The sequence below is a fragment of the Sulfurovum aggregans genome (assembly GCF_055385215.1).
In genome coordinates, this window is sequence record NZ_AP042387.1 from 461,372 (window position 1) to 691,550 (window position 230,179).

Here is a 230,179-nt window from a genome sequence, read left to right on the forward strand (position 1 = left end):
ATTTTTTAGATATCCCATCTACTTGCTCTTTTAATTGATTTTTTGTTATTGAAGTTGTTCTAATTTTATTTTCTATACATATCACAAATAGTGGCTGTTCTAAGTTTGATATATTATATATTGAAATAACTATATCTATATATCTATCCTTGTTTTTTGTGTTTTTAACTTTTTTCTCAAGTTCTACATTAACTCTAAATTTAGATTCATTGGTTAAATTAACAATGTTATCATTAATCTGCAACTCAGATAATTTATCATTATTTATGATTAATGGACTTATTACAGATTTTAATAAAAAATCTTTTAGTCCATGTTCTTTATTAGGATCTAAAAGATATCCCAAAAAAGCACTTATGTTTGGTTCTTTTATTGAGCCATCTCCTGATGACAGAATTTTAAAAATATTCATTTAACACTCTCCTTTAATTTCTCAAGTACCTTCACCATAGCCAAAGTATCCAACTCACAATACCTCAACAACGCTTCTCTAAGTCTAGCTACCTCTTCCTTGTCATCCATATGTGCAAGTTTAGCGTAAGTCTGCATAGCCTCCCCACCATTTTGTACACCGTCCAGTTCTGTGTATGCCTGTGTCATCTCAGGAACAAGAGCAGGAAGTACATACTTGATGGAGTAACTTCCTCTCATTGCTGGAGTATAATAATCCTTCTTTTGAAATGGAGTCATCAGGTCTTGTATATTGTCATGTATAGCCATAAGATGCGATGCAAACTCATCAAACATAGCAGCCAACTTTCGGATGACACCTTTTTCAAATGCCATGTTGTATGCAAGGACCGTTACATCCGTAGGTATATCTTCTACCAATCTTTTTGCTAACTCATATCTTGGGTCAGCTCCTTCTTTTGCTAAAAACTCTTTATGTTCCAGAGGTTTCTCTTTATATTCAATATGAAGAGAATACTGAAATGGTATCTGCATAAAAGGGCTTATACCTTTCCATTCCGGGATAGCTTGCTGAAATGTTTCGAAATCTAAATGATAAAGGGGATAAGTTAGTCCATCTATAAACTCTTTAATAGCAATCTTGTTAATAATATCACTACCTGTTTGTTCCGATTGAATTTGAATTTGTTGGGCAATCGAAAAGTGTGTTATGTCAGTGATTTGATGAAATTCCATAATACCATCCTGATACATTTGGAACTTCTCATCAACCTTTAATCTTGATATGTTAAAAACACTATATTCCGGGACATCTTTCCAACAGTAAGCAATGGCATCACAATCATAAGGGTTGGTACAATGTTTACCTATATCAATATCCGGTTCTTCATCTTTATTGGCTAACTGTTTTTGGAAGTACTGTAAATAAGTAGGGATATCATCTTGGAGTTCCAATACTTCATCCGATACATCAACAATTGAAAAAAGCTTGTCTATTTCCAGTTCATCACCTCTGACGTACTTATTGTTAATATGAACGATGTTTGTTTTTTTGACATTAAATCCCAAGCCATTAAGAACATAGTATTGTATCGAAGCATCGTGCAGATACACATCTTTGACCTCTGTGGAACTCTTAACTTCATTTATCTCTATGCTTCCATCCTCATTGATATGGAGTATATCTACCATCACAAGAATTTCATCATAATTGAACGTAGCCTCATAAATGTTTTTAATACCTTCATCAATCCATCTTTGCGTAAGTGCTATTTTTTCATCAAAGCTTGTACCTTCAAATGGTATCTCTCTGCCATCTGGGAAAAGTTGACATGCCAATGCACCAACTCTATCACCCGTTTCAAATATAGCTTTAGCCTGTGCATCCGGTGGCGTTAGGACTTCTTTTTTATACTTTTTAAGCCAAAGGGATTTAGTACATTGTAACCCTCTGGTGTAAAGTGATTTTGACAGATTCATTTTTATTCCCCCCAGCATTTTGTATTCTATTTAAATATACATTAAGTTAATGTATAGATGCCGTAAACTTTATAATATAATTATAAGGCAGTGCAAAGACATCTTTATGTCTGGTTGTTCATTAAAAACTGAAATATTCAAAATCACCGTATATCTCAATGGTGAGATTTGATAAATTACATGGTGGGAACTTTAAAAATACTTCATTTAAATTTTCTAAACTTATAGTAATAGGGTTGTTTTTATATCTTAATATCGTTTTTAAATTTTGAAGTTCACCAGTCAAATTCATTTCATTTAAATTCATCTTTCCCCCTTTATATAAAAATTCACAAGTGGGATAGTCTAAATCTTTAAATTCTGTATACTTAGAGCATAGTAAACTATCTATATCCTTATTATAAAAACTCCATACTCCATCATTAAAATCAATACTTTCAAGATATGAGCTAAGTGCCCATTTTATTGTGTATGCATATATAGGTCTAGCTTGTACTTGTTCTCCTTTAGTGAATGGGAAAGTGATTTTTAGTGTTACATCTTTCCATCTGTATGTTTCAAAAGTTTTATCTTTATATCTCAATATATGAAGAAAAGGACTTTGACATTCGGAAAATTTATATTGGGGTATATTTGGACAATCCTTACATAAATTCACATACATATTTGATACCAATTCCAACATCGTTTCATTCGAAGTCGAAGTATTATATAGTTTAAAAAATACCGCCAAATTATTTTCCGCTTCAAAATCTATATATAATTGAAGCATCTCCAGTTTTTTTTTATCTTCATTGCGATATTCCTTACCTTCACTGTTGGCTCTCTTTTCAAGATCCACAATCATTTTTTTATACTGAAAGACAAACTCTTGTAACATTTGTATTTCTAAATTATTTGACAAAAGCTCTTTTGCTTCTTTCTTAACTTGATTCCATTGATTTATCAGCTTAAAATCAACCCCCATTCTATATTCAATTGTATTTTTATTTTCTACATACAATTTATTGTTAATCTTATTTAAAAGGTTTCCTATGAGTGTTTTTACCCGATTAAAGTTCTCATTTTTGCCAAACTTTTCATTGAGGTAAAGTTTACGATTAACTTCTATCATAATTGATTTGACACGTTTATCTTTACGATAATATTTAAGTGGCACTATCGTTCCGGAAAATGGTTCATCTATTAATACAGTCAAACCTTCCTCCAGGAAATACTCACGTACATATCTTATTAATTCAAAATCTGTATGAAACCTATCTATACCTATACAAATATCAGGTCTGTTAGTGTTTTCTTCATGATACGTCAGTACTTCATTTGAAAAACTGTGACAATCTATAATAAGTGCTTCACCATGTTCTTTCAACTCTTCTTCAACAAGTAATTCAAACTTTTTATGGTGTCTGTCATAAATTGTAGATTTAATAAACTCTTTTTCTTCGCTACTTATCTCTCTAAGTTTAGTTCCGTATGAGGTACTCGTATAACATACACCCATTCCTTTTTGAGCCATTGATTCATCTTCATCATTTCGAAATCTTTCTACATCACAATAGAGTCTACTATAAGGAAATATCAACTTTTTAGCATCATCAAAATCAAAAAGTTCATCCGTGTACCAATCGGTCATCCTTTGGAATTCATCCCTGAGGGACACACCATTTAAAACTTCAAATGTATCTGGTATATCAATTGAGCTATGGGGTATGTGTAAAATCATTTTTTTCCCTTTTGTCCAGTTTCTTTAAAAAGAGAGTTTTGAAGGACTCTAGTGATAATTACCGAAAAAGTTGCATTATCATCTTTGAGTCTGTATTTCTGATTGTCTGGATGCGAGCATCTTACTCTTTTCCCTAAACCAATTAATCGTATTAGATACTTACATCTACCGCATTCTTCCATTAACATGAATTTACTAGTGTGTTTTTTGTTGTGTGTTGCCATTGTATTTCTCCATATATTTGGAGACAATAAAAGTGATTGTAATCAGTAGTCTTATTGTCCTAAGTGTTCAAAATAATCCCCGACACATTTTCTGGGATTATTCAGTTGCATCTCTTATGAGTGAGATGATGTATTATAGTTTTTGTTTTGACAGCTTTATGTCTGGTTTATATATTTAAAGAAAAATAATAGAAATTTAGCAGAGGATCACGGAATAGATAGGCTAAAAGGTAATTACTTTCCAATCACTCTGCAATGCATCGGTTAGTCTCTCTCCCGTATGGGTCATCTCTATGCCAAGAGAAGCAAGCTTTTCACTCACCCCATAGTCATCGGAACAGACGACACAACAGGAGAATGTCACACCACTCTCCTGCACTTTTTTCACCATTTCCTGAAGTGCTTCATTTTCAGCCAAAAGTTTGGCAGAAGGACCCCATATCATAATATGGGCTTCATCCCAGTAGCCTCGCGGGAGTATCACAGATCCATAGAGCAGAACCATTTTCTTTGCTACTTCTATCTCAGCCGTACTCCATACTATAAGCAGTTTGTTCATGATCTTCCTAAGATAAGATATTTGAATTTATACAGGTCGGGGTGGGGATATCCCGGCCTACAAATAAAGATTAATGTAAAAAGTGTCTTACAGTAGTAAAGTAAAGTGAAATACCATGCTCATTGGCAGCTTCAATGACTTCATCATCCCTGATGCTTCCGCCGGGCTCAATGATGGCTTTTACTCCTGCTTCAGCCGCCGCATCAACAGAGTCTCTAAACGGGAAGAATGCTTCTGACGCCATAGCAGCACCGCTTACATCAAGACCCATCTCTTTTGCTTTTTTCAAGGCACACTGAGCCGCATCTACACGAGATGTCATACCCATACCTACGGCTACCATTGCCGAATCTTTCACATACACAACACAGTTGGACTTTGTAAGACCTGCCACTTTCCAGGCGATCTCAAGGTCTTTCATCTCCTGCTCTGTAGCAGTAAGTTCGGACTTTTTATGGGCATTGTGCACTTCATTGTCACAGATACAGTCAGAGTTTTGGAAAACAAATCCGCCATCTACATGTTTGAAGTCATATTTATCACCGGACATCACCAGCTTTGTACCGCCTTGGGCAAAGAGTTTAAGACGTTTTTTCTTTTCAAATACTTCCAGTGCTGCCGGTTCAAAGTCTGCTGCCATAACTACTTCCAGGAAGATCTCATTCATCTTCTCTGCAAGCTCCTTGGTCACAATACCGTTGACTGCGACCACACCGCCAAATGCAGACACAGGATCACATTTAAGTGCTTCCGTATAGGACTCTAAAAGTGTCTCTTTAATGGCAAAACCGCAAGGGTTGCCATGCTTGACGATACATACAGCATTTTCATCACCAAAGCTGGAAGCGATCTTCAATGCACCGTTCACATCGTTAATGTTATTGAAACTCGCTTCACCTTTGACTTGTTTAAAGTGGTTTGTGAAGTGATTGTCAAACTCATAGAGTGCACCTTTTTGGTGCGGGTTCTCTCCGTAACGCGTTTGGAATAATTTTTTTCCTGTAATGAACTGATACTCACCGAAACCGTCATTGAAACGGCCATTCATATAGTTTGCTATCATACTGTCATAGGCTGCAGTATGTTCAAACGCTTTGATCATAAGACCACGTCTGAACTCTAATGTATCTTCTTTACTCTCAAGTGCAGAAAGTACCGCATCATAATCATTGGCATCTGTAACGATAAGAACATCATTAAAGTTCTTTGCAGCACTTCGTACCATCGTCGGCCCGCCGATATCGATGTTTTCGATGATCTCATCAAAATCTTCCGTTCTCTCGATAGTCTCTTTGAACGGGTAAAGATTTACACATACAAGGTCTATGCCTTCTACTCCAAGCTCTTTGGCCTGTGCCACATGTGCCTCATCGCCTCTTTTATGTAAAATACCACCATGCACATAAGGATTGAGTGTTTTCACACGTCCCTCAAAACACTCAGGAAACTTTGTTACTTCATCGATCTCGATGACTTTTACACCAGCTTCGTTAAGCTTCTTATATGTACCACCGGTTGAGATGATCTCCCAACCTTGACTCTCTAAACCTTTGGCAAATTCAACAATGCCGCTTTTGTCACTTACGCTTAATAATGCTCTCATATGACTTTAACCTTTTGGGAATAATTAGGCTGACATTATATCGAATCTAACTAATATTAAGAATATTGATAGTTTACTTGGATAAAATGCAGTTAAATCAGATATAAATTATCTTAAAAGGAAAAATATGATTAAAAAAATACTCTTCGGATTACTGGCTCTTATCGTTATTGTAGGAGGTGTTCTTTTTCTTAAGAATGGAAAAGATACCTATGATGCAACTAAATACAGTGCAAGTGTAAGCAATGGGTTAAATGCAGGTTCCACGATCAGTTTCACACTCCCTGACCAGTTCGATAAAGCACATACATTAACAGCTGATACAAAAATACTTATCCTGGTATTTGCCAAAGCAACAGGACATACGGTGAAAGAATTTTTGAAAAAACAGGACAGCGACTACTTGCCAAAAAGAAATGCTCTCTTTGTTGCAGACATCAGCCCGATGCCGACGATCATCCGTAATACTTTTGCCCTGCCGGATTTTAAAAAGAGTACCTACTCTGTACTGTTGATCTATGATAAAAACATTGCCAAACAACTTAAAAATGAAAAAGAGGCAGATAAAATTGCTGTAGTAACGCTGGAGAACGGTGTGGTAAAAGCAGTCAAATACATCAGCACAGAAGAAGAGCTGAAAGCACTTCTCAAATAATAGAATACAAGCACTTCATCAAAGGAGAAAACAACTTTCTCCTTTTCTCCTTTATTTAGAGTTGCCCTTTAATTTCTCCCGTACAATCTGTACTGCTTTTACCATATGGATGAGACTGGGCTTTACTTCCTCCCATTTCCGTGTTTTAAGTCCGCAGTCAGGGTTGATCCAAAGCTGCTCTTTGGGCAGAACTTCAAGCAGATTTTCGATCTGTTCCACTATCTCCTCTACACTGGGGATACGGGGAGAGTGTATATCATAAACCCCCGGTCCTACTTCCTGCTTATAGCCTACCTCTTTAAATATCTTAAGCAGTTCATTCCCGCTTCTTGCCGTCTCAATGGAGATCACGTCCGCATCCATCGCTTCTATAGTTTTAATGATATCATTGAACTCACTGTAACACATATGTGTATGGATCTGTGTCTCTTTTTTTGCTGTAGAGACTGACAGTCTGAAATTGTCTACTGCCCACTGTTCATACGCTGCAATATTCTCCGTACGCAGCGGATACCCCTCTTTAAATGCTGCTTCATCCACCTGAATGATCTTGATACCGGCATTCTGCAGGTCATCTATCTCATCCGATATAGCAATGGCGATCTGCTTTGCTACTTCATCTCTGGGTTTATCATCTCTGACAAATGACCAGTTCAAGATCGTTACCGGACCGGTCAGCATCCCTTTCATGATCTTGGAAGTTTTACTTTGTGCATACGTTATCCAGTCTACGGTCATCGGTTCCGGTCTGCTTATATCACCGTAAATGAATGGCGGCTTTACACAACGGCTTCCGTAACTCTGTACCCAGCCATTTTGACTGAATCCATAGCCATCGAGCTGCTCACCGAAGTACTCTACCATATCATTTCGTTCAGGTTCACCGTGTACCAATACTTCCAGCCCGACCTCTTCCTGAAATGCTACACACTCATCGATATATTTTTTCATCTCTGCTTCATACACATCAGATGAAATAAGCGATTTTTTATAGTCTGCCCTTACCTTTCTGAGCTCCGGGGTTTGAGGGAATGAACCGATGGTGGTTGTAGCCAGATCATCATAACCCAAAAGTGCTTTTTGGATCTTGATCCTCTCCTCATACGCTCCTTCTCTTTGCAGTTTCATAAGACCTTGCACTCTTCTTTGTACTTTATCGTTATGTATGCGTGTAGAGTTTTTTCGTGATCTGTTCGCTTCAATGTTCTGTACATAAAGCATTTTTTCTGATCCGCTGAGTTTCTCTTCACCCTCAAAAAAGAGTTTCGTAACCAAAGCAATTTCATCCAGCTTCTCTACAGCATAAGAGAGCCAGTTTTTGATCTCATCATCCATCTTCTCCTCATATTGAAGTGTAAAAGGTGTATGAAGCAATGAACAGGATGAACTGACGATAATATCCTCTTTGGGTACCACCCTTGCTGTTTTTTCTAAAAGTCCAATGGTTTTCATGATATCATTTTTCCATATATTACGTCCATCGACCACACCGGCTATCAGTTTTTTACCACTGTTGGCAATGCGTTCCAAGCTCTCAAAATTTTTCTCTCCGTAAAGGAGATCAAGTCCAATAGCCCAGACAGGTGTATGTACCAGTACTTTGCTTGCCTCATTTGAATGTTCAAAATAAGTCGTCACTGCTATCTTGATGTTATCAGATACTTTTGCCAATCTGTCATAGCAGGGTTTAATGAGACTCAGGACTTTTGGCTCTACGTCTTTTACAAAAACCGGTTCATCCATCTGCACAACGATCTCTTCATCCAGATCTGCTATCTCTTCCAAAAGTGCCTCATAGACCGGCAGGATCTTTGAGAACAGCTCATAGGTATCACCCCTGTCCACTCTTTTTGAAAGACCTAAAAATGTGACAGGTCCGATAAGATTGATCTTTGTATTGATCCCCAGTGCTTTTGCTTCTTTATATTCAGACAATATCTTTTTTGCATTGAGTGCATAGCTGTCTGAAAGTGACAGTTCCGGCACAATATAGTGGTAGTTTGTGTTGAACCATTTTGTCATCTCCATTGCTACAGCATCTTTATTTCCTCTTGCCATAGCAAAATAGAGTTCTTCTTCTTTAAGCAGTTCAAATCTTTTTGGGATCGCACCTAACATAATGGCCGTATCAAGCATATTGTCATAAAGTGAAAAATCATTGGATGCAATGTAGTCTATCCCTGCATCTTTTTGGTAATTCCAGTGTCTCTTTTTTAGTATTGAAGCTGTTTTCTCTACTTCCTCAAATGGACATTTACCTGCCCAGAACTGCTCTAAAACTTTTTTTAACTCTCTTTGTTCTCCAATTCTTGGAAATCCTGTTACGTAATTTTTAGACATACGTCATCCTTTAATAAATAATAAAAATGGTTTATAGATTATGTTGATAGTCGGTAATTAATAGGATAAACCCGGATGATGCAATAGAATTGCCAAAGATTCTGCATGTGCTTGTTTTGTGGGTGCTTGCAAAGAATTTGAGGTTAACCCGTAGGTTAATGGATGATTTCTTTGTGAATGCCCACGAGACAATGATTTGCAGAAGATTGGTGATCTCTATTGCATATTCCGGGATAAAGGGTATGGAGGGTGTACGCCTGTGCGTCTAAATGCAAAGTATGTACAGTAAAACGGACAACGGGGAATATAGTGGTTCAGCAAAAGTGCCAAACGGGTACGAAGTTTAAAATAACAGTTGCAGTGGCAAGGTTTAGCTTGCGCTAAAGTGCTTTCCGATACTTCTTCAGGCGGGTCATTTTCATCCGGGCCATGATCCGAACTGTCAGAAAGGCGCAGGAGTGAATGTGCTACAGAGACTTGACGATGAAGCTTATGCTCAACATTATATACCAGCATCGCTGATAAGGTAAAATAGTTTTTGCCAAAACCGCGAAGTAATTTCACTCTTTTTCCTCTTTAATATAAAATAATTGTCACTGCGAACACCCTTGAAAGCAAAGCGTTTTGAGAGCAGTGACGATTTTTGCCTGCTTTTTTCTAAAAAAAGCAGAAAAAGAAACATGCATACAACAGAACTCAAATACTTAAAGTATTACAGATCCTGCTCGATCGTTCTTGCAAAAGTATTAAAGTAGATATCTTTTACTTTATCAAGCGGAAGCTCTATATCATTCACTTTTACTTTGTCTCCACCTACTTTACCGATCATACTTACACTGATCCCAAGATCCATCGCCATTTTTCCGAATGCTTCGATATCATCTTTCGCTACTTCAACCAATGCTCTGCTTTGTGATTCATCAAAAATATCTCTGCTTGCTTCTACTGCCACTTCAGCAACGATACCTTTATTGGAAACAGCAGCCATTTTGGAAAGGGCAATTGCAATACCGCCCACATTCACATCTTTAGCCGACTTCAAAAGTCCTTTTTTGTTCGCTTCGATCACAAGCTCCCAAAGTCTAAGCTCAGCAGAGTAATCAAATGACGGCAACGTTCCGGCTGTTTCACCAAAAAGCTCTTTAATGTAGAGAGAACCGCCGAACTCACCTTTTGTCTCACCTAAAAGAAGGATATGTGACTCCTCTTCCCGGAAACAGGAAGGCAATACTTTATTCTCATCATCATTGAGTCCCACCATCGCTATGGCAGGTGTCGGGAATACACTCACTCCATTTGTTTCATTGTAAAGAGATACGTTACCACTTACAACCGGCGTGTTAAGCTCTAAACATGCCTCTTTTATACCTTCACATCCTTGAGCAAACTGCCACATGACTTCCGGGTTTTCCGGATTACCATAGTTAAGACAGTCAGTGATAGACAATGGTCTTGCACCGGACATTGCGACATTTCTTCCAGACTCAACTACTGCAAGTGCAGCACCTCTTTTAGGGTCGATGTAGCAGTAACGGGGATTACAGTCAGAACTCATGGCTAACGCTTTACCGTTCTCTTTGATACGGATACAACTTGCATCCAGACTTCCCGGTGCTTTCGTTGTATTGGTCTGTACCATAGAGTCATACTGGTTATAGACCCAAGCTTTATCTACCACTTCAAGAGAAGCAAGAAGTTTTTCATATGCCTCCTGGTCAGCTACTTTTGCATAGTCATCTACACTTTTGGCATTCACTTCATCAAGATACTTGGGTCTAGCTGTTGGTCTATCTAAGATAGGTGCCTCTTCACTTACCGGAGCGATAGGCATATCTGCACATTTTTCGCCATGCCAGAAAAGCTCCATTCTTTGTGTATCTGTTACTTCACCGATCACAGCAACATCAAGTTCCCACTTCTCAAAGATATCGATGATAGCCTGCTCTGAACCCTTTTTGGCACAAATAAGCATACGCTCCTGGGACTCGGAGAGCATGAAGTCATACGGCATCATCCCCTCTTCTCTTGCCGGTACTTTGTCAAGATGCATAATGAGCCCGGCACCCGTCTTACCTGCCATTTCAAATGCTGAAGAGGTAAGGCCTGCGGCACCCATATCCTGGATACCTACAACATGATCTGTTTTGAAGAGTTCCAAACACGCTTCAAGAAGCAGTTTTTCTGTAAAAGGGTCACCCACCTGCACTGTCGGACGGAGTGACTTTGACTCTTCCGTAAAGCTGTCTGAGCTCATTACCGCTCCACCCAGACCGTCACGACCTGTTTTAGACCCTACATACATAACAGGGTTACCTATACCGGAAGCCACCCCAAGGAAGATCTCATCAGACTTTACAAGTCCTAAAGAGAAGGCATTTACAAGGATGTTTCCATTGTAACTCTCATCAAAACTCACTTCACCACCGATGGTAGGGACACCCATACAGTTACCATATGAGCCGATACCATCTACTACACCGCGTACAAGGTGTCTCTGGTATTTGTTGATCTCACTGTCACCCCTTACTTTACCAAAACGTAAAGCATTGAGGTTAGCCACAGGTCTTGCACCCATAGTGAAGATATCTCTGAGGATCCCGCCTACACCCGTAGCTGCACCCTGAAAAGGCTCAATGAACGACGGGTGGTTATGACTTTCCATCTTAAAGACAGCTGCCATACCGTCGCCAATATCGATAACACCGGCATTTTCACCCGGTCCCTGGATAACCCACGGTGCTTTGGTAGGAAAACCATTCAGGTATTTTTTACTTGATTTGTATGAACAATGTTCTGACCACATAGCAGAAAAAATACCGATCTCGACGATATTCGGGTGACGACCGTCAAGAATACGCAGGATATCTTCATATTCTTCTTTGTTTAGCTTATGGTTCTTTAAAACTTCATCTAGATTTTCAATCGGTTGTGACATATACTGTGTCCTTTTTAGGAGGTAAAATAAGTCCATAATTATATTAAAAAAGTGTTAAGAGAGTGCTGTAACTTTACGGTGTGTTAGCAAACGCACCCTACGGGTTAATCTTAATTTTTGTATAATCCTTTAAAAAGAGAAACAAGGTAATTTTATGAACAAGATATTACAAATGCTGCTTCTGCAGCAGCAACTCAATGATGCAACCAATGGTGAAGGCTGGGAAGAAGGTCTCACTAAAAACGGAAAACAAATTGACTGGAAGCGTTGTACCTACCTGGAGTGCGCCGAGCTTATAGAATCTTATCCCTGGAAGCATTGGAAAAATATAGATGCCAAACCTGATTATGATAACATTAAAATCGAAGCTGTAGATATCTGGCACTTTATCATGTCACAAGGACTTGAAGACTACAAGATGCAAAATCTGGGTTCAATAGAAACTTTAGCTTCGAACATTACTCAACTGCCTAACTTTCAAACCTTTACAACAGATATTACACCAACGACAAAAAACTATTATGAACAGATCGAAGTGGTTGAAGCACTCATGAAAACACTCTTTTGTGGTGAATCCACAGAAGCACTTATGGAGTCATTTATAGATGTGGCCGTACAGTCCGGACTCAATCTTGATGCACTGTATAAACTCTATATCGGCAAAAATATTTTAAACCGCTTCAGACAGGACCATGGATATAAAGAGGGGACCTATATCAAGATATGGAATGGGGAAGAAGACAATGTAGTGATGCAGCGCATTTTAGATGAAACAGAGGATATCAGTCCTGAAGAACTATACAAGGCACTTGAAAAGGCTTACCCGAAAGGATAAGCAGTTTCTTCTGCCATTACTCGACCATCCTGCTCAGATCCTTCTCTACGATCTGATTACCGTATACACTTACCTGTGTCGCTATACGTATATTCTTAGGCGAATCATATCCGCATTCCATACCGCATTTTACCGTACCTATCAGATAATATTTTCCGGAAGGCACCCCGTAGAATGCAAATTTTCCCTCACTGTTGGCTGCTGTGAAGCGCAGGTAGTTAAAGAGTCTTGAATCTGCTTTTTCCATCTTGTACCCGCCAAGATAACTCTCACTATACCACTGATCGGAATAACTGGTTTTAGGATTCAGATAGAGTCTTGTACCGGCCCCTACGACTCTTTTACCATACGCATCTGTCACATAGATGGACCCTTTCACCGTACCTCTTCCTCTTCTTGCCAGACGACTGTATTCAGAGACAGGGAAAGTAATACGTTCCATCCTCTCACCTGACATCTCTTCCGTGATCATGGTCTCTTCTTCCGTAAGATTTGAATCCAGATCAGAAATATCAACATCTTCTTCACTTGACCAGCTGTCCTGTCCGGACCCCTGTGTTGAAATAACCAGTTCTCTCTGTACACATCCGCTTAAAAGCAATACGATAACAGAGAAAGTAAAAAGTAATGATAATTTTTTAGTCATAAATGAATTTCCTTATATTTGATGAGTAATTATACTGTATTAACTTTAGGAAAGTATACCTATCAGCATTTCTTTTTCTTATGGTCATCTAAAAAATCCTGCAGATATCCTCTTGCTTCTTCATTGCCGGAAAAGGCTGCCTTCTGATACCAGAAAGCAGCCTTTTGACAATTTTTTCTCACCATATGGCCTTTTTGATAACAATAGGCAAGAGATCCCTGGGCATCCATTTCACCCTCTTTTGCAAAACGATGCAGGTTCTTTACTTTTCGTTTTTCTCCGTGATAATATTTGACCGTATTCAAAATGAACCAGAACGTAAAAACAGACAGACCGGGTATAAGGTATAATTCTATCTTTTCAATACCGTCAACATATTCAACGATCTGCATCTTATTTCCCCAAACAGAATTCACCGAACATTTTGTCCAGTATCTCTTCACTGTCATAAGGTTTGGAGATGGAAGAGATCGCTTTTACAGCTTCCTGTAAATGATAGGAGAAAAACTCCAATTCTCCGTTAAGAAGCGGTATTTTTGCTTCTCCTATCGCAGAGGCTGCTTTCGTTACAGCTTCTATCTGACGTGCGGAGATAAGCATCAGTTCTTCACCCTCGCCTATCCCGTCAAAAAGCAGTTCTAGCCTCTCTGTAAGTTTGACAAAACCCTTTTTCGCACTGACTTCAAGCGGATCATACGCTGCTATCTTCGACCTGTCAAAACAGATATCGAGATCTGACTTGTTGAGTGCAACAATGCAATGTTTATCTTCCAGTGATTCAATAATGGAGAGTATCTTTTCATCTTCCGTATCAAACGGTCTGGAACCGTCAAAGAGCGCAATGATCACATCTGCATCTTCCACTGAGCTCATAGAACGTTCTATACCTATCTTCTCTATTGTATCTTCTGATTCACGTATCCCTGCCGTATCTACCAGTCTGATGATATGCGAACCGATACGTACCTGCTCTTCGATCGTATCTCTCGTAGTTCCCGCAATATCGCTTACGATCGCTCTCTCATAAGAAAGCAGTGCATTCAGCAAAGAACTTTTACCCACATTCGGCTTACCGATAATAGCGACTTTAAATCCTTCTATAAGTCCTCTTCTGCGGTGACTTGCCTCTACGATCTGTTCCATCTTCTCTGTCAATGCATCCAGTTGACGGATAATATTATCCATGATATCCTCAGGGATATCTTCTTCCGCATAATCAATCATCACTTCAGAATAGGCCAGGGATCTCAGCAAAGCATCCCTGCTTTCATCCACAAAGGTTTTCAATTCGCCTTTCATCTGTTTTGCCAGTATCTTGGCTGCATCTACACTTTTTGCTTCGATCAGTTTGGAGATCGCTTCTGCTTCGGTAAGGTCGATCTTGCCGTTAAGGAATGCCCGTTTGGAAAATTCTCCCGGTTCTGCAAGCCTTACCCCGTAAGAGCGTATGGTGTCAAGTATCTCCTGTGCAACGATCATCCCTCCATGACACTGGAATTCCACTATCTCTTCACCGGTAAAACTGTGCGGTGCGGCAAAGTAGATCATGATCGCCTGATCTATGAGCGTATTGTCCGCCGTATAGAGAGAAGCAAGATGTGCATATCGGGGAGTAATATTGTCCAGATGTGAGAGCTTGCGGGCTATATCCAATGCGGCATCTCCGCTTACTCTGATAATAGAGATGGAAGAGACGCCATATGCTGTAGCAATGGCAGCAATACTGTTATGCATGGCTTTTATTGTTAAATTCATTTATGACAATGAATTTTTTGCCTTCCCGTCCGGTTTTAACTGCCACATATTTGTCAGGAAAGGCTTCACGCAGCTGTTCCAGTGCGATCTGTACCAGAATACCGTCAAGATTGCGTGTTTTTCCTCTTCCGTGTTTTTCTATGTTCTCTATGACCGGTTTGATATAGTTGCGGATCATCTCCTGTTGCGAAGTAAGGAATTCTGCGATCTCAAGTTTGATAAAGAGTTCATATTTTGTATGCAGCCAGTTGAAGATCATATAGGAGAGTGCATTATAGCGATACCCCTCTTTTCCTATGAGAAGTGCGGCATCATCACCATCTATGAATATCAGTGCCGTGTTGTCCCTGACATCCACTTCAACCACATCTATCTCAAAACATGAGTGGGAAAGAAGCTCTTTCAGCTGATCTTCAATGAGCAGTGCCAATTCATCATACACCACACTCTCTTCAATGAATTCCTCTTCATCTTTATCTCTGTCAGCTTCAAAAAAACTGTCCAGGACAGCATTTTTTTCATACTTTTCTTCTTCATGGAGTGTTTCCGATTCCTCTTCAACCGCTTCTTCTTTCACTGCAGAAATGATTTCGGAAGCAACACTCTCTTCTTCACTCACAGGAGGAACAGTATACGCTTTTTTTACTTCTTCCTCAGCCTTTCTTTTACAGATAGCTATAATGACGGCTTTTTTCTTTAAAAAGCCCAAGATGCCTTTTGAAGGATACTGAATGACCTCATATTCAAGATCGGTAATGGAACATGCCAATTGTGTTGCAGCTTCTTCATACGCTTCTTCAAGTGTAGGTGCTTCAACCCTTTTCATCAGCTATCCTTTCCCTTTTTATGCGCTGCGACAACCGCTGCTTTATGTTTTGCATACGCATTGTTGATCACATACTGCTGACCGATCGTAAAGATATTGTTCACAACCCAGTAAAGTACGAGCCCTGACGGGAAAGGCATAATGATGAACATACCGGCCATCAGTACAGGGAACCACTGGAAGATCTTCTCTTGAAGCGGATCGGTAAAGTTATTCGGTGTGATCTTTTGCTGGAACCACATGGACGCACCCATCAGAACAGGCAGGATATAGTACGGATCCGCTGCGGAAAGGTCATTGATCCATACCGGGATCCATGCTGCCCCCTGAAGTTCATCTGCATTCAAAAGTACACGGTAAAGTGCAAAGAAAACAGGGATCTGAAGAAGCATAGGCAGACAACCGCCCATTGGATTCGCACCGTTCTTCTTATACATTTCCATCATCTGTACATTCAGTTTTGCAGGATCACCTTTATACTTTTCCTTAAGCTCTTTCATCTTAGGTGCCAGGTCTTTAAGTTTTTGCATAGACATCATACCCTTGTATGAGAGAGGGAAAAGTATCAGCTTTACAAGCAGTGTAAAGAGTATGATCGTCCATCCCCAGTTGCCCACTATATCCTGGATCCATAAAAGCACTTTAAAGAAAGGTTTTGAAAGGAAAGTAAAGAAACCAAACTCAATCGTATCTGTCAATTCCGGATTGATTGCCTTAAGTATTTTATATTCTTTAGGCCCAATATAGCCGCCAAGATGAAGATTCTGACTTCCTTCAACAAAGATAAGAGGATTATCATCTTTCTCTTTTAAGATAGAAACATTCATTCCTTTATCAAAGTCATAGAACATGGTAGCTACGTATCTGTCAAATGCCGAAGCGATCTTGGCATTCTTGACCGTTTCATCCCCTTTGGCATCACCGTCTTCTATAGTAGTGATGACATTGTCGGCACCTTTTATCAAAGCACCCCTTACAAGCATATACATGGATGTATCTGCCATCGGTCTGTGGCCCGGTGTAATGAAATACGGTACAGCGGAAGAGAGGGAGACATCAATATCATAGGCACCATTCGGTTTCACTGTGATCTTTTTAGTCACTGTTACCGAAGAGAGTTTCTGTACCAGTGTCACCGTTTTGGCAGAAGAAATGACATCTACTGTTGTACTGCCGCTGTTGGTATACGGTGTTTTAAATGCTTCTTCATTCAGTCTGCTGTCTGAAAATCTGATCTCCAAAGGTTTGACTTCCTGTGCACCAAGGATCTGAAGATTTTTTCCTTCTTCATCCTTATACTTCTCTTCCAAAAGTTCAAAGCGTGCAATACGTCCGAATTCATCAATATCCATTTTGAATGTATCCGATACTACTGTCGCCAAAGTTGTCAGACTTGATGAAGTGCCGGGAGCATTGTTTGTTTTCGCTTCAGCTGTTGGCGCAGGAGTATTAAGAGCAGGAGTTGAAACTTTAGGTGTCTGGTGTGTTTTTGCAGTCTCTTCTGTAGGTTGTGCCGCTTTTTGCGGTGGGAAAAGATAGCTATAGCCTACAAATACCAAAAAGGAGAGCGCAAGTGCGAGAAGAAGTCGTTTGTTTAAATCTTGTTGTTCCAAAATTATGCCTTTAGTTAGTTATCGTCGATAGTATAGTGTTAAATTCGTTAAATCTGTTTTAATGCAGAACACTTTTTAAGTGCATGAAGATATGATTTATGAGTCTCTAAAAAACTTTCGGTTAAAAGAGCCGGTTTTGCAACCAGGACATAGGACCCTTCGGCCAGCATGTCAATATTTTCGATGAAATGTGCTCTAAGCAAACGCTTTGCTCTATTTCTGCGAACTGCATTTCCAATTTTTTTACTGGCGACAAAACCTACATGATACCCTGTACCCCTCTTATAGAAAAGTACAAAATAGGGAGTGTGCCAGCTTTTAGAGGAGCGATGATACACTCCATTGAACTCTTTACTAGTCTTGATCCTAGTAAAATGCTTAATAGAACTGATAGTACTGACCTGCCGGTTTTTATACTGCCAGTCTTTTTCTACCTTTGGCTCTTCTTGCAGAGATCACTTTTCTACCATTTTTGGTTTTCATTCTTGTTCTGAATCCGTGCGTTCTTTTTCTTGGTGTATTATGCGGTTGGTATGTTCTTTTCATCTTGAATTATCCTTATTCTGTTCTACCTGCAATCTTGCATGGTATTATTTGGACGCGATTTTACCTTAATATGGCTTAAAGCATACTAATTAATGCAGTGATTTGAAAATAATCTCTCCATGCTTTTTATCCTTTTTTGCTTTTATATAGGTTTCAATCAGTTTGAAAATAACATATTTGATACTGTGGGTAGACGTTCTTACTTCAAGTTCCGTACAATAGATATCTTCACCGTTATTCATCAGCATATTGCGAAGCATTCTTTCTGCGAAATGATATCCTCCGTCTATCTTGGTATCCTGGCATATCACGGCATACAGAGATGATTCTTCATCGATTTCGAACAGAATATCTGTATTCCGTTTTTCTTTTGTCAGCAATCTCTTCATATCTACATTTTTTCCCGAGATAAGCATCATGACAAAAGCACGTTCTTCTCCACGGTCCATAAGATAGTAAAGAATGTCTATGGTTGTTGAAAGCTTATCTACCATTTTAGCTGCCAATTCAATATCATTTCCGTTAAATCTCAGGTTATCTCTCTGCATTTCATTTTCTCTTACTTCCATTCAGTATGCCCTTTCTCTTATCAAGTTTTATACGCTATCGGGAATTATATCAAAATATTTTAGCTTCTGTTGCTATAATTCCTTATGAATCACACAGATAACGACAATTTGCCCTCTCCCTGCTGGTTGCTGGAAGAGGATTTACTCAGAAAAAACCTTGAAGTGATGCAGAAGATCAGGCAGAGCACCGGTGCACATATCCTTCTGGCACTGAAAGGCTATGCCTTATGGAAAAGCTTTCCCCTGATCAGCCAGTATCTTGACGGATGCTGCGCCAGCGGCCTCCATGAAGCTAAACTGGCCCATGAGACATTTGGAAAAGAGGTACATACCTACTCTCCTGCTTTCAAAGAAGAGGAGATCGAAGAGATCGCACAGATATCCCATCATCTGGTCTTCAACTCCCCTGCACAGTTCAAACGCTTTGCCCCGCAGGCAAAAAAGACAAATCCGAAACTCTCTCTGGGCTTACGCCTCAATCCCGAGTATTCCGCATCACCCAGGGAGATCTATAATCCCTGTGGCCTGAATTCCAGGCTGGGTACGACAAAAGAGAACTTTGACGAGTCTGTTCTTGAAAAGTGTGAAGGCTTTCATTTTCATGCACTCTGTGAACAGGACAGTGATGCACTGGAACATGTACTGAAGAATTTTGAAGAGAAGTTCGGTACCTATATTCCCAGAATGAAATGGATCAATTTCGGAGGAGGACACCATATCACTCGCAAAGGATATGATATAGAGAAACTCATTACCCTTATTCGTAACTTCAAGGAAAAATATGATGTAGAAGTCTATCTCGAACCCGGTGAAGCCATCGGCTGGGAGACAGGTACCCTGATCACTACGGTCCTGGATATTGTTCATAACGGTATGGATATCGCTATCCTGGACTCTTCGGCAGAAGCCCATATGCCTGATACTATCATCATGCCTTACCGTGCAGAAGTACGTGGAGCAGGCAAAGCCGGAGAGAAAGCGCATACCTACCGTCTGGCAGGCAATACCTGTCTGGCAGGGGATATCATGGGAGACTACAGTTTTGATGCTCCGCTGAATATAGGCGACAAGATTATCTTTGAAGACCAGATGCACTACACTATGGTCAAAGCCACGACCTTCAACGGTATCAGACTTCCCGATATTGCCATAGAAAGAGAGGACGGAACGATAGAGGTCGTACGTGAGTTCGGATATGAAGATTTCAGGAACAGACTCTCCTGATCCGAAGTGCAGTTTTGGGTAATCAGGTTTTATCGATTTCACATTTTATCGTAGGGGAGCACCCCTGTGTGCTCCCGTGGTTTCATATTGATATCCGGAATACATGTTGTTGATCCGGGTTAGAAATCCCCTTTGTAAAAGATATCTCCGGAACTTGATTCCGGGCTGATCGTGATGACACTTTCGATATTTCTGCTGTAGTCATATTTCAGCCTCACACTGGAGACTTCATCATTGATATAGATGATCGTGATCTTGTCTGTCAGTTTTTTGCCTACTTCCACACTGTTCCCTGCCCCCAGAACAAGATGGTCGAGTTTGATACCTACATTGGAGAGTGCCGATTTTGCCATCGCCCCTCCCATCATCTTCATCATCTCCTCACCGCTGTTACTCTCTGCTCCCGCTTCAGAATCAAAAAGGATCACAGAGAGGATCTGCTCCCTTGTCAGATACGGAACCGAACTGAAGTTGATATTCGGCAGATCCGGTGTACCTGTGACCGAGACTGAAATCAGATATTTAACGGTTTTGTATTCTGCTTTGATATCCAGGATCGGCTGATTGATATCTCCTGTAAAATAAACAGAACTTCGCTTCAGAACGAATTTTTTATCCTGAAAGATATAACTCCCCCCTGCCGGTAATTCCACCATTCCCAAAACGAGTACAGCAGTTCCTGCAGCTTTTTCTATCCCGAGATCGACTTTCGCCTGTATATTCACATCCCCCTGTCTATAGACCAGCGGTTTTTTCGTTCTGACCTTTACGGAGATACTGAGGTTGTCTGTAAAAGGACTGCTTTCCTTTACTTTTTTTCTCTCCTGGACAATGATGATATCACTGTCTGAAGCAAAGGTTTTCTGTCTGAGGTCATAGTGGATATCACCTCCCAGCAGCGTTAACTCCCCCTTGACAGAGGTCTGATTGCCGTCCAGTTCCGTATTGAGGCTGACCGCACTGTCCAGGTCGATCCATTCATGTGCAACATGCAGTGATGATGCCTCTGCCGACATTTTTCCTTTTTTCTTTTTCAGATCGTATGTTCCGACCACTTTAAGCTGATCATTCAGCCAGAACGGTGAGATCTCTACCGTATCCGCTTTCAGATTGACGAGGGAAGGTTTCGTAGAAAAGAATTTCATTTTGTTATAGGTCACACTATACTCTTTCAGTAATACTTTGGCGCGCTCAAGACTTATCCTGACCTTCACATCATTGATGAGATGTTCTGTTTTCCTGTCAGGCTGATAGATGACCTTGGGTGAAGTAAGCGTGATATCCGCCTGTTTCAATGCTGTAATATCCAGAGAAAGATCCAATGCACCTTCAAGAGGCGGCAGATACTCCAAGGTATAAAAGGACCGTACACTGTCCGACAGAGACTTCATCGAATCTACATGCGTATTGACCGTGATCTTTTTCCGGGCAACCCCTTTTACCTTCGTGACCAGACCTGCCAGCTTGATCTCACCATCGACTTTTCCCTTCCCGAGAACATATTTCATCTTTGAAGAAAGTACTTCGGATCCCAGTTCAAGTGTAACATTACTCTCTGCCAACAGTGCATTGATCCTGAGAGGATCAAGCGCATCCCATCGGATATTTTCATTCCATGATCTCAGGAGGGAATGATCAGGCAGATGAGCTATCGCTTTGATCCCCAATGTTTTTCCATATACGATATCTGCATCTATATCCGCAATATTGGAGAGGATCTTTACTTTGGCTTTTACAGGAGTGATCCTTTTGAAATCCAAAGGAGCATCGAAGGTCACATTGACCTTGCTTCCGTTCAGCTCTGCAGGCAGACTCACCATTTCATTTACACTAATCGCTTTGGTCGTTTCCAGATGCAATTCTCCTTTCTTAAGATCTGCCGAATCAAAAGTTCCTTTAACCCCGTCTGCTGCCATTACTATTCCGGCTTTCATACTATCTCCGCTATAGCGGATCTTCAGATTTTTTAAAGGCTTGGTGAATTTCGCATCAATACCGATCAGCTCTTTTGCTTTGATCTCTCCCCTGTAACTTATTTCCCCATCCATTGTAAAGATATTGGTAACAGAGATATCTTTTGCATACGGTGTAGTGATCAACATATCGGAGTCAGCCGTAAGTATATTCTTCCTGATATCATAGACCACATGGCTCAATATACTGTTCACATCCAGGTTGAATTCACCGTTTTTGCTGATCAGCACATGTTTTGCTTTCGCTCTTATATCTGCACTGATACGTTCTTTGGATGCATTAAAATCAACCATGATATCACCTATGGCTTCTTTTCGCAGAGGAAGATCATAAAGTTCGAAAAGCTTTTTGTTCGGTGTCAGATCGATCCTGCCTGACAAGCGGTTGTTCCTGATCTTTCCGCTATGCCTGAAATTACTGAGATTCGTTGTTCCCTTGAGATCTACAGAACCTTTCTCAATCAAAAGTGCTTCTGCATCAAACCTGAGATCCCTGGCATCCAATACCAGTCTGAGCACATGCAGAGGATCATACACTGCAGGAAGTATATCTGCATGAAAAGATTTAAGGATAACAGTTTTGGGAAGAGGAGAAGCATCTTTACTCTGTTCCGTACGGTTCTGCTCTGCAGATGCTGTTCTGCCACTCCCGTTATTTTCATTGGAAAAAAGTTTCTGTAATGCCAGCGTATCAATATCTGTCCATACCAGATGCTCAAAACTGAGCGTATCCCCCGTCAAAGACCCTTCCGCATCGATCCTGCTTATATTGCTCTCTGTCAAAAATACGAAATTCCCGATCTGCAGTCTCTCTGCTGCATATTGTATCTCTTTCGCATCCAGGAGCGTTTTGGAGACAAAGATCCCCTGTTCCCGGAAAGGGTCCACACTGAGATGTACCCTGCCTACATTTACAGTAAAACCAAAAGGGCCGGAACTGCTGTTATCCTCCTGTATGAAAGCGGCCGCCAGACGTTTCGCCGTATCGATATTCAAAGCATCGATATTGATCTTATGGATCGTGATACTCTTATACAGCAGGCGGGAAGTATCCCACCTGAAATTCAGGTCTTCAACAAGAGGTTCACCCTTGAATTTCACTCCGCTTATGCTGACACCCGTAAGGATATTCCCTGTAATACTCCTGTAGGAGATCTCATAGTCAGGTGCAAAACGCTCTGCCGCTTTCTGTATGACAAAAGAGGAGTTCGCCGCAAAGACCATTGCCAGGAGCAGTACGGCAAAGCTTATGAGAGCCCCATAGAATATGCGCCGAAGACTTCTCATTCTCTGCCTCTTCTTTCTCTACTGATATCTCTCAAAATGATTGTCCTATCTGGAACTGTATACCATACTGTGATATATCACGTACATTGAATCCCACATCCAGTTTGAACGGTCCTATAGGGGTCATATAACGTATGCCTGCACCAACGGAGCTGATGACCTCTCCTGAAAAAGTGAAACTCTCCTCATCCAGCATCGTATTATCCGTAAACAGTGCTCCGTACACATCACCCCATATAGGATAATCCGCCTCAAAAGAGAGATTCGCCATGGTCATTGCCCCTTCTATACTGTACTTGACAGGGGAGAGGATCACCCCCATCTCATTATAGCCGTAGGCACGGTTGGAGAAGGATCCCCCTGCAAAAAAGAGTTTTGATTCAGGAAGCTCCTCCGAATTCCCCTCTATGAAACCTGTTTTTCCTACCACAGCAAGGGTCAGCTCACCAAAGGTATGGATGAACCTTCCCTCAAAAAGGGTTTTAATGTAATCACTCGCCTTGTTATCATACGCTAAACCATACTCCAGATAAGCAGAAAGATAATACCCCTCCTTGGGATTGAGTTTGGAATCTCTTCCGTCATAGATCATACTGATATAAGGGTAGAAAAGTAAAAAAGTCCCTTCATTGATAGCATGGGACAATGGATTTCCCTGCATATTATTCAAAAGTGAAATAGTGATATTTTCCAATGTCAGACCTGTCCTGAGTATCAGTTTCTTACTCGTATACCCCAGGAATACCTTTCCATAGGCTTTCTCCTCTTTGAAACCTTCAAATTCAAGATTCGAATATCCTGTTTTTGCACCCAGATCGATATAATAACCATACATACTGAAGAATGCCGGTTTGAAGAATTCCAGATCCACCAATTGTTCTTTGGCCGACCAGGCAGCTTTTGTCTTCAGTTTCTGTGCATTCCCCAGAAAATTCTTTTTAACATACTCTGCCTGTACCCGGGGTCCCACATACGTATCATATCCGGCACCCACACGGTAGTGGTGACTCTTTTTTATCTCTGTGATATTAATATCTACAGGTACCACATTATAGAATTTTCTGTCATACCTGACCAGTACATTGTCAAAGGCATCCAAAGCATAGAGTGCCGCATAGGTATCCTTGATCAGTTCCGTATCAAACCGTTCTCCTTCAGCTGCCCTGGCCCTTGACTCTACAACCTCATGGCTGATACTCTCCAAACCTGTTACTGTCACCTTTCCGAAAGTACAGATACCGCCTTTTTTCAGTCTGTATCTCAGATCTGCTGTATGTTTGTCCAGATCGACATACGCTTTGGTATCCAGATCATAACTGCAATATCCGTCTTTCAGCAACGCTTCAATGATCGTATTTTTGATATTCACAAAATCTTTGGATCTGAATATCTCACCTTTTTTGATAGTGATCATTGCTGCAAGATCATAGTCGCTGCTGATATTGATATCACTGATCTTTATAGGACTGTTCTCTTCGATCTTTACTTCTACAGTCGTATTTGTCTCTTTGATATTGAATGTTGCATTGTAAAACCCTTCTGAATCATAAAAATTCTTCAGTGAAGGTCCCAGGGTAAGAAGGAGTTTGTCTTTGATCCTGGGAGTATCCTCTTTCCAGAACTGGAAAAAACTTCTGTGTTCAACACCCAGGGCATCCTGCAGTCTCTCTTCATCAAAATGTTCCTGTCCGGTAAAATGAATGATATGCGTAGGAAGTTCCGGCTCTTCAGAGACAAGCAGGGTAGTGAAGCATAACAGTATGATGAATATCCGTTTATAATACATGATAGAAAGTACTCCTAATATCTATTCTATCAAAAACTAACTAATATATACATAGATAAAAATATCTTATGCTTTTCATCACTCCTGATCAGGATCCTGGCTGTCCGGCTTCTGCGGCAGCAGCAGGTCCTTCACACTCTGATGCGGATCCTTCCCCTCTTCTATCATCGCATAGACTTCCTCGGCAATAGGCAGATAGATCTCTTTCTCTTCTGCTATTTTATGCAGTGCTTTGGCGGTAGGAACACCTTCTGCCACTTCCCCCAGTTCCTGAAGTATCTCCTCCATTTTTTTACCTTCTGCCAGTCCCAATCCTACCCTGTAGTTCCTTGAAAGAGTGGAACTTGCCGTGAGAAAGAGATCCCCGGCACCGCCCAGGGAGAGAAAAGTCTCCATCTTTGCACCGAAATAGACTCCGAAACGCGACATTTCTACCAATCCCCTTGAGATGAGTGCCGCCCTGGCATTGTTTCCGAGTCCAAGCCCGTCACAGACACCGCCGGCTATGGCAATGACATTTTTATAGGCACCCGATACTTCCGCCCCTACCACATCATCACTCACGTACCCTTTGATGAAATCAGGAAGATGATCTGCAAAGAGCTGTGCCAGTGCCGTATTCGCAGAGCTTATCATCAGTGCTGTAGGAAGGGACTGCTGTACTTCCGCAGCAAAAGAAGGACCGGAGATAAATGCCAGCCGGTCATTCGGTATGAATTCACCGTAGATATCATTGAGAAAAGCTCCGGTAGAAGTTTCGATCCCTTTGGCAGCTACCAGTACCTTTTGTCCTCTATCCTCAAAGTTCTTTTGCATCCACTCCCGTACGAATTGTGCAGGGATCGCCATGACCAGATACTCTCTGTCCAGTGCTTCATCCAGCGGGACAAAATTCTCTATCTCTTTTGGCGTACGGGAATGGATCACCACATCATTCTTCTGACTGTAGGCATGATACAATGCCTGTCCCCATTTTCCTGCTCCTATAATAGCCATTTTCATGCAAATTCTCCTTCAATGTAACCCGTTGCATGAGCCGACTGCTGAAGTCGGCACAACGTCAGCGTAGCTATCCGGACTTTGTTCAGATAGTGTCCAATAATAGCAAGTTCCCATTTTCCTGCTCCTATAATCGCCTTTTTCATGCTTCACTCCTTCCGATCACTGCTTCAAAATGTTCCAGGTCTTCCTGTTCACCGATGCATACCAGTATATCACCGCTGTCCAGCTTATGGGATATTCCACTGGTAATAAAGATAAAATGGTTGCTCAGTTCTTTGTCTATCATCCCGATCAGCATGATTCCGTATTTGGAGAGATCAGCCTCATCCACCATCACTCCGTCCAAAAAGGAATCTTTCGGTATCTCGATCTCCCGAAAGGAGATATTATGGGTATTCAGAATGAACCCGTCAAGCAGTTTGGTCGCAACAGGCTTGCGCAGGAGATTATGGATACGGTTGGCGGTCACACGGTAAAGGTCTATAACCCTCGTTGCACCGGCCATATAGAGTTTTTCCGTGGTATGTATCGAGTCGGAAAGTGCAACAATAGGAGAAGAGGGAAACAGATCATGCAGTGTAAGTGTCAGATAGACATTCAGATGGATGTCATCCATCACACAGATAAGATGGTCCTTTTTCTCTACAAGCAGCTTTTCCAGGTTTTCATCCTTGGTGACATCCATCAGCATAACATCCGCAAAACCATCCTCTTTTGCCTGTTTATACCGTGTTTTGTCGGATTCTATGACTGTAATGCGGAACTGGTCCTTCTGCAATCCTTCACCGATGATCTTTCCCTGTTTTCCGTATCCTATCATATATGCACGTTTTTTCACAGCAATCCCCTCTGGTGGATCTCTTTGAAATCATCCACACTGATCTTCAGTCCCATGATCACCATGACATCATTCTTCTCAAGAAGCAGCTCTTTACCGGGGTTGAAGATGAACGCACCGCTGCTCTCTCTTTTGAGTGCGATCAAAAGCAGTTTTTTCTCTTTCAACGGTATCTCTTCTATCCGTTTTCCTTCAAAACTTCCCCCCTCATAGACCGTAACTTCATCGATATGTGCCATACTCTTCCCGGTAAGGATCGCTTCCAGTGCATTGTACATGGTCGGCTGGCTTATCGCAGTCACCAGCATGACATTCGCAACATGGGACGGTTTCAGGACATGATCCGCACCGGCAAGCAGATATTTTCTCTCCATATTCTCATCGATCGCCTTTGCAATGACCAAGATATCCTTTGAAAGGCTCTTTGCATTGAGTGTAATATAGATATTCTCAATATCACTCTGCGTCAGACAGAGTACTGTGATCTTTGCATACTTGATATTGAACTTGCTTAGGACATCATATCTGCTGGCATCCTCTTCTATGGCATTGTATCCGTCTTTCAGTGCCTGCTTGACTTTCTGAGGATCCTTCTCCAGGATCACATAGGGATAGTTCAGCTCCTGCTCCTGTCTCAGGAACATCTTCACCAGCTGTCCGTACCCGCAGATGATCAGAAAAGCATCTTTGGTGTTGATCTCTTCTATGACACGGTTGTCTTTGAGCTCCGTCAATTTTTCGGAAAATGCCGAAACAATGACAGAGGTGACGAATGAGATCATTGCAAGACCTGAAACGATGATCAGCATAGATACTACCCGTCCTTCATGCGTGACAGGGGAGATATCACCGTATCCGACGGTTGAGATGGTCACCAGCGCCCAGTAGATAGCATCGAACAGTGTATTGATATGGGGATTCTGCGTCTCTTCGAATACATAGATGGCGATACCTGCCGTCATGACGATGAAGATAAGCAGGAAAAGAAGGGTAAGCAGTTCAAAACGTTTGTTGTTCAGAACCTCTACGAACTGATTGATGTTCTTGGTATAGCGCAGCAGTTTGAATACACGGAAAAGTACAAAAATACGCAATACTCTCAAAGGACGGTAGGCAGGCAGAATCGCCAGAAGGTCTATGATGGCGGCCGGGGTAACCATATATCGGAGTTTTCCTATGATGACCTTTTTAAGTGACGGCCAGAGTGAGAACTTTTTTTGAAGGAAGAGTGCTTTTTCATAATCACTGACAATGATCTTGTGCAGATCGTTATGTACCCAGATACGAGCGATATATTCTATAAAAAAAATAAAGGAAACCAAGTAGATATCATAAAAATCCATCCATTCAGGTACAGGATTCCTCACTTCATAGACCAGGATCCCTACGGAAGTAAGGATCAGGAAGATCATGAAGGAGTCAAGATATTTCTTATAGGGATATTCAGGTCTGTTCAGAATATTGACGAAAAAAGTCTTTACTTTTTTATAGGTATCAGAGCCATTGACCAGAAAAGCAAATTTTACGATCGTTTCTGATGCCATGGACTGATCCCTTCTCTATGAAAGCCGCTGTTTGAGTAACTCGTTCACTTTACCCGGGTTTGCAGATCCCTTGCTTGCTTTCATTGTCTGTCCTACAAAGAAACCGAAAAGTTTCTCTTTTCCGGACTTGTACTGCTCTACTTTATCCTGATTCGCAGCCAGGATCTCATCGATGATCGCAAGGATCGCCCCGTCGTCACTTACCTGTGCCAGGCCAAGCTTCTCTATGATCGCATCCACATCACGCTCTTCATTTTCCATCATATGGTCAAGTACCTCTTTGGCACCCTTTCCTGAGACAGTATCATCCGCTATTTTGGAGACCAGTTCACCCAGTGTCTTCGCACTGACCGGCGAATTCTCTATCTCCAGACCTGCCTTGTTCAAGCGTCCGAGCAGTTCCGAAGTCAGCCATGTCACTGCTGTTTTTGCCACCGCTCCATGCTCCAGCATCTCTTCAAAATAGTATGCCATCTCTTTCACTGAAGTAATGACCAGTGCATCATCTTTTTTGATCCCGAGCTCTTCCACATAGCGTTTGACTTTTGCATCCGGCAGTTCAGGGATCTCTTTTGCTTCCTCGACCATCTCATCCGTTACAATAAGCGGACGCAGGTCCGGATCCGGGAAATAGCGGTAATCCGCTGCTTCCTCTTTCCCTCTCATGGACTTGGTAACACCTTCTGCGACATTCCAGAGCCTTGTCTCCTGATGTACTTCCTGCTCATAGACACCGTCTTCATACGCCTCTGTCTGTCTCTGGACTTCATAGGCAATGGCAGCAGCCACAAACCTGAAAGAGTTGATGTTCTTGATCTCAACCCTTGTACCGAAGGCTTCCTGTCCTTTAGGACGTATGGAGACGTTCACATCACATCTGAATGACCCTTCCTGCATATTTGCATCAGAGATATCAAGATAACGTACCGTAGCGTGCAGCTTTTTCAGGTAAGCTACTGCCTCATCGGAAGATCTCATATCCGGCTCGGAAACGATCTCAAGCAACGGTGTACCTGCACGGTTGAGATCGACTTTGGAGTGGTTGCCTTCATGCATATTCTTCCCTGCATCCGCTTCAAGATGCGCCTGCGTCATACCGATACGTTTCTGGGAGCCGTCTTCAAGGTCGATGAAAAGCTCGCCTTTCTGTACAATAGCCTTTGTCAGCTGTGTGATCTGATAGGCAGAAGGACTGTCAGGATAGAAATAGGACTTTCTGTCAAAATGGGAAATATGATTTACATTCGCATTGATCGCATACCCGAACCGCATTGCTTTGATCGCAGCCTCCCGGTTCACGACAGGCAGTGCACCCGGAAGTGCCAGACAGGTAGGACAGGTATTTGTATTTTGATGCTCTGCAAAAGAGGTAGGACAAGAGCAGAAGAGTTTTGTTTTAGTGTTAAGTTGAACATGAACTTCAAGACCGATGACGGTTTCAAACATGGTTGTTTTCCTTATGAAATAATTAAATAGATTATAGCGTTTTGGTCATTTAAGAGAGTTTACGTCACCCTGAATCAGGCTCAGGAGAGTATGATATTAGCGGTCAGTACCGGTATGTGTTTTTTGCTCCAGGATCCGACGGAGCAGTTCTGTCTGTTTTTCAAGCTCTTCATGGTTCTCTTTCACAGTAATAATATGTTCAAGCAGAAGTACTGCTGCCAGACCGGGCAATGCACCTACCAGTGAAGAGACAAGAGCAAAGAAAAAACTGTTTTGGTAAAAAGAGAGAAAAGAGGTTGCGGCGCCGATGAGCACAAAGGCCCATACAACACCCAGGAGAAAGTTGATCACAAAGCCCAGAGGCTTATTGTTCAATCTCATTCAGGATCTGTTAAACAGCACCCATGGTATCGACAGCCGGATTCGGTGCTTTTTCATGCTCCTCATCGATCGCAACAGCACCTGCAAGATACACATAAATAAGGATCATGAATACGAATGTCTGTAACAATGCAGAGAATGTCAACAGAAGATACGCAGGAAGCGGTGCAATGAAAGGTACAAGCATCAAAAGTACCCACAGGAAGAGGTCATCACCCTTGATGTTACCGAAAAGTCTGAATGAAAGTGAGATGATCCTTGAAAGATGGGATACGATCTCAATAGGGAACATCAACGGTGCAAGTATTTTAACAGGGCCTGCAAAGTGTGCAAAATAATGTATTACACCATTCTTTTTAATACCTTCATAGTTGTAGTAAAAGAATACCATAAGAGCCAAAGGCAATGTAACATTGATATTTGAAGTCGGTGATTCGAATCCCGGAATAATACCGATCACGTTCGAAACAAAGATGAACATACCGACAGCAGCAACAAGCGGAAGATATTTTCTTGCAAGCTCTTCACCAATCACATCTTTACCCATAGCGATCACGCCGCCAAGGTATGCCTCCATTACATTCTGTGTACCGTTCGGTACTGCTCTAAGACTTTTTGTAGCCATTTTTGCGATAAGCATCACAATGACCGCCACTAAGATCAAGTGTGCAACGAACATCATCTGTCCATGGCCGAAAATAGCACCAAGGTAAGTAAATACACCTTCCATAAAACATCCTCTTGTTATAATTTGCCTGTATTATATAAAAAAAGTGTTAAATACCCGGTTAAAAAAAGACTATTTTTATAAGAATTTTTACTTATACCAACATTCTCTCCTGCCCTATACGGTAAAGTGCGAAATCATATTTGACAGGATCACTTTCATCAAAACCTTTCAGAGTATCAGTTAATTCCCGTACGGCTTTCATGTCATAACTCCTGCGTTTCAGAAGTCCCAGCATCCGTGACATTTTAAAGGTATGTGTATCCAGAGGCATCAGAAGATCTTTTTTGTCTATTTTCGACCATAATCCCATATCCAGCGCATCTTTGCGTACCATCCAGCGCAGATACATCATATAGCGTTTATAGGTTCCTGCAGCATTTACCTTTTTAGGTACGGAGCCTGTGAGAAAATCATATCCTCGTGTTGTATGGGGGTAGACAGATCTCACTCTGTCTATAAAATGCCACAATCCGTCCAGAATTTGATGCTCTTTTCTATAGCCTTCATAAAAGATATTTTCAATGCTGTCTATCTCTTTTAACCGTTTCAATGCAATGAAAAGAGCGGCCACATCCCCGCTTTTCTGAAAACGGTAGTAATGGGACGACAGTGCTTTTCTGATCATCTCTTCATTTGCATCAAGCAGCGAGAAGTCCAGACTTTGCAGGAATTTCACGATCTGCCCTGCATTGCCATAGGCAAACAGTGCACAGATAAGCGCAATGGATTCATCTTGATATTTGGAAGCTATCAACAGCGGATCAGGTTTTTCGCAGGAGAGTTCGGTAAGCGAATTTCGTCGACTCACTTCAGCATCAAGAAGCTGTTTGACTTCAGACAAACGCATTTTTTACCTCCCGCGTAGGTCTGGGTGCCCCACCCCGACATTCATCCAATATGCAAAAAGAATTACAAATTTTAATTTTATATTGTGATTGTATGCAAATTATTGTCGGGATGAGGGCAACCCGACCTACATCAAAATGTAAAATGCTCACCCAGGTAATGTTTACGCACGTTCTCGTCATTGGCGATCTCATCGCTTGTTCCGCTGGCAAGCATCTCCCCGCTGCGCATCACATAGGCTCTGTCACAGATATCCAGTGTTTCACGTACATTGTGGTCCGTGATAAGAATACCCATATCCAGATCCACAAGCTGTCTGATGATATTCTGGATATCGAGTACAGCAATAGGGTCAACCCCGGCAAAAGGTTCATCAAGCAGAAGGAATTTCGGCTCTCCCACCAGTGCCCTGGCGATCTCGACCCGTCTTCTTTCTCCTCCGCTCAGACGTATCCCCTGGCGGTTACGTATCGGTTCTATATTGAAGATCTCCAGCAGTTTTTCTATACGCGGATGTACCGTTTCATCCGGCAGGTCCAGCGCTTCAGCTGCGATCAGCAGATTTTCTTCAACCGTAAGGTCTTTGAAGATGCTTGATTCCTGGGGCAGATACCCTATCCCCAGCTGGGCACGTCTGCTTAACGGGAGTTCCGTCACATTCTCCCCGTCAAGAAAAACCTCTCCGCTCGTAGTACCGGTCAGTCCGCACACCATATAGAACGATGTTGTTTTTCCTGCCCCGTTGGGGCCTAAAAGACCGACGATCTCTTTGCTCTTTACGCGAAGAGAGATATCGTGTACGATCTTGGTCTTTTTAATGGTCTTGGAGAGAGATCTGGCTTCAAGTGTATGCATTATACGTTTATCCTATAGTTTCGGGCATTATCATATGGTTCAATGTCTATCGTGACAACATTATAGCCTACACCTTCTAAAAATGCTTTAAGTGCATCCGATCCCCACTCCACCATATGCCAGCCCGGTTTTTCGAACTCTTCAAAAAGCCCCATCTGCATGAACTCTTCATGCTCCAGACGGTAGAGGTCATAATGGCAGAGCCCTTCGCCGTAACAATGCTGCAATGAAAAAGTCGGAGAGGTCACTTCTCCCTCGATACCTCTTGCTTTGGCTATAGCCTGTGTAAGTGTGGTCTTCCCTGCTGCAAGATCTCCTCTGAGGAATACGATCGCATCGGCAGGGAGTGTCTCTTCCAGGTAACTGACCACTTTGTCAAGTTCCGACAGTGATGCCGTTATCTCTTTAATCATTTTGTTCCTACTTATGAATATCTGTAGGGGTGTCCCTTGTGGGCACCCTCTTTCAATCAAGGGCAACCACGAGGGATTGCCCCTACGGTGAAATCAGATACAATTATCTCTTTTTTATTAATTTTTTCCATATCTGAAATCTGTAGGGGTGTCTCTTGTGGGCACCCTACCCGAGTTTTTGGCTTATTTCAGCCATTCTTTTCAAATGCTCTTCAGCCTTGCCGCTGTCAAGTCCACTCTCTGCGATTGCTATGGCTTCTTTTATATCTCTGACATTTCCATCTACGAACAGTGCAAATGCCGCATTCAACACAACAATATCTCTTTTGGCACCACGCTCTTCTCCGGAAAAGATATCTCTGGTGATCTGCGCATTGAAAACAGCATCTCCGCCGAGTATTGCCTCTTTGGGTGCCTGTTTGAATCCAAAAGCTGCAGGGTTGATCTCGCCTTCAGAGATACGTCCTGATTCTACATAGGCAAAAGAGGTATTACATGCCAGTGAAATCTCATCCATGCCATCATGACTGCTCACCACATAAGCTCTTTTGGTATCAAGTTCAAGCAGTGCTTCTGCCATACGTTTGATATAGGAAGGGTCAAAGACACCCAAAAGGTATTTTTTTGCACCTGCAGGGTTGGTAAGCGGGCCCAATATGTTAAATATGGTTCTATGGTCGATAGACTTTCGTATCGGCATGATGTGTTTCATCGCAGGGTGATGGTTCATCGCAAAGATAAAACAAAAACCTGTCTCTTCAAGCATCTTTATTTGATTTTCAACAGAGAGATTGAGATTAATGCCTAATGCTTCAAGTACATCGGCCGAACCTGAATTGGAAGTAATACTTCTATTACCGTGTTTAGCCACTACACATCCAAGAGAAGCCAGCAAGAGTGAAACCGTTGTAGAGATATTAAAACTTCCGCTTTTGTCTCCGCCTGTACCCACAACATCTATGGCTTTTTCTCTCAATGTATCCGACAAAGGCAATTTTATTGAGTGTTCACGCATCACAGAAGCAGCAGCAGCGATATCTTCTGAAGTCTCACCTTTTTCATAAAGATCGATGAGAAATCGGCGTGCTTCAGCTTCGCTCATTTCATGGTCAAATAATCTTTCAAATTGTGTTCTTATATCCATATCATTCTCCGTAGGGTGCGTTTGCCAACGCACCAATGGCTAAGCCTTTCGGCGAAAATTTTATTTTATCCCAAATGTATCACAAGGTGCGTTGGCAAACGCACCCTACAACTCTTTCCCAGCCTCCATGGCTCCGCTTTGCTACGACCATTCCGGTTTCAAAGCTATAAAGGCAAAGCAGTTTGCCTTTATTCAACGCTTCTCACATATTCTTCTTTTTGACTCTTAGGTATCGTCTTTGTGGTAGGGATCTGAAGTACCTCATAAGATTTCGCTCCCTTAAGATATTCGATCGTGACCTTATCTCCGACTTTCAGATCCTTGGAGGCTTTGGCTTTCATTCCGTTGACAAATACAACCCCGCTTTTAAGCATATCTGTAGCGATCGTACGACGTTTTACGACATTCACTGCACTTAACCATTTATCAACTCTCATAAATCCTCCTTTCCCAGAAAGTGATAGTGACAGTGGATAGTGATAGAAACTTCACACTCTATAGTCATGATGACACCATCACCATCACCATCACCATCACTATCACTATAAACTATCACTATCAACTATCACTATCAACTATCACTGCACTTTTCACTGCTTGAAAAGTGCTTCCGCCGCCTTGGCTTCTGTAATACCTTTAACGGTCAATTGCCCGTCAACCAGATACTGTTCTGCTTTTAACTGCTTAAAAACCTGCTTTGCCTCTTTTAGCCCATACATTCCTGTATCAGCTAACATAAGCATCACATCGGTGAGTGTCTCATCGGGCTTTTTCTTGTAAATTCCAAGTAGTGTGACTTTTTTTATAATATCATCATCGTTCATATTTAATCTCCGTATGGGAAGATATTATCTTCCCCAAGGGTCGACACAAGATCGACCCCTACATGTTAATGCAGCTCTACGTTCAGTTTTACTTCTCTTGTACTTCTTCTTGCAATGATCTCACCAGTCAGAGAGTTCTGTCTGAAGTGGATACCGTTAAGTCCCTGAAGCTCTTCTCCTTTAAAGGTCGTTTTGCTGTCAAGCTCTGCTTCCGGATTCGCTGCTTTGATCTTCTCCAGCTCTTCAGGAGCGATCTTGATCTTTGTACCTGCCAGAATCGTAACACCGGCATCTACAATACAGGCATCTCCGAGAGGAAGGCCAGTTACTGAGTTCGCACCAAGAAGTGTGTTCTCACCGATACTGATAGGGTTACCATCTGTTCCACTTAGTACACCAAGGATACTTGCTCCTCCTCCTACATCTGAACCGGCACCTACAATAGCGGAAGAGGAGATACGGCCTTCAACCATCACAGGCCCAAGTGTACCCGCATTGAAGTTGATGTATGATGCACCCGGCATTACTGTTGTACCTGCAGCAAGCTGTGCACCCATACGTACTTTAGATGCATCCAGGATACGTGTATTATCTGCAGGGATCACATGTTGCAGGAATCTTGGGAATTTATCTACAGAGTCTACAGTCGGATACGTACCGTTAAGTTTCATTTCGATCTCGTTCTCTCTCAGATAGTCAAGTTCGTATGGTGTATTCCCAACCCAGGCAACGTTTGACAAGATACCAAATGCACCATTGAGATTTACTTTTCTTAATTCAGCTTTCGAGAGAGAAAGGGCATAGAGTTTCAAGTAAACCGCTTCTACACTTTCAGGATTTGCATCTTCGAACAAAAATACGATTCTGAAATCTTTACCGATGTCTTCCATTGCAGCAAGTGTTTTAACCACTTGTACATTTTTATGTGCATCACCTGTAGCCTCTGCAAGGTATGGTGCAAATGCCGCCATGGCATTGCTGACAAAGTTGTCATTAATCGTTGCAACGAACTCTGTCCCTGAAAAGTCCACAGTACATTTCGCCTCTTCAAGTGCTTTGATGAATACTGCTGCCGAACCGAAGTTCTCTTTCCAGTTAATAAGCCCGAAATTCGCCTGAAGTACTTTCTCTGCGTTCTTCTGACCTCTGTCCACTCTGGCGATACCAAATGCCATAGGCTCTCTATATCCCTCTTGTGATGTAACTTCTGCTACCAATTTTTTAAATGCGTCTGTTGATGTAACGGTTTCAATTGCCATTGAATTCTCCTAGTAAATAATTGAAGTGATTATACTTGATTTTATTTAAAATAGTGTAAAATCCCACCATGAAACACTTACGAGGCTATACCAGACGCTACTTTTCATTAGCAATCATTGCGATGTACTCAACACTTTACAAGTTGTGTACCATGGACAGTAACTTTCAGTACCATACATATGCCTTTAAAATAGAAGAATACAAAACTTCTCCTCCTGCAACGATCCTTTAATACAATATCTCTCTCGTTCCCACGGTCTGAGACTGTGAAAGAACCCATGGAAGTGGAGACTTCAGTCCCACCAAAAAACTTTTTTGCCTAAAAAAGTTTGTATTTAATGGAAAATATTGCTTTTTCTGTCAAAATAACCTAAAAATATGCAAATATTTTGGTGAGGCTGAAGCCTTCACTTCCGGGGTACCTAGTTCTTTCACAGTCTCTCTCCGTGGGAATGCATACTTTAATTCAAATATATAGACTCAAAATCCACCATTACATGGTGATCAGCGAAGTCTATATTACCACTTAACAGGGGACTTAAACTTAGATTTGAATTTATAATTTATATATGCATTCCCACGCAGAGCATGGGAACGAGTAAAATTTAAATTTACACAACAATCAAATATACAAACCGTCGGAGTGGGGACACCCCGACCTACGAAACAAGGAAAACACATGACAATAAAATCACTAAGCATCATAGCATCAACCCTGCTATTCACTACAAATATTCATGCAGATGAAACTCTGGAAGATATCATTATCACTTCTGCAACCAAATCAGAACAGAAGATCAAAGATGTTACATCTAACGTAAACGTTATCACAGCCCAAGAGATAGAAGAGAGAGGTTTTACAACGGTTACTGAAGCATTGAATTCTCTACCAGGTGTCTCTTTTACAAGTAATGGCGGATTAGGTCAAAGCACTTCTGTCATATTAAGAGGCATGGACTCACAAAGAACACTTGTACTTATAGATGGCATCCGCTATAACGATATCACGTCACTAAGCGGTGCTCCATTTGCTCATCTCATGATCAATGACATCAAACAGATCGAAGTAGTTAAAGGAGCCCAATCCGGTATCTGGGGAGCCGATGCAAGTGCCGGTATCATCAATATTATCACTAAAAAACCTGAAAGCGGTATTCATGGTTCTGTTCATGCAGAGAAAGGGAGTTTCAACACCAACAAATATGGTGCCACTCTCTCTTCTAAAACAGAAAATTACTACTTTAAAGCAAGTCACAATGTGATAGAAACAGATGGATTTACTGCACAGGCACCCGAAGGAGAAGATATAGACCAGTTTGAAGATGATGCTTATAAAAATAAAACAACCTCTTTACAATTTGGCTTCAATATAAATGAAACGAACAAAATAGATCTTTCCCATACTATCATTGATGCAACCAATCAATATGATCCTTACGGAGATCCGGATGGTTTTTCAAGCAGTACAACAGATGATACCTTCTCTTCGATCAACTTTCACCATATCGATAGTTTTAATGAACTGGATATCTATGCAAAAAGATCAATATTTGATAGAGAATATGTTTCTCCCTATGGAACTTCACCTTTTGACGGTGAGGTAAGGGAGTATGGATTTAAATCCAAAGTTCCATATCTTACAGAAGACTTTGTTGTCTGGGGTGCAGACTACAAAAGTTTTGAACACAAAAATGATATTGATGAGAAATTCAACAATAAAGGGATCTTTCTTACGAACAGTAACGTTTTCAAAGGATTCATGGGCGGGAAAACCATACTCACGGAATCATTGCGTTATGACAACTACAGTACTTTTGATAACAAATTGACAGGTAAAATAGGCCTTAAACATATTCATGAAAAAATTGAAGGACTTACCACATCTCTCAACTATGGTACTGCCTATAATGTTCCGACTCTTTATCAACTCTATTCTCCATATGGCAGTCCGCTGCTTGATCCGGAAGAGACCAGATCATTTGATATCACAGTAGAGTACAAAGAGTTTAAAGTAACCTATTTTGATACGAAAATCAATGATATGATCGATTTTGATATGAATACTTATACCTATGGGAATTTAGCCGGTACTTCAAAAATAAACGGCCTTGAGACTTCTTACCAAAAAGAAGTATTTGAAAACGTACTACTCTCGATCAACTATACGCATCTTTTCCAGGCAGAAGATCAAAATGGGGAAGATCTGAAAAGAAGAGCAAAAGAGAATTTAAAAATTGCTGTGGATTACTATGGTATAGAAAAACTTCATTTAGGTGTAGCCGCTGAGTATGTCGGTTCAAGAACCGATATAAAATATAATCCGGACTATACTACATCAGATATTGAGACAGGTAAATATACCGTGATCGATCTCACTGCGAACTATGACATTGCAAAAGAGATACAACTCTATGGTAAAATAGAAAACCTGACAGATAAATATTACCAAACAGTCTATGGTTATGCTACAAGTCCAAGAGCATTTTCTTTAGGTTTGAAAGCTAATTTCTAATATATTCGCAGGGTGCTGTTTTCAACGCACCTTTACAATAAGGCAAACATGAAAATATTACTATTTTTATTATTTACCATCTTTAGCTTTGCAGCACAACGCATCGTCACCCTTTCGCCTGCGATCAATGAGATCGTCTATGCTTTAGGTGCAGGAGATGATGTAGTGGGGAATACACAGTATTGTACCTACCCTGAAAATTCACTCTCGGTTGCTAAAGTAGGAGGCTACTTCAACCCAAACCTTGAAAAAATCCTCTCTTTGCAACCAAGCATCGTCATTATGCAGCAAAACAATTTCAAACTCGGCAAACAGCTTAACAAACTGGGTATTAAAACCAAAATTGTAAAAATAGACAGACTTCACAATATAAAAAGCTCCATCCTGGAGCTTGGACTGCTGTTAAACAAAGAGAGTAAGGCCAAAAGTATTGTAGAAGATATAGATAAACATTTAGATGCCATAAAAGGCATTATATCTGATCAAAAAATTCTTATTGTGATTGGACATAATACCTCTTTGGTGAAACAAATTTTTGTTGTAGGGCAAAACCTCTATCTTGATGATATCATCAATGCAAGCGGTAACCAAAATGCCTTACAGTCCAAAAGAGAGGGACAACCTATACTGAATCAGGAAAACATCATTGCGACCGATCCTGATATTGTCATTCTCCTGTCACCCTTCATCAAAGAGAAAGGGTTAAGCCCAAAAGAGCTGATAGCCCCATGGATGAAGCTCCCTCTCAACGCAAGCAAGAAAAAGCATATCTATATCATAGATAAAAAGTACGCAGGCGTACCCAGTGACAGACTGGTTCTGTTCCTGGAAGATTTCAGAAAGATACTCTATGCTTCTAAAAATCACTGATTTCAGCAATCAAATCCTAACCCAAATCACTTTTGAACTCAAGAGCGGCCAGAACCTTATTATCCTTGGTTCGAACGGTGTAGGAAAAACCACCTTGGCTAAAGTACTTTGCGGCATCACACCTAGCGGAAATGTCCGTATAGGCAACCTTGATCCCTCAAAGATCTTTGGAGAGAAAAGAGCCAGACTCATTAACTATATTCCTCCAAAACTGGAGATATTTGATGAATTCATGCGTGTTGGAGAATTTTTGGAATTGGGCTGTTTCAACCATGCTATCACTATAGATAAAGCGTTGGAAACAGTGGAGATAACACATTTAAAAGAAAAAACATGCCGTTCACTCAGCAGCGGGGAATCTCAACTCCTGCTTATTGCAAGCAGTCTTTTACACTCTGCGAACTATACCATTTTTGATGAGCCCACAGCCAATCTTGATCCAAAAAAAATACAAATGCTTTTTTCACATTTTAAAGAGAGTCACTTTTTACAGAGCAAGATCATTATTACCCATAATCTCGACTTTGCCTATAAACTTGGGTTCGACATTCTTTTTTTAGAAGATAAAAGAGTGAAATTCCATGGTGCATCAAAAGATTTCTTTACCCAGGAAAATTTAAATAAGCTCTATGACAAAAGTGTAGGGAAAATAGAGAACAATATCGTGGTGAATTTATGAAAACATCTATACTTTTACTTGCCTTCATTGTCCTCATCATCGCACCATTTACAGGACAGATACCTATAAGCCCTGCTAAACTGTTCGATCATTCGACCATGGATCATCAAATATTTTTTGATATTCGTCTGCCGCGTATGCTTTTAGCTTTTTTTGTAGGCGGCATATTGGCTTTGGGCGGACTGATCTTCCAAACCGTATTTAGAAACCCTATGAGTACTCCTTTCACCCTTGGAGTTGCCAGTGGGGCAACACTGTTCACAGCTATCGCTATTGTTTTAGGTTTCGGTGGTACAAGTTCTCTCTTTGCCTTTGTCGGAGCGATGCTGACCGTTATCATTCTCTTTATGGTAGCCAGTCGGTTTAAAACATATGACTCCTCCTCACTGCTTCTTGTAGGGATCGCCCTTTCATTTTTCTATGCTGCTGCATTAATGGTCATGTTTTACATCAGTAACTTGCAGGAGAGTTATGAGATCATGCGTTTTACTATGGGAAGTTTAGATATTGTAGGCTTTGAAAATATCTATCTGTTGGTCTTGACCTCTCTTTTTTTACTGGGTCTTATACAGTATTACCGTTATGAACTGCGGCTTCTGCTTACCTCCTATGAGTTTGCATATCTCAAAGGAGTGAATGTTAAAAAGCTTAACTATATTCTGCTTTTTACTGTCTCTTTAGCTGTAGGGGTGGCAGTGAGCCTTACAGGACCCATTGGTTTTGTAGGGCTGATCATCCCCCATATACTCAAAAGTATTTATGCTGAAAGTGCAGATAAACTCATCGTTCCTATCTTCTTTTACGGTGGAGTATTTTTAGTACTCTGTGACCTTGTGGGCAGAAATCTCGGAACCGTTACTGATGTACCTATTGGAGTTGTTACCTCATTTTTGGGAGCCCCATTCTTCATCTATCTTCTTATCAAGAGGTAAACTGTGGGAATTAAAACGACGATAAAGAACAGTGAACTACCCGAACCATATCAGCACTATACACTGATACCCACGACTGACGGTGTCATGGCATCCGTCTATCTGCTTGGCAGCGATCATGTCTTGAAACTCTTTGAAAAAGAGACTCCCGCAAGGGTGGTGGAGAATGAGACAGCACTCCTGGAAAAACTTCGGCATTTATCTGTACCGAAGGTGATAGAGCATTTTCAGATCAATCATCATGAAGTGCTGATCTATACTCAGATAGAGGGAAAAAGTGTCAAAAATCCAACTATCCGGCAGATCGAAGAGATCGGTCATTTTTTAAAAGAGTTTCATTGCATAAGCCAAAGGATCAGCTCCTCCAATGAGAGGTTGTTTGAAAGAGAGAGACTCCGACAACTCATCGAGCGTACAGAAAACATCACCCTGAAAAAGTATTTCAGTACCATAAAATGCGAACCTGAAGATCATGGAGTGATACATGGCGACCTCTTTGTTGACAATGCAAAATTTATGGGGAACAGACTCTCAGGTATCTATGATTTCAGCGATGCCTGTAATGGAGATTTCTATTTTGAACTTGCTGTTACAGCACTCTCCTGGTGCTATGACGAAGAGACGCCAAACTATGAAAAGATCAACACCCTGCTCAAAAGCTATCACGCCGATATATCACTCTGTGATTTTAATGAATATATCAGATATGCCTTACTATACTACGCTACAACACGGTATATCAACAAACTCGACTACCGGCAACTACTAAACAAATTGGAGAAACTTTCATGATAAAAACGATAATCGGGAAACCGGATTTTGTAGAATCCCTACGGGGGAGAAAAGCTACATTCATGCTGGCACTAAGTAACACGGGAACAGCAAACATAGAAGGGATCACCCAGGCAGGTATCCCGGGTATGATACACCTCACCCCTACACTTGACTCCGAGTTTGTATGCACAGGTGAAGTCCGAAGCCTGGACAACATCGCTGAGACCCCCAAAGGGGTACCAACCCCTGCCCTCATTACCAGAGGGGTTCACCTGTTAAGTCCGTATTATGCTATAGAGCTACTCGACCTTGGTCTGGAAGTCGTACCAAAAGTAAGCTACTTTAAGCAGCACACGTTCAACATAACACCCAGTAGTTCCATTGACAGGGGAGCAGGTATTGATGCAGAGGCTCTTTTTCAGAAAGGGGTAGCTTTTGGGCAGAGTTATGAGTGCCACAGTGATTATCTCATCTTAGGGGAGTCTGTACCAAGCGGAACCACCACGGCAACAGCCACAGCCTTGGCTTTGGGCTATGATGCAAAAGAGTTGTTCAGCAGCAGTTTCAAAAATGTACCCCATAGCATAAGAGAGAAAACCATAGAGTCAGCACTTGAAAATATTAGTGACAAAAATGATCTGTTCGATGTTTTGGGCTCGGTATCAGACAATATGCTCATCTTCAATGCAGGGTTTATCCTGGGATTGAACAATCGTCTGAAAGTTGTTTTAGCCGGGGGGACACAGATGGCATGCGTACTGCTTATTATCAATCGTATTGCAGAGTATATGGGTGGGAACATTGAAACTTCAAACCTGGCTCTATGTACAACAAAATGGGTAGCCCAGGATGAGTATAGTGATATCAAGGCACTTTTAGAGATGTTGAATTTCCCTATTAACACCTACTATGTAGATTTTGACTTCTCTCTGAGCCGACACCCTGCTCTAAAACTCTACGATGAAGGTGAAGCCAAAGAGGGGGTTGGAGCCGGTGGAGCTTTGATGTATGGCGTTTTAAACGGTCTAAGCAAAGAAGATATTACCAGACAAGTGGAATATTTTTTACAGTCATGAAAATACTCTACTACGGTGGGCAGAAATCAGGCAAAAGTCGACTGGCAGAAGCAAAGATATTGGCACTTGCAAAAACTAAACCTTATTATATTGCCACCTATGACAACAGTTATCATGACACGGAGATGAAAGTGCGTATAGAGAAGCATCAGAGTCAAAGGGAGGAGCAGTTCATCAGCATAGAAGAGCCCTTTCATTTAACCAAAGTGATCCAACCGGATGAAAGCTATCTGGTTGATTGTATCTCTATGTGGATCCTCAATACTTTAGAAGAGCCGGAAGAGACCGTTTTTACGCAAATAGAAGCCATTTGTGCTATAGATGCAAATATCATTTTTGTACTTAACGATGTGAGTTCAGGAGTCATTCCTATAGATAAAGAGAGTCGCAGATATATTGACAGGTCCGGTATTGCGGGTCAGAAGCTGGCTGCGTTATGTGATGAAGTCTATGAAGTGAAACTAGGTTTGGAGACTCGTCTTAAATGAAAGCCTATCAGCACGGCGGAGATGTAACAGCGTTTGCCAAAGAGCTTGGTTGCAGCACAGGTGAAGTGATAGATCTCTCCTCCAATATCAACCCTATAAAACCTGACATTGGTGTGGACTTCAACCGTCTTGATATATCTGCATACCCAAACTACGACGAACTCTACTCCTGCATAGCCGATCTCTACAATGTGAAGCCTAAGCAGATAGAGCTTTTCAATGGCGGGAGTTCTGCCATATTTACACTCTTTTGCAAGTTTGGCTTAAAACACTGTACCATCTACAGTCCTGCTTATCTGGAGTATAAAAAGGCTTCGGTGCTTTTTGGTTATGATACTGACCTGATCGATAGATTTGAAAACATACACCGGGATGTCAAAGAGAGATCATTGATCATTTTTGTCAACCCCTCTACCCCGGACGGAGCATTTTACAGCATTGACACACTGATGCAAAAATGGATAGAGAAAGATTGTACGGTTCTCATAGATGAATCTTTTTTGGATTTTACTGATTTTGAGTCGGCTGCCAAGTATATGGAGAGCTACGATAAACTCTATATACTGAAATCTATGACCAAGTTTTACAGTGCTGCCGGCATAAGGGTGGGAACGGTTATTTCTAACACTCAAAACATTGAAAAACTGAAAAAGAGTGAACCGCTATGGAAGATCTCACAGTTTGACAGTCACTACCTGCAAGAGGTTTTAAAAGATACATATTTTGCTCAAACCTCCAAAGTGATAAACCAGCAAAACAGAACCTACCTTATGCAGATACTTCAAAACTCAAAATATATACAAACAATATACCCTTCAAATGCAAATTATGTTTTGGTAAAACTAAATCACTTGACAGCTCAAAAATTTCAAGCCATTTTAAAGCCATATAAGATCATGATACGAGACTGCTCGAACTTTGACGGGCTGGATGAACAACATGTACGCATCGCGGTAAAAAGCAGAAGTGTTCTGGACACATTAAAAGAGGCTCTTTATGCATAATATCTCCATCTTTGGAACAAGCTCTGATGCAGGCAAATCCACCCTTACTTTTGTCATAGCGAAGATACTGCAGGACTTAGGCTACACTGTTGCACCTTTCAAAGCCCAAAATGTATCAAACAATGCACAAGTAGCTGATGATGGTTCAGAAATAGCTGTAGCCCAGCACTTTCAGGCAGAGGTGCTTGGTGTATCCACCTCTTACCACAACAACCCCGTTTTGTTAAAATCCGGACGTAAGAGTTCTGCTTCACTCATAATCAACGGTAAAGCGGCAGCCGATAAAGATGTACGGGAGTATTACCGTGACCTGGACAGCCTGAAACCTGCGGTCAAGTCTGCCTTTGCATACCTGGACAGCAGATATGACTGTGTTGTAGCAGAGGGAGCCGGAAGTCCTGTCGAGTTGAACCTTATGGACAAAGACCTCTCCAACATTTACATTGCAACAGAGTTCAACACCAAGATCATCCTCGTAGCAGACATAGAAAAGGGTGGTGTTTTTGCCTCTGTTTATGGCGTGTACCACCTCCTGCCAAAACCGTTACGGGACAATGTCATCGGTGTCATCATCAACAAATTCAGGGGAGACTTGAGCCTCTTTGACAAAGGGATAGAGATCCTGGAAAAAAAGTTTGGCATACCTGTACTTGCCGTCCTGCCCTACAAGCCTTTCAACCTTGGTTTTGAAGACTCACAAAGTCTCATGAACTACCAACAGAACAAACACGACACCAAAAAACACATCGCCGTCATAGCCTACCCTACCATGAGCAACTACAACGACTTGGAGCCTCTTATAGCAGATGAGAACATCTCTCTTGAATTCATTAGGTCCAATGCTGATCTGGACAAATATGACCAGATCATACTTCCCGGCTCCAAGCTGGTCATGCAGGATCTGGCATGGCTTAAAGCGCGTGGTTTATTTGCGCAACTGCAAAAGACCAAAACCCATATCTTGGGGATCTGCGGCGGCTATGAAATGATGTTTAAAGAGCTCAGGGACAATAAGGCTGTAGAGAGTCCGGAGCCTCAAACCATAGAGGGTTTAGGCTTTATAGATGATGTCATCCTTTTTCAAAAAGAAAAAGTTCTCAGACGCGGGGAGTATGAGATATTCGGACAAAAGGTAAACGGTTTTGAGATACACCACGGTATCTCTGAGAAATACCCTCTCTTTTATGAGAAAGATACTATAAAAGGTACATTTGTCCATGGACTCTTTGATGATGAGAAATTTAAAAGATATAAGCAAAAAACCATAGATGATTTTGTAGAAAGTATGAAAAAGAGACTGGATATAGAGAGGATACTCAAGCATGTACTTTGAGATAGCGCTTATCGCTTATGCGACAGACAGGGTATTTGGTGAGTTTCAGTTTATCAAACATCCTGTCATTCTCATGGGTGATTATATTAAGTGGTTTGAGGGGAGATATTATCGTAATACAGTTTTGAGAGGGGCATTGCTTACATTCTCTCTTGTCTCTATCGTATTCATAATTTCGTATAGTGTTCAATATTTATTGTCGGGGTGGGGGCACCCCGACCTACAGGTTATTATTTTGGGAATCATTGCGTCAACGACCATCGCCTCAAAAATGCTCTATGATAGCGTAAAAGAGATCATTATCCACCCCCGGAACATCAAATACCTGGTAAGCAGGGATACGAATGAGCTAAGCCAGAGCGACATCAACAAGGCTGCCATAGAGACCTATGCAGAAAATCTTAGCGATGGAGTGATAGCCCCTCTCTTTTACCTGGTACTTTTGGGACCCGGTGGTGCTTTTGTCTACAAAGCCATCAATACCCTGGACTCCATGGTAGGCTACAGAAACAAAAAGTATGAGAAGTTTGGAAAATTCTCTGCAAAGTTGGATGACGCAGCAAACTACATCCCCTCACGTATCACTGCCCTGCTCATAGCCATACTAAAGGGAAGCAAAAAGGCTCTATTCCATTTTTACAGTTATGGGAAAAAACATGAAAGTCCCAATGCAGGACATCCCATCTCTGCTATGGCACTGGCACTTGGCATTAAACTGGGCGGAGACACTTCCTACTTTGGAAAAGTGAAGTCCAAACCCGATTTTGGGGAAGGCAACGGGAAGATAGGAACAGAAGATATTGAAAATGCTTTATCCTTACAGCTTAGATTGGATATATTTATCTTTATAGTGTTAGGACTGGGAGTCGTACTGTGAAATCACTCTATTTGGGTTTAAAATTTGCATTTTCCTACTTTAGTATCATCCCCGTAAAGTTCAATGAACATGATGACTTAAGTTCCAAAGATGTACTGGGATCAATGCTTCTCTTCCTCCCCCTTGTGGGATTTGTTCTGGGTACACTCACTGTTGGACTCTTTCACCTGTTGGAACCTCTCTCCTGGTATGGCGCACTGTTCTCTGCAGTGGTCTATATGATGCTCTATGGTTTTTTGCATACCGAGGCTGTCATGGATGTGGCAGATGCCATCTATGCCTCACACTCCGGCAAAGATGCTTATGATATCATCAAAGAGCCTACTGTAGGTGCCATGGGTATATTGTGGACTGTAGGATCTGTACTTTTAAAGATCTCCGGCATTACTTTTTTACTGATGCATCATCTTTTTGCCCCATTCATTGCTATACTCATAGTCAGTCGTTTAGGACTTTTGATACTTTTTTATACACAAACATTCAGATCGACATTTGCAACACAACTCAAGGCATCACTTAGCAGAAACTATCTCTTGAGTGCATTAATACTTTTTAGCATAATCGGGCTTTTGCTTACAGGGGTATATTTTTTCACCATTCTACTTGCAGGACTGCTCTCTACCTATCTCATCGCTACATTCATTAAATCCAAAATAGGTTTCATGAATGGTGATGTCCTGGGTACAACTCTGGAGAACGTTGAGATTCTCCTCATGATGATGGTGGCTTTGCTGTGGCTATAACACTGCTCAGGCATGCTGCTTTGCCCAAAGAACACCAAGGGTGTTACCTTGGCTGGAGTGATGTCGGCATAGATGAGGACCTCTTTGATGAAAAGAAGGCAGCCCGACTGAGAACAAACTCTTTTGCTCTTGTATTTTCTTCAGATCTGAAGCGATGCAGACAGACACTTGAAAAATTGGGAAAAGCTTTTACTATAGACAGTCGCCTGCGTGAAGTCAGGTTCAAGGCCCATATAGAAGGAAAACGATTTAACGATATTGAAAAACTGGAAAGCTACGATACCAAACACCTGGAGTCTCAAAGTAGTTGGCATCGCTATATCTGCCAAGAGTCGGAAGAGGCATTTCGTTTACGATTGGAGGAGTTTCTCGCTTCACTTCCGACAGACAAAGAGATACTCATCTGCTCACATGCAGGAAGTATCAGGATGATGATGGAAATACTGCAGCAACCTAAAGTGACATTGGAGTATTTGGAGTACAGAACCTATACGTTATAAGTCACCTTATGAGTATCAGGAGCAGGTCCATGATCTGCATTTTTTGCTTATCGCTGTTGATCGTTCTTTAAATCTCCGGGCGGACATGGGAGTCCGCCCCTACAAAATGTTTTGCATGATTTGTTTTATCGTAGGGGAGCACCCCCGTGTGCTCCCGTGGTTTCACGATGAAATCCGGAATGCATATTGTTGTTTCGGGATTTGAATTGTTTTTTGTATCTCCGGGTGGACACAGGGGTCCGCCCCTACAAACGGGATTTCACCGTCTAATCATAGTCGTGATAGTCTATCATCCCGTAGTCATCGGCATAATACGCATCCCGGTACCTGCCTCTGTCGGCCAGGTATTCCCGTATATCACCTTCAACATACACCGGGGTACCCACACTTGCCCAGCGGTACATCTTTTGTGCAAATCCGTTCTTCAGCCTTATGCAGCCGTGTGAAGCAGGCCTGTCCGGGACATATCCCAGATGCATGGCAATACCACTGTTGGTCAACCGCATCATATAGTTCATCTTTGCACCGCCGTTGGGTTTGGGCCAGAGGTTGGACTTGTGGTAACGTTTCTTCTGAATAATACTGAATTCACCGGTGGGTGTTTCTCTGCCATATTTACCCGACGAGATACGCCCTTCAAAAACGATATACCCGTCCTCTATTGCATAGGCCCTCTGTTCCGAAAGGTCCACCACAACCTCTTTGTAGGCAAAAAGTGCGGAAGATGTCATCCCTATCATAAAGATCATCATTAATATTTTTGGCATTGCATTCTCTTTTTTACAGGATTATAATCTTTTATTGTGAAACATTTGTGAATCTCCTGTAGGGGTGGACTCCTGTGTCCACCCGGGGAACCGGACATAAATTCAAATCCCCTGATAACGATCCGGATCCCAAATATCAATATGAAACCACGGGAGCACACGGGGGTGCTCCCCTACAATAACAATGCCGGTCAGCACTTCCTTTTCTGTCTTTTGATCATCGCCCCGAGAAAGAGATAGAACAGTACCACATTGAGTAAAAAGAGGATCAGCAGTACCCCTTCATCCATGGTTTTGTCCAGCTGCAGACCGGTCAGAGAGTAGACCATCTGAAATACTCCCAGGAAAAATACGGTTCGTGGTGTATCTTCCGCAAAAAAGTGTCTGAGAACATGGTGTATATGGCATCTGTCCGGTGAGAACATGGAGCGCCCATTCAGCTTTCGGCGTGTCATGACGACCAGTGTATCGACTATGGGGATCGCTGCGATAAAGAGAATACTGACCGTAGGAAGATAGGCCAGAGACTTTATCGCCAGCATGGAGATCACAAATCCCAGTGTCAGGGAGCCGCTGTCTCCCATAAAGATCGAAGCAGGATTCCAGTTAAAAATAAGAAAGGCCAGAAGTGCCGAAATGAATGCCATCGATATCATCATCATGAAAAGGTCATCATTAAGATAGCCCACCGTAAAGAAAATACTCAGAATCACGATACTGATCGTCCCGGCCAGTCCGTCCAGTCCGTCTATCAGGTTGAGGGCATTCGTAAACCCTGTGACAGCAAAGACCGTAAAAGGGAGTGCAAACCATCCCAGAGAGAGTTCCGCACCGAAAAAGGTCCCCAGGTCACAAATGATGATATCATCAAATGAGAGCAGTATGGTACTGAAAATGATCACAAAGAACTTGGCATTGGGAGAGGCATCATGGTGGTCATCCAGTACACCGATGATAAAGACCAGAAGGATGGCGATACAGGTCCAGGCATAAGAGAGTATCAGGTCAAAATGAAAAAAAGGAACGGTAAACGCAATGGCAAGGTAGAACCCTATTCCAGCTCCCCGTGCCGTATGGTTTACATGTGTACTGCGCCCGTTGGGAATATCGACCAGCCCCCATTTTGATGCATTGTTCCGGATCATATTGATCAGGATCAATGCGAGCAGAAAGATCGTGCTGTATTCTATCAGTAACTGCATGTCATTCCCCCTATGCTGCTTCAGATCAGTCTGACAGATACTTGAGCGTTACAAACGGAGAGGCTACTTTTGAAATGGATTCAAAAATGGAGGTCACATCATCCGATGCTACTTTGAACTCTTTCCAGCTATTCGGCTGTACATAGACAATGTCGTTCGGTCTCAACATCAAACTAGCATAATGCATCGTATCGAAATTGGTCAGATCCACTTTTCGCATCTGCATACCGTTCTTCGCACTGTGCGATATGATAATGACATTGTTCCTGACCGCAGAATCCGTCAGGTCCCCGGCAAATGCCAGTGCTTCAAAGAGTGTCATCTTCTCTTTGTCCAGTTTCACGACACCCGGCTTGTTCACTTCACCCAGTACAAAGATCCTCTTATTGAGCACTTCAAGATAGACGGAAGGTGTATTGAGATACTTTTTATACTCTCTGGTGATCCTGTCTGCTGCCTGTGTCTGTGTCAGTCCTGCGACCTTGACCCTGTTGACCAGCGGAAGGGTAATATATCCCGATGCATTGACAAGGATACCGTTACGGTTCATTTTCTGTCCGAGCTCCTGAAGCGATGCCACGGCATTCTGTTCCGGATTTTTATAGAGAATGACTTCCAGTCTGTCCTGAGGCAGAATACGGTACTCAATACTTCTGTCCGTGACTCTGTAACTCTGCTGATCTTCGCTCTGATGTGTCTGCAGAAGCTGATACTCCGACTTTCCGGCACATCCGCTTAAGAGCAGCACTACTCCTGCCAATACTATTGATTTTATTTGAAACATTTCCCATTTCTCCCTGTCCAAATGCTGTAGATATTTATTATATCTCATCTTTATTAAAATATCCGGAATGTATGCTGTTACTGCGGGATTTAAATCGCCATTCCGTTCCCGGGCGGACACGGGGGTCCGCCCCTACGGGATCGGTTTGCATGATTTGTTTTATCGTAGGGGAGCACCCCCGTGTGCTCCCGTGGTTTCAAATTTGATATTTGAAATTCACCTGTCATTCAAAATTTTATTGTGTCTGAATATTTTGCTGTATGCCTCTGAAGCAAAGATCTCATGGAGTGTATCCAGATGCCTCTTGTGGTGCACATCCGAACCTAGAAAATCGATCATCCCCTCTTTGCTCAAAAGATCGGCATGTACCTTTGCCACTTTCCCGTAATAGCCTCCGAATGAGTTCAGGTTCATCTGGAACAGGACGCCCAGATCTTTAAAGCGTTTAAACTCTCTGATCGGGTCTCGAATATAGCGATAACGTTCCGGATGTGCCATAAGCGGAGTATAGCCTGCCGCTGAGATCTCGAAGATCATCTCTTCAAGCTGTATGGGTTTGGAGATATAGGAGGTCTCGAACAGAAGATACCTGCCCTTTGCTGACAGGATCTCCCCTTTATGGAGATGGTCATAGAAACCGTCATCCAGATAATACTCTGCCGCAGCCTCTATCTCTATGGCAAGCCCCTCTTCTTTTGAAGCTTTACGCAAAGCCTGCAAGCCATCCCTGATGATCTCCGGCGTATTGCGGTATGCATCTGCCATGATGTGCGGTGTAGTGATCACCCTCTCATAGCCCAAGGCCTCCATCCCTTTGAGGAGCATCAGGCTCTCCTCCATACTTTTGGAACCGTCATCGATCCCCGGTATCAGATGAGAATGCAGATCGACCTTCAGCAGAGGTCCTCTTTCCGCTTTTTTTCTCTTGTTAAAAAGAGAAAAGATCATTTTTCCTCTTCCTCGTAATAGCCGTAGCCGTAGCCGTAGCCGTAACCGTTCCTGCCGGTTTTGACATCATTCAGCAAAATACCGAAACCGCTGATCTCCTCTTTTGAGAGTTTTTCTATATTCCGCAGGAAATCTTTTTTGGAGTAGTCTGTTCTCAGTACATAGATGCTGGTATCTGCAAAATGCATCAGTGTTCTTGCATCTGTCACCAGGCCGATAGGAGGCGTATCAAGAATGATGACGTCATACATTTCTCTTAATGCTTCGAGTACTTTCTCCATCTGTTCGTTCTGTATCAGTTCACTCGGGTTCGGCGGTACCGGCCCCGATGCGATAATATCCAGATGTTCATACTCCGTATGCTGTATCACATCCCCCAGTGCCGTACGTCCAGACAGCAGTGTACTCATCCCTTTGCTATTCTGAAGCCCGAATTTCTGATGCAGTGTCGGTTTCCGCATATCCAGGTTGAGAATGATGGTCTTCTTTTCTGCCATACTCATGATCCCGCCCAGGTTGATACAGATCGTGGTCTTCCCCTCACCGCCGACGGTCGAAGTGATCGCGATCACATGGGCCTGTCTGTCTTTTGCCATGAACTGCAGGTTGGTCCTGAGGTTTCTGAAAGATTCTGCAATGGCAGATTTCGGAGACAGGAAGACTTTGATCTTCTCACTCTCCTCTTTGATATTCGGGATCAGCCCGAGCAGAGGAACACCGGTTCCGTGTAGCACGTCATCTTCAGTCTTGATGCGGTCATCCAGGAAAGCTCTTAAAAAGGCGAGTGCGATCCCCAGGATCAGCCCCAGTATCAGCCCCACAAGTACGATCAGTTTCCGCTTCGGCTTGATGGGTTCATCCGGCATAAGTGCCGTATCCAGTATCCTGTTCTTGCTGACCGTAGAGGCTTTGATGATAGCAGTCTCCGAGCGTTTCTCCAGCAGGTAGGAGTAGATCTTCTCGTTCACTGCAAATTTACGCTGAAGCTGTCCAAACATTCTCTCGTCTGCAGGAAGTTTGTTCAACAGTTTCTGCTGCTGTGCAATGGACTTTTCTATCAGTGTCTGTTTCTCTTTAATACTTTTTTTCAGATTTTTGATCGTAGCGATGATGACTTTCTTGAGCTGCACGATCGTCTTTCTGAGTTTAGCGACTTCGGGGTACATTTCCGTATAGTCTTCACGGAGGATCTTCTTTTTGATAATGGCGTTCTGAAGTTCCTTGATCATATCGGGGAGTGCCGACTTCTGTTTGTCTATGCCGACCATAGCGATACTCTCAAGGTTCTTGCCTGACTTCACCTGCTTGTACAGGGTGTCGAGCATCTCTTTCTCTATCGATATCTCTGCCAGTTTCGTTTCATATTCACTCATCTGCCGGATGATGCTCTCTGCTTTGGAGCTCAGGCTTACGGTATTGGAGGTTTTTTTGAACTCTTCGAGTTTGATGGCGGAGCTTTTGAGGTTTTCGGTGATGTATTTCAGCTGTTTGTCTATGAAGGTGAGTTTGCGTGTTGCTTCTTTGGTCTTTTTCTCTATGCTCTGCTGTATATAGGCAGCAGCAAGTGCATTGGTGAATCCCCTTGCGCGCAGGGCTACATTGTCCTCATAGGAGATCCTGAGTATGGAAGAGCGTTTCGATGTCTGGGCCACACTGAGCCCTTCCTGTGCAAAAGCAGCCACTTTTTCGGGTGCAATGACGGTAAAACGGTACTGTGCATCCTCTGCTGCTTTACTTTTAATAACATTCAGGTGAAAATGTGCTGTCACGATCTCTTTGCCGTAAGGAAGGGTTTTGTCGTAACTCCAGACGCTTCCGTTCTCATCTTCAGCTTCGTACACAACAAGACGGTACTGTTCTTCATCGACCGGGTACAGGTCAAAGCTGACATCATACCCTTTGAGCATACCCACATGAAAAGGGCTCTCTTTGTAGAGTTCCACCTCTTTGTATCTTCTGGTCGTATAGTAGCGGTGGGCAAGGTCCACATCTTTGAGTGCGAGTTCAACGACAAATCTGGACTTAATGATCTCCATTTCCGTATCGACGTTCTCGCTGCCCTGGTCCATTGCCATGGCAAGGATGTCCTGTGTTCCGTAACCGGGTGTTTCCGAACCTACTTCAACGGTCGCGGAAGCTTTGTAGACATTGGGTTTGAAGTAGGCATACACACCGCTGGCAAGCGTAAACAGAATGACCAGAGAGAGGATCATATACCGGTAACGGTAAAGGGTACCAAAGACCTCTTTGAGGTCTATTTCATCTTCCTCTGTCTGTATGCTGTGTGTGTTCATTTTCTTCCTTGGGGATCTCTTTCAAAATTAAGGGTTATTATATCTAAAAAGTTTTATTTAAGGTTTGAAAAGAAGAGTCCTTTTGGAACTCCTCCCTTTCCTTCCCGGAGAGGGAAGTTTAAAAGTCGTAGGTCAGTCCGACAGTAACGGCATCTATGTCCGCCTTGGATGCACCGTTGTAGACACCGTCCATATCGTTTCCAAGAGAAGTGTAGTCAGTAAAGAGAGAGACATGTTCCATGACCAGGTAACTCATACCAATCCCCCACTGGAACCCGGTCTCGTCCACATCGATATTGGCACCGTCCACACCGTCCAGTGTCACACCTCCAAATCCGAGCAGTGCGTAGACACCAAAGTCTTCTGTTACGGGGTACTGAGGTTTCACAAAGAGGCTCCACCCACTCATTTCAACATTGTCTTCATGACTTATACTGGTCGTATATCTCCCCTCTGCAGCAAGGTATGCATTGAAGTTGTATCCTGCAAGCAGAGTGATGTTCCCCAGTCTGTCCTGTCCTGCTTTTCCACTGGTAAGGTCCATAGAAACATTCGCCTCCCGTGTACTCACGGCACTCAGCCCCAGCCCTGCATAGAAACCACTCTCCACCGGCTCAGCTTCGATCGCCACAGGCAGGACCACTGCCGGCTCCACCTCTTTTGCTGTTGTCATATCGCCGCCGGCAAACACCAAACTGCCCATTACCGCTACAGATCCTATCGCAAGTACTGCCTTTTTCATCACATCCCCTTGTTTTTTGTAATTTGCATTATTGTAACATCTTAATCTTAAATAATATTAGAAAAACCCCCCATACCTTCATACTTAGTACACATCATCATGACTGCCGATATCTATAGGGATGATCTCATTATTAACAACTAAAAAATCTATCACTATTCTATATTCCATATTGATCGATACAGAATAATACTCATGAAGATTACCTTTTAGTTTATGCAGTCTTAAAGAAGGATGAAAGGGGTCTATTTCCAGTATTGTTATTGCTTTAGCATATCTTTTCAACATATCAGGATGTTTTTTCAAAAACTTCTTCACACGTCTTTTATACGTATCGGTAATAATGATCTTATAGTTCATTTTCAAGCTCAGCTACGTGTTCCGCTGCACTCTGTGTTTTGTAATTACCTTTTTTTATATCATTCATTGTTTGCATGTAAGCCAAGTCCAACTCATTGGCTCTGAACTCTTTATATCGTTCTATATCAAGAACAACATATTTATCTTTACCTCGAACATTAATAATAAGTTCATCAAATTTATCGAGGAGACTGTCAAATAATGATACCCCTCTCTTTTTTATTTCATTGGCCGAAATAGTCATAACCGTATCCTTAAAAGTACTTTTAACAGTATTATAACATAATATTAGACCCCCACTATCACCATCACTATCCACTATCACTCTACCCCCACTATCACCATCACTATCCACTATCACTCTACCCCCCCATACTTAGTAAGATTACTTTTGACACATTCAACCTTGGTTCTCAATTCACTTTTGTATAGAAGTCATAGATCATATGCCTTAAGTATTTCATTTATTCTTTCATCACTAATGTTCTCCAATTCTGTTTTGGAGTACATAGCCATCAGGTAAAGATTATTCTCTTCATCCAGATAGTAATAAACTACCCGGAATCCACCACTTTTTCCTGTAGGTACAGAACTGTTTTTTAAACGTATTTTATAACAGGCATTTCCAAGGTTTATACCACATTTAGGATTTTCCAGCAGCTCACTTTCCAGGCTTCGAAGATCACGCGCTATGGCCTTATATTTTTTATACAGTTTTTTAACATCTTTCGTAAAACTTTCTAAACTAATGATCTTCAAGTTCATCTATTAAGCCATTCAAACTTTGCATCTCTTTATGCTTTTTCGAGCTGCGTATCTCTTGCAGTTCTTTTGCAGCATTTGCAAAATCATCATAAAAGAGTTTTGATTTCTGTTCGGCAATATATGACTTTATTGCTTCCATGATGATATCTGTTCTATTGACACTGTATTTTTCTGTAAATGCATCTATATCCTCTATGAGGTACTTGGGAAGTCTCAAACCAACTTGCTGTTTTTCCAACTGTTCAACACTAAGCATATTGTAGCTCCTTACCATTTGTTTTACAATATTATATATTATTTATATACATATGTCAACTACCCATTCTTTTCACTAATCACTAAACCCTATCACTATCCACTATCACTAACCCCTATCACTAACCCCTATCACTATCACTCTACCCCCTCACTATCACTCCCCCCCTATCACTAACCCCTATCACTATCACTCCCCACTATCACTAAACCCTATCACTCCCCACTATCACTAAACCCTATCACTCCCCCCTATCACTAACCCCCATCACTATCACTCCCTGGTAGCAGACCTAAAAGCTCACTACATGAGTATTTCTCAACGCAATATGCTAATGAGTGCAGAGTTAATTCGTATCATCGAACTTTTAGAGAAAAATTCTGTTGAAGCTTTGGCCTTCAAAGGCCCTGTACTGGCACAGATGGCGTATGGAGATATTACTTTACGGCAGTTTGGTGATCTGGATATTTTGGTGGATGAAAAAAAGATCGTAAAAGCTGGTTCCGTATTGGATGCACATGGCTATAAAGCATCCTTTCCCATGAAAATACTGAAAAACAAAACATGCTTCACTGGAAGTTGTTTAGAGAAAAGATCGGACAGCATCTGGACTTTTCCCAAATTTCTGAAAATAGACAAACCGTCGATATTAACGGAAAACCGATCCCTACACTGTCAATTGAAATGCTTTTGGCTTATTTGTGCCTGCATGGTTCAAAGCATGCCTGGAAACGCATAGAGTGGATCTGCGATATTGACCGGCTTACTCATATAAATTTTAGTTTTAGTGTAAAAGTTTCGATGGAAGTGCAAAATAAATTCTAGAATAGAACCAAGATTAATACGATTTTTACTGCCCATTCTTACTTTTTCACATCCATTTTGTAAAGCATCATCTCTGTTAAAAAGAGCGGTGTTGAAACAAAGTTTCTTTTCCATAACCGTTTTGGCTCTTTTAAAAGCCTAGGAAGCCACTCCAGGTGCATATCTATCCAGAACTGTGATGGCCTGACAACGGTACCGGCATAAAAGTCAAACACGGCACCGAGGGAAGAGGCTATCTTGAAGTTCAAATGCTCTTTGTGTGCATGCAGCCATTTCTCCTGTTTTAGTGCCGTCATACCTAGTGAAGAGCACATACGGGGCAAAATCATTTACTTTTGCAATGCTTCTTCAAAAAGCTTATCGTCTTTGGCTGTAATATAGGAGTGAGGGAGTGATGGTGTTGATGACCTGCTGCTTCTCCCAGTCTACCCTGATCGTTGAAATATCATCGACAAACACATCATAGTTCATGATCTTTAACATTTTATACATTTAATTTTATAATCCTATATCACTATCTACCAAACGACGATATGCTTCATCATAAACTATCCCACCAGCCCTTGGTCCGATCACAATTAATTCTACAATATGTATTTGATTATTAATCACCCGTATGACTATGCGTATCGTTGCATTTGCAACATATATTTTTCGGCATTCAGCAAGTAGATTATCTCCCAGATTTTCAAGAGGAAGACTCACAAGCAGGGGATTGACCTTCAATTTTTCTATGTAGGCATCTACTTCTTCAAATTCCTCATCTGTTAGTGCTTCCAGGTCATCAACCACTTCCGGATAGTACTGGATCTTAAACAGCATGCTTTATCTTTGACTTTCTCTGTTTTGCATAGTCATCATAGTCAAGCAGTTCTCGCTTACCGTCTCCTATGCGTTCATGTACCATCTGCTGAATACTAAGGTCTTCAGCCAAATTTGCCAGCATTTTAATACGTTCATATTCTGCTATACTGATGACAATTGCTTCAGGTTTATTGTTTTTTACAATGGCAAGCTTTTCAACACTGCCCTTAATGATCTTCGAAACAAAACCGCCAAAACCTTTTGCAAATTCTGTTGAAGGGACAAGTTCTTCTGTTGTATAGGCTATCTTCATAGAGATCCTTTTTTATATTCTTTATTATACGTATAATATCACGTATAATGTTAAGTGTATATTAATCTATTTCAGTCTCTCAGCAGTATCAGTCATCTTTACTCCAGTAAATCTTGTTTACAATTCAAAATTTAGTTTTTCCCTGCACTATGCTGTTGGCTCTTGTAAACAACTTATATCCCAAACCTCTTAATGATCCCATGCACAGCCTGCTGTGATAGTCCCAATACTTTTGCCATCATATGCTGAGAATAGCCCTTATCATAACATTGTACGATGAGCCTGTTTCTCTCTTTTTTATCTTTTATTTTTTCAAAAATTTCTCTTAATTCTTCTTCCCTGGGCTTTTTATCTACATTGGGAGCCTCTAGCAAACTTGATGCTTTTTTCATTTCGGAGAGTTGTGCTACATTGACACTGCTGTTCAAAAGATCTTTGATCGCCTCTCTATCTCCTTGAAAGTTCTGTACAACCCATGACCTTTGCAGGCATTCCGGAATTGTATCTGACAGAAAGTAGGCATAGGAACTGTAAGGGTATATTTCCAAATCTTTTACGATGTTGGCTTTTAGCGGATTTTGTTCTATGTAGAGTATCAGTGTATAGAGGTAAGCTTCATCAGTCACATACCAAGACTTAAATCGTCCTTGCCACAAATGCCCTATTCTTTTGTATTTTTTATTGAAGTAGATCGCGTAGTTCATATTGACTTGTCTCATAAATTTAGAAAGGTTCTCTTGTGTGATCTCTAGCAATAAATGATAATGGTTACGCATCAAACAATAATTATGAACGATCACACCGTAACTTTTTGCATAAAAGCACATCAGTTCTTCAAAATACTCATAATCAGCAGGCTCAGTAAAAACAACTCTTTGTTCTACACCTCTATTGATGATGTGGTAGTATCCATTGATCTCTATACGAGGTTTTCTGGGCATGTCTTAGCTCTCCTGCTTTTAGAGAGTATAGCATAGAAAAAGTTACATGTTGTTATTGTCACCTGACCCTTTTTCCCCTCAACACCATCACTATCACTAAATTCTATCACTTCCATGGCACTCCGCCATGGAATATTGCCACTCGTCTATAAAACCATCAAAAAGCTATCATCAAGCTCTTCCCTGAACGCTCAACGCTTAACGCTGAACGCTGAAATACTCACAGAGCTAAAAGCTCACTACATGAGTATTTCTCAACGCAATATGCTAATGAGTGCAGAGCTCATTCGTATCATGAAACTGCTTGAGGAACATGACATTGAAGCTTTGGCCTTCAAAGGCCCTGCACTTTCACAGATGGCGTATGGCGACATTACATTACGGCAGTATAGCGATCTGGATATTTTGGTGGATGAGAAAGATGCTTACGAGGCGGGGAGGATTATGTCCAAAAATGGATTTTCACCAGTCAATTCTATGAAAATACTAACTAATTCTATTTGTCTTAAAATAGATAAAGATTTTAGTTTTATTAGCAATTCAACCAAAACACTAGTAGAAATGCATTGGAGACTTGTACCCAAAGAATTAAATACCTATTTTAATTTTTATCAACTTTTACAAGACAAGAAATCCATTACTATCAATCAAAAAGAGATATATACACTATCCAATGAGCATTTACTGATATATCTTTGTATCCATGGTTCCAAACATGCATGGGAGCGTATAGAGTGGGTTTGTGATATAGATAGACTAATTTGTAGTTGTAACCTCAACTGGAATATCATCATCCTGTACACTAACTCAAAAAGTGATCAACGTGCTTTGTTACTTGGAGTAATGATAAGCCATCAATTCTTTAAGACTCCTTTACCTGATACTATTATGGATATGTTGGATAAAAAGCCTGATTTAAAAAATTTATACACAGATATTTTACATTTTTTCAACTATAATTCTCTGAATAATAATGAATTACAAAGAATTTATCTGATCCAATCATTTGTAGCTAATATATTTCATGAAAGAAAAAACAAAATTTTAACTTTTATCATACAAAGTTTTAAAATTTCAAGAAGAGACTGCCAAACTTTTGTACTACCATATCATTTAAGATTTTTATATATTGTTTTAAGACCTTTCCGTCTTATATACACTAGGCTTTTTGGAAAATAAATTTTTAATAGTATTAATATACTTATCTACCACTAGCTTCTCATCAAACTCGGAGATAACCTTCTCACGTCCTTTACTACCCATCTCCACTCTCTCTTCATCTGAAAGCAAGATCATCTTCTTCATCTGTTCTGCTAGAGAGTTGGCATCTTTGACTTCGCACAGGTAGCCATTCACCCCATCATCCACCACTTCCTTGCATCCGGGTACATTCGTAGTAATGATGGGCTTTGCCATACTGGAAGCTTCAAGGAGTACCCTAGACAGTCCTTCACGGTAGGAAGGCAGGACAATGCAGTCATACTCGGCTATGACAGACTTCACGTCGTCACTGACACCGATGTACTTCACAATGCCTTCTTCTTCCCATCTCTTCATTTCAGCTTCGGTAATGGCTGTAGGATTTCCCGGATAGTATGCACCTAAGATAAAAAATTGAGGGCTTTTATCTTGAGTGGATGGTGAATGGTTCATAGTCGATAATATTTTTCGTGCGGCATCAACATATTCTACCAATCCTTTATCTTTGACCAGTCGGGCAATAAAAAGAAATCTCACCCTGTCACTATCACTGCCCACTGCCTGCGGCTTGAATTGTTCAATATCAATGCCAGACCCGGGGAGTAGATCTGTTTTTTCAGCATTGACCAGTCCCGATTTCACGAACAGTTCTCTATCATGGGCATTCTGGTAAAAGATCTTTTTGGGAACTTTCAATGCTACCTTGTAGAGCATCCGTGCTATTTTAGAAGAAAGACTGTCATTTAAAAAGACAGTGCCAAGTCCAGAGATATTGCTGATGACGGGGATCCCGAGCATCCCTGCCGCCATGGAACCGTAAATGTTTGGTTTGATGGTGTACTGCAAGATCACATCGGGTTTCATCTTTTTATAGAGTCCATAAAACTCCAGTACAAGTTTGGCATCTTCTATGGGGTTCGTCCCTTTGTTGTTGATGTTGACGTCATAGTATTCAAACCCCTGTTCTTCAAGTTTTTCAGAGTAGTCATCTTTTGGTGCGATGGCAACTATATTGTAGCCTTCATCCTGCAAGGCTTTAAGCAATCCCAAACGGAAATTGAAGATATTCCAGGATGTGTTGATGACAATGGCTATTGTTTTATGCATACTCCAAAACCTTCTTATACTGTTTCACTATCTTTTCAACAGAAAAGTCTTCTGCTCTTTTTTTTGCTTTAGTAATATATTTCTCTTTTAGTACGACATCATTCAAAAGTAAGTCAATTGCTGTATATAAACTGTCCAAACTTCCAACTGGAAATAATATACCATACTCTGCCAACTCAACATCATCTTTAAGCTGAATGTTAACATCTGTACCTGGAGCTAAGATCTCTCTGGGGCCGCTTGTACAGTCGGATGATACGATAGGTGTTTGACAGATCATGGACTCTACGAGTACATTTGGAAAGCCTTCGCTTTCTGAGGCGGAGACGAAGATGTCTGCACGGGTGAGGTACTTGTAGGGGTTGATTACCCGCCCTAAGAAGTGTACCCTTTTGGCGATGCCCAGGGTTTTGGTAAGTGCGGTAAGTTTTTCTCTCTCTTCTCCTTCTCCAAGAAGTAGAAGTTCTATGTGTTCAGGTAGTTTGCTCAGGGCTTGCAGTGTATCTTGGTTGCGTTTTAAGGCGATGAGTCGTCCGACACTGACAAGGTAGGTTTTGTCTGCCTCAAAATTAAAGTCTGTCACCTCTTCTTTTACCATTGTTTGGATCTTCTCTATGTCATAAGGATTGTTGATAACTTTTTGAGCATTGTCAAAATGAAAAAGTGCTTGCATGTCCGCTTGCATCCCCTTTGCCTTGGAGATGAGTAGGTCTGCTCTGCCGTAGAGATGTTTAATGAGAAAGAGGTTGACTTTGCCAAGTAACCCCTGTTCAAAGTAACGGCTCACTCTCCCGGCATTAACCACCTGTGCCTGATGTCCAGCACCAAAGAGTTTGGCAAGGATGTTAATGTAGTTAGAACGGTAGATATGGCTTTGCACCAAGTCAATGTTATTACGTCTGATGTGCTGCTTCAATCTCCACGCCAACAAAGGAATAGCCAAAAGCTTCTGAATACCACTCTCATCACCATTACCCTGAGACAGATAAGTCACTTTAACCTCTTTAGGGATGTCATAAAAGTGTTTTTTTTCAAGACAGATCAACTCTACATCGTATGATTGCCTGACCAGTTCGGTTATCAACACAGACATTACTTTTTCAGCTCCACCAGATGAGAGGGAGTTAATTATAAAAAATAGTTTAATCATAATGCTTTCTTTAAATATTTTTTAAACTTTTGACTATAAAAAAGAGCAAAAAAACCTATGGATTGAAACATCGCCAGATATGGGGCTATCTGAAGTCTGTGTCTAGGACCTTGTAGTTCTGAATAGCTTCCATAAAATAATAACATTATCAATAGATACGACAAGATAAATAACATCACTTTTTTATTTACCTTGTATGTAATATATGCACCATAAACAAGTAGTGGAAAAGTAAGCCAATGTAGAAATGAGGCAAAATATAGAAAAGCATATTTATCATCCATAAAAAAAGGAATAGGAGTCATAAGAAATCGAAATACACCTACTACTGGATTTGTAAAATCGTTCATAAAATGTGAAATTTCTGCTGCGAAGTATTGTGAAATAAGAGGAGAAACGATAGCAGTAAGAAGTGAAAAAACTAAAATATAAACAATTTTCTTAGCCTTTTTTGCTTGTATAAGTTTGAGAAAAATTTCAGATAGCAACCATGACAATAAAATAAGAAAAGGCAAATAAAATCTTAATACACTTAGTAATAGAATGACTGAAGCCATCATAATTATGGAACGGATATTTTTCCTATAGCTATCGAAAATCACGATGTTATATATTAAAACAATAGACAATAGTTGAACAAGAATATCTTTTAAATTAGCAATGGTACTCCATGCTAGAATATCCCAATGCAATAAATAAAATATGGCTATTATTGAGGATAATTTTCGCGTGAACCCAATAAATGTCGATAGTTTAAAAACAAAATATGATGTAATGAATGTTAGAACAATGTTGAGCGCGACTGGTGAATAATAATAATTTCCAAAAAGTTTAAAAGCAAGCACATTATATAATTGATATAAAAAATGACCACTTCCAAAAATATTTTCTAAGATTAATGGATGCAAGATTAAAGAAAAAAAATCATAATTTCCCTCGATATAGCTAGTTGCTTTATTTAAATATGTCCAGTCATCTAGAAAAGTATATGTTCCATCAAAAAGATAATAAAAATAAATAAAAAACATTGTACTTTTTATTGAAGATAGAAAAATAGAAACAAGTATATTTTTGATATATATAGATAGTATTAGCATACCTACTGTAAAAATAAAAAATGTTGGTATAAATAAAAAACTATTATCATAAAATTGCATTTTTTTCTTTCTAATTATTGTAAAATAGTTTGATATATTTTAACTATTTTTTCTACTGTATATTTTTGTTTAGTATTAATTTTAATTTCTTCTTTGCTCCAGTTATAGAAAGTTCCTTCTTTGATTTTTTTAGCTAATTTACTTGCATTTATATTTGTAACTAAAAAACCATTCACACCATTTTCAATAATCTCAACAATCCCCCCTGGGCATTTTAATGCAACGACAGGTGTACCACAAGCATTGGCTTCGAGTACTACGTTAGGGAAGCCTTCATGCCATGAACTAAGCACTAACATGTCTGCTTGTTTCATGTATTTGTATGGATTTGCCTCAAAGCCATGAAAAGTGATCTGCTCTTCAACTGCCAACTCTTTTGCCAACTTTTTTAGAGATGCTTCTTCTAAGCCTTCTCCCAATATAGTTAAATGGTATTCCCCATCCTGTAAAAGACTCACAGCTTTTATGAGACTGTCATACCCTTTTATTTTATGAAGTTTACCAACTGCCAATAAGTTTATTTTACTACTATCAAAAACTTGTTCTTGTACCTCTGCCATTTTCTCTATTTTTTCTATATCTACAGGATTATTAATAACAACCGTTTTTTCTTTTTTGATGTTGAAGTTATCTACAAGATCTCTTTGCATATAGTATGACTGACAGATGATGGTATCAAAACGGTTGTAAATCGTTTTGTAAAGAAATGAAGTGATTGTTGGGTATTTTTGTATTTCTAAACTTTTGCTTACTATGCTTGTTTCTCTAGCAATGAACTTGATGTGTTTACTTAAAAATGGATGTACTAAAGCTATCATCAAACTCAAGTACCCCAATGTTGAAAAGACAATATCTGGTTTTTCTTTTTTTATGAGTTTGAACAATTTTAGTAAGGCATACCTTGCTTTGGATGCTTTAAGATCAACAATTTCAACACTGTTAGGAATGTCTTCTAAGTATTTACCTTCCGCTTTTAAAAGAACCAACTTTATTTGGTACTTCGTCTTGTCTAAGTGGCTTACTAGTATAGAAACAACTCTTTCAGCTCCACCGCCTCTCATGGAGGGTACTATAAAAAGTATTTTTTTCATTTTTCACCTTTACTAAATGAAGGGTAATGTTTATCTACCCAGGATTTCACATATTGTTTCTTTTCCTCAGAAGGTAATTTTTTGGTATTAATAAAGTTTGCTTCATTTTTTAGTTTATATTCATCTATTGTACATATGTATTTTACTGGCACACCTGCATACACACTATTGCTTTTTAGCATACCCTTGACAATACTTCCAGCACCCACAATCACATTGTCACCTATCACCGTACCCGGTAGTATAGTTGTACCAAAACCTATAAAAACATTATTACCTATGACAATAGGAGAAAAACAGTCTATATCATGTAAATCAGAGTACATATTTTGAAGAACATTAACAGAACCATCATGTGTTACAAACTGTACATGAGAAGAAGAATAAAAGTTATCTCCTATTTTTATGAGGTATGGTTCAGCGCCAAAGTCACAATATCTACCTATTTTATGGTTGCACCCAATTTCTAACCCCATTAATTTAGCTTTTTTTAATGGGTGTAGTAAAGTATAAAAAATCTTAATCAGTATATTTTTTGTCATCGTTCCATCCATCGCTCATACCACATTTCAAACATTAAAATCCACCAAAGTCTCTGAATATTGGCAGAATCTCCTAATAGGCATATGTCCCTTAATTTAATGATTTCGTCAACTACGAAAATATTTTCTCTTTCTAATCTTTCTCTATTGAGATACTTCATAAAGTAGTCTCTAAGTTCATCTCTAAACCACTCCGTAATAGGTATAGCAAAACCCATTTTAGGGCGATCCATCATCTCTTTTGGCAAGTATCTATGAGTGATCTGCTTAAGCATCCATTTTTTATCGCCATTTTTATATTTTAGTTCTGAAGGGAGTTGTGCTACAAACTCAACAATGCGATGATCTAACAAAGGCTCTCTTCCCTCCAAGCTCACACTCATGGTCGCTCTATCAACCTTTGTCAGTATATCATCTTGCATATAAGTTTGGTAGTCGATGGCAAGCATTTTATTGATGGCATCATTGTTACTTGAAAGCTGTGCATTGTTTTTAAAGTTAGTAGTTAAGGATGTGTAGTTCCCTTTTAACAGTCGCTTTAATTCATTGTTTGTAAAGTGTTGGCTGGTAAACTCCATCGCAGAAACTGTACTATTTGCTTTTAAAATATTTTTGATTTTTTCATAACGTGTTGCATAGTTATAGGTTTTATTAAAAAGAGGAATATATTTGGGATTAACGATGTCCATCATATTTGAGATCAAGGGTAGTACGATGCTTGGAATCTTACTGAAAAAGTTATAGTACCTGAGTGCCGTATCATACTTACCATACCCAGCGAAAATTTCATCACCTCCATCTGCACTTAAGGAAACAGTTACTTTTTCTCGGGCTAACTTGCTAACTAACGCAGTTGGTATGGCTGAACTGTCACCAAAGGGTTCATCGTACATTTCACACAGTTTTGGGATGATCTCCAAGGCATCTTTTTGGGTACAGTAGTACTCGGTATGATTGGTGCCTAGGTGTTTTGCGACCTGTTTTGCATAAGGAGACTCGTCAAAGCCTTTTTCGTGAAAACCTATGGTAAAAGTGTTTAACTTTTCTTCTCTGCCATCTTGCAGAAGTGCCGTGACGATGGAACTGTCATAGCCACCACTCAAAAAAACACCGACGGGAACATCGGCAACCATTCTGTACTCAAAGGCAGACTTAAGTAAGGTCTCCATTTTTTCTATGGCTTCCTCTTCGCTCATGTCTAGTTTAGGTTTGTTGTAAAAGTCTATGACATCCCAATACTTTATAATGTTGAATGTGGAACTTTGAATATCGAATTCTAAGTAATGACCAGATTGCAGTTTATGTGTATGTTCAAAAATGGTATAGGGTTGTAAAATGTAACCATACTGCAAGTAGAGTGCCAAGGCATCTTTGTTAATGCTTTTTTGAAAGTCTGCATGTTCATGAAAACTTTTGAGTTCACTTGAAAACATAAAGAGACCATCTTTCCAATACCAATAAAGCGGTTTTACCCCAGCTCTGTCACGAATGAGAATTAACTTTTGCTTAGACTTATCATAAATGGAAATGGCAAACATACCATTAAACCTATCTACCGCTTTTATGCCCCATTGGTGATATGCCTTTAAAATGACTTCAGTGTCAGAGTCTGACTCAAAACTGTAACCTAAGGGCTCCAACTCTTCTCTGATCTCTTTAAAGTTATAGACTTCTCCATTGTAGGCGATCTCATACTGTTCAAACACCATAGGCTGATGCCCATGTGTCGAGAGATCTAAGATGGAAAGCCGTCTATGGCCTAAGGCTATGTGCTGTTTTTCTTCATCGTAAAAAGAGTAGCCACTATCGTCAGGTCCACGGTGATGCAGTACATCGGTCATCTTTTTTAGTTTTTCTTTTGAAGATCGCTTGTTGTAATCTATAAATCCCACTATGCCACACATCTATTTTTCCTTATTTACTATATGGTTGATTATCTCGAACCATTCATCTGATATTTTATCAACATTTAATTTTTGTTCAATTTTTTTTGCATTTTCAGCATATAATTCTCTACTTTCCGCATTGTCCATAAGTATCTGCATCGCATTTGTCAAAGCCTTTACATTTTCTATTTCAACCAGTAGACCATTTTTCTGATTGTCTATAATATCTCTTGGACCTGTTAAACAGTCAAAGGCAATAGGGGCACATCCATAAGCCATCGCTTCTACAAGAACATTTGGAAAACCTTCAAGCCTAGATGACAAAACAAAAATAGAAGCTCGTTTGTAAAACGCTTCGACATCTTTAGTATTTCCTGGCATAGTGATGAGACTTTTTAAATCATAATTGTCGATTTGTTGCTGCAATGCCTCTCGTAAACTACCTTCTCCAACTATAATGAGCTTCCATCCTCTCTTTTCCTTAATATTTGCAAAAGCATCAATAAGCAGGTCAAACCCTTTTACTTTTGTTAATCTTCCCACAGCCAAAATAATTTTTTCTTCTGCTATGTCGTGATGTTGATGTGTTATTTTTAAAGGATTATAGATGACATGGCAGTTGTTATGAAAACTGTATCTCTTTTGGTCATAGTTTGACTGTACTACTAAGGCATCTGAAAGTGGGTAAACAACTCTACGTAATAGTCTCCAAACCTTAGATTGTAAAAAATTATAGTTTGTCCGTTCAGAAATCAAAATAGGTTTATGTGATAGTTTTGCTGCTATGGTTGATAAGATATTGGCTGTTGTCATAAAACTGATAATCATATCTGGGTTTTCTTTTTTAAAAATGTTGAGTAATGTTTTTATTCTGAAAAAATTATCTGACAATACATTTTTGCTATTTATGGAGTCATTGTCTATACCGAGTGGCAAATGCCTTATCTTGGAATCTAAAGAATAATAGGGTTCTCTATTGAGAAAGGTGGCTATAACAACTTCATTATTTTCCTCTGACCATTGATTGGCTAAGGTACTTAATACTCGTTCTGCTCCACCTGATCCTAAGGAATATATAACCATTAATATTTTCATACTGAAACCCTCTTGAATTGACGCATCACTACTAAATGATTTAACACAGCTGCCCATATATAGACAAACAAGGTTGCATAGGCTATGCCAAGTGTTCCAAATGATGTCACAAGGTAGTAATCTAAAATTAAATTAAATCCAAAACTAACCATATTGATATAAAACATCTCTCTATTGAGTTCAAAAGAGTTCATCATCCTTGCAGATATAATAGAAGTTGCAATAAATGGTAACTTAAGAAAAAAAGCTGTCTGTATGGGGTAGACCATCATTAATGAGTCGTAGTCAAATGCACCTCTTACAAATACTATATTAGTAAGTTCTTTTGAGAAAAAAGACAAGATAAGTACTACCAATATGCTACCAGAAAAAATGAGTTTTAAGGTTTTCATATAAAGTATTTTATTATCTTCATATCGTGATAAAGAGATATTTTCAGCAAAACTAGAAAACAGAATCGTTCCTAACACCATAACAACAAGACCATCGATTAACGCTGGAAGTTTTTGTGCATAACTAAGTGACGACACTGCTCCTTCTCCTGCAAGGGTTGCGAAAGATTGATCGGTTAAGCCTATCAGGCCTATAAAGAGTCCACTTCCAAGTAAAACTGAATAGTTTTTCATGATACGTCGGTAATTGTCTTTTAATTTAGTATACTCAACACCTTTAAAAGAGACAAAGGAAACAGACTTCAACCAAGAAAACAACAACTGAAGTATGGCACCTATTATCACAGCGTATGCAATGACAACAACTCCACTATCATGTTTGAAAAACAAAAATACCATAATAGAGGCAGGGATCAATGAAGGGACTATTCCTGAGTAAAAGAACTTCTTTTCCGCTTTTAAAATAATAAGAAAAAAGACACTCAAAAATGCAAATAATATATAGATGAAAAATATATTTAAATAACTTGTAGCTTCTTTGATATCTTGGAGTGAAAATCCAGGAGCGATAAAGTTAATGATATGAGAGCCAAATAAAGCAATAACCACATATACAATTAACAAAAACAGTAAAAATAGACTAAAGACTGAAAAGAGATAAGTGTTCTTTTGTGTTACGCTGATGGCTTTAGATTTTAGATAATTTGGTAATACCGTTGCTTCCATCCCACCTGACAAAATGCCTAAAAAAGTGCCTGCAAGTGTAAATGAAAAAATTAAAATATCAAGTTGATGCGAAGTTCCAAAATAATTGGCAATCATCATCTCCTTGAAAAACCCCAAACCTTTTCCTAAAAATGTTGCGAGGGCTAAGAGAAGAAAGTTTTTTAGAAATTGTCCTTTTAGTTTTGTACGGATTTTATTGATCATTTAAAAACTATTTATTACCTATACTCTCAATATACCACTCAATTGCCTCTTTCATCCCCCGATAAATATCGTGCGTAGGCTCATAGCCGACCATTCGCTTCGCTTTAGAGATGTCTGCGTTGGAGTGGCGGATATCGCCGGGGCGGAAATCCCTGTAAATTGGTTGTTGGTTGATAGTTGATAGTTGATAGTGCTCAGCCGCCTTATTGAGCTGATCTTTGATCAGGTTATAGAGTTCATTGAGGGTGTTTCTGCCACCTACTGCTACGTTGAAGGCTTCACCAAAGGCTTCCGGGTTGTCTGTGGTTCCTGCGAGGAGGTTCATCTGGATGACATTGTCGATGTAGGTGAAGTCACGGCTTGTTTCACCGTCACCGTTGATGTAAACATCTTCATCACTCAACAGAGAACCCACCCATTTAGGAATTACGGCAGCATAAGCACCGTTAGGGTCTTGTCTACGTCCAAATACATTAAAATAACGCAGTCCAAGTGTTTCCATACCGTATGTCTTTTGAAAAACACCTGCATAGAGTTCATTGGTCATTTTCATAGCTGCATAAGGAGAAAGTAAATTACCTGTACGTTCTTCAACTTTGGGAAGCTCTTTGGAGTCACCATACACAGAACTCGAACTTGCATAAACAAAACGTTTAATGCCCGCATCTTTGGCAGCAGTCAGCATGTTCAGAAAACCAGTAATATTGGAACGGTTGGAAGTCACCGGGTCATCAATGGAACGGGGAACAGAACCAAGAGCCGCCTGATGCAACACAATGTCCACACCCTCACACGCTTTAGCACAGGTATCGAAATCTGCGATATCACCTTCGATGAACGTAAAGTTCTTTGCAGCCTCTTCACTAACCTGGGAGAGAACATCGTCGATATTGTACTGATAGCCTGTAGAGAAGTTGTCCAACCCAATAACTTTTTGATTACATGAAAGCAGAAACTCCATTAAGTTCGAACCGATAAAACCAGCATTACCTGTAACCAACCAAGTTTTTTGATCCTTCTTGAGTTCTTCTCTCAACTGTTCTAATTTGTTCATTAAAGCTTCCCATCACTTTCTTTTAGTTTTGACTTGATGTCATAAATAACAGTCTCATTTCCATTTTTAAGTTTCTCAATATCAAGATCATCAAATTTATCGTGAGAAACAGCAAGCACAACGGCATCGTATTGAGTTGATTGTGGATCATTGATAGTTGATAACAGGTTGAGTCCATACTCTCTTTCAACCTCTTCCGGATTGGCCCATGGGTCATAAACACTTACATCCGTTCCAAACTCCTGAAGTTCACGAATAACATCGATTACCCTTGAATTTCTGATATCCGGACAGTTTTCTTTGAAAGTAATACCAAGCACCAACACTTTTGCACCGGCAATCTTGTGTTCTTTTTGGATCATGAGCTTAAGTACCTGATTTGCAACATACATACCCATATTGTCATTGAGCCTACGTCCGGCAAGGATGATCTCCGGATTATACCCAACTTCTTGTGCTTTATGCGTCAGGTAGTACGGGTCAACCCCGATGCAGTGACCACCGACCAAGCCTGGCCTGAACGGCAGGAAGTTCCACTTCGTACCTGCTGCTTGAAGTACTGCTTCTGTATCAATACCCAGTTTATTGAAGATGATCGCCAGTTCATTTACAAAGGCAATGTTGATGTCACGCTGAGAGTTTTCAATAACCTTTGCGGCTTCTGCCACTTTAATAGTTGGAGCCATGTGTGTTCCAGCCGTAATAACACTTGCATAAAGATCATCAACTTTTTTACCGATCTCAGGAGTAGAACCAGCAGTGACTTTAAGGATCTTCGTTACGGTATGCTCTTTGTCTCCCGGATTGATACGTTCAGGAGAATAACCACAATAAAAGTCTTCATTAAATTTTAAGCCGGAGAACTTTTCAAGGACAGGTACACAGTCCTCTTCTGTTGCTCCCGGATAGACTGTGGATTCGTAGATGACAATGTCATCCTTTTTCAACACTTTTCCAATGGACTCACTGGCTTTGAGCAGTGGGGTTAAATCAGGGCGTTTATGTTCATCGATAGGGGTTGGAACCGTAACAATATATACATTGCAATCTGCGATCTCATCCAAGACATTGGTAAACTTAATACCATTGGTCAGTGCTTCTTTAACCTGCTCTTCAGAAAGTTCCAACGTGCGATCAAGCCCAGCATTAAGTTCATCGATACGCCATTGGGCGATATCGAATCCTACGAGCTCATATTTTTCTGAAAAAGCATGCGCCAATGGCAAACCTACGTAACCTAGACCGATAACTGCTATTTTTAAATTCGTTTTACTCATTTATGATTTTCCTGTGAAGTTTTAATTATATTTGTTAACAAGGTAATGCGTTCCATCCCTCATCTTGACCGTTCGCAAAAAACGCAATGATCTTTTCGCAGGCATCCCCGTTGCCGTACGGATTGTGTGCTTTTGACATTTTATCATATTCATCACGGTTATCCAGCAGCTTCTGTGCCTCATTTATGATCAATTCCGGATCGGTGCCTACCAGTTTCACCGTACCCGCTTCCAACGCTTCGGGACGCTCCGTTGTATTGCGCATGACAAGGACCGGTTTCCCCAGAGAAGGAGCCTCCTCCTGGACACCGCCGCTGTCTGTGATGATGAAGTAAGACCTCTCCATCAGATAGACGAACTGCTCATACTGCAGAGGTTCAATGAGATGGATGTTATGCAGACCTGAAAGCAGTTTTCTGACCGGCCCCTGTACATTGGGGTTCAAATGGACAGGATACACAATATCAATATCCGGATTGTTCAATGCAAGCTCTTTTAACGCGCTGCAGATATCAATAAACCCCTGGCCGTGGTTCTCTCTGCGGTGGCCTGTGACCAGAATGATCTTCTGATCCCTGTCATCCTTGAGTTGACAGTTATTGGCTGCCAGCTGATCGATGATCTGCCGTTCAAGCTTCGGATCGCCTTTGATCTTTTCCAGAGCCAGGAAGAGCGCATCAATGACCGTGTTGCCTGTAACAGCGATGCAGGACTCCTTGACATTCTCTTTGATGAGATTTGCCTTGCTTGTCTCCGTCGGTGCAAAATGGTAGGCAGTGATCTGTGTCGTGAGCTGACGGTTCGCCTCTTCCGGCCACGGCGAGTAGACATTGCCTGTTCTCAGTCCGGCTTCGACATGTGCGACCTTGATCTGCTGATAAAAGGCTGCCAGAGAAGTGGCGAAAGTCGTAGAGGTATCACCATGTGCAAACACCACATCCGGCTTGAAGTCCGTAAGTACAGACTTCATCTGAAGCAGGACGGCTGAAGTCACCGTATAGAGATCCTGTCCCGGTTTCATGATATTGAGGTCATAGTCGGGTATGATCCCAAAAAGGTCCAGCATTTCACGGTGCTGTGCCGTAACACATACTTTTGTCTGAAATACCTCTGCATGGTCCAGAAAGGCTTTCACCAAAGGTGCCATTTTAATGGCTTCAGGACGGGTACCAAAAACAATCAGAACTTTTTTGCGCTTCAGCATACAGTACTTCTCTCTGTAAAAATAGAATGTACCGCTTCTGTTTGGCTGTGATCTTCTGTTTTCATCCATTCCCCCCGACTTGAAGTTAAACATTAAAAAATAATATAAAGATTATATCGAAAAGAGTTTAGGATTTAGGGTTTGATAGAGAGGTAGGCAATAAAAGATCCTGTAGGGGCGGACCCCATGTCCGCCCGGGAGCAGAATGACAATTCAAGATCCGTATTTCGATCATGCATCCTGAAATAACAATTTGCATCCTGTATTTCTTAGTGAAACCGCGGGAGCACACGGGGTGCTCCCCTACGATATTTTACTGCATTGCAGCACTGTTGCTGCTTTCCTGTGTATTCTGCGGTGCAGCTTCGAGTTTCAGTACCGGAGCCGGCATTGTCTGTTTCGTACCCATACCTTTAAGGGTCATGATCGTATCTTCAATGTTCTTGTCGTTCATCTTTTTTGCAGAACTGACAAGCTGATACTCTTCCTCGAAATCCAGTGACGAACCGTAGGAGAGACCTTTGGCAGCTTTATATTCGGCGATCGCACTGCGGGTACCGCGCCCTACCACACCGTCTATTTTGGAAAAGTAGAAACCGTGTATCTTCAATGCCGTCTGGATCTTTCTTCCTTTTGTACGTCTGTCCGTACCTCTGGCGATCAGGTTTCTGTCAAATTCGAACAGGGTCCCCAGAAAGATCAGTGCATCCCTCGCCTCAGGCTTGAGCGAAGCACTGTTCCCGATCTCATATGCCATATTCATCTGTTTGATAGCGGAACGCGTCTCAAAAGAGTTTACCTCACCATCGATCCTGCCGCGGTAGAAGCCCAGATCCAGGGGTCAGGTGATAATGACAACTCAAAACCGCAGTGATCTCTTTGACTATATTAGGAAAGATACTGTTGATCATTGATAAATATGACATGAAAATCCCTCCCCCGAAAAATTGAAGATATTATAGCGAAAAAGTGCTGTTAGGAGTTAGGAATAAGAGGGCAGGAATAAGGAGTTTATGAAACTTTGGCTAATTGAGTTTATAGAGGGGGTTTATATTCTTTTTTTCGTACTTATCCGGATCGATGTAAACCAGAGAAACTTACATTTTTTATAATGCTACTTTACGTTTCAATCCTTTGTTTAAAAATAGTAAACTTATCCATCTCCATCTCTTGTTCCGACCACTTTTCAATAGATAAAAGATCAAAACTGTTTTGTTCTGCTACCCACACAGCCTGTTCCAAACTCTGAGGGTCATCCCAATGATAATAGGCAGCCAATCTATCTTTAATGCAATCCGTCGGGGTCAACAACTTGAGTATCCCCGTCTCTTCTTCCTGTATTGCTATGTCGTGCACAGGAGCATCGCCTACACCAAGTGGACCCCGTGGGAACTCTATGAAATATTCTGTCTCATCATGCACAAAATAACGGTTATACTCTGCAAAACCCATATCAAACATCACTTTTTTAATCAGTGTATGCCCTCCGTTGAATCTGTCGATCAGGTCAATATCATCGGATGTATATTTTCCCTGTGAATATATCTGTACACATGAACCGCCAGAAAGAACTGTCTCTATACCTTCCTCTTCCAATTTACTGCACACATAGGCAGCCAACTCCTCCATACTCATCTCTGCAATGGACTTCATAGTGGTTTCCCTGCCCTTCTGGGCCGTTTGCGCCCCATAGTAAGTCGCTCAATTTCATCGGGACTGTAATACTCTCTTGCTTTCTCCAGTAATGCTTTTAATTCACTCAGGAATGCATACCGCGGATTAAACACAAAGAGTCTTGTTCTCCCTACATTTTTACTTGCCAACACACCACCCAATTCTAACTTCTCCAACTGTTTTTGGATGGGATCCAGACTTGTACCATAGAAGTCTGCTATCTCTTTGGCATACCCTTCCCCTTTTGCAAGGATGAATTGCAATACACGTTCTCTGTTCTTTGATCCAAATAGTACTTCCAACATTTCAACTCCACTAACCTACTAGTTAGGTTTTATTACCTATATTATAGGTAATATTGGATTTTTTGTCAACAGAGTGAGACTTACCATAAAAACAGGCTCAAGCAAGAATGTTGAATGATGCACCCCAAGGGCATTTCCTGACGGGGCAATGTTTAATTTTTAATTGTCGTTATTATGCTCTTCGATCTGGTCTACCGCGAGGAAATACTGCTCTGCGATATTTTACTGCATTGCAGCACTGTTGCTGCTCTCCTGTGTATTCTGCGGTGCAGCTTCGAGTTTCAGTACCGGTGCAGGCATTGTCTGTTTCGTACCCATACCTTTAAGGGTCATGATCGTATCTTCAATGTTCTTGTCGTTCATCTTTTTTGCAGAACTGACAAGCTGATACTCTTCCTTGAAATCCAGTGACGAACCGTAGGAAAGACCTTTGGCAGCTTTATATTCGGCGATCGCACTGCGGGTACCGCGCCCTACCACACCGTCGATTTTGGAAAAGTAGAAACCGTGTATCTTCAATGCCGTCTGGATCTTTCTTCCTTTTGTACGTCTGTCCGTACCTCTGGCGATCAGGTTCCTGTCAAATTCGAACAGGGTCCCCAGAAAGATCAGGGCATCCCTTGCCTCAGGTTTGAGCGAAGCACTGTTCCCGATCTCATATGCCATATTCATCTGTTTGATAGCGGAACGCGTCTCAAAAGAGTTTACCTCACCATCGATCCTGCCGCGGTAGAAGCCCAGACTCGTAAGTGCTCTCTGGATCTTCATTTCAGGTGTATTTCTGGGAGCTGCATAGCTTTTCTTTTTGGATGACGATCTGTAATGCTGCTTTGCAGGAGCCTGTCTGTTGGAACGGTTACTGTTGTATACCTCATTGGTGATCACGGAACCGACCGCACCGCCGACCAGTCCGCCGACCACTGCATCTCCGAAATCCGCATAGGCAACATTCCCTATGAGCAACGACCCCATTACCAAACCTGCAATTTTTCTTCCTTTTGTCATAACTACCTTCCTTCTTTAAAATATCACATAATATTTATGTTGTTTTAATTTTAGGATAATAAAGCTTAAGAGGACCATTTTTGGCAGGATTTGTTTATTGTTGCGGGATTTGAATTGCCATTCCGTTCCCGGGCAGACACGGGGGTCCGCCCCTACAGGGGGGGGAATATGTGTCAAATCCTGGAAATATGCAATCTTGACTTTGAACATCATATTTGATATAATCGTCAGTGTAAAGAGCATGGCAGGCTGTCCATAAAGTTAAATTGATATTTGGTTTTATTGACAGCCTTCTAGCTTGTCGTGAAGAGGGAGTGCAAACAAGCCCGAGCGGAGAACCTAAGTGGTGGTTCCATGTTGTTTGTCCCTCTTCCATCTACTTACTGCTAAAAAATGTAAAAATCAAATCATTCGGATTCTCTTGAGTTAGGACAACCGTATATTTCTCACCATTTTCTTTTGTCTGAATAAAATTCACCCTGCCCTTTTTCCTGGATGGTACAGTAATGTTATTCTTGATCACATATCCCATATTCAAAATATCTTTAGCTGTGATCTCACCGTCACAACCTTCACAAAAATGTCGTAAAAGTATATGCATAAAGCCAAAGTTCTCATTCCCTACTCTTATGGTGACCTTATAATCATTGATCATAAAAGTGGTACTTTTTTTTGATTGCATTACAAAATCGTACATTGCCTGCTGATGTGGCTTAAACTCCCACTTATTGGCTTTTTTTATTTTGATCTCTTTAAAATCTTTTTGTAGTTTTTGTAATCTTTTATAATAAATACTCACGCAAATGTTACCTTGTAATATATAATCCTGTCAGGATTATATCCAACTAACTTTATTTCTTATATTGGAAAGATACAGATTGTTATCCGCTTTCCCGGGCGGACACGGGGGTCCGCCCCTACGGGAGGGTTTTGTATTGCGTATTGATTATTGGCTGTTTTATAATGGTGATTACGGGATTTGAATGTTCTTTGAAAATATATGGAATATATGGGGAAAAAGGGAATAAAAAAGTGGCTCCGGCACCAGGATTCGAACCTGGGACCAAATGATTAACAGTCATCTACTCTACCGCTGAGCTATGCCGGAATGGTTAAAAAGTATTACAAATTGAAGTGGCTCCGGCACCAGGATTCGAACCTGGGACCAAATGATTAACAGTCATCTACTCTACCGCTGAGCTATGCCGGAACATTTAAATTTGTGAATGGGATTATAGAGGAAAACACCTTTAAAGTCAAGATGTTTTCAGGCTTTTTTGTAAAATACTACACCATTTGTCTCAACTGTCTTTATTTTCCCCTCTTTTAGAAGTGTATGAAACCTTTTTTGACTCTCCTCATCAAATAAAGCTTCTATATCTTCCAGCGTCAGCGGACGTTTATGCAGTGTTTCAAGGATCTCTTCTTCACTGTATCCGGACGGTGAGATATCTGCTTTTTTACGTGAGGCGATATAGACAGGCAGAGAGGGGTCGAAAAGATGGCTGATCTGCAGCAGCTCTTCATAACTGACAGGTTTCACATCGAATGCGGGCGGCCGGTCTATGGTGCCTATGTCTATGCGTGCGGGCTGCAGTTCCAAAAGAAAGGCATTGAGTTCGGAGATCTCTTCTGGGGAATCGTTCAGCGTCTTGACGATAAGGATCTCTATGACCAGAGGCCCCCTGTATCTGCTTTTGAATTCCAGCATCCCCGCCTTGATCTTTTCCACATCGATACCGCTGTGGGAGCGGTCCAGCTTTTTGAGACATTTCTGTGTGGCACAGTCCAGAGAGAGTTTCACTTCATCCAGTTTCAGCAGTGCCTCTTGCACTTTAGTTTCATCTATAGTTGCAGCATTGGAGAGGATGAGTGTTTTGGTATTACCCTTGATCTTGTTTATTTCATCTATAAGTTCATTTAAATACGGATAGAGTGTGGGTTCTCCATTGGCTGTAATGGTAAGAAAATCAATATCTTCATACTCCTGCAGCCCCTTTTTGATCGCATCAATGATCTCTTTTACACTGAGTACTTCATCCTGCTTACCCATAGTTTTAGCAGGATCAAGCTCACAGTAGAGACAGTCGAAATTACACTGCTTTTTACCCGGACTGAGATCCACCCCGAGGGATTTACCGAATCTTCTGGAATAGACAGGACCAAAGATCACCGGAGGTGAGGGTTCAGCGTTAAGCGTTAAGCGTTCAGAATTATTTGGCATAACTTCTCTTTAAGGCAGAAGAGTGATGGTGATAGTCGTGAGTGATAGTGAAAGTGGTTGGTGATAGTGAAAGTGGTTGGTGATAGTGATAGTCCATAGGGATAGTATGCAGTGATAGTGGATGGTGATAGTGCATAGTGATAGTTGTGAGTCATCTTTTTTCTTTCTTTTTTAATGAATTTATAAGACCATTTAACATTTTACGAACTTCATTGATCTCTTTAAAATAGATATCAAGATTATTAAAGAATCCTATATTTTGACCAATGATAAGTTGTGTTTCCAATTCTGAAGCACTTCCTAGTGATATATAAAGAAATTGTATAAACTCTTTTGTCGTATTTCTACCACTGCCTTCTGCAATATTCGAAGGAATGGAAACAGCACATCTTTTAATCTGATCAGACAAAGCATATAACTCTTCCTGAGGTAAAGATTTTACCAATCTATAAACATCTGTTACAAGATTAATAGATTTTTGCCAAACAAGCAATTCTTTATAATCCATACCCATTCCAAACCATCACTATCTCCACCATCACTATCACTATCACTCACGACTATCACTCACCATGCAAGAGCTTAGCTCTTTGCACTTACTCTTTGGCATTCCTTGACGAAATGGATCGCATTCTCTACCGGTACGTCCGGCAGGATACCGTGTCCGAGGTTGAAGATGTGTCTTTTTCCGCCCATGACCTTCTGGATGGCTTCTACACATTCTGTCGTGGCTTCTTTGGAGTAGAGCCTGCACGGTTCCATGTTGCCCTGGAGTACATATTTGTCACCGAGTTTCTCTTTTGCCAGAGCCATCGGTGTTCCCCAGTCCACACCGAATACATCGAAGTTCCCGTAAACCAGACCGCGTTCTATGAATGCAGCTACCCCTTTCGGGAACATGATAATAGGGATATGCGGATATTTGCCTTTTAGATAGTCTGCGATCTCTACCATGTATTTCCAGGAGAATTCATCATATTTGCCCGGTTCGATAGCTGCTGCCCACGAATCGAAGATCTGCACGACATCGATGCCTGCCTGGATCTGTTTCTCCATATAGTACTTGACCACTTCCGTCACTTTTGCAAGGATACTGTGCAGAAGTTCCGGGTTGGAGTACATCATCTTCTTACAGATGTTGTAAGTCTTCGTTCCCTGCCCTTCGATCATGTAGGTAGCCAGTGTCCATGGAGCTCCGGTAAACCCGATCAGCGCCTTGTTGTCACCCCGTGCATCCAACTGCTCTCTGAGCAGTTCGATCGTTTCATAGACATAGGTCAGTTTGGATGCAGCTTCCTCACCGCCGATGAGTCTGTCTATATCTGCCTGACAGGTAATAGGATCTGAGAATTTCGGCCCCTCGCCTTTTACAAAACTCAAGTCCATTCCCATCTCATCGGGGATGACAAGAATGTCCGAAAAGAGGATCGCTGCATCCACACCTACGATATCGAGCGGCTGGATGGTCACTTCCGCCGCTTTTTCGGGATCATGGCAGAGGTTGAGGAAATTCCCCGCTTCTGCCCTTACAGCCATATATTCCGGCAGATAACGTCCTGCCTGTCTCATCATCCATACCGGTGTGTACGGTGTCTCTTTACCCAGACATGCGTCTACAAATATTTTATTATTACCCATTAATGTTTACCTACTTTACTTAAAAAACTTAATCCTACTGCCAGTGCTGTAATGGAAAGTGCGAAATACAACATCTCAAGCGGTGTTGTAAAATCTGTATGTAGAACTCTTTGAAAAAAGTTTACAACCAGGACCATGACGATCACTTTCGCGATCTTATCTTTAAGCTGATCCAGCGAATGAATGGCAAGGATCTGGCTGCCGCTCTTGCCGCTTGCCTCATCTATCTCCGAGATAAAGAGTTCATAGATACCGAATGAGAAGATGAACATCACGACTGCGATCAGATAGAGGTCGACCGCACCGATGATACCTGCAACGATATCTTCATGGAATTTTTCCGGATGGGCATGGGATATGATCGTCTCAAATGCATATACCGCTACCCCCCAGATATCCATAGAAGCGACCACAAAAAGTATGACCGCCCCCAGTAAACCGAAGATCACTGCCAAAAGAACGATGAACCTGCTTCGCCAGATGGCACCTTCAAATAATGATTCTAACATTAGGCATTTCCTTCTAATTTGATCCACTTCTGTGCAATTCTCACTGCATTGGTCGCAGCCCCTACCCTTACCTGGTCCGCCACACCCCAAAGGTGAAGTATGTTGTCTGCAAAAAGATCTTTACGTATACGCCCGACATAGGTCTCATCCGTATCGGTAGCGATGACAGGCATAGGATATTCGTTCTTGGACATGTCATCGATGACGGTCACATTCTCGAATGCTTCAAGTGCTTCTCTTGCTTCCTGTACAGAGACATCCACATTCTCACCAAAGGTGACCGTAATGGACTCTGAATGGCTTCTGAGTACCGGCACACGTACACAGGTTGCAGAGACAGCGATATCGGAATGCATGATCTTGTTGGTCTCATTGACCATTTTCATCTCTTCTTTGGTGTATCCGTTCTCCTGGGCTACATCGATATGAGGAATGACATTGAGTGCGATCTGATGTGCAAAAGCTTCCACTTTTGCCTCATCCAGTTTAAAGTTAAAGAAAGCCTGCATCTGCCTGACAAGCTCTTCCATCCCTTTTTTACCTGCACCGCTTACAGCCTGATAGGTACTTACATCAACTCTTTTGATACCGTAAAGGTCATCCAGAGGTTTAAGAAGCTGTACCATCTGAATGGTAGAACAGTTGGGGTTCGCGATGATCCCTGTATCTTCCCAGAGTTCAATATCTTCAGGGTTGACCTCCGGTACGACCAAAGGTACTTTAGGGTCCATTCTGAAGTGGGATGTGTTGTCTATGACCACTGCCCCGGCTTCTACTGCATACTGTGCGAATTTCGCAGAAATACTTCCTCCTGCAGAGAAGAAAGCAATGTCGATATCTCTGCCTTCGAATACTTCTTCTGTCAGCTCTTCTATCTTGTAACTTTTACCCTGACACTCTATCTCTTCACCTACGCTTCTTGCACTTGCCAGAGGCAGAATATTCGCTACAGGGAACTCTGTTTCATCCAAAACTCTGAAAAGTTCTTCTCCAACGGCACCGGATGCACCTACTACTGCTATGTTATATTTTTTATGACTCGGCATTTAGTGCCTCCCTATACTGAAATTTATTTCTTCTCACGCTATTCCAATCCTAATGTATTGTCGTTATTTGTTGTTGTTTCACTGCCTGTATTCTCTTCTTCCTCATTACTCTCGTCCTGAGGTTTCTCTTCTTTCTGGCATTTTGCTATACTTACAACAGTGTCCTTCTTCTCTACAGAAACTACTTTGACACCTGAAGTATTTCTTCCTGCCTTACGGATGGTCTCCATGTCAACACGTATCATCTTTCCGATACTTGTCAGACACATAAGATCTTTGTCCTCTTCAACGAACACTACACCTACCACATCACCGGTCTTAGGGGTGAGTTTCATGGAAATGACCCCTTTACCTGCACGGTTCTGTTCACGGTATTCGCTGGCTGTTGTACGCTTGCCGAGACCTTTTTCACTCAGCATGAGGATCTCATCATCTTCATTCTCTATAGTGGTTGCACCACATACATAGTCACCTTCTATCTTGAACTTGATCGCTGTAACACCGCGTGCCACACGTCCGATCTCTCTTGCATCTTCCACTTTGAATCTGATACAGAGACCTTTTTTCGTTGCAACAAAGAGCCATTTGGTATCCGGTTTGACGATCTTCGCTTCTACCAGTGCATCATCTTCATCCAGGTTGATCGCTCTTACCCCGTTGCTTCTGATATTTGAGTATTCGGAAAGGTTGGTCCTTTTGACGATACCGTTCTTCGTAAAGAATACCAGTCCTTTGTCCTCGGAGAAGTCAGTGGTAGGGATGATCGCCATGATCTTCTCATCCTGCTGAAGGTTAATGAGGTTCACGACTGCTTTTCCTTTTGCCGTACGCGACCCTTCCGGAATACGGTAGACCTTGAGCCAGTAGAGCTGTCCTCTGTCCGTAACGAACATCAGTGTATCGTGGGTATTTGACGTAAAGAAACTCTCTATGAAGTCATCATCATAGGTAGTGACCGCTGTCTTGCCCTTGCCGCCGCGATGCTGCTTCTCATACTGTTTCACCGGTACACGCTTGATGTAGCCTCTGTGTGTAATGGTTACGACCATCGGCTCGTTCGGGATGAGATCTTCAATATCGATATCATCATAGTCATCCACGATCTCTGTACGGCGCGGTGTAGTGAATTTGTCACCGATCTCTACCAGTTCTTCACGGATGATCTCGTTGATCTTCTCTTCGCTTTTCAGGATACTTTCAAGATATGCGATCGTCTTAAGCAGTTCTGCCAATTCATTCTCGATCTTTTCGATCTCCAGGCCTGTGAGTCGTCGGAGTCTCATCTCCAGGATCGCTTTCGCCTGGATCTCTGAGAGTTTGAATCTGCTCATCAGGTTGTCTCTTGCCTCCACATCGTCGGCAGAAGCACGGATGATCTTGATGACTTCGTCGATGTTGTCCACGGCGATCTTGAGACCTTCGAGGATATGCGCTCTGGCTCTTGCTTTCTCAAGGTCGAAGATGGTTCTTCTGATGACCACGGTTTTTCTGTGGTTCAGAAAGAGGTCAAAAAGTTCCATAAGGTTAAAGACTTTTGGCTCTTTGTTTGCAATAGCAAGCATGATGATACCGAAAGTCACCTGCATCTGTGTACTCTTGAACAGGTTGTTGAGTACGATCTCGCTCATCGCGTCACGTTTCAGCTCCATGACCACGCGGATCCCTTCCCTGTCAGACTCGTCACGTATCTCCGAGATCCCCTCGATATGTTTGTCACGTACGAGTTGTGCGATATTCTCAATGAGTCTGGATTTGTTCACCTGGAAAGGAAGTTCATCGATGATGATCACCTCTTTGTTGCGTTTCTCCTCAATATGGGTCTTTGCACGTACTTTGATACGCCCGCGCCCTGTAGTATAGGCATCTGTGATCCCCTTGCGTCCGAAGATGATACCCCCTGTCGGGAAGTCCGGCCCATGAACTACTTTCATCATATCTTCTATGGTCGATTCCGGATTGTCTATGCGCAGTACCAGTGCGGAGATAAGCTCATCGAGACGATGGGGAGGAATGTTCGTTGCCATACCGACGGCAATACCGCTTGAACCGTTCAGAAGCAGGTTCGGTATACGTGCGGGAAGTACATCGGGTTCTACCATGGAATCATCGTAGTTCGGTACATAATCCACTGTATCCTTCTCCAGGTCGCCCAGGAGCTCTTCGGCGATCTTTGTCATACGCGCTTCGGTATATCTCATTGCTGCTGCATTGTCCCCGTCAACGGAACCGAAGTTCCCCTGCCCGTCCACAAGCGGTGCCTGCATAGAGAAATCCTGTGCCATACGTACCAGTGCATCATACACCGAGTTGTCACCGTGCGGGTGATACTTACCGATCACATCCCCGACGATACGTGCGGATTTTTTGTACGGACTTCTATGTGACAGATGCAGATCGTTCATCGCATAGAGGATCCTTCTGTGTACCGGCTTCAGTCCGTCACGTGCATCAGGCAATGCTCTACCGATGATAACAGACATAGAGTAGTCAAGATAACTTGACTTGATACTGTCTTCGATCAGTACCTCTTCAACATTATGGTTATCGTCAAACAAATCAGACATTTTTTTCCTTTTATCATAGTTGAATGATTTTATCCAATGATCATAGTAAAAAGGCTTAAAAACAGCTCAAAATCGCTGTAAAGGGTCTTAAAATGGATATTTAGACTTTTTCACCTTTTCTGGTTAACATAATATTTATCCGAAAAACAGCTTATTTTGCTTTTTGGAACCCATATACCCTTACCGTTCTCTCAACATATTTAGAATATAATTGCGCACTGAACTACTAAAAAAACAAGGATTCAAAAGTGCCGATAGAACAGATAAAAGATATAGTGGATTACGGAATCATAGGATTACTTTTTTTCTTAAGTTTCATCACGTTTGCCTTTGCCATTGAGAGAGTACTTTTTTACCGCGGTATCCGTGTGGCTGACTACAGCAACAAGACTGCCCTGGAACTTGATATCTCAAAGCGTTTGGCAACCATTGCCTCTATCGGATCGAATGCTCCCTATATAGGGCTGCTCGGTACCGTACTTGCGATCATCCTTACTTTCTACATCATCGGTGACCAGCAGGATACCATCAACCCGGGTGAGATCATGAAACACCTGGCACTTGCACTGAAAGCCACAGCAGCCGGACTTGTCGTAGCGATCCCGGCTACGGTCATTTACAATGCCCTGCTCACGAAGGTCGATACCATCCTCGCACAGTGGGAAATCGCCCAAGATGCACAAAGATAAGAGATGAGAAGAGAACGTTTTGACAAGATGAATGTCGTTCCATTCATCGATATCGTACTGGTACTGCTGGTCATTGTACTTGCAACGGCCACCTTTGTGACCAACCAGACCATCAAAGTGGATCTGCCTTCTGCCTCTTCCAAAAAGAGTGAAGAGAAGAAGAGTATCAGCATTGCCATAGACAAAGAGGGAAGATACTTCTACGACAAAGAGGCATTGAGTCTTGACCTCATCAAAGAGAGACTGATGAAACTCGACCCCAAGAAAGACCTTATCTCTCTGCATATGGATAAAAGCAGTGAGTTCCAGCACTTTGTTGACATAATCGATATTCTCAAGACCAAAGGGTTTGAGAATATTTCGATCATTACCAAAAAATGATCTTTTTTTCGGGTCGATAAAATAGACCTATGATCATTTTTCTTTATTAAATTTCCAATATTCTAAACTGTGGCGTTGTTTCTCTCTATACTTTTCTAGAAAAGTATACAAAAGTCGACACTGCTCTCAAATCGCTTCGCTTTCAAGGATGTTCGCAGTGTCATGGGCGTACTCCGTACGATGAATGAAGAGTATCAAGCAAGCAAGGCTATGCTCTTTTTCCCTTTAATCACGCAATGCGTGCTTCTGTTGTGGTGAACGCCCTTGAAAGCGAAGCGATTCGAGAACCACAACGCTTTTTTTGCTTCGTTTTTTTCTAAAAAAAATGACGAGAGAAACAACGCCTCAATCAATATACAAGGAAGTATAGTAAAACAAAATATAATATTTTAAATGTCGGGGAGAGGACACCCAAACCTACTCCATCATCATCCCATACAGACGTTTGAGTTTTTCAGTCAGCTGATGCAAACTTACAGAACGTCCTTCTCTTGCAAATTCCCTTCCATCCATGAATACGATCATCGTCGGTACGGAAAAGACCTGGAAATGCGCTGAGATCTCCGGGTTCTCATGTGCATCCAGATAGATCTGTCTGAGCTGGGGGAAATGGGTATCGAACACCTCTTTGAACTTGGGCCTGAGCGCATGGCATACATTGCAGTTCTCTCCGGAGAAGTAGAGAAGTACGCCTGCTTCTGTTCTGATAATGTTCTGTAGTGCTTCGAGGGTCATTTATTTCCTTAGTTTTATAATGTAATGAAGAGTGAACAGCGTTTGGACTCTTCCGATCCGAAAACGGACATAAGCCTTTCATGGTCCAGCTTCACATAACGCTGTACTTTCCGGTAAAGTACTTTGATATCTTCTCTGTAGGAGATCGCATAAAATTCATTTTCAAGCGTTTCCATATCCAGCAGATTCGCTTTGCAGCGGCTGCGCTGGATACGGTTGAGGACCAGTGCATCCCTCTCCTGCCGGAGTTTTCTCTTAATATGGTGTACACGGTGAAAAAAATGTTTCAATTCATTTTCAAGATCATAGTCCGGGCACATATCGATATGGGTAAGATACTGCATACTGTCTCCTTTCGTACCATGATACTATTATAAAACGACTTTACTTAAATATGCTTACTATGAGGAGCAGCTCAACTTTCTGTTCTTGAATTCATCCGGTGTCGGCCCTGCCCATCTTTCAAAGGCTTCATGCTCAGCATAAGGGTCCTGTGCTATTTGAAAAAGCGCATCCACTATGCTGAAATCACCTTTATCTGCAGCATCTATGGCTTCCTGGAGCATATAGTTCTTTAAAACGTACTTTGGATTGGTTTTTAGCATCTTCTCATGTCTCTCTCGCGTACCAGAGCTATTTTCTTCTAAACGTTTATCATAGCTGTCCAACCAATCATTCATAGGCTGATGATAGAGTCCGAGTTTAAGCAGTGCTGTTCTGTCTCCGTCATAGCGACTCAGTGTTCTGAAAAAAAGTGTATAGTCCACTGTGAGCCCCTGAAGCATTCCCAGTAAATGCCTGAAGTGTTCGGGGTCATTCTCCTGAAGCACATCCAAGCCTGTCTTTTTAGCCATCAGAGAGAGATAATGTTCCGTATAGAGCCTTCCGTAATGTCCAAGTATCTTTTCCATCTTCTCTATATGGGCAAGCGGAGAGAGTGCCTGCATCAAAGCACCCAGGTTCCATTCACCGATCATGGGCTGATTACCGAAACTGTAGCGTCCGTAGGTATCTGTATGGTTGCAGATATACTGGAAGTCATAATCATCCAGGAAGGCATACGGACCGTAGTCTATGGTAAGTCCGGCAATGGACATATTGTCCGTATTCATTACCCCGTGGTTGAAACCGACTGCCTGCCACTCTGCCATAAGCCTGGCTGTCTTGCCTACCACCTCTGTAAAAAAATGCAAATATTTGTTTGATTCATCTGCCAAATGCGGATAAGACTCTGCAATAGCATAGTCTGCCAGTGCTTCCAACTCTTTATAGCGTTTTTCGTGTGTAAAATACTCAAAAGTACCGAAACGTATCCATGAAGGTGATACACGAAGTACAATGGCTCCTTTCTCCCAGTCCTCCCTGATAACCTGCTGTTCAGAGCCTATCAGTGCCAGTGCCCTTGTCGTCTCAATACCCAGGCCGTGCATCGCTTCGCTCATGAGGTACTCACGGATGGATGAACGCAGTACTGCACGCCCGTCACCGGAACGTGAGTAACGTGTCTGCCCTGCTCCTTTGAGCTGCAGGTGCAGGTTCTTGACCGTACCAATGTTGATGGCTCTTCCATCACCAAGCCTTGGCACAAAATGTCCAAACTGGTGTCCTGCATAACACATGGCAAAAGGATCGCTTCCCTCTAGCGCTAAAGCGCCATTGATAAACTCCACAAAGGCATCAGTTTTCAGTTCATCACTGTCTATGTCAAGCATCTTGGCCACATCTTCATTTGCATGGATAAGATAGGTTTTTTTCAGTGGTGTAGGCTTTACTCTCGTATGGCACTCTTCCGGAAGATTCAAATAAGGATTGGTCAGTTTTATTTCATTTAGTTTCATATCTGCATACTACCTACCCAAACTTTAAAGTGACTTAGGAGTATAATAACGCCAATGATTATATATGAAGGAAATAAGTATGGGTAGAGCGTTTGAATACCGTAAAGCAGCAAAAATGAAAAGATGGGGGACCATGTCAAGGGTCTTCCCTAAACTGGGCAAGATCATCACAATGGCAGCCAAAGAGGGCGGGCAGGATCCGGACATGAACCCTAAACTCCGTACTGCGATACTGAATGCCAAAGCACAGAATATGCCGAAAGACAACATTGATGCAGCGATCAAAAGGGCTTCTGCCAAAGATGCGGCAGACATCAAAGAACTGACTTATGATGTAAAAGCGCATCATGGTGTACAGATGATCGTTGAATGTGCAACGGACAACAATACAAGAACGGTTGCCAATGTGAAAGCCATCCTTACCAGGAACGGCGGAGAGATGCTTACTTCAGGTTCACTCAACTTTATGTTCACCAAAAAATCTGTATTCGTATTTGACAAAACAGACGATATGGACATTGAAGAACTGGAGCTTGACCTCATCGACTATGGTCTTGAAGAGATAGAGGAAGATGTAGAACCGCAGGAGAATGCTGATGACAAAGCCATCGTAAGAATTTATGGTGAATTCACTTCATTCGGTGAACTCACAAAAGCACTGGAAGATAAAGGTATCGAGATCAAAAGTGCCAAGATAGAATACATTGCCAATACACCTGTGGAACTTACAGATGAACAAATGGAAGAGATCGACGTACTCATTGACAAACTTGAAGATGATGAGGATGTACAGAACGTTTATACAAACATCAGCTAAATTCACAACTCCTCCTTGTTCCCATCGTGCGAGACTGTGCAAAAACCTATTTCTCCTGGAAGTGGAGACTTCAGTCCCACCTAAAATGTGCATATATGCATGTTTTTTATGTCAAAAGAAGCATAAATGACAAATAAACACAAACTTTTTCGAGCAAATAAACTTTGTGTGGGACTGAAGTCTCCACTTCCATGGGTTTTTGCACAGTCTCTGCCGATGGGAATGCTTACCTCAATCACGACAATGTCATATACATTACATTCATTCACTGTAGGGGCATCCCTTGTGGTTGCCCTTGTATTGCATGTATGTTTCTGCCGTTCATGGGTACCCACAAGGGGCACCCCTACAATGGTATACACTTGTTTTCTTGTTATTTAAACAGCATTGGCTATACTGACCAAAATATGAATTCCCAAGCTGGAGAGACTGTGAAACTTACAGATGAACAGATGGAAGAGATCGACGTACTCATTGACAAACTTGAAGATGATGAGGATGTACAGAACGTTTATACAAATATAAACTAAATTCACAACTCCTCCTTGTTCCCATCGTGCGAGACTGTGCAAAAACCTATTTCTCCTGGAAGTGGAGACTTCAGTCCCACCTAAAATGTGCATATATGCATGTTTTTTATGTCAAAAGAAGCATAAAATGACAAATAAACACAAACTTTTTCGAGCAAATAAACTTTGTGTGGGACTGAAGTCTCCACTTCCATGGGTTTTTGCACAGTCTCTGCCGATGGGAATGCTTACCTCAATCACGACAATGTCATATACATTACATTCATTCACTGTAGGGGCATCCCTTGTGGTTGCCCTTGTATTGCATGTATGTTTCTGCCGTTCATGGGTACCCACAAGGGGCACCCCTACAATGGTATACACTTGTTTTCTTGTTATTTAAACAGCATTGGCTATACTGACCAAAATATGAATTCCCAAGCTGGAGAGACTGTGAAAGAACTAGGTACACCGGAAGTGAAGGCTTCAGCCTCACCCAAATATTTGCATATTTTTAGGTTGTTTTGACAGAAAAAGCAATATTTTCCATTAAATACAAACTTTTTTAGGAAAAAAAGCTTTTTCCTCCTTGTTCCCATCGTGCCGATGGGAATGCTTACCTCAATCACGACAATGTCATATACATTACATTCATTCACTGTAGGGGCATCCCTTGTGGTTGCCCTTGTATTGAATGTATGTTTCTGCCGTTCATAGGTACCCACAAGGGGCACCCCTACAATGGTACATTAATGTCCGTACTGCTCCACGAACGCTTCGTAGTCACCTTCAAAATCGATCACTGTTCCATCTTCATTCAGTTTAATGATACGATTTGCAAATGCGTCTATGAGTTCTCTATCGTGAGTCACACAGATGGCACCCCCGCCATAGTTGTGAAGTGCTTCACCCAAAGCGACAATGGCTTCAAGATCCAGGTGGTTATCCGGCTCATCAAGGACCAGGAAGTTCGCAGAATCCATCATCATCTTTGAGAGCATGACACGGTGTTTTTCTCCACCTGAACAGGCATCCACCTTCTTCTTTTGCTCTTCACCGGAGAAAAGCATACGACCAAGCGTTTTACGAATATCATCAATATGCCATTTGGGATCAAATCCCTGTATCCACTGAGGCAACTCTATATCACCTGTGACCAGGTCGGTAGTGTTTTGAGGAAAGTAGCTTGTCGTGACTGTCTGTCCCCAATTGAACTTACCACTGTCAGCTTCTACTTTACCCATAAGAATTTCAAGCAGCGTGGTCTTTCCGGCACCGTTCGAACCGATAAGGGCTATCTTGTCCTCTTTGTTCACTTTAAAGCTGAGATTTTCAAATACTATGTTGTCATCATAGCTTTTGGAAAGGTCTGTCACTTCAAGTACCTCATTACCGATATCTCTATGCGGCTTGAACATAATGGACGGGTCACGTCTGCTGGAGAGTTTGATCGCCTGTACATCCAGTTTGTCCAACTGTTTTTGACGGCTTGTTGCCTGTTTTGCCTTGGAAGCATTCGCAGAGAATCTTGCGATGAATTTTTCAAGTTCTTCTTTTTCTTTCAGTGCTTTACCTCTGTCTGTTTCTGCCTGTTTGGCTATGAGGTTCGCTGCGATATACCACTCGTCATAGTTACCGGTAAACTCACGGATCGTCTGGAAATCAAGATCAAGGATATGCGTGACCACTCCGTTAAGGAAGTGTCTGTCGTGAGAGATAACGATCATCGTACCCTCATGGCGCTTCAGCTCATTTTCCAGCCAGCCGATGGTCTCTATGTCAAGGTTGTTCGTAGGCTCATCGAGCAGAAGAACATCCGGCTTCAGGAAAAGCACCTGTGCAAGCAGGATCTTGAACTTGTCACCGCCCGTAAGGGAACTCATAAGATCATGATGCTGGCTCGCCGGGAATCCCAGTGTTTCAAGCAGTTTTTCGATCTTCACTTCACTCTCATAGGTCGGGTCCTCATCGGCACAGATCATCTCAAGTTCTGCCAGACGGTTGTTGACTGCATCACTTTCAAAGTCACCCTCCATATAGAGTTTCTCTTTCTCTTTCTGTGCATCGAAGAGTTTTTTGTTTCCGTAAAGTACCGCATCTTTAAGTGTATAATCTTCAAAAGCATACTGGTTCTGTCCCAACATACCTAACTTCAAACCTGGCTGCAGTTGTACTTCACCATCAGTTGGTTCTATCTCTCCGGCAAGAATTTTCATCAGTGTTGATTTTCCTGCCCCGTTCGCACCGATAAGCCCGTATCTTTTTCCTGCATCAAAGGTGATATTGATCTTGTCGAAAAGAACTCTTTTTCCGTAACGTTGTGTTAAATTGACTGTACTTAGCAAATGTTATCCTTTTGGGGCCAGTTATACAAACGATACATTGCTATGCAATATATTTTTGATACCGGACACCTATCATAAATTATTGATGCGATTTTACCCAAAAAAATCCATAGATTTCTTGAAACAGCAAAATGGTTCTATTCAATTCTAAAAGATAGAGCTGTTTTTTATTATCTGTTTGAGCATTACGGGAATGAGGAGTTGGAATAATCTGTAGGTAGCAAGGCATGCCTTGCTCTTACCCCTCTAAAAGGTCAATAATATTTTCTATCGGCCGTCCAATAGCCGCTTTTCCGTTTTTTATGACGATCGGTCTCTCTATGAGCTTTGGATTTTCCGCCATTGCTTCAATGAGTTTCTCCTCATCTTCCACCTCTTTGAGTCCAAGTTCTTTGTAAACATCTTCTTTTGTTCTCATAAGCTCTCGTGCAGAGAGTCCAAGCATTTTCAGAATTTCTCTGATCTCCTCTTTTGTCGGAGGTGTTTCAAGATACTTGACCACTTCAGCCTCAACACCCTTCTCTTCCAGCAGTGCCATTGAATTTCTTGATTTGCTGCATCTCGGGTTATGCCATATGGTTACATTTGCCATAGTATGATCCTTCATGATGTAGTTTGACTATTTTTTTGTCTACTCCCAAGATGATATCCTCATCTTTTCCCTCATATTCTATATTGGAAAGCAGATATCTTACCGCATTGAGCCTTGCCCTTTTCTTATCGTTGGCATCCAGTTCGCACCATGGGGCATGTGCCGTACCCGAAAGCTCGAACATCTTGTCCCTCAGTATTTCATATTGCGGGTATGCTTCATGGGATTTGTAATCAAGGGCAGAGAGTTTCCAGCTTTTAAGCGGATTCTCTTCTCTGTCTTTGATACGGTTCGCCTGTGTTTCATAACTGATATTAAGATAGAATTTGAAGAAGAGTACCCCGTCATCCACCAGCATCTCCTCCACACCGTTCACCTGCTTGTAAAAATGCTCATGCTGCTCCTGTGTACAGAATCCGAATACCTGTTCAATACCTGCCCTGTTATACCATGACCTGTCAAAAAAGACGATCTCTCCCGCATTGGGTATCTGTTTGAGATGACGTTGGAAATACCACTGTCCCAACTCTTTGGAGTTTGGTTTGGGTAAAGCTACCGAACGTGCCTCTCTGGGATTGAGATAATTGTTGAACTCTTTGATGGTAGAGCTCTTTCCTGCCGTATCCATCCCCTCAAAGATCACCAGAAGTCTCTGATTGTTGTCTATGACCCATTTTTGAAGCTTTACCAGTTCATACTGAAGTCTCAAAGACTCTTTTTCATAGAATTTCTGTTCGATATTCCCGCTTTTCTTGAAAACCCTGGAAGCCTTTTCTGTATACTCCGGAAGTGCTTCGGTATAGACAATGTGCTGCAGTTTATTCTTGTGCATCATGATTGAACTCCTTTGGTATTTTCTTGCTTGTCCGGGCACCGAGTTCTTTGAGCTGCTGTACCTGTCTCACCAGATTTCCTTTTCCGTCACTGAGTTTGTTCTTGGCAGCAGAAAAACTTCCCTGTATTGCATCGATCTGTTTGGATATTTTCATCAGATCTTCGGAAAAACCGACGAATTTATCATACATCGCCCCTGCCCTGCGGGCTATCTCCTGGGCATTCTGGTTCTGCCGTTCATACTTCCATACATTTTCTACCGCACGCATAGCAACAAGGAGTGTGGTCGGCCCGACAAGAAGGATCTTCTTTTTAAAGGCATTGTCATAAATACTGCTGTCATGCTCCAGTGCGACAGCCAATGCACCTTCTATAGGCATGAACATAAAGATGAAATCCAGGGTGTTGACCTCTTTGAGACGCTCATAGTTCTTACGTGAAAGCCCCTCTACATGCAGCCTGACAGACTCCAGATGGGCTGCCAGATACTCTGCCTTGTTCGCTTCATCCTCCGCATTCACAAAACGCTCATATGCAAGCAGCGATGTCTTCGCATCAATAATGAGGTCCCTGTTGTCGGGAAGATGGACAATGACATCCGGCCGCAGTATTTCATTATCATCTGTACGGAGACTTACCTCACGTTCAAACTCATACCCCTTTCGGAGTCCCGAAGCTTCCAGTACATGTTCCAGTACCATTTCACCCCAGACACCCTGCTGTTTGTTCTTACCTTTAAGCGCATTGGTAAGATTGATGGCATCTTTGCTTATTTTTTCATTGAGTTCTTTGAGTGAATTGATCTCATTTTTAAGAATGGCCCTGTCACTGCTCTCGCTGTTATAGGTATCTGCCACCTGTTTTTTAAACTCCGTGATCTGTATCTGAAGCGGCTTGATCATACTGTCCAGGTTCTGTTTGGAAAATTCTGCGAATTTTTGTGAATTTCCTTCAAAGATCTGTTTTGCCAGCTGCTCAAACTCATTTCTGATCTCTTTTTTGTGCTCCTGCATCATTTCGAGCCGGTTGGCCGCATGTCTTGATTCGGTTTCCAGTTTGGTCAGCAGACGTGCATTGCTGATACGGCATTTACTGTTCTCTTCCACCAGAAGTTCATGGCGTTCCTGCAATACTTTATGTTCTGCAAGCAGGTTTGTATACAGAGACTCTATATTCTCGAATTTTGCCTTGAGCTCACTCTGTTCTTTTTCCAGTATATTATAGTGGTTCTGTGATTCCAGAAGCCGTTCTTTCACTGCATTCAGCTGTTCTTTCGTCTCAGAGAACTGCTGCAGCTCCTGTGTATTGCCTGCATTGATGATCTGTACAGCCTGCAGCTCCTTTTCAAGTATTTCTATCTTGCTGTCCTTCTCTTTGACCGACTCTCTGAGATCCCATAAGAGATCACTCTGTGATCTGATCCGTGTCGAGAAGATCACTACGATCAGTACGATCACCAGAAGAACAGCCAGAGCGATACCGGTGATCAGCATTAACGTTGAATCATTCTGTATTTTTAAAAACAGTTCCTGCATCCGTTACCCTCTTATCACATCATAGTTTCTAGGATAGTTGCACTGCATACTTCCGGGTTTCAGTTTTCCTTTACCGTATTTCATATGATCGAAGATGATCAGTACAGTATTCTCCAGGTCATCATAATAGGCGACTCTTGACAATTGGCCTTTTGCATCTGTCTGCAGTGTATAATCCCTGCCTTCATAGTGTGCAACAAAAACCGTTCTTGTATCCTTGTAGGACTTTGCTTTTTTCAGGATCGCAGGCAGGTTGAATGCTTTGCTGATCAGATAAATGGAGACCTGTTCAAGATCATGGTCGACTACCAGCAGCTCCCGTCCGTTCGTGCATACCTCTTTTTTCGTAGGTTCCGTATATTCCCATTTCAGGCGGTTCCTGTCGGAAAAACGTACTTTTCCTTTATAAATAATACTCTTTTTCTTTGTATTCGTGATCTTCTGTGTAAAATCAGCCTGAAAATTCTCCGGGAGCACGATCGGTCCGGCAAAAAGTGCCGAAACCGATAATAATCCAATCCATAATAGTCTCATAAATATTCCTTTTAATTATGTAAAAATATACCAAAATATCACTTGCTGCGGGGTGATATCTGTCATATTGTCATAAAATTGTAGAGTAACTGTGATTATGCAAGTATGGATCATAACTGCTAACGATTTATTAATCAGTTTTTAGATAAAATAATCCCAATTTATATAAGGCAACATAAACCATGATTAAAAGCGTACTTAAAATTTTTGGCACACAGAATGACAAAATCGTAAAAAACTATCTCAAAAAAGTAAAGCATATCAATGTACTTGAACCCACCTATGAGAAAATGAGCGATGAAGAACTCCAGGCGGCATTCTCTACTTTAAAAGAGAGTGTACGCAACGGGGAGAAAAGTCTGGATGATGTACTTTATGACTCTTTTGCCATCACACGGGAAGCAAGTAAACGTGTTCTCGGCCTGAGACACTATGATGTACAGATGGTCGGGGGAATGGTACTTAATGACGGCAATATCGCAGAGATGAAAACAGGTGAAGGTAAAACACTGGTAGCTACACTGGCCGTTGTACTCAATGCAATGACGGGAAAAGGCGTACATGTCGTTACCGTCAATGACTATCTTGCAAAAAGAGACTCCGATGAAATGGGTGTTCTCTATAAATTCCTCGGCTACAGTGTCGGGTGCATTACTGCAGACGTGCATGATGAGATGGACAGGAAAGCACAGTATGCTGCAGATATCACTTACGGTACGAACAATGAATATGGTTTCGACTATCTCCGTGACAATATGAAAGTACGTGCCGAAGAGAAAGTACAAAGAGAACATCACTATGCCATCGTGGATGAAGTGGATTCCATCCTTATTGATGAAGCCAGAACACCACTGATCATCTCCGGTCCGACACAAAGAGACCAGAACCACTATGCAAAAGCAGATGCCATTGCCAAACAGATGGAACGCGGCGAAAAGATAGAGACCAAAGCAGGCGAACCTGAACAGACTACCGGTGACTTCATCGTAGACGAGAAGAACAGGACCATTATTATGACAGAACAGGGGCTTCAAAAAGCACAGGACCTCTTTGAAGTAGAGAACCTCTACAATCTTGAGAATGCAGCACTCTCCCATCATCTGGACCAGGCACTCAAAGCACACTATATCTTTGAAAAAGATGTTGACTATGTCGTACAGAACAATGAGATCATCATCGTTGATGAATTTACCGGAAGACTGAGTGAAGGGCGAAGATACTCTGAAGGACTGCATCAGGCACTTGAAGCCAAAGAAGGGGTAGAGATACAGGAAGAGTCACAGACACTTGCAGAGATCACCTACCAGAACTACTTCAGACTGTATGAAAAACTTGCCGGTATGACCGGTACAGCCCAGACCGAAGCGACAGAGTTCGCACAGATCTACGACCTGGATGTTATCTCCATTCCTACCAATGTCCCTGTTGCACGTATAGACAAGAATGACCTTATTTACAACACGGAACGTGAAAAACTGGATGCAGTGGTACGAAAGGTCAAAGAGTATAATGCGAAAGGACAGCCTGTCCTCATCGGTACGGCATCCATAGAAAAATCAGAGATGATCCATGAGAGACTCAAAAAAGAGAAGATCCCGCATAATATCCTCAATGCGAAGAACCATGCACAGGAAGCGGAGATCATCATCAATGCCGGACAGAAAGGTGCCGTAACCGTTGCTACCAATATGGCAGGCCGGGGGGTCGATATCAAGATAGACGATGAAGTAAGAGAACTGGGAGGGCTGGCTATCCTGGGTACGGAAAGACATGAGAGTCGCCGTATTGACAACCAGCTAAGAGGACGTTCAGGGCGTCAGGGTGACCCGGGTGAAAGCCAGTTCTTCCTCAGCCTCGATGACAATCTTCTCCGTATCTTCGGTGGGGAGAAGATCAGAAACATCATGAACAAACTCGGTGTGGAAGATGGAGAGTACATTGACTCCAAGATCGTAACAAGATCCGTTGAGAAAGCACAGAAAAAAGTGGAAAATCAACACTATGAGTCAAGAAAGCATATCCTGGAATATGATGATGTAGCCAACCATCAGAGAAAGGCCATCTATGCATTCAGAAATCAGCTTCTTGACCCTGAATTTGATATTGCAGCAAAGATCAAAGAGAACCGTGCCGAATATATCGCACATCTTCTTGCAGAAGCTGAGATCTATGAAGGAATGCCGAAAGAGGACTTCAATGTTGAAAAACTTGCGGCACTTATTAAAGAAGAACTGCATATCGAGGTGGACCATCAGCACTTTATAGACAAAGAAGCCGAAGAGTTGACTTCTATGATCACGGAAATGATGGAAAACCTCTATGAAGAGAAAATGTCTCAGATCGATCCTGAACAGAGACAGGAGATAGAGCGTATCCTGTACCTTCAGGTACTCGATCCTCAGTGGAGAGACCACCTCTATGAGATGGATGTACTGAAAACAGGTATCGGACTTAGAGGCTACAACCAGAAAGATCCTCTTACAGAGTATAAACAGGACAGCTTCAAACTCTTCACCGATCTTATACAGCGTATCAAATATGAAGCGGTCAAAGTGCTTCAACTTGTTCAGTTCGACTTTACCTCTCCGGAAGAAGAGGAAGCAGCGGTCGAGCAGATCAGGGAAGAGTTGGAAAGTGAAGTGGCAGATACCACACTCAACCAGTCCTTTGAAGAGGGTATGATCGCTGAAGACTCTGCTTCTCTCAAACCGATCACAGGGACCAAAAAGCCTAAAAGAAATGAGCCTTGTCCCTGCGGTTCCGGTAAAAAATACAAGAACTGTTGCGGACAAAGCGGACCTAAGAAAGGCCTCTTAGCCTAATGTCCCTCCAGCCTAACGGACTGTTTGTCCGTAGTATCATCAAGCATTATCTGAAATATGACAAAGAAAATCCTTTTATCTTTATTTCTGCACTGCTTGCCTTTCTGGGAATTGCCGCCGGGGTAATGGTACTGATGATCGCTATGGGGATCATGAACGGTACGCAAAAAGAGTTTACAAAAAAACTTTTTGTTATGAACTACCCCCTTACTGTACTTCCCCTGGAAGAGAACACTATCAATGACGAACTCATACAGACACTCTCACAAAAATTTCCTCATCTGAAATTCAGTCCCTACTACACCACTCAAGTCATTACAAAAAATGATGGTGCAGTACAGGGTTCCCTGCTCTATGGTGTGGATTATGAAAAAGAGAGTGAGATCAATTCTGTTTTTAAAGATGCCAAAGGGAATGAAAAAAGCAAATTCAGGGTGGTTATAGGGGAAGGACTCTCTTTTGAAATGAATGCCCCCAAAGGCGAGAAGGTCACCCTTTATTTTTCAGAACAGCAAGCCATAGGGTTTGGTACCATGCCTCTGCAAAAACGTTTTATTGTGGATGGTGTGTTCAAATCCGGTTTGAAAGCCTACGATAAAGCCATTATGTATACTTCCCTTGAAGCTTTTGAAAAACTGCTTAAACGTCAACACGGTACTTATGACGGTCTTCATATCTATACGAAAAAACCTCTTAAAGAGATCGACAGGATCAAAAGTGCCCTGCCTCCGACCGTTGTGATAGAAGGGTGGTGGCAACAGAACGGCAACTTCTTTTCCGCCATGGAAATGGAGAAGAAAGCCCTCTTTCTGGTTCTGCTGCTTATTATACTTGTTGCATCACTGAACATTATCTCTTCCCTGCTGATGACTGTTATGAGCAGACGAAGCGAGATCGCTCTTATGCGTACACTGGGTGCCACCAAAGTAGAAATAAGATCTATTTTCTTTAGACTGGGACTCATTATAGGAACCACCGGTATAGTCGCAGGTACTCTGCTTGGCAGTCTGGGCATATGGATACTCAAAACCTTTGATATCATCTCCATGCCTGAAGATGTTTACGGTACAAGCAGACTCCCTGTAGATCTCATGATGAGTGATTTCAGCTTTATCATTCTGGGAACCTCTATCATTATCTTCCTCTCTGCATTCTACCCGGCAAAGAAAGCCGCACAGACCGATCCGCTGACCGTACTCAGAAACGAGTAGAACTATAACTGCGGGGTGGACTCCCATGTGAGCCCATGGGTTCAGGATACTATTTTATTTTGATGAAAACATGTATTGATTTAAACCGTTTTATTTGACAATCACGGATCAACACAGAGGTTGTCCCCCCTGCAGATATACCTGCACAATTACTTATTGATGATATGGGCTGGTGATTCGATCGTACGTTTCAGGAACTGCAACGGCAAAGTCAGTATATCCTGTGCTGCTGATGTCTGTACTTTCGGTTTATCCAGGGTTCCGGTGATTTCCAGTCCGACCGTCATACTCTTGTCTTTTCCCATGAAAATATATCCCAGCAGAGGAAGATTTCCTACGACTTTTCCCAATTCTCGGGCTGTTTGTACGGCAAGCTTCATATGAATACTTTTTGTCTTCATATTCACTTCTCCCTTACCTGCGATCGTTGCAGAACTTCCTTTGGCATACACAGAATCCAAAATGATCCTGTCCCCTGAGACACGGTACTCTACAACACCCTCCTGTATTTTAAACCCTCTTTTAGAAAAACCGGGACTGCTCAGTGTTGCCAGCGCCGGGACCGTATTGATAAAAGCCATAGTATTGTTGTACGCTTTGAATCCGCTTACTTCTCCTCCCTCAACGATGATCTGTCCTTTCATCACTTTATCCGGATCTCCGGACATTTTAAGTGAATACCGTCCGTTCTTCAGTCCCTTGAAATGGATCAGCGGGTGCAACATCTTATCTTTCACCCGTAATGCCTGCATAGAGAACTGTTTTCCCTTTTTACTGAATTTTACGATATCTCCATCCAGACTTCCTATGGCATTGATATTTCCGTTTGCTTTTACTTCTATGTCATAACTGTCGGTGACCAGTGTATATTTGTCATATCTTATTTTACTGTTCTTCCCCAGAATAACCGTTTTTTTTGCCTGACTCTGTTTAATATCACCTTTGCTCCGTGAAGCAAGGAACTTTTTGAGGTCTATATTCAGATCTTTAAGCTTGATCCGTGATGCACCTGCACTGAAATGCAGGCGTTTGTCAAATGCATAGAAGTCTATACCTTTTTTTGTGATCTTTCCGCTGCACGGAACACGTGTATAACAGATATCTTTTTTATCATAAAAGAAACATGATTTTCTGTGTAGTTCGCCTTTAAAGGTATAGGTTTCAAAATCCCTGCTTCTGATCTCAAGATTTCCTCCATCCACCTGCAAACCAAGATTCCTGAGATAAGGTTTGATCTTTTCTATTTTTTCCACCTGTATCAATGTCTCTTTGGGATTTGCCGCTATTTTCAGCTTCAATGCAGGTATATCCACTGCGATATCTTTTTTATAGTCCAGGGTCAAGGGCATCGATTTGTTTTTCAATACAAGGAATTTCTCCTTTTCTCCCCCTATAGAGATCTGCTTTGCATCAAAGATCAGATCGGCTTTTTTTTCTTTGAGATCTATCTTCCCGTTCACTCTGCCCGCATACCAACTCTCTTTCAGATCCACATCATGAAGTATCACAAACCCTTTGTCATACTCTACCTTCCCTTCAAGCACCGGTAGTTTTACCTTGGAGATATAAAGATCTCCTTTACCCAGGTCCACATCTACATACACAGAGATCTTTTGCGGAGACTTCTTTAACGGTATCCCCAGCCTTACATTGACATTTGATTCACTGTCCTTCTGCTCTACAGGAATACTCAAGCCGTAGGCTTTCAGTATTTCCTGTACAGTATCATCAATCGCTGTTCTGATATGCAGGTCAAGATCAAGTACGGTAGGATCTTTTCCTGGCAGATTCGTAATGGATATTTTGCTTCCTGACAGATCCCTTTTTTTATAGACAGGATGCTTCAGATCGAAATAGAGTGTACCTTTTTTATAGGTCAGTATAAAACGCTCCGCTGTCACAGGATCCAGCTCTTCTTTATAGCGGATCTTCACATCTTCAAAAAGCACATTTCCTTTGAGTGCATCAAAATCAAGTTTATACCCCTCATTCTCAAGCAATACCCGCCCTGTTAAAGAGTATAACCTGTATCTTTCTGCCCGGACTTTGTCAACGATCCAACTCTTGACAGACTCTTTCAGTGCAAATTTTCCTATCAGTGTCTTTAGGTCTGTAAACACTTCACTGTTAAGAGAAAAATCTATACTGTGATCCTCTTTGCTTGCTTTGAATCTCCCCTTGATATGATAGGCATCGAACTTTCCTTTAGTTTCCAGTCTGCCGCTGTCTGCATCATAAACGAGTTCTCCCTTGATATTGATATGATCCTTTTTAAGGTAAAGCATGGAAACATCGGCGATGAATTTCTGTCCCTTTCTGTGTATATTCCCGGCGATCTCATAATCATCACTGGTAATATAGAGTATATCATCCGTAAAAAAAATATTTAATTCATTGTTTTCAAAGTGGATATTCTTTAATTCTATATAATCAAAAAAAGTAAAAAGATATTTAATATTGTCAAATGTTTTATCCAAATTATCGAATGAAGGTTTTGCTTTGCTTCGGGGGATCATGATATTATGTGCTTTCAATGTAAGCTTTTTATCGAGTTTGATGTATAATCCATCTACCTTGTAGTGGCCAAAAGTAAGATCCTCTACATGGATACCTGCTTTAAGCCAAAAAAAAAGCGCCGCAAAAAGGACAATCAGAAAGATGAGTGTATCACGCAACAGTACATGGAGAACATGGATAGTATGGGCAGAAAACATTATACTCGTTTTGATCATCTCTTTTGCCTTTTATACTACACTGCCTCTTAAAACGACACAAACACTTTATGTACCCCAAGGCTCTATAGGAAGTATTATATCACAGCTGACCAAAAAAGGCTACGAATTAAGCAAGATAGACTCTTATATACTCCGGTTTATGGGTACACCGAAAAGCGGATGGATATTCATAGGAAAAAATGAACTCAACCGTATTGATTTTCTCTATAAACTGACCAATGCCAAAGCAATGATACGCAAAGTAACACTCATTCCGGGAGAGACTTCCGAACTCTTCTTCGAGGCACTTGCCAAAAAGCTGGAACTTGACAAAAACAAACTGAAGGCATACTACAAAGAGTTCTCTCCCTATCCTGAAGCAGGTATCTATGCCGATACCTACTTTGTACCTTACGGCATAAGAGAGAAACATCTTATGCATTTCCTTGTACGTGAATCAGAGAAAAAATATCGAAATATTTCAGAAAAGATCTATGGGAACTACAATACGGAACAGTGGTTGAAAGTACTTATCATTGCTTCGATCATACAGAAAGAGGCAGCCAACGACAAGGAGATGCCTCTGGTCTCTTCTGTCATTTACAACCGGCTTAAAAAAGGGATGCGACTTCAAATGGATGGAACACTGAACTATGGTAAATACTCACACGTTAAAGTTACCCCTGAACGCATTAAGAACGATCTGAGTACATTCAATACCTATAAACATAAAGGATTGCCCGAATCACCTATCGGTGCCGTAAGCTTTTCAGCGATCAAAGCAGCCATCAAACCGGCAAAAACGAACTACCTTTACTTTATGAAGAACAAAGAAGGGGTACATGACTTTACCCATACCTTTAAAGAACATCGGAAAAATATCAAAAAAGTACGTTAGAAACAGAACTGGAGAGGATTTCATCAGAAAAGACTGAAGATATGAATCATATCCAACATCTGAAATCAGTCAATATATTGCTACCTCAGTAAAAGCTGAATGATATTCAACACGAACATCACAATAAATCCAACCTTATAGACCATCTTCTCATTTCTTTCGATAAATGAAATATTCTTGTCAAAATAGGGCTGGACTTTAGCGGGGTTATCCAATTCAAAAAGCATCTCTGAATAATTATGGTATCGTTTATCCGTATCGGTCTCTATTGCGCGTAAAATGATGCTCTCTAACCAGTCTGGGATCTTTGGATTCAACTTGGTCGGATGTTTCGGATTTTTGTCAAAACTCGGATTTTGGAACGGTTCTATCTCCCCAAAGGGAAACTTCCGGGTCAGGGTCTCATAAAGCGTGATACCGATGGCATATATCTCTGTCTGTTCTGTCATGGGGGCCTGGTTAAAACGTTCAGGTGCCAGGTAGGAAGGTGTGCCTGCACGTGTCACATTGGAATAGGCTTCTGTAATACTTCCGAAATCCACCATCTTGAAGACCAGTTTCTCTTTACGTTTCATGACAATGATATTTTCAGGTTTGATATCTCCATGCACCAGATCCAGTCTGGTCAGGAACTGTGACATCTTTAGTAAAAAGTATGCTAACTCTATGCCCATATCAACAGAAAGCGGTTTTTTAGCGGTGAATTCTTTTAGCGATACCCCTTCGATAAAGCTCATGATGTAGTAACGGTGGGTTCGCTTTTTTGGAATGACCGACTTGGGGAAAAACCCTGCTTTCAGACGTTTCGCCATCCAGACCTCTTTGACGAAAAGATCAAGTATATTTTCATCATCTATCGCTTCAACAGGTGCGAATTTGATGACATACTGCATTCCCTTCTTCTCACAAAGCCAGGTACGGTTGTTCTGTATGAGCGGTTTGATGAGTCTGTAGCCATCTATGGCCTCATCTGCTTTATAGTGTTCCTGAATGATCAGATCACTCAGTTTGAGTTTCAGTCTGGGGTCAAGCTCTTTGATCTCAAGAACAACTGCGGTGGTATCATCCGGCAGCTTGTCATCATGCAGTTTACTCGCTTTTTTAACCAGATAAGAGGCTCCCATATGAAGCCCATCTGCCAGTACTTCATCGCTAAGTTCATTGTAGAGTCCATCACTGCAAAGCAGTATCCGGTCTTTGGCTTGCAGATTATTTTCAAAATAATACGGCTCTACACTCTCCTCCAGTCCCATCGCAGAAGTCAGGATATTTTCCATCCCCTTTTCATCCATGGAGTGGTCATTGGAAAGTTGTGTAAATGTGCCATCCCTATGCAAATAGATACGGCTATCACCCACATTGGCACCATAGAACCTGTCTCCTTCTATGACCACAAGAGTAAGTGTGGCCACCAACTCTTCACGTTCATACTCTTCCATGGATTCAAGGAAAAGTACTCTGTTAATGTTTTCGATAAAGTGCTTGATGGACTTCTCCATACTCCAGGATTTTGGCCTGTTCTTAAGTGAATGCACCAAAAAATGTGTCACACGTTTCGCAGCCTCAGCCCCCTGCAAAGCAGACCCTACCCCGTCACACACCACTGCTACAGTAATGTTATCCATCACCTTCACTTCAAAAAAGTCATCACCTTTAAGCTGTGTTCCTTTTGCCAGCGTAAATCCTGAAGTTTCGATGTTCTTTTTGGACATGGATTTCTGCCTTGTGTTTGTATTAGAGTTATTATAGCATTTGACTTAGAAATTTGCTTGATTGGATTTGATTAAAATGTGTGCATTATAAAAATATGAAAAACAGACCGTAGGGGCAATCCCTTGTGGTTGCCTTTTACTTACCAAAGAGTGATGTAGTGTTGAGGGTAACCACAAGGATTACCCCTACGTGTCTGGCATACACAGGAGAATTAGAAAATCCTTTCGATTATATCATACCACCGGCTTTTGCACCCCAGGTCGTTCTCCATCTTGTCTTGACAAAACTGAGCCCCAGGATCGCTACAAGTACAACACCTGCAAAGATCATAAATCCTACAGCGTAACCGTCAAATACACCTTTGGACCAGCCAAGTGTCTTGATGAGCGCTGTACCGCCAAGTCCGCCTGCACATCCTACGATACCTGTCATGATACCGATATCTTTACCGAATCTCTGCGGTACCAGCTGGAACACGGCACCGTTTGCCATACCGAGACTTGCCATAATAAGGAAAAGTACCGCAATAGCCACAAAGAACGGCAATTCCACCAATGCTGTCAATGCTACCAGCACAGCTACGGCTCCATAAAAGAAATAAAGTGCTTTCACCCCGCCTATCTTGTCGGCGATATTACCGCCTACAGGTCTGAGTACCGCACCGGCAAAGATGGTCAATGCACCAAAATACCCTGCAATGACCTTCACATTCGGCTCATTGAAAACATCCAGTCCGAATGCAGACATGTCTGCCTGATAGCTGTTCATCAGATACACCTTCATATAGCCGGCAAATCCGACGAAACCACCAAATGAGATGGCATAGAAGAGGTTGAACCACCATGTATCTTTGTCTCTAAGGAGTTTAAGATAGTCCGAGACTTTTTTAGGTCTTGCTTTATATACAGACTCAGGAGCATTCTTCGCCAGGAACAGATATGCGATGAACACCATGATCGCCATTGCGGCACCTACACCGAATACATACTCCCATCCCCATTTTTCAGCGATTTTCGGAGCAAACAGGAAGTCAATGACCACACCGATGTTACCAGCCCCTGCAATACCCAGAACCACCCCCTGAAGCTTGGGAGGATACCATTGTCCCGCCTGAGGAAGTGCTACTGCAAACGAAGCCCCGGCAAACCCAAGGCCAAGTGCTACAATAAGAAGTTGGTTATAGGTGATCTCAGCTCCCAACATAAATGCTGTAAGCAGTGAAGCAATAACAATGGACTGTGCAATAAGTGCTGTAAGCTTTGCTCCCAGTTTATCCACCCCGAATCCCAGTACGATCCTAAGTATCGCTCCGGAAAGAATAGGAAGAGAAAGGAGTGTTGCTTTCTCCCCTGCTGTCATAATATGGCCTGCTGCGGCAAGTGCTTCACCGATCTCTGTTGAGAGTGGGCCCAACATGGTCCATACCATAAAACTCATATCGAAATATAGAAAAGCCATGAACAAGGTTGGAAAGTGTCCCTGTCCTTTGAGTGCTTTAAATCCTGCCATTTTGAAGCCTTTTTATAAATATAATGCGAAGTATACTGTAAATCAACATCAGTTATAATCTATATTATGATTAAATTTTAATCAATTGATTTAAAAGCTATATACAGCTTATTAAGTCTAAAAAATTGAAATACAAGAATTTATTGATTAATTTTTAATCAATAGTTTTTTTTGATAAATAGTTATAAACTCCCAATGACACAATAATTAATGCTATACCGATAATAAGATAAAGTGCATGTATCATCTGTGAATAATCGTGTAAAGCGATTTTAAAAACAACCATCAATGCCTCAATGGAAAGCGCAATCACGATAGCGATAGAAAATTTTGCCAACACATTTGCATCCTCATCCTCTTTGCTGTAATTTTTAAAAAAAACTTCTCTTTCCAGAATCGTTTTTGCAAGGTCGAAAATGGCCAATCCCAAAGTGAGTGCAACGATAGGTTTAAATAATGTATCAAGTGTGAACACTCCATCTATATAAATACTTGATATGTACCCTAATAGTGCATAAATGATAGCAAAAAAAGCAAATGCCATCAATGAAAAACCTACTGCTTTATAAAAGATTTTTGTAAATTCATTAAATGCTGGATTTAATTCTACCAAACCAAGCCTGCCCAATAGTCCAGAAAGCCTAAAATCAATAAATATGCATTTATCATTTTCTTTTTTTATAACAGTAATACAAGTTCTCCCCGTGACAGAACTAATATAGGGTGTACTTATGAAAAAGGCTTCATCTTTTTGTGTTACTTTTGTATTTATATAAGCTCTATCTTTCCCTTTTGCCGAAATATCTATCTTGTTTCTAAAAATATTTGGAGAACTTTGAATAAAATCACGATCCGTAATATAGAGTAACTCCATAGAGGGGAAAACCTGAAAAATCCTTTTATAGTTACTGGTTTTTTCTGCTAAAATAGAACCGTTGTTCTTCAATGTTGTGATAATAAATTTTTCAATATCTTCTTGGTTATTCTCATAAACCTTCATAAATTCCTGCATCTTTTTCTCCTTTATACATAGTAAAATAATTTTAGGCAGTTTTGTTTCTATTCCTCTTTTTTGCTGAAGCCTCCATAAAGGAAAGAGAGTATAGCTTCACAACAATATTTAGAGTCGTATTGTAGTTCCACCTTATTTCTTGGTCTCGCAAGACTGACTTACCGTACCTCACCAATGGTTGCTTCTTCCGGGTCATTGACCATCATAATGACCCCCCGCTTGCTTAGCAATACTGCTATATTGGCATCTTGAGCGATAACACTGGGATATTTTAATGCACACTCGACCAGGGGAAAAGCGGTGTAAGCTGTAATACTTTAGCTTCATTTAAACTTTTTTGCCATCCGGAATCCTTTTTAACTTTCTTACCCTGCAAGTATAATAACTATAATGATATATCTATATAAATTATTGGTTAATTTTTAACCAATAATTTGCTGTTTTTGAAAATATATAAAATATAGTATCATGTAGGGGAGCTATTGAATTATTGCTTCTCAGAGTAAAGATCTTAACTCTATTTAACCTTATATCTATGTTGATAGGTCAATCAGAAGGCAAGTTCAATATAATAATATTTCCATACTACAATTGATTAAAAAGTATACAGCTAAAATATATATAGACAAACTAAGATATAATATAATTGTGCCAATTAACAATAAAGAAAGTTAAACATTATGAGCATTTTAGAAAAAGCACGAGAAGCAAGAAGTAAAAAAGTAAATAAAGTAGAGACAACCAAAGCACTCAAAACACCTATGGATGTATACGAGAAACTAGAAGCCATTGCTGCCGCAGGGTATGAAAGTCTGGCAAAAGAGGACAGTGCATACTTTCTGAAATGTTTTGGACTCTTTGACAAGGGTGAAGACTTTATGCTCAGAGTACGTGTACCGGCAGGGCAGCTTAACTATGAACAGGCTGTACGCATAGGCGAAGTGGCAAAGAAGTATGGTAATGACTATATAGACATCACTACACGTATGCAGGTGGAGCTGCGTTACCTGCAGATAGCAGACATTGCCAAAGTACTTGCCGAACTTAAAGAGGTCGGTATCTCCACTTTTCAGACAGGTGTAGACAATCCCCGTAACATCGTGAATGACCCTCTTGACGGTGTGGCTTATGATAATGTCATAGAGACGAAACCCATCATAGACCAACTCCAGGCGATATTTGGAGAAGATCCTGAGTGGATCTCGGTACTTCCCCGTAAGTTCAACACAGGCATACTCGGTTCACTCTCAAACTCATGTAATATCTTTGGACATGACTGCTGTTTTGTCTTGGCAAATAAAAACGGTGAGTTCGGTTTCAACATCTATCTTGGAGCAAGAGTAGGCGTACAGGCAAAAGATGCCAACCTTTTTGTCAGCATAGAAGAAGTGCCTGCATTCTTTACCTCTTTGCTTAATGTATTTAAAACCTATGGCTACCGTGACAACCGTAACAAGAACAGACTTCACTTCCTCATCCAGGATGTTGGTGTTGATGCATTGACAGATGCCATCAAAAAAGATGCGGGGTGCGAATTTTCACCTGCAGGTGTGACTATGGTACAGTCACAAAGCATCGCCCTTGGAGCGAACAAAGTACTGCAACGAAACGGTCAGTTCGCCTATAAGCTCATCGTACCCTCAGGTATTTTCTCCGGTACAGATATGATAGCGGTAGCCAAAGAGGCAAAAACATTTGCTTCAGGGAATATCAGACTCACTTATGACCAGAACCTTTATGTGATCGATATATCCAAAGAAAATCTGGAGGCATTTGAAACAGCTGAGATCATTAAGCAGTATGCTCAGTTCAACAACCTCTACTTCAACGACATGATCGCCTGTGCAGGAACACAAACCTGTTCCTATGGGGTGATCCCCAACAAACCTGATGCCATAGAGATGGCACACTTCCTTAACTCTGAAGTTGCCATAGAAAATGCAACGGTACGTATGAACTGGTCAGCCTGTCCTAAAGGGTGCGGTGTTCACGGTATCGCTGACATCGGTTTTGAAGGGTGTAAAGCCAAAGATGATGAAGGTAACCGTGTGGATGGGGTACATATCTTTATGGGTGGGAAGATCACCCGTATAGCAAAAGAGGCTCACATCCTGCATAAAACACTTCCTCTTACGGAAGCAAAACACCATGTAAAGTATCTGCTTAAAACCTACGCTTCATACAAACAAAGAGCAGAGACCTTTGAAATGTTTGACGACAGATATTTAAGTGCGAACTACAGCTATCAGGCACTTGGGTTTTATACGAAGATCAATTATATACTGAACGAAAAATTGGGCCTGGATGTACTGTTTGAACTTGACAAAGAGCCTAAAACCTACAAAAAAGAGGAATTTGAACTCTTTGATTTTGGACTGAAACTCTTTAAACTTCTTACCAATGAGAAGCGTTATGAAGCAATAGACAACTTTGAGCCCATCAAGGCACAACCTCGAAAGATCAAAAGAGATGAAGTGACTAAACTCAATCCTAAAGTACCTGAAAAATTAAGTGAAGTGATCTATACTATGACTCATCACGACAAAAGAGAAAGAGCACAGGTCTTTTCTGAGTTGCTTGTGGCTTTAAAGGAAGTGTAAATGTATGGAACCGAATCAGGAAGTGGAGACTTTAGTCCCACTAAAAGCTTGCTAGCTCAAAAAAGTTTATTTTTTGATATAAATCATATTTTCTTTAATAACAAAAATATCTCTATTTCACAAACTGTAGGTGGGACTGAAGTCGCCACTTCCAAAGAGGTTTAATAATGGAACCATTAAGCAAAAACACTCCTTTAGAGAGCTTCATAAATCATAAAAATGAAACAGGTATGCAATGCGGTAACTACAGCATTGACATTCCGGAGCTCAAAGAGGGAGAGCAGTACCGTTTTCACTTCGATGCCACTGCCTGTGTAGGGTGCCACTGTTGTGAAGTAGCCTGTAATGAGCAAAATGCCAACCCGGATGAGATCAAATGGCGACGTGTGGGTGAGATGGAGATGGGTGAGTTCCCGGATACCCTGCAACTCTTCAACTCTATGAGCTGTAACCACTGCATCGATCCTGAGTGTCTCAAAGGCTGTCCTACCAACTCCTACATTAAACTGGATAACGGCATCGTCTGGCATGATGACCCTAGCTGTATAGGGTGTCAATACTGTACATGGAACTGCCCGTATGAAGTACCTGTCTTTAATCCAGACAGAGGCATCGTGACCAAGTGTCATATGTGTGTGGACAAACTTGAAGCAGGTCAGACACCTGCCTGTGTACAAGCCTGTCCGGCTGGAGCCATAGAGATAGAAGCAGTCAATGTGGAACAGTGGTTGGCTGAAGATATGGCGAAAGAGGGAGTTGCTCCCCACCTGCCGGATATAGAGATCACCAAACCGACCACACGTTATACCCTGCCCGAACTCAAAGAGGGAGAAGAGATCCGTCCGGCAGATGAGCACCTGCTCAAACCTGCCCACCCGGAGTTGCCGCTGGTCTTTATGACAGTATTGACTCAGGTTTCTGTGGGAGCATTTCTGGCACTCTTTTTAGGACAACTGCTTTTCTCTTTGGGATTCAATCTGCCAAAGCCAAATTTAGCCATGGCTATTTTAGCCTTTCTGCCGTCTGCCATAGGATTACCGCTCTCAGCCCTGCATTTGGGACGACCCATCAAAGCGATGTCTGCTATGAAAAACTGGAAAACTTCCTGGCTCTCACGTGAAGCCATTGCTCTTGGTGCCTATACGGGGTTGGCTACTCTGGTAGCAGGAATGTACTTTTTAGAGATCAAAGGATTTGGATTACTCTTTGTAGAAGCCATTACCTTGAGCCTGGGACTCTTTGGGATTTACGCACAGTCGATGATCTACCGTATCAAAGCACGTCCATCGTGGAACAGAAAGTCCACCACCAAACGTTTCTTTGGTTCAGGCTATGTCGGTTTCCTGCTTATTGCAATGGTATTGCTCATCAGCAACGGAGCACAGGGAGCCATGGTACTGCTTGCCATCACCCTGCTTGCAGGTATGGGACAGGCACTGGTGATACTTGAAGAGGTCATGTTCTACCGTCACTTGGACAAAGAAGATCCACTCTACTACCAGTACAACCGAACCAGAACCCTCCTTCAGGAGCATTTCGGTAAAGTAAAGAAATTCAGGGTCTATTCACTTGCACTCTTTGCCTTGGGTCTGCCACTTTTAGCCATTATGTTTACAGCAAGCGGACTAATCGGGTTAGCCATAACAACGTTAGCCATAGCAACAGCAGGTGCACTTGCCTCTGAATTGGCAGGACGTTACCTGTTCTACAGGACCGTTGTACCTCTAGGTTTGGCAGGGAATTTCTTTGCCGGGAATCAGAGACATTGATGCTTTGCATCATAGCGTTGAGTGCTGAGCATTGAGCGTTGAGAAAAAGCAATGATATTCTTTGTCATTGAGCATTGGGTGTACAGGTGCGAAGGCAGAAGTGCCGAGAGCACCGACCGTACACTTGCGAAATGACGCTTTTTTGCCTACTTTTTTCTAAAAAAAGTAGAGAAGAAACTCATAATATGAGAAAAAGTATATTAGCAAATAAAATTCTCGTATGTACCCAAAGGCATTTTCTGCGGGACACATTCCCAAGCAGGAGCTTGGAAACGAGAGTGGTTTAAGTGAGTAAAAGGAAACAAAATGAGTTTAATAGACAAAGCAAAACAATTTTTAGGACTAGACATCAAAGAGGAGAAATACGCCCTCGTTGATGACCCCATCTTCGGAAAAGTAGCCAAAGAGAAAGCCCCGGACAAATGGGTACGTTCTACCTGTGGATACTGCGGTGTAGGCTGCGGTATGTACATCGGTGTAAAGAACGGTGAAGCGGTCTACTCCAAAGGTGACCCTCTTCACCCGGTCAATATGGGAACACTCTGTCCCAAAGGTTTAAGCGAACACAAAATGGTGCGTGCCGACAACCGTGTACCTACTCCTCTGCTTAGAAAAAATGGTGAACTTCAATCTAGCTCCTGGGAGGAAGTTTTTACTCACACAAGTAACGAGTTCAAACGCATTCAGGCAGAGCATGGCAAAGGTGCCGTTGCTGTCATCTCTACAGGACAACTTCTCACCGAAGAGTTCTACGCGTTGGGGAAATTTACTCAACTTGGACTTGAGACAAACAACTATGACGGGAACACCACACTCTGTATGGCAAGTGCAGTGATGGGTTACAAGCAGACTTTTGGGTCTGATGGTCCTACCGGATGTTACGAGGACTTCTCTAAAGCAGATGTCATTTTGCTCATTGGAGCGAATATTGCTGACAATCACCCTATTTTGAAACTCCACATTGCCAAGAATAAAAAAGAGACAGGTAAAAAACCGACTCTCATCGTAGTGGACCCTCGTAAATCCAAGACTTCACAGATGGCGGATATCTTTGTACCGCTTGCACCACGATCTGACCTGGCTCTGCTTAACGGGCTTTGCTACATCATTATGGAGCAGGGCTGGGAGGATGAAAAATTTATCAAAGAGAGAACCAACGGCTACAAAGAGTTCAGAAAACATATCATGAACAACTACCCTCCCCAGGATGTAGCAAATATCACAGGGTTAGAGGTAAAAGAGCTCTACAACTTAGCTAAAATTTATGCAACAGCAGACAGAGCCATGAGTGCCTGGACGATGGGTGTCAACCAAAGTTCTATCGGTACAGACACCGTCTCTGCCATCTGTAACCTGGCCCTCATCACAGGAAACCTTGGGAAAGAAGGCTCCTCCCCTATGTCCATTACGGGACAGTGTAATGCGATGGGAACCAGAGAGTTCGGATTTACCTCTTCCATCCCTGGGTACAGAAATTATGCAAATGCCAGTGACAGAGAAGCCTTTGCGAACATCATCAATGTACCTACGGAGCTTATCCCTACAGCACGCGGGTATGCCTATCCTCAGATCATCGATGCCATAAACAGAGGTGAGATCAAAGCCCTATGGGTCGTAGCAACCAACCCACTGGTAAGCTACCCGGACCAAAATGCGCTAAGAGAAGCACTTAAGAAACTGGACATCCTCGTAGTACAGGATGCCTTTATGTCCGACACAGCCCAGATAGCCGATGTCGTCTTCTCTGCAGCCACATGGAGTGAAAAAGAGGGATGCTACACCAACTCTGAGCGTCGCTGCAACTATGCAAAAAAAGCCATAGAACCTCTAGGTGATACCAAGAGTGACCTTGACATCGTAAGAGAGTTCTCCAAATATTTTGAAGGGAAGTATGAACTTCTTTTCAAAGACCTGCACACCCCCAGAGATGTCTTTAATGAGATCAAACGTGTCAGTAAAGGACAACTCTGTGACTACTCCGGAATGGACTATGAACGCATAGAAGAACTCGGAGGGATCCAGTGGCCGTGTAATGAGAAAGCACCACAAGGAACAAAAAGACTCTACTCAGAAGAGATGCCATGCCCTACTCCTGACGGAAAAGCAAATCTTTTACCGGTAGAGTGGAAACCTCTAAGTGAAATGCAATGCAAGGGACTCCCTCTCATCCTCAACACAGGAAGAACCGTAGAGCAGTTCCACACCCGAACCAAAACAGGCACCATCGGCATACTGGATGCCTTGGCTCCTGAAGCGTGGGTAGACCTAAGTCCCAAAGATGCTGCCAAACTCAAGGTAAAAAGCGGAGATCGCATCGCACTTTCGGGTAACCGTGGACGCGTAGAAGATGTCATTGTCAAAATAAGTGAAACGGTAAGAGAAGGAAATGTCTTTGTCCCTTTCCACTACAACGAACAACTCATCAACAACATCACCATCCCGGAGTTCGACCCAAAATCTTTCGAGCCAAACTACAAACAGTGTGCCGTACAACTTCACTCTGAAGCCGTACCTGAAGGCATCATCTATGAAGAAGTTGAGATAAGTGGTTATTTGGAAGGGGTTAAGGTGTATGAGGAAGAGGTACTGGTTGAGGAGAAAGTTGGGAGTAACATACAAAGCTAATGCATCTTCATGCCATCATCATCGGTAAAGAGGCAAAGAAGCCTCTAGAGTATGTTCAAACCATTCATGCAGTTGCAGGTAAAGGCTTGGAAGGTGACCGCTACTTCTATGGCAAGGGTACATTCAACAAACCCCAACTCTCCCAAAGTGTCCGAGAGATCTCCATACTCCCTTATGAGTCACTCCAGATCTGCAACAAACGCCTTGATAGCAAACTAAACTTCTTAGACCTGCGACGCAATCTCATTATCAAAGATCTTGACTATGAAGTGCTCAAAAACAAAGAATTCACCATAGGTACAGCCACCTTTCGCATTGTAAGAACCTGTCCGCCATGTCGTTACCTGTCAAGACTTTTAGGAGAAGATATCATGGAAGGGTTGAAATATATCGGCGGGGTTAGAGCCACTGTTGTCAAATCAGGGATTATTTCTGTTGGTGATGGGCTGGTTGCTTTAGTTTAAAGTTTTTACTTATGGATTATCACTATTTTATCACTACCTAGCAGTGGAATGTCACGTTATTGTATCTTAAATTACTGTATGCATTACGCCTCGGGAGAGACTGTGAAAGAACCCATGGAAGTGGAGACTTCAGTCCCACCAAAAAGCTTTTTTTCCTAAAAAAGTTTGTATTTATATGGAAAATATTGCTTTTTCTGTCAAAATAACCTAAAAATATGCAAATATTTGGGTGAGGCTGAAGCCTTCACTTCCGAGGTACCTAGTTCTTTCACAGTCTCTGGAGAGACGTAACGAGAGCAGAGATAGGCTGGACTATACTACTCTCTAACTTACCGTCAATTCACCAAAAAACAGTTCTCTATTCGTATCGAAATTATCAGCAAGTGTCGTAAAACATCCGCCCAATTCACGGATAGTCTCGACATTGGGCTCTATATAGATCTTATTGCCCTTCTTCTCCATCGTTACGATATTGGCTTCCCGCAGCTCTTTGAGGTGCTTGGAAATAGTCGGCAACGAGAAATCAAAGTGCTCGGCTATGGTACTGACGCAAGTAGCATGAGGACTCACTTTGACATTGGGATCTTTTTTGTCAATCGAACAGGTATAGCCTCCGGTAAAAACATTTTTAAAAATTAAAAACCGGGTTTCATTTCCAAGTGCTTTGAAGATTTTTATCTTTTGATACATATCCAGCATTTATGTCCTTGTCAGTTTAAGTAAAAGTATTATAACATACAAAAATTTACTTAGCTAAATGCCTAAGTAGTTAATTAGTATATAAGGAAATATAATGAAAAGATTAGTTCAGCTTTCACTATTGATACTGTTGGGGATACACCCTCTTACTGCCGGTCATCCCCAGACGGATAAATTGATTGAAGAAGCCAAGAAAGAAGCAGGAGAGATCACTCCTCAAAAGCTCAAGAAAATGCTTGACAAAGAAGAAAATGTGATCATTCTGGATGTTCGTGAAGCAAACCAGAGAGCTGAAGGCCAGATATATGCGGATGATTATTTTGCTATCACCCGTGGGAATTTAGAATTTAAAGTGCTCAATAAGATCAAAAATAAAGATGCGGTTATAGTCACCTATTGCCGAGGAGGAAGTCGCGGTGTCCTGGCTGCCCAAACATTAAGAAAACTGGGCTTTAAAAATGCAGTCAACCTCAAAGGTGGACTAAAAGGATGGGCAAAAGCCGGATATCCAATAGAAACAGGACTGGGTGTAACCAAATTAAGCAATGAAGAGTAAGCGGATATACAATGATAACAATTATACTTAATCACAAACCCTATGACGGGTCTGATGTTGCATGGAACGCACTACAACTTGCAAAAGCACTTCACAAAAGTGGACAAGAGGTCAATATCTTTCTCATGAATGATGAGGATGACCTTGCCCGGGACACAACAAGCAAGCCGGAAAGTTATCATCATGATTTTGTAGAAATACTTAAAGAAATACTTAAAGAAATGTATGCAAGCGGCATAAATCTACAAGTCTGCGGTAACTGTAATGCCCGTTTCGGCCTGTTTCAAAATGAACCCTATTTTGATGAAAATATCTCATCGACGATGCAAATTTTAGCTGACTGGGTGATCAAAAGTGATAAGGTCATGACTTTTTAATCACTGGGATTTCCCTCATTGCCCCTTTCCGAGATTGTGAAAGAACTAGGCACCTCGGAAGTGAAGGCTTCAGCCTCACCCAAATATTTGCATATTTTTAGGTTATTTTGACAGAAAAAGCAATATTTTCCATATAAATACAAACTTTTTTAGGCAAAAAAGCTTTTTGGTGGGACTGAAGTCTCCACTTCCATGGGTTCTTTCACACTCTTTCCAAGGTGCAATGAGAGCAAAATAGTCGCTATCTACAAAAGTACTTTCAAGTCTTCCAGGTCAAACAAGAGTAATCTCTCATCTTTCATCCCCAGCAGCTCGTTAGAAAACCCACTTTTCGAAAAAAGTGCATAAACATCTACTTTGATACCTGACTGCAATGCCTTGGCTTTGAGTTTACTCAGCTCACTCTTACATACTTTCCGGTCTTTGTATTTACACTCCCCCAATATGAGCTTTTTATCATTGGTGATGGCCAGGATATCAAATTCACTATGCTGGTTCCAGTAACTGCCGCTGCTCTGCAGTGGTGTAGAGCTTTCAAAATACTTGATAAGCAATGCATTACAAAGCTGTTCATAGACCAGTGTACGCAGACGTTCATAATTGTTTTTGAAATTCTCCAAAAAAGCAGCCGCATCATGTTGAAGCAGCTCTCTTTTATAATAGGTGACAAACCCGAACCAGAAACGCATAAAAGGCTGAACAAAACGGAGTTTATCCTGTATGCGGTAGGAGCGAAGTTCTTTTTTAAGTTTATGTTTCGGGTGTATCTTGAGCGGCTGTTCTCGGGTATGTTCCAACTTAAGTACATTTAAAGAGAGAAGCTCAGCAATGATCTCTTCACCAGCACCCTCACTCAGTCTGGCTTTTCTTAGTACAGAGTAAAACTTACCATCTCCCCTAGCCACAGCCATAAGAACTTCACGATAAGGAGTCTCGAGCAGATAAGAGGGGGAGACAAGATTTTGGAATTTACTGAAATCTTCTACGAAATTGGACTCGACCATCTCAAAAATATCTTCAAAAAAATCAAGTTCTATACTCTGTTCTACTCCACCTAAAATGGCAAAATATTCAATAGACTGTTCCAGAGTCAAATATGGATTATGTTCACAAAAAGTTTTAAACGCGTTTTTGATGTGCCAACCTTCCCCTATGGTATTCCTGTAGTTTAGCATAGATTAGTTATAATAATGCAATAGCAGAATGATTATTTTTTAATCAAATAAGAAACATTAGAAGTACTTATATGGAACAATTTTTCACCAACTCAGAGCAGGTACAGAATATTATTAAGGGGTTTAACCTTACTAAAACACTTTTTGTCTCTTCCATTATTATAGGCGAACCGAATATCGGCAAGAAATCTTTGGCCCGTTATCTCTTTCCTGAAGCACCCCTGGTCTCTGGTGCAGATCAAGAGGCAGTTGTCAAACTACTGAGCGAAGTGGACGAACTTATCATCACTGATTTTGAGAAACTCAGTAACCAGGAATCGCTTGATCTGGACAACAAGCGTGTCATTGCTACGGCAAACTATATAGGAAACCAGCAGACCATCGATAACCTTTTTGCCTTTATCTATACGCTTCCCCCGCTTAAAGAACGTCCTGATGATACAGATTTCATCAAAAACAGATTCATCAAAGAGGCACAGTCGAATCTCATGCTGAAAGAGTTGGATTTCCCTATCGAAGAGATACCTGTTAACTTGAGCAATAACAGCAAAACCCTGAAAAAATCCATCTACCAGTATTTGATGAATCATTCAATGGGAGCAGAAGATATACAAGAGGCTATCTATCATTATATTTTACAAAAACTGGATGGTAATAATGGCTACAAAGAGTATCTTGGACTTTATGAGAAACCTCTCATAGAAGCCGGTCTTAAAAAATTCGGCTCTCAGCTGCAACTCTCACACGTTTTAGGTATTAACAGAAATACCCTCAGGAAGAAGATACATGAACACCACATCGATTGATTTTCAAGCATTTTTAGATTGGGATAACAGCCCTTTTATACTTTTCAGTGCCCAGGGAAAGATACTCTACCTCAATAACAGTGCGGAAATACTCTTTGGGTATGTCTCAAAAAAAGAACTTTATGATCTGGCTCTGGCCTATGCACCACAAAATTTTGGATACAAGACAACCACGCTTACACTGAACTACGATTCGTTCAGCTTCTATGCTATTACCGTAGGATATGAAAATGAAGAGCAGATCTCTATTCGTTTTTACAACGCCCCAAGAACAAAATCCGCAACTCCGATAGAGAGAGACAAACTGGTCAGTACCGACATCAATCTGCTGCTCGAAGCGAATATTGCACTTTTTAAGACAAAAAATACAAATGCATTGAAACTGCTGACCGACCCTGATATACCGGAATTCAAGATTGATCAGAACAGATTTTCCAAACTGCTCAGAAAAACACTTGATACCTTTAGAGATTCTGACTCCATTAACATTACACTGAAACTTCTGGTCGGGGAACATGTCATCATTTCAGGAAAGAAAAAACCTATAGTCCAACTTACTGTAGAGGCAAATGGACGTTACAATGATACGGATGAAGAGATACGTACACTCGCTACACAGGGTCATATTACTTCTCTTCTCAAAGAGAGAACAATCAAATTAGAGATACCGCTCATTCGAGATTGATTAAAAATTAATCATACATCCGATAAAAAGATTCTCTTTTAGATGTTATTATTCTTTTGAAAATTATTTTAAAGGAAAAAAGCATGAAGTTAAAACTTTTAGCTCTACTGGCATCTTTAATGCCGATCGCCGCTTTTGCGGAAGACAAACTCGATACGGGTGATACAGCATGGATGATGATGTCTACTGCACTTGTATTACTGATGACACCGGCAGGCCTTGCACTGTTCTACGCAGGTATGTCAAGAACAAAAAATGCATTGAATACCTATGCAATGGTAATGGGTGCTTTCGTTCTTGCATTTGTTGTATGGATCCTTGCAGGTTACTCTATCGCATTCGGTACAGCTGAATCTGCCGGTATCCAACAATTCATGGGGGGTTTAGATAATGTGCTTTTAAGCGGTATCAAATGGACTGATCTAAGCGGTTCCTATCCTACGTATGTATTCATCGCATTCCAGGGTACCTTTGCTGCTATTACCGTAGCGATCGCTTCAGGTTCTGTGATCGGTCGTATGAAATTCTCTACATGGATGGTGATCGTTGCCCTGTGGGGTCTGGTAGTTTATGCTCCTATTACCCACATGGTATGGGGTGGAGACGGTGCACTTCTTTTTGATGCAGGTGCACTTGACTTTGCCGGTGGTACCGTTGTACACATGAATGGTGGTCTGGCTGGCCTTGTACTTGCTATCCTGGTAGGTAAAAGAGCCGGTTATCCTAAAATTGCTATGAAACCTTTCAGCATTCTCTTTACAGCTGCAGGTGCTGCACTGTTATGGTTCGGCTGGTATGGATTCAACGGTGGTTCTGCATTCGGTGCGAACGCTATTGCCGGCCTTGCTGTACTTACAACAACCATCGCAACAGCTGCTGCCGGTGTAACATGGTTGCTTCTGGAGTGGATTGTCTATAAAAAGCCGACACTACTTGGAATCGCATCCGGTATTATTGCAGGACTTGTCGCTATTACTCCTGCTGCCGGTTTCGTTGGTGTAGGCGGTGCATTCATCATCGGTATCTTCGGTTCAGTGATTGCATTCTTCGGTGTTGTCAAGCTGAAAAAAATATTTGGTTATGATGACTCTCTTGATGCATTCGGTATCCACTTCCTGGCTGGTCTATGGGGTGCGCTTGCAACAGCATTCTTCGCTCTTAACGATAAAGACCTTCTCTGGGATGGTCCATTGAAAGAGAGTGGTGACAGAATGGGGCAATTCATGGTACAGGTTGAATCCGTTGTTGTTGTCGGTCTTTGGACACTTATCGGTACAGTAATTGTTTATTATGTTGCAAGTGCCTTGACCGGTGGTGCCAGAGTTGATGCTGAAACAGAAGAGATGGGTCTTGATGAAGCCATACACGGTGAAAAAGGTATGAATTTATAACAAGATGGCATAGAGCAAAGCTCTATTTCTTGTCTCTTGCAGAAACCTTGCCTTTTAGGCAACTTTCTTTACAGGAGATTACCAGCACTGGGTTCTCCTCAGTGGAAGGCTCATGCAATATGTTGTATTTAGAGCTTAGTTTAAAACAACAGTAACAATAAGGAATAAAAATGAAAAAAATTGAAGCAATCATAAAACCATTTAAACTTGAAGATGTAAAAGAGGCATTGGTAGAAGCCGGTATCGAAGGTATGACAGTATCTGAGGTTAAAGGGTACGGAAGGCAACAGGGACATTCTGAGCTTTACAGAGGAGCAGAATATGTCGTTGAATTCATCCCCAAGATCAAGATCGAGATCGTTGTAAGCAACGATGAGTATGCCGACATCGCCATCAAAGCGATCAATGGTGCTGCCAAAACAGGCAAGATCGGTGACGGTAAGATCTTTGTCACGACTATTGATTCTGTACTGCGTATCAGAACGGATGAAAAAGATGAGGAAGCACTCTGATATGATCAGACTGAAGACAGAGCAAAGCTCTGCCTTCTCATTATATCTATTCTTCTCAACGGGAAGATATACAAGTTATCCTCTCAAGCAACTCACTGATTAAAAATTAATCAATATTTCATATAAATTTTATTAAAAAAATATTTTTCTGCCTAAATATAAATCAACTGTATCCCTCTATCCTCCTTAATTTATAGATACACTAAACTATTCAAAATATTAGGAGATCAATATGGAAATGAATTACGTCATAGATACTTTTTTTGCTATCTTTGCCATGACACTTATCATCTTTATGGTGCCGGGTTTTGCAATGCTGGAAGCAGGTTTGGTACGAACAAAAAATGTTACTTCGGTACTTACCGTAAATGTAATGATCTATGCCATAGCTTCTCTGTCATTCATGCTTATAGGATATGAGTATGCTTTTGGAAGCTGGGACCATCAGGATGGTATGAGCAAATATGCTTTCTTCCTCTTTCAAATGGCATTTGTCGGAAAAGTCGTCAACATTATGAGTGGCGGCGTAAGTGAACGCTCGCGTATCCTCCCTTTGGCTTTGTTCACTGTTGCAGTAGGTGCATTCCTCTACCCGACTATCGTAAATATTACCTGGGGTGCAAACTTTTTGGCAGGTACTGCTTTGGATATTTCCGGTATGGCTGACCTTGCCGGTTCAACCGTCATTCACTCTACAGGCGGATGGGCACTCCTGGCAGCGATCCTGATCATGGGTTCAAGACGCGGACGTTATAAGAAAAGTGGGGAAATCCAGGTTATTCCTGCTTCAAATATCCCTCTTGTCACACTGGGAGCCTTTCTTCTATGGATCGGGTGGTTCGGATTTAACGGCGGTTCTGTTGGAGCCATTTCCAGCAAAGAAAATGCCGATGCTGTCGCCTTGACCATCATGAATACCAATACCGCCGGTCTTGCCGGTGCCATTGTCGGTTGGCTACTCACCTATTTCCGATACAAAAAGTTCGATATTACCATGATTCTCAACGGTGCACTTGGAGGACTTGTTGCAGTAACCGCCGGACCGGACCGGTATGATATCTATACCCCTATTCTGATAGGGGCTATCGGTGGTGCACTGGTTGTTATTGCCGTACCTTTATTTGACAAACTAAAAATGGATGATCCGGTAGGAGCACTCTCCGTTCACCTTGTCAACGGTATATGGGGAACACTGGCTGTAGGTATTTTTGTAGCAGATGTAAGTATATGGACACAATTAAAAGGTATACTTGTAGTTGCAGCTATCGTCTTTCCTCTATCATGGATAGTGATCTATGCAATCAATAAGATCTTTGTACTGCGTGCCAGTGATGATGAACAGCTTGAGGGAATTGATGCTACGGAATGCGGTATAGAATCCTATCCTGAATTCAAGCGGACTATTTAAGAACTTGTTTTATAATTAGACAATATCAAACTTTTATACTAAAGGAATAAAAATGAAAAAAATAGAAGCGATCATCAAACCGTTTAAGCTGGATGATGTAAAAGAAGCATTGATAGAAGCCGGTATTGAAGGTATGACCATCTCAGAAGTCAAAGGCTACGGAAGACAACAGGGACACTCAGAGCTCTATAGAGGTGCCGAGTATGTGGTTGAGTTCATTCCTAAAGTAAAACTGGAGATCGTTGTAAGTAATGATGAATATGCAAATAAAGTGATCGAAGCTATCAAGGAAGCTGCTAAAACAGGCAAGATAGGTGACGGTAAGATCTTTGTCAGTGATATTTCAAGAACCATCCGTATCAGAACGGATGAAGAGAACGAGGATGCACTCTAAGAGCGCTTAGTGTTGAGCGTTCAGCGTTCAGCACTTTTAGAAAATATACTTATCTTTTCCTCACTTCCCTGTATTCTCCACTTTACTGTTTCCAGACCAAACTCTCTTGCATAGTACGTGATATCCAATTGTTTTAACTTATACAATGTCTTATCTACGGCAGAGTAAGTAGTTTCAAATGTATACTCTACCTGTTTTTCATAAGGCAGCAACTCACTTATATTTAACACATTCTTTACAGCCAAAGCATACGCTCTTGCCATACCGCCTGTTCCAAGCTTGATACCGCCGAAATAGCGTACAATAAGTACTGCACAATTGATCATCTCTTCACCACGAAGTACATTTAATGCCGGTGTACCGGCACAGCCTTTGGGCTCCCCGTCATCTGAAGCATTTTCAACAATTTGTTCAAACGCATTTAAATAGCGCAAAGCATAAACAACATGGTTGGCTTTTGGATGTTCAGATTTCAACTTCTCCTGCAACCCCTCATACTCTGACATGGGTACAAGATATGTAATGAATTTTGAGCGATTGACTTCTGTTGTAAAGATAGAGTGTTTTTTAATTGTATTCATATGCAGTATAATATCTTATCCATTTTTTGATCAGAAGATAAAAGAGCGATCCGATCCCTATACCGATCATATCGGCTATAATATCCAAAATTTCTGCACTGCGGTCCTGTGTGAAAAGTTGGGACAGTTCTATAAAGACTGCATAAATTGTCAGTAGGAATAGTGTCCGTATCCATGTCACCGTATAAGATATTCCGAGTAGCAGAGACAATACTGCAAAAGCAAAAAAATGTATACCTTTATCCGATAATGAACCTATATGCGGTGCTATATCCTGCGGAAGCATTGCAAGAATATAACTCCCTGTTACAGAGATCCAAAAAAAAATTCTCAAAACCGGAAGATAATTAAACTGCATTGACTTTATCCACAATGAACTGTGTGAATTTATCACTGTCATTCATACATGATGCAACAATATAATCTTCATACTTTATTTTTTCGGCGATCTCTCTATGTTCAATATCCAGTTCAAATACCGTTTCGGAATTATCAAGCGTAAATGCAAGCGGGTAAATAAGCACTTTTCTATGTGTAGGATTACGTAACACATCTACAAGATTCGGTTCCAGCCAGGCGGAAGAACCTACTTTGGATTGGTACACAAGTTTAATCTCATGAAATACCACACCTTTGCCTGCAAAATAGGTTTTTACAGCCGATACATTTCCCTCAACCTGATTCTGATAGGGATCTCCTGCTTTAATAATACTCATTGGCAAACCATGTGCAGAGAGCAGCAGGTCATACTCTTCGGTATTTTTGCCCTCCATCGCTTCCATGATCTTCTCACAGCTTGCTTCTATATAGTCATACTCATCATAATACGGATCTATCAGTGTGATCTTTGGCGAATATCCCATTGCTTCACAGCGTTGTTCAATATCTTCAACAGAGGAAAGTGTCGTGGTGGTTGAGTACTGCGGGTACATAGGAAAGAGTATCAGTTCATCTACACCGCTCTTTTGACACTGAAAAAGTGCTTTGTCTGCAAACGGAGGGACATATCGCATAGCAGGATAGACAGGCATATCAAGATGCTCTTTAAGTTTCAGAATAAGCCGGGCAGTCAGTTCAGGAAGTGGTGACTTTCCACCCAAAAGTCTATAATTCTCTTTCACATCCTCCAGACGTTTAGAGATAATAATATTGGCAATGAACTTCCGCATATAGGGATTCATGGTCAATATATTTTTATCTGCAAACATATTGCGTAAAAAAAGTTCGACCTCTTCTATAGTGTTCGGCCCACCCATATTGAGAAGTAAAAGTGCTTTCATATTTATCCCTTACATTTTTTGGGCAAAGTCCGGAAAACCAACGCTGACACCATATTAGTGCCCATATGGCCAGTCGCCTTAAAAGCGTTTTAAACGCTTACAAAAAATTACTTGTATTTTAGCATAGAGAGTGTAAAATCATACATAATTACTTAAATAAAAGGTTTATCATGATCATTATTCCTGCACGTATAGGTTCCAGCCGCTTTCCCAATAAAGTCTTGGCAGATATAGGAGGTATCCCCATGGTCATAAGAACTGCCATGGCTGTAGATGATATTGACAACGTAGTCATTGCAACAGACTCCCAAGAGGTTATTGATATCGCTAAAAAGCATGATATTAAAGCTGTACTCACATCAACAGAACACCAGAGCGGTACGGACCGTATCTATGAAGCTGTACGGAAACTGGGTTTAAGTGATAATGAGATCATCATCAATGTTCAGGGAGATGAACCGTTTATAGAGACTGATGTAGTCCAGGCCATTTATGATCTGACAAAAAAGAACAGAGATAACGGAAAGATTATGATGAACTCATGTTATAAGATTATTTCAAACCCTGAAGCGGATGACCCGAATATTGTAAAAGTCGTAACAGATACGAATAATATAGCACTCTATTTTTCCAGAGCAAAGATCCCCTATCCCCGTGACCACCATTTTGATCAATATAAAGGCCACCTGGGTATTTACGGTTTTACCGTAAGATCATTGCATACATTCTGTACACTAAGCCCTGCACCTCTGGAACATATAGAAAAACTGGAACAACTCAGAGCACTCCATCATGGATACAGCGTTGCTATGACAGAAGTAGAAACAGAGAGTTTCGGAATAGATACCATAGAAGATCTGGAAAAAGCTGTTAAACACCACAGACTTTGATAGTATAGAGAAAGAAGAGCAATGGTCTCCTCTTCTTTCTCTTATAAAGTTTACCCCTTGACCGCCCTGCCGAGATCCCACATAGGCATGAAGATTCCAAGAGCCATTAAAAGAACAAGCCCTGCAATAAAGAATAGCAAAATAGGCTCCACATAGGTTGAAAGGTTATCAATCAGCTCCTGAAATTCCATCTCATAATATTTGGTTACTTTATCCAGCATGGCATCAAGCTGTCCGCCTGCTTCTCCTGCTTTGATCATTTGCAAAAGCATATTTTCATACAGTCCAGTAAGTGCAAAAGCCTCAGCAAGGTTCATACCGCGTCCGATATTTGCATTTACTGTCAGCAGCTGTTCTTTTATCGCCAGGTTATCAACCATGCCGACAGCTGTCTCCAATGCCTCGGAAACAGGAATCCCGGATTTTACAAGTTCACCAAAAACCAGATTATATTTATGCATAGTAGAGAGGAATATCGCTTTGTTGATAAGGTAGAATTTCGGATGGATCATTATCTTGTCTATCATATATTTGAAATCTCTGTTGTTCTTATAAAAATATTTCAATGTTAAGATCGATGCCACTAAAACAAACAGTATGAGCACTCCGTAATGACTGAATGCCCACTCCAATTTAAGAAGTATCTTTGTAGGAAGAGGCAGTTCAGTTTTGAATTTGTCAAAAATATCTTTAAATTTTGGAACCACCACCATGATCAATATCGTAAATGCAATTCCCATTGCCACCAAAGTGATCAAGGGAGAACGGATCGCTTTTTTGAATTTGGCCGTATTGTCTCTGATATTCTCCATGATATCGGCAAGCTTATGGTAAGCCTCAGAGATATTCCCCGTTCTTTCACCCAGGTTCGTCATTGCAAGTGCAACATGTCCGAACTCTTCTGTATACGGTTTCATTGCATCAGCCAGGCTGTTACCTGCATTAATATCATTATTCATGGTATTATACATCTCTTTAAGCTGCTGATTATTCGTATTATCCGCTACATCCTCCAAGGTATCATTGATCGCGATACCTGCATCGGTCATCACGGCGATTTGCCTGATCGTAGAAATTTTATCATTAATGGGTATCTTGGATTTAAATGACCTTGTGATCCCTTTGAATACATTATTCAGAGTCTCTTCAAGAGGTACCGATGTCTCTACAGCCCGCATTATCATTAAAGCGGGAAATTTGCGTTTTGCTGCTTTGATCGCTGCTATTCTATTCTCTGCCTTTATTAATTCTGAACGCTTTTTACCCTTGTCCATGACCGTTACATTAAAATATTTCATTACAACCTCGCTACTCTATAGATTTCTTCGATCGTTGTTTTTCCCTCAAGAGCCTTTCTGACCCCATCTTCAAACATATTGATAAATCCTTCTTCCATTGCCTGGTTCGTCATCTCTTCTTTGGATGCTCCTGCAGCGATCATTCGTGACAAAGTCTCACTTACTGTCAATACTTCAGAGATCATCTCTCTGCCTGCATATCCGGTATGGTCACACTCTTTACATCCTTCACCTTTAAAAAAGACCGGATTTTCCGGAAGATACTCTTCAACATCCTTCAAAAGAGTTTCAGGTAATATAACTTCCTTCTTGCAGTGTGGACATATCTTTCTTACCAGCCTTTGTGCCTGAATTGCTATAAGAGCACCACTCACAAGATACTCTTCTATACCCATATCCAGAATCCTGGTCACTGCGGAAATAGCATCATTCGTATGCAGAGTAGAAAGGACCAGGTGGCCGGTAAGTGCTGCCTGTATGGCAATACGCAAAGTCTCTTTATCTCTGATCTCACCGATCATGATCTTGTCAGGATCCTGTCTTAATATTGATTTTAAGGCTGTACCGAAAGTCAGTCCGATATTCGGCTTTACCTGCACCTGCTGAAGACCGCTCATCTGATATTCTACAGGATCTTCAACCGTAATGATCTTGTCTTTCACATCCTTTATCGCATTAAGCGCACCGTAAAGCGTTGTTGTTTTACCGGATCCTGTAGGCCCGGTGACCAGAACTATTCCATACGGCACTTTAATAGCTTCAGAAAATCTGTCATAGCAGAACTTGCTCATACCGGCTTCTTCCAGCCTGATCATTGCTTTGGATTTATCCAATATCCTCAGAACAATGGACTCCCCGTAGATCGTAGGAAGTGTAGAGACCCTGAAATCAAAATCTCTTTTTGTGATCGTGGCAGAGAACCTTCCATCCTGAGGTTTTCTTTTCTCTGCAATATCCAGATTTGAAAGGAGCTTCATCCGTGAAGCAAGCGGATTGAAAATATCTTTATCAAATGTAAAACTTTGACGCAACATACCATCCACACGCTCTCTGATAATACAGTTCTTCTCTGTTGCTTCAATATGGATATCACTTGCACCGATATAAATAGCCGATTTCAGGATAATATCTATGAGTTTCAGAACAGCAGGTGATTCACTGTCCGCTTCATCCATATTCCCTTCCTGACTTAGATCTTTACGTATATCAGAAACCAGGCCTTTAATGTTTTCATTGATCTCCAGACGCTGCAGATACTGATGTATCTGCTTTGGCCTGGAAATTGCTATTTTGATAGGTTTCTTCGGGAAAAGCCGTTGTATTGCATCCTGTGCACCCATATCCAAAGGATCATCAAAGACAACAAGTACATTAAGGTCATTCTCCTCGATAGGGATCACATTATATTTAAGAAGCTGTTTATATGGTATCTGTGAAAACAGTTTCATATCTATTTCAACTTCATCCAGATCGATATACTCAACATGAAGTGCCTTTGCAACTTCTTCAAGAATAGGGACAATATCAATTCCCTCTATCCTTTCCAAATGAGATAATGTAATGACACCCTGCCGTACTTTCTTGGCTAAAAATATTTCTACAGAGTGCAGATCGATCATATTTTCAGCTATAAGATTAGCAAACGAGATTTTTTTAGGCGGCCGGCTTTTTACTAAAGTAGAAATAGCATCTTTAGTGATAAGCTTTTCATCCAGCATCATTTCAATCAGTTTTACCATTCAATCACCTTTTTTACTCTATTAGATATAGTATCATATATTGATACTGTACAAGCCTAATTTATTATTTGAAGTTACCTGCTTTGATCTTATGTAACAGTCTTTCTGCCTGTTCCGAGTTTGATTTTCTAATATAGGCCTTTAAAATCCGCATTGCTTCATTCCTGCGTCCCAGCTTTACCTTTGCTTTTGCAAATATCAGCCAACTCTCTTCAATATTGCCATTCACCTTATTGGTCTGAAGTGCCCAATATTCCGCTTTTTTGTAATTTCCTCTGTTATAATAGCTTTTTGCCAAAAAAAGAGAATCATCTGTATCATGTGACTCATGAAAACGTTTTGCAACATCTTTATATGCACTTACACTTGTCGTCTCTATAATATTCAAATGTATTTTTTTATGAGGTCTTTCTATCTTTTCCTCTGTCATTCCAGATTGATTCTCTGTTATTGTAGCATCTTCTTCTATAGGCATATCTTCTATGATTTCATCGGAGGCATTTTCACGGGAAATTACTGTCACAGGTTCTGTTTCAGCAGTTTCAGCTTTCTTTGTTTCCAATGTTGTCAATGCTTTATCCAGCAATGGCAGCAACACAGTAGACGTCTTTATCACAGTTTCTGATCTGTTATGATCATTTAAAGTAAATTGATATTGGAAAAGATCACTTTCTTTGTAATTTAAAAGTCCTACAGAAACCAAAAAGAGAAAAAAAACAGAAAAAAGAAATACAAACCAGGGTTTCCTCTTTTTTTTCCGGTATTTTTTCCACTCCTCTTCCAACGGTTTGATATCATACATGAATATATCCCAACTTCAATGCAGCCATTTCAATAATTCTTGAAGGGATCTGTTCATAGTTTATCTTGGAAGGTTCGTTCGTATCATAATATTCGCAAATTTCAAATATAGTAAAAAGCAATTTATTGCATTCCCTGAAATTGCCTTTTGAAAAAGTATGGATCATTTTTATATTTTTATCTTTGATACTGTTTGCTATTTCAAACAGATTCTTTTTTAAAAGTTTTTTATGGATATAGGTGACCTGATCCTCTTTGGTCGCATTTTTAAGCTCTATTACTTCCCAGATACGAGATTGGAAATGCTCTTTGGCAATAAGGTCCTCATCTTCTGTTTTATGCAGGGAAACAACAAATTTCACTGTACGGCTGTCAGAAAAAAGCCTGATCTTCTCCATCATTTCCGGACTGTACATCTGTGCTTCATCAAGTAAAATGATGATTTCTCTTTTCCCTCTCAAGTTCTTGCAAAAATCAACTAAAGCAGAAAAATTCACTTCTGTATTGTTCGGCAAATTTTTTTTTGTGAGTACTTTAAACAACTTGTGAAAAAACTCTTTTTCATTTACAGCAGGCGTATCAAAATAATGGATCTCCCGCTGATGTTTCAATTTATTGTAAATACGATTCAGAAGAATACTTTTTCCTGTCCCGGGCTTGCCGAAAAGAAGGATCATCTTCAGCGGCTTATTCATACTGTGTTCCAACTGTTTATAAGCCGATATGGATGAATTTAACTCAATGTAGTCATCATTGTCTATAGAATCGATGAATACATTCTTTGCCGCTTCGTATCTACTTTTCATTTAGTTTTGTATATCCTAAATCTTTTAATGAAACAGATTTAGCATTCTTGATGATATGTGGAGTGATGATCAATACCAGCTCTTCTACAGTGTTGATCGTTTCTTCATGCTTGAATGCATACCCCAGCAATGGGATATCACCAAGTAAAGGAACTTTATTAATTTTAACACCTGATTTGGAAGAGATCAAACCACCCAGAATTGCATGTTCTCCGTCTTTTACTTTTACAACAGAAGCGATCTGTCTTCTTATAAGATCCGGCGGGATAGTTCTTGTAGTTGCATCACCGCTCACAGGGTTTACCGTATCAGATATGGAAGGATTGATCTTTAATGTGATCATACCGCCAGAATCTATTTCCGGAGTAATATCAAGCAAAATACCGGCAAATACAGAATCCACTACTTCTCCCTGTGCCGTATTTGCACTATTCCCTGTCCCCAAGGCACTTGTGGATGAAAGCTTGTAAAAAAGTTCTTTACCTACACTGATCAGGGCGGGCTGATTGTTCAATGTCATTACTCTTGGACTGGAGATGGATTTCACATCTCCCTGGGTTCCCAGGAACTTGATCACTTCTGAAACTTTTGCATTTCCTGTGATATTGACCAATTGGGCATTACGAGGGCTTGTATCTTCAGCAAATGTAGTATCTGTGATACCTGTTTCCGTAAAGGTAAATTCAGATATGTTGTTTTGTGCCATAGCCAATGTATTAATTGTAAGATTTTGCAATCCGTAAAGCTGAGACCAGTCAACACCGCTTGTTCTACTGTCATCAAATGTTACACTAAGTATACGCACATCGATCAATACCTGTGATTTGATCTGTTTATCCAATGTATAAATGTATCTGGCCACTCTGTTGATCTGTCTGTCCGTACCTGTAACCGTGATCATTCCGGCTTCCGGATTTACGATCGGTGCCAAAGGATTGTATTCCCAGACCTGACCGTCAGGACCTGTCCATGTATTACCGGTTTTTGTATAGTGCGTACTTCCGTCACCTGCTCCGATCAGGATTCGCTGAACTTCTTTTTCTACAGTATTCCAAAATTTAAATTCATCATTGCTTTCTATACTGATACCTGTTTTTGAACTGCTCGAACCGGCTTGGGAACCTGTCCCCCCAGTGGTACTTCCGGAGGTTGAAGTACTTGGATTTGCTATCGTTACATTTGCTTGACTTTTACCTTTTCTTTGTCCTGAAATATAATGAATACGAAATGTTCTGGTGACTAAATATGAAATTGTCAGTTTATTACTGCTTAACCTATAATGCAGATCATTGTCTTTAAGAATTGTATTTAAAAAACCTTTCAAGGTACTGTTCTTCAACTTAACATAGTAGAGATTCTTGTTCATTCTTTTCTTTGCCGCATCATCCTTCACAACAACACTTAAACCACAAGTTTCTGCGAGATTTTCGATCACATCACTTATAGTCAATTTACTGTCTATCGTAACACTGAATAATTTTGTAGAACAGTTTCCTGCAACCAAAGTATTTGCAGTCCCCAGCATCATTGCAAATGCAATAACGAACTTAACCCCTAAATTTCGTACTTTTTTCATCCTCTTACCTTTCTTCTAACGTGATAAAATCATCTCTTTTTTTATGAAGAAATAATTTTTTGACAGTATTGGCATTTCTAAGCACCACACCTCTTTGCCCCACATATTTCAGCGTATATCCCATAATAGTGTCCCCTACATTTTTCCATGCATCATTAATATATGCCTTTCTATTCATAATAGCATGAAGAGAGAGCTTTACTGTTTCTGATTCCTCCGGGATGATAAATGTAGTGACATTATTTTCTTCTACTACCCTGATAAACGGCTCTTTTGTTGTTTCCAGCGTTTCCAGTTTAATACCTTCTCTTTTTTCATGGATCATACTGATCATTTTTTCTATTTCTTTTACAGAAAGGTCAGCATATATCGAAACCGTCAGGAATGTGATTATAAATAGTATCTTTTTCATCAGTGATTTATCCCCCATACAGAAATATTGATATCCGCTACAACCTTGGACGAGTTTTGATCAAGGGAGAACTTTGTTCCGTAAATATCCGTAACCAGAACATTCTGTTCAAGTTCATTCATGAATTTCACAATGCCTTTATATTCGCCCTTGCATCCTACACCTATTTCCAGAACATATCCGAAACTACCGTTATTATCTACATATTTATTCGATATATATTCGATCTCCACATTCTGTATCTCTGCTTTGTCTGTAATGGAATTCAAAAATCTTGACCAACTTTTCTGGTTGAAAAGCATATCGGACAATTTATCCAGATTTGCATTCACGAATTGTATTTTTTTCTTTACTTCTACAATATTGCTTTTTTTCCTGCTGATATCACGATCGAATTTTTTAACATAATATTCACGATCACCTTTTACAGTAATGGAACTGAGGTATGTATTGTTGTCGGCTATACTTTTTTGTATACTTTTCTTGGTTGCTTCACTTTTTTTATACATCTTTTCAGTATAAGGTAAAAGATATGCATAAGCAAGATACGCAATGATACCTGCTATACCTAAAATGACCAGCCATTTCTCACTCTCTTTTTTGGGTGCGAAATAAGTATCTAATTCTTCTAATTTATCTTCTATGAATTTCATCTTAAATCAACCTTTAATATACCTTATACATCAAAGGATATGCCAAGCCGACAAAAGTAGCAGCCAGAGTCGCTATGATGAACTGTCCGCTTGCACGGTTAACAAATGACGGTGCACGAGGGAACATTGTAAGATTTACAACGGAAGATTCATCTTCCATATAGTCAAATGAGCTGAGCAGCATCATATATTGAAGCTGATCGGTATACCATTCATCAGTATTCACATGAAAATCAAAATTCAGATCTGCAGACTGGAGCCCCAGATAGTTTTGACTGTATTCATCCAGGCCGATGATCGGTCCCTGCACACTTCCTATGAACATATGATCGATAGCATCCAGATCGAATGCTCTTTTCGTATAAATAATAATATCATTGATCGTAATAAATACTTCACCGAAGATCTTCATAAAGTTTTGCTGATAATCATTATTGATCGCTTTAAGCCCTTCGGACTCCAGAATAGAGAAAAACTCTTCTCTTTTCACCTGTTCTCCGACCATTTCACAATATTTGTCATATATCTGTTCTAATGAGAATTCTATGGATTTGGAATAAAGGTATTCTCCGTCTTTATAAAAAGTAATGAATGCATCCTGCATTGTAAAATACATAAAACAGTGGGTTCCGGTATCATTCAGTATCTCTTTTTTATATAAAGTTTTGTAAAGGAGCGGTGCGGGGATGATAAGATCAAGATATTTCGTCTCTTGCTTGATGGGAAGAAAAAGTTCATCCAGGACTTCCGGTTCTGCAACAAAAAGATGAAACTCTCTCTCTTCTCCTCCATGTTCAACTTCAATGGAAGAAATAACATAGTTGCTTGCCTGATCCAATCCCAGCTCTTCATATGCTTTTATCTCAAGAATATCCTGAATATCCTCCTGAGGTATACTACGGCTTAAGCGGACGGTAGTAATAATCACATCTTTATTACTTACATATGAAGTAATGAAATTCGAAGTGTTATAGCTGAGCTTCTTTAAAGGCTGAAACAGGTCACTTTTATAGATATAGTTTTTCCCAGCATAAGCATTAAGCGTAATAACATTTTTTATAGCCGATTTCGATTCTCTCGACGATTTTTTTTTCAAAAACATTCTAAACTTCCTTGTTTGTTAAACAATTATATATGTTATAATATTAAAACTATCTTACAAAATAATTTTTTTTTTAAAATATAACTTTATTTAATCATTTATCTTTTAATAAACGTCTAAAAGTCCGTTTACATGGAAATATGAGTCTGTTTTTTTAAATCAGTTTAATCATGAAAAGCGATTTTATCCCTCTTTTCAGAGGATATATCCGAATTCTTCCAGACTTTCTCTGTTTTTACTCCACCCTTTTTTTACAGAAACATGGAGGTCCAAAAATATTTTTTTACCGGAAAAAAATTCCATCTGTTCACGCGCAAGTTTCCCTACACGTTTAATACCCGTACCTTTTTGCCCGACGATCATACCTTTTTGGGTTTCCTTTTCCACTACGATCGTTGCATACACTTTATCAAGGGTATCACTCTCTTCTATCTTTTCTATGGTCACATCACTCTCATACGGTATTTCATCACTGAGATTCTCAAATATGGATTCACGGATAAGCTCTTTATAGATATCCCGTATATTTTCGGTGGTCAATATCTCGGGATCATAGAAGAACGGAGAATAAGGCAAATGCTTTGCGATTTCATCAAGCAGCTGTTTTTTACCCACCTTTTTATTGACGGAAAAAGGAATGATCGCTTCAAACTCATCCTGGTATTTTTGATATTCACCCAGTTTAGCCAGAATATCACCCTGCTTCACATGATCGATCTTTGTAAGAACAACAATATGTTTTACCCCTTTTGCCTGTGCAAGTTTTAAAAATTTTTCATACTCTGTCAGTTTATCTGTTACCGGTGCAAGGAATACAATAAGATCACTGTCCCCCATTGCTTTCAGTGCTTCATCCAGCATAAATTTATTAAGTAATCGTTCTTTTTCATGAATACCCGGTGTATCTACGAAAATGATCTGGGTATTCTCATGCATCACAATAATATTCATACGTTTACGCGTTGCCTGTGCCTTTTTGGAAACCATGGCAAGTTTTTCACCTACAACATGGTTAAGCAGCGTACTTTTCCCTGCATTCGGCCGTCCTACAACTGCTACGAATCCTGCTTTAGTCTCTCTGTTTTCTTTATTGAACATTTTGATTTCTACTTTTTCATTTTTTCATTTTTTACTAAAGGATATATCTTGTAGTATCTTCATCTTCCACTACTTTACCTATCTTTTCCTCTACAAGTGCTTTATCTATAGTGACTGTTTCTCCTGTATATTCATCTGCAGAGAAACTGATCTCTTCTAAAATCTTCTCCATCACCGTATGCAAACGTCTGGCACCGATATCTTCCGTCTTTTCATTTGCAAGCAGTGAATAGTAAGCAATGGCACGCAGTGCTTCTTCATCAAACACTAAGTCCACTCCTTCTACTTTCATCAAAGCCTGATACTGTTTTATGAGTGAGTTATTTGGTTCTGTCAAGATACGATACAGTGTCTCTTCATCCAGGCTGTCCAGTTCCACACGCAACGGAAAACGTCCTTGAAGCTCAGGAATCAAATCACTGGGTTTACTCAAGTGAAATGCTCCGGCTGCAATGAAGAGTATATGATCAGTCTTTACCATACCTAACTTTGTATGTACAGTAGATCCTTCTACTATAGGAAGCAGGTCTCTTTGTACGCCTTCTTTACTCGGATCTTGTCTGCTTTGGGTATTGGCAGCGACTGCGATCTTATCTACTTCATCAAGAAAAACAATACCACCCTTCTCTACTTTTTCAAGTGCAAGTACTTTGAGTTGTTCTTCATCAAGTAATGCTTCACTCGCCTCTTGTGCCAGGATCTTCTTTGCATCCGCTACGTTAACCTCTTTTTCCGGTCCTTTTTTACCCATACCGCCTAAGACTTTAATGATAGACTCTTGTACCTGTATCATCTGAGGAGGTAATCCGTCTTCCGGAAGGTTAGCAGTGTTTGGCATTGTCACTTTTATCTTAAGATGATCAAGTTCCCCTTTGGAAAACTTCTCTTGCATACGTACAAACGAAGCATCATACTCTGCCTGTTTTTGTTCACTTGCTCCGGAAGGAAGAGGAGGAAGAAGTTTCTCTATGATCTTATTTTCTATGTAATTTTCTATCTTCTCTTTATTCTTCTCATTTTCTGCTTCACGGACAATACCCATAGCTGTAGCAGCCAAATCACGTATCATGGACTCAACATCACGGCCTACAAAGCCGACTTCGGTATATTTACTTGCTTCTACTTTTATAAAAGGAAGGTTCATCATCTTGGCAAGTCTTCTGGCTATCTCGGTTTTACCAACTCCCGTGCTACCTATCATCAGAATATTCTTAGGTGTCACATCCTGCTGCATCTCTGGGCTCAGCTGCATACGTCTATATCGATTACGCAATGCTACTGCAATGGTTTTCTTTGCATCATCCTGTCCTATGACATATTTGTCAAGATGACTAACGATCTCTTTAGGTGTTAAACTATCCAATTTATTCCTTCTTACAGTTCTAATATTTTAATATTTTTATTTGTATAGATACAAAGATCACCTGCTACTTCAAGTGATTCTTTGACCAGCTCTTGTGGGTCAAGATTAGCATGTTTATCCAATGCTCTAGCAGCAGATATGGCATAGTTTCCACCACTTCCAATAGCTGCTATCTTTCCATCCTGAGGCTCTACCACATCACCTGTTCCGGATAAAATAAAGATATGCTCTTTATTCAGCACGATCATCATTGCTTCGAGCTGACGCAGTTGTTTGTCTTTTCTCCACATTTTTGAGAAACCTATGACAGATTTAAAGAGATCACCCTTTTTCTCTGCCAATATACCTTCAAACATATCAAAAAGATTAAAAGCATCTGCTGTACTTCCTGCAAACCCTGCCAAGATCTTACCTTCGTGAAGTGTACGGATCTTTGTAGCATTGCTTTTAAGCACCGTATCACCGAACGTTACCTGTCCGTCACCACCAATGACTGCTTTACCGTCACCTTTGTAGCCCAGTATCGTAGTAGCATCAAACATGACTAAACACCTATCACTTCTACTTTAAGTGCAGCATGGATACCGTGTCCGAGTTTAGCATCTACTTCATGGATACCCGTAGATTTAAGTGCTTTTTTAAGATTGATATTTTTTTTATCAAGCGCGATACCGAATTGGCCAAGTATTGCCTTTGAGATATCTGCATTTCCGACAGAACCTTGGATACCGACCGGTGCTACAGGTTTTTCTATCTTGATCGCTGCAGCTTCAAGTGTGGTCTTCTCTGCTTCAAGCCTTGCCAATTCCTCTTTAAGTTCCTGCTCCATACGCGCCTGTTCAGCTTTCCAGTTCTCTACTACTTCCGGTGTAGCCAATTTTGCCAAACCTTTATTGATAAGAAAATTCTGTCCGTATCCGTCTTTTACTTCTTTGATCTCACCTGCTTTTCCAAGTGTTTTAACATCTTTTATCAATAAAACTTTCATTCTTAATTCCTTCTTAGATTTATAATTGGTATTATTTTATCGAAACTTTATTAATAGCGCTATTATTAATAGAGCTATGCTACAATCAGCAAAAATATATTATTATGGAAGATCATGTTTCAAGAATTTAAAATAAATAATCTGCAAACGTTCCCGGAAGAACTGGATACTTTACTCAACAGGCAAAGAGCTATTATCAATGAAATTACCGAGAATGATGAGAACAGTTACGAAAAAGTACTTAAACCTCTTCAGGACTTAGATGAAGAACTGGGACTTTTCTTTACCCCTCTTTCTCATCTTAACTCAGTCATGAACTCAGAAGAGACACAAAAGGCTTATGAAGCATCTATCCCTTTGCTTTCCAAGTTTTCTTCAGAGATGGCACAGAATGAAGCTCTTTTTAAAAAAATAGAGCAGATCAAAGCAACAGAGGATGAAGCAAAAACCGTTGTCGCACATGAGGTCAGAGACTTTGTACTCTCAGGAGTTAAACTTCCGGAAAAGTTGAAAAAAAGAATGGAAGAGATATCACTCAAACTCAGTGAACTCTCTAACCACTTTTCTCAAAACCTGCTTGATGCTACCAATGCATATGAACTCATTATCGAAGATGAAAAAGATGTGGAGGGGATGCCCCAGTCTGATATCAATGCTGCCAAAGAAGAGGTTGATGGTAAAACTGTCTATAAGTTTACACTACAGTTCCCCAGCTACTTAGCCTATATGACCTACGGACCAAACCGTGAGTACAGGAAAGAGCTCTCAAAAGCCTTCAGTACACGTGCTCCCAAAAATGCAGAGGTCATAGACCAGATCCTTGCACTTAAACAGGAGAAAGCCAAACTCTTAGGATTTGAAAGTTATGCCCACTATGCACTGGAGACCAGAGATGCAAGTACTCAGGAAGAGGTGATGGGCTTTTTGAATGACTTGGCTGATGCTGCTCTGCCTCAAGCTAAAAATGAACTGGAAGAACTCAAAGTATTTGCGAAAAAAGTAGATGGTATCGAGGACCTGGCTGGTTATGATGTTGGGTATTACAGTGAAAAACTCAAAAAAGAGAAATTTGATTTTGATGACACGATGACAAAGCCCTACTTTGAACAGAGTAAAGTCTTGGAGGGATTGCTAGACATTGTCTCTGAACTCTTTGATGTAACATTTAAACCTGTAGATGTTCCTACCTGGCATGAATGCGTCAAACCTTTTGATATCTTTGAAAACGGTGAGCTTTCAGGACGTATCTACTTTGACCTTGAAGCCCGTAAAGATAAGCGTGGCGGTGCATGGATGAATGACTGGGAGACACACTTTGTAGACAGTAAAGGCAAGACTCATCTTGCTTCTGCATTTATCGTATGTAACTTCTCTCCTGCAACAGAGAAGACCCCTTCCCTTTTACGACATGATGATGTAGTGACTCTCTTCCATGAAATGGGACATGCCATTCACCACCTCTTTGGTAAATGTCATGAGCGTTCTGTTTCAGGCATTAACGGTGTGGCATGGGATGTGGTTGAATTCCCTTCACAATTCCTGGAGAACTTTGCATATGAAGCTGCTATACTAAAACGTTTCGGATTTCATCATGAAACAGGAGAACCTATTTCAGAGGAACTCATGGCGAAGATCAAAGAGACAAAGAACTTTCAGGCAGCCCTGGGCATCCTGCGTCAGGTAGAATTCTCCCTCTTTGACTTCAAACTGCATCAAAAACTTTACCAGGGAGAAGAGGTACAGGCATTACTCGACAGTATCAGAGAGAAAACCTCCCTGCTCAAGCCACCAAGCTATAACAAGTTCCAACACGGTTTTGCACACATCTTCGGAGGCGGGTATGCAGCAGGCTATTACTCTTATAAATGGGCTGAAGTACTGAGTGCAGATGCCTTCTTCACCTGTTTGGATGAAAAAGACGGATTTGACAAAGAGCAGGCGAAAGGATATAAAGAGATAATACTTGCCAATGGTGGTGCCAAAGAGATGAGTGAACTCTATCAGGAATGGCTTGGACGCAAGGCGGATGTGAAGAGTTTAATTAAATTGTATGAAATCGCGTAGGGTGCGTTTGCTAACGCACCAATAAGGTAATTAATATACAATCACACTATTGCCGAAAGGCTTAACTACATGCAAATATAAATGGTGCGTTGGCAAACGCACCCTACAAAGGAAATGATGTGAAAGAGTATCGTTCTCTTGTCCTGATCGTTATTGCTATTTTTATCATTACTTTAATCGGGGCTATTTATAGCCCAACATTTGAAGAGCAGAAAACCTATCTTGAACTCTTTTTTCTTATGGGCAGCCTGCTTTTCATCTTCTCTGTATTGGTGATCTTTGCTACTATCGGGTTTGGTTCATTTGCTATTTACGGGGCTGTTTTTCTTGCGGCTGTAATGGGTATGTATGGTATAGAAGGTGCTCTGCTTGTAACAGGTATGACCTATTTTGCTTGGGGATCCATTTTTGCTATGGAGACATTATTGGTTTATCATGGAGTCAAAAGTGCCATAGAATGGTTTCAGAAACGCTACACTTTCAGATCATTCAGTCTTGAATACAGGGTGTTTTACCCTATGCTGATCATTGCTTATGTTTTTTTAGAATGGATACCGAGTATTTTTTACAGAGAGAGTTTTTTGAAGTTCTCACCTTCAAAGATTTTGAAGGCGATGGAGGAGATACTGGATTAATTATTAATCCTCTCCTCCAACCAACTTTTTAAAGAATCTTTTGATCTTTTGACAGATCGTCGTTGAACCTGTCTCAATATAACACACTTCCACCTCTTCAAAATTCCCTATAAGCGATTCAATACGCTCAGGCTGTTTCTTCCCTTCGATAATGAATCTAAGGGCATTAAGGCGAATGAAGCCTTCTGCATCTTTTTGGTTATATACTTCATCTTCTTCAAATGTAGAGTGCTCTTCAGAGTAGAGAGAGAGGTCTGACTTTCTACCTACTACCATGACATTCCCTTTGTAGAGTTTAAGTTTTACATCACCCTGTACCTGCTCTTGCGTTGCATCTATGGCTGCCTGGAGCATCTTGCGTTCTGCTGACCACCATAGACCGTTGTAGATAAGTTTTGCATATTTAGGCATAAGCTCATCTTTCATATGCGCCTCTTCTCTGTCCAGAGTGATAGACTCAATGGCACGGTGTGCTTTAAGCATAATAGTTCCACCCGGTGTCTCGTAACATCCACGTGCTTTCATCCCTACCATACGGTTTTCAACGATATCGATACGTCCGATACCATGTTTTTTACCAAGTGTGTTAAGTGTCTCCAAAATAGTCGCCGGACTCATCTCTTCACCGTTGATCGCTACCGGGTCACCTTTTTCATAGCTGATCGTAATATATTCAGCTTCATCAGGTGCTTTCTCCGGACTTACAGACCATAGCCACATATCTTCTTCCGGCTCATTGAATGGATTTTCCAACCACTCACCCTCGTAAGAGATGTGAAGCAGGTTCGCATCCATAGAGTAAGGCTTCGCTTGACCTTTTCCGTCTATGTTGATGCCATGTTTTTCAGCATATGCCAAAAGTTTTGTACGTGAGTTCAGATCCCATTCTCTCCAAGGAGCGATCACTGCAATATCCGGATCAAGTGCCAAGTAACCAAGCTCAAAGCGTACCTGGTCATTCCCCTTGCCTGTTGCTCCGTGAGAGACTGCATCTGCACCCGTCTCATGAGCGATCTCGATCTGTTTTTTAGAAATGAGCGGTCTTGCGATAGACGTACCAAGCAAATACTCACCCTCATAAATGGCATTGGCTCTGAACATCGGGAAAACAAAATCTTTTACAAACTCTTCTCTGAGGTCCAGAATAAAGATATTCTCAGGTTTGATCCCCATATCCAACGCTTTTTGACGTGCAGGCTCCACCTCTTCACCCTGACCAAGGTCAGCTGTGAACGTCACCACTTCACACTCATACTCATCTTGAAGCCATTTTAAAATAATGCTCGTATCAAGCCCACCGGAGTAAGCCAGTACTGCTTTGTTGATCTTTCTTTTTGCCATTTTCCAAGCCTTAAAAATAATATTGTCGCGATTTTAGCATAATGTTGGTTAAGTTCTACTCAAACCCGTACTTCTTCAAAATAATATCCACTACAGCCTTCTTATACGCCCCGGTATGACGGAATACCTCATTACCCAAAGCATCGAAAAATATCTGTACAGGCATCTCTTTGAGTTTGTAGATGTCACGGCTGATGATACGTTCTTTTTGTCCGTCTATGGAGTAGATCTGAAACTCCGGATGTTCTTCCAGGACTTCAGAAAAAACTTTGGACATGGCCAGACAGCTGTAACAGTGTGTCATACCAAAGGCTAAGATTGTTGGTTTACCGTTGCCTATTTTGTCTTTAACATCTGCGTATTGCATTACAGGCAGTGGTTTCTTTTCAGACATTTTTTTTCCTTATAGTAAAACCAGGAAGTGGAAACTTTATCGGAGTGTATGCCTCCGATAAAGTCTCACCCCCAAAGTTTATTCGCTTATAAAAGTTTTTAGTTTATAACACGCTATTGCTTTAAGAGGGTATAAAAAATAGACATTTATGCAAATTCCAGTGGGATTGAAGTCTCCACTTCCAGAGACATAAACATATTTTGCTATAATCAAATTAATATTACTCAAGGGAGTTCATACATGTTACTCGGCGTAAATATAGACCATATTGCAGTACTTAGAGAGGCTAGAAAAGTAGCTGATCCTGACCCGTTGGATGCTCTGAGCATCTGTAAACGTGCCGGAGCTGACCAGATCACCATACACCTGCGTGAAGACAGACGGCATATGCAAGATGCGGATGCGAAGAACATCATCGAACTCTCTTCGCTTCCTGTAAACCTTGAGTGTGCCATTTCTCCTGAAATGATAGACATTGCATGTGACCTGAAACCTCATCGTGTAACCCTTGTCCCGGAAAAACGTGAAGAGGTCACTACTGAAGGTGGGCTTGCGGTCATCGGTGAACAGCCTAAACTCAAAGATGCCATCAGAAGATTACAAAAAAATGAGATAGAAGTTTCACTCTTCATAGACCCTACGCTTGATGCAGTCAGAGCTTCTGAGGCATTGGGTGTGGAGTGGATAGAGTTTCATACAGGTAAATATGCCAATATCTATGCCATGCTCTATGGTAACCTAAGAAAAACACACCACAGCATACCAGAGCTTGAACTCTCTCGAAAGATCCTAAAACAGATGATAGGTGATGAGCTTTGCAACCTTCGTCTACTCTCTTGTGATGCGATGGAACATGGGTTGCGTGTGGCTGCAGGACACGGGCTTAATATGCAAAATGTCAAAGAGATCGTAGAGATAGAAACCATAGAAGAACTCAACATCGGTCAAAGCATCATTGCCCGTTCTGTTTATACAGGTTTGGAACAAGCTATTTTAGATATGAAAGGTTTGATGATACGTTAACGTGTAGGGTGCGTTTGCCAACGCACCGCATAATTAAATTTACATAAAATAAAACTTTTGCCGAAAGGCTTAATTTATTTAAGGTGCGTTGGCAAACGCACCCTACGAGGTAAAAATGAAAAAGAAAATAGCTGTCTCCATTGGTGATCTAAACGGAATCGGTATCCAACTCGCCCTTGAAAACCATACAGAGGTATCCAAAATAGTCAAACCCATCTACTGTATAGACAAAACCATGCTCCAACAAGCAGCCAACAAACTTAACCTCCCTATCCCCAATGATTTTCACATCGTTGAAAACATTGCTCCGTCTTTTGAGATTGAACCCGGTAGTGTGAGCAAAGAGAGTGGAGCATATGCTTATGCTTCATTTGTAAAAGCAGTTGAGCTTGCACGAGAAAAAAAAGTAGATGCCATTACTACATTACCCATACACAAAAAAGCGTGGGAACTTGCAGGAGTGAAGTACAAAGGTCATACCGATGCCCTTCGTGACTTCTTTGATGCAGAGGCTATCATGATGCTGGGATGTCCTCAAATGTATGTCGCTCTGTTTACAGAGCATATACCTCTTAAAGAGGTAGCCTGCAGTATCAATGAAAAAGATCTGACACGTTTTCTGTTAGACTTTTATCAGACAGCCAAACCAAACAAACAAGTGGGTGTCCTGGGACTCAACCCCCATGCAGGAGATGATGGTGTGCTGGGAGATGAAGAGACTGTTATTCAGAAAGCTATAGATACTGTGAATCTTATTATCAATCCAAATTATTGTCGGGATGGGGGCAACCCGACCTACAGTGATCCTCTTGTACCTGATGTTGCTTTTACACCAAATACAAGAAAAAATTACACCCACTACATCGCCATGTACCATGACCAGGGACTGGCACCTCTCAAAGCACTCTATTTTGATGAAGGGATCAATGTATCACTAAATCTGCCCATACTCAGAACTTCTGTAGATCACGGTACGGCATTTGACATAGCCTACAAAAACATAGAGTTAAATAACCAAAGCTACATCAACGCAATAAAATATATAACAGGTAGCAGGTAGCAGGTAGCAGGTAGCAGGTAGCAGGTAGCAGGTAGCACTGTAATATACTTTTTAAAAGCTGTCAAGCTTTTTCTACGCACTACTCGTTATACATTTAACTCTTTTTGTGTTAACAAAAAAGCCCGGGATCCTCTCCTCTTACTATCTCACACTCTTCATTCATCATGCTGCACAGTTTCTCTTGACAACAATTACATAAATAACGATAATTCTGCATATCATAATGTATTGTATCACCTTCGGAGATATCACTGTAACACTCTCCGCATACATTCGTTACTCTTAAGAGTATCTCTTCAGTAGCCACCTGGGTCACAAAACAAGCATTACTCATACTCTACTCCTCCAACTTTTCTATCATCTTTTTTGCCTCATCAAGAGTATCATCTAATTCATACGCTTTTCTATACATCTCCAGCGCTTCTTTTCTTCGCTCCAGATCATACAGTGTATTAGCATAGTTAAAATAGTGGGGTGCATACTCAGAGTCTAATTCTATAGCTCTTTCATGATGTTTAATGGCAGCTTCATTATCTCTTAGTTTATGAAGAACATTAGCCAGAGAATCATGTGCTATATCATCATTTTCATCCAAAGAGAGTATCTTTTCATAGCTCTCTTTTGCATCATCATACTCTTCAAGTTCTATATGAAGATACCCATCCCTTCGTAAAGCTTCAATATTGTTTTCATCGATGATCAATGCACTCTGCACTGCTTTTTTTGCTTCAAGCATATCACCTTTTTTCACAGCTTCATCTGCCATGCTTAAAAGTTGTTCTATACGTGTCGGCTGCTGTGCCGGCGTAGAAAAAGTCTTATCCGGACGGTTGATCCCGCCTATTTGTTCATCTGCTACTTTCGCTTCGAAATCAACACCTCTTTTAGGATGTTTTCCTGAAAAAAGTTGTTTAAAAAAGAGGTAAAATAGGCTCCCTGCGACAATAAGAAGTAAGAGTTGAAAAGTTGACATGAATTCTCCAAAAGTTTATGTCGAATAATAAGATAATCTAACTTAAACCCAAAGAAATTTGGATATGATTCATAAAAAACAATAGGAGCATTATCATGGCTTATAGAATAGAATTAGACAGAGAGAAATTACAAAAAGAACTTACGCCGCTGGAGTATAATGTCTGCCTGAATCACGGAACAGAAGCCCCTTTCCAAAATGAATTCTGGGACCATAAAGAAAAAGGAGTATACCACTGCAAATGCTGTAAGACACCGCTTTTTACTTCAGAAACGAAATTTGATTCCGGTACAGGATGGCCAAGCTATTTTGCACCTGTAAATGACACATGTATTGAAGAGATAAGAGATGAATCCCATGGGATGGTACGTATAGAAGTATGCTGTGCAGCATGCGGATCACATCTGGGACATGTTTTCCCGGACGGGCCGGCACCGACACATCAGCGTTACTGCATCAACTCTGCTTCTCTGGATTTTGAGGAAAAATAATTTCGTTCACCATAAAGTGATCCGTCCTCTCCATTCCCCGCCTTTTTTACTTGAGATCATCAATGCTCTGTTCTTTTCAGCAGAGCATTCCTGCAACTTGCCGCATTTTAGCATATCAGCGATGATTCAGTTTAACTGTGAAGCAATCTGCCCTATCTCTTCATCCATCTCTTCTTTCGTATCGAACATAAATGTATGTTTCTCTTCTTCACCCAAATGAATAAAAATACCGAAACCTACTACTTCCACCTTTCCCTTCGCCTCTACATCCAGCCATTCCAGACTCACCTGTGTCGTTTCATCCTCAAATCCGGTTTTTACTACAGCCGCAGGATAAAGCTGTGTGATCTTGGCCGTATCGAATTGTTTTTCTTTTATTGTAATTATCATAGTATGATTATAGTATAATCCTATTAAACTAAAAACCCAGGAAAGGGATAGATACAATGAGCCTAAAAGAACAGATCAAAAATGACATCAAAGATGCAATGAGAGCCAAAGAAACGCTAAAAAGAGATACACTTAGAAATATTCAGGCAGCGATCAAACAGATAGAGGTAGATGAACGTAGAGATGTAAGTGATGCAGATGTTGAAGCGATCTTGATGAAATATGCCAAACAGCGTGAAGATGCTATGGCTCAGTTCAAAGAAGCAGGACGTGATGACCTTGTAGAAAAAGAAGAAGCTGAACTTGCCCTTGTACAAACCTACTTGCCGGAACCTATGGATGATGCAGAGTTGGAGTCTGTACTGAAAGAGGTTATCGCTTCTGTCGGAGCTGAAAGTATGAAAGATATGGGTAAAGTGATGGGTGCTGCCAAAGGTGCCATCGGCAGCCGTGCAGACGGTGGGCGTATCAATATTGCAGTCAAAAAACTGCTTAGTTGACTTTCTATAAAACAGTGTTATACAGACACTGTTTTATTTTACCCACATTATTGGTCGTTATCGATCTCACACCCCATTTTTTAAAATTCAAAGCAGTATCCGTATTATTTATCGTCCATACATGATATTCATATCCTGCCGCAATAATACTGTGGACAAAAGATTCATCTACATTGGTTCTATTGGTACTTAATCCATCTGCATGAAGCTTTCCCAATGTTTCCAATATTTGTTTCGATACAGGTTTTTTATCTCTTGCAAAAGCATATAACCAAAGGGCTTTGATATGAGATGCTTTCATTTTACATTCCTGTATGACCTTTACATTAAAGGAAATAACAATGACCTGTTCGGCTTTCAAATGTGATTTTTCGATTTCTTTCAGTAAATAAGGTACGATTTTTTCATCGGATTTTACTTCAATATATATGTGTTTACCTGCAGGAACTCTTTTTAATACTTCATTTAATACAGGGATATGTTTATCCAATGTTCTGAGCTCTTCCAGAGTATGCTTTTCAATAGAAAAAGTCTTGATGTTTTTATCATGATAACACACTATCTGATGATCCGAAGTAAGATGGAAATCACCTTCTATTGCATCTGCACCCTGTTTCCATGCGAGATCAAAAGCTTTGAGCGTATTCTCCAAAGCTTGTTTATGTGCTCCTCTGTGTGCTACAATTAGAGGAGACTTGTTGATCATTTCTATACTTGACCGTACTTCAATTCTCTGATCGCGGCAGTAATATCATCCTGTCTCATAAAATGCTCACCTACTAAAAATGCATCTGCTCCCATTTTCGAGAGTTCAACCACCGTTTCATGATCAGTAATACCACTCTCAGCTACAATGATCTTCCCATTTGGAATAAGAGGGATGAGTTTTTCAGTTAAACGCATATCCATCTCAAAAGTCTCAAGGTTCCGGTGGTTGATACCGATGATAGTAGCCCCTGCAAATATCGCTTTGATAAGATCCGACTTGTCATGTACCTCAACAAGTACTTCAAGACCTAAATGCAGCGCATAATTATAAAGCTCTTTGAGCTCTTTGCGGGAAAGTGCCTTTGCAATAAGCAAAATGTAGTCTGCCCCAAATGCCAAAGCTTCTACGATCTGATACTTATCTACAATAAAATCTTTTCTAAGAAGAGGGATACTCACATAACGACGTACCATCCCCAAATATTCTTTGTCACCTTGGAAGAAGTGTGGTTCTGTAAGTATGGAAAGTGAATCTGCACCACCTTTCTCATAAGCCTGTGCAATCACCATAGGGTCAAAATCTTCACGTATCACCCCTTTACTCGGACTTGCTTTTTTCACCTCGGCAATAATACGGTAAGGATTCTCTTCTGTTGAGCGTAATGCACTCTGGACATCTTTAGGTACAAAAGGATTGAAAGCAAGAGAACGTCCCAACCACTCTACAGGGTAGTCAACTTTACGTTTTTCCAAATCTTCTTTGGTTTTTTTAATAATTTCATCTAAAATTTGAGCCATATTCTTTCCAGTAAAATTTTTGTCGTATTATATCTAAACACGCAACACTCAATGCTGAACGCTCTTTTTTATTTACACTTTTGGATGGCATCCCAGTGTTCTATGATCTCTGCTTCCTCAAGCCCCTCATCATTTACGACTTTCTGCATCATTTCATACGCTTTGCTGCACGCTTTCTGTTTATAATATCCCCATGCCAGAGAATCAAGATAATAGGTATTGTCAGGCTGTTGCTTAAGGGCATCTTCAATGATCCTGATCCCTTTTTCAACATCTATATCCTTGTCTATCAGTGTATACCCGTAGTAGTTAAGATAGATACTGTCATCCACACCCAGACCGATCGCTTTTTCAAAATATTCTATTACCCTGCTGATCATTTTCCTGTCATTCTTGTCTTCAGATTTTTCAAAAAGAAGAATTGCTTTTTCTGCTATCCATCTTGGATCTTTTTTTGCTGCATACAGACGGTCTGTAAGCTGAAATGCTTTATCAAAAAGTTTTTTTCTTTTATAAAGTTCATAAAGAATACTCTCTCCTGCATTGTTTTTCTCTAAAAAACCGATAGCCGCATCAATATCCTGTTTATAGGCATATGCCTGAATGATCTTTTCAAGATATTTCTCATCTTTTTCCTGTGTATACAGTATTTTATATATTTCTATAATACCATCTGCATTATTCTCTTTTACATAAAGTGACAACAGCTTGAAATAGACATTGTTGCTGGCAGTATTCATACGGTAGTGTGTTTCCAAAAGCTGTATAGCCCTGCTTCGTTCATTGGTATACTCATCCATAATAACAACCATACGCAGAAGTACATTTTCACTGAATGTTTTTTCATATACTTTAGCCAGAAGATCCAATGCTCTTTTAAATTCTCCTGAATAAAGAAAAGGATTTGATGCCAGTTCAATATCCATAGCTTCATTGGATCTTTCAAGAAGCTGCTCTGCCTCATTTTTGGCTTCTCCTACCTGCTGTACAGTAAGATAGAGAGGGATCAGCAGACGCTTGACCTCCAGTGTACCCGGATGTTTTTCATCCCACAGCTTTAAGCGTTTAATACTCTCATGGATATGTGTTTTACCGAATAATGCCGAAGTCACCTCTTTAAAGAGATATACTTTTGCTCCTGTCGTATCATACAGTTTTCCATAAACTGCTCTGCTAAGATCAAAGGCTTTATATTCATCATACAAAAGACCCCGGATGATCATTTCATCTTCACTGATGACATTCAGTTCTTTGGTATGTGCTATCCCTGTACTCAAAACAAGAACAGTAATGAAAGTATAAACTATACGATTCCAGGACACTCTTTTCTCACCTCTTCTTCATCATTTTTAAACTGTTCCCAAAATGGAAAAGTACGGCACTGCAAAGGCCGCACAGGATAGATGGAACAGCGTTTCATAGACTCATCGAAAAATACACATGCAAAGTTGTCTTCGGCAAGCTTTTTCTCTACAAGCGAATAACGATGTTTCACTTTTCTCAGATACATTGTAGCAAAATCTTCTATACTTAGGTTAACAAACTCCGCCATCTTCTCTATCTCTGCATATTTTGCCCAGATATAGCCGCTCTCTCCCGTACAGCAGTGCCCTCCGCAGGCTTCACATTCACTGGGTTTAAATTTATAGTTATACCCCTCTTGTTCCATCAGTTCCATTGTCAATAGTCACCTTTAATACTGTTTGTATTTGCTTTTTCAAACGCTTTCATTGCCTTTTCTCTATAGATACTGTCATCATCAAATACCACAAACGGCGGCAATATCTGTGTCATGGACTTTGAGTTCATCCGTGCTGCTATCATAACCAGTTTTGATTCTCTGTCAAGTTTGGAGTGCACAAACTGTATCTTTTCAGGATTTATACCATTTATTTTCAAATGATGCAAGAGCAGATCTATCTGCTTTGCATCATAACAGAAGATGAACCATCCCCTTGGCTTCAGCAGCCGCTTGACTTTAGCAATAAGATCTGCAATAGGCAAATGGTGTGCATAACGTGCAATGTTAAGGTGTGTATTTTCACTTTGTGTGACCCGCGGATCATAAAAAGGAGGATTGGAGACGATAAAATCAAATTTCTCTTCTGTCTCCATCTCTGTAAAATCTCCCAGATGACTCTTCACTTCCAGATTATTGATGGCATAGTTATGCTTTGCATAGTTCAACATCTTTTCCTGCTTATCAATAATCGTTGTTTCAATATTGAAGTCACGGCTCAACAGCAGAGAGATGATACCTACACCGCAACCGACATCCAGCAGTTTTCCTTTGGGTTTGAACGCAGAGATAAAATCATATAAAAAAATAGAGTCACTATTGTAACAGTAACCACTTGTAGGCTGATAAAGGAACAAACAATACCTTTTTTTATGAATTTTACAATATTTTCAGTATAATCGCGATTATGAATGAAGAACTAGATCTACTCAATCCGCCATCAACAGATTTTTCTATGCTGGATTACAACTGTGCCTATATCCCTGACAATAAAGTGCGTATGCACTACAAATATGTGGCTAAAGCCTGTAAACAGTTTGCTACTGCCGTAATAGCAAGAGGATGGAGACGTTTTGGAAAGTATTTCTTTCATCCCATCTGCAACGGATGCAATGAGTGTAAAAGTATCCGTATCGATGTCAGGGAATATCATTATACCAAATCACAGAAAAAAGTGATCAACCGCAATAAAGAGACAAAGATCATCGTACAGGAACCTTCACTTACACAGGCACATCTTGATCTTTACAACAAATACCATACATTCAAACACGAAAAAGACGGATGGAGTCACCGCAATATCTCTCAAAGAGAATACCATGAGAATTTTGTAGATGGTGCACATGATTTTGGGAAAGAGGTACTCTATATCATCGACAACAAACTGGTAGGTGTTGACCTCATCGATATCCTGGATGACGGTATCAGTTCTATTTACTTCTACTATGATCCGGACTATGCTAGACTCTCTCTGGGAACTTACTCCCTGCTCTACCAGATCAAGTTGGCCAGGATCCTTGACCTGCCCTGGATCTATCTGGGATACTGGGTAGAGGGGTGCAAAGCCTTTGCCTACAAACCAAAATTCCAACCCCAGGAGATACTGGACGGATTTCCTCATGTTTCGCAGGAACCTGAGTGGGAGAAGTGGGAACAACCGTAGGGTGCGTTGGTAGCCCAAGGGCATTTCCTTCGGGCACCACGCACCTTTGATATTTTAAGCCTTTCGGCAAATGTTTTATTTTATGCAAATTTTATTATGTGGTGCGTTGGCAAACGCACCCTACAATTTTCTGCACCACTTCAAAAACAATCTATCAGGACTTACCCGAACATCCATCTCTTTCCCTTCCACAATACATTCAGCCAACCACTCAGCCATCAGCGGAGCAAAGACAAACCCTCTTCCTCCCAGACCATTACAGATGAAGAGGTCGTCTAGATATTTCAATGGAGGCTTTGATCCTCTTGTTATAGCAGGATACTCTTCAAGCATATAAGTTACATCTATTATTTTTCCTACCAACGGGAAGTAGTCTTTGGACCCTGAACGCATTCCGCAAAAGGTCTCTTTGAGTACAAAATCACTTGTATCTACCATCTGTGCCGCTTTTTCCTCCAGACTTTGAAGCGGTCTGCCGTCACAAACCTTACATGGCTCTTTGGACTTTACATGGGTAGCACCAAGTTTTATAATACCATCTATATTGGCAGAGACAGAAATACTCTTATGCATACTTACTTTTAACTCCAATGTACTGCTATAATCCCCACGTGATCCCCAGGTACCTTTCACTCCCATGTATCGCATATCAAAGAGATCATTTTGATAGCCGGTGGAAAGCACTATGTGCTTAGCATTGAGCATTGAGCGTTGGGCATTAAGGAGATGCCACTGCGTACCATCATATTTGAGTTTATCTACCTCAAACTGCTCAAAAGGTACCTGCTCCCAGATGGCACTGCACATTGCAGGTGCATCACACACCCCTGCTTCTTCAAAGAAAAAACTATTCTCACTGTTTTTAATGCCAAGCGTCAGAAGCTCCTCTTTGCTTACCCATCTGTATTGGGAGTTATTGAACTCCTCATATAAATGAAATTTTTCAGCATCATCACTGTCTTTTGGTATACGTATGACTCCTGTCTGGTGGAAATGCTTCGGAAAATGTTTGAGGTAGAAATCTTTGGCATATTCAAATGCTTCATTCGTAAGTGTTTGAAGAGGAGACCCCTTCCCGATCTTGGGGGAGACAAAAGCACCGGCAGCACCGGAGCCTCCGCTTGCAGGTACGGAACTTCTATCGACCAAAAGAACCTTTTGTCCTCTCTGCTGCAAAGCATACGCAGCACAACACCCTGCAATACCTGCTCCGATGATAATGGTGTCATAACTAAAACTCTCGTTCCCATGCTCTGCGTGGGAATGCATACTACAATCTAAATCCATCACTACTCCAAATCCATCGCTAGGTGGTAATTATAATCTATTTGCCCTCGTTCCACCTCTCCCGAGACTGTGAAAGAACTAGGCACCTCGGAAATGAAGGCTTCAGCCTCACCCAAATATTTGCATATTTTTAGGTTATTTTGACAGAAAAAGCAATATTTTCCATTAAATACAAACTTTTTTAGGCAAAAAAGCTTTTTGTGGGACTGCACCTAAAGGTATACACTTCGATAAAGTCTCCACTTCCATGGGTTCTTTCACAGTCTCAGAACATGGAAACGAGTTTAAGCTATAGAGACTTCTGCATATAAAATACAGCCTCTCCACTTACTTCTACTCTTGTTGTAGAGTCTGCCGGGTCAACATATCTGTTACACCCTGTAAAAAATAGACCGGAAAGAATAAACAAGGTTATAGACACTGCTTTCACTGTTAAACCGTGATCTCTTTAATATCCGCAATATCCCTGAATGTCTTGTATACAGATCCAATAGTATGAAGTCTATTGGTCTTCAACACTTCATCTTCCGTATTTACCATCACATCATCAAAATAAGCATCCAGTTCGGGCTTAAGCCCGAACAATGCTTCAAGTTCTGTTCTATAGTCTGCAAAATCCTGATTGATGACCTTTTCATAGGCATTGTAAAGCGTTACTTCTGCATCTTCTTTAAAGAGTGCTGTATCTATCTTCAGATCACTATCAAGATCTATCTCTTTGGAAATATTCGCTACACGTTTAAAGGTAGTGAACTGCTCTTTAAAGGTATTCTCACTTACGATCTCATTCAAAGCAGCTACTTTTTTGGCTATCTCATTGATATCTCTCTCACCTGATGCAAGTACCGCAGCAATGACCGATGGGTTGGCATCGAGTGATTTGTTGATACGTTCTATGATGAAATCACTCAATACCTCTGCATTAAACTCACTGTATGCATCTTTAAGAAGAGCGATAACGTCATCTATATTGAATGGAAGATCATACGCTGTTACGATACGGACAATACCGTTCACTGCACGTCTCAGTGCGAATGGATCTTTGGAACCTGTTGGTATTTTCCCTACAGAGAAGAGTCCAAAGAGTGTGTCCAGCTTTGCCGACATCGCAACGATTGAAGAGAAGATAGACGTTGGTAACTCTGCACCTTCACCTACAGGCATATACTGCTCTTTAATGGCATTGTAAACCAGTTCCTCTTCACCAAGTGCTTTAGCATAGTAGTATCCCATAAGTCCCTGAAGCTCCGTAAACTCATACACCATCTCACTCATAAGGTCAGCTTTGGCAAGCTTTACGGCTCTGTCCATTGCTTTTTCAAGCTCTGCAGAACTCTTACCTGTTACCGCTTCTACTTTGTCCATATAAAGTGCAAGAAGACGGATAGCGATATTCTTCTCTCTTTTGATCTTGTCTGCCAAAGTACCAAGTCCATCAATGAACTGTACTTTGTCAAGACCCTCTGTCGAGAGTCCTTTTTTCAAGTCATTTCTGTAGAAGAAGAGACCATCTGCAAGACGCGGTTTGAGTACACGTTCATTTCCTGCCACAACCTTAGCATAGTCGTCTGTATAGGCATTGCTGACTACCACGAATTTATTGGCTATCTTCCCATGCTCAAATACAGGAAAATAACGCTGATGTTCTTTCATGGAAGTGATGATCACTTCAGGCGGAAGTTCCAGGAAAAGCTCATCAAATGTACCTACCAGTGCTTTGGGATTTTCAGTGATCGCCACAACCTCGGCAAGCAGTGCTCTGTCTCTCTCTATGATGATATTATGTTCAGACTCCAAAGCATCGAACTCAGCCAATATCTTGGACTCTCTCTCTTTAGGCTGAAGCATCACTGCACCCTCAGCCAAAACAGCTTCATAGTCATCAATGTTCGCTACTTCTACTGCATCATAACTTACCATACGGTGCACATAGGTCTTTGTATCTGAGGAGACGCCAAAAAGTTCTACAGGCACAGAATTCTCTCCAAGTCTGACCTGTAACCATCTGACAGGACGGATAAACTCATCGCTTCTGGCACCCCAACGCATCATCTTTCCAAATGACATAGAAGCGATCCATTTCTCCAGCATTTCCTGAAGAAGTGAAGCTGTATCTGCCCCCTTCTCCTCTTTTTTAAAGTAGAGTACTTCTCTTCCGTTCTTGTCTGCACGCCCAAGCGCTTCAAACTCCACACCGCATTTACGGGCAAACCCTTCCGCAGCTTTTGTAGGCTCACCATCTTTAATGGCAGCTTGTACCGGAGGTCCCATAAGTTCAACAGTACTGTCTGCCTGTTTAGCTGCTATTGCTGTATGTTTAAGTACAAGTCTTCTGGGAGTATAGATAAATTCAAAGTCACAGGAGAGTTTGTATTCTTCAAGTATGTTTTTCCAGGATCTTTCTATGTTGGATACGATTTTAAGTAGAGGTATAGCAGGAAGTTCTTCTACACCGATTTCGATAAGTAGTGCTTGTGTCATCTTTTGGATTCCTATGAGAGAATAATTGTTACGTGATTTTATCCAAAAGTTGGTAAATGGGGGGTTAGTCTTTATCTTCCCTGGTTTCGGTTTTATCCGAAACATAGTCATCTTCATACTCATCAATAAGATCTTTACGTCTCTGCTCTTCATCAAACTTGGAAAGAAAGTTGTTTCGAATGATCACAAATGTCATATATGAAAAAAGAATTACAACAATAATATACAGATAATCTCCAAATGACATCTATTGCTCCTTTAGTGTATTTTGTATGGTGATCTTCTCAAACCCATCATAATTCTGACGCAAGGCATCATAGATGACAACACCGACACTTACACCAAGATTAAGGCTTCTGCCTTTCCCTCCCATAGGAATAGTAATACACTGTTCAGGATGTGCCAAAAGTACTTTTTCATCTATCCCTTTGGTCTCTGAACCAAAAAGGATATAGTCTCCTTTTTTGAAAGGTGCATTAAAATAGAGATTATCAGTCTTTGTCGTTGCCATATAGCTATGCTCATCTATAGGGTGTGCTTCCAGGAACGCTGTAAAACTTTCCCATACAACAAGGTCAAGTTTATCCCAATAATCAAGTCCGGCACGTTTGACTGCTTTGTCATCTATATCAAATCCCAATGGTTTGACCAGGTGCAAAGTGGCACCCAGATTCACGCAGAGTCGTCCTATGGTACCTGTATTAGGCGGGATCTGTGGTTCTACCAAAACGATATTGAACATTTAAAATATCACCGTTTTGTTCCCGTTGACAAAAACCCTGTCATGCAGTACCAGTGCCAGGGCACGTGAAAGAACCACTTTTTCACCGTCTCGTCCCGCTCTTTGCATATCTTTCCATGAAAGACGATGATTTACAGGAATAACGTCCTGTGCAATGATCGGGCCTTCATCCAGATCATCAGTCACAAAATGTGCCGTTGCCCCAATGATTTTGACACCTCTTTCAAAAGCCTGTTTATACGGATTTGCACCGATGAATGCAGGAAGGAAAGAGTGATGGATATTGATGATCTTCCGGGCATATGCTTGTACAAAATCCGGTGTCAGTATACGCATATATTTGGCAAGTACAATATAGTCGAATTGATACCCGTCAATACACTCCATGACTTTTTTCTCATGTGCTTCCCTGCTTAAACCTTCTGCAGGAATATGAAAGAAAGGAATATCAAAACGTTCTACAAGCTCTTTGAGTGTATCATGGTTCGCGATCACACACTCTATGTCTGCACCCAGTTCACCATCTGCATAGCGAATAAGTATATCCCCGAGAGCATGGGATTCTTTGGTCGCCATGAGAATGATCTTCTTGTCTTTGGGTTCGATCACCCGGATATGTGCATCTTTCGGGGTAACCGTTTTAAGTTCAGTAAGTAATTCCTGGATATCAAAAAGACCTGATACAACCGTACGCATGAAAAATCTTCCATGTTCTTTATCTACAAATTCACGGTTATTGTCAATATTCAGATCTCTGTCATAAAAGACTTTGGAGATCTTATATACCAAACCTTTTGCATCGTTACAGTCGATCAAGACTCTTGCTCTCTTTTCCAATGATAACCCCTCTCTTCCTTGTTCCCGTCATTCCGATGGGAATACATATACCAACTCGAATGTAAGCATCAATATAACCCGCCGTCGGGTGATAAGAAAATATTTTCTTTCTTCATAGAATGATGGACTTGGATATGCACTCCTACACAGCGCACAGGAACGGAAAAATGTACTTTATTTATTCCGCGTCCTACTTGGATGCATAATTTGCGATAATATCACCCATCTCTGTACATGTACAGATCTCTTTGGCATCATAGTCACCAATATCACCAGTACGATACCCTTCACTGAGTGCTTTTTTGATCGCTTCATCTATCTTATCGGCAGCTTTGTTTTCACCCAGAGCATAACGAAGCATCATACTGGCAGATGAAATAGTTGCCAGAGGATTTGCGATCCCCTGTCCTGCGATATCCGGTGCAGAACCGTGGATAGGTTCAAAGAGTCCTACTCCTTTACCTGTACTTGCACTTGGTAAAAGGCCTATAGACCCGCTGAGCATACTTGCAGCATCTGAAAGAATATCTCCGAAGATATTCCCTGTCAAGATCACATCGAACTGTTTAGGATCACGGATGAGCTGCATTGCAGCATTGTCTACATACATATGCGAGAGTTCTACTTCAGGGTAGTCTTTGGCAATTTCTTCTACGATCTCTCTCCAGAACTGGCTTACTTCAAGTACATTGGCTTTATCTACAGAACAGATACGTTTATTACGTTGCATAGCAATATCAAATGCTATCACAGCAATACGTTTTACCTCTTCTCTTGTATAGACCATGGTATTGAAGGCTTTGTCATCATGCAATTCTCTCGGCTGCCCGAAATAGATACCGCCTGTAAGCTCACGTACCACCATAATATCCACACCCTGGATCACTTCCGGTTTCAGGCTTGAAGCATTGACCAATTCATCATATACCATTGCCGGCCTGAGATTGGCGAATGTACCCATCTCTTTACGTAAACCGAGCAGTCCGGTCTCCGGACGGAGATGTCTCTCAAGAGTATCCCATTTCGGTCCGCCTATTGCACCAAAAAGTACAGCATTACATTTCTTCACCCCCTGGATCGTCGCTTCAGGAAGAGGTACACCGGTCTCATCAATAGCAGCACCTCCAAGCAGCATCTCTTCATACTTAAGGTTAAAGCCTTCTGTAACAGAAACTGCATCAAGTACTTTAATAGCTTCATCAACGATCTCAGGGCCTATACCGTCACCTTTGATCACACCGATTCTATAATTCTTCATCTCTTAAGCTCCTGCTTTGATTTCATTTTTCGCAAATTCTATTAGCCCGCCTGCATTTACAAGCTCCTGCATAAACTCGGGAATAGGAGTGAATTTATATGTTTTGGCCTGTGTGACATTAATCACTTCACCTGCATCCATATCTACTCTTACCGTATCCCCTTCATTGATCTCTGCTGCTTCCTGAAGTTCAAAAATAGGAAGTCCCATATTGAATGCATTTCTGTAAAAAATACGTGCGAACGTAGGAGCAATGATCGCATTGATCCCTGCTGCTTTAAGTGCAATGGGTGCATGCTCACGGCTTGAACCGCATCCAAAGTTCTCACCGGCAACAATAATGTCACCTTCACTCATTTTAGAGACAAACTCAGGGTCTGCATCTTCCATGACATGTTTCGCCAATTCACTTGGTTCACTTGTATTAAGATATCTTGCTGCGATGATCAGATCCGTATCGATGTTATCGCCGAATTTCCAAACTTTACCTTGCAAAGTTCATCCTTTAAATTAGGGGCATCCCTGTTAAATTTTTCGCGATTATATCTAAAAAAACAGAATTTAACAAATTTTATACCAAAAACTAATAGAATTTCGGTATAATCCACCTTAATTATATCTGAGGCATCTCACCTCATTTAATCACAATTAAAAACAAACAAAAACGACTGATTGTATGAGCTTTCCGCTATAGCGGACTCAGCATTGGCGTAGTGTGGAGGGCTTCAGCCGACACATATAAACAAGGATGGTTTAATGGCAGCAAAAGACAGTATGAAAAAGATAGAAGCGTTATTCAAGTCCAAAAAAAAGGGTGATGTAGTCACATTTGAGAACATTGCCAAAGAATTCAGCAAGCAACCTACTGCTGCCCAGGCAAAGAAGATCCACAAGCTTGCAAGCGATGCGAAAATAGAAATTGTTTCTGCTTCCGAATATGCAAAATATCTTACAGCAAAAGAAAGCAAAAAAAGAGAAGATGCAAGAAAAAAACTTGCAGATGGCGATACGGAAGATGAATTTGATCTCAATAAAGAGAAAGAGCTTCTTGAGTGGAGCCGTTCAGACAGTCCAGTAAGAATGTATCTGCGTGAAATGGGGAAGATACCTCTTCTTACCAAGGAAGAAGAAGTTGATCTCAGTATGCGTATCGAAGAGGGTGAAGATATCATCATTGATGCCATCTGTTCTGTCCCGTATCTTATAGGGTATATCCTGAACTACAAAGAACCTCTTCTAAACCGTGAAAGACGTGTAAAAGAGCTCTTTAAAAGTTTTGAGGATGACAAAGCAGATAGTGACAAAGAAGAGTCTGATGAAAGTGAGGCAGAAGCCGGAGCACCCAAAAATGATAAAAGGGTAAAACAGGTCGTAGAGAGTTTCAAACAACTTGAAAAAGCCAAAAAAGAGTGGATGAAATCCCGTGATGATCTCGATACCTTTATGGAAACAGAAACGGATCCTGTAAAGATCATTCATGAGAGACTGAAGATCGCATTTAAAAAAGAGCAGCTCAAAGCAGCTCTTCTGAATCTCGGACCTACATCCAAGCTCATCAATGAGTTGGTAAAAGCAATGGAGACAGCACTCAAAAGTGATGATAGCTTCGATAAAGAGCTGAAGCGTCTGGAGTACAAACTTCCACTGTTCAATGATACACTCAGAGCCAACCACCAAAAGATCCTTGCCAATATCATCAATATGGACAAAGATGACATCATTGATGCAGTACCTGAAACCACTATGGTAAGTACTTATGTTGAGATCAAAAAACTTTTTGAGACCAGAGAAGCAAGTAAAGGCGGGTTTGATCTTTCCGAAGAAAAACTTCAGGAGATATTGGGACAGATCCGTCAGGGTAAAGCCAAAAGTGAAGTGGCAAAAACACGTATGGCAAAATCAAACCTCAGACTGGTCGTCTCCATTGCAAAGCGTTATACCAACAGAGGGTTACCGTTCCTTGACCTTATCCAAGAGGGTAACATCGGTCTTATGAAAGCAGTCGATAAGTTTGAGTATGAAAAAGGGTACAAGTTCTCTACCTATGCAACATGGTGGATACGTCAAGCGATCTCCAGAGCTATCGCAGACCAGGCACGTACGATCCGTATCCCTATTCATATGATCGAGACCATCAACCGTATCAACAAGATCATCAGAAAGCACCTTCAAGAGACAGGAAAAGAGCCAGATCTCGATACTATCGCTGAAGAGGTAGGACTTTCTGTAGATAAAGTGAAGAATGTCATTAAGATCACAAAAGAGCCAGTGAGCCTTGAAACACCTGTCGGGGATGAAGATGATGGTAGATTTGGTGACTTCATCGAAGATAAAACAACACTCAGCCCAACAGATGTGGTACTCAAAGATGACCTGAACAACCAGATTGACGATGTACTTGACCAACTTAACGAGAGAGAAAAAGCCGTTATACGTATGCGTTTTGGTCTTCTTGAAGATGAGAGTGACAGAACACTTGAAGAGATCGGTAAAGAACTTAGTGTAACCCGTGAAAGAGTAAGACAGATAGAATCTTCTGCTATCAAAAAACTTAAACACCCTAAAGTGGGTAGAAAACTTAAAAACTATATCGAAGAATAATTCAGGTTTGCCAAAGGGTACCCACGAGGAGTACCCCTACGAAATCATCAATATTGAATGTAGGGGTATCCCTTGTGGGTACCCTCTATAAATAGGAGAACACCTATATGCCCCAACCTCGATTTTTCACCCTCATCATAGGTACAGAAATACTTAACCGTAGAAGAGCAGATAAACACTTCAACTTTGTCACTCTGGCCCTGGCAAAAAAAGGGTATAAACTCTCCGGCTCTTTTATCATCGAAGATGACCCTGCTCTTATCGTCCAAACGATCAAATTCATCGCTTCACAACCTAACCCTGTTCTCTTTTCCTTTGGCGGCATAGGTTCAACTCCTGATGACTATACTCGCAAATGTGCAGCTATTGCCCTTAAGGATGGTAAACTTCATATACATGAAGAGGCAAAAGAGATCATAGAGCAGCAACTTGGAGAGGATGCCTACCCTCACCCTATCCGTATGGCAGAGCTTCCCAAAGGGGCAGAACTTATAGATAACCCTGTCAACAAGATGCCTGCATTCTCTTTAGATGAACGTTTCTTCTTTATGCCAGGTTTCCCTGAAATGAGCCATCCTATGACAGAAGAGATTTTAGAGAGACTCATACCTGACAAAAAAGAGTATTATCGCCACACACTTACTGCACTCTGTAAAGAGAATACTCTCATTGAAGTAATGGAGCAGATGCCGAAAGGGGTGGAGTTTTCCTCTTTACCCAAATGCTACTCCGATGGATGGAGAGTAACTATCTCTGTTGCTTCTCATGACAAAGTACTGGCACAAAAAGCATTTCAAATGTATATAGACAAATTAGAGTCTAAAAATATTGTTTATGGTCTTCATGACGAAAGCAACAACTAAAAAAAGGCCTGCCTGACGATGACTTATCTGGAAACACTGAAACACCCCATCATTGCCAGACTTTCACTCATACAACTCATCTCCTACTTCGGAACATGGTTTTCTCAGGTAGCCATCTTCTCCATGATCGTTGCCTATGGTGCAGATGAGATCACCATAGCATTGACTGCTGCTATATCCATGTTACCTGCTGTAGTTTTGGCTCCGGTTATTGGCATCATCATAGACCGTATCGACTTTAAAAAACTTATGATGATACTTCTTATGGTTGAGATATCTATGACACTTGGATTTATTTTGATTGATTCTTTGGAATATGTATGGATACTGATGATACTTCTTTTCATCCGCTCCTCTGCTTCATCCATGCTTTTTTCTGCAGAAATGACTCTTTTCCCCAAAATAGTGGAAGGTAAAATGCTGAAGAATACAAATGAGATCCACTCCATAATCTGGTCTTTATGTTATGCTTCAGGTATGGCAGTGGGTGGATTGGCCACATACTACTTTGGTTATGATACAGCATTCATCATAGATGCATTTCTTTACAGTGTAGCAGTATTGCTTCTTTTAGGGCTCAAACTCACACTTGAGAAAGTATCACATACAGACTCTAATTGGCAAATGTTCAAAAATGGCTTTCGCTATCTTCTCTCTCATAAAAAGATACTTCACCTTATTTTACTTCATGCAGCGTTAGGTCTCACAAGCTTCGATGCATTGGTTACCCTACTTGCTGATTTCAAATACAAAGAGATCATTGCAGTACCTTTAGCCATCGGATGGATAAATGCTATAAGAGCTCTTGCCCTTATGACCGGTCCATTTTTCATTTCTAAACTGGTACACAAAAATACCTTGCACTATTTCTTCCTCCTGCAAGGTCTTGGGATCATTCTTTGGGCCCTTCTTCAGTTTGATTTTTATATTTCACTGATCTCTCTCTTTATCGCAGGTTTTTTCACTACCACACTCTGGTCATATACTTACCTCCTTATCCAGGAAGAGACTGAAAAGGAGTATATGGGAAGGATCATCTCCTACAATGACATGTTCTTTATGCTCTCCAATGTAACCACTGCACTCTTTATTGGTTATGCTGCCAAATGGGGAATGCCGCTGCAAACTATTACTATACTGTTAGGATTCGGCTTTATCTTGACAGCATTTTATTATTTCTGGTTCAAAAAAAATCATCTATAATTGTTTTTCAATTAATGCAAGAAGACTTTTGATCTCTTTGTCCGAAAGCTTTCCGAACTTCTTATAGATCAGCTTTCCTTTTTTGTCAAAAACCAAAATGTCGGAATTGTCATCTGCCAATTTCCATTTACTGACCAGCAGCCTCTTCTTGTCTTTTACATAAACCGTATCAGGGAACTCTTTTTGTTTGGATTTTAACTTAGATTCCAAAATAACATTGGGTAACCATGTGGAAGCCAGATTTATAACAGCAACAGATGCATATTTCTTTCTATTGAAATGACGCTTTTTCAACGCTTTAGACAAAGGCTCATTCAGATCTCTTTTATCCGGATCTACATAAAAAAGTATATATACTTTGCCTTTTAGCATTTTGGAACTCCATGCTGATCCATCTGTTTTACCTCCATTCTTACCGTCTAAGAGAATTACACTGGGTACCTTACCCAATTCAACAGCTATGCTGCTTCCTGCTACCAATAAAAAGCCTAAGATGATCTTCCTCATAACATTTTCCTTTATTTAAAAATAATATCATTTAAATAGTACCATGATTTGATGAACTATTTATGATTTTTATGATACTATCTTAAAAATTTAATATGGGGTATTCCCTAAATCCCTCTCAGGAGAATTCAAATGGATATTAGCAAGATCGGACATGGTGAAAACCCTGATGCTGTCAAAGCGATCATTGAAGTACCACTTAATTCAAACATCAAATATGAAATAGACAAAGATTCAGGTGCAGTGGAAGTGGACAGAGTCCTTTACTCTGCTATGCACTACCCGGCAAACTACGGTTTTGTGGCTGATACCCTTTCGGATGACGGTGACCCGGCAGATATTCTTGTACTTTGCGACTATCCTCTTCAGGCAGGTTCATACATCAAATGCAGACTGATCGGTGTACTTATGACTGAGGATGAGAGCGGCAGGGATGAAAAACTTCTTGCAGTTCCTACAACAAAGATCGATCCGACGTATACAGGTATCAATGATATTTCGGATCTTCCCGAGCATACACTCAACCGAATTAAGAACTTTTTTGAGACCTATAAAATACTTGAGCCGAACAAATGGGTAAAAGTAGCAGGGTTCAAAGACAAAAAAACAGCAACTGAAATTTTAGAAAAAGCTATTAGGAATTACAAATAGCAATAAGTATACATAACATGTCCCTTCTGCTGAGAAAAACCCAGCATTAGCACAAATGTTGAAGCTTTGCTTCAACATCCTCCTATACAATCAGAACCCCATCTCTCTTTTACGATTATCCAGATATCTGCCTACTCCGTTCACTATGCCCCTGGCAATACGTTCCTGGTAATCTGAAGTAAACAATCTGGCTCTCTCTTTGGAGTTTGTAATATATCCTACTTCTACAAGTATGGAAGGACGGCTTGCACCTACCAATACATAGAAAGGGGCCGGTCTGACACCGCCATTCGTAACATCTCCATAGCGGCTTTCAACCTGTTTGATAATATGATTTTGTACATCAATGGCAAGTTTATGGGACTGTACGATCTTTGGCCCGTTGAGTACAGCATCGATAATGACTGCTCTGCTCAACTGGTCTGTTCCCTGCAACACTGCTGCATTCTCTCTTGCTGCAATACGCTGGGATTTCTCATCTCTTGTTTTTTGAAGGAAATATGTTTCTATCCCTTCTACAACATTAAAACGGCTTTGTTCTGCAATTGCATTTGCATGTATGGAAATAAATACCTTGGCATCTTTATGATCGGCGATACGTGTACGTTCTCCCAGTTTCAGAAATCGGTCATTTCCTCTGGTAAGGTAAACTCTGTAGCCTTGTCTTTTAAACTCTTTTTGAAGCTTTCTGCTGATCTGAAGAACAAGGTCTTTCTCCTGCTGTCCTTCGCACAAGGCACCACAGTCATGTCCTCCGTGTCCCGCATCGATCACTATGAGACTCTCAGATCTGTCAGGGCTGACACAGCCTGCAAGCAGAAACAATACTGATACTCCCGCCAATATCTTTTTTATGCTTCTCATCCTCATCTCCTCACAGTTAAAAGTCTATCTCTTTTTTTCTATTGGCCAGATATCTGTCTATACCCTCAGCAATACCTTTTGCAATAAGTACCTGATACTGTGCTGTAAAAAGTCTTTTTCTCTCTTTAGGATTTGAAATATACCCTACCTCAACCAGTATAGAAGGACGGCTTGCACCAACAAGCACCCAGAACGGGGCAGATCTTACTCCACCGTCTTTGACCCCCCTGTAATGACTGCGTAAATTGCTCATCATCCCTCTTTGCACATCTATTGCCAATTTATTGGACTGCACGATCTTTGGTCCGTTCAGTACAGAATCTATGATCACCTGTTTACTTAGCTTACTTCCTGCCCCTTTCAGTACAGCCCTGTTCTCTCTTGCCGCAATACGCTGGGATTTTGCATCTCTTGTTGTCTGTAAAAAAAATGTTTCTACACCATGTACTTTGTTTCTCTTTCTTCTGGGGACAGAGTTCGCATGTATGGAAATAAATACTTTAGCCTCTTTTTTATCTGCAATACGTGTACGCTGGGGAAGTTTTAGAAAACGGTCCCGCTTTCGTGTCATATAGACAGAATAGCCCCGTTTTTTAAGCTGTTTTTCTAGTTTTTTTGCAATTTGAAGTACAAGATCCTTCTCTTTCCTTCCAGCAGCTATTGCACCTGTATCATGCCCCCCATGTCCGGCATCTATAACGATGAGTTCATTTTTATGATATCTTGTTGCCCTTGCTGCAGCTGAAGAGGTGAGGTATGCTTTCTTTTTTTTCTGTTTCTTTGCTTTTTTTTTCGGCTTTTTATAGGGTTTTTTGACCTGCTTCTCTATTTTACGGGAGGTAAATTTTGGTAAAGGAATATGGTAGTATTTATGGGAGAACAGAGGTCTGTAGGGAGTACAGGCATATGACCTGTCTGTTTCGATCACAACTCTGACCACATTCTTCTTATATTGTGAGACCCTGAGTGATCTGCAGTGGGAACTTTTGAGATTTTTGCCTACCTGTCTGTTCACCAAACGTGTATTTTTAATATCGAACACTTCCCTGTAGGGTTTGATCAGCGCAAAATGTCTGATCTGCTTTTTATCATACGACCGGTTAAATTGTAATCGTAGTTCACCTTTTTTCAATTCTATCTTTTCTAAAAATGTTACTGAAGAAAAAAGGGATGTTGTACTGAGAATAAATAAAAGAAATATCTTAAGAAATTTCACTTTATTCATTTTCTCCTTCCATCAGCCTGTGCATAAGCTCTTTTACCGTAAGGATCTCAGTCAGGCGATAACCATTCGCACCGGTAAAAAAGAGTCCTGTATCCACAAGTCCGTCATAGGCATCAGTAAGCCTGTCAGCGATACAATACCCTACTATTTTCGCTTCCTCTCCGCGGTGACACGGGGTAACACAATTTGAAATACATGCTACCTTCGGTGCTGTACCTTTTTCTATACTTTCATGCAGCTTTGTTTTTACTCCGCGTGCAGGATAACCTACAGGTGATTTGAAAAGTTTGATATCCTCTTCCTTGGCATCAATGATCACCTCTTTGAAAGTCGGATTTGCATCACACTCTTCCGTACCGATGAAACGCGTTCCCATCTGTACAGCATCCGCACCAAGTTCCATCATTTTAACAATATCCTCATGATCCCATACACCACCTGCTGCAATAATAGGCATAGATCCCCAGTTCTTTGCCTCTTCCACTATAGGAGGCAGTATTTCTTCAAGCTGGTTCTCAGGGAGAAAACACTCCTCATATTTGAAGCCCTGATGCCCACCGCTGAGAGGGCCTTCCACAATAACTGCATCCGGAAGCCTGTCATGTGTTTTTTTCCAGCGACGGCATAGGATCCTTAATGCCTTGGCCGTGGAAACAATAGGTACCAACGCCACATCAGGATAATCTTTTGCTGCTTCCGGCATGGTCAATGGCAGACCTGCACCGGTAATGATGATATCTGCACCTGCTTTGCATGCATCCTGGACCACACGGTCATATTCACTCTGTGCATACAGTACATTGGCTGCCAGCGGTTTGTCACCACATAGCTCTCTGGCATTATCAAAGATCTTTTTAAGTGCCGGATAAGAGTAAAAATTGATCGCTTCAAGAGGTCTGTGCTCTTTACCTACCATCTCGTTTCCGTCAAGGTATTTTCTATTTTTATACACACCTGTACCTACAGCTGAGATCACACCCAATCCACCCTCTTTTGAAACATTGCCTGCCAACTGATCCCAAGAGATACCAACGCCCATACCACCTTGAATGATAGGCTTTTCAATAGTATATTTTCCGATTTTAAAAGATTTAAATGCCATTACCCCACCTTCACTTTTGCAAATTTTCTTTTTCCTACCTGCAGAATATATTCTCCAGAATCAAGGTTCAGTTTTTCATCAGAGATCTTCTCCTGATCCACTCTTACTGCACCTTGTTTGATATCTCTTCTTGCCTGGGATGTTGAAGGCTCTATACCTGCATCAACCAAAGCCTTGCATATCCAGATACCCTCTTCCACTTCCACTTCATTCATATCTGAAGGAAGCTGGTTCGCTTTAAAGACATTATCGAATTCTGCTTTAGCTAGTGTAGCCAACTCTTCATTATAAAATCTTGTAACCAGCTCAAGTGCCAGGTTTTCTTTCACGATTTTAGGGTGAAGTGTACCTTTTTCCACTTCCTCTTTCATTGCAGCGATCTCCTCAAGCGACTTTTCACTCAAAAGTTCATAATAACGCCACATCAATGCATCAGATACCGAAAGGGTTTTGCCGTAAATATCTTTAGGCTCTTCTGTGATACCGATATAGTTATTCAGAGACTTACTCATCTTCTGAACCCCGTCAAGCCCTTCTAAAATAGGCATCATCAACACAGCCTGTTCTTTGCCTATCTCGTAGGCACGCTGAAGGTGTCTTCCCATAAGCAAGTTAAACTTCTGGTCTGTACCGCCGATTTCAATGTCACTTTGAAGTTCTACCGAATCATACCCTTGAAGCAACGGATAAATGAATTCTGAAATAGAAATACTCTGTCCTGCTTTATATCGTTTTTCAAAATCATCACGTTCAAGCATACGTGCCACATTAAAAGTCGTTGTCAAAGAGACCATACCAGAAGCTCCCAGAGCTTCTAGCCATGAAGAGTTGAATACCACCTCTGTTTTACTCTCATCAAGTATATTGAAAACCTGATCCTGGTAAGTCTGTGCATTAGCCAGGATCGTTCCTCGGTCAAGGACTTTTCTTGTCTCACTCTTTCCTGTAGGGTCACCGATCGTTGCTGTAAAGTCACCGATAAGAAGCTGTACACGGCCTCCATGATTTTGAAAGGCTCTGAGTTTTTGAAGAAGTACGGTATGTCCAAGATGCAGATCCGAACCGGTAGGATCAAACCCTGCTTTAACTGTATAAGTTGTACCGTCTTCATAATATTTTGAAACCAGTTTCTCAATACGTTCCATATCTATGACTTCGGCGGTTCCTCTGCTTATCTCTTCTAATGCTTTTTTTATCATTTCTTCCCTTCTTTATCCTTCTGAACTTGTTTCAGAGGATGATATATATTACTATTTATTGTATGCGTCATCCAAATTGATGATCTCTATCAATTTAAATTTCTTTGAAATTTTTTCTGAAAGTATACTTTTCTTGGCTTCACTGCTCTCCACTTCTATCTGACAATACTCCGCACTCTCGGAACTCTGTATCCCAAGTTCAATACTGATAACATTCAGATCCAGAGCAGAAAGCTTTGCCAAAAGATCAGCAAGGATCCCTTTTTGGTTTTGCAGGCTTATAATAAGCCTGTAACGTGAAAGTTTCGAAAAACGCCAATTTACATAGATCATTGGTTCTTCCGACAAAATCTTGGAGTATGCTTTCTTGCATAATTTATGGTGTATAATAGCTTTACTGTCCTTATAAAATGCAACGATCTGATCACCTACTTTAGGATGACAGCAGTAATCAAACTCTACACCATCCAAACTTTTATTGGTAAAGAATCGAAAATGTTCGATCTCTTTCATCGTAGGTTTTCTATATCCCTTTTTCAGCAATTCCCAAAAACGTAATTCTTTGGTTCCTATATAATCAGCCACTTTATGTATGGTCTCTTTATAATAGGAGAGCTGTACAGGTAATTTGTATATGGAATCCTTCAATTCCATTTTCTCTATCAATACTTTCATTGCAGTACTTTTCTGTGCAAAAAGTGTTGCCAGAATATTATATGCACTCAGTGTATCCGACTCTTTTATTCTTGCACGGCAATGACTTCTTATACCATCCTGTGCTTTGGATGTCTTCACTGCATCCAGCCATGAGCAATGCAGACGCGGCACTTCATCTTTCAGGATCTTGACAATATCTCCATTTTTCAATATCGTCAAAAGTGATGATTTGTGTTTATTCACCAATGCACCTGCTGCCCTTGCACCCACCTGGGAATGAACCGCATATGCAAAATCAAGTGCGACCGAACCTTTTGGCAACGTATAATAATCCCCTTTGGGAGAGAAGACCGTAATGTCTTCGGAAAAAAGATCACTTTTTGCCAGTTCATAGAACTCTTCAACTGATTCATTCTGATAATGCAGACTCTCCAGCCATTCCAGATTGACACTGTCACCACCATCTTTATACTTCCAGTGCGCTGCAACACCATACTCGGCAAGTCTATGCATTTGAACTGTCCGGATCTGGGCTTCAACAATACCCTCTTCATTAAAGAGTGTAGTATGTATGGTCTTATATCCATTCTCTTTAGGTACTGCAATATAGTCTTTAAATCGTGAAATAAGCGGTGTAAAGTTTAAATGCATCAACCCCAGGACCCGGTAACACTCTATAGGTTCCTGAACAATAATACGGATAGCCAGAAGATCAAGTATCTCTTCTATACTTACCCCTTTTCGGTGCATTTTAAGGTAAATAGAGTAATAGTGTTTTACTCTTCCTATGATCTCATACTGTTTTGGATCAAAACCGTCTTTATCCATTGTGGCTCTTACTTTTTGGATAAAGGCATTGAGTTTGAACTGCAAATTTTGGGCATTGCTTTTGATATAGGTATCGATCACTTTGTAATCTTCCGGATAGATATAATAAAAACTCAGATCTTCCAAATTGTTTTTCAGACGTGAGATACCAAGTCTATGGGCAATAGGTGCATATACGACCAGAGTCTCTTCAGCAATACGTTTTTGTTTGTCTGGACTTAGTGCATCAAGGGTTAGCATGTTATGCAGCCTGTCACACAGTTTAATGACCAATACACGAATGTCTTTAATAGAGGCTATAAGCATCTTTCGAAAGCTAAGTGCCGAGTTGATCAGTCTCTCATTTGAGCCGGAAGGAGCAAGCTCTTCATCACGTATCTCAACGATCTTGGTCAAACCCTCGACCATATGGGCAACATCGTCACCGAATTCCCGTTCAAGATCTCCAATCTCAAAACTGGTATCTTCTACCACATCATGAAGCAGTGCAGCCTGCACCATGGTCTCATCATTCGAGAAAGCTGCCGTGATCGCTGCTACTAAAATAGGATGGACAATATAGGGTTCACCGCTTTTTCGTTTTTGACCGTTATGTGCGGTCAGTGCAAGTTCAAGGGCTTTTATTGTTGTGGGGAGAGGAGAGGGGATCTGTTCCCATAGAAAGGCTTTTGCCTCTTCTATTGTATGTATCTCTTTAGCTTTAGCAAGAAAAGCGTCCAAGATGTTTTAGCCTTCTAGGCTTACAGTGATTTTACCTTCAGCGATCTCTTGAAGTGCAATATCGGTATATTTCATCTCTGTCGTATCTATATCCAACAATGGTTCTGCACCATTGGCGATCGCTTCAGCTCTTTTACCTACAGCATTCGCCAGAAGATATTTGTCGAAATCTACTTTTTCAAGTGCTTTTGCAGCAAGTTGTTCTGTTCTCATATTTATTCCTTAATCAATATTTTTATTTTACAATTGAACAAAGGCTCATATCACCTTTGACAATAGCAAGCAAATTACCTTTTTCAAACATGTTGCATACAATTATAGGCAATCCGTTCTCTTTAGCCAATGCTATAGAAGTATCATCCATCACTTTGATATTATCATCCAATGCTTGATCATACGTAAGTGTATCAAGCTTAACAGCATCATCATATTTGTTCGGATCCTTATCATATACACCATCGACTTTTGTTGCTTTGATAAGAAGTTCCGCACCTATTTCCGAAGCTCTCAGTGTTGCTGCTGTATCTGTTGTAAAGTACGGGTTTCCTGTACCTCCTGCAAACACAACTACACGGCCTTTTTCCAAATGCCTTCTGGCTCGGCGCACGATGAAGGATTCTCCGATCTCATGCATTTCTATAGCTGACTGAAGTCTTGCCTCAAGTCCGGCATGTTCCAATGCTTCCTGGATAGCTACACCGTTAATGACCGTTGCAAGCATACCCATATAATCACCGGAAGTTCTTTTAATGATCCCGTCAGCAGCAGCACTTACACCACGGATAATGTTACCGCCGCCTACAACAATACCGACTTCTACACCGTTATCGACAAGTTCTTTGATCTCACCGGCAATAAAATTAAGGATCTGAGTATCGATCCCGTACCCTTCTTCACCAGCTAACGCTTCACCAGAAAATTTTACCAATACTCTTTTTGTCACTGATACGCCTTTATATAATTTCGCGATTATATCCAAAAGTGGTTTAGGTAGGGTTTAAACTAAATCCGTATCAACTTCAGAGGGTTGATATGTTTGGAATTCTTGGTTGCCTGAAACATCAGTTTACTGTTTACTTTACCGATCACATACCCCTTTTTGATCTTACGTCCTGTTCGAATATTGGGTGCGATCTTGGAAAGTCCTGCATAGACCGTATGTATCTTTCCGCTGTGTGCAACAACAACCACTTTTCCAAGCATACTGCTTTTTCCTGCAAACACTACCTTTCCGTTAAGAATATTATGTACTTTTGCATTGGAGGAAGGTGCTTTCAGCGTAATAGATTCATTAAAGATCTTGATCTTGTAAATAGGGTCTACATAAGTACCGAATTTCTTGATAAGCCGTGCACCTGCAATAGGTGAAATCGTTTTTCCCCCTCTGTATGCGTAGACTTTTGATCTTTGGTATGAAGAGTTTATTTTTCTTACTTTTTCACTCTGTTTATATGCTTTTTTCTGTACCTGTCGTACTTCTGCTTCTGCCTTTTTTGCTGCCAGTCTGGCTGCTTTTTTTGCTTCTATCGTTTTTGCAAACCGGAGAGCCTCCCGGGCTTTTTTCGCTTTTGCCCGCGCTAAAGCTTTTTCTTTACGAATACGTCTTTTACGTTCTTTTTCAAGACGCATGGCCTCTTTTCTTGCTGCTGCACGTTTACGGGCTTCTTCCACTTCCTGCGCATGAAGAATATTCAGTTTTGCCAGTGTTGCACGAAGTGAATTCTGTTTATCTACGATCTTTACCAGTTTGGCATTGTATTTCTCTTCATCTTCTGCAAGTTTTTTCAGCAATTTCTTTTTTGCTAATTTTTTTGCTGCATATATTTCTCTTTTTTTTATGATCCTTTTGATCTCATTTTGGGTTTTATTACGCAGATAGAGTTTATTTTTTTTATGTTTTTTCAATGTTGCGATCTCTGATCTCAGTGCTGCCAATACTTTTGCATTATGTTTTTTATATGCTTTATAGACTTCTTGGGAAATAATGGATTCCCGTGTAGGGTCATGGGCCTGTTCCATAGCAAAGATCACAGAAAACTGTTCAGACAGCAAGGAGATGAATGCTTTACGTTTTTTTTCCAGATCCCTGCTTGTTTTTGCAAAATCCTCTTTTGCTTTTTTCAACTCGGTCTTGAGTGCTTTATACTCTTCTTCTGTTTTATTCTGATCACGGCCCAGTTCATCTATCTTTTTGTCAAGATAGGCAATATCTTTTTCTGCCGCCTGAATATCTTTTGCTATCTTACTCAGTCTTCTGCTCGCATGTTTTTTTGCAGAAGTTGTGGCAGAAAGATCCTTTTTGGAATTTTTTATCTTTGTTGTAGTTGAGGCACCGTGCAGTAAACCCATCACTACAAAGCAGTATAAGATAAAGGATCTCACTCCTGTACTCCCTTATTTGAAAAAACAACTGTGTAGACTGCAATGATCACGATGAACAGTGCCGAGCCTAAAAGAACGGCCATATCCGTAAGCTTGAAAAGTTTTTCCTGATTCTGCATCATGATATCGATACCACTGTGTGCTGCCCACTGAAATTTAACATACAGGAAAACGGCACTGGTTAAGATAGTTGCAAAAAAGGCATCTACTATCGCCACTTTTAAAAGTACCCCGGATCTCAAAATCAATGGAGCTCCGAATATTTCCATGACCTGCATACGCTCTCTATGTGTATATTTCCATATCTCCATCTGTTTAATGATAAGGAAAAGACTGACCACTGCTATAAAACCGATGAAGAGTTTCAGTGTGAACTTGATAAAAGAAAAGAGCCTGTACGCTGAACTGTAACTGCTGCCGAATGTTTCTACTTTTTTAATATTAGGATCCGCTTCAAGATCTGTTTTGATCTGCTCCAGAGCAGAAGTATGAAGATAGGAATCCAGCCCTACATTATAGAAATAGGGCAATGATGCGAGTATCTCCTTGCGGCTGCTCTGACTGACATCCTTTGCTATCTTCGAAACAATATTCTCTCTTTTTATCTTTTGGCTTGTACTGATATGTTTATTCAGTGCCTGCAGTGCTTTAAGCTCCATAGGTTTTTTTGTCACGACCAGCATGGAATAGCCCTCTTTAAGTCCTTTTTCATAAGAATCCGTGGTCCTGTCAAATACAAGATAGAACTCTATGCCAAGCAAAATAGCCATCAATGGCAGAATAAACATAAGATGGTTTTTAATGAACTTCATATACACCCTTGCTCTCTATGATGAAATGTCTGTACGGCAGAGAGAATATCGTTGGAATTTTATGTGTCACAACCAGTACGGTCGTTTCAAGCTGCTGACAGGCATTTTCCATCAGATCCCAGATCACATTTGAAGAGTAATCATCGAGGTTACCTGTCGGTTCATCTGCAAGTATCACTACCGGATTCTTGGCCAGTGCTCTTGCCACACCAACACGCTGCTGCTCTCCACCGCTCAATTCAAGAGGGAATTTATCGGCATGCTCAGCAAGCTTGACATGTTTAAGAAGCCTGTGAGCCTGTGTATTCTGTACATCAACAGAGTACCCTGCTATCATCAAGGGCAGAACAACATTTTTAGCTACAGTCCATTCATTTACAAGTTTATAGTCCTGAAATATGATCCCCATATGTGTTCTTAACTCCTGAAGTTTGCTCTGTCGTACATTTGCCAGATCAAGCCCTCCGACAACAAGATTTCCCTCAGTCGGTTTGATCTGTCCGTAAAGTGCTTTTAAGAGTGTTGATTTCCCTGAACCGCTGGGACCGGTAATAAAAACGAATTCCCCTTTTCTGATACTGAAACTTGCATCTTTAATGATCTCTTTTGTACCATTGTCATAGGCAAGAGTAAGATGTGAAGCGGTGATTACATTAGACATCGATATTCCTTTAACGGAGAAATTCCATTATTTTTTTATGTGCTTCATAGTTGACTGTTGTTTTCACTGGCGGTGAGACAAAGTATCTGCAGCTGTTCTCTTCTACTAAAATATATTTATGTTCTGGTCTATCAAAACTTCCGAATGCACATTTGATCAGGAGTTTTTCGTCTTCTGTTTTATATATACGTTCAAAGTGTACAAAATACCCATCAAACACCATTGCTTTTTGAGGCAACTTCTCTTCCATACCCTTTCTATATTTTACAATATTAAAGTTAAAATCAATACTTAATTCCTTAGGTTCAGAATTTTCTCTGCATTTCACATAGACATCATAGATATCTTTCTCCTGTCTTCTCCATCTTGCTTCATATTTACTGGTTACTTCCAGGGTTTCATTCTTGCGTACTTCCACCTCTACTTTCGGTATGGAAAAGAAAGTTTCCAGGGCATACCAAAAGTATTTGTTACTGTCTGTACGCAATTCCAGACGGCCGCCTTTTCCAAGCACACGCATGGACTCATCAAGAAAACTTGGACTAATGACCCGTCTATGGGGTTTTTTATCCCAGGGGACAGGAAAGTGTACGAATATCTGCTCACAGGAATTTGAAGGCAACATCTCCAAAAAAAGTCTTGCATCATAGTTCACTACCCAGATATTATCAAGTCCCAGCAATTCTATCTGCCTGAGCACTTGTTGGGCAGAAGGTGTATGTATCTCCAAACCTATAAAAAGGGTATCCGGATTTTTCTGTGCCTGATGAAGTAAGTGCCGCCCTGAACCAAAACCTACCTCGACAGATATCTTCTCTTTGGGATATCTCATGTTTTCAAAATCTTCTATCTTTTTAAAATATTCTGATGAGAGTGCAGGTTTTGTATTGGACAGTGCAATATTGGAACTTTGTATCTCGAGATCCAATTCTGTGGAAACTTTATCCAATGCTTCTTTGAGAAGATTCACTTTAAGCGGTCTAGTAACTTTGTCATATTTGATCAGTGTTGCTTTTTCATCCGGTTTGATCTGAAGCAGAAACTCTTCACCGCCATGTTCAATCCCCAGGAGTTCATCATCCCCTCTCAAGGCTGTTGCACGGAAAGTAAGTATTTTACTTACTGGAAGTTGTTGTTCTATGGCAGAAGTATCAAAGGGGGTAACTTTTAAATGTGGCATTGACTATCCTGTTTATAATGATATGTGTGTAACTTGGCTTGTTTTGGCTCTGATACCGTCATAGCTTTTTGCAATGATACGATAAGCATAGGTATTTCCTGATCTTACAAAAGTATCAATATACTCAGCCATTAACTGGCCCTCTACCTGAGCCATATATTTCCATTCACCGCCATTGACGGATCTTTCAATGATATAGGCATTGATCCTTTCGCTTGAATGGGGTTTCCACAGGAGTTTCACTACACCGGGTGCTTCCCTGTATGCCTGCACAAAAGAGACAGCACTAAAAGGAGGACGTGTTTTTACACGAAGTACCGTACCGTGTCTGGACTCTCTGCCGAAGGAGAATGTAGTAAATGTATAAAGGTACGCCGTATTCGGTTTGACATGGGTATCTACAAAGTGTGTGCCATAACGGTTGCCTATGGATCCGATACGTTTAAAGCCCTGATCTGTACCAAATCTGTCATCAGGTGAACCTCGGTAGATATTGATACCATGGACACGTTCATCCTCTATCTTTTTCCACTCAAAACCTACAGAACTCATCATTGGCAGGGCTCTTACCTGTGTAATGGTCTTTAATGTCGGATCCGTATCATAGATCAAAAGTCCTGTGACACCGCTACATCCGTTAAAGGTTACTAAAGAGAGTATCCAGAGTAAGAGGATTGGTTTTTTCATCGATTTCACCTTGATCAAAATATTTTGCCATAAATGTTGTCATATCGTCAAAAAGCGGAGCAGTAAACTCCATTTTTTCACCGCTGATCGGGTGGATTAAATACAGTAGATATGCATGCAGATAAACTCTTGGAATTTTATCTCTTTTGGTCTTAAATCCATATAAATCATCACCCAGAATATGCCGTCCCAAAGTATTTAAATGTACACGTATCTGATGGGTTCTTCCCGTAAAGAGTTTTGCTGCTATCAGCTCCACATCATACTTACCGGCCAATAATTTTTTAAAAGCTGTTTTAGCAGGTTTACCATGGGGTACAACATCCATCTTCAGCCTGTTCTTGGGGTTTCTCCCTATAGGTTTATCTACGATGATATCCTCTTTTAAAGGGTGATCTATAAGTGCAAGGTAGTAGCGTCCCATACTCTTGTCCTGCAGCTGTTTGCTGAGAGCTTCATGTACTTTGTTGTCTTTGGCTATCACCAATGCTCCAGTAGTCTCTTTGTCTATGCGATGGACGATACCGTGACGCTCTTCACCTGAAACAGTAGAAAGAGAGATACCCTTTTTCACCAACCAGTCCACCAGTGTAGGCTCTTTGACTGAGGGGGCGGGATGAACCACTAAACCGGAAGGTTTATTGACAACAAGGAGATACTCATCTTCATAAAGTATCTCCACATCAAAGTCTATCTCTACAGGCTCACGTTTTTCAGCCTCTTTGAACTCATAAGAGACCTCATCACCCTCTGTTACTTTAAAACTGGTTTTGGTCACTGCCTTTCCATTCACACTCACCAGTCCGTCTTTTACAAGCTTCTCCACCTGGTTGCGGCTTACATCCAGTTCCGTTGCTAGGATTTTGTCTATACGACCTGCAGTTTGTGCTGTAAATTTATTCATACGCTTCTCTTTTTGTTTTACGAATTATATCCATTTTTTCTCGGAAGTGGAGACTTCAATCCCACTTCAGAATCATAAATGATAGGAAGTTTTGCATAACTTGATAATAGTTCGAACTTTTAGTGGGACTAAAGTCTCCACTTCCTAAGAGCAAGAAAGAATAAAAAGTTTTATTTTCATTAAAGCTTATTTTTGTAAAATTATGCAAAGGGTACACAGAAGTTTAGAGAGGTGCAACTCTCTAAACCTTGTGAGATTGATTTCTCAATCTGTGTTCTTTTGGCTTTTCTTACAACTTCTATAATTTAACCACATCAAAATGATCTTTAGTACAGATGCCACAAGTGCCAAAATAGAAACCATTGTTTCCATTTCACACCCTTTGCTTTAGAATTCACCACCCATGCTATGATTTCCTAGCCCAGCCCTATCTAAAACAAAAGTAAGAACACTACCCTAGCTTTTAAAAGGGTACAAACGTATAGTATAATAATTTTCAGAAATGGATTAAAAATATGTCATATTGTCATAAATTTAAAGGAAAGCGTAGGTTGGGAGGGGGAACACCCCGACCTAGAGATTATTCATCTCTCTATATCATCCCTGTTCCAACGTGTCGGGTCCAGAAAAGTGTCATCATGGATATGCTTGAATGAAGCTTTAAACATTTTAAAAATATCTTTATTCTCTTTTTCAAGTCCTGCCAGCCACGCTTTGGTAGAGGCTCTTGCATGAGGCATTTTAACATCTTTGAGCATAGCCGGGCATGCTTCATCCCCTATGACCTGTAAGTTGTTCTCTTCGGCAAAGGCACGCAGCTGTGACTCTCTTGCCTGGATAAGCGGGCGTATGAGGTGAAAACCTCTACCTGTTTTGTAGATAGGAGCCAAAGCCCGCATGGTACCATTGTAGAACATATTCATGAAAAAGCTCTCTACTGTGTCATCAAAGTGATGTCCCAAAGCCACTTTGTTAAATCCGCCCTGCTCGGCAAAAGTATATAAAGCCCCTCTTCTCATACGTGAAAAATAGGAACAAAAAGAGGAGTTCTCTCTTATGGTATCATGTGAGATCTCAAAGATATTCGTATCATACACGGTATGTTTAATGCCATACTCTTCACAATGTTTGGCAAGGAACTCATAATGTTCATCCGGCATCCCATATTTAATGGTACAGGCTTCAAACTCAAACTCAAAAGGGGCATGACGCTGTATATGTTTCAATGCATGCACCAAAGCCAGTGAATCTTTTCCTCCGCTCAATCCTACAAGGACTTTATCACCCTCACCTATGAGTCTGAACTCCGCATTGGTCTTGCCAATGACTTTAAGAAGTTTTTTGCTCATCTTTACTTCAGGGGTACGGGATCTTTTTCTCTCAGAGATATCCATTATGCCTGCTTTGCCATGATCTTCTCCAGCATTGCCATGATAAAGCTGCTGCTCACCTGTGATGAATGTTTGAGAAATTCGTCAAAATCAAAAGTCGCATCCGTATCCGCCGTATCACTGATAGCCCTTAAAATAAAGAAAGGAACATCCAGAGCATCACAGACTTGAGCTACTGCAGCTCCTTCCATCTCAATGGCATCGGCCTCAAAAGTAGTGGCGATCCATTTTTTCCGTTCAATATCAGCAATAAACTGATCACCGGTAGCGATAATACCTTTTTTCAGATTGATACCTTTCTCATCCGCCACCGTTTTGGCGATATGTATCAGTTCTCTGGAAGGTTGCACATATATCTTGCCTTCAGGTACATACCCATGCGGATGGCCAAAAGCAGTGATATCCAAATCATGTTGACACAACTGTGTCGCAACTACAAGATCTCCGATTTTGAGGTCAGGAGCAATTGCTCCTGCTACTCCGGTAAAGAGCAGCATTTCACAACCGAAATGTTCGATCATCGTTGCAGCAGTCAATGCAGCATTGACCTTGCCAATCTTGGAGTAACTCAAAACGATTTCAAGATCTTTGTACTTTGCCTCATGATAAAGATTATTCGCATATTCGATATCACGATGTTTTTTGAAATATTTCAGTAAAGGTTCATGCTCACTATACTCCAGAAAAGGATCAACCTCTTCAACCATAGCTCCCATAATGGCTATTTTCATGCCAGCTCCCTGATACTCTGTATCGCTGTTTCCAAAGATGCCATATCACTCACAACAAAATGCGGTTTTTTCGTTGCTTTACGGTTAAGCCCTTTCAGTACACCGCCATGTCCGAATTCCACATAACAATCCACCTCATCATCAAAATTAGCAATAGACTGTTTATAGAGTACCGGTGAGACCAGCTGCTTTGGAAGCAGATCGAGTGCTTCTTCTTTTGTACTGTATTTTTGAGCCGTTACATTCGATACTACAGGTGCAGTAAACTCATCTTTCACTACTTCTGCAAGTTTCTCTGCAAAAGGTGCAACAGCAGATTCAAGCAAAGGACAGTGGCTTGCCACCGACATATTAAGCAACATCACCCTTCTCGCTTTTGCCTCTTTCAAAACAGGCTCAAGCTTTTCAAGGTCCGGTTTGATCCCTGCAATGACTATCTGCCCTGCTGCATTGTAGTTTACCGGCCATACTTTCATACCGGCTTCTCTTTGTGCAGTACAGATCTCTTCAACGACTTCATCTTCAAGCCCCAAAGAGACCATCATTCCTACATCCTGCCCTGCACATGCTTCAGCCATGAGTTTACCACGAAGGTTTACCAACTCTACTGCATCTATAGCATTAACAGCACCTACTGAGACCAATGCAGAGAATTCACCCAAAGAGTGTCCCAATGCATATACAGGTTTGATAGGCATCTCATCTTCAAACAGTTTATGCGCTATAGCCGATACAAGCAGGATAGCAGGCTGTGTAAATTCTGTCTTTTCAAGATCATCATTCTCTGTAAAAAGAAGGGTTTCAAAATCGATACCTGTTCTTTTACTGGCTTCTGCCACCATATTTTTGGCTACATCTGAATTATTAAAAAAGTCTTCTCCCATTCCCACAGCCTGTGAACCCTGCCCCGGAAATAAAAATGCACATTTGATTGACATACGTTATCCTTAATTGAAATTAACGTATTTTACCATCTTTAAATTATGATATGATAGTAGGAGAAATGAAAAAGAGAGATCTTTTACCGAACTATCTTTGTGCAGCATCCAGATAGTTCTTTATTTCCAGAATAAGTTTTCCGAGCTCTATATGGTATTTTCCTATATAGACAGGAAGTGTATCAAGCTTGTCATAGATAAAAAGAAGACTGACCTGGTCGGCCAAATGTGACATACGCTGTGCCCCTATGATCTTTGCCTGCTTTTCCAGTTCAATACAGAATTCTTTTATTTGCCATGTGGATTTCTCATTCACTATCTGCCTGAAATAAACATCTGATTTTTCAAACCTTTCTAAAAACTTTTTTAATTCTTTAACATATGACAAAGCCACTTTTTTTGTATTTTTTTCTCCTGTTTCCATATCAAGTACCGGTAGTTCATCCTCTTTTTTCTCTTCTTTTTGTGTATGATTTTCCTGTACACTTTCTGTATTGTTTTTACTCTTTTCTATAAACCTTTGATTCACTATTTTAAAACTTTCATTCATATATTTTCTCATACTAATGATCGTTCTGTTCTCTCCGGGTCTTATCTGTCTGTCATCGTTCCCATTGTTAAAAAGCAACAGAAGCAACTCATATATACTCTCTTGAGTAACAGGTTTAACCAGATGGGCTGATGCACTGTGTGTATTCGCTCCTTCTGTATAATCAGGGTCCTGAAGCAGCACATATTTGAGAGAAGTGTTTTTTTGTACTTTTCTGACCAGATCTTCAAGCCCATCTGTAGTAAGTTTTTCCTCTATGACCAAAATATCATACTGAGGCAACTCATTTCCTTTTTTCTTGGATTCTTCATATCCCACATCCACATCATAAAGAAAATATTTAAACATTTTCTGAATACTCCGGGCTATCTTGTCACTCTCACAGATCAATAAAACTTTTTTACCCAGCATTGCCATATCAGGCAGTCTGTAATAACGTCTGTTCCCCAGTTCTTTCAGTTTGAAAGGGATACTGACATGTATCCCTGAAGGATTTTCATCTTTTAGCACAATCTTTCCGCCAAGCAGTTCAAGATCTTTATTCAACTGGGTTTCCTTAAAGATCATTACCTTCTCTTTACCCATACCGGTTTCTCTGATCTCAAAAGATATTGATTCTTCATATAAAAAATCTTTGGGAGCTGAAAGAGACAATACAATCTCTTTTTCACTACTGTGTTGAAGCACAAAAGCAAGTATCTGCGAAAGAAGATGTATTAATACTTCAGCATCCCCCTTTAATTCTTTCGGTACAGTTGCATCTATATCATAGATCAATTCAATTTTCTTTTCATTTCTTATAGATTCCAATGATAAAAATACTGCCATCAATACCATATTAATATCAAAAGAGTTCTCTTTCATCCTGCCCTCACACTTCTTCTGTAAATTTTATTGCTGTATGATAACAAAAATAAGAGAAAAATATAATGATAAATACAAAAATATATAAAATTACAGAGGATAGATCTCTATAAGATTTATATTTTTCAGATGAAAAAGGAAGAGGGTACGGGGTTAAGGAGAAAAAGAGCCAAACAGTATTAAAAAACTGTTTGGTATATAGAGTAAGGGATATTAATGACTACAGCCACATCCTCCGCCTTCACCATGTGAACCGCAACTGCCCTGTGCTCCGCCTACCTGACCTGAAGCAGCTTCATCTGCTGTTGCTTCTCTTGCATCAAGTACTGTAACAGAGAACATAAGATCCTTTCCTGCCAATGGATGATTGAAATCCACTTTTACTTCTTTGTCATCGAATGAAGTAACTGTTACCTGTACAGTCTCTCCATGTTCACCTTGACCGTAAAGTATCATACCTTCCTTAAGATCAACACCTTCGAATTGCTCGATCGGCAGTGTTTGCATCGCTTCCGGGTTTACTTCACCGTATGCATCTGCAGCTTTGACCATAATATCTCCGCTTTCACCTTTAGCCATACCGGTAAGGGCATTTTCAAGACCAGGGATGATGTGACCTTTTCCTGTGATAAACTCTAGTGGCTCTGCACCTTTATTTGTATCTACAACTTCTGTTGTCCCCGCTTCTTTTACTTCATATTCGATTGCTACAACGCAATTTTCATTTGTAATTGTCATCAATGTTCCTATATATTTAGATTTGTGCTATTTTATCTAAGCAAACTTTAGTGATGCTTATGAAAGATCATTTTTATCTTATCTGTCCTGAACCGTAAATTTTAAATTTGTACGTTGTCAGTCCTTCTATCCCCATCGGTCCACGTGCATGAAGCTTGTTGGTACTGATGCCCACTTCTGCACCAAATCCAAAAGCTCCGCCATCGGTAAAGCGGGTTGAGGCATTAACATAGACAGCCGCTGCATCTACGCCATTCAAAAAGGCTTCTGCTGTGGTGATGTTCTCTGTGATGATAGCTTCCGAATGACCTGAACCATATCTGACGATATGCTCTATGGCACCTTCTACACCTTCTACAACTCTAATGTTTAAGATATTTGCCAAATACTCCGTGTCAAAGTCCTCTTCTGTGGCAGGAGCCACCTCAATGCTTTTTTGTGTGATCTCACACCCTTTAAGCTGGGTATGTGCTTCATCAAAAACCACTTTAAGTTGTGGTAGTACTTCATCTGCGATGGCAGCATCTACAAGCAGTGTCTCCATGGAGTTACATACCCCTGGTCTTTGGACTTTTGCATTCAATGCGATAGCGATGGCATTCTCTACATTGGCATCTTCATCTATATAGGTATGACATTGTCCTTTGTCATGCTTCACCACTGGCACAGTTGCATTTTCACTCACATAACGGATAAGCCCTTCTCCTCCACGCGGTACGATAAGGTCAACATACTTGTCCATCTTAATGAGCTTCGCCACACCTTCACGTGACGCATCCGGAATAAGCGAGATAAGTGCCTCGGGTAAACTATTTTTCTTCAATACCCCTTGCAATACTTTAGCAATGGCTTCATTAGAGTTTTGTGCTTCTTTCCCGCCTTTGAGTACACAGACATTTGCAGATTTAAAAGAGAGTGCTGCTGTATCTGACGTGACATTCGGACGTGACTCATAGATGATGCCTATAACACCTATAGGCACAGAAACTTTTTCTATCTTGAGTCCATCTTCAGTCACCCAACCATCAAGTATCCGCCCTACCGGTTCTTTCAATGCTGCTATCTCTTCTATGGCAACCGCCATACCGTCCACGCGTTCTTCATCCAAAAGGAGTCTGTCTTTCAGCGCAGGAGTAAGATTGTTTATCTCCGCATCTTGCATATCCAGTGTGTTGGCTTTGAGTATCTCTTGTGTATTGGCTCTCAATGCCTCTGCCATCTCTTTTAAAATTCTATTTTTCTCTGCCCCACTCAAAGTAGAGAGTACCCTGCTTGATGCTTTGGCTTCCTGTAAAAATGCTTCCATATATTTTATTCCTCGTCAATAATTGAAGCTATTTTAACAAATAAATACTAATAATGTTATAATCCTATCAATTAATTCAAAGATACTTCTCACCAAAGGCGAAGCTTGAGTGACTGAGTATGATATGAACTTTGTTCATACTATACGAGAAGATATCAATAAGGGGGTAGATATGCAAACGATCACATTTATAGGTAACGGAAACATGGGGCTCAGCATTGCCAAAGGCCTAAAGGACAAATACAACATTGAAGTTGCGGGGAGAAACCTGGAGAAACTGGATCAATTTGAAGAGGATCTTGGTGTAAAAATAGACAAATATCTCCTTGATGATTTTGATATATCAGAGAAGACCATACTTTTCTGTGTGAAACCTGCCAATGTGGAGGAGGTAGCTAAAAAACTGAAAGGAAAAGCCCGGGTTGTTTTCTCTATTCTGGCAGGAACTACCGTAGAGAAACTGAAAAAACATCTTAAAACCAAAGCTGTAGTAAGAAGCATGCCGAATCTTGCAGCAAGTGCAGGATACTCTATGACTACACTTACCGGTGACCATAGATTCAGAAAAGAAGCAGAAGCACTTCTCGGTACAGTAGGTGATACCTTATGGCTGGAGAGTGAAAAAGAGATAGATATCGCTACAGCTCTGGCAGGTTCCGGACCCGCCTATCTGGCCCTTGTTGCAGAGGCATTGGCAGACGGTGCAGTGAAACAGGGACTGAAAAGAGAGGATGCCATGACCGTAATGAAAGGTCTCTTTGGCGGTTTTGGAAAACTGATCCAGGATATTCATCCTGCATTGCTTAAAGATGGTGTAATGAGTCCGGGAGGTACAACAGCAGCAGGTTATGCAGCACTGGAAGAAGGCAATGTCAGAGCTGCATGTATAGATGCCATAGAACAGGCATACAAAAAGGCTAAAGAGCTATAGCGATTCTATCTGTCCAGATAGATCTTTCTCAGATCCTCTTTTGCAAAAGGCATATAGGTATGCCGTGTAATGACCACTTTTGTTTTATACCCTGTCCATTTATAGATAACAGGAACATCTTTGGGATCTATATGAATACAACCGTGGGACATCCAGTCCACACTCCCTTTATGCAAAGCATGACCATAACGGGTAAATTTCATCATATAGTCCATATTGTTCACACCTGACTCATCCGGATATGCCCTTGACATATGATAACGTTTCTTTTGGATAATGGGGAAAACACCTGACGGACTTCTGAATTCAGGTGCACCTGAAGTCACGGGACCGCTCCACCATACTGTTCCGTCCCTGTCCACAGCATAAAAACGTCCGTCACTGCCTTTTTCTCTGACTGAAACAACAATAAAATCCTTGCCTGTAAGATCTACGGTCCTCTCATCCCCTGTTTTCAAATTCACTACTTTAAAAACTGTTTTGGAAACAGGGATCAGTTCATGTGTCAGGTCTTTTACCGGTTTTTCAATTTCATCTTCAGCCCATATCATACCGATACAGCACAGTAACATTATAAATACAGATCCTACCTGTCGCATCTATAGCTGCTTTAATTTCTTTTTTGCGATCTTGGCACTTTTTCTGCCCTGATAATTCTCTATAATATTTTCATAAAAAGCTCTCGCTTGTTCTTTATCCCCTGTTTTTTCCAGAGAGACTGCTGTGTGCAGCAGCAATACATCTATGTAACTTGCCTTGTCATAGAGTCCGGCACTTTTCTTGAAATAAAATATTGCATCTTCATATTTCTTGCTGTAGTATGCTATCTCTCCAAGATAATAGTTTGATGCCGCAGGCTTATATCCTTTTATGTCTGTGATCGCAAACCTCTTTTTCGCTTCATCATAACGCTTCTTCACAAAGAGTCTTACCCCTTCACTATAAAGTTTGGAAGCAGGTCTTCCTTCCAGTGAATCTTCAACTGTTGTCTTTTCTTTTACGGCAGGTGAATATTTACCTTTTGTCTTCAATGCTTTTTGAAGTTCTGCCTTGCTCACATAGTCATTATTGATCTTATCGATCATTCTGCCCAACTCTTTCAGTAATTCCGTATTGTCATTCCCTCTTCCCGAAGAGGTTCTGCCGCTATTTCCCTGTAATTCATTCAATGTGGCACTCAATCCTTCTATAATAGAAGTCAAACCATCGATCCTCTCATTCTGTTCTGCTATCTTTTGTCTAAGTGAAGCGATCGCTTTTTTATTTTGTATGCTCAGGCTTTGCGGTGATGCTGTTCTTTCCGATGAACTGTCAGTGAACGTATTGAACCCGTATACTGACGGTTCTGCAAAAAGCACTGTACTGCATAAGAAAAAAAATAAAAATACACTGCATAAATATTTTTGTTTCATCACTATCCTACTTGACTAAACGAAGATCCACTCTTCTGTTCCTGGCATAACATTCATCTGTAGGATCACTACATACCGGATTGCTTTCGCCAAAACTTACGATCAGCATCTTGCCGGTATTGACTCCCTGGGCAGTGATAGCATCTTTAACTGCTTTAGCTCTTTTAAGCCCTAATGCATAATTATATTCATCCGTACCGAACTCATCACAGTTCCCTTCTATCTTTATCTGTGAAGCACCTGTGCTGTTCACTACACTTGCATTGGAGGCAATATGATTCTCCATATTCGAAGAGATACTGTAATCCCCAAATTCAAAATAGATACTTCGGAAACCATCACTGCTGCTGTTATATTTTCCTGCCGTACCATTGGCTCCTGTTTCATTGCCATATTGGTTTTCATTTATAGTAACTGTCTCACCTGCTATCTGTGTCGCATCCGAGATATTGTTCTTTCCTGCATTGGTTCCGCCGAAACCGGGTGCAGTCTGACTGCACCCGGTCAGTAAAAATAGTGAAAATGACGCTGCTGTTATTATTGTTTTCATCATATATAATCCTTTTATTTATAAGAGTTGATCACCAGTCTATTGACTGGATCTTTCGCCCGCCAAGCGGGAAAAGCAAACTTTGATAGCTTCCAAGGTTGATGTATCCTATAGAAGAGCTGTTACCTCTGTGCTTAATATAGAGTATCACTGAACCATCCGGAGAAAACCTCGGGAACTGGTTGGTCCCTGTCGTTGTAAGAGGACGTGTTCCCGAGCCATTCAAAGAGGTTAAATATAGGTTGAAGGTGTTACTACCAAAACTGTTTTTACTCTCTCTGCTGGAATAGACTATTTTCTTTCCATACGCATCACAGGCATTGTTGTTCCGTCCATGGTAAACTACTTGTGAAACAGCCGCAGAGTGAATGGATTTTTTAAAGATATTTGCATATCCAAGACGGTTGGAGACAAAAACAATACGGCTCTCATCATCTACATATTTACCGTTTACATCGATACCTCTGAACTTGGTAACTCTTGTCTTTCTTTTTGTTGCAAGATCAAATTCATAGATATCCGCCTGCCCCTCCGGTGCCATAGTAAGTAAAAGTTTTGAACCATTCCTACTCACATCCGAACAGACAAGCATCCCTTCAGAAGCTGTGATCTTCTCTTTTGCTCCTGTATAGATATTGATCTTATATAATGTCGGTATCAGACCTTTATAGGATGTATAGTAAAAACTCTTCTGGTTCTTATCCGCCCATTTGGGAAAAAGATTCAGCCCGCCCCTTATGATGACTTTCTGATAATTAAAAGTATAGTCAGCAAGTAGTATCTCACTGTGTCTTGGTGTAGTATAACGTGAAAAAACCACATAACGGTTGATCCATCCGATATCAGGATATTTTAAAACATTGTTAATATCGGAAATGGCTTTATGTGCCAGAAAAGGCATTTTGCTTGTTGTAGGTATGGCATAACTTTTTTTCAGGATCTGAGTACCGTCAGATGCTTTCAACAGACGTATTAAAAGCTTTGTACCTGTGGTCTGTCTGAGGGCATATTTAAGTACATACTCCTGGCCTTTCAGTGCAGGAGGGATGAAATTTGAAGTAATATCCCCTGAATACTTTGTACTATCCGGTAAAAAGTGTCCGGAGATCTTAAGATCCGCAAGTAATATATCAAAGATTTTATCATTTGATACAGAAGATGCTTCCATCAAAGCAATACGGGAACGCTGTTCCACATCTTTTTCTATTTTCAATGTAGCATCGACAGCAAAGAGATTTATGGTGAATAAGAAGAGTAAAAGATATCTCAAAACATTTCCTTGATTTTATATTTTTATATGCATTGTATCAAGGCTGAGTTGAAATCTTCATTAATTAATATCAATTCTATTTTTTACATTATGCTAAAATAAGGAATATAAGTTCCACTGTACCTTCAGGAAAGAGGGACTTTCATTATAAAAAGAATAAAAGGAGTGGTATATGAATGATATTCTCATCACACTGGCTAAAGCAGCAATTCTGGCTGCATTGGATCAAGCTGAAGATTTTGATCTGGAAAAAGCATTAAGAGACTATCCTGAACTCCAGGAGAACGGTGCTTCGTTTGTTACTATCAATACTGAACCGAATGAACAGCTCCGCGGATGTATAGGCTCGCTCCAGGCTCACCGCCCACTCTATAAAGACATTATCTCAAATGCACAAGCTGCTGCTCTGCATGATCCCAGATTTGCACCAATAACCCCGGAAGAACTCAAAGATATCAAAATAGAGGTTTCTGTTCTTTCCGAACCAAAAAGCGTGGAATACAGTGATATTCATGATCTGAAGAGTAAAATAGTACCTTTTCAGGATGGTGTTGTACTGAAATACGGCGGAAGACAGGCCACCTATTTGCCTCAAGTTTGGGAACAGCTTCCTAATTTTGATGATTTTTTCTCCACCTTGTGCCTTAAAGCCAATTTACCTATGGACTGTCTCTCTCTGCATCCAGATATCTCTACCTATACAGTGCAAAAATATAAAGAAAAGTAATGCACTTATTTATCCCTTTCAGGGGATAGAAAAGAGTAAGCTCTAAGCAGCACAATATCTGCTACACGTAAAGCATAGGTATTCAAGCATAATACCCCTAACCAAACACCTAAAACTCTCATCTAAACTGCCCATGCAAACGGGAACAGTGGGTCAGCAGTCAGGTATATGTCGGCGATATTCTGCTAAGGTGTTTTACGGACTATCTTACTCTTTGTTCCATCAGTAAAGGTCACTTGCACGGCTATGGACTTTGCTGTACCCAGCGGCATGGTCAGATAGATAATATCTTTGGTCACAGCCATAGGATTCTTGGGATCACAGGGCTGAAGTTCCCATACTTTATCCAACACATCCCAATTAATACTGTAATGTACTTCTTTGATGCCGCAGGCATAAGATTCCAAATGTGTAAAATAGATCCACTGCTTCCCGTTATAGTCACGGAAACTCACCCAGTTGTTTTGAGTCATATTTAGTATCTGCTTCATCTGTTCAGGCGGCATAGCCTTTGCAGGTGAAAAAAAAACTATCAAGAAGAGAAGAGGTATCATGTATCTGGTTATTTGCTTCATTTTATGCTCCTTATGAAACGTAATATACATACGATAACAGTTCTATATTAAGTTTTGGCTTTTATGCTTCAGAAAAACAAACAGATCCTTCAATATGCCCTAATTCTGTTTTTCACAATATCTATGACTCTCTTATACATCCAGCCACTCTACTCTTTCGCTATGAATTCTGCTTCGAATTTATATGTTCGGTTACCTCTGTGTGGCCCGAAACCTATAGTTTGCAACTGCTCCAGATATTCAATCAGACCTCTATTGAAATCTTCATTATTCGAAGCAGTCTTGAGTTTGAATTCAAATGACCCTGTAGGATCTATGAATAACAGGACTTTCACTTTCTCTCCTACATACTCACTTTGTGCAGGCCAATCTTCCAACATACTTTGTACTTTTGCCAAATACGTATTTTCCACTCCGCTGTCACTGTTCTTCTGTATTTTGAGTGCATGACTGATACGTTCACTTGCACTCACAGGTTTGTCAGTAACCTTTATGAGATTATTTTTCGGCATTGTCTTTATAGGCTTATCACTTACTGTAATGATATCCCTTTTTTTGGATGTTTTGACATTTGCAAAGAGATCCAAAGCTTTTTTCTTTGGTTTTGTAAGATTTTCATCTTTTTTCTTTATGACTTTTTTTACAATCTTCTCTTTAACGACCTTTTTCCTTAGCACTTTTTTGGGCTTAGGTTTTGGTTTAACCTTAGGTTTTGGCTTAGGTTTTGGTTTAACCTTTGGTTTTGGCTTAGGTTTTGGTTTAACCTTTGGTTTTGGCTTAGGTTTTGGTTTTTTAGCTTTTTCAGGTGCAGAAAGTGCCACCTGAATACGATGTTCATCTTTTTTGACATAATGTACAGGCTTCTTTTCATTACGTGTATTAAAATAGAAAATGAGTAACCCGACAACGGCAAAATAGATACCGAAAGCCAAGATACCCCATATGAATTTTGGAGATTTATCCATCATAAAGTTATAAGTGATACCTTATCAAAACCTGCTGCTTTGACGCTTTTAAGCAGGTACATCACATCTTTGTATTTCAGCTGTTCATCTGCACGTATATAGACTTCAGAATCTTTATCGAACTTTACAGACTGATTCACAAAATCATCTGCAAAAGTATCCAAAGAATAGGTATCTTTATTCAAATATATTTTTTGATTCTTATCCATTCGGATCGTAAGTGTTTTGGTTTTTGTAACTTTCACTGTTTTAGAGCCCTGAGGCAGAGCGATCTGTTCCTGAAAAGTGATCGTAGGGGCAGTAATCATCAAAATCGCCATGAGAACCAGCATCACATCCACCAGAGGCGTAATGTTCAGATCCGGACTATCATCCCAAGAGAACATTTATGACTCCTCATTGACCTGAGAAAGGATCACTTCTGACTGTGAAGAGAGAAGTGAAGAGAGTTCATATGCTTTACGTTTCAGGATCAAATGGAAAGTATAGGCAAAGATCGCTACAGCAATACCCGCTGCTGTAGCAATGAGAGCTTCAGAGATAGCAGGGGCTACTACACTTAAAGATGCACTGGACTGTGTCCCTAATTTAGAGAATGTTTCAAGTATCCCTATGACCGTACCGAAAAGACCGATGAAAGGTGAAGTGGATGCGATGATTGAAAGCCAGGTCAAACCTTTGGTAGAAACACGGATCGCATCAGAAGACGCTGCTTCCAATATGGCTTTGTTAGGAGTATTGACACGACTCAGATAAGTAAAAATAAGTGAATTGCTGGACACTGATTTTGACTGGCCTGTATAGAGTTCTTTGAGTGATTTCGCTTCTGAGGCAATACGTGAATTCAGAATAGTGAATCTATCTAAAAATACCCAGAATGTCACAATAAAATATCCGGAGAGCAGAAGCAGTACAAAAATAGTGATTGCACTGCTGTCTATGAAATAATCCAGGAGAGATCCCAATTTAGAAAGACTTTCCGATTTGCTCTACTTTGCTTACCGCAGATGCGATAGCAGTACTAGAGGCTTCTGTGCTCTTGAGCAGTGCTTTTGCTGCTTCAAGTGCTTTAGCAAGGTCACTGTCATCACCAGAGAGAGCAACTGCACCATCAACGATACAGGTTGTTTTCTCTTCATCAACTTTTACATAACCGGAGTTGATAGCAACTGCCACTTCACTTCCGTCTGCTTTTTCAATGACGATCACACCTGTATCAAGCAACGATACCAAAGTCGCATGTTTTGGCAGGACACCAAATTCACCTTCAGCACCCGGTAATGTTACCTGTTTTACTTCAGCATCAAAGATCACACCGTTCGGTGTGACTATTTCTAGCTTCATAAGTTCCATAATTATCCTTTATAAGAGCAAAAGCTAAAACTACTTAGCGTTGATCTTATCGTTTTTAGCAATAGCCTCAGCCATATTTCCTACCATGTAGAATGCCGCTTCGTTCATATCATCATATTTACCTTCAAGAAGGCCTTTAAATCCTTCGATCGTATCTTCAAGTGTAACATATACACCTGGAGAACCAGTAAATACTTCAGCAACGTGGAATGGCTGAGAAAGATATTTTTCGATCTTTCTTGCTCTCTCAACAACAAGTTTATCATCTTCAGAAAGTTCATCCATACCAAGGATCGCAATAATATCTTGAAGATCTTTATATTTTTGAAGAATTTGCTGAACACCTGTTGCAATATTATAATGTTCTTCTCCAACAATTTGCGGATCAAGCATTCTTGAAGTTGAATCCAATGGATCAACCGCAGGATAAATACCTTTTTCAGCAATAGATCTGTTAAGTACTGTTGTTGCATCCAAGTGAGCAAATACAGACGCAGGAGCCGGGTCAGTCAAGTCATCCGCAGGTACATATACTGCTTGTACAGATGTAATTGAACCTTTAGTTGTTGATGTAATACGCTCTTGAAGGGCACCCATCTCTCTTGCTAGAGTCGGCTGATAACCAACTGCTGAAGGAATACGGCCAAGAAGTGCAGACATCTCTGAACCTGATTGTGCAAATCTAAAGATATTATCGATGAACATCAATACATCAAGACCCATCTCATCTCTAAAGTACTCAGCCATGGTAAGACCAGTAAGAGCAATACGGTTACGTGCTCCAGGAGGTTCACTCATTTGACCGTAGCACAGTGCAACTTTGTCAAGTACGTTTGACTCTTTCATTTCGTAATAAAGGTCATTCCCTTCACGTGTTCTTTCACCAACACCGGCAAATACTGAGTATCCGGAGTGTTTCATTGCAACATTGTTGATAAGCTCCATAATAATAACCGTTTTACCAACACCGGCACCACCGAATAGCCCAACTTTTCCACCTTTGTTATATGGAGCAAGAAGGTCAACTACTTTGATACCTGTTTCAAATACTTCTGTCTTTGTACTTTGCTCTTCAAATGGTGGTGGATCTCTATGGATTGACCAGTACTCTTTTGCATTCACTTCACCAGCTTCATCAACAGGCTCACCAATTACGTTAAAAATACGTCCAAGAACTTCTTCACCTACAGGAACTTTGATAGAGTCACCGGTTGCTTTCACTTCCTGGCCTCTTACAACACCTTCACTCATATCCATAGCAATCGTTCTTACTCTGTTGTCCCCAAGTTGTGCCGCTACTTCTAAAACTAATTTTTGCTCTTTACCGTCAACCATGAATGTTGTCTCTAACGCTTCATTGATCTCCGGTAGATAGTCTGTAAAATCCACATCTAGAACGGGACCTAAGACTTGTACTATTTTACCTGTCATTTCTTCTCCTCTAATTATTTCATTGATTCCATACCACTGATGATCTCAATGAGCTCAGTAGTAATAGCTTCTTGTCTTGCTTTGTTATATTTAACATTTAACTCTTTAACCATGTCTTTAGCATTTTTAGTTGCTGCATCCATAGCCTGCATACGGGCAGAATGTTCAGCAGCCAATGAATCGATAAGTGAATAGTACATGGTATATTCAACATAACGCTTCACCAATGCATCAAGAAGTGTATCGTCGTCATCCGGTTCTACTTCAAGTTCTGATGTTGATACAGTATTAAACTCTAACTTAGATGTATCCACCGGTAATACCTGATCTTGTCTGATCTCTTGTGTGATCATATTGACATAACCATTATGAATTAAAATGATCTTATCTGTCTCACCGTTTACATATGATTCAGATACTTCAGAAATAAATTCTGCAGCTGTCTTAAAATCCGGTGCTGCAGAAAGTCCGATGATCTCATCATTTAAATCAACATTGTTGAATTTAAAGAAGTCAATTCCTTTTCTACCTACAGCTCTAAGACGAACTTTAACATCTTGCTCTTTATAGTCAGCAATAAGTTGAGTGGTTCTTTTAATCGTTTGTGAATTAAAACCACCACAAAGCCCTTTATCTGCAGTAATAAAGATAATATCTACTTTTTTAGGATTTTGTATATCCCTAAAATAGACATTATCAATACCTTCGGCATTGGACTGTTGCATTTTTTGAGCGATCTCGTTTAAGAGTTCTGTCAATTTAGCAGCATACACTCTCGAACGCTTAGCAAGTTCTTCTGTTCTTTTCAGTTTTGCAGAAGAGACAAGCTTCATAGCGTTAGTGGTCTTCTGTGTATTCTTAACAGACCCTATCTTACGCTTTATCTCTTTTAAATTAGCCATGATTAGCCTTTCTTACGCTGCAAATGAAGCTTTGAAATCTTCGATAGCTTTACGTAATTCCGCCTCTGTTTCATCAGAGATCTTTTTCTCATTTCTGATCGCATCAAGGATATTTGCATATTTTGCTTCCATAAATGGCATAAGATCAGCTTCAAATTTTGTTACTGAAGATGCAGGAATATCATCAAGGTATCCATTTGCACCGGCAAAGATGATCACAACTTGCTTCTCAATCGGCACTGGAGAATATGGTCCCTGTTTAAGTACTTCTACCATTCTTTGTCCACGCTCAAGCTGACCTCTTGTATAGTCATCAAGGTCAGATGCAAACTGTGCAAACGCCTGAAGCTCTCTAAATGAAGCAAGGTCAAGTCTTAATGTTCCAGAAACCTGTTTTGTTGCTTTGATCTGGGCAGCACCACCAACTCTGGATACTGAAAGACCTACGTTGATCGCCGGTCTGATACCAGAGTTGAACAAGTCTGTTTCAAGGAATATCTGACCATCAGTAATAGAAATAACATTTGTCGGGATATATGCCGCAACATCACCTGCTTGTGTCTCAATGATAGGGAATGCAGTAATTGAACCAGCACCTAATTCATCGTTTACTTTTGCAGCTCTTTCAAGAAGTCTTGAGTGAAGATAAAAAACATCTCCCGGGTATGCTTCTCTTCCTGGAGGACGTCTTAGGATCAATGACATCTCTCTGTATGCAACCGCATGCTTGGAAAGGTCATCGTAGAAAATAACTGCATGTCTGCCATTGTCTCTGAAGTACTCAGCCATAGTAACACCTGCATAAGGAGCAAGGAATTGAAGTGCTGAAGACTCAGCTGCACCTGCAGTTACAATGATCGTATAATCCATTGCACCATGTTCTTCAAGTTTTTTTACAGTTGCAGCAACTGTTGACTGTTTCTGACCGATCGCAACATAGATACATACAACATCTTGACCTTTTTGATTGATGATCGTATCGATAGCCAATGTTGTTTTACCTGTTTGTCTGTCACCAATGATAAGTTCTCTTTGACCTCTACCAACCGGTACAAGTGCATCAATCGCTTTGATACCTGTCTGAAGCGGTTCATGAACAGATTTTCTAGCCATGATTCCCGGTGCCTTCTCTTCAACAAATCTATGCTCAGTTGCTTCAACAGCACCTTTACCGTCTACAGCTTCACCAAGAGAGTTTACAACTCTACCCATAAGTCCGTCACCTACAGGAACTTTAAGAAGTTCACCGGCTCTTTTTACACTCATACCTTCTCTAATACCTGCACTGGATCCAAGAACAACAACACCTACGTTTGCTTCTTCAAGGTTCAATACCAGACCTCTAGCCCCATTGTCGAACTCTACAACTTCACCTGCCATAACATTGTTAAGACCGTAAACTGTTGAAATTCCGTCTGCGATACCTACTACTTTTCCTATTTCATTGATGTCAACATCAATCTCAAAGTTCTCGATTCTCTCTTTGATGATTGAACTTATCTCATCTGCTTGCAATTTAACTGCCACTGATACTCCTTTACTTTAGATAACTATAGTGATTTCTTAATGAAATCAATTAGCTGTTCTTTAACTCTCTCTTTAGAGAAGTTTACCTCAATACCCAAATCATCAACTGAAACACGCAATCCGTCAAGATCCGTTTTTTCCTGTGTCAATTTAATCTTGGAACCTGTATATTTTTTAAGTGTTTTCTCAAGTTTGCCTAACTCATCTTCACCAAGCAACTCTTTGCTTTTTAATACACCTTCGTACTGATTTGACTCTTTTTGCAAGTCTGCATTCAATACTTTGGCAATTGCGGGAATCAGATCAAGCCTTTTATTCTCACCTAATATTTTGATAAAATTCACAAGTGTACTATCTGCCTTGTCACCCAGTGTAGAAAGGATCATCTCTGTCTTTTTTTCACTTGCAATGATAGGAGAAGTCAATGCTGACTTTATCTCTTCAGCACCAATAGCTTCCGTCAATACATTAAGCACTTCTGCAATACTTGCAACATCTTTACTTACTGAGGAAAGTGCCTTTGCATATCTTTTAGCGATCAACTCTTCCATCTATGCCACCTTCTTGGAAATAATATCAACAACTTTAGCTTCATCAAGCATGATATCATCATTTGTGATATTCTCACTCAATATCTCATCGATCGCTTCTCTCGCTGATCTTCTCTCTTCCAAAGTCATTTTTTCTTCAAGCTGTTTTTCCATAAGAGCCAGCTCATTTTCATTTGCTTCGCTGATCTTCTGTGCTAAAAGTATTGCTTCTTTCTTTGCATCTTCAATGATCTGCTCTGCCTTCTTATTACTTTCATCCAAACGAGCCTGTGCTTCTTTTTTCTCATCTTTGGCTGCCTGAAGTTTCTCTTCTATTTCTCTAAGCTGTGCTGCAATACCTTCTTTTCTCTCTTTAAAGAAGTTTTTGATCGGGTTGGAGATCAAATAATACAACAGTGCCGCGAAGATCGTAAAGTTAACGACTCTTGGCCAATAGTCACTCTCTCTGCCTGTTTGTGCAAAATAACGACTCTCTTCACCACTTGCATGACCGCTGGCTAAAAGAATAGCAGGTACCATGAGTAAAGCGAATAGTGCTAATTTCTTCATATCCATCCTTTCCTATAGTTTGCTGAACTTAGCTTTGAGGCTCTCTTTAAATAGAGGCATTTGAGAAAGGAGAGAATTTTTGAGGTTCTCTTTATCAGCAGCTAACTTTTCTACAAAGTTTTCATACTCTCTGTCCAACTCATTCTGTTTTGTTTCGACTTTACTTGCAGCCAATGTTTTTTCTCCATCGATCGCTTTCTGTCTGATTGCAGCAGCTTCATTTTTAGCATTGCTAATATTTTCATCTGCTTTGGCATTGAGTTCATCGCTGTTACCACTAAGACCTTTTGCTGCTTCTAAATCTTTTGCTATGGAATTATCCCTGTCATCCATGAACTTGACCAGGGGCTGGAATAGCATATTATTTAAAAGAACAAGAAGGGTTAGAAATAAAGCCAAGACGAACAACATCAATGGTAAATGTATGTCAAGCATTAAAACTCCTCGTGTAATTTCGCATTATTTTATCATTTTGGAGATGAGATGTTGGTTAAAATTTAGGGTTTTTTGAGGAATGTTAAAAAGTTTTCAATATCTTTCTCATCAGTTAAGCTTATCTCAATACTTTTAGCTTTGATTTTGTGTTTAAAAGGCAATAGAGTCTGTAATTCTTCTGCATATTTATCAAGCAAATGGGGTGCAGTTGTTTTTACTGCTGTACCGGAAAGATTTCCTTTGTGCTTCTTGACCATTTTCTCTGCATCACGCACACTAAGTTTCTGCCCGATGATACTGTCAATAATGATCTTCTGTTTCTTTTCATCAAGCCCCACCAGGACTTTTGCATGTCCTTGGGAAATCTTTCCTGAAACCACTTGTTTCTGTGCATAGGGAGAAAGGCTGAGCAGACGCATTGTATTGGTGATCTGAGAACGGCTTTTATGTACGATAGCAGAGAGCTCATCATGGGTGATCTTATGTACATCTATCAGTTCGGCATAAGAATTCGCCAATTCTATAGCATTAAGGTTCTCTCTTTGGATATTTTCTATCAGAGCCAGTTCACGCAGTCTTATCTCATCGATCTCCACATCGGCGATAATTGCTTTGATCGTCTGTATCTTTGCCAATTTATGTGCTCTGAGACGACGTTCCCCTGCAATAAGAAGGTAACCATCCTCTTTTTCGATCACTACAATAGGTTGAAGCAGGCCGTGTTCTTTAATGGAATGACTTAATTCCGTAAGTGCTTCTTCATCAAAATGTTTACGAGGCTGAAAAGGATTGGGTGTAATACTGTCAATAGCCAGTTCTTCAACTTTCGCTCCCTGTGCTTCAAGTTCAAAACTGTCAATATTGCTCAGATCTTTTTCATATGCTTCTTCTACTTCAGAAAGGATATCTCCCAGTCCTCTACCCAATGCCATATCTATCCTCTTGCTATCACTGTTGCCAGATCTCTATAGGCTACAGAGCCTTTGGAGCTCGTTGCATAATAAGTAACCGGCTTACCAAAACTCGGACTTTCCGCTATTTTCACATTACGCGGTACAACAATACACTCTTTTGCTTTTTTAAGATGGAACAGTTTATCTTTAAAGTGGTGACTCAGATCAGCCAGTACCTGCTTAGATAGGTTATTCTGTCCGGAATACATTGTAGGCAGGAACCCTTTGATCTTCAGTTTCGGATTGATCGTTTTTTTCAGAAGGCTGACGGTATTGAGTAATTGTGCAAGACCTTCCAGTGCAAAAAATTCACATTGGATAGGAATAATCACTGAATCTGATGCACTTAAGGCATTGATGGTAATAGGTCCCAGTGCCGGAGGTGAATCAATAATGATAAAATCAAATTTTTTAGAGATCTCTTTGATCTTCTCTTTAAGGATCAATTCCCGGTTCTTCTTTTTAGGATTGTAAAATTCTTTTTCTATCCCTACAAGACCAATATTAGATGGTACGAGACTAAGATTTTTTATGGCTGTTTTGAGTACCACTTCCGAGAGTTTTTTAGTGCCTATAAGCACATGGTAGATATTGAATTCATAATCATTTCTGTTAAACCCAAGACTGGTAGTCGCATTGGACTGTGGATCTATATCCAGAAGAAGTACTTTTTTACCTTTTTCAGCTAAGGAAGCTGCCAAGTTTACTGCTGTTGTTGTTTTTCCTACACCACCCTTTTGGTTGGCTATACTTATCACTTCACTCATCGTAAACTATACACCTTCTCCCCCTCTATAATTAAAGAACCGTCTTTACATAGACTGGCGTCTGCAAGGCTCTTTTGATAGTTTTCAATATGAACCGAAAACTTTCTGCTTAGTTCAAATTCTACCTCATACTCACTAAAAATCTGCTTCCATGTTGGAAATTTCTGAAGTGCTGTAAGGTAATTTTCCAGTAATATTTCAGGTGTGATATCGCACTGCAAGGCTCTATAGCCATTTTGCGAATTTTTTAAATTTATTCCGATACCGCATACCAGAATATCATTTATTTTTTTTGTGATCGTTCCGCCTACTTTATCATCATTCTTATAGAAGTCATTTGGCCATTTCAACCAGATATTTTCACCTAATGACTCTAAAGTTTTCTTCATGATAAAAGAGAAGTAGATAGAAGCAGATGAAAGAGACAGATCCAAAGGAAGATCCTCTAATTCTACCGCAACAGAAGCAAAAAAATTTCCTTTGCCTCCTGACCAGACATTATCACGACTACCCACACCATTACTCTGTTCAGATGCAATGACCGCTATAGGAGCAGAGAATTCACCTATACGTATCTTCTCTATCAAATATTTTTGTGTTGAGGGGAGTCTTTCAAAGAATTGTATTTCCAACTTTTAATCCTCTTCCGACACAATATGCTTTGGCAGACATTGCCTTTTTGGAGGCAGGTTGTATGATCCCTATTTTTAAAGAGCCTCTGCTGCATCCGACGATCACACTCTCATCTTCAAATGAAAGTATCTCAAAGGCCTGATGAACCTCTTGGGTATCTATCAGTGTAACATCATCAAACTTTGTACCATTAGGAGCAAAGATCCCCGGCCATCCTTCAAATGCCCTATATTTATTATAGATCTCTTTTGCATCTTTAAAATTGATCTCCCCGTCACTCTTTTTGATCTTTTTACAAAGTGTTGCCTGCTTTTCATCCTGTTTTTCAGGAGTAATACTCTTATAATGACGAATTGTACTCAGTGTTAAACTGCAGGCATCCTCCGTAAGCTGCTGCATCAGGGCATGCAGTCTTATATCTTTGGGAATGACAAATTCTACTTTTTCAAGAATATCTCCTGTATCCAATCCCTCTTCCATAAGCATGGAGGTCACACCGGTCTTTTCATCACCATTCAGTAAAGACTGCTGCACCGGTGAAGCACCTCTATATTGAGGAAGCAAAGAAGCATGCAGATTAATACATGGTGCAATATCCAATATACTCCTTGGCAGCAGTTGTCCGAATGCTGCCACAATAATAAAATCCGGATCAGCAGACTTTATTGCCTCCTCAATCCCCTCATCACTGAGACGGTTTGGCTGTAAAACCTCAATACCATGTTCCTCTGCCAAAACTTTTACAGGAGGAGGAGTCAATACTTTTTTACGGCCTACAGGACGATCCGGCTGTGTCAAAACCAAAGCGACTTCCATATCTTCTGCCTGTATAAGTGTATCCAATATCTCTTTTGCATAGTGGGGTGTACCCATGTAAACTATTTTTTTCATCTCTGTCACCTATAAATATTTTATTATATATGCAGGGTTTTTCTGACTATTATTGAAAGAGTGTCCCGCCGATATGTTTGCCTTCTACCAGAAAAGACCGTATATCAGAAAGATCAAATCCGCTTGCCAGAAACATTGCTCTGCCGTGCTTCATAAGAAAATCCGCAGATTGTAATTTTGTTACTATACCACCTGTGGCAAACTCATTGTTCGGTGTATGTTCTGCATTGAGTTCTTCTTCCAGGATAGTACTCACTACCGCTCTACGCTTGGCATCAGGATACTGGTTGGGATCTTTGTCATAAAAAGCATCGATATCAGACAGGATAACAAGCAGTTCAGCATCAAAATAGTGTGCAACATGTGCAGAGAGTCTGTCATTATCACCAAAGACCAGCTCCTCGATACTTACTGTGTCATTTTCATTGATAATAGGTACAACACTGTTTTCCAACAGTGTATCAATAGCTACTTTTGCATGTATAATATGTTTATCAGATTCAAAAACATCTGCACTCAGAAGTACTTGTGAACAAAGCAGACCGAATTTTGCAAACTTCTCCTGATACATTTTAAGCAAAAGCGGTTGGCCTATCGCAGCAAGTGCCTGCTTATTGGCAACCGAATTCCTGTCTAAAGGAAGCAGTGTAGAACCTGCTGCAACAGCACCCGAACTTACCAAGATCACTTCATACTTATGTGCTTTAAGTTCAGCTATAAGCTGTACCAGTGCCAACATACGTCTCTTTGCTATAGTTCCGTTTTCTGTTAAGACATGGGAGCCGACCTTGATAACAATACGGTGCATCCTGATCTCCCCCCCCCTATGCCTCTTGTTCTTCTTCTTTGACATTTTTTACAAAATCACCTAAAGCATAACGTAACGCTTCTGTATTCAAGTGTGCCACAGAAGAGATAGGAAGTACAAAAAGCGGCTTCTCTTGCGGCAATTCCACACCAAAATCTGTCTTAAATCCGTAACTTATATAATTGCTGTCTTCTTTATATCGGTTCAAAGTATCATTTGCTTCTAAACCGATATCTGACAAGAAAGTCTTTGTGAGTTCATTGACCTCATCTTGTGAGAGTGAATCTATCTTTGTGATGGCAATCGCATGTTTTCTTGTTGCCAAAGTTTCAGAGTAACGCTGCAACTCTACCAAAAGTGTCTCATACTGATACTTCATCTCTCTGTAATTGGCTGCATCTATCATAAGAAGCAGGGTTTTTGTTCTTTCAATATGTTTCAGGAATTCCAATCCCAGACCTCTGCCGTCACTTGCACCTTCAATAATACCAGGGATATCTGCCATCATAAATGAATCATAGTCCCCTATATGTACCACACCTAACTTTGGCGTAAGTGTGGTAAACTCATAATTCGCCACTTGCGGTCGTGCATTTGAAAGTGTGGAGATAAGTGTGGACTTTCCTACATTGGGATATCCTACAAGTCCTACATCTGCAATAAGTTTCATCTCAAGTCTTACATGTTTGGTAATACCGGGTAAACCAGGCTGTGCATAAGTGGGTCTTTGGTTACTTGCATTTTTAAAATGCATATTTCCCAGTCCTCCTTTACCGCCTTCAAGAAACTTTACAACTTCACCCTCTGTGACAAGATCCAAAAGTTCTTCTCCTGTCTCCATATCTACGACCGTTGTACCCGGAGGTACTGTGATAGTAGTATCCTGTCCCTTACGTCCATAACATTTACGGCCTTCACCGGGACGGCCGTTTTCAGCCTTGATATGCTTACGGCCACGAAGTCCCGATAGAGTATCTGTATTATTGTCTACTTTAAAAAAGACAGAGCCTCCACGGCCACCGTCTCCGCCATCAGGGCCGCCTTTTACTACGAACTTCTCCGTCCAAAAAGAGATGGCACCCGCACCACCTTTACCTGAACTGATAGTCAGTTCTACGCTATCTACGAACATATATTAAACCTTTATGAATATAAAAACTCTCTTTTAATGATAAAAGAGAAAATAAATTATGGAATTATATCTAAATTAGGGAAATTATTGATATAATTTTCCAAACTGCAGGAGAGGAATACTGATGTTAAATATAAAAATGGCCAAAAGCATTTTCTTTGTTGCTTCTCTCTCCCTTTTTACAGCCTGCACATCCGATCAACTGCCTATCCATGAAAATGGTTATTATTATAACGATATCTTCTTCGGTATAAATCTCTCATCAGACTATCAGAAAGGTATCCGGGACGGTTGTACCACAGCCAAAGGGAACTATACGAAATCACATCGCTTATTTAACAATAACCATGATTATAATAATGGTTGGTTCTTAGGACGAAATAAATGCAGACATCTGCTGGTTGTTGTTGATGAGGAATGATATAAGAGGATAAAAGAGAAGCCCGAAAGAAATTCGGACTTCAATGGATTATGCAGGTACTACTGAAACTTTCTTCTGGCTGGAAGTTCTGTTTTCAAATTTCACTACACCTTCTACAAGTGCGAACAGTGTATGGTCTTTACCCATTCCTACACCGTTACCCGGGTGAACTTTAGTTCCTCTTTGTCTGATGATAATGTTACCTGGAATCACTTTTTCACCACCAAATTTCTTAACGCCTAAACGACGTCCAGCTGAATCACGGTTATTTTGAGTAGACCCTTGACCTTTCTTGTGTGCCATCTTAGCTCCTTATGCTATTTTAGTAATTCTAACTCTTGTGAAGTCTCTTCTGAAACCTCTTTTAAGTTTTGAATCTTTTCTTCTTCTTTTCTTGTAGATGATAACTTTTTTATCTCTACCTTCATTGATCACTTCACCTTTAACTACAGCACCCTCAACGAATGGAGTACCTACAGTTAATTCACCGTTGTCTAGTGCTAAAACTTCTTTGAATTCTACAGCACTTTTAGGCTCAAGACTCATATTGTCAAAACAGATGATATCACCCTCTTGAACTTTGAATTGTTGCCCACTTGCTTTAATGATTGCGTACATTGCAAACCCTTTACTATTCTATGTTTTTTAAAAAGTTCGTGATTATACCCAAAGTTGTTTTAATTTTTTTTTAAACTAAGAACTTATTTGGTACATTCACTCTTAAAACGTGTAATCCACTCCTGCAAGTGCGATACAGTCTATCTCAATCAGGGCATTTTTAGGTAATGTTTTTACTGCTACCGTACTTCTCACCGGCTTATGTGTACCAAAATAGTGCGCATATATTTTATTGACCTTCTCAAAGTCATTCATATCTGCCAAAAAGATCGTTGTTTTGATCACATCATTAAAATGCGAACCTGCTGCTTCAAGTACATAAAAGAGGTTTTTCATCACTTGATGTGTCTGATTCTCCACATCTCCTGCCACCATTACACCTTTTTCATCAAGTCCGATCTGCCCTGATGTATAGATGAATCCATTTACCTCTACAGCTTGTGAATATGGTCCTATAGCTGCAGGTGCCTCATTTGTTGCAATAAACTTCATTTTTTCTTCTCTCCTTAAATCTTAATTTCTTTCGTAGAATATGTAACTTGTCGAGTAATCAGAAAATTCAAAATAGACTTTCTTTTCACCCGGATCTTTTTTACCGTTAAAATTGATATCATCAATACCGTATCCGTAACGATAAGGCCTGAGTTTGCTGTCATTTGTACCATACGCTGTAGAGAGCTTATCTATCTGGATGAACTTGTGTACCAGTTTGTCTCCCGCATAGACATCAAGTACACCATTGGTACCTGTCCAATTCTGCAGGGAACGGCTCAGTGAATTCTGTGTCTCCTGTGTACATCCTGTAAACAATAATACGATAATCGAAAAAAACAATATTTTTAATTTCATAATATCTCCTAATATTTTCATTATTTTAGCACTATTGGGCTAAGCTTTCGGCATTCCGAATTTTTGGGTAACAAGCTCCCCATCATCATTGAAATAAAGATAATAAAGCTTGTCTTTAACGACAGGAAGACCGGCTAGATAGCGGAGTGCAAAGTTAGCCTGCAGTGATCCTATGTGCATCACTATGGGGGCAGCTATACCGCCAGGCTTATGATCTGAGATATTAAAGACTTGAAAGTTCGCTTCTTCAAAAAAGCATACCTGGCCGTTGAACTCCTCTACACTCGCATAGATCCAGGGGGTATACGACACTTTGGCATATTTATCTATCTCACTTCGTACAGGAAGGTTGTCTGTTGCATCCAGTATAAGGTCATAGTTATTCCCCATCCCTTTGAATGCTTCAAAATCCATGTCAAAAGCTACTGCTTTCACAAAAGGGTTCTTATGTTTAAGAAGTTCTACTACCGCTTTTGCTTTGCTCTTTCCTTCATCTTCAAGGGTAAAAGCAATCTGTCTGTGTATATTATGACTGGAAACTGTATCAAAATCCACCATATGTATCTCACCGATACCTGAAGTACCTAAAGCCATTGCCAAAGTACATCCTAATCCACCCGAACCAATGATTGCTATCTTTTTACGCTGTAAACTCTGTTGTACATTTGAACCCCAAAGTTGTATCTGTCTGTTAAAATATGCTTCCGGTGTCACAGTAACTCCTCTCGTTGCTTTAATTCCTTCTCAAAACCCCAGGCTTTTCGATGTTCCAATACTTCTGTCTTATCTATAACCTCGATAAGCATAGACTCTTTATCTTCAAGCATCATCTCTACTTCACCTTCGGGTGAGACCAGCATTGTATCACCGTAGAATTTCCATTTTACCTTATCATCACTATACTCTCCCAGGCGGTTGGCACGAAGTATAAAACAGCCATGCAGGAATGCTTTGGTCTTAATGATCTCACGCCATCTGTTGTGTGAACCGAATGTGGATGCAGTAGGAAGAAGTACCAGATCTACTTTTTTCCTGGTCACACTCTCCCAGAAAGGGTCAAAGTGCAATTCAAATCCTGCCATCACCATGATCTTAAAGCCGTTAAGGTTAAATATCATTGGATCTTTAAGTGGTCTGACCGGATTGGAAAAAAACTTCTTCTCATCCCAATGCGTATAAGGAAGCAAGATCTGCTGCTCATAATAACGTGTGTTTTTGGGAGTGATCTTCACAATGGTCTTATGATATCCGTCTTTCTTTGTCACTATAATAGGGGAAACAAAGACAATATCATATTTGATAGCAAGATTTTTAAGAAGTTCCAAATGTTTTTTGGTTTGAGCCCTGACCATACTTGGTGCCATGGTCGCAAACTCTTTAAAAAAATGATTCAGTACATATTCACCAAGAAGCATGACATCTGCTCTTCTCTCATGTGCTTTTTTAAGGTAGAACTCCAGTCGTGTTGCATTCATACCCAGTGTAGGCAGTTGTAATGCGGCAACGACAAGTTTCTTACTCATGGTTAATCCTCTACAGCTTGATTTGCCTGCTCGATCACGGTGATCTTCATTTTGGCTTCTTCTATAAGTTTTTGTGCCTCTTTTATATTCTTTAAACCCTCTTCATAAAGCTTTACGGACTCTTCCAGTGTGATCTCCGGATTCATCAACTTTTCCAAAAGCTCTTTTGAATGTTCTAACTTCTCTTCAAAGGTTGCCATTATATACTTCTCCTTAAAACAGAGCAAAGCCCTGTTTTGATTCTTCTCACTAAAGCTTCGTTTATCAACTCAGGAAATTTCATTGTAATACCTCTTTTATATTCTCTTCAAATTTTTCCAATTCAACCAAAAATGCATCATGTCCATAATTACTTTCAACTTCAAGATAGGTATGTGCCTGCCCGTTTCGCTTCATCATTTTAGCGATATGTTCCATCTCTGAAGGAAAAAACAGATAATCAGAGGAAAAACTGATCAAATGAACATTTGCCTTGATCCGTGAAATGGCATCATGCAATGAATCATATCCGCGGCTTAGATTAAACGTGTTGATCGCTTTTACTATATAAAGGTAAGAGAGCGGATCAAAAATACGTGAAAAATTATTGGTATTGTATTCCATATATCTTTCAACTTCATAACGTCCGAAAAGTTCAAACAGGCCATCATTGCTAACATAATTACGCCCGAATTTATCATCCATGGAATCAGGAGAAAGGTAAGAGATATGTCCGGCAATACGTCCGATAGCCAAACCATCCAACCCTTCTTCTTTGAATGCATTTTTCTCATAGTTTCCATGTTTAAAGCGCGGATCTCTTCTTATGGCCTCTACAGCAACCTTGTTAAAGGCTATCGTCCACGGCCTTGTCGCATAGGTAGCAGCAAGTGAGATGATATCATCTGCAAAATTAGGATAATCCACTGCAAACTGCAGTGCCTGCATCCCCCCCATTGAACCACCGACTATAGCACGTACATGATAGATGCCCAATTGTGAAAGTAAGTGCATCTGAGCTCTTATCATATCTTTTATGGTCACAACAGGAAATTTTAAACGAAAAGGCTCTTCTGAGGGATAGTTATTACTCATGGGGCCCGTCGTACCAAAACAAGAACCTACAACATTGCTGCAGACAACAAAATATTTAGTCGTATCAATGGCTTTATTATCACCGATGAGTCCGTCCCACCAGCCAGCTTTCTGTTCACCTTCATACACACCTGCAGCATGATGGGAACCGCTAAGGGCATGACAGACTAAAATAACATTTGATTTATCTTCATTTAATTCCCCGTATGTTTCATAAGTGATCTCATACGGTTCCAGGATACGCCCACTCTCTAAATAAAGAGGACTACTGAAATGTGCTGTTTTTGTTTCGATTTTCATGCTTTGCTTTGGTGGTTAGATTTAATTGCAATATTTTATCATATTTAAACTTTGTGGTGGAGGTGTAGGGTGCGTTGGTAAACGCATCCTACAATCACCCCAATGCCTTCTTCAAATCTTCAATAAGATCCTGTGTATCTTCCAACCCTACACTTAATCTTACAAGTCCGCCAGGAACACCTGCATCAATAAGCTCCTGCGCTGACAGTTGCTGATGTGTTGTACTTGCCGGGTGTGTGATAATGGACTTGCTGTCACCGATATTGACTACCAAAGAAAATATCTCTGTACTGTCTGCTATCTTCTGTGCCGTTTCTTTATCCTTAACCTCAAAAGAGAGAAGCCCGCTGTGCCCACCTCTAAAGTATTTCTGTCCCAACTCATAATTCGCATCTGACTTAAGTCCGGGATAGTTGACTTTCCCCACTTTGGGATGTGCTTCCAAAAACTCTGCTATAGCTAACGCTGAACTAGAGTGTTGTTTCATACGCAGTGGTAAAGTCTCAAGTCCCTGGATATACAGCCATGAGTTGAACGGACTGGGTGCCGCACCCAGATCACGCAACAATGCAAGTCTTACCCTAAGCGTAAAGAGCGGTAATGGCAGGTCACTATAGACTAGCCCATGGTAACTCTCATCTGGTTCATTAAAGTGTGCATACCGTGCATTACCCTTGATCTTCTCTACCAGATTCTCACGCTCAACAATAACACCACCAATGGCAAGCCCCTGGCCTGTTGTGTATTTACTTGCAGAGTGTACAGTCAGATCACATCCATACTCTAGCGGCTTACACAGTATCGGTGTAGCTACAGTATTATCTACACAAGTCAAAATGTTGTGTTTGTCAGCAATGGCTACGATAGCATCAAAATCAGCAACATCAATACTTGGATTTGTAATGCTCTCAAAAAGGATAATTTTGGTTTTCTCATCTACTAAAGCTTCTATCTCACCAGGATTACGTACATCAAAATAACGTGTCTCTATACCAAAACGTTTGATGGTATGCCCGGTAAGTGTTGTTGTTCCACCATACACCTGTTTTGCTACAATGATGTTGTCTCCAGCCTCAGCTACATTGGCAATAGCATAAAAGATGGCCGCCATACCGGAAGCAGTCCCTATGGCAGCTGCTCCGCCTTCAAGTGCAGCAAAACGTTTTTCAAAAACATCTGTAGTCGGGTTCATCAACCGTGTATAGATATTCCCCAGTTCTTTCAGTGCAAAAAGATTTGCTGCATGTTCCGTATCTCTAAACTCATACGCAGTGGTCTGGTAAATAGGGACTGCCATTGTCCCCATCGCATCTTTGTCATATCCTGCATGGATCGCAAGTGTCTGTTCGTGCATATTATTGTTCCTTATTTAGTTATATTAGGTAAATTATAGCTTGTGCTTGCTTGCACTCTATATAAGTAGAAAATATTTCATACTATTATTATGTTATACTCCTCAAAAAGTACTATTCATGCTACACATAAAAATCTTTATCATCACTATACTGTTTCTCTCTTCTCTTTCTGCCAAAACCATGTCAGATTTCAATAGCAGCAAAGAGGCATGTGAAGTCAGACAGAATTGCACATGCCTGTACAAGAATGTTCTATTTTTATATACCGACACGGCATACTTTCATCAAAGGCCTGGAAGTAAATATGAAAAAAGCGTTATATTATGCAAAAAAAGCCTGTGAAATTGGTGATGAAGATGGCTGTTTCTCTGTGGGAATGATAATCTATTATGGAGATGAACACGAAAATATCAGTGCCAATAAAAAAGAGGGCCGCACGTTTTTCAAAAAAGCCTGCAACCTTGGAAAAGAGGATGCCTGTGCCCTCTTTCTCAATAAAGATTTTTAACCCAAAATCCGGTTTACCCGTGATAGTTCCTCGTTACGTCTCTCCTGAGACTCTGAAAGAACCCATGAAAGTGGTGACTTTATCGAAGTGTATACCTTTAGGTGCAGTCCCACCAAAAAGCTTTTTTACCTAAAAAAGTTTGTATTTAATGGAAAATATTGCTTTTTCTGTCAAAATAACCTAAAAATATGCAAATATTTGGGTGAGGCTGAAGCCTTCACTTCCGAGGTACCTAGTTCTTTCACAGTCTCTCTGGGGCGTAATACATACGTAAGTTTGCATGATTTTAATTGTAATCCATCGATAGATGGTAAGAAAAATATTAGAGATTTAATGTATCACCTAACGGTGATTGATATTTTATTTTGGATTTGAGTTGGAGTATGCGTTACACCTTGGAAAGGTGTAACGAGAGATAGTTCTTATCCGTGATAGTTAGGACTTTCCTTAGTAATAGTCACGTCATGTACATGACTCTCTTTGAGTCCTGCAGCTGTGATCTCAACAAATTCTGCTTTTTCCCAGAACATTTGAATGGACTCTGAACCACAGTAACCCATGGAAGATCTAAGTCCTCCTATCATCTGATGGACTACATCTGCTATTTTACCACGGTATGGTACACGGCCTTCGATCCCTTCCGGTACAAGCTTGTCTGCTGCTGTTCCTTCCTGGAAGTAACGGTCTGTACTTCCTTTGGTCATCGCACCGATGCTTCCCATACCTCTGTACTCTTTAAACTGACGACCGTTATAGATGATCATCTCTCCCGGTGCTTCATAGGTTCCTGCAAGAGCAGAACCGAGCATAACACAGCTTCCGCCTACTGCAAGTGCTTTAGCCACATCACCGGAGTATTTGATACCGCCATCGGCAATGACAGGTACTCCTGCTTTGTTTGCAACTTCAGCCACCTCATCAATAGCAGAGATCTGAGGCACACCCACACCTGCAACGATACGAGTCGTACAGATAGAACCAGGCCCAATACCCACTTTCACACCATCTGCACCTGCATCTATAAGGTCTCTTGCCCCTTCAGCCGTTGCGATGTTTCCTGCGATAACATCTACATCAAATTCTTTTTTAATGTCTATAACCGTATCAATGATCCCTTGGGAGTGACCATGAGCTGAATCAAGAACAATGACATCTGCACCTGCTTCCACCAATGCTTTAGCACGGTCAAGTTGTCCCACACCGATAGCCGCTGCAACTCTAAGACGACCAAATTCATCTTTGTTTGCATTTGGGTACTGCTTTTTTTTCTCGATATCTTTGATGGTAATGAGCCCTATAAGCTTATCATTATCATCAACAATAGGAAGCTTCTCAATCTTATGTCTCTGAAGCACTTTTGCAGCCTCTTCAAGTGTCGTTCCTTTTTTCGCAGTTACAAGTGGTGCAGCAGTCATCGTGTCAGCTATTTTTAGACTCATATCTGTAATAAAACGCATATCACGGTTTGTAATGATACCGACAAGCTTCTGGTCTGCATCTACTACAGGCACACCTGAAATACGGTATTCACCCATAAGTGCATCTGCTTCACCCACAGTTGCATCCGGACCTATGAAGATAGGATCAATGATGATACCACTCTCGGACTTTTTTACTTTTTTGACCTGAAGTGCCTGTGTAGCTATATCCATATTTTTATGGATGACCCCGATACCACCAAGTCTGGCCATAGCGATCGCTGCTTTAAACTCTGTTACTGTATCCATCGCAGCCGATACGATAGGAATATTAAGAGAAACTCTTTTAGTCAGTTTTGTTTTTAAGCTTACCTCTTTTGGTAAAACTGTCGAGTGTTGCGGTACCAACAATACATCTTCAAATGTTAATGCTCTTTTTTTAATTCTCATATCTATTCCTTCTTACTTAATATAATTGACTGCTTTTTCCATACTTGCAGCACCGTTGAAAAGTGTTTTTTCATCAAAAGCTTTAGCAATCAGCTGTAAGCCTATAGGCATGCCTTCATCATTTTTTGCCACCGGCAGAGAGATTCCCGGTAATCCTGCGAGGTTCACTCCAAGTGTATACATATCGCTTTTATACATTTCAAGAGGATCATGTAATGCACCTATTTTCGGTGCAACCGACGGTGCAACCGGTGACAGGATCAGATCTGCTTCTTCAAAAATAGCATTGAACTCATCACGGATCAAATGTCTTACCTTTTGTGCTTTGACATAGTATGCATCATAATATCCTGAAGAGAGTACAAAGTTACCAAGCAGAATACGTCTTTTTACTTCTTCTCCAAAACCTTCACTTCTTGTATTAAAGAAAAGTTCTTCAGTAGTTTTGGATTCTGCTCTTGTTCCATAACGCACACCATCATAGCGTGCCAGGTTCGTAGCAGCCTCTGCTGTAGCCAAAATATAGTATGTTGCGATATCATACTTTGTATTTGACATCTCTTTATGCACAATTTTATGTCCTGCTTCTTCTAAAACCTTTACCGTTTCAGCATATGCTTTCTGTATCTCTGCATCCGCTTCTGAGATATGATTATCGATCACTCCAATAGTCAGTTTTACATCTGAGTCAAGATTATTCGCGATATCTTCTATTTCAAAATCCGCTGAAGTGGAATCTTTATCATCATGCCCTTTAATAGCATCATACAGGATCGCTGCATCTTCAACATTCTGAGTAATAGGTCCTATCTGGTCAAGACTTGAAGCATATGCAGACAGACCAAAACGACTTACTCTTCCGTAGGTAGGTTTCATACCTACACACCCGCAGTAAGCTGCCGGTTGCCTGATAGAACCACCTGTATCGGAACCCAGAGCGGCAATGGCAATACCACCTGCCACAGCAGCTGCAGATCCGCCCGAACTTCCTCCCGGTACTCTGTCTGTACCATAGGGATTTTTTGTCGGACCGTAAAAAGAACTTTCTGTGGTGGAACCCATAGCGAACTCATCCATATTGGCTCTTCCAAATGCCATCATTCCTTTAGACTTAAGATTTTTGACAGCCGTTGCTTCATAAGGAGCGATATAGCCTTGAAGGATCTTGGAACCGGAAGTCACAGACCAATCCTTAACTTGAATATTGTCTTTAATAAGAATAGGCACACCCTCACCTGAACTTTCAAAACCTACATAGGCATTGAGCCCGCTCTCTTTGGCTTTTGTTTCAAGTTCAGCTCTAAGCTCTGCTAATTCATCATTAGATTTTGTTAATGCTTCTTTTAGTGTTATCAATCTCTATCCTTGTCTATTTTGTTTCTTTTTATAATATGCCACTGTTGCCAAACCTATACCGACCAAGCCGAATATAAAAGTAATCGAAGCTATGATCACTTCCATTTGTACAGGTTGGGTCATATCAAACATTAGGCAATAACCTTGGCACATCTCTCACATACGCACTCTTCACTTGTACTTGTAAACTTCCAACATCTTGGACATTTTGCTCCGGTTGCTTTGTGAACTGTAAATGTTTTATCCTCTAACTCAAAAGCAGCTACCTGTTCACCTTCACTTGTTTCTTTCATAGCAGATACCACAAACCAGTCTTCAAGGTCTTTACTGTTATTGATGGCAAATATACTTATATCGCCTGCTATTTCAACTTCAAGCGTTGATTTCATCAGCTTTTCTTTTTTAAGTTTATCAACTGCTTCTGAGAACTTCTCACGTGCAGCGATCAGCACTGTATCATCAAAACTTGCTGCCACTTCCGGTATCTCTTCATATACAAGATCGAATACATTTTCCATCTCACCTTTAAAAATAGCCGGTGCATATTCAAGTATCTCATCCGCTGTATATGTAAGTACAGGTGCAACAAGTCCCAACATTGCTTTGGAGATGAGTGCCATCGCTGACTGGGTCGCTCTTCTGACCGTATCATCTTTTGCTTCACAATAGAGTCTGTCTTTGGTGATATCCATATAGATACCGGAGAGCTCATTGGTAATGAAGTGATTCAATGTTGCAAAGCCTCTAAGGAAATCGTATGCATCAAAATTCGCTTTTACTGAAGCAAATACTTCTCGTGCTTTGGTAAGGATCCATCTGTCAAGTTCGCCATAGTTCTCTACTGCTACAAGTGCATCGAGATCATCTACATTCGCAAGCAGGAATCTAAAGGTATTACGTATCTTTCTGTACTGCTCTGCAGTCTGCTTCAGAATACCGTCAGAGATCTTCAGATCTGTCTGGTAATCAGAAAGCGCTACCCACAGCCTGAGTATCTCTGAACCATACTGTTTGATGACTTTATCCGGAGCAACTACGTTACCTTTGGACTTGGACATCTTCTCGCCTTTATCATCTACAGTAAACCCGTGAGTAATCAATGTTTTATACGGTGAAATCTGGTTGATCGCCGAGCTGAGTAACAAGGAAGACTGGAACCAGCCTCTATGTTGGTCAGACCCCTCTATGTAAAGTGAAGCCGGATATTCACCTGCATCATAATTTCCTGAACTGAGTACTGAATTCCAGGTTGAACCGGAATCGAACCATACATCCAGAATATCAGAGATCTTCTCCAGATCATCAGGATTGTATTTGCTCTCTTCAGGTAAAAGCTCTGCATTGGACATAGAGTACCAGGCATCTGCACCATATACATCAAACAGGTTCGCGATATGTTCTAACACATCTGCATCAAAGATAACCTCTTTGGTACTCTTTACTCTAAAGAACGCTATAGGTACACCCCATGAACGCTGACGGGATATACACCAGTCAGGTCTGCCTTCTATCATAGGTTTGAGTCTGTTCTTGGATGTTGCAGGGTAGAACGCTACATCTTCAATCGCATTCATCGCTGCTGTTCTCAGTGTTTTATCCGAACCTTCAGGCTTGTCATCAATAGAGATGAACCACTGGTTCGTTGCTCTGTAAATAAGCGGTTTTTTCGTTCTCCAGCAGTGTGGGTATGAGTGAACAAATTTACTTTTTTTGAGCAATGCATCACCCAGGATTTCCAAGATAGGCTCATTGGCTTTAAAGATATGCATTCCTACGAACTCTTCAGGATTTGGTAAAAGATTCAGTCCTGTTACACTCTCATCATAACACCCTCTTTCATCTACCGGCATCACTACATCAAGACCATATTTGAGCCCTACTTTGTAGTCATCTTCACCGTGACCCGGAGCAGTATGTACACATCCTGTACCGCCATCCATAAGAACATGCTCACCAAGCACTACTTTGGATGTGCGCCCGTTTACAGGGTTGATAGCCAAAAGACCTTCCATCTCTGTTGCTGCTATCTTTCTGCTTGCATGACCTGCGACCACACCCTCTTCTATCATGGCATCATAACGGTCTTCTGCAACAATGTGACCATCATCTGTAAGTACATACATCTCTTCAGGGTTGAGAGAGATCCCTGTATTTGCCGGAAGTGTCCACGGTGTCGTTGTCCAGATCACAAGTCCTGCTTTACCCTCTACACCCAACTTCTCTTTAGCCGCATCTGCCAGCTCAAAATGTACATAAATAGAGTAATCTTCTTTATCCTCATACTCCACTTCTGCATCCGCCAACGCTGTTCTTGCCGCCCATGACCAAAAGATCGGTTTATGACGTTCAACCAAAAGTCCTTTTTGTGCTACTTCACATAAAGTTCTGTAAATATTTGCTTCAAACTTGAAGTCCATTGTCACATAAGGATTCTCCCAGTCTGCGATCACACCCAATTCTTTAAAGCTGTCTCTTTGAATATCTACGAACTTTGCAGCATGTTCTCTACAAAGCTCCCTGAACTTTTCTGTCGGCATTGCCTCTTTTTTGCTTTTACCCAGTTTCTCTTCAACTTTCTGTTCAATAGGCAGACCATGACAGTCCCAGCCCGGAGTCATACGAACAGCTTTACCCTGAAAATAGTTGTATTTTAGAATGATGTCTTTGAGTATCTTGTTGAGGGCATGACCAATATGTATATCACCATTGGCATACGGAGGTCCGTCATGCAATGTGAACATTTCGGCATCTTTACGCTTTGCTTTCATCTGTTCATAAATATCTGCATCAAACCATGCATTATATTTTTTAGGTTCATTTGTCGGAAGATTTCCACGCATCGGGAAGTCAGTTTTTGGAAGGAGGAGGGTTTCTTTGAAATCCATAGTCGATAACACCTTATAAGGGTCGCCCCTGTTATATTATCTCGTGATTGTATCGAAAAATCTATTATACTCTACTGTAGGCTGCATTGGCAAACGCAGCTTTATTCAACCTTTCGGCAAATATTTTGTCTACACGCCAATTCCCTTGCGTGCTGCATTAGTAAATGCACTCTGGAACTTTGCTATAATTACCTATGGAAAATACTAAAGAACTTACAGAAACGATCATCCGGGAACTAACAAAAAGAGAGCAGACCATCACTTTTGCAGAGAGTTGTACAGGTGGGCGTATTGCTGCAGCATTCACTGCTGTTTCCGGTGCATCAGACGTACTGAACGGTTCCTGTATAACTTACTCCAATGAAATTAAACATCAATGGTTGGGAGTTGAACTTGAAATACTTGAGAATTATGGTGCAGTAAGCAAAGAGTGTGTCTCCCAGATGTTAGACGGTATACAAAAGATGGCACATAGCGACTATGCCATTGCAGTCTCCGGCATTGCCGGTCCTACAGGCGGTACACAATTCAAACCTGTAGGTACTGTCTATATAGGTATTTTGACACCTGAGGGCAAAGAGATACATCATTGTCATTTTAAAGGTAGCAGAGAAAAGGTACAAGAACAATCCACACAATTTGCTCTTAAAAAATTAAGTGAAGTATTAAATTTTTAAATAATTTCTAAAAATCTCTTGACAATAAAAGGTTTCTGAGCTATAATTCCGTCCACTTATTCAAGTAATAAGTTCAAAAATAAGTGACCCGTTAGCTCAGTTGGTAGAGCAATTCCCTTTTAAGGAATGGGCCCTAGGTTCGAATCCTAGACGGGTCACCACTTTTCAATATTTATAGGTGCGGCGGTAGTTCAGTTGGTTAGAATACCTGCCTGTCACGCAGGGGGTCGCGAGTTCGAGTCTCGTCCGCCGCGCCATTTTACATATGTGTGACCCGTTAGCTCAGTTGGTAGAGCAATTCCCTTTTAAGGAATGGGCCCTAGGTTCGAATCCTAGACGGGTCACCACTTGGTCGCTTAGCTCAGTTGGTAGAGCGCTACCCTTACAAGGTAGATGTCACAAGTTCGAGTCTTGTAGCGACCACCATTTTTATGACTGTATGGATCTAGATGACCCTTTCATCTAGTGGCCAAGGATGCTACGTTTTCATCGTAGTCACAGAGGTTCAAATCCTCTAGGGGTCGCCATTTAGGTCGCTTAGCTCAGTTGGTAGAGCGCTACCCTTACAAGGTAGATGTCACAAGTTCGAGTCTTGTAGCGACCACCACAGCAAGTCATTTTTTACGTTTTCGGTGCGGCGGTAGTTCAGTTGGTTAGAATACCTGCCTGTCACGCAGGGGGTCGCGAGTTCGAGTCTCGTCCGCCGCGCCAGCTTCTTTTTTCTCTTTTATATTCATTTAAATTTATCAATATTATCAGGCAATTTCATTTGCTTTTTGATAACTTCATTTTGTATAATCCAAGCTATTACCAAAATAAGGATACCTCCATGGAACGAAGAGAAATGATCAAAGCTTCACTGGCTGCATTTTTATCACTGACCACACTCTCCAATGCAAAACATAACGGCACTTCACTAAAAGATAAAAACAACAAAACATCCCATCCCAAAATAGTAGTTGTAGGAGGTGGCTGGTCAGGACTTTCTTTTGCAAAACATATCAAACAGTATATTCCTCAAGCCCATGTAACATTGGTAGAGAAGAGAGACCACTTTGTTTCATGTCCTGTCAGTAATGCCTGGCTCTTTGATCTGGTGGATCTGGATTTTCTCACCCACAGTTATCTGGATGCTGCAAATAACTTCGGTTATACCTATCTTCAGGCAACAGCAACCGGTTTGAATGCCAAAAAAAATATCTTGTACACAACAGAAGGTGATTTGGATTATGATTATCTGATCTTTGCTACAGGTATTGAATATGACTATCATAACTGGAGCAAAGGTGATAAACTCTTCGAAGAGAACATCCACAGACTTTACCCACCTGCATTCATCCCCGGTTCGGAACACTTGACCCTCAAACACAAGATCAAGAGATTCAGGGGAGGGAACTTCATTATTACCGTACCGAATGGCAACTACAGATGTCTGCCTGCCCCTTATGAAAGAGCCTGTCTGTTAGCTGAATATATGAAAGAGCACAAGATCAAAGGCAAAGTAATACTCCTGGATGCGAATAATACAGTAACCATTAAAGAAGAGGGATTTTTAAGTGCTTTTTCAAGATTGCACAAAGAGCATTTGATCTATATGCCTGCAGCTGAAATCACATCCATTGATCTTGATAAGAAGATAGTCTATACGGAGTTTGATGAAATAGCATTTGAAGATGCCGCTTTCTATCCGAATGTAAAGGCACCAAAACTTTTGGAAAAATTGGGGCTGACAACTAAAACTGCCTATAACAGAGTTGAAGCAGACCTTAATGTTTATACCAACCGTTTCAGAGGATATGATAATATCTTTGGTTGCGGTGATCTACGTCCCATGGGCTTCTCCAAATCAGGAAACACTGCCTATACAGAAGGCAGCAATGTGGCACGCATGGTAGCTGAAGCATACTATAAAAAACATATCAAATGGGAATCACCCGTAACTTTCTGTGTCTCTCTGGTATCGATGAAACCGCAAAGGGAGATCACTCTTCTCTCACAATATAAATACGGCTCCTCGGGAGAGACTCTCTTTAACGGTACTGTAACCGATGAGAAGTGGACAAACAACAACTTGGGTAAAGCCAGAACACAATTTGGCTGGGCAGAATCAATGTATCAGAAAATGTTCTATGTCTAGTTTAGAGATTTAGACCGTCGGAAATAGAACATTCCGACCTTCAAGAACATACCATCTAGTGATGTGTGAAACTTTATAATTTATTTTTCGTAGGGTGGGTTTGCCAACCCACCATTGAGGCAGTTTGCATACAATCGCACTCACGCCGAAAGAATTAACAAATCATTTATACAATTTTAAAGGTGCGTTAGTAAACGCACCCTACAAGAATATGCCATCATATTATGGATTAAAATTTATTGTTAATTTATAGTGAAGTAGGCATTCCTATGCCGAGCATACAAACAAGAGAATGAGAGAAATATTTTAATCTCTCAATCTGATCCTTACAGATTCCTCATGTGCAGTCAATCCTTCAGTATTTGCGATCAAAGCACACTGTTCTCCTATCTCTTCCATACCCTTTTTAGACATAGAGATAATAGATGACTTCTTCAGGAAATTCTCAACACTTAACGGCGAGTAAAACTTTGCAGTTCCACCCGTAGGAAGTGTATGATTTGGCCCTGCTACATAGTCACCTATAGGCTCAGGTGTATTCTCTCCCAGGAAGATGGCTCCTGCATGCTTGATGCTGTCCAGCAGACTCATAGGGTCTTTCGTAATGACTTCCAAGTGTTCCGGTGCTATCTCGTTCATAAGAGCAATCGCTTCATCCATATCTTGAGTGACAATGATCGCCCCTCTCTCTTCTATGGACTTTCTTGCTATCTCTTCACGTGAGAGTGTACCAAGGAACTCTTCTACTTTGTCACTTACTCTGTTTGGCAACTCTTCATCTGTAGTAATGAGGATGGAACTTGCCATCTCATCGTGTTCTGCCTGAGAAAGCAGGTCTATCGCTATGTAATCTTCTCTGGCCGTTTCGTCTGCCAGAATACCTATCTCAGATGGTCCGGCGATCATGTCGATATTCACTTCACCGTAAACCAGCTTCTTAGCTGTAGCCACAAAGATATTTCCCGGTCCTGTGATAACATCTACTTTAGGAATGGTCTCTGTTCCATATGCCATTGCACCGATCGCCGATGCTCCACCTACTCTAAAGACTTTTGTTACTTTACAAAGGTGACAGGCAGCAAGAAGAAGCTCATTGAGCTCATTATCCGGTGCAGGGGTACAAACCACTATCTCTTCCACTCCCGCAACCTGTGCAGGGATGACATTCATCAGTAATGAACTTGGATACGCAGCTTTCCCACCAGGAATGTAAAGCCCTGCTCTGTCTACAGCTGTGACTTTTTGACCCAGTATAGTTCCGTTAGCCTCTTTATCCATCCACGTCTTGGGCATAAGCTTTTGATGATAAGACTCTATACGGTCATATGAAAGGTGTAAGGCATCACGAAGAGTAGGATCTATGTTGTCATAGGCTTTAGCCATATCCTCAGTAGACACTAAAAGTGCATCATCACTCTGGGGCTCCCATCTGTCAAATTTTGCTATCTGAGCTTTCACTGCTTTGTTGCCCTCGGTTTGTATCTCTTTAAGCAAACCGGAAACAATGCTTGTTACACCCTCTATATCCATCTTACCACGCTCTAGAAGCTCATTAAAATTTGCTTCAAATGTATCATCACTACTGTAAAATATTTTCATTTTTTATCCTATTTGGTGCGTTGGCAAACGCACCCTACATATTTATTTATCGATCATAGACGGATATTTACGTCTATACCGTGGGAGCATACTCTCATTACCTAACACACCACCCTGATGGATGTAAAGTATAGGTTTAGAAAGAACCTCTGGATGCGCAAGTAATACTCGCCATCCAAGTGGGTCATAAAGGAGGTCGAACTCCACTCCCGTTTGTTGTTGTAATTTTAGCCAAATTTTATAATTTTCTTTATAAAGTTTTCCAAAATGGTGTTTTTTCTCTAATGTCAATACAGTTGGATGAAATTTTTCATCTGATTCCAACTCTAAAAACTGCGTTTTCAAATAACTCTCATCTCCAACACAGGGACAGGTATATACCATAGGTCGGGTTACCCCCATCCCGATAAAAGTTTTAGATAAAAACAATGCTGTAGTTCCTGTTCCGGAGGGAAGAAAAATATTTAATTCATCAATATTATTTTCTTTTTGCCAATCAACAATCTCTTGAGCTAAAAGCCTGATACCATATTCGGCTTCTTTTTGTCGTCCACCCTCTTCTATTAATAATACATTTTTATTTGTCGGGATCGGGGGAACCCGGCCTACATGGATCTTCATTCCATTTTTCAAAGCTCCTTCATAATTGCCATGAGGATTCTCTTTTAAATACACGGCTACATGATCTACATAATACTCAAACTCCCACCCTTTCATCTTGGCAAGTACAGAGAGCGAATACATCGCATTGGACTGAGCAGAACCATAGGAGACTATTTTTTTGATATTTGGAAAATCATTTTGAAGAAAATAATGCAGTTTACGTGCTTTATTACCAGAAAAATCCGGATGAAGAAGATCATCACGTTTTAAAAAGATTTGTCTATTATCAAAAACAATAGATTGCACAGGAGAAGAATTAAAGGTCATATTTACCTCCATCAAATTACGCAAAGCGTGCCTGTCTCTACGAACGACCTTGAAAGCGTAGCGATTGTCCTCGTTCCTGCGGGATTGCATCGAGAGTAGAGACGATTTTTTTGTTTCTGCCTACATGGCTACGCGTTGCTCCGACCATTTCGGTTCCGATACTATAAACGACAAGCAGTTGTCGTTTACTTAACGTATCTCATCTAAAAAAATGAAGAGAGAACTACGCCACAGTTAAGATATGAGGAAATTAATCAAAAAAACAAATCAGATTAATTCCGCCCCAAACAATTCAGATCATCAAACGCCTGTTCAAGTCTCTTTACCATAGAAAGTTCACCTGCTCTTAGCCATTTACGTGGGTCGTAATAACTTTTGTTCGGCTTGTCTTCGCCGTCAGGGTTACCAATCTGACCTTGTAAATAATCTTTATTCTCATCCACATAATGTCTAACACCATCCCAGAATGCCCATTGGGTATCTGTATCGATATTCATTTTTACAACACCGTAACCGATAGCTTCACGGATATCTGAAAGTTCAGAACCTGAACCGCCGTGAAATACAAAACTCACCGGTTTTTTGGAAGTCTTGAATTTTTCTTCTATATATTTTTGTGAATTATCCAAAATTTTAGGAGTCAATGTTACATTCCCGGGTTTATATACTCCATGCACATTGCCGAATGATGCAGCTATAGTAAACTTGTCAGAGACTTTCATAAGCTCTTCATAGGCATAAGCAACTTCCTCAGGCTGTGTATAGAGTAGTGAATTATCGATATGGCTATTGTCCACACCATCTTCTTCACCGCCTGTTACACCAAGTTCTATCTCCAGTGTCATACCTATTTTGGACATACGCTCCAAATAGGCTTTGCATGTAGCGATATTTTCTTTGATAGGTTCTTCAGAGAGGTCCAGCATATGGGAAGAGAAAAGAGGAATACCATGTGCTTCATAATGTGCTTCACTTGCATCAAGCAGAGCATCGATCCAGGGAAGAAGTTTTCTGGCTGCATGGTCTGTATGAAGTACGACAGGTACACCATACGCTTTGGCTACAGTATGTACATGCTGAGCTCCTGAGATAGACCCCAATATCGCAGCTTTATCCGACGGCAGACCTTTACCTGCATAGTATGCTCCGCCACCGTTTGAGAACTGAACTACTACAGGAGAGTTCACATTTTTGGCTGCTTCAAGCACTGCATTCACAGAAGAGGTACTTACTACATTTACTGCGGGAAGAGCAAACCCTTCTTCTTTTGCAATGTTAAACATTTTTTGAAGGTCATCCCCTGTGACAACTCCTGCTTCCACTACATCCAATACTTTTGTAGACATTTAAAACTTCCTCTGTATGGTATTATTTTAATTTGATCTTTGCTTTTTCCATTAGCTCACCCACTACCTTCTTTTGAGCGATCTGCATTTTTATACTCTTTTTAACCTGATCAAATGCCGGTATTTTATTTTTACTTTTAGCTTTTTCTGCTTCTTTTTTTATTTTATCATATTCTTTTTTAGCCTCTTCATCTGAAACTTCTGTTTTTGACATTTTCTTCTGCATCCAGAAACCGGCAAGTGCAGCTTCTTTCTCTTTCTCAGTAAGTCCTTTTTTTGATGCCTCTGCTACCAGTTTACTGGGTGCCATCATCTGAATAAGTTTTATTCTATCCTCTTTGGGAAGTTTCTCCCATGTCATTTTTCCTTTACTGAGTATCTGAAGTGCTTTATTTGCTTCTTCTACAGTGATCTCCATACCGTTTACCGTACCTGCAGTCTGTGCTGCTACAGAGACAGACATAAATGTACCTGCCACTCCCAGCATCATTAATAGTTTTCTCATATTCGTATTCCCTTTATTTATTTATTGCGTATTCTATCTGATTTTCACCAATTACTGGTTTATTTCTTCTACTTTTATTTTTACATCTTTCATTAGTTTTGTCATGATCTGTTTTTCCAGCATTTGAGATTTAATTCTGTTCTTGATCTTTTCAAACGCAGGCAAACTGGCTGTAGCATTCTTCTCCTGGGATTGTTCTTTTATCTGATCATATACTTTTTGGGCTTCTTCATCAGTGATCTTGATCTTTGAAGCCTCTTTTTGTATCCAAGTACGTGAATATATCATTTCTTTCTCTGTATCTGACAATTCTTTCTTTGCAGTCTCCAATACAAGTATAGGCAATGCCATTTCCTGAATAAGTCTTAAACGTTGTTTTTTCGGCAAATAGTCAAAATCCGATACTTTACCCCGTGTTCTCTTTTTGAGATGTGCATCTGCTTCTTTCTTAAGGACCTTATGACCGTTCATTACAGCAACCACTGTTTTGGCGGATCTTTTCTTTCTTACCCTCTTTACAGGTTTAGGTTTTCCGTTTATATTGATCCTGCTTAGATCTACCATGGAAGGTGTTGTCTCTTTTGTATGTAACATATCTGTTAAACTGTTCTTTAATGCATCTGCAAATAAGAAATTGCCACATAAACCGAAAAATATATATACGATCAAAACTTTTTTCATTTTATTTTACCTATTTTAATTACTGCAATATTATTATTTTGTTGCATTGACATCTTTTGTCAAGTCAACGATCTTGGCTTTACTTTTAAGCTCTTTTGCTATCTCTGTTATTTTTATACCAAATTGTTTTTGTTTAAGAGATGCAATGATCTTATCTTTGACCTGTTCATAAGGTATAGGCATTGCTTCAGCTTTATCTTCCAGATAGATCACATGGTAACCGAACTGTGTCTTCACCGGTTTTTTTGTGATCTCTCCGACTTTAAGTCCCCAGACAGCTGTTGAAAATTCCGGCACCATTTGACCTTTACTGAAATTACCAAGATCTCCGCCTTTCGATGCAGAAGGTCCTGTGGATTTTGATTTCGCCAACTCAATGAATTTTGCTTTGAGTGCTTCATCTTTGAGAGTTTTCAGATCATTGATAATCTTCTTAGCTTCTTTTTCTGTTTTCACCAGAATATGTCTTGCATGCACGGAAGCTTTCTGCATAAATTTTTTACTGTTCTTCTCATAAAAGTCTTTTGCCTCACTGTCACTGACAATTGCATTGTCCATCTGCATTTTCATCCACATATTGACAAGAAGTTCTTCTTTTATTTTTTCCATATTCCGTTTGAATTCCGGTTTTTGATCTACACCCTCTTTCTTTGCCAACTCTGTAAAAAGTGCTTTTTCAACAAGTCTCTCTTTTATCATATTCTGTTGTGCTTTATCCAACTGAGAAAAATGCATATTCGGTGCACTTGCATTCACAAATGTTTCTGCATCCTGCTTTGTGATATTCTTACCGTTCACAGTGACCAGTATATCAGATGCAATCACTGATGTTGCCAGTACAGCGACTGCCAATAGTGAAGTTTTTGCTAATTTTAACATCGTTTGTTATCCTTTGAAAGTAATGTTAGTAAGTATATCTCCGCAAGTTAAACAAATCATTAATAGCTTGTGTTAAAATGATAAAAAATTAATCTTAGGACAAAATTGTGGATAAAAAACATAAAAAAGTGAAAAAAGCAACTAAAAAAGAGATAGAAGAGATCAAAGCACTTTTTTTAGAACATTATCCGGATTCTGTCACTGAACTTGAATACAGGAATCTTTATGAATTACTCATTTCTGTAATGCTTTCAGCCCAGTGTACAGATAAGCGTGTCAATATCATTACCCCTGCTCTTTTTAAAGCTTATCCTGATCCTGTTTCACTTGCCAATGCAGATCTTGATGAAGTCAAATCTTATATCAATACCTGCTCTTTTTTTAATAACAAAGCCAAAAATCTCATTAAAATGGCACAATCAGTCGTTGAGAACTATCATGCAGAGATACCGCTTGAAAGAGATGAACTTGTCAAGCTCGCCGGTGTCGGCCAGAAAACTGCCAATGTGGTAATGATCGAATATGCAGGAGCCAACCTGATGGCGGTCGACACCCATGTTTTCAGGGTAGCACATCGTTTGGGTCTCAGTGATGCAAAAACAGCTGTAAAATGTGAAGAAGAGCTGAGTAAAAAATTTAAAACAGACCTTCATCTTCTTCATCAGGCAATGGTGCTCTTCGGCAGATACAAATGCAAGGCACTCAAGCCTGAGTGTGAAGGATGCTTTATGGAAGCACATTGTAAAAGCAAAGAGAGCTTTAAAGTCTAGTACTGATCATGTACCCTTCTGTACCAAGATTCCATGATCTCCGGATCATGATGAAGGTTGATCTTTATATCCTTTTCCCAGGTATTCCAGCTCTTAAAATATTATTTTCACCATTCTCCTTTTTCAAGATACTTTGTTCAGCCTGCATTCTTTGATTACAGTCCTACTCAGCTTCAAGGATAATGAGAAAAATGTTTTTCCTAAATCAGAATATAAGTACTCTTTTATACACGATCTATCACTTTTTGTAACACTTCAAATGTTTTTTCCACAGAATCCAACTTTACTTTTTCTCTTGTGGAGTGTGGATAGCGTATAGTCGGTCCTATGGAAGCAAGTTGCATATGGGGATACTTCTCTCCTAGCACACCACACTCAAGTCCGGCATGGATCGCCATCATTTCACTCTTTCCAAATATCTCTTTCATCTGATAGCTTACAAGATCTGTAAATGCATTTTCTTCAGGTTTCCATGCAGGATACTTGTCTTCAACCAATACATCAAAACCATAAGCTTCAAAAAAGTGTATAATCTCCTCTGTAAGAACTTCAAGGGCTTGCATATCCATTGCTCTTGCACTTGTCTCTATAGTAAGTCCGCCTTTTTCATCTGCCGTGATAATAGCAAGATTGATACTTACATCAGGAATACCAAGTTCCTCATTTTGCGCACGTACACCATGTTTGAAGTGATGGATAAGCTCTATTGCTTTTTGACCTTCCCTAAGTACCAAAGGTTTTTCATTCAGTTTACGGACTTGCACATCTCCACTATTTTTCAAAGTTATTTCACTTCGTACAATTGCCACAGCATTGGCAGGAATAGAATTACGACGTTCTCCCGCATAGATACTTACCAACTGTGTAATGTTGTTATCATACAAATATTCACCAAGGATTTTGATCGCCGAAGGGATACCTTTATCTATGTCTACACCGGAGTGACCGCCAATGAGCCCTTTGACTGCCACCTCATAACAGCTACCCTTTCCCTCCATATATGTATCTTTTTTAGTTGCCGTAATATCTGCACCTCCGGCACAGCCTATGTATACCTCTGCTTCATCTTCGCTGTCAAGATTCAGCATATACCTACTCTTTAGATCAAAAGCTACTTCATTCGCACCTATGAGTCCTACCTCTTCATCTGCAGTAAGCAAAAACTCAAGCTCTTCTCCCTCATCCATCAACTGCATCATCATCGCAATGGCCATACCGTTGTCTGCTCCCAATGAAGCGTTTTTGGCCTTCATCCAGCCATCCTCTTCGTAGACTTCTATTGTAGGTGCTTTACCCATACAGACCATATCATAGTGTGCTTGAAGACAAAGGGTTGGATTTCCTTTGAAAATGTAAATATTTTTGACCTCATCAACTTCAACTTTATAACCTCTGGTTTTAGCGAAATCAACTAAAAAATCCAAAAGTTTATCTGCTTCTTTGCTGCAGTGGGGTATCTGAGTAAGGGTTTTAAAATGATTGATAATTGAAGACATGATTTTGTCCTTTTTAGGACAGATTATAGCAAAATCATCTAATGATGAAGAAGAAAAGATGGATCAGGTCAATCAGACCTTAAAAGCTTCTCCTTTCGAAAATTCAAAAGGAGAAAACTCATATTAAAATTTATATGTCAACCCTACCGTGATCACATCAAAGACAAAATCTCCGCCTTCATCCCACTCATCACCATCGAATTCATTATCGTCCCAGAGTCGTGTATAGTCTACAAATGCAGAAATATTATCGGTGACTGTAGCACTTGCACCTATACCCCATTGGAAACCTGAATCAGAACTAGAATCATAATCATCCTCAAACTTAAGTTGACCATATCCTAAAAGACCATATACTGTAAACACATCATTGACAGCATACATTGGCTTCACATATAATCCGATATTGGTTGAATCAACATTTTCATCAAACCAATCCTCTACATTCATCGTATAACGACCTTCAACAGCAACATATTGGTTAAATTGATATCCGGCAAGTAGGTTAACTCCATAGACAGAATATCTAAAATCTGTATCTGTAGTTTCGAAATCATCCCAACCAAAACGTAAAGATGCTGCACCAATTCCTGCATAAAAACCGCTGTTATCTGCAACTGGTGCTGCTACTTCTACCACTGGTTCTACTACTGGCGTTATATCCCCACCTGCTATTGCTAATGTACCCATTGCCATTACAGCGGCTACTGAAAGTGTAAATTTTTTCATTTTATCTCTCCTTATCTTCTTGTTTTTTGTGTTTCCACATTTTTGAGTATAACAAATAAATGTGCCAAAAATGTGCCAAAATGGAAATTTATTAAAAATTAACCCTGATAGCAATCATAGATAAGAGAGACTCTTTTTTATCATTGGAACGCCTCTTCAACAAAGCTAAATAAGCTGGCTACAGCAGTTGGCTCATACGACCCGTCGTATTTTAAACACTGTCTCTTTCGAACCAAATAATTTATTTCTAAAATTATAGTACAATCACATAAAAACAGGATATTTTATGTGCCTCATCGTCACTATCATCATGCTTGTACTCTCCATACAAAACCTTATGCAGCACCAATGGCTTACAGGCATAGTACAACTGCTCATTGCTCTTGGATTTTTAGTGTTACTCTTACGAAATATCCAAAAAGCAAGATGTGATAGAAACGGGGGTTGTGACAATGGATGTATGATCACCGGTTGGGTATCTAAACTGTTTAAGAAGAAGGTAGACTAATGGAACATTTTTTCACTTGCCCTTACTGCTGGGAACGTATCTCTATGATACTGGACTCTTCCGAAGAAGAGAGTGAATACATAGAAGACTGTGAAGTATGCTGTCGTCCAATAGAACTGTTTTTTGGATTTTCCGGCGAAAAGCTAGTAAGTTTTGAGACAAGAAGAATGGAGGGGATCTAAAACTTGTAGGGGCAGACTCCTATGTCTGCCCGTGGTTTCATACACAAAATCAAATCACAAATTGACCAAAGATCGATACATGGGTCAACCCCTACGATGCACCTACAAATGCAAACCGCTCCACCATTTCCCCCTCTACCTCAACTTTTTCCACAAACATATCATAAGGTCGCACCCATATTCCCTCATCACCATACAGTGCTCTATAAACCACCATCCACTCTTCTGTTTCAGAGTGTTGGGCAGTGGTCAGAACTTCATAAAGATGCCCTTTATAATGTCTATATAAACCTTTTTCCAATATCATTAAAACCCTTTGTTCTAGAATTTTTTTCCCACATAAAAATCATATACCCAGGCAGATACAGCATTAAGCTCTTCTTCACTCAGCTTTCCTTTAAGTGAAGGCATGAGATCAAATCTCTCCAGTGCCATTGCCTGACACATACTCTTGTCAAGATGCGGGTATATCACATAATCTTTAATAAATGCGATAACCACAGCTCTATGGATCTCATCATCTATATCTTCAACGATCTTTATATTCTTTTTAAGTTGCCCGGAAACCTCTACCATAGGAGGTGCTTTAAGTGTTTTGAATACCTTTTTGGTCTCCTCTGCAGTGATCATCTTGATATGACAGGAAGCACAGGCTTTATCAAATACCTTTTCTCCATCGATTTTTTCTTCTGCACAAAGAAGTACTGCAGCAGCTGTAAAAAGCAATATTAATATCTTATCCATCTGTTTTCCCTATTTATATCGATATTTAGTATTCTACCATCTCATTATGAAAATTGAATAATTTATGATAAAATATTTTTATATATCTTAAAAGAAAGCTTGGCAAAATGAAAAAATAGATGGAGAAAAAGAATCATCTCTGCAATGATCAACGGCGGGGAGAAATAATTTTTTCCCTTCTCTCAACTCCTTTTTGTCAGCTTCTTGGTCAATACATATTCAGTCACTCCAAAATACTTTTTGAGTACAATAATTACCAAGTAAACATCAAAAAGGAGTCTTTATGCCAAAAAATATTTTCAATTGTCCACTGCCTGATGAAAAAGGCTATTTTGGGGAGTATGGAGGTAGTTTTATCCCACCGGAACTTCAAACTATTATGGATGAGATCACTGCTTCCTATGAAGAGATCCGTCAGGATCCTGAGTTTCTTGATGAATTAACCGATCTTTATCAACATTATGTTGGACGTCCAAGCCCTGTTTTCCATGCCAAGCATCTCTCCGAGAAATACGGTACGAATATCTATCTCAAACGAGAAGACCTGAACCATACCGGTGCCCATAAAATAAACCACTGTCTTGGGGAAGCTTTGCTGGCTAAAAAGATGGGCAAGAAAAAGCTCATAGCGGAGACAGGTGCAGGACAACACGGTGTTGCATTGGCCACTGCTGCTGCCCTGGTCGGATTGGAATGCGATATTTATATGGGTGAAGTCGATATGGCAAAAGAGCATCCGAATGTGGTACGTATGCATATTTTAGGTGCAAATGTGATCCCGGCAACCCATGGACGCAAAACACTCAAGGAAGCTGTCGATACAGCATTTGAGAACTATCTGAAAGACCCGGTTACACAATTCTATGCCATCGGTTCTGTAGTGGGGCCTCACCCTTTCCCCAGAATGGTAAGAGATTTCCAGTCCATCGTCGGCGTGGAAGCAAAAGAACAGTTCCAACAGATGACAGGAAAACTCCCTGACAATCTGGTTGCCTGTGTAGGCGGCGGTTCCAATGCAATGGGGCTCTTTACTGCATTCATCAATGATGAAACAGTAACCATGCATGGTGTAGAACCGGCAGGAAGAAGTCTTGATATCCCGGGAGAAAATGCCGCAACAATGACACTGGGGAAACCGGGAGTGATGCACGGCTTCAAATCATACATGCTTCAGGATGAGAACGGTGAACCGCAGGAAGTATACTCCGTAGCAAGCGGTCTGGACTACCCTTCCGTAGGGCCGCAGCACGCTTATCTCAAAGATATTGGCCGAGTCAATTATGCTACTATCAACGATAAAGAAGCCATTGATGCATTCTTTGAACTCTCCAGAGAAGAAGGGATCATCCCTGCTATCGAGTCAGCACATGCTGTTGCCTATGCATTAAAGTTGGCAAAAGAGCCGAATATTGGTACCATTCTCATCAACCTTTCCGGCCGTGGAGATAAAGATATTGATTTTGTGGTGGAACATTATGGAAAAGAGTATGGGATTAATTAACATATTAATCCCCCCTGTAGGGTGCGTTTTCCAACGCACCCTACTTACACCATCCTTCCTATTCAGAGCATAGAAACACATACAAACCTTTAATTTTATGATTTAAAATCAGGAGTGATTTACTGCTCTATTAAAGTATTATAAAACTCTACATACTTCGTATCACCCTCTTCTCTTGCTTTTATTGCAGATCTTGGATGTTCTACAAGTTGGCCAGTGATCATATAGGGAATGCTGTAACCCCAGTCCAGCTCTTTTTCCAGAGGAACAATGAATTTCTCTATGAACTCCAATACCGGCAGTTGCTTGTATTTTGGATTTTTCAAAAAGCCGATAAGCAGTTCCATTGGACAGTTCCCTGCCCCTCTTCCCAGTCCAGATATCGTACAGTCCAGGAAACTTGTACCGTACATCATCGCCTCTATGGTATTTGCATAGGCAAGCTGTATGTTATTATGGGCATGGATCCCTACCTGCTTACCATTAGGTTTTGCCACATCCAGGTATTTTCCTGTAAGCTTCTTTATCTGTTCAGGGTAGAATGACCCAAAGGTATCGGCGATGTAAATGACATCCACATTTGTTTTGCCAAGTATATCAAGTACTTCATCCAGCTCATTATTAACCGACTTGGCAATAGCCATCACATTTACCGTAGTCTCATACCCTTTGGCATGTGCTTCTTCTATAAGTTCTATGGCTTCAGGTATCTGGTGAATATAGGTCGCTATCCTGATCATATCTACCACAGATTCCTCTTTAGGCAGCAGCTCCTCTTTTACGGTTCTACCTATATCTGACATAACTGCTATTTTCATATCGGTATCATTATTACCAACAATACGTCTGATATCTTCTTCTTTAGAGAAGTTCCACGCACCAAACTCTTCTTCACACATCAGTGTAGGAGAATTGTTTTTCCCTATCTCCATATAGTCAACACCGGCAGCCACACAGGTATCGTAAACACCTTTGACAAATTCATCTGTGAAGTGGTAATTGTTCACCAAACCACCGTCTCTTATGGTACAGTCAAAAACTTTTATATCTTCCCTGGCAAGAAGCATAGATCCATGTTTTTCCAGCATGAATTATCCTTATATCATTAAATTAGAAAAATAATATCGTGTTATCGTTTGTGTTTGTATTAAAGAGTTGGTAATTTGAGATATTTTTGTGTAAGTTGGGAAATTGTAGGTCGGGTTGCCCTCATCCCGACATGAATTGGCATAAAATAAAAATTGCCATGTTATATATATATTTGGATTGTCGGGATCAGGGGAACCCCGACCTACACCCTCATCATCTAGCGATGGATTATTATTGATTTATGATTTGAATTGATGTATGCATTACCACGTGCAACGTGGTAACGAGTTAAAAATAAAAGGTGCGTTGGCAAACGCACCCTATTTAAACTGCATAATACGTAGCATTCCTATGATGCACCACCAAAGCTGTCGTACTCTGCTCAGGATGTATCTGGAAAGTTTCACTCAGTTCTATACCGAACTCTTCAGGCTTGAGCAGGTCGAAGATAATTCTGCTTTGCTCCAGATCCGGGCATGCCGGGTAACCGAAGGAGTATCTGGCTCCCTGGTATCGGTTCATTCTTACATCACGCAAGGTATGTCCTTCGTCTTCTGAGGCGATATTCAAATCCAATCTTATCTGCTTATGTGCTACTTCTGCCAAAGCTTCGGCCAGTTCTACTGAGAAGCCGTGTACCATGTTGTACTCCAGATATTTACCTGCATCGTAGAGCTCCTTTTCATAGGCTGAGAACTTCGGTCCTGCACTG

Annotated in this window: 242 protein-coding genes, 9 tRNA genes and 1 pseudogene (2 of these 252 cut by a window edge); 68 read left to right on the forward strand and 184 right to left on the reverse strand. The window is 40.7% G+C overall.

The window, feature by feature from the left end:
- The 5 genes from ACZ48W_RS02190 to purH form a co-directional block, all read right to left on the reverse strand.
- A protein-coding gene (locus ACZ48W_RS02190; protein ID WP_464829422.1) for a PDDEXK-like family protein crosses the window boundary here: on the reverse strand, window positions 1-412 show its 5' portion. The gene continues 641 nt to the left of window position 1, outside the view; only the first 412 of its 1,053 coding nucleotides appear in the window; it begins with the start codon at window positions 410-412; the stop codon falls past the left edge of the window.
- A complete protein-coding gene (locus ACZ48W_RS02195; protein ID WP_464829425.1) occupies window positions 409-1,890 on the reverse strand; it encodes a DUF2779 domain-containing protein in 1,482 nt (493 codons plus the stop codon). Before ACZ48W_RS02195 ends, ACZ48W_RS02190 begins: the two co-directional genes overlap by 4 nt.
- 121 nt (window positions 1,891-2,011) lie before the next feature.
- Window positions 2,012-3,613, reverse strand: coding sequence for an N-formylglutamate amidohydrolase (locus ACZ48W_RS02200; protein WP_464829427.1), 1,602 nt, complete (start codon window positions 3,611-3,613; stop codon window positions 2,012-2,014).
- Window positions 3,614-4,060: 447 nt separating this feature from the next.
- On the reverse strand, window positions 4,061-4,396 hold the full coding sequence (locus ACZ48W_RS02205) for a DsrE family protein (protein WP_464829428.1): 336 nt from the start codon (window positions 4,394-4,396) through the stop codon (window positions 4,061-4,063).
- Between the two features lie 70 nt (window positions 4,397-4,466).
- The gene (gene purH, locus ACZ48W_RS02210) at window positions 4,467-5,999 is read right to left on the reverse strand and encodes a bifunctional phosphoribosylaminoimidazolecarboxamide formyltransferase/IMP cyclohydrolase (protein WP_464829429.1); all 1,533 of its coding nucleotides are present in this window, start codon (window positions 5,997-5,999) and stop codon (window positions 4,467-4,469) included.
- 127 nt (window positions 6,000-6,126) lie between these two features.
- Between purH and ACZ48W_RS02215 the strand changes: the two genes are divergently transcribed.
- Window positions 6,127-6,654: a hypothetical protein gene (locus ACZ48W_RS02215; RefSeq protein ID WP_464829432.1), complete on the forward strand. Its 528-nt coding sequence runs from the start codon at window positions 6,127-6,129 to the stop codon at window positions 6,652-6,654.
- Between the two features lie 51 nt (window positions 6,655-6,705).
- Here ACZ48W_RS02215 and metE read toward each other — a convergent pair whose 3' ends face one another.
- The 3 genes from metE to purL all read right to left on the reverse strand — a co-directional run bounded on the left by metE (window position 6,706) and on the right by purL (window position 11,929).
- Window positions 6,706-8,994 (reverse strand): 5-methyltetrahydropteroyltriglutamate--homocysteine S-methyltransferase, encoded by a 2,289-nt coding sequence (metE, locus tag ACZ48W_RS02220; protein WP_464829435.1) that lies wholly within the window; start codon window positions 8,992-8,994, stop codon window positions 6,706-6,708.
- 216 nt (window positions 8,995-9,210) lie between these two features.
- Window positions 9,211-9,558 carry a hypothetical protein gene (locus ACZ48W_RS02225; RefSeq protein WP_464829439.1) on the reverse strand — a complete coding sequence of 116 codons (348 nt, stop codon included), beginning with the start codon at window positions 9,556-9,558 and terminating at the stop codon, window positions 9,211-9,213.
- Between the two features lie 148 nt (window positions 9,559-9,706).
- Window positions 9,707-11,929, reverse strand: coding sequence for a phosphoribosylformylglycinamidine synthase subunit PurL (purL, locus tag ACZ48W_RS02230; RefSeq protein ID WP_464829441.1), 2,223 nt, complete (start codon window positions 11,927-11,929; stop codon window positions 9,707-9,709).
- A gap of 154 nt (window positions 11,930-12,083) precedes the next feature.
- Here purL and ACZ48W_RS02235 point away from each other — a divergent pair, with 154 nt between their 5' ends.
- On the forward strand, window positions 12,084-12,764 hold the full coding sequence (locus tag ACZ48W_RS02235; RefSeq protein WP_464829443.1) for a dUTP diphosphatase: 681 nt from the start codon (window positions 12,084-12,086) through the stop codon (window positions 12,762-12,764).
- A gap of 16 nt (window positions 12,765-12,780) precedes the next feature.
- Here ACZ48W_RS02235 and ACZ48W_RS02240 read toward each other — a convergent pair whose 3' ends face one another.
- The 8 genes from ACZ48W_RS02240 to ACZ48W_RS02275 all read right to left on the reverse strand — a co-directional run bounded on the left by ACZ48W_RS02240 (window position 12,781) and on the right by ACZ48W_RS02275 (window position 18,719).
- Window positions 12,781-13,410 (reverse strand): carboxypeptidase regulatory-like domain-containing protein, encoded by a 630-nt coding sequence (locus ACZ48W_RS02240; RefSeq protein ID WP_464829445.1) that lies wholly within the window; start codon window positions 13,408-13,410, stop codon window positions 12,781-12,783.
- A 62-nt stretch (window positions 13,411-13,472) separates the two neighbouring features.
- Window positions 13,473-13,802, reverse strand: coding sequence for a hypothetical protein (locus tag ACZ48W_RS02245; protein ID WP_464829447.1), 330 nt, complete (start codon window positions 13,800-13,802; stop codon window positions 13,473-13,475).
- 1 nt (window position 13,803) lies between these two features.
- The gene (gene mnmE / locus ACZ48W_RS02250; RefSeq protein ID WP_464830458.1) at window positions 13,804-15,144 is read right to left on the reverse strand and encodes a tRNA uridine-5-carboxymethylaminomethyl(34) synthesis GTPase MnmE; all 1,341 of its coding nucleotides are present in this window, start codon (window positions 15,142-15,144) and stop codon (window positions 13,804-13,806) included.
- Window positions 15,137-15,991, reverse strand: coding sequence for a Jag N-terminal domain-containing protein (locus ACZ48W_RS02255; RefSeq protein ID WP_464829449.1), 855 nt, complete (start codon window positions 15,989-15,991; stop codon window positions 15,137-15,139). The genes mnmE and ACZ48W_RS02255 overlap by 8 nt, the downstream gene beginning before the upstream one ends.
- Entirely contained in the window at window positions 15,991-17,604 is a 1,614-nt protein-coding gene (gene yidC, locus ACZ48W_RS02260; protein WP_464829452.1) for a membrane protein insertase YidC, read from the reverse strand. Before yidC ends, ACZ48W_RS02255 begins: the two co-directional genes overlap by 1 nt.
- 47 nt (window positions 17,605-17,651) lie before the next feature.
- The gene (rnpA, locus tag ACZ48W_RS02265; RefSeq protein WP_464830459.1) at window positions 17,652-18,056 is read right to left on the reverse strand and encodes a ribonuclease P protein component; all 405 of its coding nucleotides are present in this window, start codon (window positions 18,054-18,056) and stop codon (window positions 17,652-17,654) included.
- Window positions 18,016-18,150, reverse strand: coding sequence for a 50S ribosomal protein L34 (rpmH, locus tag ACZ48W_RS02270; protein WP_067328544.1), 135 nt, complete (start codon window positions 18,148-18,150; stop codon window positions 18,016-18,018). Before rpmH ends, rnpA begins: the two co-directional genes overlap by 41 nt.
- 89 nt (window positions 18,151-18,239) lie before the next feature.
- Window positions 18,240-18,719, reverse strand: coding sequence for a hypothetical protein (locus ACZ48W_RS02275; protein ID WP_464829455.1), 480 nt, complete (start codon window positions 18,717-18,719; stop codon window positions 18,240-18,242).
- 84 nt (window positions 18,720-18,803) lie between these two features.
- On the opposite strand from ACZ48W_RS02275, the gene nspC reads away from it, so the two are divergent.
- Window positions 18,804-19,943: a carboxynorspermidine decarboxylase gene (gene nspC, locus ACZ48W_RS02280; protein WP_464829457.1), complete on the forward strand. Its 1,140-nt coding sequence runs from the start codon at window positions 18,804-18,806 to the stop codon at window positions 19,941-19,943.
- Window positions 19,944-20,062: 119 nt separating this feature from the next.
- On the opposite strand, the gene ACZ48W_RS02285 is transcribed toward nspC, so the two are convergent.
- The 17 genes from ACZ48W_RS02285 to ACZ48W_RS02365 form a co-directional block, all read right to left on the reverse strand.
- Window positions 20,063-23,203, reverse strand: coding sequence for a translocation/assembly module TamB domain-containing protein (locus ACZ48W_RS02285; protein ID WP_464829461.1), 3,141 nt, complete (start codon window positions 23,201-23,203; stop codon window positions 20,063-20,065).
- Window positions 23,204-23,234: 31 nt separating this feature from the next.
- Window positions 23,235-24,989, reverse strand: coding sequence for an autotransporter assembly complex protein TamA (locus ACZ48W_RS02290; RefSeq protein ID WP_464829464.1), 1,755 nt, complete (start codon window positions 24,987-24,989; stop codon window positions 23,235-23,237).
- Between the two features lie 78 nt (window positions 24,990-25,067).
- Window positions 25,068-25,991, reverse strand: a complete 924-nt coding sequence (locus tag ACZ48W_RS02295) for an NAD(P)H-dependent glycerol-3-phosphate dehydrogenase (RefSeq protein ID WP_464829467.1) — start codon at window positions 25,989-25,991, stop codon at window positions 25,068-25,070.
- Window positions 25,988-26,134 carry a hypothetical protein gene (locus ACZ48W_RS02300; RefSeq protein ID WP_464829471.1) on the reverse strand — a complete coding sequence of 49 codons (147 nt, stop codon included), beginning with the start codon at window positions 26,132-26,134 and terminating at the stop codon, window positions 25,988-25,990. The genes ACZ48W_RS02295 and ACZ48W_RS02300 overlap by 4 nt, the downstream gene beginning before the upstream one ends.
- The gene (locus ACZ48W_RS02305) at window positions 26,131-26,829 is read right to left on the reverse strand and encodes a potassium channel family protein (protein WP_464829473.1); all 699 of its coding nucleotides are present in this window, start codon (window positions 26,827-26,829) and stop codon (window positions 26,131-26,133) included. Before ACZ48W_RS02305 ends, ACZ48W_RS02300 begins: the two co-directional genes overlap by 4 nt.
- Window positions 26,826-28,373 (reverse strand): ion transporter, encoded by a 1,548-nt coding sequence (locus ACZ48W_RS02310; protein ID WP_464829475.1) that lies wholly within the window; start codon window positions 28,371-28,373, stop codon window positions 26,826-26,828. Before ACZ48W_RS02310 ends, ACZ48W_RS02305 begins: the two co-directional genes overlap by 4 nt.
- A 15-nt stretch (window positions 28,374-28,388) precedes the next feature.
- Complete coding sequence (gene gatB / locus ACZ48W_RS02315; RefSeq protein WP_464829478.1) at window positions 28,389-29,819, reverse strand: Asp-tRNA(Asn)/Glu-tRNA(Gln) amidotransferase subunit GatB; 1,431 nt, start codon at window positions 29,817-29,819, stop codon at window positions 28,389-28,391.
- Window positions 29,820-29,915: 96 nt separating this feature from the next.
- Window positions 29,916-30,200, reverse strand: a complete 285-nt coding sequence (locus ACZ48W_RS02320; protein WP_464829480.1) for a hypothetical protein — start codon at window positions 30,198-30,200, stop codon at window positions 29,916-29,918.
- Between the two features lie 10 nt (window positions 30,201-30,210).
- A complete protein-coding gene (locus tag ACZ48W_RS02325) occupies window positions 30,211-30,930 on the reverse strand; it encodes a F0F1 ATP synthase subunit A (protein WP_464829482.1) in 720 nt (239 codons plus the stop codon).
- Between the two features lie 91 nt (window positions 30,931-31,021).
- Window positions 31,022-31,777, reverse strand: coding sequence for a TIGR02757 family protein (locus ACZ48W_RS02330; RefSeq protein WP_464829484.1), 756 nt, complete (start codon window positions 31,775-31,777; stop codon window positions 31,022-31,024).
- Window positions 31,778-31,908: 131 nt separating this feature from the next.
- Complete coding sequence (lptB, locus tag ACZ48W_RS02335) at window positions 31,909-32,631, reverse strand: LPS export ABC transporter ATP-binding protein (protein ID WP_464829486.1); 723 nt, start codon at window positions 32,629-32,631, stop codon at window positions 31,909-31,911.
- A complete protein-coding gene (tsaE, locus tag ACZ48W_RS02340; RefSeq protein WP_464829488.1) occupies window positions 32,631-33,044 on the reverse strand; it encodes a tRNA (adenosine(37)-N6)-threonylcarbamoyltransferase complex ATPase subunit type 1 TsaE in 414 nt (137 codons plus the stop codon). The genes lptB and tsaE overlap by 1 nt, the downstream gene beginning before the upstream one ends.
- A 166-nt stretch (window positions 33,045-33,210) precedes the next feature.
- A complete protein-coding gene (gene trpD / locus ACZ48W_RS02345) occupies window positions 33,211-34,188 on the reverse strand; it encodes an anthranilate phosphoribosyltransferase (protein WP_464829490.1) in 978 nt (325 codons plus the stop codon).
- Between the two features lie 188 nt (window positions 34,189-34,376).
- Window positions 34,377-34,625, reverse strand: coding sequence for an RNA-binding S4 domain-containing protein (locus tag ACZ48W_RS02350; protein ID WP_464829493.1), 249 nt, complete (start codon window positions 34,623-34,625; stop codon window positions 34,377-34,379).
- Window positions 34,622-34,744 (reverse strand): hypothetical protein, encoded by a 123-nt coding sequence (locus tag ACZ48W_RS02355; protein ID WP_464829495.1) that lies wholly within the window; start codon window positions 34,742-34,744, stop codon window positions 34,622-34,624. Before ACZ48W_RS02355 ends, ACZ48W_RS02350 begins: the two co-directional genes overlap by 4 nt.
- 34 nt (window positions 34,745-34,778) lie before the next feature.
- A complete protein-coding gene (locus ACZ48W_RS02360; RefSeq protein ID WP_464829497.1) occupies window positions 34,779-35,012 on the reverse strand; it encodes a hypothetical protein in 234 nt (77 codons plus the stop codon).
- A 65-nt stretch (window positions 35,013-35,077) separates the two neighbouring features.
- Entirely contained in the window at window positions 35,078-36,271 is a 1,194-nt protein-coding gene (locus ACZ48W_RS02365) for a tetrahydrodipicolinate N-succinyltransferase N-terminal domain-containing protein (protein WP_464829500.1), read from the reverse strand.
- Between the two features lie 68 nt (window positions 36,272-36,339).
- Between ACZ48W_RS02365 and ACZ48W_RS02370 the strand changes: the two genes are divergently transcribed.
- From ACZ48W_RS02370 to ACZ48W_RS02430, 13 genes are all read left to right on the forward strand, one after another.
- A complete protein-coding gene (locus tag ACZ48W_RS02370; protein WP_464829502.1) occupies window positions 36,340-36,504 on the forward strand; it encodes a hypothetical protein in 165 nt (54 codons plus the stop codon).
- Between the two features lie 447 nt (window positions 36,505-36,951).
- Entirely contained in the window at window positions 36,952-38,784 is a 1,833-nt protein-coding gene (locus tag ACZ48W_RS02375; RefSeq protein WP_464829504.1) for a TonB-dependent receptor plug domain-containing protein, read from the forward strand.
- A gap of 48 nt (window positions 38,785-38,832) precedes the next feature.
- Complete coding sequence (locus ACZ48W_RS02380) at window positions 38,833-39,654, forward strand: ABC transporter substrate-binding protein (RefSeq protein WP_464829506.1); 822 nt, start codon at window positions 38,833-38,835, stop codon at window positions 39,652-39,654.
- Window positions 39,635-40,333 (forward strand): ATP-binding cassette domain-containing protein, encoded by a 699-nt coding sequence (locus ACZ48W_RS02385; RefSeq protein ID WP_464829508.1) that lies wholly within the window; start codon window positions 39,635-39,637, stop codon window positions 40,331-40,333. Before ACZ48W_RS02380 ends, ACZ48W_RS02385 begins: the two co-directional genes overlap by 20 nt.
- Entirely contained in the window at window positions 40,330-41,265 is a 936-nt protein-coding gene (locus tag ACZ48W_RS02390) for a FecCD family ABC transporter permease (protein WP_464829510.1), read from the forward strand. Before ACZ48W_RS02385 ends, ACZ48W_RS02390 begins: the two co-directional genes overlap by 4 nt.
- A 3-nt stretch (window positions 41,266-41,268) precedes the next feature.
- Window positions 41,269-42,057 (forward strand): phosphotransferase, encoded by a 789-nt coding sequence (locus tag ACZ48W_RS02395; protein WP_464829512.1) that lies wholly within the window; start codon window positions 41,269-41,271, stop codon window positions 42,055-42,057.
- Complete coding sequence (cobT, locus tag ACZ48W_RS02400) at window positions 42,054-43,115, forward strand: nicotinate mononucleotide-dependent phosphoribosyltransferase CobT (RefSeq protein WP_464829514.1); 1,062 nt, start codon at window positions 42,054-42,056, stop codon at window positions 43,113-43,115. Before ACZ48W_RS02395 ends, cobT begins: the two co-directional genes overlap by 4 nt.
- The gene (locus ACZ48W_RS02405) at window positions 43,112-43,603 is read left to right on the forward strand and encodes a bifunctional adenosylcobinamide kinase/adenosylcobinamide-phosphate guanylyltransferase (RefSeq protein WP_464829516.1); all 492 of its coding nucleotides are present in this window, start codon (window positions 43,112-43,114) and stop codon (window positions 43,601-43,603) included. Before cobT ends, ACZ48W_RS02405 begins: the two co-directional genes overlap by 4 nt.
- Window positions 43,600-44,607, forward strand: coding sequence for an aminotransferase class I/II-fold pyridoxal phosphate-dependent enzyme (locus ACZ48W_RS02410; protein WP_464829518.1), 1,008 nt, complete (start codon window positions 43,600-43,602; stop codon window positions 44,605-44,607). Before ACZ48W_RS02405 ends, ACZ48W_RS02410 begins: the two co-directional genes overlap by 4 nt.
- Window positions 44,600-45,940 (forward strand): cobyric acid synthase, encoded by a 1,341-nt coding sequence (locus ACZ48W_RS02415; RefSeq protein ID WP_464829521.1) that lies wholly within the window; start codon window positions 44,600-44,602, stop codon window positions 45,938-45,940. The genes ACZ48W_RS02410 and ACZ48W_RS02415 overlap by 8 nt, the downstream gene beginning before the upstream one ends.
- Window positions 45,930-46,817: an adenosylcobinamide-phosphate synthase CbiB gene (gene cbiB, locus ACZ48W_RS02420; RefSeq protein WP_464829524.1), complete on the forward strand. Its 888-nt coding sequence runs from the start codon at window positions 45,930-45,932 to the stop codon at window positions 46,815-46,817. The genes ACZ48W_RS02415 and cbiB overlap by 11 nt, the downstream gene beginning before the upstream one ends.
- Window positions 46,814-47,560, forward strand: a complete 747-nt coding sequence (locus tag ACZ48W_RS02425; RefSeq protein WP_464829528.1) for an adenosylcobinamide-GDP ribazoletransferase — start codon at window positions 46,814-46,816, stop codon at window positions 47,558-47,560. The genes cbiB and ACZ48W_RS02425 overlap by 4 nt, the downstream gene beginning before the upstream one ends.
- Window positions 47,551-48,060 carry a histidine phosphatase family protein gene (locus tag ACZ48W_RS02430; RefSeq protein ID WP_464829530.1) on the forward strand — a complete coding sequence of 170 codons (510 nt, stop codon included), beginning with the start codon at window positions 47,551-47,553 and terminating at the stop codon, window positions 48,058-48,060. The genes ACZ48W_RS02425 and ACZ48W_RS02430 overlap by 10 nt, the downstream gene beginning before the upstream one ends.
- 266 nt (window positions 48,061-48,326) lie before the next feature.
- Here the strand turns inward: ACZ48W_RS02430 and ACZ48W_RS02435 are convergent, their stop codons facing one another.
- From ACZ48W_RS02435 to ACZ48W_RS02480, 10 genes are all read right to left on the reverse strand, one after another.
- On the reverse strand, window positions 48,327-48,827 hold the full coding sequence (locus tag ACZ48W_RS02435; RefSeq protein WP_464829532.1) for a L,D-transpeptidase family protein: 501 nt from the start codon (window positions 48,825-48,827) through the stop codon (window positions 48,327-48,329).
- Window positions 48,828-49,018: 191 nt separating this feature from the next.
- Window positions 49,019-50,029 (reverse strand): glycosyltransferase family 4 protein, encoded by a 1,011-nt coding sequence (locus tag ACZ48W_RS02440; RefSeq protein WP_464829535.1) that lies wholly within the window; start codon window positions 50,027-50,029, stop codon window positions 49,019-49,021.
- A 25-nt stretch (window positions 50,030-50,054) separates the two neighbouring features.
- Complete coding sequence (locus tag ACZ48W_RS02445; protein WP_464829537.1) at window positions 50,055-50,813, reverse strand: polysaccharide biosynthesis/export family protein; 759 nt, start codon at window positions 50,811-50,813, stop codon at window positions 50,055-50,057.
- 216 nt (window positions 50,814-51,029) lie between these two features.
- On the reverse strand, window positions 51,030-51,761 hold the full coding sequence (locus tag ACZ48W_RS02450) for a tyrosine-protein phosphatase (protein WP_464829539.1): 732 nt from the start codon (window positions 51,759-51,761) through the stop codon (window positions 51,030-51,032).
- Entirely contained in the window at window positions 51,758-54,055 is a 2,298-nt protein-coding gene (locus ACZ48W_RS02455) for a GumC family protein (RefSeq protein ID WP_464829541.1), read from the reverse strand. Before ACZ48W_RS02455 ends, ACZ48W_RS02450 begins: the two co-directional genes overlap by 4 nt.
- Window positions 54,056-54,173: 118 nt before the next feature.
- Window positions 54,174-54,797, reverse strand: a complete 624-nt coding sequence (locus tag ACZ48W_RS02460; RefSeq protein WP_464829543.1) for an outer membrane protein — start codon at window positions 54,795-54,797, stop codon at window positions 54,174-54,176.
- An 84-nt stretch (window positions 54,798-54,881) separates the two neighbouring features.
- Window positions 54,882-55,157, reverse strand: coding sequence for a type II toxin-antitoxin system RelE/ParE family toxin (locus ACZ48W_RS02465; RefSeq protein ID WP_464829545.1), 276 nt, complete (start codon window positions 55,155-55,157; stop codon window positions 54,882-54,884).
- Window positions 55,147-55,401: a prevent-host-death protein gene (locus ACZ48W_RS02470; RefSeq protein WP_464829547.1), complete on the reverse strand. Its 255-nt coding sequence runs from the start codon at window positions 55,399-55,401 to the stop codon at window positions 55,147-55,149. Before ACZ48W_RS02470 ends, ACZ48W_RS02465 begins: the two co-directional genes overlap by 11 nt.
- 191 nt (window positions 55,402-55,592) lie before the next feature.
- Window positions 55,593-55,922: a hypothetical protein gene (locus tag ACZ48W_RS02475; protein ID WP_464829549.1), complete on the reverse strand. Its 330-nt coding sequence runs from the start codon at window positions 55,920-55,922 to the stop codon at window positions 55,593-55,595.
- Window positions 55,903-56,178: a hypothetical protein gene (locus ACZ48W_RS02480; protein WP_464829551.1), complete on the reverse strand. Its 276-nt coding sequence runs from the start codon at window positions 56,176-56,178 to the stop codon at window positions 55,903-55,905. Before ACZ48W_RS02480 ends, ACZ48W_RS02475 begins: the two co-directional genes overlap by 20 nt.
- 334 nt (window positions 56,179-56,512) lie before the next feature.
- Between ACZ48W_RS02480 and ACZ48W_RS02485 the strand changes: the two are divergent.
- Window positions 56,513-56,671: pseudogene (locus ACZ48W_RS02485) on the forward strand (nucleotidyltransferase family protein); the annotation flags it as partial.
- Window positions 56,672-56,742: 71 nt separating this feature from the next.
- Window positions 56,743-57,003 (forward strand): nucleotidyltransferase family protein, encoded by a 261-nt coding sequence (locus ACZ48W_RS02490; protein ID WP_464829553.1) that lies wholly within the window; start codon window positions 56,743-56,745, stop codon window positions 57,001-57,003.
- 38 nt (window positions 57,004-57,041) lie between these two features.
- On the opposite strand, the gene ACZ48W_RS02495 is transcribed toward ACZ48W_RS02490, so the two are convergent.
- The 5 genes from ACZ48W_RS02495 to ACZ48W_RS02515 all read right to left on the reverse strand — a co-directional run bounded on the left by ACZ48W_RS02495 (window position 57,042) and on the right by ACZ48W_RS02515 (window position 59,061).
- Window positions 57,042-57,299: a WecB/TagA/CpsF family glycosyltransferase gene (locus tag ACZ48W_RS02495; RefSeq protein ID WP_464829555.1), complete on the reverse strand. Its 258-nt coding sequence runs from the start codon at window positions 57,297-57,299 to the stop codon at window positions 57,042-57,044.
- Window positions 57,300-57,360: 61 nt separating this feature from the next.
- Entirely contained in the window at window positions 57,361-57,495 is a 135-nt protein-coding gene (locus tag ACZ48W_RS02500; RefSeq protein WP_464829558.1) for a hypothetical protein, read from the reverse strand.
- 6 nt (window positions 57,496-57,501) lie between these two features.
- Complete coding sequence (locus ACZ48W_RS02505; RefSeq protein WP_464829561.1) at window positions 57,502-57,825, reverse strand: type II toxin-antitoxin system RelE family toxin; 324 nt, start codon at window positions 57,823-57,825, stop codon at window positions 57,502-57,504.
- Entirely contained in the window at window positions 57,815-58,120 is a 306-nt protein-coding gene (locus ACZ48W_RS02510; RefSeq protein ID WP_464829564.1) for a hypothetical protein, read from the reverse strand. The genes ACZ48W_RS02505 and ACZ48W_RS02510 overlap by 11 nt, the downstream gene beginning before the upstream one ends.
- A 173-nt stretch (window positions 58,121-58,293) precedes the next feature.
- Complete coding sequence (locus tag ACZ48W_RS02515) at window positions 58,294-59,061, reverse strand: transposase (RefSeq protein WP_464829566.1); 768 nt, start codon at window positions 59,059-59,061, stop codon at window positions 58,294-58,296.
- 114 nt (window positions 59,062-59,175) lie between these two features.
- Here ACZ48W_RS02515 and ACZ48W_RS02520 point away from each other — a divergent pair, with 114 nt between their 5' ends.
- A complete protein-coding gene (locus tag ACZ48W_RS02520) occupies window positions 59,176-60,240 on the forward strand; it encodes a nucleotidyltransferase domain-containing protein (protein ID WP_464829568.1) in 1,065 nt (354 codons plus the stop codon).
- On the opposite strand, the gene ACZ48W_RS02525 is transcribed toward ACZ48W_RS02520, so the two are convergent.
- The 24 genes from ACZ48W_RS02525 to gyrA form a co-directional block, all read right to left on the reverse strand.
- On the reverse strand, window positions 60,196-61,368 hold the full coding sequence (locus ACZ48W_RS02525; RefSeq protein ID WP_464829570.1) for a glycosyltransferase family 4 protein: 1,173 nt from the start codon (window positions 61,366-61,368) through the stop codon (window positions 60,196-60,198). The two genes, ACZ48W_RS02520 and ACZ48W_RS02525, sit on opposite strands and share 45 nt — an antisense overlap.
- Entirely contained in the window at window positions 61,361-62,518 is a 1,158-nt protein-coding gene (locus ACZ48W_RS02530; RefSeq protein ID WP_464829573.1) for a glycosyltransferase, read from the reverse strand. Before ACZ48W_RS02530 ends, ACZ48W_RS02525 begins: the two co-directional genes overlap by 8 nt.
- On the reverse strand, window positions 62,515-63,675 hold the full coding sequence (locus ACZ48W_RS02535; protein ID WP_464829575.1) for a hypothetical protein: 1,161 nt from the start codon (window positions 63,673-63,675) through the stop codon (window positions 62,515-62,517). Before ACZ48W_RS02535 ends, ACZ48W_RS02530 begins: the two co-directional genes overlap by 4 nt.
- 14 nt (window positions 63,676-63,689) lie before the next feature.
- On the reverse strand, window positions 63,690-64,766 hold the full coding sequence (locus ACZ48W_RS02540; RefSeq protein WP_464829577.1) for a glycosyltransferase: 1,077 nt from the start codon (window positions 64,764-64,766) through the stop codon (window positions 63,690-63,692).
- Window positions 64,763-65,308: an acyltransferase gene (locus tag ACZ48W_RS02545; protein ID WP_464829579.1), complete on the reverse strand. Its 546-nt coding sequence runs from the start codon at window positions 65,306-65,308 to the stop codon at window positions 64,763-64,765. Before ACZ48W_RS02545 ends, ACZ48W_RS02540 begins: the two co-directional genes overlap by 4 nt.
- Complete coding sequence (gene asnB, locus ACZ48W_RS02550; RefSeq protein ID WP_464829581.1) at window positions 65,305-67,212, reverse strand: asparagine synthase (glutamine-hydrolyzing); 1,908 nt, start codon at window positions 67,210-67,212, stop codon at window positions 65,305-65,307. The genes ACZ48W_RS02545 and asnB overlap by 4 nt, the downstream gene beginning before the upstream one ends.
- Window positions 67,213-68,289, reverse strand: a complete 1,077-nt coding sequence (locus ACZ48W_RS02555; RefSeq protein WP_464829583.1) for a glycosyltransferase family 4 protein — start codon at window positions 68,287-68,289, stop codon at window positions 67,213-67,215.
- Entirely contained in the window at window positions 68,286-69,611 is a 1,326-nt protein-coding gene (murJ, locus tag ACZ48W_RS02560) for a murein biosynthesis integral membrane protein MurJ (RefSeq protein ID WP_464829585.1), read from the reverse strand. Before murJ ends, ACZ48W_RS02555 begins: the two co-directional genes overlap by 4 nt.
- Window positions 69,612-69,618: 7 nt before the next feature.
- The gene (locus ACZ48W_RS02565) at window positions 69,619-70,665 is read right to left on the reverse strand and encodes an SDR family oxidoreductase (protein ID WP_464829589.1); all 1,047 of its coding nucleotides are present in this window, start codon (window positions 70,663-70,665) and stop codon (window positions 69,619-69,621) included.
- On the reverse strand, window positions 70,665-71,942 hold the full coding sequence (locus ACZ48W_RS02570) for a nucleotide sugar dehydrogenase (protein WP_464829591.1): 1,278 nt from the start codon (window positions 71,940-71,942) through the stop codon (window positions 70,665-70,667). Before ACZ48W_RS02570 ends, ACZ48W_RS02565 begins: the two co-directional genes overlap by 1 nt.
- A 34-nt stretch (window positions 71,943-71,976) precedes the next feature.
- Complete coding sequence (wecB, locus tag ACZ48W_RS02575) at window positions 71,977-73,146, reverse strand: non-hydrolyzing UDP-N-acetylglucosamine 2-epimerase (protein WP_464830460.1); 1,170 nt, start codon at window positions 73,144-73,146, stop codon at window positions 71,977-71,979.
- Window positions 73,147-73,459: 313 nt separating this feature from the next.
- Window positions 73,460-73,909: a peptidoglycan-binding domain-containing protein gene (locus ACZ48W_RS02580; RefSeq protein WP_464829593.1), complete on the reverse strand. Its 450-nt coding sequence runs from the start codon at window positions 73,907-73,909 to the stop codon at window positions 73,460-73,462.
- Window positions 73,910-74,265: 356 nt separating this feature from the next.
- Window positions 74,266-74,799, reverse strand: coding sequence for a hypothetical protein (locus ACZ48W_RS02585; protein ID WP_464829595.1), 534 nt, complete (start codon window positions 74,797-74,799; stop codon window positions 74,266-74,268).
- Entirely contained in the window at window positions 74,796-75,125 is a 330-nt protein-coding gene (locus ACZ48W_RS02590) for a winged helix-turn-helix domain-containing protein (protein WP_464829597.1), read from the reverse strand. The genes ACZ48W_RS02585 and ACZ48W_RS02590 overlap by 4 nt, the downstream gene beginning before the upstream one ends.
- A gap of 222 nt (window positions 75,126-75,347) precedes the next feature.
- Window positions 75,348-76,130 (reverse strand): peptidoglycan-binding domain-containing protein, encoded by a 783-nt coding sequence (locus ACZ48W_RS02595; RefSeq protein WP_464829599.1) that lies wholly within the window; start codon window positions 76,128-76,130, stop codon window positions 75,348-75,350.
- 376 nt (window positions 76,131-76,506) lie between these two features.
- Entirely contained in the window at window positions 76,507-76,929 is a 423-nt protein-coding gene (locus tag ACZ48W_RS02600) for a hypothetical protein (RefSeq protein ID WP_464829601.1), read from the reverse strand.
- A 234-nt stretch (window positions 76,930-77,163) separates the two neighbouring features.
- Window positions 77,164-77,238, reverse strand: a tRNA-Asn gene (locus ACZ48W_RS02605).
- A 27-nt stretch (window positions 77,239-77,265) separates the two neighbouring features.
- A tRNA-Asn gene (locus ACZ48W_RS02610) sits at window positions 77,266-77,340 on the reverse strand.
- A gap of 57 nt (window positions 77,341-77,397) precedes the next feature.
- Window positions 77,398-78,354: a radical SAM protein gene (locus ACZ48W_RS02615; protein ID WP_464829603.1), complete on the reverse strand. Its 957-nt coding sequence runs from the start codon at window positions 78,352-78,354 to the stop codon at window positions 77,398-77,400.
- Between the two features lie 151 nt (window positions 78,355-78,505).
- The gene (locus tag ACZ48W_RS02620) at window positions 78,506-78,862 is read right to left on the reverse strand and encodes a four helix bundle protein (RefSeq protein ID WP_464829605.1); all 357 of its coding nucleotides are present in this window, start codon (window positions 78,860-78,862) and stop codon (window positions 78,506-78,508) included.
- 74 nt (window positions 78,863-78,936) lie between these two features.
- A complete protein-coding gene (gene hemE / locus ACZ48W_RS02625; RefSeq protein ID WP_464829607.1) occupies window positions 78,937-79,992 on the reverse strand; it encodes a uroporphyrinogen decarboxylase in 1,056 nt (351 codons plus the stop codon).
- On the reverse strand, window positions 79,992-80,501 hold the full coding sequence (locus ACZ48W_RS02630; RefSeq protein ID WP_464829609.1) for a YqhA family protein: 510 nt from the start codon (window positions 80,499-80,501) through the stop codon (window positions 79,992-79,994). The genes hemE and ACZ48W_RS02630 overlap by 1 nt, the downstream gene beginning before the upstream one ends.
- Window positions 80,501-81,547 (reverse strand): aspartate-semialdehyde dehydrogenase, encoded by a 1,047-nt coding sequence (locus ACZ48W_RS02635; protein WP_464829611.1) that lies wholly within the window; start codon window positions 81,545-81,547, stop codon window positions 80,501-80,503. Before ACZ48W_RS02635 ends, ACZ48W_RS02630 begins: the two co-directional genes overlap by 1 nt.
- A gap of 38 nt (window positions 81,548-81,585) precedes the next feature.
- Window positions 81,586-84,111 carry a DNA gyrase subunit A gene (gene gyrA / locus ACZ48W_RS02640; RefSeq protein ID WP_464829613.1) on the reverse strand — a complete coding sequence of 842 codons (2,526 nt, stop codon included), beginning with the start codon at window positions 84,109-84,111 and terminating at the stop codon, window positions 81,586-81,588.
- Between the two features lie 248 nt (window positions 84,112-84,359).
- On the opposite strand from gyrA, the gene exbB reads away from it, so the two are divergent.
- Both exbB and ACZ48W_RS02650 read left to right on the forward strand, forming a co-directional pair.
- Window positions 84,360-84,800 (forward strand): TonB-system energizer ExbB, encoded by a 441-nt coding sequence (gene exbB, locus ACZ48W_RS02645; RefSeq protein WP_464829615.1) that lies wholly within the window; start codon window positions 84,360-84,362, stop codon window positions 84,798-84,800.
- A gap of 3 nt (window positions 84,801-84,803) precedes the next feature.
- Window positions 84,804-85,181: an ExbD/TolR family protein gene (locus tag ACZ48W_RS02650; RefSeq protein ID WP_464829617.1), complete on the forward strand. Its 378-nt coding sequence runs from the start codon at window positions 84,804-84,806 to the stop codon at window positions 85,179-85,181.
- A 417-nt stretch (window positions 85,182-85,598) separates the two neighbouring features.
- Here the strand turns inward: ACZ48W_RS02650 and ACZ48W_RS02655 are convergent, their stop codons facing one another.
- The 3 genes from ACZ48W_RS02655 to ACZ48W_RS02665 are packed head-to-tail and all read right to left on the reverse strand — an operon-like array spanning window position 85,599 to window position 87,754.
- A complete protein-coding gene (locus ACZ48W_RS02655; RefSeq protein ID WP_464829619.1) occupies window positions 85,599-85,916 on the reverse strand; it encodes a thioredoxin family protein in 318 nt (105 codons plus the stop codon).
- 14 nt (window positions 85,917-85,930) lie between these two features.
- Entirely contained in the window at window positions 85,931-86,260 is a 330-nt protein-coding gene (locus tag ACZ48W_RS02660; protein WP_464829621.1) for a hypothetical protein, read from the reverse strand.
- A gap of 57 nt (window positions 86,261-86,317) precedes the next feature.
- The gene (locus ACZ48W_RS02665; RefSeq protein ID WP_464829623.1) at window positions 86,318-87,754 is read right to left on the reverse strand and encodes a protein adenylyltransferase SelO; all 1,437 of its coding nucleotides are present in this window, start codon (window positions 87,752-87,754) and stop codon (window positions 86,318-86,320) included.
- Window positions 87,755-87,833: 79 nt separating this feature from the next.
- Here ACZ48W_RS02665 and ACZ48W_RS02670 point away from each other — a divergent pair, with 79 nt between their 5' ends.
- Complete coding sequence (locus tag ACZ48W_RS02670) at window positions 87,834-88,571, forward strand: YebC/PmpR family DNA-binding transcriptional regulator (protein WP_464829626.1); 738 nt, start codon at window positions 87,834-87,836, stop codon at window positions 88,569-88,571.
- Between the two features lie 407 nt (window positions 88,572-88,978).
- A complete protein-coding gene (locus ACZ48W_RS02675) occupies window positions 88,979-89,101 on the forward strand; it encodes a YebC/PmpR family DNA-binding transcriptional regulator (RefSeq protein WP_464829629.1) in 123 nt (40 codons plus the stop codon).
- A gap of 728 nt (window positions 89,102-89,829) precedes the next feature.
- Here the strand turns inward: ACZ48W_RS02675 and ACZ48W_RS02680 are convergent.
- From ACZ48W_RS02680 to lolA, 5 genes are all read right to left on the reverse strand, one after another.
- The gene (locus ACZ48W_RS02680; protein ID WP_464829630.1) at window positions 89,830-91,425 is read right to left on the reverse strand and encodes an ABC-F family ATP-binding cassette domain-containing protein; all 1,596 of its coding nucleotides are present in this window, start codon (window positions 91,423-91,425) and stop codon (window positions 89,830-89,832) included.
- 238 nt (window positions 91,426-91,663) lie between these two features.
- Entirely contained in the window at window positions 91,664-92,017 is a 354-nt protein-coding gene (gene arsC / locus ACZ48W_RS02685; protein WP_464829633.1) for an arsenate reductase (glutaredoxin), read from the reverse strand.
- Window positions 91,992-92,852: a polyphosphate kinase 2 gene (ppk2, locus tag ACZ48W_RS02690; RefSeq protein ID WP_464829635.1), complete on the reverse strand. Its 861-nt coding sequence runs from the start codon at window positions 92,850-92,852 to the stop codon at window positions 91,992-91,994. Before ppk2 ends, arsC begins: the two co-directional genes overlap by 26 nt.
- Window positions 92,836-94,386, reverse strand: coding sequence for a DNA recombination protein RmuC (locus tag ACZ48W_RS02695; protein WP_464829639.1), 1,551 nt, complete (start codon window positions 94,384-94,386; stop codon window positions 92,836-92,838). The genes ppk2 and ACZ48W_RS02695 overlap by 17 nt, the downstream gene beginning before the upstream one ends.
- A gap of 3 nt (window positions 94,387-94,389) precedes the next feature.
- Window positions 94,390-94,920: a LolA-like outer membrane lipoprotein chaperone gene (gene lolA / locus ACZ48W_RS02700; protein ID WP_464829641.1), complete on the reverse strand. Its 531-nt coding sequence runs from the start codon at window positions 94,918-94,920 to the stop codon at window positions 94,390-94,392.
- A gap of 182 nt (window positions 94,921-95,102) precedes the next feature.
- Between lolA and secA the strand changes: the two genes are divergently transcribed.
- Window positions 95,103-97,742: a preprotein translocase subunit SecA gene (gene secA / locus ACZ48W_RS02705; protein WP_464829643.1), complete on the forward strand. Its 2,640-nt coding sequence runs from the start codon at window positions 95,103-95,105 to the stop codon at window positions 97,740-97,742.
- Window positions 97,742-98,953: an ABC transporter permease gene (locus ACZ48W_RS02710; protein ID WP_464829645.1), complete on the forward strand. Its 1,212-nt coding sequence runs from the start codon at window positions 97,742-97,744 to the stop codon at window positions 98,951-98,953. Before secA ends, ACZ48W_RS02710 begins: the two co-directional genes overlap by 1 nt.
- Before the next feature lie 149 nt (window positions 98,954-99,102).
- Here the strand turns inward: ACZ48W_RS02710 and ACZ48W_RS02715 are convergent, their stop codons facing one another.
- A complete protein-coding gene (locus tag ACZ48W_RS02715) occupies window positions 99,103-101,685 on the reverse strand; it encodes a YhdP family protein (RefSeq protein WP_464829647.1) in 2,583 nt (860 codons plus the stop codon).
- Here ACZ48W_RS02715 and mltG point away from each other — a divergent pair.
- Window positions 101,612-102,565 (forward strand): endolytic transglycosylase MltG, encoded by a 954-nt coding sequence (mltG, locus tag ACZ48W_RS02720; RefSeq protein WP_464829649.1) that lies wholly within the window; start codon window positions 101,612-101,614, stop codon window positions 102,563-102,565. The genes ACZ48W_RS02715 and mltG overlap by 74 nt on opposite strands.
- Window positions 102,566-102,645: 80 nt before the next feature.
- Here the strand turns inward: mltG and ACZ48W_RS02725 are convergent, their stop codons facing one another.
- From ACZ48W_RS02725 to ACZ48W_RS02735, 3 genes are all read right to left on the reverse strand, one after another.
- Complete coding sequence (locus ACZ48W_RS02725) at window positions 102,646-104,277, reverse strand: protein kinase domain-containing protein (RefSeq protein ID WP_464829653.1); 1,632 nt, start codon at window positions 104,275-104,277, stop codon at window positions 102,646-102,648.
- A gap of 229 nt (window positions 104,278-104,506) precedes the next feature.
- Window positions 104,507-105,787, reverse strand: a complete 1,281-nt coding sequence (locus ACZ48W_RS02730) for an MFS transporter (RefSeq protein WP_464829655.1) — start codon at window positions 105,785-105,787, stop codon at window positions 104,507-104,509.
- A gap of 154 nt (window positions 105,788-105,941) precedes the next feature.
- Entirely contained in the window at window positions 105,942-106,799 is an 858-nt protein-coding gene (locus ACZ48W_RS02735) for a PDC sensor domain-containing protein (RefSeq protein WP_464829658.1), read from the reverse strand.
- Between the two features lie 680 nt (window positions 106,800-107,479).
- Here ACZ48W_RS02735 and ACZ48W_RS02740 point away from each other — a divergent pair.
- From ACZ48W_RS02740 to ACZ48W_RS02760, 5 genes are all read left to right on the forward strand, one after another.
- Window positions 107,480-109,399, forward strand: coding sequence for a ferredoxin--nitrite reductase (locus ACZ48W_RS02740; protein ID WP_464829660.1), 1,920 nt, complete (start codon window positions 107,480-107,482; stop codon window positions 109,397-109,399).
- Window positions 109,400-109,564, forward strand: coding sequence for a hypothetical protein (locus tag ACZ48W_RS02745; RefSeq protein ID WP_464829662.1), 165 nt, complete (start codon window positions 109,400-109,402; stop codon window positions 109,562-109,564). It begins immediately after the preceding gene.
- A 2-nt stretch (window positions 109,565-109,566) separates the two neighbouring features.
- Window positions 109,567-111,168 (forward strand): DmsC/YnfH family molybdoenzyme membrane anchor subunit, encoded by a 1,602-nt coding sequence (locus tag ACZ48W_RS02750; protein ID WP_464829664.1) that lies wholly within the window; start codon window positions 109,567-109,569, stop codon window positions 111,166-111,168.
- Between the two features lie 306 nt (window positions 111,169-111,474).
- Window positions 111,475-113,793, forward strand: a complete 2,319-nt coding sequence (locus tag ACZ48W_RS02755) for a molybdopterin oxidoreductase family protein (protein WP_464829666.1) — start codon at window positions 111,475-111,477, stop codon at window positions 113,791-113,793.
- On the forward strand, window positions 113,793-114,257 hold the full coding sequence (locus tag ACZ48W_RS02760) for an MOSC domain-containing protein (protein ID WP_464829668.1): 465 nt from the start codon (window positions 113,793-113,795) through the stop codon (window positions 114,255-114,257). Before ACZ48W_RS02755 ends, ACZ48W_RS02760 begins: the two co-directional genes overlap by 1 nt.
- 324 nt (window positions 114,258-114,581) lie before the next feature.
- On the opposite strand, the gene ACZ48W_RS02765 is transcribed toward ACZ48W_RS02760, so the two are convergent.
- On the reverse strand, window positions 114,582-114,956 hold the full coding sequence (locus ACZ48W_RS02765) for an ArsR/SmtB family transcription factor (RefSeq protein WP_464829670.1): 375 nt from the start codon (window positions 114,954-114,956) through the stop codon (window positions 114,582-114,584).
- A 94-nt stretch (window positions 114,957-115,050) separates the two neighbouring features.
- Here ACZ48W_RS02765 and ACZ48W_RS02770 point away from each other — a divergent pair, with 94 nt between their 5' ends.
- Complete coding sequence (locus ACZ48W_RS02770; RefSeq protein WP_464829672.1) at window positions 115,051-115,512, forward strand: rhodanese-like domain-containing protein; 462 nt, start codon at window positions 115,051-115,053, stop codon at window positions 115,510-115,512.
- An 11-nt stretch (window positions 115,513-115,523) separates the two neighbouring features.
- Window positions 115,524-115,889 (forward strand): DsrE/DsrF/TusD sulfur relay family protein, encoded by a 366-nt coding sequence (locus ACZ48W_RS02775; RefSeq protein ID WP_464829674.1) that lies wholly within the window; start codon window positions 115,524-115,526, stop codon window positions 115,887-115,889.
- 245 nt (window positions 115,890-116,134) lie between these two features.
- Here the strand turns inward: ACZ48W_RS02775 and ACZ48W_RS02780 are convergent, their stop codons facing one another.
- Window positions 116,135-117,064, reverse strand: coding sequence for a DUF234 domain-containing protein (locus ACZ48W_RS02780; protein ID WP_464829677.1), 930 nt, complete (start codon window positions 117,062-117,064; stop codon window positions 116,135-116,137).
- 71 nt (window positions 117,065-117,135) lie between these two features.
- Between ACZ48W_RS02780 and ACZ48W_RS02785 the strand changes: the two genes are divergently transcribed.
- From ACZ48W_RS02785 to ACZ48W_RS02810, 6 genes are all read left to right on the forward strand, one after another.
- A complete protein-coding gene (locus tag ACZ48W_RS02785; protein ID WP_464829679.1) occupies window positions 117,136-117,870 on the forward strand; it encodes a helix-turn-helix domain-containing protein in 735 nt (244 codons plus the stop codon).
- Window positions 117,851-118,555, forward strand: a complete 705-nt coding sequence (locus tag ACZ48W_RS02790) for a hypothetical protein (protein WP_464829681.1) — start codon at window positions 117,851-117,853, stop codon at window positions 118,553-118,555. The genes ACZ48W_RS02785 and ACZ48W_RS02790 overlap by 20 nt, the downstream gene beginning before the upstream one ends.
- 83 nt (window positions 118,556-118,638) lie before the next feature.
- On the forward strand, window positions 118,639-119,946 hold the full coding sequence (locus ACZ48W_RS02795; protein ID WP_464829683.1) for an ammonium transporter: 1,308 nt from the start codon (window positions 118,639-118,641) through the stop codon (window positions 119,944-119,946).
- A 170-nt stretch (window positions 119,947-120,116) separates the two neighbouring features.
- The gene (locus ACZ48W_RS02800; RefSeq protein ID WP_464829685.1) at window positions 120,117-120,458 is read left to right on the forward strand and encodes a P-II family nitrogen regulator; all 342 of its coding nucleotides are present in this window, start codon (window positions 120,117-120,119) and stop codon (window positions 120,456-120,458) included.
- 232 nt (window positions 120,459-120,690) lie between these two features.
- Window positions 120,691-121,866, forward strand: a complete 1,176-nt coding sequence (locus ACZ48W_RS02805; protein WP_464829687.1) for an ammonium transporter — start codon at window positions 120,691-120,693, stop codon at window positions 121,864-121,866.
- A 52-nt stretch (window positions 121,867-121,918) separates the two neighbouring features.
- Window positions 121,919-122,260 (forward strand): P-II family nitrogen regulator, encoded by a 342-nt coding sequence (locus ACZ48W_RS02810; RefSeq protein ID WP_464829689.1) that lies wholly within the window; start codon window positions 121,919-121,921, stop codon window positions 122,258-122,260.
- A gap of 20 nt (window positions 122,261-122,280) precedes the next feature.
- On the opposite strand, the gene ACZ48W_RS02815 is transcribed toward ACZ48W_RS02810, so the two are convergent.
- The 3 genes from ACZ48W_RS02815 to hemH are packed head-to-tail and all read right to left on the reverse strand — an operon-like array spanning window position 122,281 to window position 124,121.
- Entirely contained in the window at window positions 122,281-122,841 is a 561-nt protein-coding gene (locus tag ACZ48W_RS02815; protein WP_464829691.1) for an IMPACT family protein, read from the reverse strand.
- Complete coding sequence (locus tag ACZ48W_RS02820; protein ID WP_464829693.1) at window positions 122,828-123,199, reverse strand: VanZ family protein; 372 nt, start codon at window positions 123,197-123,199, stop codon at window positions 122,828-122,830. The genes ACZ48W_RS02815 and ACZ48W_RS02820 overlap by 14 nt, the downstream gene beginning before the upstream one ends.
- Window positions 123,189-124,121 (reverse strand): ferrochelatase, encoded by a 933-nt coding sequence (gene hemH, locus ACZ48W_RS02825; RefSeq protein WP_464829695.1) that lies wholly within the window; start codon window positions 124,119-124,121, stop codon window positions 123,189-123,191. The genes ACZ48W_RS02820 and hemH overlap by 11 nt, the downstream gene beginning before the upstream one ends.
- Before the next feature lie 170 nt (window positions 124,122-124,291).
- Between hemH and kdsB the strand changes: the two genes are divergently transcribed.
- A complete protein-coding gene (gene kdsB / locus ACZ48W_RS02830; protein WP_464829696.1) occupies window positions 124,292-125,011 on the forward strand; it encodes a 3-deoxy-manno-octulosonate cytidylyltransferase in 720 nt (239 codons plus the stop codon).
- A gap of 50 nt (window positions 125,012-125,061) precedes the next feature.
- Here kdsB and ACZ48W_RS02835 read toward each other — a convergent pair whose 3' ends face one another.
- From ACZ48W_RS02835 to rplI, 12 genes are all read right to left on the reverse strand, one after another.
- Window positions 125,062-126,309 carry a type II secretion system F family protein gene (locus ACZ48W_RS02835; protein WP_464829698.1) on the reverse strand — a complete coding sequence of 416 codons (1,248 nt, stop codon included), beginning with the start codon at window positions 126,307-126,309 and terminating at the stop codon, window positions 125,062-125,064.
- A complete protein-coding gene (locus ACZ48W_RS02840) occupies window positions 126,309-128,048 on the reverse strand; it encodes a GspE/PulE family protein (protein ID WP_464829700.1) in 1,740 nt (579 codons plus the stop codon). Before ACZ48W_RS02840 ends, ACZ48W_RS02835 begins: the two co-directional genes overlap by 1 nt.
- Window positions 128,049-128,112: 64 nt before the next feature.
- Window positions 128,113-128,850 carry a tetratricopeptide repeat protein gene (locus ACZ48W_RS02845; RefSeq protein ID WP_464829702.1) on the reverse strand — a complete coding sequence of 246 codons (738 nt, stop codon included), beginning with the start codon at window positions 128,848-128,850 and terminating at the stop codon, window positions 128,113-128,115.
- On the reverse strand, window positions 128,843-129,655 hold the full coding sequence (locus ACZ48W_RS02850; RefSeq protein ID WP_464829706.1) for an AAA family ATPase: 813 nt from the start codon (window positions 129,653-129,655) through the stop codon (window positions 128,843-128,845). Before ACZ48W_RS02850 ends, ACZ48W_RS02845 begins: the two co-directional genes overlap by 8 nt.
- Window positions 129,645-131,231, reverse strand: coding sequence for a secretin N-terminal domain-containing protein (locus ACZ48W_RS02855; protein ID WP_464829708.1), 1,587 nt, complete (start codon window positions 131,229-131,231; stop codon window positions 129,645-129,647). Before ACZ48W_RS02855 ends, ACZ48W_RS02850 begins: the two co-directional genes overlap by 11 nt.
- A gap of 4 nt (window positions 131,232-131,235) precedes the next feature.
- Window positions 131,236-131,643, reverse strand: a complete 408-nt coding sequence (locus ACZ48W_RS02860) for a hypothetical protein (protein ID WP_464829710.1) — start codon at window positions 131,641-131,643, stop codon at window positions 131,236-131,238.
- A complete protein-coding gene (locus ACZ48W_RS02865; protein ID WP_464829712.1) occupies window positions 131,643-132,296 on the reverse strand; it encodes a hypothetical protein in 654 nt (217 codons plus the stop codon). Before ACZ48W_RS02865 ends, ACZ48W_RS02860 begins: the two co-directional genes overlap by 1 nt.
- Before the next feature lie 13 nt (window positions 132,297-132,309).
- Window positions 132,310-133,398 (reverse strand): hypothetical protein, encoded by a 1,089-nt coding sequence (locus tag ACZ48W_RS02870; protein ID WP_464829714.1) that lies wholly within the window; start codon window positions 133,396-133,398, stop codon window positions 132,310-132,312.
- A 195-nt stretch (window positions 133,399-133,593) separates the two neighbouring features.
- Entirely contained in the window at window positions 133,594-134,496 is a 903-nt protein-coding gene (era, locus tag ACZ48W_RS02875) for a GTPase Era (RefSeq protein WP_464829716.1), read from the reverse strand.
- Window positions 134,497-134,530: 34 nt separating this feature from the next.
- On the reverse strand, window positions 134,531-135,859 hold the full coding sequence (gene hslU / locus ACZ48W_RS02880; protein WP_464829718.1) for an HslU--HslV peptidase ATPase subunit: 1,329 nt from the start codon (window positions 135,857-135,859) through the stop codon (window positions 134,531-134,533).
- An 11-nt stretch (window positions 135,860-135,870) separates the two neighbouring features.
- Window positions 135,871-136,401 carry an ATP-dependent protease subunit HslV gene (gene hslV, locus ACZ48W_RS02885; RefSeq protein ID WP_464829720.1) on the reverse strand — a complete coding sequence of 177 codons (531 nt, stop codon included), beginning with the start codon at window positions 136,399-136,401 and terminating at the stop codon, window positions 135,871-135,873.
- Window positions 136,402-136,403: 2 nt separating this feature from the next.
- Window positions 136,404-136,847 carry a 50S ribosomal protein L9 gene (gene rplI / locus ACZ48W_RS02890; protein WP_464829722.1) on the reverse strand — a complete coding sequence of 148 codons (444 nt, stop codon included), beginning with the start codon at window positions 136,845-136,847 and terminating at the stop codon, window positions 136,404-136,406.
- A 114-nt stretch (window positions 136,848-136,961) separates the two neighbouring features.
- On the opposite strand from rplI, the gene ACZ48W_RS02895 reads away from it, so the two are divergent.
- Window positions 136,962-138,911 (forward strand): M3 family metallopeptidase, encoded by a 1,950-nt coding sequence (locus tag ACZ48W_RS02895; RefSeq protein WP_464829724.1) that lies wholly within the window; start codon window positions 136,962-136,964, stop codon window positions 138,909-138,911.
- Between the two features lie 89 nt (window positions 138,912-139,000).
- Window positions 139,001-139,546, forward strand: a complete 546-nt coding sequence (locus tag ACZ48W_RS02900; RefSeq protein ID WP_464829726.1) for a hypothetical protein — start codon at window positions 139,001-139,003, stop codon at window positions 139,544-139,546.
- A 3-nt stretch (window positions 139,547-139,549) separates the two neighbouring features.
- Here ACZ48W_RS02900 and ACZ48W_RS02905 read toward each other — a convergent pair whose 3' ends face one another.
- Together ACZ48W_RS02905 and ACZ48W_RS02910 are read right to left on the reverse strand one after the other, a co-directional pair.
- Entirely contained in the window at window positions 139,550-140,887 is a 1,338-nt protein-coding gene (locus tag ACZ48W_RS02905; RefSeq protein WP_464829728.1) for an argininosuccinate synthase, read from the reverse strand.
- A 55-nt stretch (window positions 140,888-140,942) separates the two neighbouring features.
- Window positions 140,943-141,281, reverse strand: a complete 339-nt coding sequence (locus tag ACZ48W_RS02910; RefSeq protein WP_464829730.1) for a thioredoxin family protein — start codon at window positions 141,279-141,281, stop codon at window positions 140,943-140,945.
- A 240-nt stretch (window positions 141,282-141,521) separates the two neighbouring features.
- Between ACZ48W_RS02910 and ACZ48W_RS02915 the strand changes: the two genes are divergently transcribed.
- Together ACZ48W_RS02915 and pdxA are read left to right on the forward strand one after the other, a co-directional pair.
- On the forward strand, window positions 141,522-142,304 hold the full coding sequence (locus ACZ48W_RS02915) for a pyridoxine 5'-phosphate synthase (protein WP_464829732.1): 783 nt from the start codon (window positions 141,522-141,524) through the stop codon (window positions 142,302-142,304).
- A gap of 115 nt (window positions 142,305-142,419) precedes the next feature.
- Window positions 142,420-143,364 carry a 4-hydroxythreonine-4-phosphate dehydrogenase gene (pdxA, locus tag ACZ48W_RS02920; RefSeq protein ID WP_464829734.1) on the forward strand — a complete coding sequence of 315 codons (945 nt, stop codon included), beginning with the start codon at window positions 142,420-142,422 and terminating at the stop codon, window positions 143,362-143,364.
- Between the two features lie 109 nt (window positions 143,365-143,473).
- On the opposite strand, the gene ACZ48W_RS02925 is transcribed toward pdxA, so the two are convergent.
- Window positions 143,474-143,698 carry a hypothetical protein gene (locus ACZ48W_RS02925; protein WP_464829736.1) on the reverse strand — a complete coding sequence of 75 codons (225 nt, stop codon included), beginning with the start codon at window positions 143,696-143,698 and terminating at the stop codon, window positions 143,474-143,476.
- A gap of 3 nt (window positions 143,699-143,701) precedes the next feature.
- Complete coding sequence (locus tag ACZ48W_RS02930; protein WP_464829738.1) at window positions 143,702-144,337, reverse strand: tetratricopeptide repeat protein; 636 nt, start codon at window positions 144,335-144,337, stop codon at window positions 143,702-143,704.
- Between the two features lie 95 nt (window positions 144,338-144,432).
- Here ACZ48W_RS02930 and msrB point away from each other — a divergent pair, with 95 nt between their 5' ends.
- Window positions 144,433-144,828, forward strand: a complete 396-nt coding sequence (gene msrB, locus ACZ48W_RS02935; protein WP_464829739.1) for a peptide-methionine (R)-S-oxide reductase MsrB — start codon at window positions 144,433-144,435, stop codon at window positions 144,826-144,828.
- A 126-nt stretch (window positions 144,829-144,954) separates the two neighbouring features.
- On the opposite strand, the gene ACZ48W_RS02940 is transcribed toward msrB, so the two are convergent.
- Window positions 144,955-145,218 carry a phosphomannomutase gene (locus ACZ48W_RS02940; RefSeq protein ID WP_464829741.1) on the reverse strand — a complete coding sequence of 88 codons (264 nt, stop codon included), beginning with the start codon at window positions 145,216-145,218 and terminating at the stop codon, window positions 144,955-144,957.
- A gap of 56 nt (window positions 145,219-145,274) precedes the next feature.
- On the opposite strand from ACZ48W_RS02940, the gene ACZ48W_RS02945 reads away from it, so the two are divergent.
- Window positions 145,275-145,718 (forward strand): GatB/YqeY domain-containing protein, encoded by a 444-nt coding sequence (locus tag ACZ48W_RS02945; protein WP_464829743.1) that lies wholly within the window; start codon window positions 145,275-145,277, stop codon window positions 145,716-145,718.
- 4 nt (window positions 145,719-145,722) lie between these two features.
- Here the strand turns inward: ACZ48W_RS02945 and ACZ48W_RS02950 are convergent, their stop codons facing one another.
- The 5 genes from ACZ48W_RS02950 to ACZ48W_RS02970 form a co-directional block, all read right to left on the reverse strand.
- Window positions 145,723-146,424, reverse strand: coding sequence for a glycerophosphodiester phosphodiesterase family protein (locus tag ACZ48W_RS02950; RefSeq protein ID WP_464829745.1), 702 nt, complete (start codon window positions 146,422-146,424; stop codon window positions 145,723-145,725).
- A 2-nt stretch (window positions 146,425-146,426) separates the two neighbouring features.
- Window positions 146,427-147,224, reverse strand: coding sequence for an indole-3-glycerol phosphate synthase TrpC (gene trpC / locus ACZ48W_RS02955; RefSeq protein WP_464829747.1), 798 nt, complete (start codon window positions 147,222-147,224; stop codon window positions 146,427-146,429).
- Between the two features lie 68 nt (window positions 147,225-147,292).
- The gene (locus ACZ48W_RS02960) at window positions 147,293-148,546 is read right to left on the reverse strand and encodes a tetratricopeptide repeat protein (RefSeq protein ID WP_464829749.1); all 1,254 of its coding nucleotides are present in this window, start codon (window positions 148,544-148,546) and stop codon (window positions 147,293-147,295) included.
- The gene (locus ACZ48W_RS02965; protein WP_464830462.1) at window positions 148,528-148,902 is read right to left on the reverse strand and encodes a YkgJ family cysteine cluster protein; all 375 of its coding nucleotides are present in this window, start codon (window positions 148,900-148,902) and stop codon (window positions 148,528-148,530) included. The genes ACZ48W_RS02960 and ACZ48W_RS02965 overlap by 19 nt, the downstream gene beginning before the upstream one ends.
- Before the next feature lie 2 nt (window positions 148,903-148,904).
- The gene (locus ACZ48W_RS02970) at window positions 148,905-149,600 is read right to left on the reverse strand and encodes a tRNA1(Val) (adenine(37)-N6)-methyltransferase (protein WP_464829751.1); all 696 of its coding nucleotides are present in this window, start codon (window positions 149,598-149,600) and stop codon (window positions 148,905-148,907) included.
- A 50-nt stretch (window positions 149,601-149,650) separates the two neighbouring features.
- Here ACZ48W_RS02970 and ACZ48W_RS02975 point away from each other — a divergent pair, with 50 nt between their 5' ends.
- Window positions 149,651-150,406, forward strand: a complete 756-nt coding sequence (locus ACZ48W_RS02975; RefSeq protein ID WP_464829753.1) for an arginyltransferase — start codon at window positions 149,651-149,653, stop codon at window positions 150,404-150,406.
- Between the two features lie 120 nt (window positions 150,407-150,526).
- Here the strand turns inward: ACZ48W_RS02975 and mnmC1 are convergent, their stop codons facing one another.
- The 7 genes from mnmC1 to ACZ48W_RS03010 all read right to left on the reverse strand — a co-directional run bounded on the left by mnmC1 (window position 150,527) and on the right by ACZ48W_RS03010 (window position 157,506).
- The gene (gene mnmC1 / locus ACZ48W_RS02980) at window positions 150,527-151,693 is read right to left on the reverse strand and encodes an FAD-dependent 5-carboxymethylaminomethyl-2-thiouridine(34) oxidoreductase MnmC1 (protein WP_464829755.1); all 1,167 of its coding nucleotides are present in this window, start codon (window positions 151,691-151,693) and stop codon (window positions 150,527-150,529) included.
- Between the two features lie 432 nt (window positions 151,694-152,125).
- Window positions 152,126-154,174 (reverse strand): glycine--tRNA ligase subunit beta, encoded by a 2,049-nt coding sequence (glyS, locus tag ACZ48W_RS02985; RefSeq protein WP_464829757.1) that lies wholly within the window; start codon window positions 154,172-154,174, stop codon window positions 152,126-152,128.
- A 64-nt stretch (window positions 154,175-154,238) separates the two neighbouring features.
- A complete protein-coding gene (locus ACZ48W_RS02990; RefSeq protein WP_464829759.1) occupies window positions 154,239-154,421 on the reverse strand; it encodes a hypothetical protein in 183 nt (60 codons plus the stop codon).
- Window positions 154,422-154,916, reverse strand: coding sequence for a tRNA (cytidine(34)-2'-O)-methyltransferase (locus tag ACZ48W_RS02995; protein ID WP_464829761.1), 495 nt, complete (start codon window positions 154,914-154,916; stop codon window positions 154,422-154,424). It lies immediately after the preceding gene.
- Entirely contained in the window at window positions 154,917-155,753 is an 837-nt protein-coding gene (gene purU / locus ACZ48W_RS03000; protein ID WP_464829763.1) for a formyltetrahydrofolate deformylase, read from the reverse strand.
- A gap of 190 nt (window positions 155,754-155,943) precedes the next feature.
- Complete coding sequence (gene leuB / locus ACZ48W_RS03005) at window positions 155,944-157,011, reverse strand: 3-isopropylmalate dehydrogenase (RefSeq protein ID WP_464829765.1); 1,068 nt, start codon at window positions 157,009-157,011, stop codon at window positions 155,944-155,946.
- Window positions 157,012-157,014: 3 nt separating this feature from the next.
- The gene (locus ACZ48W_RS03010; protein WP_464829767.1) at window positions 157,015-157,506 is read right to left on the reverse strand and encodes a 3-isopropylmalate dehydratase small subunit; all 492 of its coding nucleotides are present in this window, start codon (window positions 157,504-157,506) and stop codon (window positions 157,015-157,017) included.
- A 261-nt stretch (window positions 157,507-157,767) separates the two neighbouring features.
- Between ACZ48W_RS03010 and rpoD the strand changes: the two genes are divergently transcribed.
- From rpoD to ACZ48W_RS03025, 3 genes are all read left to right on the forward strand, one after another.
- Complete coding sequence (rpoD, locus tag ACZ48W_RS03015) at window positions 157,768-159,612, forward strand: RNA polymerase sigma factor RpoD (RefSeq protein WP_464829770.1); 1,845 nt, start codon at window positions 157,768-157,770, stop codon at window positions 159,610-159,612.
- Window positions 159,613-159,719: 107 nt separating this feature from the next.
- Window positions 159,720-160,475, forward strand: a complete 756-nt coding sequence (locus tag ACZ48W_RS03020) for a competence/damage-inducible protein A (protein WP_464829772.1) — start codon at window positions 159,720-159,722, stop codon at window positions 160,473-160,475.
- Between the two features lie 18 nt (window positions 160,476-160,493).
- The gene (locus ACZ48W_RS03025; protein ID WP_464829774.1) at window positions 160,494-161,678 is read left to right on the forward strand and encodes an MFS transporter; all 1,185 of its coding nucleotides are present in this window, start codon (window positions 160,494-160,496) and stop codon (window positions 161,676-161,678) included.
- Here ACZ48W_RS03025 and ACZ48W_RS03030 read toward each other — a convergent pair.
- Complete coding sequence (locus tag ACZ48W_RS03030) at window positions 161,673-162,185, reverse strand: YtfJ family protein (RefSeq protein WP_464829776.1); 513 nt, start codon at window positions 162,183-162,185, stop codon at window positions 161,673-161,675. The genes ACZ48W_RS03025 and ACZ48W_RS03030 overlap by 6 nt on opposite strands.
- Before the next feature lie 132 nt (window positions 162,186-162,317).
- Between ACZ48W_RS03030 and ppa the strand changes: the two genes are divergently transcribed.
- Entirely contained in the window at window positions 162,318-162,836 is a 519-nt protein-coding gene (gene ppa, locus ACZ48W_RS03035) for an inorganic diphosphatase (RefSeq protein ID WP_464829778.1), read from the forward strand.
- A gap of 90 nt (window positions 162,837-162,926) precedes the next feature.
- Here ppa and ACZ48W_RS03040 read toward each other — a convergent pair whose 3' ends face one another.
- The 19 genes from ACZ48W_RS03040 to ACZ48W_RS03130 form a co-directional block, all read right to left on the reverse strand.
- Window positions 162,927-163,700 (reverse strand): N-acetylmuramoyl-L-alanine amidase family protein, encoded by a 774-nt coding sequence (locus ACZ48W_RS03040; protein ID WP_464829781.1) that lies wholly within the window; start codon window positions 163,698-163,700, stop codon window positions 162,927-162,929.
- A 16-nt stretch (window positions 163,701-163,716) separates the two neighbouring features.
- A complete protein-coding gene (locus ACZ48W_RS03045) occupies window positions 163,717-164,925 on the reverse strand; it encodes an N-acetylmuramoyl-L-alanine amidase (protein ID WP_464829783.1) in 1,209 nt (402 codons plus the stop codon).
- A complete protein-coding gene (locus tag ACZ48W_RS03050; protein ID WP_464829785.1) occupies window positions 164,918-166,027 on the reverse strand; it encodes a nitronate monooxygenase in 1,110 nt (369 codons plus the stop codon). The genes ACZ48W_RS03045 and ACZ48W_RS03050 overlap by 8 nt, the downstream gene beginning before the upstream one ends.
- Entirely contained in the window at window positions 166,027-167,226 is a 1,200-nt protein-coding gene (gene tyrS / locus ACZ48W_RS03055; RefSeq protein ID WP_464829787.1) for a tyrosine--tRNA ligase, read from the reverse strand. The genes ACZ48W_RS03050 and tyrS overlap by 1 nt, the downstream gene beginning before the upstream one ends.
- A 51-nt stretch (window positions 167,227-167,277) precedes the next feature.
- Window positions 167,278-169,431 (reverse strand): RelA/SpoT family protein, encoded by a 2,154-nt coding sequence (locus ACZ48W_RS03060; RefSeq protein WP_464829789.1) that lies wholly within the window; start codon window positions 169,429-169,431, stop codon window positions 167,278-167,280.
- Window positions 169,432-169,437: 6 nt separating this feature from the next.
- On the reverse strand, window positions 169,438-169,644 hold the full coding sequence (locus ACZ48W_RS03065) for a DNA-directed RNA polymerase subunit omega (protein WP_464829791.1): 207 nt from the start codon (window positions 169,642-169,644) through the stop codon (window positions 169,438-169,440).
- A 22-nt stretch (window positions 169,645-169,666) separates the two neighbouring features.
- Window positions 169,667-170,374, reverse strand: coding sequence for a UMP kinase (gene pyrH, locus ACZ48W_RS03070; protein WP_464829793.1), 708 nt, complete (start codon window positions 170,372-170,374; stop codon window positions 169,667-169,669).
- Between the two features lie 59 nt (window positions 170,375-170,433).
- A complete protein-coding gene (locus ACZ48W_RS03075) occupies window positions 170,434-171,780 on the reverse strand; it encodes a murein hydrolase activator EnvC family protein (protein WP_464830463.1) in 1,347 nt (448 codons plus the stop codon).
- 29 nt (window positions 171,781-171,809) lie between these two features.
- A complete protein-coding gene (locus tag ACZ48W_RS03080; protein WP_464829795.1) occupies window positions 171,810-172,625 on the reverse strand; it encodes a cell division protein FtsX in 816 nt (271 codons plus the stop codon).
- Complete coding sequence (locus ACZ48W_RS03085) at window positions 172,612-173,286, reverse strand: cell division ATP-binding protein FtsE (RefSeq protein ID WP_464829797.1); 675 nt, start codon at window positions 173,284-173,286, stop codon at window positions 172,612-172,614. Before ACZ48W_RS03085 ends, ACZ48W_RS03080 begins: the two co-directional genes overlap by 14 nt.
- A gap of 10 nt (window positions 173,287-173,296) precedes the next feature.
- Window positions 173,297-174,466 (reverse strand): tRNA (guanosine(46)-N7)-methyltransferase TrmB, encoded by a 1,170-nt coding sequence (gene trmB, locus ACZ48W_RS03090; protein ID WP_464829799.1) that lies wholly within the window; start codon window positions 174,464-174,466, stop codon window positions 173,297-173,299.
- Between the two features lie 12 nt (window positions 174,467-174,478).
- Window positions 174,479-175,153, reverse strand: coding sequence for a hypothetical protein (locus ACZ48W_RS03095; RefSeq protein WP_464829801.1), 675 nt, complete (start codon window positions 175,151-175,153; stop codon window positions 174,479-174,481).
- Window positions 175,104-176,057: an RluA family pseudouridine synthase gene (locus ACZ48W_RS03100; protein ID WP_464829803.1), complete on the reverse strand. Its 954-nt coding sequence runs from the start codon at window positions 176,055-176,057 to the stop codon at window positions 175,104-175,106. The genes ACZ48W_RS03095 and ACZ48W_RS03100 overlap by 50 nt, the downstream gene beginning before the upstream one ends.
- A gap of 584 nt (window positions 176,058-176,641) precedes the next feature.
- Window positions 176,642-177,451 (reverse strand): tRNA lysidine(34) synthetase, encoded by an 810-nt coding sequence (locus tag ACZ48W_RS03105; protein WP_464829805.1) that lies wholly within the window; start codon window positions 177,449-177,451, stop codon window positions 176,642-176,644.
- Window positions 177,451-178,179, reverse strand: a complete 729-nt coding sequence (locus ACZ48W_RS03110) for a 5'-methylthioadenosine/adenosylhomocysteine nucleosidase (RefSeq protein WP_464829808.1) — start codon at window positions 178,177-178,179, stop codon at window positions 177,451-177,453. Before ACZ48W_RS03110 ends, ACZ48W_RS03105 begins: the two co-directional genes overlap by 1 nt.
- Window positions 178,176-179,117: an ACP S-malonyltransferase gene (gene fabD / locus ACZ48W_RS03115; protein ID WP_464829810.1), complete on the reverse strand. Its 942-nt coding sequence runs from the start codon at window positions 179,115-179,117 to the stop codon at window positions 178,176-178,178. The genes ACZ48W_RS03110 and fabD overlap by 4 nt, the downstream gene beginning before the upstream one ends.
- A gap of 91 nt (window positions 179,118-179,208) precedes the next feature.
- Window positions 179,209-180,531 carry a hypothetical protein gene (locus ACZ48W_RS03120; RefSeq protein ID WP_464829812.1) on the reverse strand — a complete coding sequence of 441 codons (1,323 nt, stop codon included), beginning with the start codon at window positions 180,529-180,531 and terminating at the stop codon, window positions 179,209-179,211.
- Between the two features lie 213 nt (window positions 180,532-180,744).
- Window positions 180,745-181,269: an FKBP-type peptidyl-prolyl cis-trans isomerase gene (locus ACZ48W_RS03125; protein WP_464829814.1), complete on the reverse strand. Its 525-nt coding sequence runs from the start codon at window positions 181,267-181,269 to the stop codon at window positions 180,745-180,747.
- Between the two features lie 73 nt (window positions 181,270-181,342).
- Window positions 181,343-182,575, reverse strand: coding sequence for a glutamate-5-semialdehyde dehydrogenase (locus ACZ48W_RS03130; RefSeq protein WP_464829816.1), 1,233 nt, complete (start codon window positions 182,573-182,575; stop codon window positions 181,343-181,345).
- 172 nt (window positions 182,576-182,747) lie between these two features.
- Here ACZ48W_RS03130 and ACZ48W_RS03135 point away from each other — a divergent pair, with 172 nt between their 5' ends.
- On the forward strand, window positions 182,748-183,506 hold the full coding sequence (locus ACZ48W_RS03135; protein WP_464830465.1) for a pyrroline-5-carboxylate reductase: 759 nt from the start codon (window positions 182,748-182,750) through the stop codon (window positions 183,504-183,506).
- A 5-nt stretch (window positions 183,507-183,511) separates the two neighbouring features.
- Here ACZ48W_RS03135 and ACZ48W_RS03140 read toward each other — a convergent pair whose 3' ends face one another.
- The 4 genes from ACZ48W_RS03140 to tolB are packed head-to-tail and all read right to left on the reverse strand — an operon-like array spanning window position 183,512 to window position 186,738.
- Window positions 183,512-184,105 (reverse strand): L,D-transpeptidase, encoded by a 594-nt coding sequence (locus tag ACZ48W_RS03140; protein ID WP_464829818.1) that lies wholly within the window; start codon window positions 184,103-184,105, stop codon window positions 183,512-183,514.
- Window positions 184,106-184,918, reverse strand: coding sequence for a tetratricopeptide repeat protein (locus ACZ48W_RS03145; RefSeq protein ID WP_464829820.1), 813 nt, complete (start codon window positions 184,916-184,918; stop codon window positions 184,106-184,108).
- A 7-nt stretch (window positions 184,919-184,925) separates the two neighbouring features.
- Entirely contained in the window at window positions 184,926-185,471 is a 546-nt protein-coding gene (locus tag ACZ48W_RS03150; RefSeq protein WP_464829822.1) for an OmpA family protein, read from the reverse strand.
- Between the two features lie 28 nt (window positions 185,472-185,499).
- Window positions 185,500-186,738 (reverse strand): Tol-Pal system protein TolB, encoded by a 1,239-nt coding sequence (gene tolB, locus ACZ48W_RS03155; protein ID WP_464829824.1) that lies wholly within the window; start codon window positions 186,736-186,738, stop codon window positions 185,500-185,502.
- Between the two features lie 172 nt (window positions 186,739-186,910).
- Here tolB and amrA point away from each other — a divergent pair, with 172 nt between their 5' ends.
- The gene (gene amrA / locus ACZ48W_RS03160; RefSeq protein WP_464829826.1) at window positions 186,911-187,465 is read left to right on the forward strand and encodes an AmmeMemoRadiSam system protein A; all 555 of its coding nucleotides are present in this window, start codon (window positions 186,911-186,913) and stop codon (window positions 187,463-187,465) included.
- Window positions 187,466-187,650: 185 nt separating this feature from the next.
- Here the strand turns inward: amrA and ACZ48W_RS03165 are convergent, their stop codons facing one another.
- The 17 genes from ACZ48W_RS03165 to obgE all read right to left on the reverse strand — a co-directional run bounded on the left by ACZ48W_RS03165 (window position 187,651) and on the right by obgE (window position 200,937).
- Window positions 187,651-188,040 carry a hypothetical protein gene (locus tag ACZ48W_RS03165; protein WP_464829828.1) on the reverse strand — a complete coding sequence of 130 codons (390 nt, stop codon included), beginning with the start codon at window positions 188,038-188,040 and terminating at the stop codon, window positions 187,651-187,653.
- Window positions 188,041-188,189: 149 nt separating this feature from the next.
- Window positions 188,190-189,008 (reverse strand): TonB C-terminal domain-containing protein, encoded by an 819-nt coding sequence (locus tag ACZ48W_RS03170; RefSeq protein WP_464829830.1) that lies wholly within the window; start codon window positions 189,006-189,008, stop codon window positions 188,190-188,192.
- Window positions 189,005-189,391, reverse strand: coding sequence for an ExbD/TolR family protein (locus ACZ48W_RS03175; protein WP_464829832.1), 387 nt, complete (start codon window positions 189,389-189,391; stop codon window positions 189,005-189,007). Before ACZ48W_RS03175 ends, ACZ48W_RS03170 begins: the two co-directional genes overlap by 4 nt.
- Window positions 189,392-189,970 carry a MotA/TolQ/ExbB proton channel family protein gene (locus tag ACZ48W_RS03180; protein WP_464829834.1) on the reverse strand — a complete coding sequence of 193 codons (579 nt, stop codon included), beginning with the start codon at window positions 189,968-189,970 and terminating at the stop codon, window positions 189,392-189,394.
- Between the two features lies 1 nt (window position 189,971).
- Window positions 189,972-190,358, reverse strand: a complete 387-nt coding sequence (atpC, locus tag ACZ48W_RS03185) for an ATP synthase F1 subunit epsilon (protein ID WP_464829836.1) — start codon at window positions 190,356-190,358, stop codon at window positions 189,972-189,974.
- 30 nt (window positions 190,359-190,388) lie between these two features.
- The gene (atpD, locus tag ACZ48W_RS03190; RefSeq protein WP_464829838.1) at window positions 190,389-191,789 is read right to left on the reverse strand and encodes a F0F1 ATP synthase subunit beta; all 1,401 of its coding nucleotides are present in this window, start codon (window positions 191,787-191,789) and stop codon (window positions 190,389-190,391) included.
- 14 nt (window positions 191,790-191,803) lie between these two features.
- Window positions 191,804-192,691, reverse strand: coding sequence for an ATP synthase F1 subunit gamma (gene atpG / locus ACZ48W_RS03195; RefSeq protein ID WP_464829840.1), 888 nt, complete (start codon window positions 192,689-192,691; stop codon window positions 191,804-191,806).
- Window positions 192,692-192,703: 12 nt separating this feature from the next.
- Window positions 192,704-194,218 carry a F0F1 ATP synthase subunit alpha gene (gene atpA, locus ACZ48W_RS03200; protein ID WP_464829841.1) on the reverse strand — a complete coding sequence of 505 codons (1,515 nt, stop codon included), beginning with the start codon at window positions 194,216-194,218 and terminating at the stop codon, window positions 192,704-192,706.
- A gap of 23 nt (window positions 194,219-194,241) precedes the next feature.
- Window positions 194,242-194,769, reverse strand: coding sequence for a F0F1 ATP synthase subunit delta (locus ACZ48W_RS03205; protein WP_464829843.1), 528 nt, complete (start codon window positions 194,767-194,769; stop codon window positions 194,242-194,244).
- On the reverse strand, window positions 194,770-195,318 hold the full coding sequence (locus ACZ48W_RS03210; protein WP_464829845.1) for a F0F1 ATP synthase subunit B family protein: 549 nt from the start codon (window positions 195,316-195,318) through the stop codon (window positions 194,770-194,772). It abuts the gene before it with no gap.
- A 12-nt stretch (window positions 195,319-195,330) separates the two neighbouring features.
- Window positions 195,331-195,753, reverse strand: coding sequence for a F0F1 ATP synthase subunit B family protein (locus ACZ48W_RS03215; protein WP_464829847.1), 423 nt, complete (start codon window positions 195,751-195,753; stop codon window positions 195,331-195,333).
- A 62-nt stretch (window positions 195,754-195,815) separates the two neighbouring features.
- Window positions 195,816-196,685 (reverse strand): ParB/RepB/Spo0J family partition protein, encoded by an 870-nt coding sequence (locus ACZ48W_RS03220; RefSeq protein WP_464829849.1) that lies wholly within the window; start codon window positions 196,683-196,685, stop codon window positions 195,816-195,818.
- A gap of 2 nt (window positions 196,686-196,687) precedes the next feature.
- The gene (locus ACZ48W_RS03225; protein ID WP_464829851.1) at window positions 196,688-197,473 is read right to left on the reverse strand and encodes a ParA family protein; all 786 of its coding nucleotides are present in this window, start codon (window positions 197,471-197,473) and stop codon (window positions 196,688-196,690) included.
- Entirely contained in the window at window positions 197,470-198,105 is a 636-nt protein-coding gene (locus ACZ48W_RS03230) for a biotin--[acetyl-CoA-carboxylase] ligase (RefSeq protein ID WP_464829853.1), read from the reverse strand. Before ACZ48W_RS03230 ends, ACZ48W_RS03225 begins: the two co-directional genes overlap by 4 nt.
- A complete protein-coding gene (gene fmt / locus ACZ48W_RS03235) occupies window positions 198,086-198,997 on the reverse strand; it encodes a methionyl-tRNA formyltransferase (protein WP_464829855.1) in 912 nt (303 codons plus the stop codon). Before fmt ends, ACZ48W_RS03230 begins: the two co-directional genes overlap by 20 nt.
- 49 nt (window positions 198,998-199,046) lie before the next feature.
- On the reverse strand, window positions 199,047-199,805 hold the full coding sequence (gene proB, locus ACZ48W_RS03240; protein ID WP_464829857.1) for a glutamate 5-kinase: 759 nt from the start codon (window positions 199,803-199,805) through the stop codon (window positions 199,047-199,049).
- A gap of 16 nt (window positions 199,806-199,821) precedes the next feature.
- Window positions 199,822-200,937 carry a GTPase ObgE gene (obgE, locus tag ACZ48W_RS03245; protein ID WP_464829861.1) on the reverse strand — a complete coding sequence of 372 codons (1,116 nt, stop codon included), beginning with the start codon at window positions 200,935-200,937 and terminating at the stop codon, window positions 199,822-199,824.
- A gap of 124 nt (window positions 200,938-201,061) precedes the next feature.
- Between obgE and ACZ48W_RS03250 the strand changes: the two genes are divergently transcribed.
- Window positions 201,062-201,358, forward strand: coding sequence for a hypothetical protein (locus tag ACZ48W_RS03250; RefSeq protein ID WP_464829863.1), 297 nt, complete (start codon window positions 201,062-201,064; stop codon window positions 201,356-201,358).
- 48 nt (window positions 201,359-201,406) lie between these two features.
- On the opposite strand, the gene rpmA is transcribed toward ACZ48W_RS03250, so the two are convergent.
- The 9 genes from rpmA to ACZ48W_RS03295 all read right to left on the reverse strand — a co-directional run bounded on the left by rpmA (window position 201,407) and on the right by ACZ48W_RS03295 (window position 207,076).
- Window positions 201,407-201,661: a 50S ribosomal protein L27 gene (rpmA, locus tag ACZ48W_RS03255; RefSeq protein ID WP_464829865.1), complete on the reverse strand. Its 255-nt coding sequence runs from the start codon at window positions 201,659-201,661 to the stop codon at window positions 201,407-201,409.
- A gap of 9 nt (window positions 201,662-201,670) precedes the next feature.
- A complete protein-coding gene (gene rplU, locus ACZ48W_RS03260) occupies window positions 201,671-201,976 on the reverse strand; it encodes a 50S ribosomal protein L21 (RefSeq protein ID WP_464829868.1) in 306 nt (101 codons plus the stop codon).
- Window positions 201,977-202,078: 102 nt separating this feature from the next.
- Window positions 202,079-202,468: a RidA family protein gene (locus tag ACZ48W_RS03265; protein ID WP_464829870.1), complete on the reverse strand. Its 390-nt coding sequence runs from the start codon at window positions 202,466-202,468 to the stop codon at window positions 202,079-202,081.
- 21 nt (window positions 202,469-202,489) lie between these two features.
- Window positions 202,490-202,825 carry a hypothetical protein gene (locus tag ACZ48W_RS03270; protein ID WP_464829874.1) on the reverse strand — a complete coding sequence of 112 codons (336 nt, stop codon included), beginning with the start codon at window positions 202,823-202,825 and terminating at the stop codon, window positions 202,490-202,492.
- Between the two features lie 39 nt (window positions 202,826-202,864).
- The gene (locus tag ACZ48W_RS03275) at window positions 202,865-203,539 is read right to left on the reverse strand and encodes a HesA/MoeB/ThiF family protein (RefSeq protein WP_464829877.1); all 675 of its coding nucleotides are present in this window, start codon (window positions 203,537-203,539) and stop codon (window positions 202,865-202,867) included.
- The gene (locus ACZ48W_RS03280; RefSeq protein ID WP_464829879.1) at window positions 203,536-204,348 is read right to left on the reverse strand and encodes a carbon-nitrogen hydrolase family protein; all 813 of its coding nucleotides are present in this window, start codon (window positions 204,346-204,348) and stop codon (window positions 203,536-203,538) included. The genes ACZ48W_RS03275 and ACZ48W_RS03280 overlap by 4 nt, the downstream gene beginning before the upstream one ends.
- Window positions 204,349-204,350: 2 nt before the next feature.
- Complete coding sequence (gene xseB / locus ACZ48W_RS03285) at window positions 204,351-204,548, reverse strand: exodeoxyribonuclease VII small subunit (RefSeq protein WP_464829882.1); 198 nt, start codon at window positions 204,546-204,548, stop codon at window positions 204,351-204,353.
- Between the two features lie 79 nt (window positions 204,549-204,627).
- Complete coding sequence (metX, locus tag ACZ48W_RS03290) at window positions 204,628-205,722, reverse strand: homoserine O-acetyltransferase MetX (protein WP_464829885.1); 1,095 nt, start codon at window positions 205,720-205,722, stop codon at window positions 204,628-204,630.
- A 94-nt stretch (window positions 205,723-205,816) separates the two neighbouring features.
- Window positions 205,817-207,076, reverse strand: coding sequence for an O-acetylhomoserine aminocarboxypropyltransferase/cysteine synthase family protein (locus tag ACZ48W_RS03295; protein ID WP_464829888.1), 1,260 nt, complete (start codon window positions 207,074-207,076; stop codon window positions 205,817-205,819).
- A gap of 212 nt (window positions 207,077-207,288) precedes the next feature.
- Between ACZ48W_RS03295 and ACZ48W_RS03300 the strand changes: the two genes are divergently transcribed.
- Window positions 207,289-207,585, forward strand: a complete 297-nt coding sequence (locus tag ACZ48W_RS03300) for a hypothetical protein (protein ID WP_464829891.1) — start codon at window positions 207,289-207,291, stop codon at window positions 207,583-207,585.
- Window positions 207,586-208,007: 422 nt separating this feature from the next.
- Here the strand turns inward: ACZ48W_RS03300 and guaB are convergent, their stop codons facing one another.
- Genes guaB through ileS form a run of 4 tightly spaced genes read right to left on the reverse strand, consistent with a single transcriptional unit; the run spans window position 208,008 to window position 213,694 of the window.
- Entirely contained in the window at window positions 208,008-209,453 is a 1,446-nt protein-coding gene (gene guaB, locus ACZ48W_RS03305; RefSeq protein ID WP_464829893.1) for an IMP dehydrogenase, read from the reverse strand.
- A 12-nt stretch (window positions 209,454-209,465) separates the two neighbouring features.
- Window positions 209,466-210,809, reverse strand: coding sequence for an Asp-tRNA(Asn)/Glu-tRNA(Gln) amidotransferase subunit GatA (gatA, locus tag ACZ48W_RS03310; protein ID WP_464829897.1), 1,344 nt, complete (start codon window positions 210,807-210,809; stop codon window positions 209,466-209,468).
- Window positions 210,810-210,812: 3 nt separating this feature from the next.
- Window positions 210,813-210,941, reverse strand: a complete 129-nt coding sequence (locus ACZ48W_RS03315) for a hypothetical protein (RefSeq protein ID WP_464829901.1) — start codon at window positions 210,939-210,941, stop codon at window positions 210,813-210,815.
- On the reverse strand, window positions 210,941-213,694 hold the full coding sequence (ileS, locus tag ACZ48W_RS03320) for an isoleucine--tRNA ligase (protein ID WP_464829905.1): 2,754 nt from the start codon (window positions 213,692-213,694) through the stop codon (window positions 210,941-210,943). The genes ACZ48W_RS03315 and ileS overlap by 1 nt, the downstream gene beginning before the upstream one ends.
- Window positions 213,695-213,888: 194 nt before the next feature.
- Between ileS and ACZ48W_RS03325 the strand changes: the two genes are divergently transcribed.
- The 9 genes from ACZ48W_RS03325 to ACZ48W_RS03365 all read left to right on the forward strand — a co-directional run bounded on the left by ACZ48W_RS03325 (window position 213,889) and on the right by ACZ48W_RS03365 (window position 216,508).
- Entirely contained in the window at window positions 213,889-214,371 is a 483-nt protein-coding gene (locus tag ACZ48W_RS03325; protein ID WP_464829907.1) for a CinA family protein, read from the forward strand.
- A gap of 85 nt (window positions 214,372-214,456) precedes the next feature.
- Window positions 214,457-214,532 (forward strand) — tRNA-Lys (locus ACZ48W_RS03330).
- A gap of 19 nt (window positions 214,533-214,551) precedes the next feature.
- Window positions 214,552-214,628: transfer RNA gene (locus ACZ48W_RS03335), tRNA-Asp, on the forward strand.
- 14 nt (window positions 214,629-214,642) lie between these two features.
- A tRNA-Lys gene (locus ACZ48W_RS03340) sits at window positions 214,643-214,718 on the forward strand.
- Between the two features lie 3 nt (window positions 214,719-214,721).
- Window positions 214,722-214,797, forward strand: a tRNA-Val gene (locus tag ACZ48W_RS03345).
- Between the two features lie 25 nt (window positions 214,798-214,822).
- A tRNA-Glu gene (locus tag ACZ48W_RS03350) sits at window positions 214,823-214,898 on the forward strand.
- 4 nt (window positions 214,899-214,902) lie between these two features.
- Window positions 214,903-214,978 (forward strand) — tRNA-Val (locus ACZ48W_RS03355).
- Window positions 214,979-215,005: 27 nt separating this feature from the next.
- Window positions 215,006-215,082, forward strand: a tRNA-Asp gene (locus tag ACZ48W_RS03360).
- A gap of 118 nt (window positions 215,083-215,200) precedes the next feature.
- Window positions 215,201-216,508: an FAD-dependent oxidoreductase gene (locus ACZ48W_RS03365; protein ID WP_464829909.1), complete on the forward strand. Its 1,308-nt coding sequence runs from the start codon at window positions 215,201-215,203 to the stop codon at window positions 216,506-216,508.
- Window positions 216,509-216,814: 306 nt separating this feature from the next.
- On the opposite strand, the gene hisD is transcribed toward ACZ48W_RS03365, so the two are convergent.
- From hisD to ACZ48W_RS03395, 6 genes are all read right to left on the reverse strand, one after another.
- Entirely contained in the window at window positions 216,815-218,107 is a 1,293-nt protein-coding gene (hisD, locus tag ACZ48W_RS03370; protein ID WP_464829911.1) for a histidinol dehydrogenase, read from the reverse strand.
- 42 nt (window positions 218,108-218,149) lie between these two features.
- Window positions 218,150-219,037 carry a 1-aminocyclopropane-1-carboxylate deaminase/D-cysteine desulfhydrase gene (locus tag ACZ48W_RS03375; protein WP_464829915.1) on the reverse strand — a complete coding sequence of 296 codons (888 nt, stop codon included), beginning with the start codon at window positions 219,035-219,037 and terminating at the stop codon, window positions 218,150-218,152.
- Between the two features lie 272 nt (window positions 219,038-219,309).
- The gene (fbaA, locus tag ACZ48W_RS03380) at window positions 219,310-220,383 is read right to left on the reverse strand and encodes a class II fructose-bisphosphate aldolase (RefSeq protein WP_464829918.1); all 1,074 of its coding nucleotides are present in this window, start codon (window positions 220,381-220,383) and stop codon (window positions 219,310-219,312) included.
- A gap of 22 nt (window positions 220,384-220,405) precedes the next feature.
- Window positions 220,406-220,888: a hypothetical protein gene (locus ACZ48W_RS03385; protein ID WP_464829920.1), complete on the reverse strand. Its 483-nt coding sequence runs from the start codon at window positions 220,886-220,888 to the stop codon at window positions 220,406-220,408.
- Between the two features lie 51 nt (window positions 220,889-220,939).
- Complete coding sequence (locus ACZ48W_RS03390) at window positions 220,940-221,569, reverse strand: hypothetical protein (RefSeq protein ID WP_464829921.1); 630 nt, start codon at window positions 221,567-221,569, stop codon at window positions 220,940-220,942.
- A gap of 33 nt (window positions 221,570-221,602) precedes the next feature.
- Entirely contained in the window at window positions 221,603-222,448 is an 846-nt protein-coding gene (locus ACZ48W_RS03395) for a peptidylprolyl isomerase (RefSeq protein WP_464829923.1), read from the reverse strand.
- Between the two features lie 128 nt (window positions 222,449-222,576).
- On the opposite strand from ACZ48W_RS03395, the gene nth reads away from it, so the two are divergent.
- A complete protein-coding gene (gene nth, locus ACZ48W_RS03400; RefSeq protein ID WP_464830466.1) occupies window positions 222,577-223,218 on the forward strand; it encodes an endonuclease III in 642 nt (213 codons plus the stop codon).
- A 224-nt stretch (window positions 223,219-223,442) separates the two neighbouring features.
- Here the strand turns inward: nth and ACZ48W_RS03405 are convergent, their stop codons facing one another.
- Both ACZ48W_RS03405 and ACZ48W_RS03410 read right to left on the reverse strand, forming a co-directional pair.
- Window positions 223,443-224,714, reverse strand: coding sequence for a M20/M25/M40 family metallo-hydrolase (locus ACZ48W_RS03405; RefSeq protein WP_464829925.1), 1,272 nt, complete (start codon window positions 224,712-224,714; stop codon window positions 223,443-223,445).
- A gap of 123 nt (window positions 224,715-224,837) precedes the next feature.
- Window positions 224,838-225,443 carry a porin family protein gene (locus ACZ48W_RS03410; protein ID WP_464829927.1) on the reverse strand — a complete coding sequence of 202 codons (606 nt, stop codon included), beginning with the start codon at window positions 225,441-225,443 and terminating at the stop codon, window positions 224,838-224,840.
- Window positions 225,444-225,729: 286 nt separating this feature from the next.
- On the opposite strand from ACZ48W_RS03410, the gene ACZ48W_RS03415 reads away from it, so the two are divergent.
- Both ACZ48W_RS03415 and ACZ48W_RS03420 read left to right on the forward strand, forming a co-directional pair.
- Window positions 225,730-225,951, forward strand: a complete 222-nt coding sequence (locus ACZ48W_RS03415) for a hypothetical protein (RefSeq protein WP_464829930.1) — start codon at window positions 225,730-225,732, stop codon at window positions 225,949-225,951.
- On the forward strand, window positions 225,951-226,133 hold the full coding sequence (locus tag ACZ48W_RS03420) for a zinc ribbon domain-containing protein (protein ID WP_464829932.1): 183 nt from the start codon (window positions 225,951-225,953) through the stop codon (window positions 226,131-226,133). Before ACZ48W_RS03415 ends, ACZ48W_RS03420 begins: the two co-directional genes overlap by 1 nt.
- Window positions 226,134-226,224: 91 nt before the next feature.
- Here the strand turns inward: ACZ48W_RS03420 and ACZ48W_RS03425 are convergent, their stop codons facing one another.
- Both ACZ48W_RS03425 and ACZ48W_RS03430 read right to left on the reverse strand, forming a co-directional pair.
- A complete protein-coding gene (locus tag ACZ48W_RS03425; protein WP_464829933.1) occupies window positions 226,225-226,440 on the reverse strand; it encodes a DUF1653 domain-containing protein in 216 nt (71 codons plus the stop codon).
- 14 nt (window positions 226,441-226,454) lie between these two features.
- A complete protein-coding gene (locus tag ACZ48W_RS03430; RefSeq protein WP_464829934.1) occupies window positions 226,455-226,877 on the reverse strand; it encodes a c-type cytochrome in 423 nt (140 codons plus the stop codon).
- A gap of 283 nt (window positions 226,878-227,160) precedes the next feature.
- On the opposite strand from ACZ48W_RS03430, the gene trpB reads away from it, so the two are divergent.
- The gene (gene trpB, locus ACZ48W_RS03435; RefSeq protein WP_464829935.1) at window positions 227,161-228,378 is read left to right on the forward strand and encodes a tryptophan synthase subunit beta; all 1,218 of its coding nucleotides are present in this window, start codon (window positions 227,161-227,163) and stop codon (window positions 228,376-228,378) included.
- A gap of 119 nt (window positions 228,379-228,497) precedes the next feature.
- Here the strand turns inward: trpB and ACZ48W_RS03440 are convergent, their stop codons facing one another.
- Together ACZ48W_RS03440 and metH are read right to left on the reverse strand one after the other, a co-directional pair.
- A complete protein-coding gene (locus ACZ48W_RS03440) occupies window positions 228,498-229,466 on the reverse strand; it encodes an aldolase catalytic domain-containing protein (RefSeq protein ID WP_464829936.1) in 969 nt (322 codons plus the stop codon).
- A gap of 325 nt (window positions 229,467-229,791) precedes the next feature.
- A protein-coding gene (metH, locus tag ACZ48W_RS03445; RefSeq protein ID WP_464829937.1) for a methionine synthase crosses the window boundary here: on the reverse strand, window positions 229,792-230,179 show its final stretch. The gene runs 3,119 nt beyond the window's last position; 388 of the gene's 3,507 nt are visible here — the last part of the coding sequence; the start codon falls outside the window, past its right edge — the gene reads right to left on this strand; the stop codon is at window positions 229,792-229,794.

Excerpts from the sequence above, each read along its gene's own strand:
- ACZ48W_RS02695 (WP_464829639.1), bottom strand. The coding sequence starts at position 94,386 with ATGCAGGAACTGTTTTTAAAAATACAGAATGATTCAACGTTAATGCTG.
- ACZ48W_RS02675 (WP_464829629.1), top strand. The coding sequence starts at position 88,979 with ATGAATTCCCAAGCTGGAGAGACTGTGAAACTTACAGATGAACAGATG.
- ACZ48W_RS02380 (WP_464829506.1), top strand. The coding sequence starts at position 38,833 with ATGAAAATATTACTATTTTTATTATTTACCATCTTTAGCTTTGCAGCA.
- ACZ48W_RS02490 (WP_464829553.1), top strand. The coding sequence starts at position 56,743 with ATGCTTCACTGGAAGTTGTTTAGAGAAAAGATCGGACAGCATCTGGAC.
- purH (WP_464829429.1), bottom strand. The coding sequence starts at position 5,999 with ATGAGAGCATTATTAAGCGTAAGTGACAAAAGCGGCATTGTTGAATTT.
- tsaE (WP_464829488.1), bottom strand. The coding sequence starts at position 33,044 with ATGATTAAAGAGATAACGGCATCACTGTCGGAACTTGACAAAGTGGTC.
- cbiB (WP_464829524.1), top strand. The coding sequence starts at position 45,930 with ATGTACTTTGAGATAGCGCTTATCGCTTATGCGACAGACAGGGTATTT.
- mnmC1 (WP_464829755.1), bottom strand. The coding sequence starts at position 151,693 with ATGGATTTAGATTGTAGTATGCATTCCCACGCAGAGCATGGGAACGAG.
- ACZ48W_RS02745 (WP_464829662.1), top strand. The coding sequence starts at position 109,400 with ATGTATGGAACCGAATCAGGAAGTGGAGACTTTAGTCCCACTAAAAGC.
- ACZ48W_RS02855 (WP_464829708.1), bottom strand. The coding sequence starts at position 131,231 with ATGAAAAAAGTACGAAATTTAGGGGTTAAGTTCGTTATTGCATTTGCA.
- ACZ48W_RS03170 (WP_464829830.1), bottom strand. The coding sequence starts at position 189,008 with ATGATGGATAAATCTCCAAAATTCATATGGGGTATCTTGGCTTTCGGT.
- ACZ48W_RS02815 (WP_464829691.1), bottom strand. The coding sequence starts at position 122,841 with ATGAATACAATTAAAAAACACTCTATCTTTACAACAGAAGTCAATCGC.
- ACZ48W_RS03020 (WP_464829772.1), top strand. The coding sequence starts at position 159,720 with ATGCCCCAACCTCGATTTTTCACCCTCATCATAGGTACAGAAATACTT.
- fbaA (WP_464829918.1), bottom strand. The coding sequence starts at position 220,383 with ATGTCTACAAAAGTATTGGATGTAGTGGAAGCAGGAGTTGTCACAGGG.
- ACZ48W_RS02195 (WP_464829425.1), bottom strand. The coding sequence starts at position 1,890 with ATGAATCTGTCAAAATCACTTTACACCAGAGGGTTACAATGTACTAAA.
- ACZ48W_RS03175 (WP_464829832.1), bottom strand. The coding sequence starts at position 189,391 with ATGTTCTCTTGGGATGATAGTCCGGATCTGAACATTACGCCTCTGGTG.
- ACZ48W_RS03140 (WP_464829818.1), bottom strand. The coding sequence starts at position 184,105 with ATGCGACAGGTAGGATCTGTATTTATAATGTTACTGTGCTGTATCGGT.
- ACZ48W_RS02870 (WP_464829714.1), bottom strand. The coding sequence starts at position 133,398 with ATGTTTTTGAAAAAAAAATCGTCGAGAGAATCGAAATCGGCTATAAAA.
- ACZ48W_RS02860 (WP_464829710.1), bottom strand. The coding sequence starts at position 131,643 with ATGAAAAAGATACTATTTATAATCACATTCCTGACGGTTTCGATATAT.
- ACZ48W_RS03385 (WP_464829920.1), bottom strand. The coding sequence starts at position 220,888 with ATGAGAAAACTATTAATGATGCTGGGAGTGGCAGGTACATTTATGTCT.
- ppk2 (WP_464829635.1), bottom strand. The coding sequence starts at position 92,852 with ATGATGCACAAGAATAAACTGCAGCACATTGTCTATACCGAAGCACTT.
- ACZ48W_RS03050 (WP_464829785.1), bottom strand. The coding sequence starts at position 166,027 with ATGGCATTTAAATCTTTTAAAATCGGAAAATATACTATTGAAAAGCCT.
- ACZ48W_RS02300 (WP_464829471.1), bottom strand. The coding sequence starts at position 26,134 with ATGAAAAAGGCGATTATAGGAGCAGGAAAATGGGAACTTGCTATTATT.
- asnB (WP_464829581.1), bottom strand. The coding sequence starts at position 67,212 with ATGTGTGGCATAGTGGGATTTATAGATTACAACAAGCGATCTTCAAAA.
- xseB (WP_464829882.1), bottom strand. The coding sequence starts at position 204,548 with ATGGCAACCTTTGAAGAGAAGTTAGAACATTCAAAAGAGCTTTTGGAA.
- ACZ48W_RS02755 (WP_464829666.1), top strand. The coding sequence starts at position 111,475 with ATGAGTTTAATAGACAAAGCAAAACAATTTTTAGGACTAGACATCAAA.
- ACZ48W_RS03095 (WP_464829801.1), bottom strand. The coding sequence starts at position 175,153 with ATGAAAAAACCAATCCTCTTACTCTGGATACTCTCTTTAGTAACCTTT.
- ACZ48W_RS02915 (WP_464829732.1), top strand. The coding sequence starts at position 141,522 with ATGTTACTCGGCGTAAATATAGACCATATTGCAGTACTTAGAGAGGCT.
- ACZ48W_RS02245 (WP_464829447.1), bottom strand. The coding sequence starts at position 13,802 with ATGCAGATCGTTGAATATGTTGACGGTATTGAAAAGATAGAATTATAC.
- ACZ48W_RS02410 (WP_464829518.1), top strand. The coding sequence starts at position 43,600 with ATGAAAGCCTATCAGCACGGCGGAGATGTAACAGCGTTTGCCAAAGAG.
- ACZ48W_RS02555 (WP_464829583.1), bottom strand. The coding sequence starts at position 68,289 with ATGAAAATATTAATGGTTATATATTCCTTAGGATCAGGTGGAGCAGAA.
- ACZ48W_RS02635 (WP_464829611.1), bottom strand. The coding sequence starts at position 81,547 with ATGCCGAGTCATAAAAAATATAACATAGCAGTAGTAGGTGCATCCGGT.
- ACZ48W_RS02850 (WP_464829706.1), bottom strand. The coding sequence starts at position 129,655 with ATGAAAAGTAGATACGAAGCGGCAAAGAATGTATTCATCGATTCTATA.
- hemE (WP_464829607.1), bottom strand. The coding sequence starts at position 79,992 with ATGGGTAATAATAAAATATTTGTAGACGCATGTCTGGGTAAAGAGACA.
- ACZ48W_RS02510 (WP_464829564.1), bottom strand. The coding sequence starts at position 58,120 with ATGAAGATAGCCTATACAACAGAAGAACTTGTCCCTTCAACAGAATTT.
- ACZ48W_RS02665 (WP_464829623.1), bottom strand. The coding sequence starts at position 87,754 with ATGAAACTAAATGAAATAAAACTGACCAATCCTTATTTGAATCTTCCG.
- ACZ48W_RS02350 (WP_464829493.1), bottom strand. The coding sequence starts at position 34,625 with ATGAGAGTTGATAAATGGTTAAGTGCAGTGAATGTCGTAAAACGTCGT.
- ACZ48W_RS02450 (WP_464829539.1), bottom strand. The coding sequence starts at position 51,761 with ATGATCTTTTCTCTTTTTAACAAGAGAAAAAAAGCGGAAAGAGGACCT.
- ileS (WP_464829905.1), bottom strand. The coding sequence starts at position 213,694 with ATGGATTTCAAAGAAACCCTCCTCCTTCCAAAAACTGACTTCCCGATG.
- ACZ48W_RS03210 (WP_464829845.1), bottom strand. The coding sequence starts at position 195,318 with ATGAAGAAATTAGCACTATTCGCTTTACTCATGGTACCTGCTATTCTT.
- ACZ48W_RS02810 (WP_464829689.1), top strand. The coding sequence starts at position 121,919 with ATGAAAAAAATAGAAGCGATCATCAAACCGTTTAAGCTGGATGATGTA.
- ACZ48W_RS02710 (WP_464829645.1), top strand. The coding sequence starts at position 97,742 with ATGTCCCTCCAGCCTAACGGACTGTTTGTCCGTAGTATCATCAAGCAT.
- ACZ48W_RS02285 (WP_464829461.1), bottom strand. The coding sequence starts at position 23,203 with ATGAGAAGTCTTCGGCGCATATTCTATGGGGCTCTCATAAGCTTTGCC.
- ACZ48W_RS02415 (WP_464829521.1), top strand. The coding sequence starts at position 44,600 with ATGCATAATATCTCCATCTTTGGAACAAGCTCTGATGCAGGCAAATCC.
- ACZ48W_RS03145 (WP_464829820.1), bottom strand. The coding sequence starts at position 184,918 with ATGAAACAAAAATATTTATGCAGTGTATTTTTATTTTTTTTCTTATGC.
- ACZ48W_RS02990 (WP_464829759.1), bottom strand. The coding sequence starts at position 154,421 with ATGTCATTTGGAGATTATCTGTATATTATTGTTGTAATTCTTTTTTCA.
- ACZ48W_RS02535 (WP_464829575.1), bottom strand. The coding sequence starts at position 63,675 with ATGCAATTTTATGATAATAGTTTTTTATTTATACCAACATTTTTTATT.
- ACZ48W_RS03430 (WP_464829934.1), bottom strand. The coding sequence starts at position 226,877 with ATGGATAAGATATTAATATTGCTTTTTACAGCTGCTGCAGTACTTCTT.
- ACZ48W_RS02240 (WP_464829445.1), bottom strand. The coding sequence starts at position 13,410 with ATGACTAAAAAATTATCATTACTTTTTACTTTCTCTGTTATCGTATTG.
- ACZ48W_RS02760 (WP_464829668.1), top strand. The coding sequence starts at position 113,793 with ATGCATCTTCATGCCATCATCATCGGTAAAGAGGCAAAGAAGCCTCTA.
- ACZ48W_RS02725 (WP_464829653.1), bottom strand. The coding sequence starts at position 104,277 with ATGTCCAAAAAGAACATCGAAACTTCAGGATTTACGCTGGCAAAAGGA.
- trpD (WP_464829490.1), bottom strand. The coding sequence starts at position 34,188 with ATGGATATAAGAACACAATTTGAAAGATTATTTGACCATGAAATGAGC.
- ACZ48W_RS02310 (WP_464829475.1), bottom strand. The coding sequence starts at position 28,373 with ATGGCATCAGAAACGATCGTAAAATTTGCTTTTCTGGTCAATGGCTCT.
- ACZ48W_RS03250 (WP_464829863.1), top strand. The coding sequence starts at position 201,062 with ATGTTAAATATAAAAATGGCCAAAAGCATTTTCTTTGTTGCTTCTCTC.
- ACZ48W_RS02390 (WP_464829510.1), top strand. The coding sequence starts at position 40,330 with ATGAAAACATCTATACTTTTACTTGCCTTCATTGTCCTCATCATCGCA.
- ACZ48W_RS02290 (WP_464829464.1), bottom strand. The coding sequence starts at position 24,989 with ATGTATTATAAACGGATATTCATCATACTGTTATGCTTCACTACCCTG.
- ACZ48W_RS03440 (WP_464829936.1), bottom strand. The coding sequence starts at position 229,466 with ATGCTGGAAAAACATGGATCTATGCTTCTTGCCAGGGAAGATATAAAA.
- ACZ48W_RS02530 (WP_464829573.1), bottom strand. The coding sequence starts at position 62,518 with ATGATTAAACTATTTTTTATAATTAACTCCCTCTCATCTGGTGGAGCT.
- ACZ48W_RS02650 (WP_464829617.1), top strand. The coding sequence starts at position 84,804 with ATGAGAAGAGAACGTTTTGACAAGATGAATGTCGTTCCATTCATCGAT.
- ACZ48W_RS03120 (WP_464829812.1), bottom strand. The coding sequence starts at position 180,531 with ATGAAAGAGAACTCTTTTGATATTAATATGGTATTGATGGCAGTATTT.
- ACZ48W_RS02435 (WP_464829532.1), bottom strand. The coding sequence starts at position 48,827 with ATGCCAAAAATATTAATGATGATCTTTATGATAGGGATGACATCTTCC.
- ACZ48W_RS03265 (WP_464829870.1), bottom strand. The coding sequence starts at position 202,468 with ATGAAGTTTATTGCAACAAATGAGGCACCTGCAGCTATAGGACCATAT.
- ACZ48W_RS02965 (WP_464830462.1), bottom strand. The coding sequence starts at position 148,902 with ATGGAACTGATGGAACAAGAGGGGTATAACTATAAATTTAAACCCAGT.
- trpC (WP_464829747.1), bottom strand. The coding sequence starts at position 147,224 with ATGGCTCAAATTTTAGATGAAATTATTAAAAAAACCAAAGAAGATTTG.
- ACZ48W_RS02475 (WP_464829549.1), bottom strand. The coding sequence starts at position 55,922 with ATGAACTTGAAGATCATTAGTTTAGAAAGTTTTACGAAAGATGTTAAA.
- ACZ48W_RS02630 (WP_464829609.1), bottom strand. The coding sequence starts at position 80,501 with ATGTTAGAATCATTATTTGAAGGTGCCATCTGGCGAAGCAGGTTCATC.
- ACZ48W_RS02255 (WP_464829449.1), bottom strand. The coding sequence starts at position 15,991 with ATGAAAAGGGTTGAAGCACCTACACTTGAAGAAGCGTATGAAGAAGCT.
- ACZ48W_RS02780 (WP_464829677.1), bottom strand. The coding sequence starts at position 117,064 with ATGCTAAACTACAGGAATACCATAGGGGAAGGTTGGCACATCAAAAAC.
- kdsB (WP_464829696.1), top strand. The coding sequence starts at position 124,292 with ATGATCATTATTCCTGCACGTATAGGTTCCAGCCGCTTTCCCAATAAA.
- fmt (WP_464829855.1), bottom strand. The coding sequence starts at position 198,997 with ATGAAAAAAATAGTTTACATGGGTACACCCCACTATGCAAAAGAGATA.
- ACZ48W_RS02930 (WP_464829738.1), bottom strand. The coding sequence starts at position 144,337 with ATGTCAACTTTTCAACTCTTACTTCTTATTGTCGCAGGGAGCCTATTT.
- mltG (WP_464829649.1), top strand. The coding sequence starts at position 101,612 with ATGAGTGTATCACGCAACAGTACATGGAGAACATGGATAGTATGGGCA.
- ACZ48W_RS03225 (WP_464829851.1), bottom strand. The coding sequence starts at position 197,473 with ATGAGTGAAGTGATAAGTATAGCCAACCAAAAGGGTGGTGTAGGAAAA.
- ACZ48W_RS02950 (WP_464829745.1), bottom strand. The coding sequence starts at position 146,424 with ATGATCAACAAGTCTCCTCTAATTGTAGCACACAGAGGAGCACATAAA.
- ACZ48W_RS03030 (WP_464829776.1), bottom strand. The coding sequence starts at position 162,185 with ATGAGGAAGATCATCTTAGGCTTTTTATTGGTAGCAGGAAGCAGCATA.
- ACZ48W_RS02795 (WP_464829683.1), top strand. The coding sequence starts at position 118,639 with ATGAAGTTAAAACTTTTAGCTCTACTGGCATCTTTAATGCCGATCGCC.
- ACZ48W_RS02205 (WP_464829428.1), bottom strand. The coding sequence starts at position 4,396 with ATGAACAAACTGCTTATAGTATGGAGTACGGCTGAGATAGAAGTAGCA.
- ACZ48W_RS02525 (WP_464829570.1), bottom strand. The coding sequence starts at position 61,368 with ATGCATAAAACAATAGCCATTGTCATCAACACATCCTGGAATATCTTC.
- ACZ48W_RS02800 (WP_464829685.1), top strand. The coding sequence starts at position 120,117 with ATGAAAAAAATTGAAGCAATCATAAAACCATTTAAACTTGAAGATGTA.
- gatB (WP_464829478.1), bottom strand. The coding sequence starts at position 29,819 with ATGTTTGAAACCGTCATCGGTCTTGAAGTTCATGTTCAACTTAACACT.
- obgE (WP_464829861.1), bottom strand. The coding sequence starts at position 200,937 with ATGTTCGTAGATAGCGTAGAACTGACTATCAGTTCAGGTAAAGGTGGT.
- ACZ48W_RS02765 (WP_464829670.1), bottom strand. The coding sequence starts at position 114,956 with ATGCTGGATATGTATCAAAAGATAAAAATCTTCAAAGCACTTGGAAAT.
- nspC (WP_464829457.1), top strand. The coding sequence starts at position 18,804 with ATGAATCACACAGATAACGACAATTTGCCCTCTCCCTGCTGGTTGCTG.
- ACZ48W_RS03080 (WP_464829795.1), bottom strand. The coding sequence starts at position 172,625 with ATGAAGTTCATTAAAAACCATCTTATGTTTATTCTGCCATTGATGGCT.
- rpmH (WP_067328544.1), bottom strand. The coding sequence starts at position 18,150 with ATGAAAAGAACATACCAACCGCATAATACACCAAGAAAAAGAACGCAC.
- ACZ48W_RS02365 (WP_464829500.1), bottom strand. The coding sequence starts at position 36,271 with ATGGCAATTGAAACCGTTACATCAACAGACGCATTTAAAAAATTGGTA.
- ACZ48W_RS02540 (WP_464829577.1), bottom strand. The coding sequence starts at position 64,766 with ATGAAAAAAATACTTTTTATAGTACCCTCCATGAGAGGCGGTGGAGCT.
- ACZ48W_RS02440 (WP_464829535.1), bottom strand. The coding sequence starts at position 50,029 with ATGCAGTTACTGATAGAATACAGCACGATCTTTCTGCTCGCATTGATC.
- ACZ48W_RS02620 (WP_464829605.1), bottom strand. The coding sequence starts at position 78,862 with ATGGATTATAAAGAATTGCTTGTTTGGCAAAAATCTATTAATCTTGTA.
- ACZ48W_RS02820 (WP_464829693.1), bottom strand. The coding sequence starts at position 123,199 with ATGCAGTTTAATTATCTTCCGGTTTTGAGAATTTTTTTTTGGATCTCT.
- ACZ48W_RS02275 (WP_464829455.1), bottom strand. The coding sequence starts at position 18,719 with ATGGAAGTAAGAGAAAATGAAATGCAGAGAGATAACCTGAGATTTAAC.
- ACZ48W_RS02730 (WP_464829655.1), bottom strand. The coding sequence starts at position 105,787 with ATGGCAGGATTTAAAGCACTCAAAGGACAGGGACACTTTCCAACCTTG.
- ACZ48W_RS02790 (WP_464829681.1), top strand. The coding sequence starts at position 117,851 with ATGAACACCACATCGATTGATTTTCAAGCATTTTTAGATTGGGATAAC.
- ACZ48W_RS02670 (WP_464829626.1), top strand. The coding sequence starts at position 87,834 with ATGGGTAGAGCGTTTGAATACCGTAAAGCAGCAAAAATGAAAAGATGG.
- ACZ48W_RS02940 (WP_464829741.1), bottom strand. The coding sequence starts at position 145,218 with ATGATAATTACAATAAAAGAAAAACAATTCGATACGGCCAAGATCACA.
- ACZ48W_RS02660 (WP_464829621.1), bottom strand. The coding sequence starts at position 86,260 with ATGCAGTATCTTACCCATATCGATATGTGCCCGGACTATGATCTTGAA.
- wecB (WP_464830460.1), bottom strand. The coding sequence starts at position 73,146 with ATGCTGAAGCGCAAAAAAGTTCTGATTGTTTTTGGTACCCGTCCTGAA.
- tyrS (WP_464829787.1), bottom strand. The coding sequence starts at position 167,226 with ATGATAAAAAAAGCATTAGAAGAGATAAGCAGAGGAACCGCCGAAGTC.
- ACZ48W_RS02505 (WP_464829561.1), bottom strand. The coding sequence starts at position 57,825 with ATGCTGTTTAAGATCCAGTACTATCCGGAAGTGGTTGATGACCTGGAA.
- pdxA (WP_464829734.1), top strand. The coding sequence starts at position 142,420 with ATGAAAAAGAAAATAGCTGTCTCCATTGGTGATCTAAACGGAATCGGT.
- gyrA (WP_464829613.1), bottom strand. The coding sequence starts at position 84,111 with ATGTCTGATTTGTTTGACGATAACCATAATGTTGAAGAGGTACTGATC.
- amrA (WP_464829826.1), top strand. The coding sequence starts at position 186,911 with ATGAATGATATTCTCATCACACTGGCTAAAGCAGCAATTCTGGCTGCA.
- rplU (WP_464829868.1), bottom strand. The coding sequence starts at position 201,976 with ATGTACGCAATCATTAAAGCAAGTGGGCAACAATTCAAAGTTCAAGAG.
- ACZ48W_RS02895 (WP_464829724.1), top strand. The coding sequence starts at position 136,962 with ATGTTTCAAGAATTTAAAATAAATAATCTGCAAACGTTCCCGGAAGAA.
- ACZ48W_RS02235 (WP_464829443.1), top strand. The coding sequence starts at position 12,084 with ATGAACAAGATATTACAAATGCTGCTTCTGCAGCAGCAACTCAATGAT.
- arsC (WP_464829633.1), bottom strand. The coding sequence starts at position 92,017 with ATGGCAAATGTAACCATATGGCATAACCCGAGATGCAGCAAATCAAGA.
- ACZ48W_RS02840 (WP_464829700.1), bottom strand. The coding sequence starts at position 128,048 with ATGGTAAAACTGATTGAAATGATGCTGGATGAAAAGCTTATCACTAAA.
- atpG (WP_464829840.1), bottom strand. The coding sequence starts at position 192,691 with ATGGCTAATTTAAAAGAGATAAAGCGTAAGATAGGGTCTGTTAAGAAT.
- fabD (WP_464829810.1), bottom strand. The coding sequence starts at position 179,117 with ATGTCAATCAAATGTGCATTTTTATTTCCGGGGCAGGGTTCACAGGCT.
- murJ (WP_464829585.1), bottom strand. The coding sequence starts at position 69,611 with ATGATCAATAAAATCCGTACAAAACTAAAAGGACAATTTCTAAAAAAC.
- rplI (WP_464829722.1), bottom strand. The coding sequence starts at position 136,847 with ATGAAAGTTTTATTGATAAAAGATGTTAAAACACTTGGAAAAGCAGGT.
- ACZ48W_RS02570 (WP_464829591.1), bottom strand. The coding sequence starts at position 71,942 with ATGAGTAAAACGAATTTAAAAATAGCAGTTATCGGTCTAGGTTACGTA.
- ACZ48W_RS03405 (WP_464829925.1), bottom strand. The coding sequence starts at position 224,714 with ATGTCTTCAATTATCAATCATTTTAAAACCCTTACTCAGATACCCCAC.
- ACZ48W_RS02585 (WP_464829595.1), bottom strand. The coding sequence starts at position 74,799 with ATGAAGTCCATTGCAGAGATGAGTATGGAGGAGTTGGCTGCCTATGTG.
- secA (WP_464829643.1), top strand. The coding sequence starts at position 95,103 with ATGATTAAAAGCGTACTTAAAATTTTTGGCACACAGAATGACAAAATC.
- ACZ48W_RS03220 (WP_464829849.1), bottom strand. The coding sequence starts at position 196,685 with ATGGCATTGGGTAGAGGACTGGGAGATATCCTTTCTGAAGTAGAAGAA.
- ACZ48W_RS02215 (WP_464829432.1), top strand. The coding sequence starts at position 6,127 with ATGATTAAAAAAATACTCTTCGGATTACTGGCTCTTATCGTTATTGTA.
- ACZ48W_RS03100 (WP_464829803.1), bottom strand. The coding sequence starts at position 176,057 with ATGAATAAATTTACAGCACAAACTGCAGGTCGTATAGACAAAATCCTA.
- metX (WP_464829885.1), bottom strand. The coding sequence starts at position 205,722 with ATGAAAATCGAAACAAAAACAGCACATTTCAGTAGTCCTCTTTATTTA.
- ACZ48W_RS02470 (WP_464829547.1), bottom strand. The coding sequence starts at position 55,401 with ATGACTATTTCGGCCAATGAAATAAAAAAGAGAGGGGTATCATTATTT.
- ACZ48W_RS02500 (WP_464829558.1), bottom strand. The coding sequence starts at position 57,495 with ATGTATAAAATGTTAAAGATCATGAACTATGATGTGTTTGTCGATGAT.
- ACZ48W_RS03415 (WP_464829930.1), top strand. The coding sequence starts at position 225,730 with ATGTGCCTCATCGTCACTATCATCATGCTTGTACTCTCCATACAAAAC.
- ACZ48W_RS03365 (WP_464829909.1), top strand. The coding sequence starts at position 215,201 with ATGGAACGAAGAGAAATGATCAAAGCTTCACTGGCTGCATTTTTATCA.
- atpD (WP_464829838.1), bottom strand. The coding sequence starts at position 191,789 with ATGACAGGTAAAATAGTACAAGTCTTAGGTCCCGTTCTAGATGTGGAT.
- ACZ48W_RS02910 (WP_464829730.1), bottom strand. The coding sequence starts at position 141,281 with ATGTCTGAAAAGAAACCACTGCCTGTAATGCAATACGCAGATGTTAAA.
- ACZ48W_RS02945 (WP_464829743.1), top strand. The coding sequence starts at position 145,275 with ATGAGCCTAAAAGAACAGATCAAAAATGACATCAAAGATGCAATGAGA.
- ACZ48W_RS03425 (WP_464829933.1), bottom strand. The coding sequence starts at position 226,440 with ATGATATTGGAAAAAGGTTTATATAGACATTATAAAGGGCATCTTTAT.
- ACZ48W_RS02455 (WP_464829541.1), bottom strand. The coding sequence starts at position 54,055 with ATGAACACACACAGCATACAGACAGAGGAAGATGAAATAGACCTCAAA.
- rpoD (WP_464829770.1), top strand. The coding sequence starts at position 157,768 with ATGGCAGCAAAAGACAGTATGAAAAAGATAGAAGCGTTATTCAAGTCC.
- ACZ48W_RS02445 (WP_464829537.1), bottom strand. The coding sequence starts at position 50,813 with ATGTTTCAAATAAAATCAATAGTATTGGCAGGAGTAGTGCTGCTCTTA.
- ACZ48W_RS03110 (WP_464829808.1), bottom strand. The coding sequence starts at position 178,179 with ATGAAAATAGCCATTATGGGAGCTATGGTTGAAGAGGTTGATCCTTTT.
- ACZ48W_RS03065 (WP_464829791.1), bottom strand. The coding sequence starts at position 169,644 with ATGAGAACAGAACAACTTGCTGCAAAAGCACTTGAAAAAGTAGATTTC.
- ACZ48W_RS03280 (WP_464829879.1), bottom strand. The coding sequence starts at position 204,348 with ATGAGTAAGAAACTTGTCGTTGCCGCATTACAACTGCCTACACTGGGT.
- ACZ48W_RS03040 (WP_464829781.1), bottom strand. The coding sequence starts at position 163,700 with ATGAGAAGCATAAAAAAGATATTGGCGGGAGTATCAGTATTGTTTCTG.
- trmB (WP_464829799.1), bottom strand. The coding sequence starts at position 174,466 with ATGCCACATTTAAAAGTTACCCCCTTTGATACTTCTGCCATAGAACAA.
- ACZ48W_RS02325 (WP_464829482.1), bottom strand. The coding sequence starts at position 30,930 with ATGGAAGGTGTATTTACTTACCTTGGTGCTATTTTCGGCCATGGACAG.
- ACZ48W_RS03205 (WP_464829843.1), bottom strand. The coding sequence starts at position 194,769 with ATGGAAGAGTTGATCGCTAAAAGATATGCAAAGGCACTTTCCTCAGTA.
- ACZ48W_RS03395 (WP_464829923.1), bottom strand. The coding sequence starts at position 222,448 with ATGTTAAAATTAGCAAAAACTTCACTATTGGCAGTCGCTGTACTGGCA.
- ACZ48W_RS02740 (WP_464829660.1), top strand. The coding sequence starts at position 107,480 with ATGAGCATTTTAGAAAAAGCACGAGAAGCAAGAAGTAAAAAAGTAAAT.
- ACZ48W_RS02405 (WP_464829516.1), top strand. The coding sequence starts at position 43,112 with ATGAAAATACTCTACTACGGTGGGCAGAAATCAGGCAAAAGTCGACTG.
- ACZ48W_RS02480 (WP_464829551.1), bottom strand. The coding sequence starts at position 56,178 with ATGCTTAGTGTTGAACAGTTGGAAAAACAGCAAGTTGGTTTGAGACTT.
- ACZ48W_RS03045 (WP_464829783.1), bottom strand. The coding sequence starts at position 164,925 with ATGAATAAAGTGAAATTTCTTAAGATATTTCTTTTATTTATTCTCAGT.
- ACZ48W_RS02750 (WP_464829664.1), top strand. The coding sequence starts at position 109,567 with ATGGAACCATTAAGCAAAAACACTCCTTTAGAGAGCTTCATAAATCAT.
- hslV (WP_464829720.1), bottom strand. The coding sequence starts at position 136,401 with ATGTTTGATGCTACTACGATACTGGGCTACAAAGGTGACGGTAAAGCA.
- ACZ48W_RS03165 (WP_464829828.1), bottom strand. The coding sequence starts at position 188,040 with ATGAAGCAAATAACCAGATACATGATACCTCTTCTCTTCTTGATAGTT.
- ACZ48W_RS03025 (WP_464829774.1), top strand. The coding sequence starts at position 160,494 with ATGACTTATCTGGAAACACTGAAACACCCCATCATTGCCAGACTTTCA.
- lolA (WP_464829641.1), bottom strand. The coding sequence starts at position 94,920 with ATGAGACTATTATGGATTGGATTATTATCGGTTTCGGCACTTTTTGCC.
- ACZ48W_RS03125 (WP_464829814.1), bottom strand. The coding sequence starts at position 181,269 with ATGACAATTACAAATGAAAATTGCGTTGTAGCAATCGAATATGAAGTA.
- ACZ48W_RS02330 (WP_464829484.1), bottom strand. The coding sequence starts at position 31,777 with ATGCGTTTGTCTGAAGTCAAACAGCTTCTTGATGCTGAAGTGAGTCGA.
- ACZ48W_RS02495 (WP_464829555.1), bottom strand. The coding sequence starts at position 57,299 with ATGACGGCACTAAAACAGGAGAAATGGCTGCATGCACACAAAGAGCAT.
- atpC (WP_464829836.1), bottom strand. The coding sequence starts at position 190,358 with ATGGAACTTATGAAGCTAGAAATAGTCACACCGAACGGTGTGATCTTT.
- guaB (WP_464829893.1), bottom strand. The coding sequence starts at position 209,453 with ATGAGAATTAAAAAAAGAGCATTAACATTTGAAGATGTATTGTTGGTA.
- ACZ48W_RS02775 (WP_464829674.1), top strand. The coding sequence starts at position 115,524 with ATGATAACAATTATACTTAATCACAAACCCTATGACGGGTCTGATGTT.
- ACZ48W_RS02805 (WP_464829687.1), top strand. The coding sequence starts at position 120,691 with ATGGAAATGAATTACGTCATAGATACTTTTTTTGCTATCTTTGCCATG.
- ACZ48W_RS02200 (WP_464829427.1), bottom strand. The coding sequence starts at position 3,613 with ATGATTTTACACATACCCCATAGCTCAATTGATATACCAGATACATTT.
- ACZ48W_RS02715 (WP_464829647.1), bottom strand. The coding sequence starts at position 101,685 with ATGATCAAAACGAGTATAATGTTTTCTGCCCATACTATCCATGTTCTC.
- ACZ48W_RS02520 (WP_464829568.1), top strand. The coding sequence starts at position 59,176 with ATGGCACTCCGCCATGGAATATTGCCACTCGTCTATAAAACCATCAAA.
- glyS (WP_464829757.1), bottom strand. The coding sequence starts at position 154,174 with ATGACACAAGCACTACTTATCGAAATCGGTGTAGAAGAACTTCCTGCT.
- purL (WP_464829441.1), bottom strand. The coding sequence starts at position 11,929 with ATGTCACAACCGATTGAAAATCTAGATGAAGTTTTAAAGAACCATAAG.
- ACZ48W_RS02735 (WP_464829658.1), bottom strand. The coding sequence starts at position 106,799 with ATGCAGGAATTTATGAAGGTTTATGAGAATAACCAAGAAGATATTGAA.
- ACZ48W_RS02580 (WP_464829593.1), bottom strand. The coding sequence starts at position 73,909 with ATGAATATGGCATATGAGATCGGGAACAGTGCTTCGCTCAAGCCTGAG.
- ACZ48W_RS03085 (WP_464829797.1), bottom strand. The coding sequence starts at position 173,286 with ATGTCTAATGTAATCACCGCTTCACATCTTACTCTTGCCTATGACAAT.
- ACZ48W_RS02865 (WP_464829712.1), bottom strand. The coding sequence starts at position 132,296 with ATGAAATTCATAGAAGATAAATTAGAAGAATTAGATACTTATTTCGCA.
- ACZ48W_RS02320 (WP_464829480.1), bottom strand. The coding sequence starts at position 30,200 with ATGAGATTGAACAATAAGCCTCTGGGCTTTGTGATCAACTTTCTCCTG.
- hemH (WP_464829695.1), bottom strand. The coding sequence starts at position 124,121 with ATGAAAGCACTTTTACTTCTCAATATGGGTGGGCCGAACACTATAGAA.
- ACZ48W_RS02460 (WP_464829543.1), bottom strand. The coding sequence starts at position 54,797 with ATGAAAAAGGCAGTACTTGCGATAGGATCTGTAGCGGTAATGGGCAGT.
- ACZ48W_RS02565 (WP_464829589.1), bottom strand. The coding sequence starts at position 70,665 with ATGAACAAATTAGAACAGTTGAGAGAAGAACTCAAGAAGGATCAAAAA.
- ACZ48W_RS02905 (WP_464829728.1), bottom strand. The coding sequence starts at position 140,887 with ATGGCAAAAAGAAAGATCAACAAAGCAGTACTGGCTTACTCCGGTGGG.
- ACZ48W_RS02515 (WP_464829566.1), bottom strand. The coding sequence starts at position 59,061 with ATGCCCAGAAAACCTCGTATAGAGATCAATGGATACTACCACATCATC.
- ACZ48W_RS03315 (WP_464829901.1), bottom strand. The coding sequence starts at position 210,941 with ATGTTTGATATGACCCAACCTGTACAAATGGAAGTGATCATAGCTTCG.
- ACZ48W_RS03135 (WP_464830465.1), top strand. The coding sequence starts at position 182,748 with ATGCAAACGATCACATTTATAGGTAACGGAAACATGGGGCTCAGCATT.
- ACZ48W_RS03295 (WP_464829888.1), bottom strand. The coding sequence starts at position 207,076 with ATGCACGAACAGACACTTGCGATCCATGCAGGATATGACAAAGATGCG.
- leuB (WP_464829765.1), bottom strand. The coding sequence starts at position 157,011 with ATGAAGAATTATAGAATCGGTGTGATCAAAGGTGACGGTATAGGCCCT.
- ACZ48W_RS02655 (WP_464829619.1), bottom strand. The coding sequence starts at position 85,916 with ATGACCCTCGAAGCACTACAGAACATTATCAGAACAGAAGCAGGCGTA.
- ACZ48W_RS02360 (WP_464829497.1), bottom strand. The coding sequence starts at position 35,012 with ATGAACGATGATGATATTATAAAAAAAGTCACACTACTTGGAATTTAC.
- ACZ48W_RS03215 (WP_464829847.1), bottom strand. The coding sequence starts at position 195,753 with ATGCTTGACATACATTTACCATTGATGTTGTTCGTCTTGGCTTTATTT.
- era (WP_464829716.1), bottom strand. The coding sequence starts at position 134,496 with ATGTTCAATAAAGAAAACAGAGAGACTAAAGCAGGATTCGTAGCAGTT.
- ACZ48W_RS03420 (WP_464829932.1), top strand. The coding sequence starts at position 225,951 with ATGGAACATTTTTTCACTTGCCCTTACTGCTGGGAACGTATCTCTATG.
- ACZ48W_RS02375 (WP_464829504.1), top strand. The coding sequence starts at position 36,952 with ATGACAATAAAATCACTAAGCATCATAGCATCAACCCTGCTATTCACT.
- ACZ48W_RS03130 (WP_464829816.1), bottom strand. The coding sequence starts at position 182,575 with ATGGAAGCATTTTTACAGGAAGCCAAAGCATCAAGCAGGGTACTCTCT.
- ACZ48W_RS02845 (WP_464829702.1), bottom strand. The coding sequence starts at position 128,850 with ATGTATGATATCAAACCGTTGGAAGAGGAGTGGAAAAAATACCGGAAA.
- ACZ48W_RS02370 (WP_464829502.1), top strand. The coding sequence starts at position 36,340 with ATGAAACACTTACGAGGCTATACCAGACGCTACTTTTCATTAGCAATC.
- metE (WP_464829435.1), bottom strand. The coding sequence starts at position 8,994 with ATGTCTAAAAATTACGTAACAGGATTTCCAAGAATTGGAGAACAAAGA.
- ACZ48W_RS03105 (WP_464829805.1), bottom strand. The coding sequence starts at position 177,451 with ATGGATATCTCTGAGAGAAAAAGATCCCGTACCCCTGAAGTAAAGATG.
- ACZ48W_RS02770 (WP_464829672.1), top strand. The coding sequence starts at position 115,051 with ATGAAAAGATTAGTTCAGCTTTCACTATTGATACTGTTGGGGATACAC.
- ACZ48W_RS02295 (WP_464829467.1), bottom strand. The coding sequence starts at position 25,991 with ATGAAAATGGCTATTATAGGAGCAGGAAAATGGGGACAGGCATTGTAT.
- ACZ48W_RS02385 (WP_464829508.1), top strand. The coding sequence starts at position 39,635 with ATGCTTCTAAAAATCACTGATTTCAGCAATCAAATCCTAACCCAAATC.
- ACZ48W_RS02595 (WP_464829599.1), bottom strand. The coding sequence starts at position 76,130 with ATGACAAAAGGAAGAAAAATTGCAGGTTTGGTAATGGGGTCGTTGCTC.
- ACZ48W_RS03270 (WP_464829874.1), bottom strand. The coding sequence starts at position 202,825 with ATGAAATTAAAAATATTGTTTTTTTCGATTATCGTATTATTGTTTACA.
- msrB (WP_464829739.1), top strand. The coding sequence starts at position 144,433 with ATGGCTTATAGAATAGAATTAGACAGAGAGAAATTACAAAAAGAACTT.
- ACZ48W_RS02590 (WP_464829597.1), bottom strand. The coding sequence starts at position 75,125 with ATGTTGGAAGTACTATTTGGATCAAAGAACAGAGAACGTGTATTGCAA.
- ACZ48W_RS03325 (WP_464829907.1), top strand. The coding sequence starts at position 213,889 with ATGGAAAATACTAAAGAACTTACAGAAACGATCATCCGGGAACTAACA.
- proB (WP_464829857.1), bottom strand. The coding sequence starts at position 199,805 with ATGCACCGTATTGTTATCAAGGTCGGCTCCCATGTCTTAACAGAAAAC.
- ACZ48W_RS03375 (WP_464829915.1), bottom strand. The coding sequence starts at position 219,037 with ATGACCTTTAATTCTTCTCCTGTGCAATCTATTGTTTTTGATAATAGA.
- lptB (WP_464829486.1), bottom strand. The coding sequence starts at position 32,631 with ATGCATACACTTGAAGCCAGATCTCTCTCCAAGACCATTAAAAAGACC.
- ACZ48W_RS02545 (WP_464829579.1), bottom strand. The coding sequence starts at position 65,308 with ATGACAAAAAATATACTGATTAAGATTTTTTATACTTTACTACACCCA.
- cobT (WP_464829514.1), top strand. The coding sequence starts at position 42,054 with ATGATAAAAACGATAATCGGGAAACCGGATTTTGTAGAATCCCTACGG.
- ACZ48W_RS03150 (WP_464829822.1), bottom strand. The coding sequence starts at position 185,471 with ATGATGAAAACAATAATAACAGCAGCGTCATTTTCACTATTTTTACTG.
- ACZ48W_RS03390 (WP_464829921.1), bottom strand. The coding sequence starts at position 221,569 with ATGAAAAAAGTTTTGATCGTATATATATTTTTCGGTTTATGTGGCAAT.
- ACZ48W_RS03410 (WP_464829927.1), bottom strand. The coding sequence starts at position 225,443 with ATGAAAAAATTTACACTTTCAGTAGCCGCTGTAATGGCAATGGGTACA.
- ACZ48W_RS02925 (WP_464829736.1), bottom strand. The coding sequence starts at position 143,698 with ATGAGTAATGCTTGTTTTGTGACCCAGGTGGCTACTGAAGAGATACTC.
- ppa (WP_464829778.1), top strand. The coding sequence starts at position 162,318 with ATGGATATTAGCAAGATCGGACATGGTGAAAACCCTGATGCTGTCAAA.
- mnmE (WP_464830458.1), bottom strand. The coding sequence starts at position 15,144 with ATGCATAACAGTATTGCTGCCATTGCTACAGCATATGGCGTCTCTTCC.
- ACZ48W_RS02785 (WP_464829679.1), top strand. The coding sequence starts at position 117,136 with ATGGAACAATTTTTCACCAACTCAGAGCAGGTACAGAATATTATTAAG.
- rpmA (WP_464829865.1), bottom strand. The coding sequence starts at position 201,661 with ATGGCACACAAGAAAGGTCAAGGGTCTACTCAAAATAACCGTGATTCA.
- ACZ48W_RS02995 (WP_464829761.1), bottom strand. The coding sequence starts at position 154,916 with ATGTTCAATATCGTTTTGGTAGAACCACAGATCCCGCCTAATACAGGT.
- ACZ48W_RS03075 (WP_464830463.1), bottom strand. The coding sequence starts at position 171,780 with ATGGGTTTACTGCACGGTGCCTCAACTACAACAAAGATAAAAAATTCC.
- ACZ48W_RS02975 (WP_464829753.1), top strand. The coding sequence starts at position 149,651 with ATGAATGAAGAACTAGATCTACTCAATCCGCCATCAACAGATTTTTCT.
- ACZ48W_RS02465 (WP_464829545.1), bottom strand. The coding sequence starts at position 55,157 with ATGAACTATAAGATCATTATTACCGATACGTATAAAAGACGTGTGAAG.
- ACZ48W_RS02835 (WP_464829698.1), bottom strand. The coding sequence starts at position 126,309 with ATGAAATATTTTAATGTAACGGTCATGGACAAGGGTAAAAAGCGTTCA.
- ACZ48W_RS02615 (WP_464829603.1), bottom strand. The coding sequence starts at position 78,354 with ATGCCAAATAATTCTGAACGCTTAACGCTTAACGCTGAACCCTCACCT.
- hisD (WP_464829911.1), bottom strand. The coding sequence starts at position 218,107 with ATGAAAATATTTTACAGTAGTGATGATACATTTGAAGCAAATTTTAAT.
- trpB (WP_464829935.1), top strand. The coding sequence starts at position 227,161 with ATGCCAAAAAATATTTTCAATTGTCCACTGCCTGATGAAAAAGGCTAT.